Below are 230686 nucleotides of genomic sequence, written 5' to 3'. Positions count from 1 at the left end.
CTCCTGTATCATGGTGACCTATCCTTCCACCCACGGCGTGTATGAAGAAACGATCCGTGAAGTGTGTGAAGTCGTGCATCAGTTCGGCGGTCAGGTTTACCTTGATGGCGCGAACATGAACGCCCAGGTTGGCATCACCTCGCCGGGCTTTATTGGTGCGGACGTTTCACACCTTAACCTACATAAAACTTTCTGCATTCCGCACGGCGGTGGTGGGCCGGGTATGGGACCGATCGGTGTGAAAGCGCATCTGGCTCCGTTTGTACCGGGTCATAGCGTGGTGCAAATCGAAGGCATGTTAACCCGTCAGGGCGCGGTTTCTGCGGCACCGTTCGGTAGCGCCTCTATCCTGCCAATCAGCTGGATGTACATCCGCATGATGGGCGCAGAAGGGCTGAAAAAAGCAAGCCAGGTGGCAATCCTCAACGCCAACTATATTGCCAGCCGCCTGCAGGATGCCTTCCCGGTGCTGTATACCGGTCGCGACGGTCGCGTGGCGCACGAATGTATTCTCGATATTCGCCCGCTGAAAGAAGAAACCGGCATCAGCGAGCTGGATATTGCCAAGCGCCTGATCGACTACGGTTTCCACGCGCCGACGATGTCGTTCCCGGTGGCGGGTACGCTGATGGTTGAACCGACTGAATCTGAAAGCAAAGTGGAACTGGATCGCTTTATCGACGCGATGCTGGCTATCCGCGCAGAAATTGATCAGGTGAAAGCCGGTGTCTGGCCGCTGGAAGATAACCCGCTGGTGAACGCGCCGCACATTCAGAGCGAACTGGTCGCCGAGTGGGCGCATCCGTACAGCCGTGAAGTTGCGGTATTCCCGGCAGGCGTGGCAGACAAATACTGGCCGACAGTGAAACGTCTGGATGATGTTTACGGCGACCGTAACCTGTTCTGCTCCTGCGTACCGATTAGCGAATACCAGTAATTCACTGATTCGACTATCTTCTAAAGGCGCTTCGGCGCCTTTTTAGCTTGTTAATAAAGTGCGCTTTGTGTGTCGGATGAAGCGTAAATATAAAATCCTGGAGTTCAATATATGACAGGAGCGCCAGGCCTGATGAGCGGGGCGCATCAGGCACATCGGGTAATTAAAGCTTCTCGCCGTTGCTGGCAATCACCTCTTTGTACCAGTTAAAGCTCTTCTTACGTGAACGCGACATATCGCCAGTACCGTCGTCATGTTTATTCACATAGATAAAGCCGTAGCGTTTGCTGTACTGCCCGGTGGTGAACGACACGCAGTCGATACAGCCCCACGGCGTGTAGCCCATCAGGTCTACGCCATCGTAAGTCACCGCCTTTTTCATCTCTTCGATATGGGCGCGTAGGTAGTCAATGCGGTAGTCGTCGTTGATGCTGCCATCTTCTTCCACTTTGTCGTAAGCGCCAAAACCGTTTTCGACAATAAACAGCGGCTTCTGGTAACGCTCATACAGTTCGCAAAGCGCGTAACGCAGACCCACAGGGTCAATCTGCCAGCCCCAGTCAGACGCTTTAACATACGGGTTCGGTACGCTGCCTTCAAAACCAGATATCGCATCGCCGGTGCCGCCTTCGGCCTTCACTGCGTTGGTCATGTAATAGCTGAAACCAAGATAATCGCAGGTGCCTTCGCGCAGCACATCCAGATCGCCGTCTTCCATTTTGATGTTAAATCCGCGACGCTCCCACTCGTTCAACACATAGGACGGGTAATAGCCGCGTAGCTGCACATCGGTAAAGACGTAGCGTTCGCGCATCGACTCCTGAGCGAACATCACATCGTCCGGGTTACAGGAGTAAGGATAGAGCGGCACCATCGCCAGCATACAGCCGACTTTCATCTCCGGGTTAATGCGACGCGCAGCTTTCACCGCCAGGGCGCTGGCGACAAACTGGTGATGCAGCACCTGATACATCGTCTCTTCCGGGTTCTCATGCTCGGTATAAACCACGCCGGAGCAGCAGTAACCGAACAGCGGTGCACGCCAGTTACGCTGGTTGTTAATTTCGTTGAAGGTCATCCAGTATTTGACTTTATGCTTATAGCGTTCAAATACCACTTCCGCGAAACGGACAAAGAAATCAACCACTTTACGGTTGGTCCAGCTACCGTATTGCTGCACCAGATGCAGCGGCATTTCAAAGTGGGAGAGGGTGATCACTGGTTCGATGTTGTATTTCAGCAATTCATCGAACAGAGAGTCGTAAAACTTCAGCCCTTCTTCGTTTGGCTGAGCTTCATCGCCTTTTGGAAAAATGCGCGTCCAGGCGATGGATGTACGAAAACATTTGAAGCCCATTTCGGCAAATAGCTTGATGTCTTCCTTGTAGTGACCATAAAAATCAACGGCTTCATGGTTTGGATAGTATTTGCCTGGCAAGACTTCTTTGGTGATTTCGCGCGGCACGCCGTGTGCGCCACCGGTCAGAACGTCACAAATGCTCGGCCCTTTGCCGCCTTTGTTCCAGCCGCCTTCGACCTGATGAGCGGCAACTGCGCCGCCCCATAAGAAATCTTTCGGTAAGGTGAGTTTTTTCACTATCATAGGCTCCAGATGAGTCAATTCTTACAGGAAATAGTACCATGCAGCCAAACGACATCACTTTTTTTCAACGTTTCCAGGATGACATTCTGGCTGGGCGTAAAACCATCACCATCCGCGACGAGTCTGAATCGCACTTCAAAACGGGTGATGTGCTTCGTGTCGGGCGTTTTGAAGATGACGGTTATTTTTGCACGATTGAAGTCACCGCAACCTCAACCGTAACGCTGGATACGCTGACGGAAAAACATGCAGAGCAGGAAAATATGACCCTGACTGAACTGAAAAAGGTCATTGCCGACATCTATCCCGGTCAGACACAGTTTTATGTGATTGAATTTAAATGTCTTTAAATTGAACTCACGCCTGTTAGTTGAAATTTCGCATTTAATTTCATGATTTTTAGGGGATTAGTCTCAAATCAGAATTTATTTTAGCTAACAGGTGTTCACTGGAACTATTCTCAGTTACGCTGGAGAGGTATACATGTGCGTGTACGTTTCTCCGGAGTAAGTTATGGTTCAGAAGCCCCTCATTAAGCAGGGATATTCGCTGGCAGAGGAAATTGCCAACAGCGTCAGTCACGGCATTGGGTTGGTGTTTGGTATCGTTGGGCTGGTGTTGCTACTGGTTCAGGCGGTGGATCTCAATGCCAGCGCCACAGCGATAACCAGCTACAGCCTCTATGGCGGCAGTATGATCCTGCTGTTCCTCGCTTCGACGCTCTATCACGCCATTCCTCATCAACGGGCAAAAATGTGGCTGAAGAAATTTGACCATTGCGCTATTTACCTGTTGATTGCCGGAACCTACACGCCGTTTTTGCTGGTGGGGCTGGATTCTCCGTTAGCGCGCGGGTTGATGATTGTTATCTGGAGCCTGGCATTGCTGGGGATTCTGTTCAAACTGACCATCGCGCACCGATTCAAAATTTTATCTCTGGTGACTTATCTGGCGATGGGCTGGCTATCGCTGGTGGTAATTTATGAAATGGCAGTTAAGCTCGCGGCGGGCAGCGTTACCTTACTGGCGGTAGGCGGCCTGGTTTATTCGCTCGGGGTGATTTTCTACGTCTGCAAACGCATTCCATACAACCATGCCATCTGGCACGGCTTCGTGCTCGGCGGTAGTGTGTGCCACTTTCTGGCGATCTATTTGTATATTGGGCAGGCGTAATGGGTATGCCTTTGTAGGCCTGATAAGACGCGCCAGCGTCGCATCAGGCGATAAATGCCTGATGCGACACAGAGATTTACTCTTCGAGCGAATACGGCAGCGGCTCGATATGCAATGTATTCGCATCGTCACGCACGCGGAAGATGCTGTCCGGTTCCATATCGTTATTCATGACGACCTGTACCACGACCTGACCATCTTCCAGTTTTACCGCAGCCAGCACCGTACCGGTGCGACGCCAGTTCTCGCCCATTTTCAGCTCTAAATCTTCACCAGCTTCCGGCAGTCGGCTGGCACTACCTGTCAGCAACCAGAGCGCGCGTTTGTTGGCACCACGGAATTTTGCTCGCGCCACCATCTCTTGTCCGGTATAGCAGCCTTTCTTAAAGCTGATACCGCCCAGCGCCTGGAGATTGGTCGCCTGTGGAATAAACTGCCCGCTGTTGGCGGCATCAATCACCGGGAAACCCGCTTCAATGTTTAATGCCAGCCACTGTTGGCTATTGTTCAGTTCCGCTTCACCGCGCAGTTTATCGGTCAGCATATTGGCAGTAGCTTCATCGGTTACGATCAGGAAACGTTCTGCCGGGTGTTCAAACCATAGCAAAGTGGTCGCGCCTTCTTTAACTACCTGTTTTTCTTTCGAAGGCAGTTCACTAAAGAGATTGGCCAGTGCGGCGCGCGCCTGAAAACCGGCAACACCAAGCAGCACACGCTCGTCGTCTGGCGCGATGGTCACTTTAGAGAATACCGCATATTTTTTCAGTTCAGTCAGCTGCGGTTCACGCACGCTGCGCCGTTCAATCCACGCAAAGCCATCGCCGTCGCGGAACAGACGTAAATTGCTCCACATTTTACCTTTGGCGTCGCAATGGGCGGCCAGCAGGTGCTGATCTACTGTCATCTGGCTGACGTCTGCTGTCACCTGACCCTGCATATATTTTTCGCTGTCCGCGCCAGTAATGGTGGCAAGCGCCCAGTCATCAAGCGTCATCAGTGTCAGTGGCAAACGGGCAGAAGCCGTAGGCTGACGGGGAGGAAAAGGTGTAAAAGCCATAATAGAGTCCTGAGTTGCTTAACGGCGTATTAATAACTAATGGTAAAAGAGCTATGAGGCAATGCAAGTGCTTTCACTACGCGATCTGTGCCTTCTGCGAGGCGACTTCCAAAAAAATGAAGCCCTTGAATTGTTGTGAATTAATTTCGCGATCGCGATTGTGTTTACTGATATTCCCGTAAAAGAAGTCGAAAAACACGTTACAATAGCGGGGTACTGGATTTTCGTGAGACAGGAAGAAGATGGACATTAACAACAAAGCCCGCATTCATTGGGCATGCCGCCGTGGTATGCGCGAACTCGATATTTCAATCATGCCGTTTTTCGAACATGAGTACGACAGCTTAAGCGATGACGAAAAACGCATCTTTATTCGTCTGCTGGAATGTGACGATCCAGACCTGTTCAACTGGCTGATGAATCACGGTAAACCGGCCGATGCAGAACTGGAAATGATGGTCCGACTCATCCAGACACGGAACCGGGAACGTGGTCCTGTGGCAATCTGATTTGCGCGTCTCCTGGCGCGCGCAGTGGCTTTCCTTGCTGATTCATGGGCTGGTTGCCGCTGTTATTTTACTCATGCCCTGGCCGCTCAGTTACACCCCGTTATGGATGGTGTTACTTTCGCTGGTGGTGTTTGATTGCGTTCGCAGCCAGCGGCGCATTAATGCTCGCCAGGGGGAAATTCGCCTGTTGATGGACGGGCGTTTGCGTTGGCAAGGGCAGGAGTGGAGCATCGTCAAAGCGCCGTGGATGATTAAGAGCGGCATGATGCTGCGTTTACGTTCTGATGGCGGTAAACGGCAACATTTATGGCTGGCAGCCGACAGCATGGACGAAGCCGAATGGCGGGATTTACGGCGGATTTTGTTGCAACAAGAGACGCAAAGATAAAGATGACGGCAAAGCATATGCGCTAAGCCGTCAGTGAGATCAGGCGTAATGCTCTGCCATTTCGTTGAGGATTTGCTCGCACCAGCTCTGAATACGCTCGTCGCTAAGGTCATACTGGTTAGTTTCATCCAGCGCCAGACCCACGAACAGTTGCCCGTCAGCAATCATCGGTTTCGGGCTGGTAAATTCATATCCTTCCGTTGGCCAGTAGCCGACGAACTTTACGCCTTTGGTCGAGAGTTTGTCATGCAGCATACCGAGCGCATCGAGGAACCACTCGCCGTATCCCAGTTGATCGCCAAGCCCATACAGCGCAACAATTTTACCTTCGAGGTTCAGGTCGTCGAGCTGATCCCAGACGGCTTCCCAGTCTTCCTGGATTTCACCAAAATCCCAGGTCGGGATACCCAGAATGAGCACATCGTACTGCTCCATTAATTTCGGGGAGTCGTCCTTGAGGTTATGTAAGGTCACCAGTTCTGGGCCGATAATATCGCGGATTTTTTCTGCCGCCATTTCGGTGTAACAGGTGCTGGAACCGTAAAAAAGACCCATATTCATAACGTAAGCTTCTCGATTCTGCTGTGGCTTTTGCGGCTAGTGTATCAGAATCGCTTTAGTCACGGCACAATAAGGCATAATGGATCAAATGAGTGACCATAAGGGGCGCAAGTGAAACAGGATCTGGCACGCATCGAGCAGTTTCTTGATGCTCTGTGGCTGGAAAAAAATCTGGCTGAAAATACGTTGAACGCTTACCGTCGCGATCTGTCAATGATGGTGGAGTGGTTGCATCACCGCGGGTTGACGCTGGCGACGGCGCAATGTGACGATTTGCAGGCATTACTGGCAGAACGGCTGGAGGGCGGGTATAAAGCCACCAGCTCAGCGCGTTTGCTGAGTGCAGTGCGCCGATTGTTCCAGTATCTTTATCGCGAAAAGTTTCGTGAAGACGATCCCAGTGCGCATCTCGCTTCACCGAAATTGCCCCAGCGTTTGCCAAAAGATTTAAGCGAAGCGCAGGTTGAACGTTTATTACAGGCACCATTAATTGATCAGCCACTGGAGCTACGCGATAAAGCCATGCTTGAAGTGTTGTATGCTACCGGGCTGCGTGTCTCTGAACTGGTCGGGCTGACAATGAGTGATATCAGCCTGCGTCAGGGCGTAGTGCGGGTCATTGGTAAAGGCAACAAAGAGCGCCTGGTGCCGTTAGGTGAAGAGGCGGTTTACTGGCTGGAAACCTATCTGGAACATGGGCGTCCGTGGCTGCTGAATGGTGTGTCAATTGACGTGTTGTTTCCCAGCCAGCGTGCGCAGCAGATGACGCGACAGACCTTCTGGCACCGCATTAAACATTATGCTGTGCTGGCGGGTATCGACAGCGAAAAGCTGTCACCGCATGTATTGCGTCACGCTTTTGCCACCCATTTATTAAATCATGGTGCGGATTTACGCGTGGTGCAGATGCTACTGGGCCACAGCGACCTCTCCACCACGCAAATTTATACGCATGTCGCTACCGAGCGTCTGCGGCAACTTCATCAACAGCATCACCCGCGGGCGTGATGTCTGAAAAGAACGGGAAGATTTATGAAGAAAGGTTTTATGTTGTTTACTTTGTTAGCGGCGTTTTCAGGTTTTGCTCAGGCTGATGACGCGGCAATTCAACAAACGTTAGCCAAAATGGGCATCAAAAGCAGCGATATTCAGCCCGCGCCCGTAGCTGGCATGAAGACAGTTCTGACTAACAGCGGCGTGTTGTACATCACCGATGATGGTAAACATATCATTCAGGGGCCAATGTATGACGTTAGCGGCACGGCTCCGGTCAATGTCACCAATAAGATGCTGTTAAAGCAGTTGAATGCGCTTGAAAAAGAGATGATCGTTTATAAAGCGCCGCAGGAAAAACACGTCATCACCGTGTTTACTGATATTACCTGTGGTTACTGCCACAAACTGCATGAGCAAATGGCAGACTATAACGCGCTGGGGATCACCGTGCGTTATCTTGCCTTCCCGCGCCAGGGGCTGGACAGCGATGCAGAGAAAGAAATGAAAGCTATCTGGTGTTCGAAAGATAAAAACAAAGCGTTTGATGATGTGATGGCAGGTAAAAGCGTCGCACCAGCCAGCTGCGACGTGGATATTGCCGACCATTACGCACTTGGCGTCCAGCTTGGCGTTAGTGGTACTCCGGCAGTTGTGCTGAGCAATGGCACACTTGTTCCGGGTTACCAGCCGCCGAAAGAGATGAAAGAATTCCTCGACGAACACCAAAAAATGACCAGCGGTAAATAATTCGCGTGAAACAACAGATACAACTTCGTCGCCGTGAAGTCGATGAAACGGCAGACTTGCCCGCTGAATTGCCTCCCTTGCTGCGCCGTTTATACGCCAGCCGGGGAGTACGCAGTGCGCAAGAACTGGAACGCAGTGTTAAAGGTATGCTGTCCTGGCAGCAACTGAGCGGTGTCGAAAAGGCCGTTGAGATCCTTTACAACGCCTTTCGCGAAGGAACGCGGATTATTGTGGTCGGTGATTTCGACGCCGACGGTGCCACCAGCACGGCTCTAAGCGTGCTGGCGATGCGCTCGCTTGGTTGCAGCGATATCGACTACCTGGTACCAAACCGTTTCGAAGACGGTTACGGCTTAAGCCCGGAAGTGGTCGATCAGGCCCATGCCCGTGGCGCGCAGTTAATTGTCACGGTGGATAACGGTATTTCCTCCCATGCGGGGGTTGAGCACGCTCGCTCGTTGGGCATCCCGGTTATTGTTACCGATCACCATTTGCCAGGCGACACATTACCCGCGGCGGAAGCGATCATTAACCCTAACTTGCGCGACTGTAATTTCCCGTCGAAATCACTGGCAGGCGTGGGTGTGGCGTTTTATCTGATGCTGGCGCTGCGCACCTTTTTGCGCGATCAGGGCTGGTTTGATGAGCGTAACATCGCAATTCCTAACCTGGCAGAACTGCTGGATCTGGTCGCGCTGGGGACAGTGGCGGACGTCGTGCCGCTGGACGCTAATAATCGCATTCTGACCTGGCAGGGGATGAGTCGCATCCGAGCCGGAAAGTGCCGTCCAGGGATTAAAGCGCTGCTTGAAGTGGCAAACCGTGATGCACAAAAACTCGCCGCCAGCGATTTAGGTTTTGCGCTGGGGCCACGTCTCAATGCTGCCGGACGACTGGACGATATGTCCGTCGGTGTGGCGCTCTTGCTGTGCGACAACATCGGCGAAGCGCGCGTGCTGGCAAATGAACTCGATGCGCTAAACCAGACGCGAAAAGAGATCGAACAAGGAATGCAGGTTGAAGCCCTGACCCTGTGCGAGAAACTGGAGCGCAGCCGTGACACGCTACCCGGCGGGCTGGCAATGTATCACCCCGAATGGCATCAGGGGGTTGTCGGTATTCTGGCTTCCCGTATTAAAGAGCGTTTTCACCGTCCGGTTATCGCCTTTGCGCCCGCGGGTGATGGTACGCTGAAAGGTTCTGGTCGCTCCATTCAGGGGCTGCATATGCGTGATGCGCTGGAGCGATTAGACACACTCTACCCTGGCATGATGCTGAAGTTTGGCGGTCATGCGATGGCGGCGGGTTTGTCGCTGGAAGAGGATAAATTCGAACTCTTTCAACAACGGTTTGGCGAACTGGTTACTGAGTGGCTGGACCCTTCGCTATTGCAAGGCGAAGTGGTGTCAGACGGTCCGTTAAGTCCAGCCGAAATGACCATGGAAGTGGCGCAGCTGCTGCGCGATGCTGGCCCGTGGGGGCAGATGTTCCCGGAGCCGCTGTTTGATGGTCATTTCCGTCTGCTGCAACAGCGGCTGGTGGGTGAACGTCATTTGAAAGTCATGGTCGAACCGGTCGGCGGCGGTCCGCTGCTGGATGGTATTGCTTTTAATGTCGATACCGCCCTCTGGCCGGATAACGGCGTGCGCGAAGTGCAACTGGCTTACAAGCTCGATATCAACGAGTTTCGCGGCAACCGCAGCCTGCAAATTATCATCGACAATATCTGGCCAATTTAGCGTCATCTTCTCTATAAAAAAGAGCGTGGATTGGGTACAATCCCGCTCTTATCACCGCATTTTGACTAGCTCAATAAAAGAAATCAGACCATGTTTGAAATTAATCCGGTAAATAATCGCATTCAGGACCTCACGGAACGCTCCGACGTTCTTAGGGGGTATCTTTGACTACGACGCCAAGAAAGAGCGTCTGGAAGAAGTAAACGCCGAGCTGGAACAGCCGGATGTCTGGAACGAACCCGAACGCGCACAGGCGCTGGGTAAAGAGCGTTCCTCCCTCGAAGCCGTTGTCGACACCCTCGACCAAATGAAACAGGGGCTGGAAGATGTTTCTGGTCTGCTGGAACTGGCTGTAGAAGCTGACGACGAAGAAACCTTTAACGAAGCCGTTGCTGAACTCGACGCCCTGGAAGAAAAACTGGCGCAGCTTGAGTTCCGCCGTATGTTCTCTGGCGAATATGACAGCGCCGACTGCTACCTCGATATTCAGGCGGGGTCTGGCGGTACGGAAGCACAGGACTGGGCGAGCATGCTTGAGCGTATGTATCTGCGCTGGGCAGAATCGCGTGGTTTCAAAACTGAAATCATCGAAGAGTCGGAAGGTGAAGTGGCGGGTATTAAATCCGTGACGATCAAAATCTCCGGCGATTACGCTTACGGCTGGCTGCGTACAGAAACTGGTGTTCACCGCCTGGTGCGTAAGAGCCCGTTTGACTCCGGCGGTCGTCGCCATACGTCGTTCAGTTCCGCGTTTGTTTACCCGGAAGTCGATGACGATATCGATATCGAAATCAACCCGGCGGATCTGCGCATTGACGTTTATCGCGCGTCCGGCGCGGGCGGTCAGCACGTTAACCGTACCGAATCTGCGGTGCGTATTACTCACATCCCAACCGGGATCGTGACCCAGTGCCAGAACGACCGTTCCCAGCACAAGAACAAAGACCAGGCCATGAAGCAGATGAAAGCGAAGCTTTATGAACTGGAGATGCAGAAGAAAAATGCCGAGAAACAGGCGATGGAAGATAACAAATCCGACATCGGCTGGGGCAGCCAGATTCGTTCTTATGTCCTTGATGACTCCCGCATTAAAGATCTGCGCACCGGGGTAGAAACCCGCAACACGCAGGCCGTGCTGGACGGCAGCCTGGATCAATTTATCGAAGCAAGTTTGAAAGCAGGGTTATGAGGAACCAACATGTCTGAACAACACGCACAGGGCGCTGACGCGGTAGTCGATCTTAACAATGAACTGAAAACGCGTCGTGAGAAGCTGGCGAACCTGCGCGAGCAGGGGATTGCCTTCCCGAACGATTTCCGTCGCGATCATACCTCTGACCAATTGCACGCAGAATTCGACGGTAAAGAGAACGAAGAACTGGAAGCGCTGAACATCGAAGTCGCCGTTGCTGGCCGCATGATGACCCGTCGTATTATGGGTAAAGCGTCTTTCGTTACCCTGCAGGACGTTGGCGGTCGCATTCAGCTGTACGTTGCCCGTGACGATCTGCCGGAAGGCGTTTACAACGAGCAGTTCAAAAAATGGGACCTCGGCGACATCCTCGGCGCGAAAGGTAAACTGTTCAAAACCAAAACCGGCGAACTGTCTATCCACTGTACCGAGCTGCGTCTGCTGACCAAAGCACTGCGTCCGCTGCCTGATAAATTCCACGGCTTGCAGGATCAGGAAGCGCGCTATCGTCAGCGTTATTTGGATCTCATCTCTAACGATGAATCCCGTAACACCTTTAAAGTGCGCTCGCAGATCCTCTCTGGTATTCGCCAGTTCATGGTGAACCGCGGCTTTATGGAAGTTGAAACGCCGATGATGCAGGTGATCCCAGGCGGTGCCGCTGCGCGTCCGTTTATCACCCACCATAACGCGCTGGATCTCGACATGTACCTGCGTATCGCGCCGGAACTGTACCTCAAGCGTCTGGTGGTCGGTGGCTTCGAGCGTGTATTCGAAATCAACCGTAACTTCCGTAACGAAGGTATCTCCGTACGTCATAACCCAGAGTTCACCATGATGGAACTCTACATGGCTTACGCAGATTACAAAGATCTGATCGAGCTGACCGAATCGCTGTTCCGTACTCTGGCACAGGATATTCTCGGTAAGACGGAAGTGACCTACGGCGACGTGACGCTGGACTTCGGTAAACCGTTCGAAAAACTGACCATGCGAGAAGCGATCAAGAAATATCGCCCGGAAACCGACATGGCGGATCTGGATAACTTCGACTCTGCGAAAGCGATTGCTGAATCTATCGGTATCCACGTTGAGAAGAGCTGGGGTCTGGGCCGTATCGTTACCGAGATCTTCGAAGAAGTGGCAGAAGCACATCTGATTCAGCCGACCTTCATTACTGAATATCCGGCAGAAGTTTCTCCGCTGGCGCGTCGTAACGACATTAACCCGGAAATCACAGACCGCTTTGAGTTCTTCATTGGTGGTCGTGAAATCGGTAACGGCTTTAGCGAGCTGAATGACGCGGAAGATCAGGCGCAGCGCTTCCTGGATCAGGTTGCCGCGAAAGATGCAGGTGACGACGAAGCGATGTTCTACGATGAAGATTACGTTACCGCACTGGAACATGGCTTACCGCCGACAGCAGGTCTAGGGATTGGCATCGACCGTATGGTAATGCTGTTCACCAACAGCCATACCATCCGCGACGTTATTCTGTTCCCGGCGATGCGTCCGGTGAAATAAGCATTACGTTATGCTCACAACCCCGGCAAATGTCGGGGTTTTTTATTTAAGCTGGGTAAATGCAGATAATCGTATTCTGGCTTCGCGATTTGTCGCCTGCATCACCATCCACGGACTGAACGCCCACGGCGTGGCATCAATACCGCGTAATACATCAGCTAAATCACACCATTGATAATCCATCACTTCATCATCGTTGATCTGTAACGCACTGGTGGTGCGTGCGGCAAATACCGGACACACTTCATGTTCCACAATGCCATTCGGATCGGTGGCGCGATAGCGAAAGTCAGGATAGATAGATTCAGGAGGCGTAATTTCCACGCCAAGCTCATAACGGCAACGGCGGATCACCGCGTCTTCGTTGCTTTCTCCTAGTTGTGGGTGCCCACAAACCGAGTTAGTCCACACGCCAGGCCATGCTTTTTTGCTCAGAGCGCGACGGGTAACTAATAATTGTCCTTTGGCATTAAACAGCCAACTGGAGAACGCGAGATGTAAGCGGGTGTCTGCCGTGTGTGCGGCATACTTTTCCAGCGTACCCGTGGGAACTCCCTGTGCATTCAATAAAATGACGTGTTCCGTTTGCATAATTTCTCACATGTAATTCTGATCACTCATCATTATAGATAATTGAAGAGTGAAATGATTAACCAAGTGAGCGTTTATCGACAACCGCCCGTTTTGAGCGGATGTCGACAGGTAAAAACCATTTAAAAAAGTAGCATCATATATTTGAAGCGACTTTCAATGGCCATTGCAACACAGTCAGAAATGACAGGAATAGAGAGAGTAAAAAGCAACAACAGACTGAATATAGCGCGCATTAAAAGATTCATATTATTCTCCATGCTCATTTTTCTTCAGCTTGCGCATCAGAAGCCACATACGTACTGTCCTGACTTTTAAATCTTTATCAGAGACGGATTCCTTCACCAGGTCAGCATGATGCTGATAGCCATTAAAGAAGACGTTCAGCACAACGGCGCTAAGGGTTGCGAGCATAATGCCGCTATGTAGCAGCGGTTGCAGTACGGCCGGTAACTTAGAAAAGAAATCGTGAGAGAGCGTCGGAGTCATGCCAACGCCGAGACTGATCGCCACAATATAGAGGTTGTAACGGTTGGTGGTGTAGTTACAGCGCGACAGAATTCGAATCCCTGTCGCCAGTACCATGCCGAACATCACCAGCCCAGCGCCGCCCAGCACAAATTGCGGAATGGAGGCTACCAGCACCGCCATTTTTGGCACCATGCCAAACAGGATTAATATAATTCCCGAAGAAATACACACCCAGCGGCTATGAACGCGCGTCACGCTAACCAGGCCAACGTTTTGAGAAAATGACGTGTGGGGGAAGCTGTTAAACGTGCCACCAATCATTGTCCCTACGCCATCGACACGCAGCCCGCGAATAATATCGTGCGAAGAGAGTTTACGACCGACTATTTCACCCAGTGCCAGGAACATCCCCATCGACTCGATAAACACGATGATTAACACGGCAGTCATGGTCAGAATGGAAACGGGATCGAAAATCGGCATACCAAACGACATCGGCGTAACAATCGCAAACCACGAGGCATCATGTAGCCCGGATAAATTGACTTCATTCATCATCCACGAAAGTAAAAAGCCAAATACAATCCCCAGTAATACGGCGACGTTGGACATAAATCCTTTCGCATAGCGAGTAATGAGCAAGATAAAAATTAAGACGGCAAAGGAGATACCTAAATAAACGGGATTACCATATTGCGGATTCCCTTTACCTCCGGCGGCCCAGTCAATACCCACCTGAATGATGCTAAGCCCGATAGAAGTAATAACCACACCGGTAACCAGTGGCGGGAATAAAGGCATCAAGCGACCGATAAGTGGCGCTAATAATGTGGTGATAAAACCCGCGGCGATAGTGGCACCAAATATACCCAGCAGGCCGATATCCGGGTTCATCCCAATGGCTATCATTGGTGTTACAGCAGCAAAGGTCACCGACATAATCACCGGCAGGCGGATCCCCATAAAGCGGCCGATACCTATACATTGCAATAATGTGACGATCCCGCAGCAAAAGAGATCCGAGCTAATGAGCATCGCAATAGCTTCTTTTGAGAGGCCCAGTCGGTCACCAATCATAAGAGGAACAGCGACTGCACCTGCGTACATGACAAGGACGTGTTGCAGACCGAGTATGATCAGCTTTCCTGGTGATAATATGCGGTCAACCTCATCAGTTGGGCGGTCTTGCCCAGAAGATGAGGGAAGTTGGGAATCTATGGCGCTCATCAGTGTTTCTCCTTTCGCCCGCCAGAGTAAAAAGCAACCGTTTACGTTAATGAAACTGTCTAAACACATGCTCGTGGAGTGCCAGTTTTTGCGAGGAAGGGGAGTTAGAGACAGGAATTGCGGAGGCAATCACATAATCGTGCTTAAACCACGAAAATGAGAAGAGAACCTGACAATGGAATTATCTGTAATTTTCTCATATTGATATTTCATTAATCATTCTGGCATGTCGCACTCTCGCATTTAATCGTTTTTATCTGGATAGTGCTCTTTTGATCGGCAATGTTGAAATAATGAAAGCGGCATAGATTGAGGGGCAATAATTTGAACTCAGTCGCAAAATTATAATTAAAACGGTCATGCTACCTAATATATGCCCGTTTATTGCATCGCGAAATTTGAGAAGACATAACTCATTAAATGAAAGGGATGCAAATGAATAAGTTTATCGCTGCTGAAGCTGCGGAATGTATAGGCTGTCATGCTTGTGAAATTGCCTGTGCGGTGGCACACAATCAAGAAAACTGGCCGCTGAGTCACAGTGACTTTCGACCACGTATCCACGTTGTAGGGAAAGGCCTGGCTGCGAATCCGGTGGCCTGCCATCACTGCAACAATGCCCCTTGCGTTACAGCTTGTCCGGTTAATGCTCTGACTTTCCAGTCCGATAGCGTACAACTGGACGAGCAAAAATGTATTGGTTGTAAAAGATGCGCAATCGCTTGCCCCTTTGGCGTCGTTGAGATGGTCGATACGATTCCGCAGAAATGCGACCTTTGTAACCAGCGCAGTTCCGGCACGCAAGCCTGTATTGAAGTTTGCCCAACACAGGCGTTACGACTGATGGACGATAAAGGGTTACAGCAGATAAAGGTGGCCCGCCAGCGCAAAACGGCAGCAGGAAAAGCGTCAGCAGACGCTCAGCCATCTCGCAGTGCAGCGTTGCTCCCCGTTAACTCGCGTAAAGGCGCAGATAAAATTTCAGCAAGTGAACGGAAAAACCACTTTGGCGAAATCTATTGCGGGCTGGATCCACAACAAGCGACTTATGAGAGTGACCGCTGTGTTTATTGTGCCGAAAAAGCTAACTGCAACTGGCATTGCCCGCTGCATAACGCTATTCCGGATTACATCCGTCTGGTACAGGAGGGAAAGATTATTGAAGCGGCAGAACTTTGCCACCAGACCAGTTCCTTACCAGAAATCTGCGGCAGGGTATGCCCACAGGACCGTCTTTGTGAAGGCGCATGTACTTTGAAAGATCACTCTGGCGCAGTCACTATCGGTAATCTGGAATGCTACATCACCGATACCGCGCTGGCGATGGGCTGGCGTCCCGATGTCAGCAAAGTTGTTCCCCGTATCGAGAAAGTGGCGGTGATTGGCGCTGGGCCTGCAGGGTTAGGGTGTGCTGATATTCTGGCGCGCGCAGGAGTTCAGGTCGATGTCTTTGATCGCCATCCAGAAATTGGCGGTATGCTGACTTTTGGCATTCCTCCTTTCAAACTCGATAAAACGGTATTAAGCCAGCGGCGAGAGATATTCACCGCAATGGGAATCGACTTTCATCTTAACTGTGAAATTGGCCGCGATATTACCTTTAGCGATTTAACTTCTGAATATGATGCAGTTTTCATCGGCGTGGGGACTTACGGGATGATGCGAGCAGATCTGCCGCATGAAGATGCGCCCGGTGTCATTCAGGCTCTACCGTTCTTGACTGCCCATACCCGCCAGCTCATGGGGTTGCCGGAGTCTGAAGAGTATCCGCTGACGGACGTGGAAGGTAAGCGAGTCGTGGTATTGGGCGGTGGCGATACGACAATGGATTGTTTGCGGACTTCCATCCGCCTCAATGCCGCCAGCGTGACCTGCGCGTATCGTCGTGATGAAGTCAGTATGCCGGGCTCGCGCAAAGAGGTGGTCAATGCGCGCGAGGAAGGTGTCGAGTTTCAATTCAATGTTCAGCCGCAATATATCGCTTGTGACGAAGATGGGCGTTTAACTGCGGTGGGCCTGATTCGTACCGCCATGGGTGAGCCGGGGCCGGATGGTCGCCGTCGTCCTCGTCCGGTTGCGGGTTCAGAGTTTGAATTGCCCGCCGATGTTCTCATTATGGCCTTTGGTTTCCAGGCGCATGCCATGCCGTGGTTGCAGGGCAGCGGAATTAAACTCGATAAATGGGGCCTGATTCAAACCGGCGACGTTGGGTATTTACCTACCCAGACGCATCTGAAAAAAGTCTTTGCTGGTGGGGATGCAGTTCATGGCGCGGATCTGGTTGTCACTGCCATGGCCGCAGGAAGGCAGGCGGCGCGCGATATGTTAACTCTGTTTGATACGAAGGCATCGTGATGAAATCGTTAATTATCGTTAATCCGGCTGACTGTATTGGCTGCCGTACTTGTGAAGTGGCCTGTGTGGTCGCTCACCCTTCAGAACAGGAGTTGAATGCCGATATCTTTTTACCCCGGCTGAAGGTACAGCGACTGGACTGCATCAGTGCGCCGGTGATGTGCCACCAATGTGAAAACGCCCCTTGTGTTGGCGCTTGCCCCGTGGGGGCGCTGACGATGGGCGAGCAGGTGGTGCAGACCAATTCTGCTCGTTGTATTGGCTGTCAGAGTTGCGTCAGTGCGTGCCCGTTTGGAATGATCACCATTCAGTCGTTGCCGGGGGATACCCGGCAACAAATCGTGAAATGCGATCTCTGTGAACAGCGGGAAGAGGGGCCTGCCTGCGTTGAATCTTGCCCAACACAGGCGCTGCAGTTGCTTACTGAAAGAGAACTCAGGCGAGTCCGCCAGCAGCGTATTGTTGCCAGCGGTGAGAATCCTCTGTGAAAGAAATCTCCGCGCTGAAAGGCGCGGAGAATCTATTAGATTGCCCAACCACCCGCGTAAAATGCGACCAGTGCGGCAGTAATGATCACCGTACCAATATTCAGCTTTTGCCATTCGCGTGCAAAGACGCGGCCTACGACCAGTGTCACAAAGCCCAGCATAATACCGGTAACGATATTACAAGTCAGAACGATGAACACGGCACACACCAGGCCAGCCATAGCGTCAATAAAATCATTGAAATCCAGCTTCGAGACGTTACTTAACATCAGCAAACCTACGTACATCAGAGCGGGTGCAGTGGCGTAACCAGGGATCAAAAATGACAGCGGTGATAAGAACAGAATCAGCAGGAATAACGCCCCCACTACGGTTGCGGTTAACCCTGTTTTACCCCCGGCGGCGGTTCCTGCCGCTGATTCGATATAAACCGCTGCGGGCGCTGCGCCCACCAGGCCGGAGAATATTGAACTTACTGAGTCACTGGTCAGGGCTTTGCCGCCGTTGATGATCTGGTTGTCTTTATCCAACAAATTCGCCTGACCGGCGACGGCACGGATGGTGCCAGTAGCGTCGAACACTGCGGTCATCACCAATGCCAGTACACTCGGAAGTACAGTTGGCTGGAGTGCGCCCATAATATCGAGGCTGAAAATCAGAGACTTACCATCTTCGCCAGTCAGGCTTGGCATCGCCACCAGACCGTGGTATTTCACCGCTGGGTCAAAGATTAAGCCGATGATCGAAATTGCAATAATCACCAACAAGATCCCGCCGGGTACGCGACACTTCTCCAGACCGAAGATGACCGCCAGCCCCAGCAAGCTCATCATCACCGGGAAGGAGGTAAACGCACCGAGCGCCACTGGCAAGCCTTCAATCGGGTTTTTGATAACCATACCCACACCGTTAGCAGCAATCAGCAGCAGAAACAGCCCGATACCGATACCTGTACCGTGAGCGATCCCCATCGGTAAATTACGTAAGATCCAGGTACGCACACCGGTAACGGAAATGGCGGTGAAGATGACGCCCATCAGAAATACCGCGCCCAGTGCGACAGGAACGCTAATTTGTTGCCCGAGTACCAGACTGAATGCGGTAAACGCCGTCAAGGAAATCGCGCAACCAATCGCCATTGGCAAATTGGCCCATAATCCCATCAGCAACGAGCCGAAGCCCGCGACCAGACAGGTGGCAACAAACACAGCTGCGGGAGGAAAACCTGCTTTGCCCAGCATTCCCGGAACGACGATAACGGAATAAACCATGGCCAGAAAGGTTGTTAATCCAGCCAGTACTTCCTGACGAACGGTACTGCCACGAGCGGTAATTTTAAAATAATTATCCAGCGCGCCCTGTGGCTTTGGTGCGTCCGGTGTTTGTAGGATGTCTCCAGACATAATGATGTCCTCACGAGGATGTAAAAGTTTTATTATTAGTTGCGTTCGTACACCAGACGACCATCAACGTAGGTGCGGTAGATCGAACGGTCATCGCCCAACGTCATCATCACGAACAATTTGTCGACTAAAGAAACAGAGTTGTCATAGCGCAGCTGCTGTAGCGGAGTGGCGGTGGGTTCCATCACCACGAAATCAGCCTCTTTGCCAGGTAAAAAGTTGCCAATCAAATCGTCAAGGCCCAGAGATTTCGCTCCGCCGAGCGTGGCCAGGTAAAACGCTTCATATGCCGAGAGGCGATAGCCTTGTAATTGCAACACTTTGTAGGCTTCGTTCAGCGTTTGCAGCATGTTGAAAGTTGTTCCGGCACCGATATCCGTTCCCATGCCCACTTTGACTTTCTTCTGCCATGCTTTTTTCAAGTTGAATAAGCCGCTGCCGAGGTAAAGGTTGGAGGTCGGACAGAAAGCAATGCTGGATTTGGTTTCGCTGAGACGATCCCACTCTTTTTCTTCGAGATGGACGCAGTGAGCAAAGACACAGTTTTTACCGGTCAGGCCGTACTGATGGTAAACATCCAGATAACCATCATGGTCAGGATAAAGCGATTTCACCCAGGCAATTTCATCTTTGTTTTCACAGAGATGGGTATGTACCCACGTATCCGGATATTCCTCTTTCAGGCGTTGCGCCATCGCCATCTGTTCAGGAGAAGAAGTAGGGGCGAAGCGTGGTGTAATCGCATATAGCAGACGACCATTTTTGTGCCAGCGTTCAATCAGTTCTTTGCTTTGGTGATAGCTGCTTTCGGCAGTGTCGAGCAGATAATCCGGTGCGTTACGGTCCATCATCACCTTACCGGCAATCATACGCATATTGATATGACTGGCGGCTTCAAACAGCGCATCAACAGATTGCGGATGAACAGTGCCAAACACCAGCGCCGTGGTGGTTCCGTTACGTAAAAGCTGCTTGATGAAGAACGCCGACATTTCGCGGGCGTACTCTAAATCCTCATAACGACGTTCAGTAGGGAAGGTGTGTTTATTCAACCACTCCAGCAATTGCTCACCATAGGCCCCCACCATTTCACTTTGCGGATAATGGATATGTGTATCGACAAAGCCCGGTACTATCAGTTTGCCGCGATAGTCGCGCACGCGAATGGTGTCAGGAATTTGATGCTTTCCGTTTTCCCATTCGCCAAACCATTCCACTTTTCCCTGTTTAATGAGTAATAAACCATCCTCAATAAACCGCAGCGCAGAGGCAATCTCTTCCGGGTTATCGACCGTACGGGTGACATCAATAAAACTGCCTCGTACCGCTTTTAACGTGTGTTCTCCTGACATCATTGACTCCTTTACTGTTAATCCATCTCTTCCGCTGAGGTAATACCAGGCAGAACGTTTTCCTGTCGGTAGCCACCAGGGAGGATAATATTTAATAAAATCGCAGTTAACCCGCCAGCACAAATAGGGTTTTCAACTAATACATAAATAGAGGCTGGCAATATTTTAAAAATTTCGGGATCGTAGGAGACGCCAAGCCCTAAACCTAAAGAAGTGGCGACAATAAGTGTTTCACGCCGCTTTAATCCGTTGGTGATGATGATGCGAATCCCAGCGATGGCAATCATGGAAAACATCAACGTCATTGCGCCTCCCAGAACTGCCGAGGGAATGGTCGTGAAGAAGCCGCCAATCATCGGAAATAAGCCGAGGATAACCAGCATTACCGCGATGGTTCGCCCGACATAACGTGAAGCGACGCCAGTCATCTGAATAACCCCATTATTTTGCGCAAACGTGGTTAATGGTAATGAACCAACAGCGGAGGCGATAACAGAAACCAGACCATCTGCCAGCACGCCGCCTTTCAGTCGGGACTGATACTCTTCCCCCTGAATGGGGCGGCGGGAAACCATTGCCGTGGCGGTGATATCGCCGACTGCTTCCAGCACGCTAAGCAGATAAATCGTGCCAACCACCAGGAACTGATGGAAGCTAAAACTAAAGCCGTATTTGAACGGATGCGGGATGGTGATTAACGGCAGATTGCGCATACTGCTGAAATCCACCATGCCCAGGCATAACGATGCGATATAGCCGACACATAGCCCAATGGCGATCCCTCCCATGCGTAGCAACGGACTGCGACAGCAGTTAAAGCCGATCACCACAATCAAAACCAATAAACCAACGCCGAGATGTTCGTAATTGCCGAACGTACCGCTGCTTTTGGCTGCAAATCCTCCACCAAAATCGATAATGCCGACTTTAATCAGGCTTAAGCCGATCATCAGTACCACAATACCGCTGACGGTAGGCGTAATAACCCGACGTAAATAGGGCAGGATAAAAGAAGAGCCGACAACCAGAAATGCGCCAACGAAGGAGACGCCAAGCAGCGACGACATGATTAACTCTTCGTGAAAACCGTCGCTTTTCATGCTGCTGCCCAGCGCAATCATGACCGTAACAAATGAAAAATTGACTGACTGAATTGAGAGTAGGCCAGAACCGACGATGCCGTAGCGGTTTACTTGTAACCAGGTACCAATACCAGAGGCGATCATCGCCATAGAAACAAGATAGGCAGTTGTTTCAGCGGAAAGCTGTAAGGCCGCACCCACGATTAACGCGGGGGTTACCATCGGAACGAAAATTGCCAACAGATGGGTAATGGCACCAACGAGAGCCTGATGAAAGGGAGGGCGATCCTCCAGTTCAAATATAAGGTCAGAACCTGCATGGTTTATATCAGACATCCCTTCACTCCTTTTAAAGTAAATTTGATCATCTGAATTAGTAAAATAAATTCCCACGAATTTGGGGCGCAGGACGCCTTGAGAACGGCTTATCTCATTTTCGCAGTCACTATTTAGTCATCGTTCAAACAGAGAAACAGGCCGCCGAAGCGGCCATTTATTACTTATATTTTTTCCAGCGCGGTGAGTATTTTCTCCGGTGTGAAATGCCATTCGCGTAACCAGATGCCGCAGGCATCGTGAATTGCGGTAGCAATCGCCGGAGCTGCGCCATTTACACCAATTTCCGAGATCGATTTCGCCCCGAACGGGCCGACTTTATCGTCGCTCGGCACCAACACAGCGCGGAAATCACGCGGAATGTCACCAATTTTCGGTGCGCCGTAACTGCGTAAATCACGCGTTAACGGGTGACCTTCGGCGTCATAAATGATCTCTTCGCTCATACTGTGGCCGATAGCACGCAGGGTGGCACCGTAGATTTGTCCCAAAGCTAACTCTGGATTGACCGGTGTACCGCAGTCCAGCAAGGCGTAGAATTTATCCAGGCGGATTTCACCCGTACGCGTGTTGACGGCAACTTCAGCGAAGTTTGCGCCATACGGGAAAGCGAAATCAGGCGTGATATAACTGCCAGTTCCCACCAGTGAACCAAAGCCGGTGCCGGTTTCGCCTTTATGGGCAATATCCCCGAAACTAACTTCGCCTTTCTTGCCGCGCACGACGCCCGGCGTTGCTAGTTGAACATCTGCCACTGGCTCACCCAACATTTGCGCGCCGTGGAACAGAATTTTCTCCCGCAGATTTTCCGCTGCCAAACGCGCCGCGTTACCCGAGAAGCAAGTACCGGACGAGGCATATGCGCCTTTATCAAACAACGCATGATCAGTATCACCGGAGATAACATGCACGTCCTGCGGTGGGCAGTGCAGCACTTCTGCTGCCAGTTTCGTCACTACAGTATCCAGACCAGTACCAATATCCGCACCGCCAGAATGAACGATAAAGGTGCCGTCCGATTCCAGTTTGATCATGCAGTTAGCCTGATCGATATCCGGGATACCCGATTTCTGCATGATAATGGCGACGCCGCGACCGATGTGCCAGTCACCATTTTGTGGTTTCGGTGAAGACCATTGGATCATCTCGCGACCCTGACGCAGGATCTCTTCCAGTGCGCAGCTGGCGGCGGAAGGAACGGAGGTCGGCGCTTTACCTTCACCGATTGCACCGAGAATTTTCAGCTCTTGCCCTTCGTGTACCCGGTTACGTTCGATAATTTCCAGTTGGTCGATCTGTAACTGTTCAGCCAGTTCCGCTAATGCCATGGTGATAGCGAAGTTACCTTTCGGTGCGCCATAACCCTGATAAGCACCATTTGGGCAAATGTTGCTGTAGTAGGTGGTGACCTGGAAATCGACGTTATCGCACGGATATAACGGCAGCGACAGCGCCGGTCCGTTACATGGTACGGTGAGTGAGTGGTTGCCGTAAGGGCCAGTGTTGGCGCGGAAATCCATCTTCACTGCCGTCAGGCGACCATCTTTTTTCGCTCCCAGTTTGACGGTGACTTTCGCGACGTGACGAGAGGTGTTAGCAATAAACTCTTCTTCACGGGTGTAGCGGAACAGGACCGGACGCCCGGTCACGCAGGTTGCCCAGGCGCACACTTCTTCCAGCAGGATGTCCTGTTTGGAACCAAAACCGCCGCCAACTCGTTCTTTAATGACATGAACTTTATGCTGTTTCATGCCCACGAGGCGCGCGACCTGGCGGCGTAAGTGCCATGGTACCTGGGTGGAGGCGTGGATAACCAGACGATCGCCGTCCATACGAGTAAAGCAGATATGTGTTTCAGTCGGGCACTGCTGCGCTTGCGTTGAGTTATAGGTTCGCTCAATGATCACATCGGCATCGGCAAAGCCTTTGTCCATATCGCCAATATGACCATGAATACTGGCGGCGATATTTTTGCGGGGGCGAGAACCGATCGGGAAGTTAATGATCATATGCTCGCCGCGCTGGGCTGCATGGCTGTTATCGTCTTCCAGAGTATCTGGCGCACCAGCAACATACACCACCGGTTCATCGTGCACGACAGGCGCATCTTCCGCCATTGCTTCGTCGATCGACATTACCGGCTTAAGCACTTCATATTCAACGTCGATAAGCTTCAGTGCTTCGAGCGCAATTTCTTCACTTTCTGCGACCACCGCAGCAACACGATCGCCGACGTGACGCATTTTCTTGCCGAACATACGGCGGTCAAGCGGTGACGGTTCCGGTGCGCTCTGCCCCCCCGGGGTATAGTAGATATCCGGGCAATTCAGATGAGTAATAACGTGAACGACGCCCGGTAAGGCTTCAGCTTTGCTGACATCCAGATGAGTAATCAGTGCGTGAGCGTGTGGGCTACGTAACATTTTAATGACGCAGGCGTCAGCCGTTACGCGGTCTTCAACATAGCAGGGCTTCGCCTGCACCATTTTTGCGGCATCAGTTTTAGGATAATGCTTACCAATGACTTCAAGGTCGTCACGGAAAGTCGGAGCGATATCAATGGTGGCCTGCGGATTATTTTTACGTGCAACCGCCAGTTCAATGACCTGATAGTATTGCTGCCAGCCAGCATCGCGGCTAAACAGACCTGAGAGCGCGTCGTCGATCTCTTCGCGGGTAGGTGCGGCGATGCGATCGAGAAGATCGGTGATAATCAGAGCCGCAGCTGGATCGTTATAACCAGACTGCACCACGCCAACATCAACCATTGCCTGTTGAACCAGACTTAACTCGTTCCATTTGCCCAGAGATTCTGCGGTACGAATATCTGCCTTCTCTAACTGTGCGGCAATAAGCAAGGACGCGTTAACGATATTACCGTTAAAGATTATTGCGTCAGAACCGGCAAACCCGAAGCCATCATCACTGTTGCGTACAGAGTGCATTCCCATGTTAAACAACAGCTTTTGCACGTTTTCGCCTGGATTAACGGTTAGCTCCTGAGGCGCGCCATTTAAAGTAAAGTGGATGATCATACGGCTTCCTCCCCAGCCTGTTGGCAGTCGGCATACAGGTCGGCTACCAGAACTCCCGTGATATAGCGTTTATAGGCCACGCTGCCCCGCAAATCTTCCTGCGGGAAAATGGCGTTGGCGACAGCCTGTTCAAGTGCATTGCCTTCCAGATTTTGTTTTTCGATATCGTGCAGACGCAGTGCTTTACTGGCGACGCCATCCAGCGCAATTCGCATACCGTCGTGGTCTGTCATTGCAACGGCTGCCGTCACGACGGTTAAACCTGCCTGAGAACGGCTAATTTTGCGGGTCGCACAGGTGCGATACGGATCTTTAATGATAATTTCGGTTAGCAGGCGATCGCATGGGCAGGCCAGGTAGTCCTCGATTGACAGCGTTTCGCCGTTGCCAAAAACCAGTTCAGCATCCACTGCCAGCAGGACGGGAAGCAGCACCGACTCTTCCTGCCGGGCGGCGATTTCACCACCAATGGTCGACTGATTACGAACATGGCGTGAGTAAACAAAACCGAGGGCTTCACGCAGCGCTGCAGGAATAAATCGCGCATCACGCAGTGGCTGCAAGCGAGACATTGCGCCAATCCGCAGTGCACCGTTATCCCAGTCAACCCAGTCCAGTTCCAGATCCTGTAAGGAGATGGCAATCTTTTTATCGGTACGGGTTGGTGTAGCATTGAGTTTGCTGCCCCCGGCGAACCAGACGGCTTCATCCTGGTAGCGGCGCTTCAGTTCCAGCGCCTGTTCGACAGAGTCGGGCCTGAAAAATTGTTCAATCATCTTCTTTCCTTATTTAACCCTCTTCCCTGCGGGAAGAGGGCATCTGTCATTTATGCCAGCGCATCCATCCGACGCCACATACTGGCAGCGGCTTTTCTGGCTTGTGCATAAATGGAATCGCAATCGAAGTTAAACTGACGGTCTTCATAGACCATCACACCATTGACCATCACGCTGTGAACGCTGCCTGAGCCCATACCGAAAGCGATATGCCCGGCGATATTGTCTGCCAGCAGCGGCGTCGGCGGGTTGTAATCGCAAATGGTTAAATCAGCTTTGTAACCGGCTTCCAGAAGCCCAAATTTCGCGCCAAAGTTGCGGCTCATCAGTTCGTTACCGTTAGTCAGGGCTTTGGCAAAACTGTCAGGCCACAGCGGACCACCCGCATCGCGATGTTTAAAGAAGGCAAATTTCATCTCTTCAAACATGTCCGAACCAATGCCGTCCGTTCCCAACGCCAGATTGCGGATGTCGCTAAGGTGATGGTTGTAGCCGACATGGTTGTTCATGTTTGAACGGGCGTTATGCACCAGGAACGCATCGCGCTGATTGAGTAGGGTGATGTCATCTTTCGACAAGTACAGCCCATGAGCGACCAGCGTTTTGCTGTCGATGAGATCGAATTGCGTCAGTCGTGCCAGCAGGTCTTTGCCGTACCAGTGGTGACTGTAGGAAACGTCGTAAAGGTCTTCCGCAGCGTGAATATGCAAACCACGGCCTGTGGCTTTCACGGCTTCACGCAGCATCTCCAGACCGGCATCTGGCACGGTAAACGGCGCGTGAGCACCGATATGTGCTTCCACCAGATACGGCTCGGTTGCTGCTTTCTTCGCCTCATCAATCTGACGGGCAAAGCGGATGTTTTCTTCTACACCTTCCTGCAACTCTTTGATGCCGTTGTTACGGTCAGTAGTTTCAAAACAGGTCATCGCGCGCAGGCCAACTTTTAAAAATGCGTCGCGCAATGTGGAGAGCGACCCGCCGATATACGCCGGAGAGGCATGGTGATCGATAACCGATGTACATCCGCTCTTAATCGCTTCCAGGGAACAAATCAGTCCGCTGTAATAGAGCGACTCTTCATCAAGGGCGCGATCGAGCCGCCACCAGAGATTTTTCAGCGTTGAGATGAAATCCGGGCAGGGGGCGATGTTTGCCATAATTCCGCGGGAAAGCCCCGAGTAAAAATGGTTGTGCGAGCAGACAATTCCCGGCATCACAATCCGACCATGCATCTCTTTGTAGCTGGCATCGGGGTAGCGTTGCGTCAGGGCATCTCCGATAGCGACAATCACATCATTTTCGATAGCGATATCAACGCCTTCCTGCACTTTCGCCGGGTGTAACTGCACTGCGGTGACATTCTTCAGAATCAACATGATTACACCTCCACGCGGCCCAGCAGATAATGATGATGCTGGTGGACATGGCTGATGATGCGGCACATATCGTTCAGCTCCGGTGGTACGTTGTTAAACTGACCTTTGCTGTCGATGTTTAACACCCAGCTTTGGTTATTCAGACGTACTCGTACCCGGCAATCTTCCACAAGGAAGCCTGGGTTGCTGCTGTTATCAAAGTCTTGCGCCAGGCTGAAGACGGTGATTTTGTCTTTGTACGGTTTACCGTTCCACGGACAGAACTGAGCGCAGTTGCCGCATTCGTTACAGTAAGCGTCGAGGTGCAGCGTCTGGAAACGGTTCTGGAAGCCTGGGACCGCAATGGAGACGTTGGCGCGGTTCGGGCAGACATCCACACACTTGCTGCAAACGTAGTTACATTCGAGGCAGCGAGCGGCTTCCTGGGCGACAAACGCGTCACGATCGTCACTGTTCACCAGCGTGATAGAGATATCGCCTTTACGTTGATAGATTTCCGCCGGATTGACGTTGTTCCAGTATTTATCGTTCTGGTGGGAACGGATATTTTCCCGACTAAGGATGGCATCGGTCGCCCGACGCGCGGTTCCGACAGCAGCGACAATGGAGGATGGTCCGCGCTGTACGTCGCCGATCATAAAGACGTCAGTCAGACGAGTTTCGCCATTATGGTCGACGTCTGGCCAGCCGTTTTTGTCCAGCGGCACGCCCATCGCATTCAGGGCTTCAGTATCCTGCTGTTCACCAATGGCGGTGATCAGGCTGTCTACAAACAGTGTTACTGTTTCGTTGGTTTCAACCGGACGACGACGACCTTTCTCATCCGGTTCGCCAAGCGACATAACGCGCAAGGTTAAGGTGCCATCAGCATCGAAACGTTCCGGATTGTTCAGGAAACGGAACTCCACGCCGTCGTGCAACGCTTCTTCATACTCTTCGCGCCATGCGGGCATCTCTTGCAGTGAACGACGGTAAACGATCGTTGCTTTTTCTACGCCTGGAACGCGTAACGCCGCACGAGCGCAGTCCATTGCGGTGTTACCCGCCCCGACAACGACCACATGTTTGCCCAGCTTGAGCGCTGTACCCTTGTTGTATTCACGCAGGAAGGGGAGTGATTTCCAGACATTTTGGTTGTCGCCCGCCAGTTTCACACCGCTATTTTTATCAGTGCCGGTGGCAATCAGAACATAGTGGAAGCCCTGATTTTTTAACTGTTCAACGGTTAAATCGGGTGAGCAGCCATACTCAAATTTCACGCCGTGATCGGCAACAAAATCGATATCGTGCTGAATTAACTCTGCAGGAATACGGAACTGAGGGATGATATTTTTCACCACGCCGCCTGCATTGGCTTCGCGTTCAAACAGCGTAACCGGATGGCCCGCTCTGGCAAGGAAGTAACCTGCTGCCAGACCCGCCGGACCTGCACCAATCACGGCAACCGGATGGCGTGAACCAGAACCGGCTGGTTTGTGCCAACGTTGCTTATATTCATCCCAACCTTTTTCCAGCGCGACTTTTTTCAGTTCGCGGATATTCAGCGCACTGTCGTAATCCAGGCGGGTACAGTTGTATTGGCACTGGTGATCGCAAATATGACCGGTAATGGCAGGTAGGGCGTTGCGTTGGTAGATGAGTTCCAGCGCGTCGGCATAGCGGTGTTCGCCAAGCAGACGGATGTATTCCGGAATATCTTGCTTGATAGCGCAGGCAGTAACACAGGGGGCAACGTAGCAGTCGGTCAGCGGCAGGTCTTCTGCCACTTCAATACGCTCTTCTGGCTTCCAGTGTTTCTGGGTGTATTCCATGGTTAACGCGTCTGCTGCCAGTCTGTTCAGTCGTTCGACGTCAACATGGTCAAGTCCCCAGGCATCGGAGCCTTCCAGCTCGCGCATGCAGGCACTTAAGCGCAGATAGCCACCAGGTTTCAGCAGGTCGGTTGCCATCGTAATAGGGCGAATACCAGTATCAAAAATATCGCGGATAGTCAGCTGACTGGCACCACCGGAATAAGAAATGGGCAGTTTGCCGTCAAAGGCGCGAGAGAGAACTGCTGCAACATTGATGGAGAGCGGGAACAGCGCACGGCCTGACATATACATCTCTTCACCGGGCAGTGCGCCTTTATTGTTGATGGTGCCGAGAGTGTTAGTCAGTTTTACGCCAAAGCCGAGTGATTTTTCTTTTGCCAGTGCCATCAGGCGTTCCAGCATTTCCAGTGCTTGCGTCAGCTTGAGGTCGTGATCAAATGACTCTTCTTTTAAGCCTATGTAACCGAAACCGCAAACATCGAGGATCTCACGAACACGCGCGTACCCGAGCAAGGTCGGGTTAAGTTTGACAAAGGTGTTGAGCCCTTTTTCTTCCAGCATGTAGCGGCAAATGGCTTCGATTTCATGCGGAGGACAGCCGTGCATGGTGGAGAGGGTGACGCCCTGCACCATACTGGTAGGGATGCGAGCGGGTAAAGCTTGCAAGCTTTCGCGTTTTTCCTGCAATCCGTGGCGGGATAAAAATGCGTCATCCTGGAGTAATTTATTCAGCGTATCGCGATATTGCGCGAATTTCGGATGGTCAGATGCATCCATCATATTGTCGATGAACTGTTGCATCGGCGGTTGCTTAATACCTTCGAGGTTATAACCGACGCTCATATTAAAGATGAACGATTTACCGGAATCAGAAGGCTGGAACATCGCTTCGAGAAGGTGCAGGGCAAACCAGGCTTTGAGGTATTCATCCCAGGCTTTAAGCAGGGTAAATTCGGTAGACCATTCGGTGTTAAAGCACTCGTCTTCGGCATCGATACAAGGCTTTTCCAGCTCCAGGCGGTCAAGAATTTGGACGGTTTTTAGTTCGATGAAGCGTCCGCCAGTCAGCCAGGAAGTGACAATATTTTGCGCGAGCTGCGTGTGCGGGCCAGCGGCAGGGCCGACGGGAGTGGCACAGGTTTCACCGAAGACGCTAACAGTTTTACCTTTTACGGGTGAGTAAAACTGTTGCTCGGGAATACCAAAGATTGAGCGTTGTTGTTGGTATTCATCAAATATGCGCGTCAAAAGTTCCTCAAACGGAATGGGACGCATAATATCCCCCATAACCCTCTCCTTAGCTTATACAGATATCATTGAGTGACCGGTGTTGAGAAATCCGGTGGTTTAGGGGGATAGAGCAACAATCGCACCACTCTTGCCAGGTTTGGCGGGAAATATAAAAAAATGTGAGGCGGCTCGAAACTTAAGGGCTTTTTGTGAATGAACTCACAGGTGCCAAATGAGAATTAAAATCACTCCTGAAAATTATTATTGCCAGCCCATTTATCACTTTTTCTCTTTTCTCAAAATCAGTGATTCCTTATCATTATGATAAAGAGTGCTGGAGGGGTTAAATATTTGAACGCAATCGTTTAACTACGTTTTCTAAATTTCAGTATACCTTTTCTTCGCTGTAATAAAGTCGTCCGGAGTATCAATATCTAAAATTATTTCTGCATTTTCTATTTCGACGGAATAATGATCTCCCATAAGGAGTGCCTGACGCATATTGGTGACATTGGGTCGCTGGAATGCCTGCATCAAGCATGGTTTTGACACTAAAATCGGATGGCCGGGGATGCCATTATGGAGTGGCAGTATTGCGCCATCATTTCGTAACGACCAGATTTTTCTAAAAATATCAATGGTGAGGGTTGGCATGTCACCGTGGGTGAGAAAACAATGTTCTGTTTGCACTGCGGGTACTGCGGCCTTGACTGATGTTAGTAAACCCTGGGCATAATCTGGGTTGTGAATAATAGTGATATTACTCTGGTTCGCATAACGTTCGTGCAGTTCATTACCACGATAGCCGGTGACTAAAATAATTCGGCTACAAAACTGCAACGCATTTTTGATACTTGTATCAAGAATTGTTCCCTGTTGCCAGGGTAACATCATTTTCCATTGCCCCATTCTTGATGATAATCCGGCAGCGGTAATTATACAGTCGATGGCTGACATAGTGGTTCCATTATTTATAGGGGCTAATAACGCCTGATAATTGCGTTACTTCCTGATGGATTAAGTTGGGGGTAATTTATCCCAGAGAGGTCATAAAGACTCGTGAAAAGTATAGTTGACCCATCGGCATTATTCATTGATTTAGGTGCACAGAAACGTCCCACTGTGATTTCTGTTGTTGGTGCTGGGGGGAAAACCAGCTTGCTTTTTTGGCTGGCAGAACTGCTCCAGACTCGCGGCAGGCGTGTGTTAATCACTACGACGACACATATGTTTATGCCAAAGTCACACTGGCCCGTGGTTTTCTGTCGTGATCCCGCCATGCTTCCTCATGCGTCTCTTACATCCCCCATTTCATTTTGTTTTCACAGCTGGAAAGCGAACCAGGGAAAAGTGCAGGGATTTACGCCAGAAGCGATTGATGCACTGGTGCAACGACCAGAGTGTGACGTAATTCTCATTGAAGCAGATGGCTCGCGTGGAATGCCGTTAAAAGCGCCTGATGAGCACGAACCTTGCATACCCAAAAGCAGTTGCTGCGTGATTGCTGTGATGGGAGGACATACTTTGGGCGCGAAAGTGAGCACAGAAAATGTCCATCGCTGGTCGCAGTTTGCTGATATTACCGGGTTAACACCTGATGCAACCTTGCAACTGAGCGATCTCGTTGCGCTGGTTCGCCACCCTCAGGGGGCGTTTAAAAACGTACCGCAAGGTTGTCGGCGAGTCTGGTTCATTAACCGTTTTTCTCAATGTGAGAATGCGATTGCACAAAGCGAGCTCCTTCAACCGCTGCAACAACATGACGTAGAGGCAATCTGGCTGGGCGATATACAAGAACATCCTGCAATCGCGCGCAGATTTGTGAATTAGCGGCCCGGGTATTCCGGGTTACTGAAAGGATATCCATTGAGGTTGGTATGAATATTTTCACAGAGGCTGCAAAACTCGAAGAGCAAAATTGTCCGTTTGCGATGGCGCAAATTGTTGATAGCCGAGGCTCGACTCCCCGCCATTCTGCACAAATGTTAGTGCGCGCCGATGGTTCTATCGTCGGTACAATTGGTGGCGGAATGGTTGAGCGGAAGGTGATTGAAGAGTCGCTTCAGGCATTGCAGGAACGTAAGCCGCGATTATTCCATGGACGTATGGCTCGTAACGGTGCGGATGCTGTCGGGTCAGATTGTGGAGGTGCAATGTCAGTATTTATCAGCGTCCATGGTATGCGTCCACGTCTGGTGTTGATTGGCGCGGGGCATGTCAACCGGGCGATAGCCCAGAGTGCGGCGCTATTAGGATTTGATATTGCCGTTGCTGATATTTATCGCGAAAGCCTCAATCCTGAACTATTCCCACCATCAACCACGCTTCTCCATGCTGAGTCGTTTGGTGCGGCAGTGGAAGCACTGGATATTCGCCCTGATAATTTTGTCCTGATTGCCACGAATAATCAGGATCGTGAAGCCCTCGACAAACTCATTGAACAGCCCATTGCATGGTTGGGGTTGCTGGCAAGTCGTCGCAAGGTTCAGCTTTTCCTGCGTCAATTGCGTGAGAAAGGCGTGGCTGAAGAACATATTGCCCGTTTACATGCGCCCGTTGGTTACAACATAGGTGCGGAAACGCCGCAGGAGATCGCCATCAGCGTGCTGGCAGAAATATTACAGGTGAAAAATAACGCGCCGGGTGGGCTGATGATGAAACCTTCTCATCCTTCCGGACACCAGCTGGTGGTGATTCGCGGTGCGGGGGATATCGCCAGTGGTGTGGCGCTACGTCTGTATCATGCGGGTTTTAAAGTGATCATGCTGGAAGTGGAAAAACCGACAGTGATTCGTTGTACCGTGGCGTTTGCCCAGGCCGTGTTCGATGGCGAAATGACGGTCGAAGGCGTCACTGCCCGCCTGGCAACCAGCTCTGCGGAAGCGATGAAACTTACCGAACGCGGATTCATCCCTGTGATGGTAGACCCCGCCTGTTCATTGCTTGATGAACTGAAACCGCTTTGCGTGGTGGACGCTATTCTGGCGAAACAGAATTTGGGAACGCGGGCAGATATGGCACCAGTAACAATCGCGCTTGGGCCTGGCTTTACTGCTGGGAAGGATTGTCATGCGGTAATTGAAACAAATCGCGGGCACTGGCTCGGTCAGGTGATTTACTCTGGTTGTGCGCAGGAGAATACCGGTGTTCCTGGCAATATTATGGGGCATACCACCCGACGGGTGATCCGTGCTCCTGCTGCAGGCATTATGCGATCCAACGTGAAATTAGGCGATCTGGTGAAAGAGGGCGATGTGATTGCCTGGATTGGTGAGCATGAAATTAAAGCACCGTTGACGGGGATGGTGCGTGGCTTGTTGAACGACGGACTGGCAGTGGTCGGTGGTTTTAAAATTGGTGATATCGATCCTCGTGGTGAAACGGCTGATTTCACCAGCGTTTCTGATAAAGCCCGGGCGATTGGCGGCGGCGTACTTGAAGCGTTAATGATGTTGATGCATCAGGGCGTTAAAGCGACGAAAGAAGTGCTGGAAGTGGCTTAAATGAAAATGGCCGGATGGTATTACCCACCCGGCCTGAGACTGATGACAAACGCCAAATTGCCTGATGCGCTACGCTTATCAGGCCTACAAGTGCATTGCAATCTATTGAATTTGCGATGTTTTGTAGGACGGATAAGGCGCTCGCGCCGCATCCGGCATCAACAAAGCGCACTTACTTGACAATCTTTGGCCAGATGGTATTACCCACCCGGCCTTTAAATTACTGACAAATCACCGTTCCGGTTTTGCCTTCAATCCCTTCTTTCGCTTTGCTCAATACGGTAATCAGTGCTTCACGACCTGCGCGAGAGCGAGCAAACGAGGCGGCAGCTTCCACTTTAGGCAGCATAGAACCTTTCGCAAAATGACCTTCTTCGATAAAGCGTTCAGCATCACTTAATGACAGGCGATCGAGCCACTGTTCATTCTCTTTACCGAAGTTAATGGCCACTTTTTCTACCGCAGTCAGAATGATCAGCATATCGGCATCAATCATTTCTGCTAAACGGGCGCTGGCCCAGTCTTTATCGATAACCGCACTGGCACCACGCAGGTGGTTACCTTCACGAATAACAGGGATACCACCACCGCCAACGGTAATCACTACCTGGCTTGCTTCTACCAACGCTTTAACCGTTTCTTTTTCAATGATATCAACCGGTTTTGGCGAGGCAACAACACGGCGATAGCCGCGACCAGCATCTTCTTTCAGAGTGTAACCCTGTTTTGTCAGTTGCTCTGCTTCTTGCTCGGTAAAGAACGAACCGATCGGCTTGGTCGGGTTGAGGAATGCCGGGTCGTTAGCATCGACTTCGACCTGGGTAACCAGCGTTGCTACAGGTTTATTAATGCCACGAGAAAGCAGTTCTTCTCTTAATGCGTTTTGTAGATCGTAACCAATATAACCCTGGCTTAAGGCAACACAGACAGACATCGGCAGCATTGGCGAGTGTGCTTCAGTTTTTGCGGCAGCTTCAAAGGCCTGGTTAATCATGCCCACCTGTGGCCCGTTACCGTGAGTGACGATGACCTCATGTCCCTGGGCAATTAAATCAACAATTGCCTGAGAAGTAATTTTTACCGCTTTCATTTGTCCGGCCAGGTCATCGCCCAGCGCATTCCCGCCCAGGGCGAGAACAATTTTCTTACTCATTTTTCCTCACTCATCATTCTTGATTGTGTATAGATCCCTGGCAGTGGTTAGAGCACGGGAGGGACAAACGGTTTGCGTCGCAGGAAACGACCTCGCCCGGCTTTGCCTGTAAAGGTGCCGTCACAGAAAATCGTTTCACCACGGGATAAGGTTCTGACAATCGCGCCCTGACAGGTAAAACCCTCCCATGGCGAGTAGTCGGCGTTGTCGTGGAGATGGCGATGCTGAATTTGTTGGCTCTGACGTGGGTCGATAATCACCACGTCGCCATCGGAACCGGGCGCTAATAATCCTTTTTGCGGCCACAGGCCAAACAGCCTGGCGGGCATCGCGCTGGTTAATTCAACAAAACGTTCCGGTGTTATACGTCCCGTCATCACGCCACTGGAAAACAGTAACTGCATGCGGTTTTCCACACCGGGTAAGCCATTTGGGCAGCGACTGAAATCGCCTTTAGAAATTTGCAGGCGTTGAGCCATTGAGAACGTGCAGTGATCGGTCGCCACCACGTCAATCGCACCATCGCTGATGCCACACCACAGTTTGTCCTGCTCGCGTACGTTACGCAGCGGTGGGCTAAGAATGAACTTCATGCCATCTTCTGTATCGTAGCTGCGTTCGTCCAACAGGAGATATTGTGGGCAGGTTTCAACCCAGACTGGCTGGTGATTCGCACGGGCAAGACGCAGATAATCCAGACCTAAGCCGTTAGACAGGTGCACGATATAGAGCGGGGCGTTACCGGCAATTTGTGCCAGGTTAATCATGCGGGCGATGGCTTCCGCTTCGCATTCCAGAGGGCGACTCAAGGCATGATAGCGCGGTGCGATTAACCCTGCGGCGATAAATTCCGCCCGCTTGCTGGCGATAGCAGCATCATTTTCCGGGTGCACGGTGGTCAGCGCGCCGGATTCATGCAGACGGCGTAATGCCTGCAAAACCTCGTCATCGTTGAGTTTGTATTGATAGGTTAAATAGAGTTTAAAACTGCTCAGTCCTTCCTCGACCATCATCGGGATTTCGTCGAGGATTGCGTGATTAATGTGCTGGATCACACCGTGAAAGCTGTAATCGATGACCGCTTTATGGGCGGCATAACCACGATAAACCTCCAGTTGATGGCGTAACCGACAGCCGTTTGGGCCAAATCCCATATGGTCAATAATGGTTGTTGTACCGCCACACGCAGCTGCGCGGGTACCGGTAAAAAAATCATCACAACTGCGCGCGATGCCGACATCAATATTGAAATGCGTATGGACATCCACGCCGCCAGGGAAAACGTAACAGCCAGTGGCATCAATTTCTTCATACGGGAGCTGCGGCGAAATATTGTTGCCCAACTGGCGAACAATCCCGCTTTCAATCAGCAAATCCTGTTTGGCTTGTCCATCTGCGTTAACGACAGTGCCGTTTTTGATCAATACGCGCATAGCAAACTCCAAAAACCCTCCGGCGAACCGGAGGGGAATAAGTGAAGAGTAATTATTCGGTTGCCAGCCAGCTTAACGGGATTGCAGCGTACATCGCGGCACAGGTCACCAGGTGAGATTTCCAGGTTTTTTCGTTAGGTGCATGCGCTTCAGGTTCTTTACCCGGGCCAAAACCGATGACCGGAATGCCATGACGGCCCATGATGGATACGCCGTTAGTTGAGAAGGTCCACTTATCAACAACCGGAGCTTTGCCAAACAGACCTTCGTAGGCATTCACCAGCGTTTTAACGGTGAAATGATCTTCTTCCACTTTCCAGGTCGGGAAGTAGCATTCGGTTGGGTAAACCAGGCCAGTCCAGGACGGACGGTCGTAGTTGTACATAGAAACGACAGCATTAGCTTTTTGTACGGCTGGCAGAGCGCGGATTTCATCCAGCGCGCCTTCCCAGGTTTCGCCCCAGGTCAGACGGCGGTCAATAGAGACGGCGCAGCTATCTGCTACAGCGCAACGGCTTGGGGATGTGAAGAAGATTTCAGAAACGGTGAGGGTGCCTTTGCCGAGGAATTCGTCATAACCCAGACGTTGGGAGAGTTCTTGTAATTCGCCAAGAATCGGACCCATTTTGAAAATGGCGTTGTCACCGCGTTCTGGCGCAGAACCGTGGCAGCTAACACCCTGAACATCAATACGAATTTCCATACGACCGCGCTGACCACGGTATACCTGGCAGTCGGTTGGTTCGGTACTGACCACAAATTCCGGGCGAATGCCGGATTGTTCAATAATGTACTGCCAGCACAGACCGTCGCAGTCTTCTTCCTGCACAGTACCGGTAACCAGCAGGGTATATTCATCTTCCAGACCGAGGTCTTTAATGATTTTACCGGCATAAACCATAGATGCCATGCCGCCTTCCTGGTCGGAAGTCCCGCGACCACCGATCAGCTCATCAGTTTCCATGCCTTCGTACGGATCGAAGTCCCAGTTTTTGATGTTGCCAATGCCGACGGTATCGATATGAGCGTCCATTGCCACCAGACGCGGGCCGTGGCCGATATAACCGAGAACGTTACCCATCGGGTCGATTTCAACTTTATCGAAGCCGACTTTTTCCATCTCTTCTTTAATACGATGTACTACGCGTTTCTCGTCGCAGCTTTCACTGGGAATAGCAACCATGTCGCGCAGGAAGCGAGTCATATCCGCCTGGTAATCTTTTGCTTTTTCAAGAATCAGTTTGAATGGAATATTCTTAGCCATTATTTTTCTCCAGATTTTTTACTCCCCGTTTTGCAGGGAGCAGTTCCAATAGGGTAATTAAGGTGCTACAGCGTGTTTGCCTTCCCAGACAACTTCGCGGTAGTGCTTCACGTCGGTGTCGCCTTCAGTGCTGATAACCAGCACTACGGCATCTTTGTTCAGCGCCAGTTTTTCCATCAGGCTTTGACGTTGCGGGTGATAATGAACCGCCGCGAGAACGCCCAAACCGACAGCGCCGGATTCACCGGAGATGATGCGCGGGTCGTTGCCGTACGGATTACCCAGCACGCGCATACCTAATGCGGCAACTCTGTCCTGGCAGGAGATGAATTGGGTGGCGCAGTTACGTAGGATTTCCCAGCCCAGCGGGTTAGGTTCGCCACAGGCCAGGCCCGCCATGATGGTGGCCATATCACCGCCAACGTTGACGATGTCGCCTTTGACGCCGGAGCGATAAATACAGTCAGCTTTGTCAGGTTCAACAATAATGCTGTGCAGATTTTTCGGGCTATAGACGTCGACCAGATAACCCAGCACACCACCGGCCATTGCTCCGACACCGGCTTGCAGCAGAACGTGCGTCGGGGTTACGCCCATTTCACGCATTTGCTCGACGGCTTCATCTGCCAGGGTTGCGTAGCCTTGCATGATCCAGGTTGGGATTTTGGTGTAACCTTCCCATGCCGTGTCCTGTACCACTTCCCAGCCGTGCTGCTGCGCGTGTTGCATGGTCAGGCGAACGGTATCGTCATAGTTCATATCCGTGACGATGCACTCGGCACCGAGGTTCAGAATGGCGTCAACGCGTTCCTGAGCAGAACCTTTCGGCATGTAAATCACCGCATTCTGTCCGAGTTGCTGCGCTGCCCACGCCACACCGCGCCCGTGGTTGCCGTCGGTGGTGGTCGCGAAAGTCATTTTTTCGCCGATGGCATTTTTCAGGTGCTCAAATGACAGCGTTTCGATATCAAGATGATATTTTTCACACAATAATTGAGCGATAGCGTACGCACCGCCGAGCATTTTGAAGGCGTTCAGACCGAATCGTTTTGATTCGTCTTTGACGAGAATTTTCTTCACACCAAAAAGGTTTGCGAGATCGTCCAGCGCACAAAGCGGTGTTGGGCGATAACCAGCTATTTTCTGGTGGAACTGGCGCGCCAGTTTGGCCTGGCTTTGCGAAAAGAGCGGTGATGTTTCGCCGTTGAAAAATTTGTTATCGGCGATATCAATCTTCAATGAGAAAACGGACATATCCTATCCTTTTGGCCTCTGGAAATAGAGGGCCGACCAGCTGATCGGCCCGAGGGGTTATTTCACGCGTTCTTGCGCTTCTTTCAGCAGTTGCTCGAGCAGTGCACCTGGTTTGGCGTATTTACGGGACAGGATCATCGCGGCGATGATATAAGGCTTCCAGCTGGCTTCTTTGTAGGTAGCGATACGGTATTTTTCGAATACGCCTTCAGTCACTTCACCTTCTTTGCAGGATACGCCGCTGATATCAGCTGGCAGGCAGTGCATGTACAGGGCTTCGCCATCACGGGTCAGTTCCATCATCTCTTCAGTACAATGCCAGTCTTTGTGTTGCGCGTTCTGTGCCAGACACTGTTTTTCCAGTGCTTTTAAGCCTTCGTGATCGTTCGCACGCAGCAATTCAGTACGCTCTTCCATCACTTTGTAAGGTGCCCATGACTTCGGATAAACGATGTCTGCGTCTTTGAAGGCTTCTTCCATGCTGGTGACCTGACGGAAGCTACCACCGGAGGCTTTAGCATTGTTTTTCGCCACTTCAACCACATCCGGGATCAGGTCGTAGCCTTCCGGATGGGCCAGGGTGACATCCATACCGAAGCGAGTCATCAGACCGATGATGCCTTGTGGTACAGAGAGCGGTTTGCCATAGCTTGGAGAGTAGGCCCAGGTCATGGCGATTTTTTTACCTTTCAGGTTTTCCAGTGAACCAAAGTGTTCACGTAACCACGCGAGGTCAGCCATTGACTGAGTCGGGTGGTCAATATCGCATTGCAGGTTCACTAAAGCCGGACGCTGTGGCAGTACACCCTGCTTGTAACCGTCATCAAGTGCAGCGCCAACTTCACGCATATAGGCGTTGCCTGCGCCCAGATACATATCGTCGCGAATACCAATAGCGTCGGCGCAGAAGGAGATCATATTGGCGGTTTCACGCACGGTTTCGCCGTGAGCGATTTGTGATTTGCCTTCATCGAGATCTTGCTGTGCAAGGCCGAGCAGGTTAAGCGCGGAAGCATAAGAGAAGCGGGTACGAGTGGAGTTGTCGCGGAATACGGAAATACCTAATCCACTATTAAAGACTTTGGTTGAGATGTTTTCAGCACGCAGTGCTTTTAATGCTGCGGCAACGTCCAGTACTTGTTTCAGTTCATCTGGCGTCTGTTCCCACGTTAACAAAAAATCTTTCTCGTGAAGGTGAGAGGTCAGCGAATTGATATCCTTAATCAGCTCATTAACAGTTTTCATCATAAAGTCCCGGTAGTGGAATGACAGGCAAAGTGGTTTATTTCACTGTGACTTGCCAAAGTGATTGGTGTTTTCACAGCTATACCTGGGACTAACAATAAGTGTGCCAGAATTATCCACGGGGCTGCAAAAGACTAATTTGACGGATAATGTGTGGGGTTGATCACAAATTGATGCCAGCTTCCGGTTGTTTGTAAAATACGAAAACGTTTGGCTTTTTTTATTGCGTTATTTATTTGCTGCTAAGTATCAGAAATAAGATAAAGGGGCAGGCTATCCCTCGTCAGTTTGATAAACTCACCGCCGTAATTCTCATATTGATATAGAAATGTGATATCTCTTCCATAATTTCATTAGAAAGTGATAAAAATCTTATGTTTTTATCAAAGCCAATTTCGCCTGAGTTAATATCATCATGATCTGTGAACCATCAACGTCTTCAATGATCGACTTTTAAGTAAGTCTGGAAGGTAAAGCTATGGAGCTTGCTACTACGCAGTCAGTATTGATGCAAATTCAACCGACAATTCAGCGTTTTGCCAGAATGCTTGCCAGCGTTTTGCAGCTTGAGGTTGAGATCGTTGATGAAAACTTGTGTCGCGTCGCCGGAACTGGCGCGTATGGGAAGTTTCTTGGTCGCCAGTTGAGCGGCAACTCACGCCTGCTCCGCCACGTCCTGGAAACGAAAACTGAAAAAGTTGTGACACAGTCTCGCTTCGATCCCCTTTGCGAAGGTTGCGATAGTAAAGAAAATTGCCGCGAAAAAGCATTTCTGGGTACGCCTGTCATTTTACAGGATCGTTGTGTTGGGGTGATAAGTTTGATTGCCGTTACCCACGAGCAACAAGAGCATATCAGTGATAATTTACGCGAATTTTCTGATTATGTTCGCCATATATCCACCATTTTTGTTTCGAAACTTCTGGAGGATCAGGGGCCAGGAGATAACATCAGTAAAATATTCGCGACCATGATCGATAATATGGATCAGGGCGTATTAGTTGTTGATGATGAAAGTCGGGTTCAGTTTGTTAATCAGACTGCCTTAAAAACACTTGGTATTGTACAAAATAATATTATTGGGAAACCTATCCGTTTCAGACCATTAACATTTGAGAGTAATTTTACCCATGGACATATGCAGCATATTGTTTCGTGGGACGATAAAAGTGAATTAATCATTGGCCAATTGCATAACATTCAGGGCCGACAATTATTTTTAATGGCGTTTCACCAATCGCATACCAGTTTTTCTGTAGCAAATGCACCTGATGAACCGCATATTGAACAATTGGTTGGCGAGTGCCGTGTTATGCGGCAATTAAAACGACTCATTAGCCGTATTGCACCCAGCCCATCCAGCGTTATGGTGGTTGGTGAAAGCGGCACGGGTAAAGAAGTCGTCGCCCGTGCAATCCATAAGTTGAGCGGAAGACGGAATAAACCCTTTATTGCTATCAACTGTGCCGCGATTCCGGAGCAGCTTCTGGAGAGCGAACTGTTCGGTTATGTTAAAGGCGCATTTACTGGCGCTTCTGCCAACGGTAAAACAGGGTTGATTCAGGCGGCGAATACGGGCACGCTGTTTCTCGATGAAATAGGTGATATGCCATTAATGTTGCAGGCTAAATTACTGCGCGCTATTGAGGCACGTGAAATTCTGCCGATTGGTGCCAGTAGCCCAATACAAGTCGACATTCGCATCATTTCTGCAACTAACCAGAATTTGGCCCAGTTCATTGCCGAAGGTAAATTCCGCGAAGATCTCTTCTACCGACTTAATGTTATCCCGATAACTCTGCCACCGCTGCGTGAACGTCAGGAAGATATTGAACTACTGGTGCATTACTTTTTACATCTGCATACCCGTCGTCTGGGATCGGTTTATCCTGGCATTGCTCCCGATGTCGTCGAAATATTGCGTAAGCATCGTTGGCCCGGAAACCTGCGCGAGTTAAGCAATTTGATGGAATATCTGGTTAACGTTGTTCCTTCAGGTGAAGTTATCGACAGCACGCTATTGCCGCCAAATCTGCTGAATAATGGCACAACGGAGCAAAGTGATGTAACAGAGGTCACTGAGGCACACCTGTCACTCGATGATGCGGGCGGCACGGCGCTGGAGGAGATGGAAAAGCAAATGATCCGCGAGGCGCTTTCACGTCATAACAGCAAGAAGCAAGTTGCTGATGAACTGGGCATCGGCATTGCTACGCTCTATCGCAAGATTAAGAAATATGAGTTGTTAAACACATAACCTCAGTGAATCCGGCCTGAATTCAGGCCGGATATCCTTTTACTTCGTTTTCTCGCAATCCAGAACTGTATTTACAATCATCTGATACCCCGTGCAGCGACAAAGATTTCCCGCCAGTCCGCGACGAATTTCCGTAATGGTTAATGGCTTCTCGCGTGGTTTCGCCAGCATTGCCGTGGTAGCCATAATCAGGCCAGGCGTACAAAACCCGCACTGCACTGCGCCGGATTTCGCATAAGCCTGCTGAACATGAGAAAGTTTTCCGCCTTTCGCTTCACCTTCCAGCGTGCGGATCTCTTTTCCTTCAGCCCAGGCGGCAAGGTATAAGCAACTGTCTATTGCTGTGCCGTCGACCAGCACCGTACAGGCACCACATTCACCCACGCAGCACCCTTGTTTGACACTTAGCAGTCCTTGTTCGCGGAGTAATTCCGAGAGCGGCGTGCCTGGTGCGGCATGAAGCTGAAAAGGCATCCCGTTAATGGTGCATTCGATGGTAATTGTTTCGCTGTGATTCATTGCAATTTTCCCCCCGCCGCGGCGACGGCTTCGCTAATCACTTTTTTGGTCATCGTCTGGATGAGATGCAGACGAAACTCTTTACTGGCCCGCCATGAAGAACGCGGGGCGACATCTTGCAGGACAGATTCGCTGATAGCTTCAAGCGTTTGCAGGTTTAATGGCGCATTTTGTGCAGTCTGTTCGGCATGTTGGCAGCGAATCGGCGTTGGCGCGGCAACACCAAATGCCAGACGTAATTCGCTGAAATTGCCGTTATCCAGTCGGCAATGTGCGGCGCAGCCAATCGTTGAAATATCCATTGCGTCGCGCATGGCATATTTAAAATGCGCGCTGCCCACGTGTTCTTTCGGCTGGGGCGGAAAATGAAAGGCGACAAGGATTTCGTCATGCTCAAGAGACACTTTGCCCGGCCCGGTGTGAAAGCCATTAATCGGGACGAAACGAACACTGCGTGGGGAGTGGATCTCCAGTTTCGCGTCATAAATGAGCGTTGGCGTGGCAGAATCTGCGCTGGTGGCACCGTTGCAAATATTTCCACCGTAGGTAGCGACGTTACGGATCTGCGGTCCAGCAATGGACGAGGCCGCAGCACATAACGCCGGGAGATGACGTTGAGTTATAGGATCTTCTATTAGCTGGGTAAATGTCGTTGCAGAGCCGATACGTAGCGAGCCATCTTCCGCCAGCGTAATTCCCCGCAGCTCCGCCAGATTATGAATATCAACAATATGGCGATAACGGTCATTGTGATGGTGGAGCTGAATCAGTACGTCAGTGCCACCGGCGAGCAGTTTGGCCTGCGGGTTGTCAGCCAGCAGGTTGATGGCATCGGCAAGGGTTGCTGCGCGATGGTAAGAAGCAAAATCAAACATGATGTTATCCTCAAATCAATCCTGCCAGATGAAATTCTTCATATAACCGTTTTGGCGTCAGCGGCAGTGTATTGATTGCAACACCGGTAGCCATCTTCACCGCGTTACGAATAGCAGCGGCAACAGGAATTATTGGTGGCTCACCCAGTGACTTATGTCCGTATGCGGATTGCGGCTCATTGATTTCGACGAACGCGCTTTCCAGTTGTGGCAGATCCGGCATGGTCGGCATTTTGTAATCCAGCAGATTGGGGTTACGGACCACGCCGCTTTTCGCATCGATGATCATCTCTTCAAATAGCGCCCAGCCAATGCCCATTCCCATTCCGCCGTGTACCTGACCTTCTGCCAGCAGCGGATTTAGAATATGCCCCGAATCATGAACGTTGAGGATGCGGTTGATGGTGACTTTGCACAGCGCAATATCGACCGTCAGATCAACAAAGGTACAGCCGAACGCCGGTGGGTTAGTGGTGGTTTTGATGGAGCTTTCAGCAGAGAGCTGCCCGCCGCGTTCAGGGTGGTAGAAAGCGTCCATCGCCAAATCTTTTAACGACATTAACGGCTCTTCCGGTCGTTCAACCAGCACGATATGGCCTTTTATCAGGGTCAGATTCATCGCTGACTGATGTAGCATGACTACGGCGTGAGCGATGATTTTCTCTTTTAATAACAGTGCCGCACTGCGCAGCGCAGGCGCAGCAACATAGCTCTGGCGTGAGGCAAATGCGCCGGGATCGAACGGCGTAACGTCGGTATCTTGTGTTGAAATAACGCGAACGTCGCTGACCGGAACCCCCACGGTTTCTGCCACCATTTGCGAGAAGACGGTGTCGGCACCCTGACCGATTTCCGTCGCGCCGCTTTGCACGTTGATGGTTCCATCCTGATTCATCAGAAGGCGCGCGCCTGCTATTTCTACGCCGACAGGCCAGGTATTAGAGGTGTAGCTAAAACAGGCGACGCCAACGCCGCGGCGTAAATTGCCTTGCTGGTTCTGGCATTCTGCACGGCGTTTTTCCCATTCAAAGATTTTCCGGCCTTTTTCAAGACACTCCGGCAACCCTGCGCTGTAAATACGTTTGCCCGTGAGCGGATTAGCATCTCCTTCGCGTGCGGCGTTGCGTAAACGAATTTCAACAGGATCAATACCTAACGCTGTCGCGGCGTCATCAAGCATAGACTCAACGGCAAATACGACTTGTGGCGCGCCATAACCACGCATCGCACCAGCCGAGGGGAGGTTGGTATAGCAGGTCTTTGAACTGTAAGCGTAGGCACAACGAGGATAAAGGTAAGCGACTTTATTTCCCCCTGCAGAAGCGATGGAGTGCCCGTGAGATGCATAAGCGCCGGTGTTAGACAGAACATCCAGACTATAACCTTTCAATGTTCCGTCGCGGTTCACGCCCATTTGCCCGTCAATAGTAAAAGCGTGGCGGGTACGGGTTGCGAGGAAACACTCTTCACGGCTAAGGGAAACTTTCACCGGAATGCCGCCAAGCTTGCTGGTCAGGAATGCCGCCATTGGCTCTTCCAGTACATCCTGTTTATTACCAAAACCGCCACCGACAAATGGTTTGATGACTCGTACGCATGACCAGGGAATATCCAGCGCCTGACCAACCACGCGGCGAACAATGTGCGGGATCTGGGTGCTGGAAACTATGGTAATTCGCGAGTCATCCTCCATCCACGCCAGCGATGTTACGCTTTCCATGTGACAATGTTGAATAACGGGGGTCTGATAGTGCCCCTGTACCTGGTAGTCGGCGGCATCGATTGTTTGTTGGACATTGCCCGTCGACATCGTGCTTTGTTTCAGTAAATTGCCGCCGTTATGGATTGGTGCAGCGTCCTCTGCCAGCGCCGCTTCTGGCGTGGTGATAACGGGTAATTCTTGCCACTCAATGCTGACCAATTGCGCCGCTTTTTCTGCCGTGAGTTCATCGCGGGCCACGACGATGGCAACGGCGTCACCATGATGACGAACATGGCGAGTTAGCAGTGCGCGATCGGCGGTATCGCGCTTGTTTTCGTCAAGTGTCCATGCATGCCCAGCTGTAGCGAATGGGATATCAGGCACATCTTCCCAGGTAAAAATCGCCAGTACGCCTGGTAAACTTCTGGCTTGTTCATCATTAATACTTACGGCATAACCATGTGCGATAGGGCTACGTACATATTTCGCATAACACATGCCCGCCATAACATAATCGTCAGTATATCGTGCCCGCCCGGTGACCTTAGCAATGGCATCAACGCGCATGCATGATTCACCCGTAGCGGTTGCTTCCCGCGCTTCCATAGAAATCCCCTCGATTTGAACATTTGGTTCTTATGGCAAAGATTTAGTCTAAGCAGGCAAGATTTACGCCAGAAACGACGATAAGCGTTAGGGGAGGAAGGAAGTGTGATGACGTTAAAAAAACACAGATATGATACGAAACAGGACTCTGAATAGGGGCAGTGATACGTATCAATATGAGTGGCGATAAAATCAATGTGATAAATTGGGATTATTACGCATCAGGATGGGAAATAGGGTAAAAAAGTCAGGAAATTCGATACCTCTACAGCGAAAATTTTGCTGATGATACTTCCCTTTGCCAAATGAAATTAACCTCTTTCTCTATTACCGCGTTTTTCCAGAAGCAAGAGATTGGGTATCAAGAGGCTGGCTGCTATGATATGGCGTCTTGTTTTTTAAGCGAGGAAAGATTTTGAGTGCGGGACGCCTGAATAAAAAATCTCTGGGTATCGTGATGTTGTTATCGGTTGGACTGCTTTTGGCGGGCTGTTCGGGTAGCAAATCATCCGATACAGGAACGTATTCCGGCTCCGTTTACACCGTGAAACGGGGGGATACGCTATATCGTATTTCGCGCACCACGGGAACCAGCGTAAAAGAGCTGGCGCGACTGAACGGCATTTCCCCCCCTTACACCATTGAAGTTGGTCAGAAACTAAAACTGGGTGGGGCGAAAAGTAGCAGTAGTACACGTAAATCAACCGCCAAATCAACGACCAAAACCGCATCGGTTACACCGTCATCAGCGGTACCGAAATCTTCCTGGCCGCCAGTAGGGCAACGTTGTTGGTTATGGCCAACGACAGGGAAAGTTATCATGCCGTATTCGACAGCAGATGGCGGCAATAAAGGGATTGATATCTCTGCTCCACGGGGTACACCTATTTACGCCGCGGGTGCAGGAAAGGTGGTGTATGTGGGCAACCAGCTGCGTGGCTACGGTAATCTCATCATGATTAAACACAGTGAAGATTACATTACGGCTTACGCCCATAATGACACGATGCTGGTAAATAATGGGCAAAGCGTGAAGGCTGGGCAAAAAATCGCCACCATGGGGAGCACGGATGCGGCATCTGTTCGCCTGCATTTCCAGATTCGTTACCGTGCAACGGCAATTGATCCGCTACGTTACTTGCCGCCGCAGGGCAGCAAGCCAAAATGCTGATGGCGAATTAATCAGCAGTCAGCAGCGCGGCACTTGCTAAGGAGAGCGTAAGGTTTATAATGCCTTACGCATCTCGAAGCGGGCGTAGTTCAATGGTAGAACGAGAGCTTCCCAAGCTCTATACGAGGGTTCGATTCCCTTCGCCCGCTCCAATTTATCTTCACCTCATCAACCTGCCATTTTTGTTGTATCTGATTTTCTATATTATCTTAATTCAATCGCTTCAGACTTTTCGCAATCGCCGTAACACTTCCCCATTTTTTTGTAAATAAAAAGCGTTTACGCAATGCAATCCTTTTGTAACAACCCAGGTAAAATACCTTATTTTCAAGTTGTTAAATAAGTGGTTATCTACGCTTTTAACAAACGATTGATGGAATATTTTATGAAAGGGAAATCTGCATTAACTCTTCTGCTCGCTGGTATATTTTCGTGCGGCACATGCCTGGCTACAGGGGCAGAAGTGACGAGTGAATCTGTATTTAACATTCTTAATTCCACGGGGGCAGCAACAGATAAAAGTTATTTATCGTTAAATCCAGATAAGTATCCTAATTATCGTCTTCTGATTCACTCAGCCAAATTACAAAATGAAATAAAGAGCCACTATACCAAAGACGAAATTCAAGGATTGCTAACATTAACAGAAAACACACGAAAGTTAACGTTGACGGAGAAACCCTGGGGAACGTTTATTCTTGCTTCTACTTTCGAAGATGACAAAACAGCGGCAGAAACCCACTATGATGCTGTCTGGCTGAGGGATAGTTTATGGGGCTATATGGCATTAGTATCAGACCAGGGAAATAGTGTAGCCGCAAAAAAGGTTCTGCTCACCCTGTGGGATTATATGTCTACGCCCGACCAGATTAAGCGGATGCAGGACATCATTAGCAACCCAAAACGACTGGATGGTATTCCCGGGCAAATGAATGCTGTGCATATCCGATTTGACAGCAACTCCCCCGTGATGGCAGATGTGCAGGAAGAAGGCAAGCCGCAGCTGTGGAACCATAAACAAAATGATGCGTTAGGTCTTTATCTTGATCTCCTTATACAAGCAATCAATACTAGTACTATTAACGCTGAAGATTGGCAAAAAGGTGACCGATTAAAATCGGTTGCGCTGCTGATTGCTTATCTGGATAAAGCCAATTTCTATGTTATGGAAGATTCCGGAGCGTGGGAGGAAGATGCCCGATTAAACACATCTTCCGTTGCACTGGTGACCTCTGGACTGGAACGTTTGTCAAACCTACTCTCGAAGAAAGACTCTGTTTTTGTCTCTGATTTACTACGCGAAGCTAAAGTCAATGAACTGGATGAAACTCTTTCAACAACGAGGTTGAACCACCTCATAGATAAAGGTTATGAAAGAATAACGTTACAGCTTGATTTAGGGGGAGAATCCCCAGGTTATCTGGAAAAAGATAAACATTACAGAGAAGCCGATGCGGCTTTACTTAATGTTATTTATCCTGCAAATCTTTCAAAGATAAACACCAGAAGAAAAGAGCAAGTTCTAAAAATAGTTAAAAAACTAGCAGGTCCGTATGGTATAAAAAGATACGAGAAGGATAATTATCAGTCGGCAAATTTTTGGTTCAATGATATTAAAACCGATACCGATCAAAATTCGCATGCAAAAAGAGAAAAGAGCTTCATTCCATCAACAGAAGCAGAATGGTTTTTTGACTCATGGTATGCAAAATCAGCAGCAATTGTTTATAAAGAATCAAGAAAAGAAGAGTATTTGAATGACTCAGTACAATTTATGAATAGATCATTGGCCCAAATAACAGGCGAGAATATGATTGGTGCAAATGGCAGGAGCGTACCAGAAATGGCACTTCCCGAAAGCTATAACTATATCCACAAGTCGGGAACTTTGCATGAAGCGCCAAGCCCTATCATTCCGCTAAATTGGTCGAAAGCTTCAATGACTCTCATGTTGAAAGAGATGTCCAACCTTATCAATGATGAGGGAATTAAATAATTTTCATAATGAGGCGGTCCTGGCTTAAAAGGACCGCTCAAAGAGAAATCGAAAGGGGAGGTAAAAGTGATCAATAAATTACTGTTAGCTTACCTGATAGGTCTGGTTGTGACATCGACTTTAATATTTATCTTCTCGGAAGAAAAAGTAACATATCGGTTGTTTGCTGCAATAATTACAGGTTTAACCTGGCCGCTTAGTCTCATTCCTTCCATTATAAGTCTCATGATTCGTAAATCCGACTAACAAGAAAATTATATGATCGATTAAGAAAAATAGAATCGAACAAGAGAATAAAATATATGCGGGGAGTAACAAAACACTCGCAGTGTGTTAATGAAGAACTAACAAATATGATTTGTATTGAAAATAGTTACCAAACAAGTGTTATAAGAAATACGAGGTGTGTTTAAGTAAAACATATCAACAGTTACAAATCTGTATATAGACAAGATGACGTACTAGTGTAAGTGGCTGATAGCTATTCGCTCATAACAAAATCATTATTTTATAAATAGTAATCATCACTTTTTAATCATGTTTTTATAGCAAGTTTATGGAGAATGAGAATATGGAATAAGGAGATGAAACATGATTGAAGAAGGGCTGTTACTTCCAATGAATGTTTTGCTTCAAGGACAGAAGTTAACCCTACTGGACCCTGAAATGTGGTTCTTACGGGGAAATGAAAACAAGGATGTAACCCTTGTTATTACGATTGGTAATAACCATCAAAAATTAATGGTAGTGGAAGATATATTACTGCTCATTGACCGAAGCCAAATTGAGGTAACTGCAGGGAAAGTAATTTATCATCCACTTCGCATTGATATCCTGAGTAAATTATTAGCTTTTATAGATGAATCAACGGGGAGTGTGGAAAGGGAACATCATGAATTGTTTGCTGATGCCTTGCCCTTTGCATCAGAAGTTGTGCTATTCAGTAAAGTTGCAAGTGAAGCCTGGTTTTTAGCCACTTATCTGAGCAGCGATAATATTAATGAAATCCTGTTTCAGCATCTAAGAAAAACAGAATGCTATAAACTGGTTCGTTATTTATTATCGCAATCGCTCATACAGACTTCACTCTATGATCTTGGTGAGCTTTACGGCGTATCGTATTCACATTTTCGCCGTTTATGTAGTTATGCATTGGGTGGTAAAGTTAAAACGGAATTATGTGGCTGGAGAGTTGCCAGAGCCGTGTTGGAAATCATTGAAGGAAACAGTGATATGACAACTATTGCGCATAAATATGGTTACTCGTCCTCATCACACTTTTCAGCCGAAGTAAAAAGCCGGTTAGGAAAAACACCGAGAGAACTATGTAAAAAGTTATGAAAATAAAATTACGCATTACTATTATATTAATTTCAGTCTTATGCATTTTTAATGGATTATTGACTCCTGGTGCATATGCCGCAGCAGCGAATGGATACGTAGCAAATAAAGAAAATCTACGTAGTTTTTTTGAAACGGTTTCATCATATGCGGGTAAGCCTACAATAGTTAGTAAGCTTGCCATGAAGAAACAGATCAGCGGAAATTTTGATTTAACAGAACCCTATGCCTTGATTGAACGCCTGTCGGCACAGATGGGGCTTATTTGGTATGATGATGGCAAAGCTATTTATATCTACGACTCATCAGAGATGCGTAATGCATTGATTAATCTGAGAAAGGTATCGACGAATGAGTTTAATAATTTCTTAAAAAAATCGGGTCTGTATAACTCTCGTTATGAAATTAAAGGGGGCGGCAATGGTACTTTCTATGTATCGGGGCCACCGGTTTATGTTGACCTGGTCGTTAATGCTGCGAAATTAATGGAGCAAAACAGCGATGGCATTGAGATCGGTCGAAATAAAGTAGGAATAATTCATCTGGTCAACACATTCGTTAATGACCGGACTTATGAGTTACGTGGCGAAAAGATAGTTATTCCTGGCATGGCAAAAGTACTATCGACGTTGTTAAATAATAACATTAAGCAAAGCACAGGGGTGAACGTACTTTCTGAAATTTCAAGTCGTCAACAACTAAAAAACGTATCACGTATGCCTCCTTTTCCTGGGGCTGAAGAAGATGATGACCTACAAGTAGAGAAAATAATATCGACAGCAGGAGCGCCAGAGACTGACGATATACAAATTATTGCATATCCTGATACCAACAGTTTACTTGTTAAAGGAACAGTATCTCAGGTTGATTTTATCGAGAAGTTAGTAGCTACGCTTGATATTCCAAAGCGACACATTGAATTATCTTTATGGATAATAGATATTGATAAGACTGATCTAGAACAGCTAGGTGCTGACTGGTCGGGCACGATAAAAATTGGATCCAGCTTAAGTGCATCATTTAATAATTCAGGTTCAATTAGTACCCTTGATGGGACACAGTTTATTGCAACAATACAGGCACTTGCACAAAAAAGAAGAGCCGCCGTTGTTGCTCGTCCCGTCGTTTTAACACAGGAGAATATTCCTGCTATATTTGATAATAACCGCACTTTCTATACTAAATTAGTCGGCGAGCGTACTGCGGAATTGGATGAAGTAACCTATGGTACGATGATTAGCGTGCTACCACGATTTGCTGCGCGAAATCAAATTGAATTACTCTTGAATATTGAAGATGGAAATGAAATCAATTCCGACAAGACCAATGTTGATGATCTGCCTCAGGTTGGTAGAACACTTATAAGTACTATTGCACGCGTGCCCCAAGGGAAAAGTCTTTTGATTGGGGGATATACACGCGATACGAATACCTATGAAAGTCGCAAGATCCCAATATTAGGCAGCATTCCATTTATTGGTAAATTATTTGGTTATGAAGGAACAAATGCGAATAACATCGTTCGTGTCTTTCTTATTGAGCCAAGAGAGATCGATGAGCGCATGATGAATAATGCGAATGAGGCTGCGGTTGATGCCAGAGCGATTACACAGCAAATGGCAAAAAATAAAGAAATTAACGATGAATTACTGCAGAAATGGATAAAAACTTACCTGAATCGTGAAGTCGTCGGAGGATAGTGAAATGGCGATTCATGTAGAGCATGTCGGTGTATTAGAAAGAGCCAGGGAAGTTTCTCGCTTAGAGGACATTATCACAGAAGATAATGAAGATATTGAAGCTGAAATGCCTAAAATGGGGGATGATCCCGCAGGTAAAGAAGCTCGGTTCTTACAAGCTACTGACGAGATGTCAGCAGCGTTAACGCAGTTTATGAAGAAAAAAATCTACGAAGAACAACTGGCCAATTTTCTGGACGGAGAAGAATATGTCCTGGAAGACCAGCCAATAGAAAAAACCGACAAAGTTATGGAGGCGCTTAAGGCTGCAACTACCCATGACTATGAAGTGTATAGCTTTGCTAAAAAATTATTCCCAGATGAAAGCGATCTGGTAGTTGTGTTACGTGCAATTTTACGTAAAAAACAAATATCAGAAAATGTCCGGCTAAACGCTGAAGCATTACTTAGAAAAGTTAATCAAGAGACTACTAAAAAATTCATTAATAGCGGCATTAACTCGGCATTAAAAGCAAAGTTATTTGGCCAGGCGCTGTCATTAAATCCAAAATTACTAAGGGCGAGTTATCGGCAATTTTTAATGGCAGAAGATGATGCTGTAGATACTTATGTCGAATGGATTGGTAGTTATGGCTATCAAAATAGAATGTTGGTGACAAAATTTATCAAAGAGACGCTTTTCTCAGATATAAATGCACTTGATGCGAGTTGTTCATCATTGGAATTTGGTATGTTTCTCAATAAGTTGTCACAACTATTGTCTCTTCAGTCGGCAGAGGCTTTATTTCTGAAAACTTTAATGAATAACCCAATAATTAAAAAATTTATCAGCGCAGAAGATTACTGGATATTTTTTCTGATATCGTTAATAAAATTTCCTGAGACTGCAGAGGAACTCCTGAACAATGCACTGGTGACCCTTCCCGCAGATGCTAATTATAAAGACAAAACGTTACTCCTGAAGGCGATTTACAGTGGATGTACAAATCTTCCATTTTCACTTTTTATTAATAATGAACAATTATTAGAGATTAGGGAGTGTTGTAAACAGGCAATAAAAGTAACATTTGCAGCAGAGCTCTTTGATACACAAAACTGTAACAAAAAACAAAATAAAAAACCATGGAAGAAGGTGATGTTCAATGTTTAACAAAGTTTTGGTAGGGTTAAGGAGTCATCCAGAATTAATAATTCTTGGATTAATGGTGATGATTATCGCCATGCTCATAATTCCATTGCCCACCTATTTAATCGACTTTTTGATTGGGCTTAACTTAACATTGGCAATACTTGTATTTTTAGGATCATTCTATGTTGATAGGATCTTAAGCTTTTCTTCATTTCCATCAATCCTCCTTATCACAACGTTATTTCGTTTGGCGCTGGCGATCAGTACCAGTCGACTTATACTTCTTGAGGCGGATGCTGGAGAAATTATAACGAGTTTTGGTGAGTTCGTTATTGGAGATAGCCTGGTAGTTGGTTTTGTTATCTTCTCCATTGTTACTATTGTTCAGTTTATCGTGATTACTAAAGGTTCGGAACGTGTGGCTGAAGTTGCTGCCCGCTTTTCGCTTGACGGTATGCCAGGTAAACAAATGAGCATTGATGCCGATCTACGCGCTGGGATCATTGATGCAGATTTAGCAAAAGAACGTCGTAGCGTATTAGAACGAGAGAGTCAGCTGTATGGTTCCTTTGATGGTGCGATGAAATTTATCAAAGGTGATGCTATTGCAAACATTATTATTATCTTTGTTAATATTATCGGTGGGCTATCAGTAGGAGTAGGCCAAAATGGAATGGATTTCTCAACAGCGTTGACTGTCTACACAATTCTTACTGTCGGTGATGGTCTTGTTTCTCAAATTCCAGCTTTATTAATTGCTATTAGCGCAGGATTTATCGTTACGCGCGTAAATGGCGATAGTGATAATATGGGGCAAAATATAATGTCCCAGTTATTAAGTAATTCTTTTGTCATTATTGTGACATGTGTCCTCGCGCTAAGTATTGGGTTACTTCCAGGTTTTCCCCTTCTTGTGTTTTTATGTTTGGCAGTGATCTTAGGAATTTACTTTTACTTTAAATTCAAAAAGAAAGGGACTGAAGAAACGGTTGTTGAGAGAGATATTACCGTTGGGTTGGAACCCTATAATCAAGATGATGATATCTCATTAGGTATCATTAATAAACTTGATCAGGTTATTACCGAAACGGTACCCTTGGTCTTGATTATGAATAGTGTACAGGCTAAAAAATACACTGAAATCAATCTTGCTGATAGGATTCGTAGTCAGTTTTTTATTGAATATGGTATCCGAATTCCCGGTATTGTCATTCGTGAGGGGGAAGGTCTTAATGATGAAGATGTCATATTAATGCTAAATGAAGTCAGAGCTTCGCAATTTAAAATTTATCATGATCTTGTCTTGTTGGTTGAATATTCAGATGAAGTGGTTTCGACTTTGATCAAGAAACCTGTCATTGTAAATAGTAATGGTGAACAATATTATTGGGTTACGAAAAGTGATGCTCAAAAATTAACAAAAATTGGCTGTTATACTCGCACGGCCATGGATGAAATGTATAATCATTTATCTGTATGTCTGGCTCATAATATTAATGAGTACTTTGGTATGCAAGAAACAAAATATATTCTTGATCAATTAGAGATGAAGTATCCTGACCTATTAAAAGAAATATTAAGATATATAACCGTGCAGCGCATTTCAGAGGTAATTCAGCGTCTGATCCAGGAGCGAATTTCAGTGCGCAATATGCGGTTAGTTATGGAGGCCTTAGCATTATGGAGCCCACGAGAGAAAGATATAATCACACTCGTCGAGCATGTACGAGGTGCATTAGGTCGCTACATTTGCCATAAGTTTTCATATTCTGGAGAAATTAAAGCAATTGTGATTTCGCCTGAAATAGAGGACAGAATCAGAGATGGTGTCAGGCCTACCGCTGGCGGTACTTTTCTTAATCTCGATGCATCCGAAGCTGAGATGATTCTGGATAATTTTAAACTGGCACTTTCTGGAATCAATATTCCTATTAAAGACATTATTTTACTGGGATCTGTGGATATTCGTCGTTTTATCAAAAAACTTATTGAATCTAGTTATCGAGACCTCGAAGTACTTTCGTATGGGGAACTAACGGAAAATGTTCCCGTTAATATTCTGAAAACTATTTAGGATAATGTCTTGCGATATGGAGCATGCCGGTATGAAAAAATTAAAATTATTAAATAAATACAGCTACTTACATAGCATAAACGGCTCTCTGATTGAAGCAGAACTTGACGACGTTTCTGTGGGTGAAGTATGCGAAATTTATGCGAGCTGGCAAGCAAATGAACGTATAGCCAGGGCTCAGGTCGTTGGCTTTCGCAATGGAAAGACATTATTAAACCTTATAGGCAGCTCAGTGGGGCTTACACGTACTGCAATTTTGAAACCAACGGGAGAGCAGTTGACCATACAGATTAGTGATGCCTTTCTTGGTTCGGTTTTGAATGCCTCTGGTCAAATTATGGAAAGGTTTGTCCCGGACACTCCAGGCGATAGAGGAAATTTACGCCTGATTGATGAACTGCCACCGTCGTATCAGGAACGTCGAGTTATTAATACACCACTTGAGACACGGATAAGAGTCATTGATGGCGTACTGACATGTGGCATTGGTCAACGTGTTGGGATTTTCGCCTCGGCTGGCTGTGGCAAAACGGTTTTAATGCATATGCTCGTAAACAATACTGAAGCTGATGTGTTTGTTATTGGCTTGATTGGCGAACGTGGTAGGGAAGTTACGGAATGCGCGGAATCGCTGAAACAATCAGTAAATGCAGCGAAATGCGTATTGGTATATGCCACCTCTGATTTTTCGTCAGTAGACCGGTGTAATGCCGCCCTGATGGCGACAACCGTGGCAGAGTATTTTAGAGATCGAGGAAAGAGAGTTGTACTTTTTATCGACTCAATGACGCGGTATGCACGAGCACTACGTGATATGAAACTGGCAGCGGGTGAACCACCTGCCAGACGTGGTTATCCTGCTTCTGTTTTTGACAGTTTGCCTCGCTTACTGGAGAGGCCGGGACCAACACTAAAAGGAAGTATCACCGCGTTTTATACCGTGTTACTGGAAGGGGAAGATGAATCAGACCCCCTGGGTGATGAAATTCGCTCAATCCTTGATGGCCATATCTATCTAAGTCGCAAACTCGCGGGTCAAGGTCACTATCCGGCAATAGATGTTCTAAAAAGTGTGAGTCGAGTATTTGGTCAGGTCACTGATGAAAAACACAGAGATAATGCTGCACGGGTAAGGAAGATCCTCACAACTTTGGAAGATCTACAGGTGTTTATTGACTTAGGGGAATATCGCGCTGGGCAAAATGCTGAAAATGATTTTGCTATGAATGCACGGCCTAAACTCACAAATTGGTTGAAACAGTCAGTTAATGAAAAAATGCCAATGAGTGAAACTCTAAAAGAGCTTGAACGAATTGTTAAGTAAAGTTAATCGACTTATAAGAAGAACAGCGCAGAGCCTGGCTGCATGTGAAGCATCATTACAAAAGTTAAATGCAGAAAAAGAAAAGTTAGCCGAAAAGGAACGCCTGTATGATATGCAACTTAAAAACCTGCAGTCACTGTTAGATATGAAAGAGTTACTCGGCGAAGTTGTATTTCGACAGGATATATTTTACTCGTTACGTAAAGTTGCAGTCATTCAGCAGCAGATCGCTGAGATAAATCTTGAAAAGCAAAAAATAGCAGAGCGGAGAAAAATACTTAACAAGGAAATAGTTCAACAGCAAGCACAAAGAAAACACTGGTGGCTAAAAGGAGAAAAATACGAACGACTAAAAACGCGCATCAAAAAACAACTTTTAGATCAGATGCTTTATCAAGACGAGCTTGAACAGGAGGAAAAATATAATGGACGAAGTCAAGAAAATTGAACACGGTAAAATTTTAAACACAGACACACCCGATAATTCTGCTTCGGATTTAGACAGTTTCTTAAAGAAAAACAAAAAAAATAAAGAAATGAGTGAGATTGTCGCTGGAACCATTCTCCAGTTATTACGTCAGACTCAGGATAGCCAATTTTCTACGTTGGGGAAAAAAAATGGGCAAATGAAGTCTATTGACAACAAATCATCTCTCCAGGTTGACAGGAATCCATATCTTTCTTTGCAAACAAATGGAACAGAGCAATTTTCTACAAAGAAAATTCTCAATATGACTTCTCGAGGTCAGGGTATTAGTTCTGAACTATCTGATAACACGATAAAAATTAAGGAAAAAATCCATAATGGTAGCCATACAGAGTACATCACAGATCAAAAAAACAGTAATAATAAAGATCGTGAGAAAAAATACCGCGATGGAGACAAAATAAATGGACCGCAGGCTCATTCATTAGACAGTACTAACGAAAGAAGGTTTGCTGATAACAGAACCATGTTTACTCAACATATCGAAAAGCAAAGGAATGTTCATACGCTCAATCAGAATGATATAAATAATTCCGTTAATAGTGTCAATGTGCCAGAAAATGAATTGACATATCAGTTTCAGCGTTGGGGACAGAATCATACAGTCCGGATTCTGGAAAGTAGTGAAGGGATACGACTAAAACCATCAGACGCGCTTGTCTCCGACAGACTCCATGAAGCCCAAAACAATGATGTTACAGCACAACGTTGGGTATTGACTGAGCAAGATGAACGACAAGGACAACGACATCAGCCTCATGAGGAGCAAGAAAATGAAGGCAAATTCGAAAACGATCATAAGGATGAAAGTTAATGTTTGGTCTGAGGAAAGTAAATCGAAACACTCATACGTTTGAAACCACTTTTCAAAATTGGAAAGAAAATGGCGAAGATGTTGCATTATTAATGCCCGAATTTAGTGCTAAATGGCTACCAATAGCAGAAGAGAGTGGCAGCTGGTCTGGATGGGTATTGCTTCGGGAAATATTTCCCTTAATTTCTTCTGAGCTCGCTGGGATGGCTTTAATGCCAGAAATGGAAAGGTTAATAGGGGAATGGCTCAGTTTATCCAGTTCCCCGTTAAATCTAAAGCATCCTGAACTAAAATATAATCGTTTGTGCGTAGGTAAAGTATTTGATGGAGTATTGAGCCCAGCTCAACCACTAATAAGAATATGGACAGGGGAATTGAATCTTTGGTTAGATAAAGTCACAGTCTGCCAATACGGAAACGCTCCAGCGTTAGACAAAAAATCATTATATTGGCCCATTCATTTTGTGATTGGATTTAGTAAAACATGTTATAGAACTATTGTTGATATTGAAGTCGGTGATGTTTTATTAATCTCAAATAATATTGCTTATGCGGTTATTTATAATACAAAGATTTGCAATTTATTTTATCCAGAGGAGTTAAAAATGGTTGATCATTTTGAGTACGAGGAAGATTTTGAAACAGATGACTTTGATATCAAAAAAAACGAGAGTGAGATTTATGATGAAAATGACGATCAGATGATTAATAGTTATGAAGAGTTGCCTGTAAAAATTGAGTTTGTTCTTGGTAAGAAAGTAATGAATCTATATGAGATAGACGAGCTCTGTGCAAAAAGAATAATATCTCTGCTTCCTGAATCTGAGAAAAATATAGAGATACGTGTAAATGGCGTGCTAACTGGCTATGGCGAACTTGTTGAAGTGGATGATAAATTGGGCGTAGAAATTCATTCTTGGTTATCAAGGAATAATAATGTCAAATAGCATTTCGCTGATAGCGATATTATCATTATTTACACTATTGCCGTTTATAATAGCATCCGGGACATGTTTTATTAAATTCTCGATTGTTTTTGTTATTGTCCGAAACGCGCTGGGACTTCAGCAAGTGCCATCAAATATGACACTTAATGGGGTTGCTTTGCTTTTGTCAATGTTCGTAATGATGCCGGTTGGGAAGGAAATATATAATAACAGTCAGAATGAGAATCTTTCATTCAATAATGTAGCGTCGGTTGTTAATTTTGTTGAGACAGGCATGAGTGGTTATAAATCATATTTGATAAAATATTCTGAACCGGAGTTGGTTAGCTTTTTTGAAAAGATTCAGAAGGTGAATGGTTCTGAAGACAATGAAGAGATAATCGATGATGATAATATTTCAATTTTCTCGTTACTCCCCGCATATGCATTGAGTGAGATAAAAAGTGCATTTATTATAGGTTTTTATATCTATTTACCCTTTGTTGTAGTGGATCTGGTTATATCCAGCGTTTTGTTAACGTTAGGTATGATGATGATGAGCCCGGTAACCATATCTACACCGATAAAATTAATTCTGTTTGTCGCTATGGACGGTTGGACAATGTTATCAAAAGGACTCATTTTACAATATTTTGACCTATCCATTAATCCCTGAGGAAAAAATATGGACGATATTGTTTTTGCAGGGAATAGGGCGCTGTATCTGATTTTAGTTATGTCTGCAGGACCTATCGCAGTTGCGACATTTGTTGGTTTATTAGTAGGGCTTTTTCAAACGGTAACACAGTTGCAAGAACAGACGTTGCCATTTGGCGTGAAATTATTATGTGTAAGTATTTGCTTTTTTTTAATGAGCGGATGGTATGGCGAAAAATTATATTCTTTTGGTATTGAAATGCTGAATTTAGCATTCGCGAGAGGATAGCATGGGTGAGGCGATACTCTATCAGTTGCATAGTCTGCTGGCTGCTACAGCGCTCGGTTTTTGCCGATTGGCACCCACTTTCTATTTGTTACCATTTTTCGCCAGTGGGAATATACCAACAGTAGTCCGTCATCCAATAATAATAGTGGTATCATGTGCATTAGTTCAGCATTACCACTATGAATTATCGAACTTAAATGAAATCGATATTGCTTTGTTCGCTGCCAGAGAAATTATCATAGGGCTGTTTATTGCATGCTTATTAGCATCCCCGTTTTGGATTTTCCTTGCTATAGGTAGCTTTATCGATAACCAACGCGGTGCAACATTAAGTAGTACTTTGGATCCGGCTACAGGTGTCGATACCTCGGAATTAGCAAGATTATTTAACCTTTTCTCTGCTGCGGTTTATCTTACTAACGGTGGAATGAACTTTATTCTGGAAACTCTTTGGCAAAGTTATAATTTATGGCCTTCAGGTAATTTTAATTTTCCTAAATTAGAGCCTTTATTCTCATATATTAATAACATAATGACTCATACTATCGTTTACGCAAGCCCCGTGATTGCCGTTATGCTGGGCGGTGAGGCTGTCCTGGGATTGCTGGCACGTTATGCTTCACAACTAAATGCTTTTGCCATTTCACTGACTGTCAAAAGTGCGCTGGCATTTTTAATATTAATTATTTATTTTGGCCCAATACTGGCTGAACGAGTAATGCCGTTATCCTTTTTCCCAGAACAATTGCAACTATACATTGAGAAATAGAGTGTTTCATGGCCAATAAAACTGAAAAGCCAACACAAAAGAAACTCCAGGATGCTTCTAAAAAAGGGCAAATTCTAAAAAGTAGAGACTTAACCGTCTCTGTAATAATGCTTGTGGGTACTTTATATCTCGGATATGTTTTTGATGTGCATCACATTATGTCGATTCTTGAATACATCCTTGATCATAACGCTAAACCAGATATTTGGGACTATTTTAAAGCTATGGGGATTGGTTGGTTGAAAACGATCATTCCTTTTTTGCTGGTTTGCATGTTCACAACAATACTTGTCTCCTGGTTTCAAAGTAAAATGCAATTAGCAACTGAAGCTGTTAAATTTAAGTTTGATTCATTGAATCCAGTAAATGGCTTAAAGCGTATATTTGGCTTAAAAACCGTAAAAGAATTTGTTAAAGCAATTCTTTATATTATTTTTTTTGCATTGGCGATCAAAGTATTTTGGAGTAATCATAAATCACTGCTTTTTAAAACTCTTGATGGAGATATCATATCTTTATTATCAGATTGGGGAGAGATGCTATTCCTTCTCATACTGTATTGTCTCGGCAGTATGATAATTGTCTTAATTTTTGATTTTATCGCTGAATATTTTTTATTTATGAAAGATATGAAAATGGATAAACAAGAAGTTAAAAGAGAATACAAGGAACAAGAAGGAAATCCAGAAATTAAGTCTAAACGCAGAGAGCGCCATCAGGAAATTCTTTCTGAGCAATTGAAGTCTGATGTCAGTAATAGTCGTTTGATGATTGCCAACCCTACTCACATTGCAATAGGGATATACTTTAAGCCACATCTTTCACCTATTCCATTGATTTCTGTAAGAGAAACTAATGAGGTAGCATTAGCCGTAAGGAAATATGCAAAGGAAATCGGGATACCAATTATTACAGATAAAAAATTAGCACGAAAAATTTATGCTACCCATCGTCGCTACGATTATGTGAGCTTCGAAAATATAGATGAAATATTACGTCTTCTGCTGTGGCTTGAAGATGTGGAGAATGCCGGACAACCTGTTCCAGATGAACAGTTCTCTTCAGAAGATAAATTCATTGAGGGTGAAGACACAGAAATCGAGAATAAAGATAATAATTGAATAAATTAATTTTTATCGTAGTCAGATATTTAAAAATAATCTACACGCAAAAAGCGTGTAGATTCATTATTTAATGAGTTAAACGATCTTGCGAAATGAGAAGCAATTGATACATACTCATCTCTTTATAAGCTGGAACTGTAGTAACCAGTGCAAATTCGCGATATAGCTTTTGCTCCAGTTCTGCTGAAGATATATATTCCGGGTGTTCGCTAAAGAACTGTCTTGCATCTACTATCGCTTGGGATTCGCCACTTCTTTTATTTTGATTCTCCTTTAATGAATTTTCTCTGGTGCATGCAGAGAGCAACGATATCAGCGCGATGGTTATTATGATTTTACTATTATATCCTACTAATGACATATCAACTTTCTCTTACGCAAGATTGGAGTTTAAAATAATGTTTATCCCATTCACAGAGTGCTATAAACAACTCAACAGTACCTTTTATGTTAAGTTTATTTAGGGCTCTTATTTTGTGATATGATACTGTTTTATAATCAATTCCTTTAATAATGGCTATTTGTTTTAACGAGTAAGAAACACATAACCGCAGGATATCTATCTCATCATGGGTAAGTGGTTCTTGTGTGGAATACACATTTTGTGTATGAAGATTCGAAATCAGGAAATGCGTTAAATCAGATAATGTAATATTCTTATTGATCCTGATGAAATTGTTGCTTAAAAGGATGTTTACAGGTTCTGTATTTGGTTTGAGATTTCGATGTTGATGCTCATCAATAACAACGAACGAATGCCCAAGATCAACCAACGCAACTAAATCGCTGTAATATTCTTTTTGGGATGCTAATAATGCATTAGTGCCTACAGTGAAGTAGACATCACTGGAAAAGACTTGCATATGCCAACCTGTACTCTAAAATCATTTAGGGTAAATATTACGTGTAAAAGTTAAAATAAGAGTAATTGTTATATTTGCTTAACATTGAGGGAATAGGGTTTATACCTTAAATTGTAAATAAAGTTATGCATAGAGGCATTTAAAATAGTCCTCGAAATTATAATTTTTTTACTCTGTGTCATCATAATTTGGTCATGAAATTTCCGTCTTGTTACACTACTCTAAACTAGAGCTTATGGAATTAGCGGGTGGTATTCATGGAAAATAATGATAAATTCTTATCACAAGACTTATTGGAATCTTATGCCATTCGTTTGTTGAGCGGACCATTGAATGGATGCGAGTATGAAATACTTAATGGACGTCTACTTGTTATCATTGGTAATGATGTTTCGTTAGGAAAAAGTGATGCTTTTTCTGAGTTACCAGAAAATACAATAGTCGTTCCTTATGGCGAGCTTACAGGTAGTTTTGAGATAATAATTACTACCGACCCTGATCTGGTTGTAACAATCAGAGAATTAACAGCACAAGAACCTGAAGATAGAACGTTAACATTGAATCAGCAAATAGAAGTTTTAGGTCTCAAATTTGCTGTAAAAGTAAAAAATGAAGTTTGGCAGTATTCATTGCCAGGCATTATTGAAAATAACATTATCTCTACAGAACAACGTTTCTTTAGCAGTAAGCTGTTTAAGTATGTAATGCTTTTTTTTCTTTTTGCTATCATTTTCATTGCTTTTTATATTGTTAATGCCAGTAATGATCCGCAGCTGAGACATATCGATAAAATTCTTGTAAACAAAAACAGGAATTATGAAATATTATATGGTAGAGATCATGTCATCTATATTAATACCAATAGTTTGGATGAAGCAGTCTGGGTCAAGCAAGCACTGGAAAAAAATCAACCAGGAAAGCCAGTACGGGTGATAAATCCTGATGATGAATCGATACGAATTTTTTCATGGCTTGCTGATAATTTCCCTGATTTACAATATTTTAAACTTCAACTATTAGATGCCAGTAATCCAAGATTGACAGTGAGTAAGCAACGGAACGCTATCACACAGCAACTAATCGACAATCTTATTAAAGGGTTACTACAAACTATGCCATATGCCAGCAATATAAGTATTGCGGTATTAGATGATAATGTATTGGAAAGTCAGGCTATTGAAACATTGTCTGCAATAGGTCTTTCTTATGAAAAATATAAAACAGCTAACAATGTGTACTTCAATATCATTGGTACGTTAAGCGACAGTGAATTAAACAAAATAAATAACTATGTTGACGAATATTATAAACAATGGGGTAAACAATATGTAAGATTTAATGTGAATTTGAAAAATCAGGATACAAATAATAGTTCATTTAGCTATGGAGATAACCGATTCGAGAAGTCTCAAGGTAGCAAGTGGACGTTTCAGGAATAATTGGGAGGACTTATGGCAGATTGGAATGGTTATATTATGGATATCAGCAAACAATTTGATCAGGGCGTTGATGATCTGAACCAGCAAGTTGAAAAAGCGTTGGAGGATTTAGCAACCAATCCCTCCGACCCGAAATTCCTTGCCGAATATCAAAGTGCATTAGCTGAGTATACATTGTATCGAAATGCGCAATCTAACGTTGTAAAAGCGTATAAAGATCTTGATTCGGCAATCATACAAAACTTCCGCTAAACTGGATAAGGATTTTATTATGTCAGTAAGCAATATGCCACCTATTGATAGAGTTGAGCAATCAACTGCTCATGAAATACAGCAAGCGAAAGTGATTGATTTAAATGACCGGGTTCTCAATCTTGACAACCCGGATGATAAAATGATCTCCGCTTTTGCCAACTATGCTGTACAAACTGAAAATTGGCAGCAAAATGCGTTACAAGCATTAAGGTCTGATAAAAAAGGGTTAACTCCTGAAAAATTATTAGTCTTGCAGGATCATGTGCTTAATTATAATGTCGAGGTTTCATTGGTGGGAACATTAGCAAGAAAGATTGTCGCTGCAGTTGAGACGTTGACCCGCTCATGAAATATATATCATTATTATTGTTTATCCTGCTGTTGTGCGGCTGCAAGCAGCAGGAATTACTGAACCATCTTGATCAACAGCAAGCTAATGATGTCCTTGCTGTTTTACAAAGACATAATATTAATGCTGAAAAGAAGGATCAAGGCAAAACTGGATTTTCAATATTTGTCGAACCAACGGATTTTGCTTCTGCGGTGGATTGGCTAAAAATCTACAATCTCCCGGGTAAGCCTGATATTCAAATATCGCAGATGTTCCCTGCAGATGCACTCGTTTCATCTCCACGAGCGGAAAAAGCAAGGCTATATTCTGCTATAGAGCAGCGGTTAGAGCAATCTCTCAAAATTATGGATGGCATTGTTTCTTCGAGAGTACATGTTAGTTACGATGTTGATACTGGCGATAGTGGTAAAACTGCTTTACCAATTCATATTTCTGTACTTGCAGTATATGAAAAAGATATCAATCCAGAAATAAAAATAAATGACATCAAGAGATTTATTGTTAATAGTTTTGCAAGCGTACAATATGAAAATATTTCTGTAGTATTGTCAAAACGAAGAGACATTATTGAGCAAGCACCAACATATGAAATTAGCGAACCTGTTTTTGCTTATGATAAGGCTATGCCGGTTTCTATCTTACTTGCATTAATATCCGTAGCGACTTGCTGGCTGTTATGGAAGTATAGGGCCATTCTAACTAATTTAGTCAGGTTGAAAATTAAGTAGACATATGAGAGCGTTATGAATCTTGCCCTAAGAAAGATTATATATGATCCAATTAGTTATATTCATCCTCAACGAGTAAGCTTGAATAATACACCTATTAACAATCCGGTGCTTAGATCTATTACCAATGAAATGATTCTTCTGCAGTACAATCTTTCAGTTGAACATTTTAATCTGAATAGTTCACTTATTTACTACATAAACAATTGGAATTTATTTCCATTGATCTGTTTACTCAGTGGTTGTCACTTTTATCGAGAAAGGTTTGCAGAACGCGGATTTTTTTATAAGGTTCCTGCTGTGCTAAGGGATTATTTATCAGCTATACCGGTGGAAATAAATGAAAAGGCACGATACAAACCCGGCATCGCTAACTATCACAATATCATCACATGTGGTTTTTCAACGTTGTTACCCTATATAAGGCAACAACCATTGGCAATGCAGCAACGATTTAATTTATTATTTCCTGATTTTGTTGACCACATACAATTGCCGTTACCACTTGCGTCAACTCTTTTAGAGAGAATTACATTTTATGCGAAAAAAAATAGAGATGAGCTTGATAAAATCTCCTGCAAATGGTGTTGTGATTAAAAGAAAAATTTCTGATGGATTGAAAGAAATAGTTTCTCTTAAAGAAAATATCCTTCTTGAAACCACCGAAAAAATTCAGAGCATTGAGGTAAAGAGAGAAGAAAAATTTATTCAAGGTTATTATGATGGCTATACAAAAGGCATTATTGATGTGATGGATAATTTTATACCCTTGATAAGCTTGTTGAGCTCAGAACTAGAAAAAAAAAGAATAAACATGATAAACGATCTGAAGAGTATATTGTTAAAATCTTCAGAGGAAGTTGATGTTTTTATCAAAATTTTTGAAAGTTGGATAAAAAAATTACCGTCAATATCAGGTCCTGTAAATCTCTATATACCTACCAGTTTCAAAGATAAGTATCTTGAAGTAGAGTCATATTTTGTCGACAAATCAATATGGAATGTCCATATTACATTTCATGATGATAAGCGTTTTGTGTTTTTTACCGATCAGTTTATTGCTGAATTTAGTCCGCAGGAATTTGTGGATAATTGTGAGCAATATTTAATTAATAATCATTGTTTCTCCCCTGACAAGGTTAACGAAATCTGCGAACAAGCCAGACATTATTTAGTTGAAAAAATGTGTGAAACACATTCTTTGGATATGAATAATTCTGTTTTGGCAAGCCCTGAGGACTTATAGCTCACTGGCTCAGGTTTAATGATTTGAATATAATCTAATTCTAATATTTTAATCATCTCATGATTTTTCAATGCCCGTGTTATTTTTTTCACGCAAAAATTTTATTTTTAATTATATTTCATTATTATTTCATCAATGTATTCTTTGGATTTTGCTTATAATAATAATGGAAGGGATGATTATAAATGAATGCGTTAAAGCATTTACACTCAGGATGAATATATGGGAAAAATTAAAATTGTAGTTTCAGATCAGCAGCCGTTTATGATTGATGGGATAATTGGATTCCTCGGACATTATCCTGATTTATATGAGGTTGTTGGGGGCTATAAAGATCTGAAGAAAGCTATAGCGGAGTGTAACAAATCTGCAGCCCAAATATTTATTTTAGGAGAATTTGCAGGTGGAATGATGGGGTCCGAACTCGTAAAATGGGTTAAATCGCATAAAATAGATGCTCATATTATTACATTTGTAGCAAAGATGCCGTATATTGATTCAATAAAATTGCTTGAAGCAGGTGCGAAAGGATGCGTATGGAAAACCAGTCACCCGGCGAAACTAAATCGCGCTATTGATTCGATTAGTAATGGCTACACTTATTTTGATAGTGTACATATGGATTGTGAAAAAATATCTTCCAGGTATTCCTCTGATAATCAACTTACAAATCGTGAGTCAGAAATATTACAACTCATAGCTGATGGTAAAACAAACAAAGAAATCGCTAATTTCTTGCAGTTAAGCAGGAAAACAGTCGAAACTCATAGACTCAATATCATGAAGAAATTAGATGTTCACAGTGGTATCGAGTTGATCAAAACAGCTTTACGTATGGGTGTTTGCACTATATAAAAAAAGAGGCTTTAGGCTCATTTTGCTAAAGCCTTACGATTGTCTAGTTCATTAAGCCTGGTATATACAATGTATATTTTTTTGGCATATTGCAGTCTCTTTTTTTTGTTATCCATTGCAAAACCCGCATTATAAGTCCCCAGGCATTGCCACGTTACTCCACAACGTGAAAAATGGTTATATAAAATCTCGGTTCCTATTTTAATGTTCAGACAGGGGTTATCTAACAAATCTCGTTCATCTTGTATTATTCCACGTTTTTTTAACATGGGAATGTGCATCTGGTTTATCTGCATTAACCCATAATCTAAACTCCTTATATTGTTATTCTTATCTCTATTCTTGCCTATGCTATCCTTTTTTAGATTGCTTTCAACAAGAGCGATAGCTTTAATCAAATTTGGTTCGATTCTGAACATTGTTCCTGCTTCATTAAAGCAAGCGCTGCTGGCGAAAGACATTTTTGTAATTAATATAGAAAGTGTGAAGATGGTTAAGAATTTAACTTTTGGTGAGCGCATATATTTTTATGTGTGAGGATTGAATGAAAGGAACGAGATACTATTATAATAGTATCTCGCTAATGATTTATTTGGTCAATTGTCTACCATTCAATTTTATAGTAAGGTGAGATAGGATTATCTTCCGAATACATATCATTTTGAAAAGACGCCATCCATGTTGAAACTATAAATGCTTGTATTTGATCTGTATCAGTAGCACTGGTGTTGATGTGTTTATCTAATGAAACGACTTCATCACCCGTTGCTGTCGCTATATTTAAACTTTGAGAAAGATTATTCATACCGATTGGATTAGTCATAAAGCTCCCTTTTTTAATTGTCCAGACCAATGGTCATAACATCATACTTTTCAATCTAGAGTATTTTAAATATCTTGCAATAAGGTAAATATCTTAGATGTTTTTATCTCTGTTGTTTAAATAACAAGTTGCATACATTTAAACAATGAACTTGCGTCAATAAAAATTTATCGCATACAAATTCTCGTCAACTGCTTTAGTTTCAAAATGTTGTCAATTATAACTCGATGGCTTTCACTCTCAGTTTCTTTATAGTAGAGTTTCATGTTGTTTTTGAGCGGGTTAGGCACATACATATCTACACATTCTTTTATCACAACTGCTTTTCGTCTTCTGGGTTCGAGTTGTAGTGATTTGTCTATACAAATCCTTGCCTCTTCAATTTTTTCATTATGAAAGTTGACAAGTGCCCTATAGTAGTAGAGAGAGGCTATATCAGTTGAGTGTATCTTAGCCTGTTCAAATAAGATATGAGATACTTTTGCTTGTCCAGACAGACCAGTTATCAGTCCCATAATAGCTAAAATTTTTCCATCGACATTGGTTATGTCTGATACATAATCTAAAAGCTCTAATGCTTTTTGAGCAGCAAGTTCAAGTTCACTTTTTCCATGAAGTGCCAAAGACATATGGCATTCCGCTAGAAGGCAATAACATTCTGTTTTTAGCGTCTGTATATCACTTTTATTTTGTAATCCATCAAATATAGTCATGGCCCTGTAAATGCTTTCAGGGGTGAACTCGTAAAGTTCTTTCTTTCCGGCTAACATTTCATCTGATAAATAATGATTCTTATATCCTTGGTCCTGCTTAGCTAATCTTACAGATCGTTCTGGTTTATGTACCGTTTGAAGGATATTAGCTATAATAAATTGTGATGTATTATGTAGTTCATCAACAGGGAGATGATTACTGGCGATGAGGAAAAGGTTTTTAGCGTCGATCAACTCAATGTATAAAGTGTTCACTGCATTATTCTGGTTTATTCTTCCTGTAACGAAATAATCTGGCTTGAATCTGCTCAAGAATGAATTTTGAGATATGTGGTCATTACAAAAATTTGTCGCAGCCATCGGATAGGTATAGAGACCATCGATTTTTTTATTTGAAATGATTTGTACTAATTCCTGATTAAGTATTAATGGATCCAGTGTATTCAATGAAGTGGTGAAAGGGAATATAGCTATGGAATAGTCTGAAGTATTATCTTCATTAATTTTAGTTTTGAAAACCTGCCCGCTGAAACGATAACCTTTCCGGTAGATTGTTTCTATGCAGCGATCATAGCCAATTTTTTCAAAAATGCAGCGCAAAGAATAGATACATCTTGTCAGAGACTCGTCACTAACAATAATATTTTTCCATACTGATTCGATGATCATATCTTTCAGTACAACATGACCAGCGGATTCAAGTAATACTATTAATACACCTAACTCTTTCGGTGGAATATAAACTTGCTCATTTCCTTGAGTAAGAATTCCATCTTCCGTGAGCGTTAATCCCTCAAGAAAATGATATGAGAATTTATTTTCTAAGTCCATTAGTTAACCTCTATGAAAAAATTGGTTTCTTGCATCCTGCATAAGCAATAGAAATTATGGCTATTCATATTTATGTGTCATTAACGCTACAGGAAATTACATTCGACATATCTATGGTTGTGTTCACTAATTTATCTTAGGAATTCAGTGATGTAATCTGAAATAGCCTTATTCAATTTTGATAAAATAGGTTGTTCTCTAACGCATTGAAAAATAATGATTTATAGTGTGCTCTTAACTTTTTTAAGATGTTGGTTTAAGAAAAGATAAGAGGTACTGGTTATAGTGGTTAACTGCACTATAACCAGCAATTTTAACCAAATGATTGTAATGCTTAATCATTATCTTATGAATTATCGGTTAAGAGTTCGACATATGCCTGCGCTTTACTCTTAACACTATCATCCTCACAATTGTTAATAATATGAAAGAAACATTGCATTGCGTTATCGATATTTTTTGCGCCAATTTGACATTGACCCATACGATAAATAACTGAATAGTCATCATATGGGGAGTAATTGTAACTTAGTTTGTAAAGGTCATATGCTTGTTGATATTTCTTTTTTGACTGACATACTGATGCAAAACCTTTTAGATATTCATGATTTTCGAACGCATAAATGCACAATAATTTATAATAAATTTCTGCGTCCGTTACATTACCCTTTTCATGGTAGTCGAATGCATATGCATATATTCTATCAAGGATATCAGGAGTCAAACCATGTAGTAATGCCAGATTTTCTCCTTTCGATAATGCGTGTTTTAGTTGATTTGCCCATTCATCACTATTATTGAATATTTCAATTGTTTCTGTGTCCATAATATTCCTCTGTGATGTGTCTCGTGATGCTAAATTATTATTGATTGACTTATTGATATTTTTATATTTATCTTTTTAAATTATGAATTTTAAGCTTGCATTGCTTATGAGTATATTTCTTCATTATTAGTCAAAATACTTTCCACTACAAATCAATAACATCATCAGCTGTTTTACTAATATTCACCTTATTAGTTGTCTTAATTATGACATTTCAAAATGCCTTAATGTGCATGACCTGGATTCATATTATCAATTTCCATTTTTTCAATGAAAATTAAAAAGGGAATTTTTGCGAAGGGTAGAATGTCGTTTTGACTTTTTTGTTTATTATGTCTGGTGACGAGGGGGGATAGAACGTCTGTGCATATAGTAGCGAATTTATTCAGGTCTAAATTATTCTCTATTTTGGTCAGTTTTATGAGTTCATTTGTAGCCATACTCATTAAATCATCTGTTATCGGTAATTTATATATGCACATAGCAGATAATATTGCTTGCTGAATCATCTCTTCAGAAATATCCGCTATCTTTATTGACAAATCATGTGTTAGGTATTTTCCTTCAAGAGATTCTTGTTCAATATAATTTAAACCAGACCCCATGGTAATTTTAATTGAATTAACGAATTTCTCTTCATTTTTCTTATTTTTGTTCTCCTGATCAGGAACTAATGGTTGCAGTGGTAGGCTATTATTAATATTTCGTGGCTTCATTTTACATTTCTCTCATTTGATTAGAGCAAAATCCGAATTCGCAGCTTCTGATAATGTCAAATATCACCTTTTCTCTTGCTTCATTCTATCAAAAATCGCTCATTTTTACTTTTTTTACCATAATGTTACTTAGTAGCATCGGCAATTTACATAACTTACATGTTGTTTTTTATATCCTTAAAAAACAGATGGATAGTGTGCGCACTCGAAATGATATTGGTAACATAAATAGCGTTATTCGTGATAAACATCTCAAAAGATTTCCTTTATTATATTCAAAATTCATTTGATCAAGGTTATCACCTTATGGAGACGTTACGTAGAATGACTATATTTGTTATCGGCACATTTGGGGTATTAATTTTAGTATTGATGGAAGGTGATTATTGAACAGTAACATCGAGTCACGGTAAAAATGTGAGGTATATAATGGACATTGAGTTTTCGCAGATTCATGAAATGGTCTATATGCATGATATAGTTAATTCGGACTCGAAAAAGAAACCAAGGATTCCGTTAAAAAAATTCCTTAATGCTGAGAAGGTTCTCACGCAAACAACATCATGGGCATTAAATTCAAGATATGTGAATGTTAATTCTGTCAGTAAAGTCAACGTAAAGAGTAAAGTTAAAAACAGTTATATCTCACGATCTGTCAATGATGAGTTTAGTTTAACAGATGATGAAATTAATTCTTTTAAAGAAACGTTAATCCTTTCCTCTATTGATTCACTGAGTAAACTGGTTCTTAATAATCCTCTTTCTGTATTGTTTACATCGACTGTACGAAGGAATAATAATCGAGCTAAGATGAATGTTGAGTTCGACTCATGGATATGCACCAGATGTTGTTGATACATGATATTTTACATTGCAAGGTGATGTCTAAAATGAAAGATGTTGATCAAAACTTTGATGCTTTATACTGGCATATACTGCAAGCATATTTAATTTTATTATTTTATGATTAACGAGGTTCCATCTTTTTGTTATCTATTTTAGTTTACCTTGCACAATGCATTATTGCTCTGTTACCAATACTCAAAATAAAAGCATGTTTACCTTGCTTTAGTATATTATAGCTTACACTTTTTTCTGGAAAGACATAAAAATCAGGAATAAGTTCAGCAAGTCTATCATCATCGACTTGATCCATAATCTCAAACTTATTAACTTTTTTTGAAGTTAAATGGGCTGTGTCATAGTTTTCAACCCATGTGTATTCAATATTTCGCCGTATTGATTTACTTTCTCTGTTACCTTGTTGCCAGGTCCCACTCAACGCAACAGTTCCTGTTTTATTTTTTTGGTTATACATAAAGTCGATAGTAAGATTTGCTCGCCCCTGGTCATTAAAAATCACCCAATTTGCAGTGCATGTTTCGTTATATATCATTTTTTCTGCAGTGTAAGAATAGACTGTGAAGAGAATAAACCCACTGATAAAAACTAAAATAAATAATAAGTTTTTTTTATAATTAATCACGATTAACCTCACGGTAAGACAGGGTTAAACAGCCTGCCACTTCATGTTGGTTATAGTTTTTATTGCATGCCATAACAATCATCCCCGGTGAGGATTTTGCAAGAGGGAAGTATAACCACGGATATTTTTTACAGTTAATCCCCGAATCCAGTATCCGTGTTTTATATTTATCGAACTCTTTCAACCCATCAATTGTATCTTCTGTTACATTAAAATGGCAGCCATTAATTTCCGCAACAGTCTTGTAATCCTTGAAAAATGGCTTCGGTTGATTATTATTCCATAGCCAATATGCAGAATATGCGCCTATGACAAATGCGCTCAACATAATTAGATAACTTTTTATATGTTTGAGGATTTTGTTATTGAAATTCTTTGCGCCACCAATGCTCTCTTTGTATCCCGCATTAACTTCTATGTCAGGTGGGGCATTGTGTGTATGTGCGTCTGTTGACGAGTTTATTACATGATTTTGTATGTTAATGTCATTATGGATCTTGAATCCTCTTCTCGGCACGGTTGCAATAAGCGAGTGGGTAGTATCACCAACAGCGCGAAATCCGCGTCTGATAATGGATATGTTCTGATATAACGTGTTAGTAGGCACACGCATACCTTCTTCTTCCCAGACTCTGGTGAAAAAATCTTGTTGTGCAACCACATCAGGAAAAGCTTCAAGTAGAAGTGATAAACAACGACTGGCTGGCGTTGTCAGAACGACGTTAAGATCGGCGTTATGTACCGATATTAATTTTCGGTGCTCAGGCCAGAACTCGATATTATCGTTAATAATCCAGTACATACGTCAATAAACACTAAATCAATCGAAATGGAAATCACATAGTTTGCTAAGTATATTGGTATTTACGGCATAAATATATATTAATTTTATATTTATCATGATGATTGAAATGAGGCTTTAATGTTGCAACGTAAAACTTTATGTAAATTAACATGGTTAACATTTATGCCACTATTGTTTGTAAATTTATATTACGTAATGCTTCTGAATTTTTCGTGTGATGGTTTTAAATACTATGATGTTTACTCTTGAGGGGACGGCCTATTTATAAAATACGGGCATTTCAATAAATGCCCGTATAAACAGAGTATGATTCTGGCAGATTTTTGAGTATCAATGTTGGACCGAATGTGAACGAATAAATAATTCGTTTATTTTACCACCCATTCTCTTTTCGATTCGTTGCTTGTACGCGTAGATGCTACGGATATCCATATCCAGAACTTCAGCAATCTGATATGGATTATAACCAGAAACCATATACCCCATTATGGTGAATTCCATCTGAGTTAATGTGTTACCTCTGGTAAATGATAAATAACGACCAATAAATAGTTGTCTGATCTTTTCATTGGCAACATCAAGACCATCATCATTATATATGACAGCAGATATTGCAGAGTTGTGTTTTCGCCAGTAATTAGCTAACGATTGCATATTGCGGTCGCTGACTAAAACAATCCCCATGTCAGTACTTGCAAGATAGTCAATCCAGTCTTTTTCAAGGAATAGACGTAAAAAACTTACTGAAAAATCGACAAAAATATATCCGCTTAATCTCGCATTGTGGTTTTTTGTTAAGATACCTTCTACCACACCACGATTAAAATATGAACTTTCTTCGGGCCACATACAAAAACACGAGTTTGCGCAATACTGCAAACGCGGTGACTCTTCTGGCATTATTTGGCAATGCATTGAGCAACTATTGCATGTAAGACTTTTATAACGACTACAAAGCCCCATGTTAAGAACCTCCCTATCCGTATATAATTGCATAATTTCATCGGTTATTGATGATGTCAATACACCATGATTTTGTAATTTTGCTGGGAAAAATTGTGATTAATCTGTATTTGCTATAATTCTGATTAAGACATTTAAAAATGCATTTCTCGTTATTAAATATGATTATGTTTCACTGATTTAATCTTGTATGGTTGAGAGTGGTCCAGATAACTATCTCATAGTATGAGAATATCTATATCGCAAATTGTTTTTGAATGACCAGAAGATATCTTGCGAATCTAAGTTATGCATCTTAAATAGTCTTATTTAAGATGTTCAGATCTCTTTGTGTGTTTAACTAACTGATAATTCTAGGATATGACGAGAGAAGTGATAGGGCGGAATAATAACAAATGAACATTATGAAAAATGGAATGGTTCAAAATTGTAGCAATTTTGAACCATTCACAATGGATATTAGCTAAAGAACATTACCGATACGCACAGGATACCCACGATCAGCGTAATCAGATTTCCGATGGAACGCCAGGGTTTAAGCGCCGGGATGAGATATGTTGATAGCGTAGGCATGATGAAAAGTATCATGGCAATGAGCGGGCCGCTGATCGCATAAATCATCGAAATCGCGTTCGGGTTAATGCAACAAACAATGAAGGTAATCAGCGATACCAACATAATTGATAGTGCGCGGTTAAATGCACGACTTTTCTTTATACCAACCTGCTGTAGTGTTGTTTTGACGACCTCTGTGGCACCTTCAATAACGCCAAAGTACGTACCCAGGAATGATTTCGACATGGCAACTACTGCGACAATAATCCCGGAAATTGACAACCATGCTGGGGCATTCGGCAGCATAGAAAGCGCCGATAAAATGGTAACCCCTTCTTCTTTAGCCGCTTCAATATACGAAGGTGGAATAGAAAGCAGGCAGCTAAAGACAAAGAACAGTACACTTATGCAGATGATGAGATAAGCGACTTTCATAATTTTTTTGCATTTATCCATAGCGTGTTCGCCATATTTTTCACGTCTGTCTATGGCAAACGTAGAAATAATGGGCGTATGGCTAAAGGCGAAAACCATCACGGGAATCGATATCCATATCTGGTGAAGGGTATTCTGATTGAACTCTACCTGGGTTGTTAATAGATCAGGTTGCCAACTACCGACAAGGTAAATGGAAAGAAATAAGAAATAGGCAATCAATGGGAATACCAAAAATCCCATTACCCGAATAGTGGCATGACGTCCCATCAGAAAAATGAGATTCAGGATTAATACAACACCCAGACTCACCAACATACGGATGCGAAGATCAATCACCATATGCTTTGCCAGCTGTTCTGTAAGTGAGTTGGTAATTGCCACTGCGTATATCAACACGACGACAAAAAAGGCGATGAAGTACAGCGTGGTAATCAGATTACCAATCTTCTTGCCATAGTAGTGTGTTACTGCGCCCGTTATCCCTTCACCTGCTGATGTTTTCGATGAGAGGATGAACTGGCATAAGGCTTTATGTGGCCAATATGTTAAAGGCCAGGCGACCAGAGCAGTAATAAACAGGACCACTGCCCCTGCCGAACCTAACTGAATAGGAAGGAAGAGCGTGCCTGCACCAACGGCTGTGCCGTAGAGCGCGAAACTCCACAGAGTTTCTTCTTTTGACCAAATATTAGACATTATCTGAACGTATCATCTACAAATTAAACAAAATGGAGGGCAATTTACCATAAACCAGGTTAAGTATGGGAGATTAACGCCCTATCTACCTCTCTATTGGTGGGTTAGTGGTTGCAAACCTTACGTGCCAGTTATGTCTCTGACTGCTACTCAGGCATATTTCCTTTGTGATAAAAATCACTTTTTTTAAACAATTAAGATAACTGTAATTAACAATCATTTACTATTGCACTGTTAATTTGTGCGAGGTTGTGATGAAAGACGTTGTGATTGTCGGGGCGTTACGGACACCTATCGGCTGCTTTCGTGGTGCGTTAGCGGGTCATTCCGCCGTGGAACTTGGTAGCCTGGTCGTGAAAGCGTTAATAGAACGTACCGGCGTGCCTGCATATGCGGTGGATGAAGTGATTCTTGGCCAGGTGTTGACTGCAGGGGCAGGGCAGAATCCGGCAAGGCAATCGGCTATTAAAGGTGGTCTTCCTAATAGCGTTTCTGCAATCACGATTAATGACGTTTGCGGTTCCGGGCTTAAGGCACTGCATCTGGCTACTCAGGCGATACAGTGTGGCGAGGCTGATATTGTCATCGCCGGTGGCCAGGAAAACATGAGCCGCGCACCACATGTTCTGACTGATAGCCGCACCGGTGCACAGCTTGGCAATAGCCAGTTGGTTGACAGTCTGGTGCACGATGGGTTGTGGGATGCCTTCAATGATTATCATATTGGTGTCACCGCCGAAAATCTGGCTCGCGAATATGGCATCAGCCGTCAGTTGCAGGATGCTTACGCACTTAGCTCGCAACAAAAAGCGCGAGCGGCGATTGACGCCGGGCGATTTAAAGATGAGATCGTCCCGGTAATGACCCAAAGTAATGGTCAGACGTTGGTTATTGATACCGATGAACAGCCACGCACTGACGCCAGTGCAGAAGGCTTAGCCCGTTTAAATCCTTCATTTGATAGTCTCGGTTCTGTGACAGCGGGTAATGCATCATCCATAAACGATGGCGCAGCTGCGGTAATGATGATGAGCGAAGCCAAAGCACGAGCGTTGAATTTACCCGTGCTGGCCCACATCCGCGCATTTGCCAGCGTTGGTGTAGATCCAGCATTGATGGGAATTGCGCCGGTGTATGCGACCCGCCGTTGCCTGGAGCGTGTGGGCTGGCAGTTGGCTGATGTCGATCTTATCGAGGCTAATGAAGCGTTTGCTGCACAGGCGCTTTCGGTTGGCAAGATGCTTGAATGGGATGAGCGTCGGGTCAATGTCAATGGTGGCGCGATCGCACTCGGTCACCCGATAGGCGCTTCCGGTTGCCGAATCCTGGTTTCTCTGGTTCATGAAATGGTGAAACGTAATGCCCGCAAAGGGCTGGCAACGCTTTGTATCGGCGGGGGCCAGGGCGTGGCATTGACCATTGAACGTGACGAGTAGCTCTGCATTTCCTCCTTACCGATAAATATCTGCCGTCATTAATCTGTTGAATAATGATGGCTGGCAAGTCGACATACATTTTCTGGGCTCCCTCATTTTTCCATTCTCATGACATATTCGTGATCGACACTGCACTTTTTTTAATCCTTAACTTAAAAATGAAACATTGTTTTATTTTTAATTGAAAACCCTATCCCATGGGCATATCATCCCTTTATAGAGAAAACGAAACAGTGTTTCACTATCGTTTTCTATTTTCACGCTTCACTGATTATCGGAGGTTGATGTGGACGTAAGACAGAGCATCCACAGTGCGCACGCAAAAACGCTGGATACCCAGGGGCTGCGCAATGAATTTTTGGTTGAAAAGGTATTTGTCGCCGATGAGTACACCATGGTTTACAGCCACATTGACCGAATTATTGTTGGCGGCATTATGCCGGTAACTAAAACGGTTTCCGTTGGCGGGGAAGTTGGTAAACAACTCGGCGTAAGCTATTTCCTTGAACGTCGCGAGTTAGGTGTTATCAATATTGGCGGTGCCGGTACGATTACTGTCGATGGTCAATGCTATGAAATCGGTCACCGCGACGCCCTGTATGTTGGTAAAGGTGCAAAAGAAGTTGTCTTTGCCAGTATTGATACCGCCACTCCGGCAAAGTTTTATTACAATTGCGCACCCGCGCATACGACGTATCCCACCAAAAAAGTCACACCGGACGAAGTATCTCCAGTCACGTTAGGCGATAACCTCACCAGTAACCGTCGCACAATTAACAAATATTTTGTCCCGGATGTGCTGGAAACCTGCCAATTGAGTATGGGGCTGACGGAGCTGGCTCCAGGTAACTTGTGGAACACCATGCCGTGTCACACTCACGAGCGCCGGATGGAAGTTTATTTCTATTTCAATATGGATGATGACGCCTGCGTTTTCCACATGATGGGGCAGCCGCAAGAAACGCGTCACATTGTGATGCATAACGAGCAGGCGGTGATCTCCCCGAGCTGGTCGATCCATTCCGGCGTCGGAACCAAAGCTTATACCTTTATCTGGGGCATGGTCGGTGAAAACCAGGTCTTTGATGATATGGACCATGTGGCCGTTAAAGATTTGCGCTAGTTGTGGGCATAAACGAATAAGGTATTGTTATGATTTTAAGTGCATTTTCTCTCGAAGGTAAAGTTGCGGTCGTCACTGGTTGTGATACTGGACTGGGCCAGGGGATGGCGTTGGGGCTGGCGCAAGCGGGCTGTGACATTGTTGGCATTAACATCGTTGAACCGACTGAAACCATCAAGCAGGTCACGGCGCTGGGGCGTCGTTTTTTAAGCCTGACCGCCGATCTGCGAAAGATCGATGGCATTCCATCACTGCTGGATCGCGCGGTAGCGGAGTTTGGTCATATTGATATCCTGGTGAATAACGCCGGATTGATTCGCCGCGAAGATGCTCTCGAGTTCAGCGAAAAAGACTGGGACGATGTCATGAACCTGAATATCAAGAGCGTATTCTTCATGTCTCAGGCAGCGGCGAAACACTTTATCGCGCAAGGCAATGGCGGCAAGATTATCAATATCGCGTCAATGCTCTCCTTCCAGGGCGGGATCCGTGTGCCTTCTTATACCGCATCAAAAAGCGGTGTGATGGGCGTGACGCGATTGATGGCAAACGAATGGGCTAAACACAACATTAATGTTAATGCGATAGCTCCGGGTTACATGGCGACCAATAATACTCAACAACTACGGGCAGATGAACAACGTAGCGCGGAAATTCTCGACCGCATTCCAGCTGGCCGTTGGGGACTGCCGAGTGACCTGATGGGGCCGGTAGTGTTCCTTGCCTCCAGCGCTTCAGATTATGTGAATGGTTATACCATTGCCGTGGATGGCGGTTGGCTGGCGCGTTAATTCATTCTTCTTACTTTTATGACCCTGCCGCATGGCAGGGTTTTTTATACCTGTAGATCATCATAATCCATATCATGGTTATGAAATAATCCATATCAATTATCAATTAATGAACTTTATGAATTTTATCTGCTTTAAAATTAGGTGGTTAATAATAATCTCAATAATTCAACTTAAATTGAAAATTGGAATATCCATCACATAACGACATGTCGCAGCAATTTAATCCATATTTATGCTGTTTCCGACCTGACACCTGTGTGAATTGTTCACGTATTTTTTCACTATGTCTTACTCTCTGCTGGCAGGAAAAAATGGTTACTATCAATACGGAATCTGCTTTAACGCCACGTTCTTTGCGTGATACGCGGCGTATGAATATGTTTGTTTCGGTAGCTGCTGCGGTCGCAGGATTGTTATTTGGTCTTGATATCGGCGTAATCGCCGGAGCGTTGCCGTTCATTACCGATCACTTTGTGCTGACCAGTCGTTTGCAGGAATGGGTGGTTAGTAGCATGATGCTCGGCGCAGCAATTGGTGCGCTGTTTAATGGTTGGCTGTCGTTCCGCCTGGGGCGTAAATACAGCCTGATGGCGGGGGCCATCCTGTTTGTGCTCGGCTCGATAGGGTCCGCTTTTGCGACCAGCGTAGAGATGTTAATCGCCGCTCGTGTGGTGCTGGGCATTGCTGTCGGGATCGCGTCTTACACCGCTCCTCTGTATCTTTCTGAAATGGCAAGTGAAAACGTTCGCGGTAAGATGATCAGTATGTACCAGTTGATGGTCACACTCGGCATCGTGCTGGCGTTTTTATCCGATACAGCGTTCAGTTATAGCGGTAACTGGCGCGCAATGTTGGGGGTTCTTGCTTTACCAGCAGTCCTGCTGATTATTCTGGTGGTCTTCCTGCCAAATAGCCCGCGCTGGCTGGCGGAAAAGGGGCGTCATATTGAGGCGGAAGAAGTGTTGCGTATGCTGCGCGATACGTCGGAAAAAGCGCGAGAAGAACTCAACGAAATTCGTGAAAGCCTGAAGTTAAAACAGGGCGGTTGGGCACTGTTTAAGATCAACCGTAACGTCCGTCGTGCTGTGTTTCTCGGTATGTTGTTGCAGGCGATGCAGCAGTTTACCGGTATGAACATCATCATGTACTACGCGCCGCGTATCTTCAAAATGGCGGGCTTTACGACCACAGAACAACAGATGATTGCGACTCTGGTCGTGGGGCTGACCTTTATGTTCGCTACTTTTATTGCGGTGTTTACGGTAGATAAAGCCGGGCGTAAGCCGGCTCTGAAAATTGGTTTCAGCGTGATGGCGTTAGGCACTCTGGTGCTGGGTTACTGCCTGATGCAGTTTGATAACGGTACGGCTTCCAGTGGCTTGTCCTGGCTCTCTGTTGGCATGACGATGATGTGTATTGCCGGTTATGCGATGAGCGCCGCGCCAGTGGTGTGGATCCTGTGCTCTGAAATTCAGCCGCTGAAATGCCGCGATTTCGGTATTACCTGTTCGACCACCACGAACTGGGTGTCGAATATGATTATCGGCGCGACCTTCCTGACGCTGCTCGACAGCATTGGCGCTGCCGGTACGTTCTGGCTCTACACTGCGCTGAACATTGCGTTTGTGGGCATCACTTTCTGGCTCATTCCGGAAACCAAAAATGTCACCCTGGAACATATCGAACGCAAACTGATGGCAGGCGAGAAGTTGAGAAATATCGGCGTCTGATTTCACGGGCCGGATGTGCTGTACATCCGGCCCTTTTTTCGTTAATAGAGATTGGGCACCTGGCCGTTGAGGCGTTTGTCTCGTTCCTTATTCAGCCTTGTTGCGGTAACACACATCAGGAGAGAGGAATGAAAACAATTGGTTTGCTGGGAGGAATGAGCTGGGAATCCACTATTCCTTACTATCGTCTGATAAATGAAGGCATTAAACAGCGGCTTGGTGGGCTTCACTCTGCGCAAGTGCTGCTACATAGCGTCGATTTTCATGAAATAGAAGAGTGCCAGCGTCGCGGGGAATGGGATAAAACCGGGGACATTCTGGCTGAGGCGGCGCTTGGCTTACAGCGGGCGGGCGCAGAAGGTATTGTGTTATGTACCAATACGATGCACAAAGTGGCGGATGCTATAGAGTCTCGTTGCTCTCTGCCTTTCTTACACATTGCGGATGCCACCGGACGTGCAATTACCGGGGCCGGAATGACTCGTGTGGCGCTGCTGGGTACGCGTTACACCATGGAACAGGATTTTTATCGCGGGCGGCTGACGGAACAATTTTCCATCAATTGTCTTATTCCTGAAGCGGATGAACGGGCGAAAATTAATCAGATTATTTTTGAAGAACTGTGTCTGGGGCAATTTACCGAAGCGTCACGCGCTTATTATGCGCAAGTGATTGCTCGCCTTGCAGAACAGGGCGCACAGGGCGTCATTTTTGGCTGCACAGAAATTGGTTTACTGATGCCAGAAGAGCGCAGTGTTTTGCCTGTGTTTGATACTGCGGCGATCCATGCCGAGGATGCTGTCGCTTTTATGCTGTCGTAGCTGACGACAAAATAGCGTCAAGAGAAGTGACCAGTTTCGGTAAACCCGCTTGTAAATGCTCACTAAACGCCTGCACCAGCGCTGATGACGGGCGGTGCAGGGGGCGGATCAGGCTGACGGTGAACGGAACCGCAATACTGAACCGCCGCACCACTAAACCGCTTGCCGCATAATCCAGTGCGGTGAGCGGGTTAACCACCGAAACACCTACCCCCGCCCGTACCATTGCGCAGACTGACGCGGCGCTGTGGGTTTCTACGATCATGCGTCGTTTAACCTGATTCTCAGTAAACAATTGATCCAGCAACTGGCGATAGCTGTCAGTACGGGAAAGGCTGATGTAGTTTTCACCGTGAAAATCATCCGGCGTTAATACCTTTTTTACCGCCAGCGGATGGCCCGGAGGTAACACACACACTTCATCTAAAGAGAGTAATTCGGTACGTTCTGTTCCCGCAGGCGTATGGAGTGTCTCAGTGAGTCCTAAATCATGACGCTGGGCCGAGAGCCACTCTTCAAGTAGAGGTGATTCCTGGGGCACGATATTTAAGCTGACATCGGGATAACGTGCCAGAAAGGGTTGCAGGAGCTGCGGTAAAAAAGATTGCGAAAAGACCGGCAGGCAGGCAATAGACAGTTCTCCCTGACGAAACTCGCGCAGACTTTCTGCGGCGCTGACAATGCGATCCAGTCCGTACCAGGATCGTTGCACTTCTTCAAACAGACGCAGTCCTTGCACAGTAGGATGTAATCGTCCACGTACGCGCTCAAACAATTTCAGCCCGATAACCTTCTCAAAGCGCGCCAGTTCGCGGCTGACGGTTGGCTGTGAGGTGTGTAGCAGTTGTGCCGCCTCGGTCAGGCTTCCGGCGGTCATTACCGCATGAAAAATCTCAATATGACGTAAGTTAACGGCGGCCATTAGCGCTCTCTCGCAATCCGGTAATCCATATCATTTTTGCATAGACTTGACATAAATCGATATTTTTTATTCTTTTTATGATGTGGCGTAATCATAAAAAAGCACTTATCTGGAGTTTGTTATGCCACATTCACTGTTCAGCACCGATACCGATCTCACCGCCGAAAATCTGCTGCGTTTGCCCGCAGAATTTGGCTGCCCGGTGTGGGTCTATGATGCGCAAATTATTCGTCGGCAGATTGCAGCGCTGAAACAGTTTGATGTGGTGCGCTTCGCACAGAAAGCCTGTTCCAATATTCATATTTTGCGCTTAATGCGTGAGCAGGGCGTGAAAGTGGATTCCGTCTCGTTAGGCGAAATAGAGCGTGCGTTGGCGGCGGGTTACAATCCGCAAACGCACCCCGATGATATTGTTTTTACGGCAGATGTTATCGATCAGGCGACGCTTGAACGCGTCAGTGCATTGCAAATTCCGGTGAATGCGGGTTCTGTTGATATGCTCGACCAACTGGGCCAGGTTTCGCCAGGGCATCGGGTATGGCTGCGCGTTAATCCGGGGTTTGGTCACGGACATAGCCAAAAAACCAATACCGGTGGCGAAAACAGCAAGCACGGTATCTGGTATACCGATCTGCCCGCCGCACTGGACGTGATACAACGTCATCATCTGCAGCTGGTCGGCATTCACATGCACATTGGTTCTGGCGTTGATTATGCCCATCTGGAGCAAGTATGTGGTGCTATGGTGCGTCAGGTCCTCGAATTCGGTCAGGATTTACAGGCTATTTCTGCGGGCGGTGGGCTTTCTATTCCTTATCAACAGGGGGAAGAGGCGGTTGATACCGAACATTATTATGGTCTGTGGAATGCCGCGCGTGAGCAAATCGCCCGCCATTTGGGCCACCCTGTGAAACTGGAAATTGAACCGGGTCGCTTCCTGGTAGCGCAGTCTGGCGTGTTAATTACTCAGGTGCGGAGCGTCAAACAAATGGGTAGCCGCCACTTTGTGCTGGTTGATGCCGGGTTTAACGATCTGATGCGCCCGGCAATGTACGGTAGTTACCACCATATCAGTGCCCTGGCAGCTGATGGTCGTTCTCTGGAACACGCACCAACGGTGGAAACCGTCGTCGCCGGGCCGTTATGTGAATCGGGCGATGTCTTTACCCAGCAGGAAGGGGGAAATGTCGAAACCCGCGCCTTGCCGGAAGTGAAGGCAGGTGATTATCTGGTACTGCATGATACGGGGGCATATGGCGCGTCAATGTCATCCAACTACAACAGCCGTCCGCTGTTACCAGAAGTTCTGTTTGATAATGGTCAGGCGCGGTTGATTCGCCGTCGCCAAACCATTGAAGAATTACTGGCGCTGGAATTGCTTTAACTGCGGTTAGTCGCTGGTTGCATGATGACTTGCCTCCAGCGACGGAGTTGACACTGAATGGCGACGTACCAGCGTCGGACTAAAGACATTAGTTATTTCCGGGAGAGGGCGATTATCCGCCAGCGCCAAAGCCAGTTCGGCAGCCTGCGTCGCCATCGTCACGATTGGGTAACGCACGGTGGTCAGACGCGGGCGCACATAGCGTGACACCAGCACATCATCAAAGCCAATTAACGAAATCTCACCCGGTACATCAATACCATTATCATTGAGAACGCCCATCGCGCCCGCCGCCATTGAATCGTTATAACAGGCTACCGCAGTGAAATTTCTTCCTCGTCCCAAAAGCTCGGTCATTGCCTGTTCGCCGCCGCTTTCGTCTGGTTCGCCAAATGTCACCAGCCGATCATTGGCCGCAATACCACTTTCAGCAAGGGCATCGTAATACCCTTGCAGACGATCTTCGGCGTCAGAAATAGAGTGGTTAGAGCACAGATAACCAATGCGGGTATGACCTTGCTGAATTAAATGACGCGTTGCCAGCCAGGCACCGTAACGATCGTCCAGAGCAATACAACGGTTTTCAAAGCCAGGCAGGATACGGTTGATCAGCACCATACCGGGCATTTGTTTCATTAATGAGGCTAAATCGGCATCCGGGATCATTTTGGCATGGACAACCAGCGCAGCACAGCGATGGCGGATCAGTTGCTCAATAGCCTGACGCTCTTTTTGTTCGTTGTGGTAACCGTTGCCAATCAATAAGAAATTACCGGTGTGATAAGCCACCTGTTCGACCGCTTTCACCATTGCACCGAAAAACGGATCGGAAACATCACCAACGACCAGACCGACCGTTTCAGTGGTCTGTTGCGCCAGCGCACGGGCGTTGGCGTTCGGGTGATAGCTAAGAGACTCCATTGCACTATGCACAGCCAGCCGGGACGCTTCGCTGGCTTTGGGTGAATTATTAATGACGCGGGAAACGGTGGCGACTGAAACGCCTGCCAGTCGGGCTACATCCTTTATGGTCGCCATGAAAATACCTTAGTGGGTAAACGCTTACATTCTTTCAGTGTTACGGAAAACGCCCGTTGGTTCAAGGGGTGGCGTGTTTTCATCGTGGGAATGTGAGCCAAACGCAAATAAGTAAGACAAAAAAAGAGATTGCAAACCTTTGGTTACACTTTGCGAAACGCTGTTGCGATTGACCGCTGGTGGCGTTTGGCTTCAGGTTGCTAAAGTGGTGATCCCAGAGGTATTGATAGGTGAAGTCAACTTCGGGTTGAGCACATGAATTACACCAGCCTGCGCAGATGCGCAGGTTTTTTTTGCCGGTCATCAATCTGTAACAGTAACCGACAATTTACACACCTCGTTGCATTTCCCTTCATTCCTTTGCGTTTTCTCGCTGGCGAAGAGTCGTCGTGCAGACCACAATCAAGATCCCAGAGGTATTGATTGGTGAGATTATTCGGTACGCTCTTCGTACCCTGTCTCTTGCACCAACCTGCGCGGATGCGCAGGTTTTTTTTCGCACCTAATTTACTGTCGCTCGCGTTCTTTATCTCGTGTAATCTCCCTCCATTCGCTTTTACTGAATCAGAGCAAAGGGAGTTGGAATGCTTTTTAGCTTTTTTCGAAATTTGTGCCGTGTTTTGTATCGCGTTCGCGTTACGGGTGACACCCAGGCACTGAAGGGCGAGCGCGTTCTAATTACGCCTAATCACGTCTCTTTTATTGATGGCATTTTGCTTGGACTGTTTTTACCTGTGCGTCCAGTGTTTGCCGTTTACACCTCAATAAGCCAACAGTGGTATATGCGTTGGCTGAAATCATTTATCGACTTTGTTCCTCTCGACCCGACGCAACCTATGGCGATTAAACATCTGGTACGTCTGGTGGAACAGGGCCGACCAGTGGTGATTTTCCCTGAAGGACGAATCACCACCACTGGCTCGCTGATGAAAATCTACGATGGCGCGGGATTTGTCGCGGCGAAGTCTGGTGCAACGGTTATTCCTGTGCGTATCGAAGGGGCAGAACTTACGCACTTCAGCCGCCTGAAAGGTCTGGTTAAACGTCGCTTGTTCCCGCAAATTACTCTGCATATTTTGCCTCCAACGCAGGTGGCGATGCCGGATGCGCCGCGTGCCCGTGACCGTCGCAAAATCGCTGGCGAAATGCTGCATCAAATAATGATGGAAGCGCGTATGGCGGTGCGCCCGCGTGAAACGCTGTACGAATCTTTACTGAGCGCAATGTATCGCTTCGGAGCCGGGAAGAAATGTGTCGAAGACGTCAACTTTACCCCAGACTCCTATCGCAAATTGCTTACGAAAACGCTGTTTGTTGGACGCATCCTTGAAAAATACAGTGTTGAAGGCGAACGCATCGGCTTAATGCTGCCCAATGCAGGCATCAGTGCGGCAGTGATTTTTGGGGCCATCGCCCGTCGCCGCATTCCCGCAATGATGAACTACACCGCTGGGGTAAAAGGGCTGACCAGCGCCATTACGGCAGCTGAAATCAAAACCATCTTCACTTCCCGCCAGTTTCTCGATAAAGGCAAACTCTGGCATCTGCCGGAGCAACTTACTCAGGTGCGCTGGGTCTATCTGGAAGATTTAAAAGCAGATGTCACCACTGCCGACAAAGTGTGGATCTTCGCTCATTTGCTGATGCCGCGTCTGGCACAGGTAAAACAGCAGCCGGAAGAAGAGGCGCTGATCCTTTTTACCTCCGGTTCTGAAGGCCATCCGAAAGGCGTCGTCCATAGCCATAAAAGCATTCTGGCGAATGTCGAGCAGATTAAAACGATTGCCGATTTCACCACCAACGATCGCTTTATGTCGGCGTTGCCGCTGTTTCACTCCTTTGGGCTGACGGTAGGCCTGTTTACGCCACTGCTCACAGGTGCAGAAGTGTTCCTTTATCCAAGCCCGCTGCATTACCGCATTGTGCCGGAGTTGGTGTATGACCGCAGTTGCACCGTGTTGTTCGGCACCTCGACTTTCCTCGGTCACTACGCGCGTTTCGCCAACCCGTATGACTTCTATCGTCTACGCTATGTGGTGGCAGGCGCAGAAAAACTACAAGAAAGTACCAAACAGCTTTGGCAGGATAAATTTGGCCTGCGCATCCTTGAAGGCTATGGTGTAACCGAGTGCGCGCCTGTCGTTTCTATCAACGTACCGATGGCGGCGAAACCCGGTACGGTAGGGCGTATTCTACCAGGAATGGATGCGCGCCTGTTGTCGGTTCCTGGTATCGAAGAGGGCGGACGCCTGCAACTGAAAGGGCCGAACATAATGAACGGCTATCTGCGGGTGGAGAAGCCAGGTGTACTGGAAGTGCCCACCGCCGAGAATGTGCGCGGCGAAATGGAGCGCGGCTGGTATGACACTGGCGATATCGTGCGTTTTGACGAGCAGGGCTTTGTGAAGATTCAGGGCCGCGCAAAACGCTTTGCCAAAATTGCAGGCGAAATGGTGTCGCTGGAAATGGTGGAACAACTGGCACTTAGTGTTTCGCCAGATAAAGTCCATGCCACTGCGATTAAGAGCGATGCCAGCAAAGGCGAGGCACTGGTGCTTTTCACCACAGATAACGAACTGACGCGCGATAAGTTGCAACAGTATGCCCGCGAGCACGGCGTGCCGGAGCTTGCTGTACCGCGTGATATTCGCTATCTGAAACAGATGCCATTACTTGGCAGCGGCAAACCTGACTTTGTCACGTTGAAAAGCTGGGTAGACGAAGCGGAACAACACGATGAGTGAGTCAGTGCACACTAACACTTCGTTGTGGTCGAAGGGGATGAAAGCGGTTATCGTGGCGCAGTTTCTCTCTGCGTTTGGCGATAATGCACTACTGTTTGCCACTCTGGCGTTACTGAAAGCGCAGTTCTATCCAGAGTGGAGCCAGCCCATCCTGCAAATGGTGTTTGTAGGTGCTTACATTCTTTTTGCGCCGTTTGTCGGGCAGGTGGCGGATAGCTTCGCCAAAGGCCGGGTGATGATGTTTGCCAACGGCCTGAAGATGCTGGGCGCAGCCAGTATCTGCTTTGGTATCAATCCGTTTCTCGGCTATACGCTGGTGGGTGTTGGTGCTGCAGCCTATTCACCGGCGAAATACGGTATTCTCGGCGAATTAACCACGGGTAGTAAGTTAGTGAAAGCTAACGGTTTAATGGAAGCTTCTACCATAGCGGCGATTTTGCTCGGTTCCGTAGCCGGTGGTGTACTGGCTGACTGGCATGTCCTGGTTGCCCTGGCCGCATGCGCACTGGCCTACGGTGGTGCGGTCGTTGCCAATATCTACATTCCCAAACTGGCGGCGGCGCGTCCGGGGCAGTCCTGGAATCTCATCAACATGACCCGCAGTTTCCTGAATGCCTGCACCTCGCTATGGTGCAATGGTGAAACGCGTTTTTCGCTGGTGGGCACCAGTTTATTCTGGGGAGCGGGTGTAACGCTGCGTTTCCTGTTGGTGCTGTGGGTACCGGTGGCGCTGGGCATTACCGATAACGCTACGCCGACCTATCTCAACGCGATGGTAGCGATTGGTATCGTGGTTGGCGCAGGTGCGGCAGCGAAGCTGGTTACGCTGGAAACCGTGTCACGCTGTATGCCAGCCGGGATTTTGATTGGCGTGGTGGTACTGATTTTCTCCCTGCAACACGAGCTGTTGCCAGCCTATGCCTTATTGATGCTGATTGGCGTGCTGGGGGGCTTTTTTGTAGTACCGCTCAATGCGTTGCTACAGGAGCGGGGTAAAAAAAGCGTCGGGGCGGGGAATGCGATTGCAGTACAAAACCTTGGCGAAAACAGCGCCATGTTGTTGATGCTGGGCATTTACTCGCTGGCGGTAATGGTAGGCATCCCAGTCGTGCCCATTGGCATTGGCTTCGGTGCGCTATTTGCGCTGGCAATAACGGCGCTGTGGATCTGGCAGCGCCGTCATTAATATTTAACGCCGGTTTTAACCGGCGTTAATCTTATGGTGCAGGATACGTATAAACCTGATGCACCGCTTCAATTTCAGCTAATACGTCTTCGCTCAACTCCAGATGCAAACTTTCGACGTTAGTTTTCAGCTGCTCCATCGTGGTTGCGCCCAGCAGAGTGCTGGCAACAAACGGTTGACGGCGTACAAAAGCGAGCGCCATCTGAGCAGGATCCAGGCCATGACGTCTGGCGATATCAACATACGCCGCGACGGCTTTTTGCGTTTGCTCACCGCTATAGCGGGTGAACCGACTAAAGAGCGTATTACGTGCGCCAGCGGGTTTTGCACCGTTGAGATATTTCCCGGTCAGCGTGCCGAAACCCAGGCACGAATAGGCCAGCAGTTCGACCCCTTCATACTGGCTGACTTCTGCCAGACCTACTTCAAAACTGCGGTTTAACAGACTGTAAGGGTTCTGAATGGTGACAATACGCGGCAGATCGTGTTTGTCCGCCAGATGCAGGTAGCGCATTACGCCAAATGCAGTTTCGTTCGACACGCCGATATAACGAATTTTTCCCGCGCGTTGGTACTCTGCCAGTGCGTCCAGCGTATCCAGCAGCGAAACCGCAGGCGCAGAATCTGTCCAGCTATAACCGAGTTTGCCGAAGCAGTTGGTTGGGCGCTGTGGCCAGTGCACCTGATAAAGATCGAGGTAATCAGTCTGTAGGCGCTTGAGGCTGTCATGCAGCGCTTCGCGGATATTCTTCCGATCCAGCGCCTGATCCGGGCGGATGCCCTTGTCATTATTGCGCGACGGTCCGCTCACTTTGGAGGCGATAATTAACTTTTCGCGGCTGCCATGTTTCGCCAGCCAGTTGCCGACGTAGGTTTCGGTTAACCCTTGCGTTTCGGGGCGCGGAGGTACTGGGTACATTTCGGCAACGTCGATAAGGTTAATGCCCTGAGCGACGGCATAGTCGAGTTGTGCGTGGGCGTCGGCTTCGCTGTTCTGTTCACCAAACGTCATCGTGCCAAGCCCCAGCGTGCTGACTTCCAGCGAACTGTGGGGTATACGGTGATATTGCATAGCCGTTTCCTTTTTATAATCACGACATAAGGAATATAAAAATGGCAGAGGGAAGGGAAAAGGGAAAGAGAAAAATCTTAAGGCCAGCCGGATGCTGACCTTATTTGTTAACGTTCAATAATTTGCGAAACATCATCACGGTTAATTTGCATCGCGTTACCTTGCTGATCGTGATAACTCACCAGCCCGGTATCATCATCAATTTCAGGTTTTCCATCGGTCAAAATCATACGGCCATCTTTGGTCGCCATGACGTAATCACTGGAACACCCGGAAACAGCAAACGCCAGTCCGACTGCAGAAATTATTACTGCCCATTTTTTCATCCGGTTATCCTCATTTGGCCCACCTATGATAATAGTCTGTTTATAAACTGACGTTATATATCTTGAAAGCAGGAAAATCTTAAACTGTGAGGGTAACAGGAGTGAGTACGCCCTCCCGCAGGAGAGCGTACGGAGTATCAGAGCGGGTTCTTTTTGTTGCGAATCAGGTTGAGGCTTTCAACCGCAATAGAGAAGAACATCGCGAAGTAGATGTAACCTTTCGGTACGTGGATGTCGAAACTTTCCAGAATCAGGGTAAAGCCCACCAGAATCAGGAAAGAGAGCGCCAGCATTTTTACCGAAGGATGGCGCTCGACAAAATCACCAATCGAGCGCGCGGCGAACATCATCACGCCTACGGCAATCACCACGGCGGCCATCATAATAAACAGGTGATCTGACAGACCCACAGCGGTAATCACCGAGTCGAGGCTGAAGATAATATCCAGCAGCATAATCTGCACGATAGCGCCGAGGAATGATGAAACGCGTGTTTTCAGCCCTTCTTCTTCACCTTCAATGGATTCGTGGATTTCCTTGCTGGCTTTCCAGATAAGGAACAAGCCACCCAGAAGCAGAATCAAGTCACGGGCAGAAATTTCCTGACTGAATATTGTAAAAAGCGGATTTGTCAGGCGCGTAACCCAGGCGATTGATGCCAGCAGCGCCAGACGCATAACCATGGCTCCCGCCAACCCCAGACGGCGCGCATGAGCACGTTGTGCTGTGGGAAGCTTTGCCACCACCAGAGAAAGGAAAATAATATTGTCGATCCCAAGAACGATCTCCAGCAGCGTCAGCGTACCGAGCGCAAGCCAGGCGTTAGGATCGGTTATCCATGCAAATAACATCTAAAAAGCCCTGCCAAAAAAATGAAGCGGTAATTATATGCCCGGAAAGCGGCAGGTCAAAGCGATGGCTACTGGATCAGAAAATGACGGGCCAGCAGCGCACTGGTGAAATTTTTCTTCAAATAAAAGCCGCGCGGCAGCGTCAGAATCCGTTCGCCCCGGGCACCAATGGCTTCGGTAAGCGCTTTCGCATTCGCTGCTTTCGGTCGTATCTGTAAATACTCCCCGTGACGAGCGGTAATCCGCTCAACCTGACCGAGAACAATCATATCCATTAATTCTTCCCAGTCTTCGCGTAGCTGCCGGTCTTCCTCTTCATTCGGGCTCCACAGCAACGGTGATCCAACGCGACGCTGCGCCAGCGGGATGCTGCGCTCGCCTTCAACCGGTATCCACAGTACGCGTTTGAGTTTGTGGCGCACGTGGCTGGTTTCCCAGGTCACCCCGCTATTGCCCGTTAACGGGGCAACACAAACGAATGTTGTTTCCAGCGGACGACCAAGACTATCCACAGGGATAGTTTTAAGTTCCACGCCCAGAGCAGCAAAATCTTGCTCAGGTTTACTCCCTGCGCTGGCACCTAGCCAGATCTCCAGTAACACGCCAATCCAGCCCTTATCGCGTTTTAAATTCTCTGGCGTAACCAGCCCGGCAAGTACCGCCAGTTCTCCCAATGTATAACCAGAAAGTTGCTGTGCTTGCGCTAACAACTGTTCTTCAGTTTCGGGAGGAGAGAGCAGTGGGCGAGGTTGGGACATGTCATGATACCTTGGTTAAAAAACAAACAGCAATTATGTGCCGAATATTCGCAGTGTAACTTTTTCCACATGCGTTGTTCAATTCTCTGATTTATATTGCTTTTTAGGTTGCCGGTAATCGAGTTGCGCAACACTGCAACGGGTTTTCCAAATCTGGTCACTGAAAATAAACAGGATCTTACACCATGTTATCCACAGAAAGCTGGGATAACTGTGAAAAACCTCCACTACTGTTTCCATTTACAGCCTTGACGTGCGACGAAACTCCAGTTTTTAGTGGTTCAGTGCTTAACTTAGTGGCACATTCTGTGGATAAATACGGCATTGGTTGATCTTTCGCCAACCCGTAAATGAGAGTTGTGACCTGGGTCACGAATTACTCTTTTTCATTACTTAAATTACATGTAATGCATTGACTGATAATGAATATTTTAAAATGTCTATATCGGGCTTATTCAGAATGCTCCGGGTTTTCCCGTAGTAATTCCGTAGTTCTTCACAACTCTATCCACAGAAAAGGTGAATAAAAACGGCTATCCACCCCTTCCTCTGTTTATAACTCTGCACATAACTGTGAGTTATTCAATTGTTATTAGTGTGTAATGCCCTGCAGAGAGTGGTTTACCGTCTTCCTGGAGTATGAAACAATCATTCGTATATAAAGCTTTATATTGAGGTAGTCCGGTGATTGATGACGATGGCTACCGCCCAAACGTAGGTATCGTGATTTGTAATCGCCAGGGGCAGGTAATGTGGGCCCGGCGATTTGGTCAGCACTCCTGGCAATTTCCGCAAGGCGGAATTAACCCCGGAGAATCCGCAGAGCAGGCGATGTACCGTGAATTGTTTGAAGAAGTAGGATTAAGCCGCAAAGACGTTCGAATCCTTGCTTCAACGCGTAACTGGTTGCGCTACAAATTACCGAAACGTTTGGTGCGTTGGGACACGAAGCCGGTTTGTATCGGCCAAAAACAAAAATGGTTTCTCTTGCAGCTGGTGAGCGGCGATGCAGAAATCAATATGCAAACCAGCAGTACACCAGAGTTTGACGGCTGGCGATGGGTAAGTTACTGGTATCCGGTCAGACAGGTGGTGTCATTTAAACGTGATGTCTACCGTAGGGTAATGAAAGAGTTCGCGAGTGTGGTGATGTCACTGCAGGAAAATACGCCAAAACCACAAAACGCATCTGCTTATCGACGTAAAAGAGGTTAAGTCACGCCAATTATGCTCACTCGCCTGCGCGAAATAGTCGAAAAGGTAGCCAGCGCACCACGCCTGAATGAGGCGTTAAATATTCTGGTTACCGACATCTGTCTTGCGATGGATACCGAGGTCTGTTCGGTCTACCTGGCCGATCATGATCGACGTTGTTACTACCTGATGGCGACCCGGGGGCTGAAAAAACCACGCGGTCGCACTGTAACGCTTGCGTTTGATGAAGGGATCGTCGGCCTGGTTGGCAGGCTGGCGGAACCGATAAACCTTGCAGATGCGCAAAAGCACCCCAGCTTCAAATACATTCCCTCCGTAAAAGAAGAACGTTTCCGCGCGTTTTTAGGCGTACCAATTATTCAACGTCGCCAGTTGCTTGGTGTACTGGTGGTACAGCAACGAGAGTTGCGCCAGTATGACGAAAGTGAAGAATCCTTCCTGGTGACGCTTGCCACCCAGATGGCAGCTATTCTTTCTCAGTCGCAGTTGACTGCCTTGTTTGGGCAATATCGCCAGACGCGAATCCGCGCATTACCGGCAGCACCTGGTGTGGCGATTGCCGAAGGCTGGCAGGATGCCACGTTACCTTTAATGGAACAGGTGTATCAGGCATCAACGCTGGATCCGGCTCTGGAACGCGAACGACTGACCGGGGCGCTGGAAGAAGCGGCAAACGAGTTTCGCCGCTACAGCAAACGCTTTGCCGCCGGTGCACAAAAAGAAACGGCGGCTATTTTCGATCTTTACTCGCACCTGCTTTCGGACACCCGGCTGCGTCGCGAATTGTTTGCCGAGGTTGATAAAGGCTCGGTGGCAGAGTGGGCGGTAAAAACGGTCATTGAAAAATTTGCCGAACAGTTTGCCGCGCTAAGCGATAACTATCTCAAAGAGCGGGCTGGCGATTTACGTGCGCTGGGTCAGCGATTGCTGTTTCATCTTGATGACGCTAATCAAGGGCCGAACGCCTGGCCGGAACGTTTCATTCTGGTGGCAGATGAACTGTCAGCGACAACTCTTGCTGAGCTGCCCCAGGATCGCTTAGTCGGTGTTGTCGTGCGAGATGGCGCAGCCAACTCCCATGCTGCGATCATGGTACGTGCGCTGGGGATCCCTACCGTGATGGGCGCGGATATTCAGCCTTCGGTGCTGCATCGTAGGACGCTGATCGTTGATGGCTATCGCGGTGAATTGCTGGTCGATCCGGAGCCGGTACTGCTGCAAGAATATCAGCGGCTAATTAGTGAAGAGATTGAGCTTAGCCGTCTGGCGGAAGATGACGTCAATTTACCCGCGCAGTTAAAAAGCGGTGAGCGTATAAAAGTCATGCTCAATGCTGGTTTAAGCCCGGAACATGAAGAAAAACTGGGCAGCCGTATTGATGGCATCGGTCTTTATCGCACTGAAATCCCATTCATGCTGCAAAGTGGTTTTCCGTCGGAAGAAGAACAGGTGGCGCAGTATCAGGGGATGCTGCAAATGTTCAATGATAAACTCGTCACCTTGCGTACGCTGGATGTCGGAGCAGATAAGCAGCTGCCTTACATGCCGATCAGCGAAGAGAATCCATGCCTGGGTTGGCGTGGGATTCGCATTACGCTCGATCAGCCGGAGATCTTCTTGATCCAGGTGCGGGCGATGCTGCGTGCTAACGCCGCTACGGGCAACCTGAATATTCTGTTGCCGATGGTCACAAGCCTCGATGAAGTTGACGAAGCTCGCCGCCTGATTGAACGTGCCGGACGTGAAGTCGAGGAGATGATCGGTTACGAAATTCCCAAACCACGTATCGGCATCATGCTGGAAGTACCGTCAATGGTATTTATGCTGCCGCATCTGGCAAAGCGGGTCGATTTTATCTCTGTTGGCACCAACGATCTGACTCAATACATCCTGGCCGTTGATCGTAACAATACCCGGGTGGCGAACATTTATGACAGTCTTCATCCTGCAATGTTACGAGCTCTGGCGATGATCGCCCGGGAAGCGGAAATACATGGAATCGATCTCCGTTTGTGCGGTGAAATGGCGGGCGATCCCATGTGCGTGGCAATCCTCATTGGGCTTGGGTATCGCCATCTGTCTATGAACGGACGTTCTGTAGCGCGCGTAAAATACCTGCTGCGGCGCATTGATTTTGCCGAAGCAGAAAATCTTGCGCAGCGTAGTCTGGAAGCGCAACTGGCGACCGAAGTTCGCCATCAGGTTGCAGCCTTTATGGAGCGTCGCGGCATGGGCGGGCTGATTCGCGGAGGGTTATAGCGCGGATCATATACATATCTTTTAACGGTATCCGGCAACCAGCCAGGTCCCCTTGTGCTATTATTCGCACCTTTGGAGCGCCTGAAACCTGCGGCGCGCATTTCAATCGCTGTTCTCTTTCAGCGAAATAACAAGAACTTGTGGTGACAGATGACCAGTAGCTATCTGCATTTTCCGGAGTTTGATCCGGTCATTTTCTCAATAGGACCCGTGGCGCTTCACTGGTACGGCCTGATGTATCTGGTGGGTTTCATTTTTGCAATGTGGCTGGCAACACGTCGGGCGAATCGTCCGGGCAGCGGCTGGACCAAAAATGAAGTTGAAAACTTACTCTATGCGGGCTTCCTCGGCGTCTTCCTCGGGGGACGTATTGGTTATGTTCTGTTCTACAATTTCCCGCAGTTTATGGCCGATCCGCTGTATCTGTTCCGTGTCTGGGACGGCGGCATGTCCTTCCACGGCGGCCTGATTGGCGTTATCGTGGTGATGATTATCTTCGCCCGCCGTACTAAACGTTCCTTCTTCCAGGTTTCTGATTTTATCGCACCACTCATTCCGTTTGGTCTTGGTGCCGGGCGTCTGGGCAACTTTATTAACGGTGAATTGTGGGGCCGCGTTGACCCGAACTTCCCGTTTGCCATGCTGTTCCCAGGCTCCCGTACAGAAGATATTTTGCTGCTGCAAACCAACCCGCAGTGGCAATCCATTTTCGACACTTACGGTGTGCTGCCGCGCCACCCATCACAGCTTTACGAGCTGCTGCTGGAAGGTGTGGTGCTGTTTATCATCCTTAATCTGTACATTCGTAAACCGCGCCCAATGGGAGCTGTCTCAGGTTTGTTCCTGATTGGTTACGGCGCGTTTCGCATCATTGTTGAGTTTTTCCGCCAGCCCGACGCGCAGTTTACCGGTGCCTGGGTGCAGTACATCAGCATGGGGCAAATTCTTTCCATCCCGATGATTGTCGCGGGTGTGATCATGATGGTCTGGGCATATCGTCGCAGCCCACAGCAACACGTTTCCTGAGGAACCATGAAACAGTATTTAGAACTGATGCAAAAAGTGCTCGACGAAGGCACACAGAAAAACGACCGTACCGGAACCGGAACGCTTTCCATTTTTGGTCATCAGATGCGTTTTAACCTGCAGGATGGATTCCCGCTGGTGACAACTAAACGTTGCCACCTGCGTTCCATCATCCATGAACTGCTGTGGTTTCTGCAGGGCGACACTAACATTGCTTATCTACACGAAAACAATGTCACCATCTGGGACGAATGGGCCGATGAAAACGGCGACCTCGGGCCAGTGTATGGTAAACAGTGGCGCGCCTGGCCAACGCCAGATGGTCGTCATATTGACCAGATCACTACGGTACTGAACCAACTGAAAAACGACCCGGATTCGCGCCGCATTATTGTTTCAGCGTGGAACGTAGGCGAACTGGATAAAATGGCGCTGGCACCGTGCCATGCATTCTTCCAGTTCTATGTGGCAGACGGCAAACTCTCTTGTCAGCTTTATCAGCGCTCCTGTGACGTCTTCCTCGGCCTGCCGTTTAACATTGCCAGCTACGCGTTACTGGTGCATATGATGGCGCAGCAGTGCGATCTGGAAGTGGGTGATTTTGTCTGGACCGGTGGCGATACGCACCTGTACAGCAACCATATGGATCAAACTCATCTGCAATTAAGCCGCGAACCGCGTCCGCTGCCGAAGTTGATTATCAAACGTAAACCCGAATCCATCTTCGACTACCGTTTCGAAGACTTTGAGATTGAAGGATACGATCCACATCCGGGCATTAAAGCGCCGGTGGCTATCTAATTACGAAACATCCTGCCAGAGCCGACGCCAGTGTGCGTCGGTTTTTTTACCCTCCGTTAAATTCTTCGAGACACCTTCCCGAAATTTTGCAACGTCCTGCAACGGCGTAAATAGTCCGGAAGATGCGCCGAAGAAATAGAAACTGGCCCTCGTCTTTTTTTCTCCTTGCTCCATACTGCCGGCATGAAAACACAACGTGGTTATACGCTGATTGAAACGCTGGTCGCGATGCTGATTTTGGTCATGCTAAGTGCAAGTGGACTCTATGGCTGGCAATACTGGCAGCAGTCGCAACGGCTATGGCAAACCGCCAGCCAGGCGCGAGACTATTTGCTCTATTTACGTGAAGATGCCAACTGGCATAACCGCGACCACAGTATCAGCGTTATCAGGGAGGGGACGTTATGGTGCCTTGTGAGTTCCGCTGCTGGGGCGAATACTTGTCATGGCAGTTCACCATTGGTCTTTGTGCCACGCTGGCCCGAAGTCGAAATGAGCGACCTGACACCTTCGCTTGCTTTCTTTGGCCTGCGCAATACCGCATGGGCCGGGCATATTCGCTTCAAAAACACAACGGGCGAGTGGTGGCTGGTGGTTTCGCCGTGGGGAAGACTCCGGCTTTGTCAGCAAGGAGAAACAGAAGGATGCCTGTAAAAGAGCAAGGTTTTTCTCTGCTGGAAGTGTTGATTGCTATGGCGATCAGTAGCGTATTGTTGCTGGGGGCTGCACGCTTTCTGCCTGCGTTACAGCGTGAAAGTTTAACGGGCACCCGTAAGCTGGCGCTGGAAGATGAAATCTGGCTGCGGGTATTTACCGTCGCGAAGCATCTCCAGAGGGCGGGTTATTGTCATGGCAGCTGTACCGGCGAAGGGCTGGAAATTGTCGGACAGGGTGACTGTATCATTGTGCAGTGGGATGCGAACAGTAACGGTATCTGGGATCGCGAACCGGTAAAAGAGTCCGACCAGATTGGATTTCGTCTGAAGGAGCATGTGCTGGAAACGCTACGCGGTGCGACATCCTGTGAAGGTAAGGGCTGGGATAAAGTCACTAATCCGGATGCCATCATTATCGACACTTTTCAGGTCGTACGTCAGGATGTCAGCGGCTTCTCGCCGGTGTTGACGGTTAATATGCGTGCTGCCAGTAAGTCTGAACCGCAAACCGTGGTGGATGCCAGCTATAGCGTGACAGGATTCAACCTGTGAACCGCGAAAAGGGTGTTTCGTCACTGGCTCTGGTCCTGATGCTGCTGGTTTTGGGTAGCTTGCTATTACAAGGAATGAGCCAACAGGATCGCAGTTTTGCCTCTCGCGTGAGCATGGAAAGTCACTCATTGCGCCGCCAGGCCATCGTTCAGTCGGCGCTGGCGTGGGGAAAAATGCACTCATGGCAGACGCAGCCAGCAGTTCAGTGCTCGCAGTACGCTGGAACCGATGCCCGGGTTTGTTTGCGTTTACTGGCAGATAATGAAGCCTTATTGATTGCCGGTTATGAAGGCGTTTCGTTGTGGCGAACAGGTGAAGTCATCGATGGAAACATTGTTTTTTCGCCACGCGGCTGGAGCGATTTTTGTCCGCTGAAAGAGGGGGCGTTATGTCAGCTTCCCTGAAGAATCAACAAGGCTTTAGCCTGCCGGAGGTAATGTTGGCGATGGTGTTGATGGTGGTGATTGTCACTGCGTTATCGGGTTTCCAGCGAACATTAATGAACAGTCTTGCCAGCAGAAACCAGTACCAACAGCTCTGGCGGCATGGTTGGCAGCAAACGCAACTGCGCGCGATTTCGCCACCTGCCAACTGGCAGGTCAACCGAATGCAGACATCGCAGGCGGGATGTGTCAGCATCAGCGTTACGCTAGTTTCACCCGGGGGCAGAGCAGGCGAGATGACCCGCCTGCATTGCCCGAATCGTCAGTAGTCAGGAGCCGCTATGTTAAGGGTCTACCATTCCAATCGTCTGGACGTGCTGGAAGCGTTGATGGAGTTTATTGTCGAACGCGAACGGCTGGACGATCCTTTCGAACCAGAGATGATTCTGGTGCAAAGTACCGGTATGGCACAGTGGCTGCAAATGACCCTGTCGCAAAAGTTTGGTATTGCGGCAAACATTGATTTTCCGCTGCCTGCGAGCTTTATCTGGGATATGTTCGTCCGGGTGTTACCGGAGATCCCCAAAGAGAGCGCCTTTAACAAACAGAGCATGAGCTGGAAACTGATGACTCTGCTGCCGCAATTGCTGGAGCGCGAAGACTTTACCCTGTTGCGGCATTATCTGACTGACGATAGCGACAAGCGAAAACTGTTCCAGCTTTCCTCAAAAGCGGCGGACCTGTTTGACCAGTATCTGGTCTATCGTCCGGACTGGCTGGCACAGTGGGAAACAGGACATTTGGTTGAAGGGCTGGGAGAGGCACAGGCCTGGCAAGCGCCGTTGTGGAAGGCGCTGGTGGAATATACACATGAACTCGGACAACCGCGTTGGCACCGCGCCAATCTCTATCAGCGCTTTATCGAAACGCTGGAGTCCGCTACGACCTGCCCGCCGGGGTTACCTTCGCGCGTCTTTATATGCGGTATTTCCGCGTTACCGCCTGTTTATCTCCAGGCGCTCCAGGCGCTGGGTAAACATATTGAAATCCATCTCCTGTTTACCAACCCCTGCCGTTATTACTGGGGCGATATTAAAGATCCTGCTTATCTGGCGAAACTACTGACTCGCCAGCGCCGACACAGTTTTGAAGATCGCGAATTACCGCTATTTCGCGACAGCGAAAATGCCGGGCAGCTCTTTAACAGCGATGGTGAACAGGATGTCGGCAACCCGCTGCTGGCTTCATGGGGTAAGCTTGGGCGCGACTACATTTATCTCCTTTCTGACCTGGAGAGCAGCCAGGAGCTGGACGCCTTTGTCGATGTCACGCCAGATAACCTGCTGCATAACATTCAGTCTGACATTCTGGAACTGGAAAACCGCGCCGTTGCTGGTGTGAACATCGAAGAGTTTTCCCGTAGCGATAACAAACGCCCGCTTGATCCACTGGATAGCAGTATCACCTTCCACGTTTGCCATAGCCCGCAGCGTGAAGTTGAAGTTTTGCACGATCGCCTGCTGGCGATGCTGGAGGAAGACCCGACACTTACTCCGCGCGACATCATCGTGATGGTGGCCGACATCGACAGCTACAGTCCGTTTATTCAGGCTGTGTTTGGTAGCGCACCTGCGGATCGTTACCTGCCTTACGCCATTTCCGACCGTCGGGCGCGGCAGTCACATCCGGTACTGGAAGCGTTTATCAGCCTGTTATCACTGCCTGACAGTCGCTTTGTGTCAGAGGATGTGCTGGCGCTGCTGGATGTGCCGGTGCTGGCGGCGCGGTTTGACATCACCGAAGAAGGGCTGCGTTATTTACGCCAGTGGGTCAACGAGTCCGGCATTCGTTGGGGGATAGATGACGACAACGTTCGCGAGCTGGAACTCCCCGCTACCGGTCAACACACCTGGCGGTTTGGCCTGACGCGCATGTTGCTGGGTTACGCGATGGAGAGCGCGCAGGGCGAGTGGCAATCGGTTCTACCTTATGATGAATCGAGCGGCTTAATTGCAGAACTGGTGGGGCATCTGGCTTCACTGCTAATGCAGCTAAACATCTGGCGTCGCGGGCTGGCACAGGAGCGTCCGCTGGAAGAGTGGTTGCCGGTTTGTCGCGATATGCTCAACGCCTTCTTCCTGCCGGATGCGGAAACCGAAGCGGCGATGACGCTGATCGAACAACAATGGCAGGCGATTATCGCCGAAGGTTTAGGTGCGCAGTATGGCGACGCGGTGCCGCTGTCACTATTGCGTGATGAACTGGCACAGCGCCTGGATCAAGAACGTATCAGCCAGCGTTTTCTCGCCGGGCCGGTTAACATTTGTACTCTGATGCCAATGCGTTCAATTCCGTTCAAAGTGGTTTGCCTGCTGGGAATGAACGACGGCGTTTATCCACGTCAGCTTGCGCCATTGGGCTTTGACCTGATGAGCCAGAAACCGAAGCGTGGCGACCGTAGCCGTCGCGATGACGACCGCTACCTGTTCCTGGAAGCGTTAATTTCCGCGCAGCAAAAACTCTATATCAGCTATATCGGGCGCTCCATTCAGGATAACAGTGAACGTTTCCCGTCGGTACTGGTGCAGGAACTGATCGACTACATCGGGCAAAGTCATTATCTACCGGGCGATGAAGCGCTCAACTGTGATGAAAGCGAGGCAAGGGTAAAAGCGCATCTTACTTGCCTCCATACCCGGATGCCGTTTGATCCACAAAACTACCAGCCAGGCGAACGACAAAGCTATGCTCGTGAATGGCTACCTGCGGCCAGCCAGGCTGGTAAAGCACATTCTGAATTTGTTCAGCCGCTGCCGTTTACCTTACCGGAAACCGTGCCGCTGGAAACGCTACAACGATTCTGGGCACATCCGGTGCGGGCGTTCTTCCAGATGCGTTTGCAGGTGAACTTCCGTACTGAAGACAGCGAAATCCCCGACACCGAGCCATTTATTCTGGAAGGACTTAGCCGTTATCAAATCAATCAGCAGTTATTGAATGCACTGGTTGAGCAGGATGATGCCGAACGCTTGTTCCGTCGCTTCCGGGCGGCAGGGGATTTACCGTATGGCGCTTTTGGTGAAATTTTCTGGGAAACACAGTGCCAGGAGATGCAGCAGCTTGCCGACAGAGTCATTGCCTGTCGCCAGCCGGGGCAGAGTATGGAAATTGATCTCGCCTGCAACGGTGTGCAGATAACTGGCTGGTTGCCGCAGGTGCAGTCGGATGGCCTGTTGCGCTGGCGTCCCTCTTTATTAAGTGTGGCGCAGGGAATGCAACTTTGGCTGGAACACCTTGTCTACTGTGCCAGCGGTGGTAATGGTGAAAGTCGCCTTTTTCTACGCAAAGACGGCGAGTGGCGTTTTCCGCCGCTTGCAGCCGAACAGGCTTTGCATTACCTCTCACAACTGATTGAGGGATATCGTGAAGGGATGTCCGCGCCATTGCTGGTGTTACCTGAAAGTGGCGGCGCGTGGCTAAAAACCTGTTATGACGCGCAAAACGATGCCATGCTGGATGACGATTCCACGTTGCAAAAAGCCCGTACGAAATTCCTTCAGGCTTACGAAGGCAACATGATGGTGCGTGGCGAAGGTGATGATATCTGGTATCAAAGGCTCTGGCGGCAATTAACACCAGAGACAATGGAGGCCATCGTTGAACAGTCGCAACGTTTCCTGTTACCGCTGTTTCGCTTTAATCAGTCATGAGCGCTGTATAAAAATTGCGCAATCTATCCGCTTACTTTATGATGCGCACCAGTCACGGACTGATGGTTATATAAACATAGGCTGACTCGTGCAGCACAAGATTAAATTCTGGCAGATGATTTGCGTTAACCTGTTGAATCTGGCCAGAAAATAAAGTTGATTATGAGGTCCGTGAATGCCCCGCAGCACCTGGTTCAAAGCATTATTGTTGTTAGTTGCCCTTTGGGCACCCTTAAGTCAGGCAGAAACGGGATGGCAGCTGATTCAGGAAACCATCCGTAAAAGTGATAAAGATAACCGCCAGTATCAGGCTATACGTCTGGATAACGGTATGGTGGTCTTGCTGGTTTCTGATCCGCAGGCAGTTAAATCGCTATCGGCGCTGGTGGTGCCCGTTGGGTCGCTGGAAGATCCCGAGGCGTACCAGGGGCTGGCACATTACCTTGAACATATGAGTCTGATGGGGTCGAAAAAGTACCCGCAGGCTGACAGTCTGGCCGAATATCTCAAAATGCACGGCGGTAGTCACAATGCCAGCACTGCGCCGTATCGCACGGCTTTCTATCTGGAAGTTGAGAACGACGCCTTGCCCGGTGCGGTAGACCGCCTGGCCGATGCTATTGCAGAACCCTTGCTCGACAAGAAATACGCCGAACGTGAGCGTAATGCGGTGAATGCCGAATTAACCATGGCGCGTACGCGTGACGGGATGCGCATGGCACAAGTCAGCGCGGAAACCATTAACCCGGCACACCCCGGTTCAAAGTTTTCTGGTGGTAACCTCGAAACTTTAAGCGACAAACCTGGTAATCCGGTGCAGCAGGCGCTGAAAGATTTCCACGAGAAGTACTATTCCGCCAATCTGATGAAGGCGGTTATTTACAGTAATAAACCGCTGTCGGAGTTGGCAAAAATGGCGGCGGACACTTTTGGTCGCGTGCCGAACAAAGAGAGCAAAAAACCGGAAATTACCGTGCCGGTAGTCACCGACGCCCAAAAGGGCATTATCATTCATTACGTCCCAGCGCTGCCGCGTAAAGTTCTGCGCGTTGAGTTTCGCATCGATAACAACTCAGCGAAGTTCCGCAGTAAAACGGATGAATTGATTACCTATCTGATTGGTAATCGCAGCCCAGGTACACTTTCTGACTGGCTGCAAAAGCAGGGATTAGTTGAGGGCATTAGCGCCAACTCCGATCCTATCGTCAACGGCAACAGCGGTGTATTAGCGATCTCTGCGTCTTTAACCGATAAAGGTCTGGCGAATCGCGATCAGGTTGTGGCGGCCATTTTTAGCTACCTCAATCTGTTACGTGAAAAAGGGATCGATAAACAATACTTCGATGAACTGGCGAATGTGCTGGATATAGACTTCCGTTATCCGTCAATCACCCGTGATATGGATTACGTCGAATGGCTGGCAGATACCATGATTCGCGTTCCGGTTGAGCATACGCTGGATGCAGTCAATATTGCCGATCGGTACGATGCTAAAGCAGTAAAAGAACGTCTGGCGATGATGACGCCGCAGAATGCGCGTATCTGGTATATCAGCCCGAAAGAGCCGCACAATAAAACGGCTTATTTTGTCGATGCGCCGTATCAGGTCGATAAAATCAGCGAACAAACTTTCGCTGACTGGCAGCAAAAATCTGCCAATATTGCGCTCTCCTTACCGGAGCTTAACCCCTATATTCCTGACGATTTCTCGCTGATTAAGTCAGACAAGAAATATGACCATCCAGAGCTGATTGTTGATGAGTCGAATCTGCGCGTGGTGTATGCGCCAAGCCGTTATTTTTCCAGCGAACCCAAAGCTGATGTCAGCCTGATTTTGCGTAATCCGAAAGCCATGGACAGCGCCCGCAATCAGGTGATGTTTGCGCTCAATGATTATCTCGCAGGGCTGGCGCTTGATCAGTTAAGCAACCAGGCGTCGGTTGGTGGCATAAGTTTTTCCACCAACGCTAACAACGGCCTTATGGTTAATGCCAATGGTTACACCCAGCGCCTGCCGCAGCTGTTCCAGGCATTGCTCGAGGGGTACTTTAGCTATACCGCTACGGAAGATCAGCTTGAGCAAGCGAAGTCCTGGTATAACCAGATGATGGATTCCGCAGAAAAGGGCAAAGCGTTCGAGCAGGCGATTATGCCCGCGCAGATGCTCTCGCAAGTGCCGTACTTCTCGCGAGATGAACGGCGCAAAATTTTGCCCTCCATTACTTTGAAAGAGGTGCTGGCCTATCGCGACGCCTTAAAATCAGGGGCTCGACCAGAGTTTATGGTTATCGGCAACATGACCGAGGCCCAGGCAACAACGCTGGCACGCGATGTGCAAAAACAGTTGGGCGCTGATGGGTCAGAGTGGTGTCGAAACAAAGATGTAGTGGTCGATAAAAAACAATCCGTCATCTTTGAAAAAGCCGGTAACAGCACCGACTCCGCACTGGCAGCGGTATTTGTACCGACTGGCTACGATGAATACACCAGCTCAGCCTATAGCTCTCTGTTGGGGCAGATCGTACAGCCGTGGTTCTACAATCAGTTGCGTACCGAAGAACAATTGGGCTATGCCGTGTTTGCGTTTCCAATGAGCGTGGGGCGTCAGTGGGGCATGGGCTTCCTTTTGCAAAGCAATGATAAACAGCCTTCATTCTTGTGGGAGCGTTACAAGGCGTTTTTCCCAACCGCAGAGGCAAAATTGCGAGCGATGAAGCCAGATGAGTTTGCGCAAATCCAGCAGGCGGTAATTACCCAGATGCTGCAGGCACCGCAAACGCTCGGCGAAGAAGCATCGAAGTTAAGTAAAGATTTCGATCGCGGCAATATGCGCTTCGATTCGCGTGATAAAATCGTGGCCCAGATAAAACTGCTGACGCCGCAAAAACTTGCTGATTTCTTCCATCAGGCGGTGGTCGAGCCGCAAGGCATGGCTATTCTGTCGCAGATTTCCGGCAGCCAGAACGGGAAAGCCGAATATGTGCATCCTGAAGGCTGGAAAGTGTGGGAGAACGTCAGCGCGTTGCAGCAAACAATGCCCCTGATGAGTGAAAAGAATGAGTGATGTCGCCGAGACACTAGATCCTTTGCGCTTGCCCTTACAGGGCGAGCGCCTGATTGAAGCCTCTGCCGGCACAGGCAAAACCTTTACGATTGCGGCGCTCTATTTGCGCCTGTTACTTGGACTAGGCGGTTCCGCCGCCTTTCCCCGCCCGCTGACCGTTGAAGAACTGCTGGTGGTCACCTTTACCGAGGCTGCCACGGCAGAATTGCGCGGTCGTATCCGTAGCAATATCCACGAGTTGCGCATCGCCTGTCTGCGTGAAACCACCGACAATCCACTGTACGAACGCCTGCTGGAAGAGATCGACGATAAAGCGCAAGCCGCGCAGTGGTTGTTGTTAGCCGAACGGCAGATGGATGAAGCGGCAGTCTTTACTATTCACGGCTTTTGCCAGCGCATGCTCAACCTGAATGCCTTTGAATCCGGCATGCTGTTTGAGCAGCAGCTGATTGAAGATGAGTCTCTGCTACGCTACCAGGCCTGCGCCGATTTCTGGCGTCGCCACTGCTACCCGCTGCCTCGTGAAATAGCCCAGGTCGTCTTTGAAACCTGGAAAGGGCCGCAGGCGTTGCTGCGCGATATTAATCGTTATCTGCAAGGCGAAGCGCCGGTTATCAAAGCACCGCCGCCCGATGATGAAACGCTGGCTTCCCGTCACGCGCAAATTGTGGCGCGTATTGATACGGTAAAACAGCAGTGGCGCGACGCAGTGGGTGAACTGGATGCGCTGATCGAATCTTCTGGTATTGATCGACGCAAGTTTAACCGTAGCAATCAGGCTAAATGGATCGACAAGATCAGCGCCTGGGCAGAAGAAGAGACAAACAGTTATCAGTTGCCGGAGTCGCTGGAAAAATTCTCCCAGCGTTTCTTAGAAGATCGCACGAAGGCCGGGGGGGAAACCCCACGACATCCACTGTTTGAGGCGATCGATCAACTGCTTGCAGAACCATTGTCGATCCGCGATCTGGTGATCACCCGCGCATTGGCTGAGATCCGCGAAACAGTAGCGCGTGAGAAACGCCGCCGTGGCGAATTGGGTTTTGATGACATGTTAAGTCGGCTCGATTCCGCGCTGCGTAGCGAAAGCGGCGAGGTGTTGGCAGCGGCGATCCGTACGCGATTCCCGGTGGCAATGATCGATGAATTTCAGGATACCGACCCCCAGCAGTACCGAATTTTTCGCCGTATCTGGCACCATCAGCCGGAAACCGCATTGTTGCTGATTGGCGACCCGAAACAGGCCATATATGCATTCCGGGGTGCGGATATCTTCACTTATATGAAGGCGCGTAGCGAAGTTCACGCCCACTACACTTTAGACACCAACTGGCGTTCCGCACCAGGAATGGTGAACAGCGTGAACAAGCTTTTCAGCCAGACTGATGACGCGTTCATGTTTCGCGAAATACCGTTTATTCCAGTGAAATCAGCCGGGAAAAATCAGGCGTTACGTTTTGTCTTTAAAGGTGAAACGCAGCCTGCGATGAAAATGTGGCTGATGGAAGGCGAAAGCTGCGGCGTTGGCGATTATCAAAGTACCATGGCGCAGGTATGTGCTGCGCAAATCCGCGACTGGCTACAAGCCGGACAGCGGGGCGAAGCGTTGCTGATGAACGGCGACGACGCGCGTCCGGTGCGTGCTTCGGACATCAGTGTGCTGGTGCGCAGCCGCCAGGAGGCCGCCCAGGTGCGCGATGCCTTAACGTTGCTGGAAATCCCTTCCGTTTACCTTTCGAACCGCGACAGTGTTTTTGAAACTCTGGAAGCGCAGGAGATGCTTTGGTTGTTGCAGGCGGTGATGACGCCCGAACGTGAGAACACTCTGCGCAGTGCGCTGGCAACGTCAATGATGGGGCTGAATGCGCTGGATATTGAAACGCTGAACAATGACGAACATGCGTGGGATGCGGTAGTCGAAGAGTTCGATGGTTATCGGCAAATCTGGCGCAAACGTGGCGTTATGCCGATGCTGCGGGCGCTGATGTCGGCGCGTAACATTGCAGAAAACTTGCTGGCAACGGCAGGCGGTGAGCGGCGACTTACCGATATCTTGCATATCAGCGAACTGCTACAAGAAGCCGGAACGCTGCTGGAAAGTGAACATGCGCTGGTACGCTGGTTATCGCAACATATCCTCGAGCCAGACAGTAATGCCTCCAGCCAACAAATGCGCCTCGAAAGTGATAAACATCTGGTACAGATTGTCACGATCCATAAATCGAAAGGGCTGGAATATCCGCTTGTCTGGTTGCCATTTATTACCAATTTCCGCGTCCAGGATCAGGCGTTTTATCACGATCGCCACTCGTTTGAGGCTGTTCTGGATCTTAACGCTGCGCCAGAAAGTGTCGATCTCGCGGAGGCCGAACGTCTGGCGGAAGATCTGCGTTTGCTTTACGTGGCGCTGACGCGTTCGGTTTGGCATTGTAGTCTCGGCGTTGCACCGCTGGTGCGCCGTCGTGGCGATAAAAAAGGTGACACCGACGTCCACCAAAGTGCGCTCGGGCGTTTGCTGCAAAAAGGGGAACCGCAAGATGCGGCAGGGCTTCGCACCTGTATTGAAGCGTTATGCGATGATGATATTGCCTGGCAAACGGCACAAACTGGTGATAACCAGCCCTGGCAGGTTAATGATGCTTTAACTGCAGAACTGAATGCGAGGACGCTACAACGATTGCCCGGCGATAACTGGCGTGTCACCAGCTACTCCGGCTTGCAGCAGCGTGGTCACGGTATCGCTCAGGATCTGATGCCACGGCTGGATGTTGATGCCGCAGGCGTGGTCAGCGTCGTTGAAGAACCGACGTTAACACCGCATCAGTTCCCGCGCGGTGCGTCACCGGGGACATTCTTGCACAGTTTGTTTGAAGACCTCGATTTTACCCAGCCGGTTGACCCGAACTGGGTACAGGAAAAACTGGAACTCGGCGGCTTTGAATCGCAGTGGGAACCGGTGTTGACCGAGTGGATCACGGCTGTCCTCCAGGCACCTCTCAATGAAACGGGTGTTAGCCTGAGTCAGCTTTCCGACCGCGATAAACAGGTGGAGATGGAGTTTTATCTGCCGATTAGTGAACCGCTTATCGCCAGTCAGCTTGATACGTTAATCCGCCAGTTTGACCCGCTATCCGCAGGCTGCCCGCCGCTGGAGTTCATGCAGGTACGTGGCATGTTAAAAGGCTTTATCGACCTGGTGTTCCGCCACGAAGGGCGTTATTACCTGCTTGACTATAAATCCAACTGGTTGGGTGAAGACAGTTCGGCTTACACCCAACAGGCTATGGCGGCGGCAATGCAGGCACACCGCTATGATCTGCAATATCAGCTTTATACCCTGGCGCTGCATCGTTATCTGCGCCATCGCATTGCTGATTACGACTATGAGCGCCACTTTGGCGGCGTTATTTATCTGTTCCTGCGTGGCGTTGATAAAGAACATCCGCAACAGGGGATTTACACAACCCGACCCAACGCCGGGTTGATTGCCCTGATGGATGAGATGTTTGCCGGTATGACCCTGGAGGAGGCGTAATGAAATTGCAAAAGCAATTACTGGAAGCTGTGGAGCACAAACAGCTACGCCCGCTGGATGTGCAATTTGCCCTGACCGTGGCGGGAGATGAACATCCTGCCGTCACCATCGCGGCGGCACTGTTAAGTCATGATGCCGGAGAGGGACACGTTTGTTTGCCGCTTTCACGACTGGAAAATAACGAGGCGTCGCATCCGCTGTTGGCGACCTGTGTCAGTGAAATCGGTGAGCTACAAAATTGGGAAGAATGCTTGTTGGCTTCTCAAGCGGTCAGCAGGGGAGATGAACCCACGCCGATGATCCTCTGTGACGATCGTCTTTATTTGAATCGCATGTGGTGTAACGAGCGGACGGTAGCGCGCTTCTTCAATGAGGTGAATCATGCCATCGAGGTGGATGAAGCCTTGTTGGCGCAAACCCTGGATAAACTCTTTCCGACTGGCGATGAAATTAACTGGCAAAAAGTTGCGGCGGCAGTGGCGCTGACGCGGCGGATCTCGGTGATTTCCGGCGGCCCTGGCACCGGTAAAACGACCACCGTAGCGAAGTTGCTGGCAGCGTTAATTCAAATGGCAGACGGCGAACGCTGCCGTATCCGTCTGGCTGCACCAACGGGTAAAGCTGCCGCGCGCTTAACCGAATCTCTCGGCAAGGCTTTGCGACAGTTACCGCTGACCGATGAACAAAAGAAACGCATTCCGGAAGATGCCAGCACTTTGCACCGATTGCTGGGCGCGCAGCCGGGTAGCCAGCGTTTACGTCATCATGCCGGTAACCCGCTGCATCTTGATGTGCTGGTGGTAGATGAAGCGTCAATGATCGATCTGCCTATGATGTCGAGACTGATCGACGCCTTGCCCGATCATGCGCGAGTGATCTTTCTCGGCGATCGTGATCAACTGGCCTCGGTTGAGGCTGGGGCTGTGCTGGGCGATATCTGCGTTTATGCCAACGCGGGCTTTACCGCCGAGCGTGCCAGGCAGCTAAGCCGCCTGACGGGGACTCACGTTCCGGCAGGAACTGGCACAGAAGCGGCATCTTTGCGCGACAGTCTCTGCCTGCTGCAAAAAAGCTATCGTTTCGGCAGCGATTCTGGCATTGGTCAGTTAGCTGCGGCGATCAACCGTGGTGATAAAACGGCAGTGAAAACCGTTTTTCAGCAGGATTTTACTGATATCGAAAAACGACTTTTACAGAGCGGCGAAGATTATATTGCGATGCTTGAGGAAGCTCTTGCGGGTTACGGACGTTATCTGGATCTGCTGCAAGCGCGTGCCGAGCCGGATTTAATCATTCAGGCGTTCAATGAGTACCAGCTTTTGTGCGCCCTGCGGGAAGGGCCATTTGGCGTGGCTGGACTGAATGAGCGAATTGAGCAGTTTATGCAACAGAAGCGCAAAATTCATCGTAATCCGCACTCTCGTTGGTACGAAGGCCGACCGGTGATGATTGCCCGTAATGACAGCGCGCTTGGGTTGTTTAATGGCGATATCGGTATTGCGCTGGATCGCGGGCAGGGGACGCGCGTCTGGTTTGCGATGCCGGACGGCAATATTAAGTCTGTGCAACCGAGTCGCTTGCCAGAGCACGAAACTACGTGGGCGATGACGGTACATAAATCGCAGGGATCGGAGTTCGACCATGCGGCGTTGATTTTACCGAGCCAACGCACGCCGGTAGTAACGCGAGAGCTGGTATACACCGCGGTGACCCGCGCGCGTCGCCGTCTGTCGCTGTATGCCGATGAGCGTATATTAAGTGCGGCAATCGCCACTCGTACTGAGCGGCGCAGTGGTCTGGCGGCGTTGTTTAGTTCGCGGGAATAAACGTAATTGCCGGATGCGACGCACGAGTGTTACGCCTGCCGCATCCGGCGATTTTCATCGCTTACCCTAAATCCGCCATCAACACTTTGGATTTACGCTGGTAGTTGTACAACTGCTTTTTGCTCTCGGGCAGTAAATCAATATCCACCGGGGTAAATCCACGTTCCTGGAACCAGTGAATACTGCGCGTGGTCAGCACAAACAATTTGCTTAAGCCGCTCTGCTTCGCCTGAGCGGCAATGCGTTCCAGCAGAACCTCGCCCCGTGATGAGCTGCGGTAATCCGGGTGAACTGCCACACAGGCCATTTCCCCAATCTTCTCTTCCGGGAACGGATAGAGCGCGGCGCAGGCAATAGTCGTGTTATCGCGCTGAATAATGGTGAATTTGTCGATTTCCATCTCCAGCTGCTCGCGAGAACGGCGTACCAGAATACCTTGCTGCTCCAGCGGGCGAATCAACTCCAGAATACCGCCGATATCGTTGATTGTTGCGCGACGAATCTGCTCGGCGCTTTCCATCACAATCTGCGTACCGATACCGTCGCGTGAGAACAACTCTTGCAACAGCGCGCCATCTTCCTGATAACTGATTAAATGACAGCGACGCACGCCGCTGCGGCAGGCTTTCACTGCGCCACGCAAAAAGCGCACCGTACCGGAGTTGTAATCGCCTTTCTCTTCCTGGGCTTCTACCCGCGCTTGCGCTTCGTTAGGGAAAAGTTCGGAGACAATATCACCGTCGTCATTAGTGACGCCCTGGGAAGAGCAAAAACCAATCATCTTTTCAGCTTTCAGTTTGATGGCCAGTTGAGTGGCAATCTCTTCCGAGGTCAGATTAAAGCTCTCGCCAGTGACTGAAACAGCGACCGGCCCCATTAGCACTATTGCACCGCTGTCCAGTTGACGATGGATCGCGTCTTCATCAATCCGCCGGATACGCCCGCTATGGCAGTAATCCACGCCGTCATCGACGCCCAGCGGCTGGGCAATAATAAAATTGCCACTGACGACGTTGATATGCGCGCCCTGCAGCGGCGTGTTATTGAGACTCATCGACAGGCGAGCCGTAATATCCAGTTGCAATGTTCCCGCAGCCTGCTTCACCAGTTCCAGTGTTTTGGCGTCGGTCACACGTATATTCTTGTGATACAGCGGTTCGTGGTGATGCGCAGCCAGATTTGCGTCGATCTGCGGACGTGCGCCATAGACCACCACCAGACGGATGCCGAGGCTGTGCAACAACCCGATATCATTAACGATACTGGAGAAATTCTCATGCTCAATGGCTTCACCGCCGAGCATGATGACAAACGTTTTTCCCCGGTGGGTATTGATATAGGGAACCGAATGGCGGAATCCCTCGACCAGCTCGGTTTTACGTTCCTTTACCACGGCACACCTCTTTGCATGATTATTCGAAATTATTGTATTTTTATTCTGTTTTTTCGCAGGGTGCAAGTGTAAATTTTATGCGAGAGCGACTTTTTTATCAGTAATGCCGTGAATATAAAAAGAATGTTTACCGTTTATTAGATGACAGATTATGCGTCTTTCGCTAAAGTTTCCGGTCAAATTAGTCGTTTACTTGTTACACAGCTTAGATTTCTTTTGCTCGGGAGAGGCATGTCAGGATCCAACACTGCAATCAGCCGTCGTCGTTTACTGCAAGGCGCGGGTGCCATGTGGCTATTGAGCGTAAGTCAGGTCAGCCTGGCTGCGGTCAGCCAGGTCGTGGCGGTGCGCGTCTGGCCTGCGTCCAGCTACACCCGCGTGACGGTAGAATCAAATCGTCAGCTGAAATATAAGCAGTTCGCGTTGAGTAACCCGGAACGCGTGGTGGTGGATATCGAAGATGTAAACCTGAACTCGGTACTCAAGGGGATGGCGGCACAAATTCGTGCAGACGACCCGTTCATCAAGTCGGCGCGCGTCGGGCAATTTGACCCGCAAACCGTACGGATGGTTTTTGAATTAAAGCAAAACGTAAAACCGCAGCTGTTTGCCCTCGCGCCGGTCGCCGGGTTTAAAGAACGTCTGGTGATGGACCTTTATCCGGCCAATGCTCAGGACATGCAGGACCCATTGCTGGCGCTGCTGGAAGATTACAATAAAGGCGACCTCGAAAAGCAGGTGCCGCCTGCGCAGAGTGGCCCACAGCCAGGCAAGGCCGGGCGCGATCGTCCGATTGTCATTATGCTCGACCCTGGCCACGGCGGCGAAGACTCCGGTGCGGTGGGGAAATACAAAACGCGCGAAAAAGATGTGGTATTGCAAATAGCTCGCCGTTTGCGCTCTCTGATCGAGAAAGAGGGCAATATGAAGGTGTACATGACGCGCAATGAAGACATCTTCATTCCGTTGCAAGTGCGCGTAGCAAAAGCCCAGAAACAGCGTGCTGACCTGTTTGTCTCTATCCATGCCGACGCCTTTACCAGTCGTCAGCCGAGCGGTTCCTCTGTGTTTGCGCTCTCAACCAAAGGTGCAACCAGTACTGCGGCAAAATATCTGGCACAAACCCAGAACGCCTCGGACTTGATTGGTGGCGTGAGCAAAAGCGGTGACCGCTATGTCGACCACACCATGTTCGATATGGTGCAGTCGCTGACCATTGCCGACAGCCTGAAGTTTGGTAAAGCAGTGCTGAATAAGCTCGGTAAAATCAACAAGCTGCATAAAAATCAAGTTGAACAGGCCGGGTTTGCCGTACTAAAGGCACCAGATATTCCCTCCATTCTGGTCGAAACGGCGTTTATCAGTAACGTTGAGGAAGAGCGTAAACTGAAAACGGCGACTTTCCAGCAGGAAGTTGCGGAGTCTATTCTTGCGGGGATTAAAGCGTATTTTGCCGATGGGGCGACGCTGGCGAGAAGGGGATGATAAAAAGGCGCTGAATGGCGCTTTTTTATGGGAGACCAGAAACAAAAAAACACCCGTTAGGGTGTTCAATAATTGGTTGCGGGGGCCGGATTTGAACCGACGACCTTCGGGTTATGAGCCCGACGAGCTACCAGGCTGCTCCACCCCGCGTCACCGTACTGCTTTATTTCATCAAATTTGATTGGTTGCGGGGGCCGGATTTGAACCGACGACCTTCGGGTTATGAGCCCGACGAGCTACCAGGCTGCTCCACCCCGCGTCACCGTACTGCTTTACTTCATCAAATTTTAATTGGTTGCGGGGGCCGGATTTGAACCGACGACCTTCGGGTTATGAGCCCGACGAGCTACCAGGCTGCTCCACCCCGCGTCCGTGGATGCGCACTATACTCCGCTCGCGTTTTCATGCAACCTTTTTTTTACCCCGATCACGGATTTGGCATGATTTTGAACAAAAACAAATCACTAAAGCCTATTTTTTGTGCAAAATTTGCGTCAGGGAGAGGCTGCTCATTTCATTAAACGCGGTGGTTTGTTATCTTCGTTGCGCCTTATTTTTTAACCTGAAGAAGAGAACAATGAAAGGACGTTGGGTAAAGTACCTTCTTATGGGCACGGTTGTGGCAATGCTTGCCGCCTGCTCTTCCAAACCAACCGATCGCGGACAGCAATATAAAGACGGGAAATTTACCCAGCCTTTCTCTCTGGTGAACCAGCCAGATGCCGTTGGCGCGCCGATTAACGCCGGTGATTTTGCCGAGCAAATTAACCATATCCGTAATTCGTCACCGCGTCTGTATGGCAACCAGAGTAATGTTTATAACGCGGTGCAAGAGTGGCTGCGCGCAGGCGGTGATACCCGCAATATGCGCCAGTTCGGCATTGATGCCTGGCAGATGGAAGGTGCCGACAACTATGGTAACGTGCAGTTTACAGGCTATTACACGCCGGTAATTCAGGCGCGCCATACCCGCCAGGGCGAGTTCCAGTATCCTATTTACCGTATGCCGCCAAAACGTGGTCGTCTGCCGTCTCGTGCGGAGATCTACGCGGGGGCATTGAGTGATAAATATATTCTCGCTTACAGTAACTCCCTGATGGATAACTTCATTATGGATGTGCAGGGTAGTGGGTATATCGACTTTGGTGATGGCAGTCCGCTTAACTTTTTCAGCTATGCAGGGAAAAACGGTCATGCCTATCGCAGCATTGGTAAGGTGCTGATCGACCGTGGCGAAGTGAAAAAAGAAGATATGTCGATGCAGGCGATTCGTCACTGGGGCGAAACGCACAGTGAAGCCGAGGTTCGCGAGCTGCTGGAACAGAACCCGTCTTTCGTTTTCTTTAAACCGCAATCTTTTGCACCGGTGAAAGGGGCAAGTGCGGTGCCGCTGGTTGGCCGTGCTTCTGTTGCCTCTGATCGTTCCATTATTCCGCCAGGTACAACCTTGCTGGCAGAAGTGCCGCTGCTGGATAATAACGGCAAATTTAACGGTCAGTATGAACTGCGTCTGATGGTGGCGCTGGATGTCGGTGGCGCAATCAAAGGCCAACACTTCGATATCTATCAAGGGATCGGGCCGGAAGCCGGACACCGCGCAGGTTGGTACAACCACTATGGACGGGTTTGGGTGCTGAAAACGGCTCCGGGCGCAGGTAACGTCTTTAGCGGCTGATGTGATATTCTGTATGCCGTTTTTACGGATATGACAGGGTGAGGGATAACCTCACATCCTGATTATTGACTAAGTGCGCGTTGTTCATGCCGGATGCGGCGTGAACGCCTTATCAGGCCTACAAATCATGCAAATCCAAAATATTGCAGGAGTTATGTAGGCCTGATAAGCGTAGCGCATCAGGCATTTATGCGTTTAGGGTGAGGGGTAACCTCGCCCTTTTTAATTCTGAGGTGCTATGTCTGTGGTAATTAGTGATGCATGGCGTCAGCGTTTTGGTGGCACAGCGCGTCTGTATGGTGAAAAAGCGCTGCAACTGTTTGCTGACGCGCATATTTGTGTGGTCGGTATTGGCGGTGTCGGTTCCTGGGCGGCGGAAGCGCTGGCGCGCACGGGGATTGGCGCAATCACGCTTATCGATATGGATGATGTGTGCGTCACCAATACCAATCGGCAAATTCATGCCCTGCGCGATAACGTTGGGCTGGCAAAAGCGGAAGTTATGGCGGAGCGTATTCGCCAGATTAACCCGGAGTGCCGTGTAACGGTGGTGGATGATTTCGTGACGCCGGATAACGTAGCGCAGCATATGAGCGTGGGTTATTCGTACGTGATTGATGCCATTGATAGTGTACGGCCCAAAGCGGCGCTGATTGCTTATTGTCGGCGCAATAAAATCCCGCTGGTCACGACCGGTGGCGCGGGTGGGCAGATTGACCCAACGCAGATTCAGGTTACCGATCTGGCGAAAACGATTCAGGACCCGCTGGCGGCGAAGTTGCGTGAGCGCCTGAAAAGCGATTTTGGCGTTGTGAAAAACAGTAAAGGTAAGCTCGGCGTCGATTGCGTGTTCTCTACTGAAGCGCTAGTGTATCCGCAGTCAGATGGTACGGTTTGTGCTATGAAAGCCACGGCAGAAGGGCCAAAGCGGATGGATTGTGCATCTGGATTTGGCGCGGCAACGATGGTGACCGCCACCTTTGGTTTTGTTGCGGTTTCTCATGCGCTGAAGAAGATGATGGCGAAAGCGGCGCGTCAGGGGTAAACAATCAGGTCGGATGCGACGCAAACGTCTTATCCGACCCGGTTCTGTGCTTAAACCTGCTTCGTCGCAGCGATAATCGCCTCGCTTAACGCATTTAACCCCTGGCTGCGTGAGGCGCTAAGTTGCGCACGCAATCCCAGCTCATCAAACAATGCCAGCGGCGACTGTGCCTGCAATTCGGCGGCGGTTTTCCCCTCAACGGCAGTCAACAGCACCGCCAGCAGGCCGCGCACTATACGTCCTTCGCTGTCGCCAAAGAAGTGCATTTTACCGTTTTCAGCCACGGTATATCCCAGCCAGACGCGGTTTTCGCATCCGGCAATCTCTTTAGCCTGCGCTTTTAACTCGTCTGGCAAAGCCGGAAGCTGTTTCCCCAGCATGATCAACTGGCGATATTTATCTTCCCATTGCGTCAACGGTGCGAAGGTATTGCGTAACGTTTCTGCGGTTACGGTTGTGCCGAACGGATGTCCGGCGAATTGCGGGTTCGTCATTAATCCACCAATAATTCCAGCGCGCGGTCAACGGCATTCACCAGCGCATCCACATCACTCTTTGTATTATATGGCGCAAAAGAGGCGCGCAGTGTGCCGGTTACGCCTAATTCTGCCAGTAGCGGCTGAGCGCAATGTTGCCCGGCCCGCAAGGCAATACCGTACTCCGCCAGCAGCGTCACCATATCGCTGTGATGAACGCCAGCAAAATCAAAGGCCAGTAGGCTGGAATCCTGACAGCGGAATGAACGGAAGCCTGGACGTTTCGCCAGCGCATCTTCCGCCAGTGTTGCTAAACTACGGCTCCAGCTTTCGGCCTGGTTGATATCGTAATCTGCCAGCCATTCCAGCGCCGCGCTTAATCCTATGACACCAGCCACATTTGGCGTTCCTGCTTCCAGTTTCCACGGCGCAGATTGAGTCGTGAAGCCGTCAAAACTCACTTCGTGAATCATTTTGCCGCCACCCAGCCAGGGCGACATCGCTTCCAGCAGTTCTGATTTGCCATACAGCACACCGATACCCGTCGGGCCATACAGTTTGTGACCAGAGAAAGCATAGAAATCGATATCCAGTTGCTGAACATCCGCGGGGAAATGCACCGCCCCCTGAGCACCATCAACCATCACCACCATCCCGGCTGAATGAGCAAAGGTAATCGCTCGCGCCAGATCCGGGCAACCGCCAGTAACGTTCGACATCTGACCCAACGCCAGAATCCGACTACGGGGAGTAATCAGTTCTGGCAACAAATCGACATCCGGCAGTCGCTGCGCATTAAGCGGCAATTTCACCACTTTGGCTCCAGTTTGTTGGGCAACCATCAGCCAGGGGACGAGGTTAGCGTGGTGTTCTGCCACGCTGACAATAATCTCATCGCCCGGTTGCAGACGCGGACGCGCATAGCATTGTGCCACCATGTTGATGGATTCAGTGGTGCCGCGCGTCCAGACGATAGTTTTATCATCCGGTGCATTCAGTAATTGCGCCACTTTCTCTCGTGCAGCTTCATAACGCGCGGTCAGGCGTTGGGCTTCGGCAAACTGGCTGCGATGGACGTTTCCGGCGCTCAGACTGTAAAACTGTCGGGTGGCTTCAACCACGGCTTCAGGTTTAAGCGCGGTCGCGGCGCTGTCGAGATAGACGCCCGCATCCTGTAGAGCGGGAAACTGGGCGCGAAACTGCGCGGGATTAAAAACGTTCATGGTACTCCTCGGCTTGATGCACCGATCGTGACGCAAAATTCACTTTGATACAAGGAGAGTGCTAACCATCAGAATTATCTGGATATCCTGGCGAAGCCGCGTCAGTAACATATGCTGAATAGTGTTAGGCGTTAATTTTAGCCTGTTAATCAATACTATTAAGATTTATTAATCGCTTTAAGGAGAAGATGATGAAAAAGACTGCCGCAATTATTTCTGCCTGTATGCTGACTTTTGCCCTGAGCGCCTGTTCCGGTTCGAACTATGTGATGCACACCAATGACGGACGTACCATCGTCTCTGACGGCAAACCACAGACTGATAACGATACCGGTATGATTTCGTATAAAGACGCTAATGGCAACAAACAGCAGATCAACCGTACCGACGTGAAAGAGATGGTCGAACTGGATCAGTAATTCGCGATCGCAAGGTAAAAAAAAGCACCGCAATTAGGCGGTGCTACATTAATCACTATGGACAGACAGGGTAAATGTACAGGAAGTGAAAAAAGGTAGCTTTGCTACCATGGTCTGAATCGCAGACCAATTGCAAACACAACAACACAACATCACAACCGTAAGCCAAAAGTTCACCAGAACACGCATTCCGATAAAACTTTTCGTTCCGGCTCAGGAAGTGCCGCCACTATAGGTATTTGCTGGTAGAAGCTCAACGGACAATTTATAATGGCTCAGATTAAAAAAACTAATAGGTTACACACTGTGATCTAATTGTTAAATTCATTTAACATCAAAGTTTAAAAGCCATGTCTAAACGATTACCACCGCTAAATGCCTTACGAGTTTTTGATGCCGCAGCACGCCATTTAAGTTTCACTCGCGCAGCAGAAGAGCTTTTTGTGACCCAGGCCGCAGTAAGTCATCAAATCAAGTCTCTTGAGGATTTTTTGGGGCTAAAACTGTTCCGCCGCCGTAATCGTTCACTCCTGCTGACCGAGGAAGGGCAAAGCTATTTCCTCGATATCAAAGAGATATTTTCGCAATTAACCGAAGCGACGCGTAAACTCCAGGCCCGTAGCGCCAAGGGGGCGTTGACGGTCAGTTTACTCCCTAGTTTCGCCATTCATTGGTTGGTTCCGCGACTTTCCAGCTTTAATTCAGCTTATCCGGGAATTGACGTTCGAATCCAGGCGGTTGATCGTCAGGAAGATAAGCTGGCGGATGATGTTGATGTGGCGATATTTTATGGTCGGGGCAACTGGCCGGGGCTACGGGTGGAAAAACTGTACGCCGAATATTTATTGCCGGTGTGTTCGCCGCTACTGCTGACTGGCGAAAAACCCTTGAAGACCCCGGAAGATCTGGCTAAACATACGCTATTACATGATGCGTCACGCCGTGACTGGCAGACATATACTCGTCAATTGGGGTTAAATCATATCAACGTTCAGCAAGGGCCAATTTTTAGCCATAGCGCCATGGTGCTGCAAGCGGCTATCCACGGGCAGGGAGTGGCGCTGGCAAATAACGTGATGGCGCAATCTGAAATTGAAGCCGGACGTCTTGTTTGCCCGTTTAATGATGTTCTGGTCAGTAAAAACGCTTTTTATCTGGTTTGTCATGACAGCCAGGCAGAACTGGGTAAAATAGCCGCCTTTCGCCAATGGATCCTGGCGAAAGCCGCTGCTGAACAAGAAAAATTCCGCTTTCGTTATGAACAATAATTTACGTAGGGTACGACCATGACCAGCCGTTTTATGCTGATTTTCGCCGCCATTAGCGGCTTCATTTTTGTGGCTCTGGGTGCTTTTGGCGCGCATGTGTTAAGTAAAACCATGGGGGCCGTTGAGATGGGCTGGATCCAGACCGGCCTCGAATACCAGGCGTTTCATACGCTGGCGATCTTAGGTCTGGCGGTGGCAATGCAGCGTCGCATCAGTATCTGGTTTTACTGGAGTAGCGTTTTCCTCGCGTTAGGCACGGTGCTGTTCAGCGGCAGCCTTTATTGCCTGGCACTGTCCCATCTGCGTTTGTGGGCGTTTGTCACTCCGGTTGGCGGCGTGAGCTTCCTTGCGGGCTGGGCGTTAATGTTAGTTGGTGCTATCCGTTTAAAGCGCAAGGGCGTAAGTCATGAATAAGGTTGTATTGCTGTGCCGTCCGGGCTTTGAAAAAGAGTGCGCCGCAGAAATTACCGATAAAGCCGGCCAGCGGGAAATTTTCGGTTTTGCCCGCGTGAAAGAGAATGCGGGTTATGTCATTTATGAATGTTATCAACCTGATGATGGCGATAAGTTAATCCGTGAGCTGCCGTTCAGTTCATTAATTTTTGCCCGCCAGTGGTTTGTGGTGGGGGAACTCTTGCAGCATTTGCCGCCAGAAGATCGTATTACCCCCATTGTCGGCATGTTACAGGGCGTAGTAGAGAAGGGCGGTGAACTGCGTGTTGAAGTTGCCGATACCAACGAAAGCAAAGAGTTGCTGAAATTCTGCCGTAAATTCACCGTGCCGCTACGCGCTGCCTTGCGCGATGCGGGGGTGCTGGCGAACTATGAAACGCCGAAGCGTCCGGTAGTGCATGTATTCTTCATTGCACCAGGCTGCTGTTATACCGGTTACTCATACAGCAACAATAATTCGCCGTTCTATATGGGCATTCCGCGCCTGAAATTTCCGGCAGATGCGCCGAGTCGTTCCACGCTCAAACTGGAAGAGGCATTTCATGTGTTTATTCCTGCGGATGAGTGGGATGAACGCTTGGCGAACGGGATGTGGGCGGTGGATTTGGGCGCTTGCCCAGGCGGCTGGACCTACCAACTGGTGAAGCGCAACATGTGGGTTTATTCCGTCGACAACGGCCCGATGGCGCAAAGTCTGATGGATACCGGACAGGTGACGTGGCTGCGGGAAGACGGTTTCAAATTCCGTCCGACGCGCAGCAATATCTCCTGGATGGTATGCGATATGGTTGAAAAACCGGCGAAAGTTGCGGCATTGATGGCGCAGTGGCTGGTTAATGGCTGGTGTCGTGAAACCATTTTCAACCTCAAACTGCCGATGAAAAAACGCTACGAAGAAGTGTCACACAATCTGGCGTATATTCAGGCACAGCTTGATGAACATGGCATAAATGCTCAGATTCAGGCACGGCAGTTGTATCACGATCGCGAAGAAGTGACGGTGCACGTCCGCCGCATCTGGGCTGCGGTGGGTGGTCGTCGCGACGAGCGATAACAGGCAAGGCCGGGGCGTTGTTTCCGGCCTGCTACCCTTTCCGTCAGGCTGTTACCAAAGAAGTTGCAACCTGGCGCTCATCAGAAATAATGTGCGTTACCTCATCCAGATGCCCGATGCGGGCTTCCCCTGAACGATTAAATTTACTTTTATCAATCAATAACAACGATTGCGCGGCGCGTTTTAATAGCATTGATTTGTAATCAGCGTTGATGGCATTGGAGTCCCACAGTGCGCCGCTGCTATCGATCCCTTCACAAGAAAAAATAAACAGATCGATTTCCAGCGATTTAAGTTGGGAAATCAGCGAGGGATTGACGTAACAGCCATATTTGCGCTCAAGTGTGCCGCCGGAACTGATCAGTTGAATGCGTTCGCGTTTACCGAGTTCATGGCAAATCGGATGGCTATTGGTGAAGACCTGAATGTTGATGTCAGGCAACTGGCGTGCCAGATACCAGCAAGTTGAACTGGCGTCTAAGGCTATCACCATCCCTTCTTCAATCCACGCGAGCGCCTCGCGCGCGATATCTGCTTTATGCGCATAATGGCTTTTCAGCCTGATGTGAAAGGGATCGCCACTGTCTTGATTTTGACGGTGGATATATTTAGCGCGTCCATGATTGCGCAGAATTTTACCCTGCGTCTGTAATTCATTGAGATCGCGACGAATGGTTTCTTTACTGACCTTTAGCTGTTCAGAGAGAGCTTCCGTGGTCAGGCTGGTATGGTTCAGCAGCAGGTCGACTATCGCTTGCTGGCGTGCCGCTTTCATATTTTTCACCCCATCATTCGATAACCGCCCGCGTCATGCGGGCGTACCGGTATGAGATTACGGTGTTACCCCTTTTTTTAAAAGAATATTCCCGTACTTCGCTCGTTCGCCTGTGATAACGATCGCAAAGGCTTTTTGCGCCCGTTCATAAAACGCAAAACGATTGATGCGGATGATGTCAGGACACGGGGCTTGTAGTGAAAGCGCATTACGGTAACGTCGTTCTACTTCAGGATCGAGAGTGTCACCTTCTACCGCTGCCATCATCACCAGCGGCGGTGCATAACTGTCCAGCTCAAATAACGGGATAATCGCCTGGAGCAAGTCGCTCACCAACAGGCCATCAGCGCGGATCACTTGCGGTCCCATCGAATGGGCGGGAAAGTGAGCATCGGAAAAAATAATTTCATCTCCATGTCCCATCTCTGCCAGCACTTTCAATAGTTCGGGAGAAATTAACGGCGAAATTGTTTTCAGCATTTCACACTTCCTCTATAAATTCAGGTTCAGTTTGCGGGTAGAAATAACGGTACTGATAATGAATCTGTGCACGGGCTTCTTCCGGGCTGTTAAATTCCCCTACGCCATACCAACCGAACAGCGCAGCTCCTGCGACGGTCGTTTCGGCATCGTCGAGAACTTTTACCGGAATATCAAGCATATTGGCTTTAATCTGATTCCACAATGTGTTGCGACTTCCTCCACCGACTAACAATAATTCAGAGGCTTTAAAGTGCCCGATTTTTTCCAGCATCTGTAGATTGCGCTGTAATTGCGCAGTTAACCCTTCCAGCGCCGCGCGATAGAAATGCCCACGCGTGGTATTAAGCGTCACTCCTTGCCAGCCAGCGTTCTGACACGACAATAAATCACACTGCATTTTTACGCCATCCGCGCCAGGCGCGATCAGACGAGCTTCTTCAATCAACATTTGCCAGGGTGTTTCAGCCGTCCAGAACAGTTTTCTCACCCATTCCAGCACGCCGGATGCCAGCCATTGCATACCTGGGTTATACAACCCTGCCTGGCTATCCAGTTCGCAGGTGGAACCGGCGTACTGACTTAACAGCGAAGTATCAACCTGGGCGCTACGGACCATTAAAATTTCCCATGTACCGGAAGAGAGCACGGGTTCATTTTGTTCAGCACCAGCGCCAAAAAGGGCGAACTGGGTATCGTGACCTGCGGAAATCACCGGTATGCCAACGGGTAAGCCGAGCATTGCTGCGGCGCTGTTCTGTAGCGTACCAATCTGTTCACCCGCTTCCACCAGACGAGGGAAGAGTCGGCGTGGAATACCGGTGGCTTGTAAAATTTGTGGACTGAAATCGCGTTGCTGGATATCCAGCATCTGGCTGGTTCCGGCCATCGTGATATCAGTAGTGAATTCGCCGGTTAAACGGTGGTTAATCAGCGACGAAATAAAGAGCCAGGCGTGCGCGCGTTCCAGCAGTTGTGGATGATTTTCTTTCAACCACACCAACTTATATAACGTATTGAAACTAAAGGCTCCGACGCCAGAAATAGCCTGCAACCGCTGTGCGGAGATTAACCGTTCAATATTGTCCATAACCGCTGCTGTTCGCGGACATTTCCAGCTAATGATCGGATAGAGCAGATTGCCTTGCTTATCTACCAGAGCGCCATCCACACCAAAGGTGGTGACGGCGATACCGCGGATGTGGCATTCAGTCAGTTCACTATTGATTTGCCGACAGCAATCAGCAAAGCGTTGCAAAATGGCGTCTAAAGACCACTGGTGCCAGGTGTTGTTTTCCATCGCGATATCGCTGGCATTAGGCGTTGAGGCGCGGGCAACAATTTTTCCCTGCCGATTAACCGCGATGGCCCTGACATTGGTCGCGCCACAGTCGAGTACCAGGATAACTTCTTGTTTCATAATCGCTCCTGCAATATAGCCGGATAATATTGCTTATCCGGCTAACCACTCTTGCTTGTTCAGGCCCGGTAGCCGGAGCGACCGGGCATCACATCAGGGAGTAATGTATTAACGCTTGTACAACGGCCCGTAGTTCTGGCAAGCGCGGTAATCCTGGCCTTCAATATCCATGCCGTGCGCAGCCCAGGCAGAAGGACGATACACTTTGGTCTCTTCAACGTTGTGCATACATACCGGGATACGCAGCATGGAGGCGAGAGTGATAAAGTCTGCGCCAACGTGGCCGATGGTCAGAACCCCATGGTTAGCGCCCCAGTTCGCCATTACCGAGTACACATCCGTAAACGGCCCTTTACCGGTGAGGCGCGGTGCAAACCAGGTGGTTGGCCAGGTTGAGTTGGTGCGTTTGTTGAGGATGTCATGCACATCCTTCGGCAATTCCACGCTCCAGCCTTCCGCGATTTGCAGTACCGGTCCCAGGCCTTTGATGATGTTGACACGAGTCATGGTGAACGGGACGCCGCCTTCGGTAAGGAAGCGGGAAGAGTAACCGCCGCCACGGAAGTATTCGTGGATCGCCGGGCACCATTCGGTAGCGGCGAGGCAAGCGTCAGCCTCTTGCTGAGAGATTTCCCAGTGTGGCTTCATCGTCGGGTTACCTTCGCTGTCGCGTTGTTTACAGGAACCGTCCAGCGCAGCAGAACCGGAGTTGATCAAATGGATGATGCCGTGTTCTGCCAGTCCATCGAGTTTATGCCCCGTTACACGCTCAATTGCTTCTGGTGACCAGTAGGTACGCACATCGGCAAATACCTGAGCGGTGCCGGTGAGCTGGTGACCCATTAGCATTGCCACGCCGTTAAGACTGTCGTTTTCGGTCGCCACGACAAAGGGTTCGCGCACGCCATTCCAGTCAAATGAACTGTTGAGGATCGCTTCGGCGGTGTCGCCATTGGGATATTGATCGGTCCAGTGGCGTTGCCCCTGGAAGCCCGCAGCGATGGCGTTGTAGCCAAGTGATTCTTCCACGCGACCAATATCGGCCAGTTTGCTGTTGCCTTGCATCATGTCGCGGATACACATCGCCATCAGTAAACTTTCGCGCAGAACTGCGCGGCTTTGCTCGGCATTGCGTTGATACTGTTTGTTATTTTCATCTTCGCCATAGCGGAAGTTTTTATCAGCCCAGGCCAGTGCCATTTCCAGTTCGGCTTCGTCGTAAATCTTCTGATCGATACGGCGACGCAGTTCGGTCATATCCACCGCCTGGACTTTCATTCCCAGCCAGGATTCAAAGAAGTTGTGATCAACAATAGAACCGGCGATACCCATCGAAACGCCGCCCAGCGACAGATAGCTTTTACCTTTCATGCTGGCGACGGCCAAACCGGCGCGGGCAAAGCGCAGCAGTTTTTCTTCAACATCAGCAGGAATCGATGTGTCATCGGCATCCTGAACGTCATGACCGTAAATGGAGAATGCCGGGATGCCTTTCTGGCTGTGAGCTGCCAGAGCCGCTGCCAGGTAAACAGCGCCGGGACGTTCAGTGCCATTAAAGCCCCAAATGGCTTTCGGGCGGGTTGGATCCATGTCGATGGTTTCACTGCCATAGCACCAGCAAGGCGTTACCGTAATGGTGAGGCCTACATTCTGACTGCTGAATTTTTCTTCGCAAGCAGCGGCTTCAGCCATACCCGCGATACAGGTATCGGAAATGACACACTCGACGGCAGCTCCGCAGGCATGGCGCAGTTTCTCGGTCAGCAGTGCGGCCGTAGCTTTCGCCATATTCATTGTTTGTTCTTCAAGCGACTCACGAACACCCATGCGACGACCGTCAATAACCGGGCGGATACCAATTTTCGGTAAGCTGATTTTTTTCATTACAGATTCCTCACTTTATTCGGAAAATATGTTCAGTTAGTTGCCGTTTGAGAACGGAAACGGGCAAAGATAAAGATGACCGCGAAGCAGAGTGCGGGGATCAGTTCAGCAGTGGGGATGTTGCCCGCCGCGTCACTGACAAAACCCATGACCGGAGTGACAATACCGCCGCCAATGATGGTCATAACGATGAAGGACGAACCGTATTTGGTGTCCTGGCCGAGATTCTTAATGCCCAGCGAGAAGATTGTTGGGTACTGAATCGACATAAAGGCGCTGCATAAAGTCAGGGCTATTAAGCCCACATGACCGCCAGCGAAGGCTGAGATCAGGCACAGTGCCATAGCGATTAATGCGTAGGCGGCCAGGACTTTGTGTGGTGCGAAGCGACTGATGAGCCAGGTACCGGTGAAACGACCAATAAAGAAGCACACCATGGTTCCGGTTAAATAGTTAGCGGCAAAGCCTGCAGTCATACCTGGAATTTCTTCTACAGCGTAGCGAATCAAATAGCTCCAGCAGGCCGTTTGTGCGCCAACGTAGCAGAATTGCGCTAATACTGCCCAGCGCCAGTGGCGAATACGCGCCAGGCGAGAAAGCGATGCGGAGAACGATCCTTGTTTGGCGTCACTGTGATTATCACTCTGCAATGCCGGGAATTTCGTCAGCATGATCAGCAGGGCGACCAGTAACACGATAGCCACGATGATCATATAAGGTGTCTGTACCGATAATACCAGGCTGTGTTTATACGCACTCAATTGCTCTGGAGACATTTTATCGAGAACGTCTTGCGATTGATGTGGCACGTTAGACAAAATAAGACTTTGCCCAAAGACAACCGCGATAATTGCGCCAAATGAGTTAAATGTTTGCGCAAGATTTAAGCGGAAGTGACCACTGCTTTCCGGCCCTAATACCGTAACAAAAGGGTTTGCGGCAGTTTCCAGACAACCTAATCCGGCTGCAATAATAAATAGGCCAACTAAAAATAAGGTGTAGTTCATTATTTCTGCGGCGGGCCAGAATAATGCAGCACCCAAGGCATATAAAAATAATCCGGTAATAATTCCTGCTTTATAACTGAGTTTTTTCATCAATATCCCAGCAGGAATTGGGATAATGAAATAACCAAAGTAAAAGGCCGATTGGATCAGGCCAGCCTGGAAATTTGTCAGTGTAAAAGCCTGCTGGAATTGAGGTAATAAAATGTCGTTAAGGTTATTGGCTACCGCCCAAAGAAAAAACAGTGAGCACAGCAGCGCGAATGGAATAATGTAACTTCTGCTTTGCCCTGCATCTTTATCTACCGCACGGTAACTCTGCGTTTGTATTGATGTGTTTCCCATAGCATCCTCTTAGGTTCAGAAGCTTAAGCACGTAATCGGTTATGTTTTCAAAAGTGCAAAACCAGCGAGTTCGGGCTTCATATCAGTGAATATTTGCCTGTCTGAAATGAACTCATGGATTCATTTTCAAATAAAAAACGCTCTGTAATATGACGGCGGTCACACTTATTAGCTGGAAGGTGACTTTATGTGACTACCATCACTTTAATAATCGAAATTTCATGCCCGTTTCAGAAAATAAATCATAAAAAACACAAACCCGATGACCGTATTAATTGTTTATGCCGAAAACGGGCATTCCTGGCTTAGGTGAATAGAAAAATGACCGTTTTGATAAATATTTTTAAGAGCGGTCATTTTTAATGGGGTTATAAAAAGAGAACTTGCAGTTATTTACTGTGATTAGTTGAACCAGGTCACAAAATATAAGCTTGTGAATTTCTTTCTTGTGAATCAGGAAGAAGATGGTGGGTAATTAAACGGCTAATTCAATAGTGTGAAAGGAACAACATTATTGCCCTGTTTTGAATCAGAGAGAGGTAGCTAATGGAACGAAATAAACTTGCTCGTCAGATTATTGACACTTGCCTGGAAATGACCCGCCTGGGACTGAACCAGGGGACAGCGGGGAACGTCAGTGTACGTTATCAGGATGGGATGCTGATTACGCCTACAGGCATTCCATATGAAAAACTGACGGAGTCGCATATTGTCTTTATTGATGGCAACGGTAAACATGAGGAAGGAAAGCTCCCCTCAAGCGAATGGCGTTTCCATATGGCGGCCTATCAAAGCAGACCGGATGCCAACGCGGTTGTTCACAATCATGCCGTTCATTGCACGGCAGTTTCCATTCTTAACCGATCGATCCCCGCTATTCACTACATGATTGCGGCGGCTGGCGGTAATTCTATTCCTTGCGCGCCTTATGCGACCTTTGGAACACGCGAACTTTCTGAACATGTTGCGCTGGCTCTCAAAAATCGTAAGGCAACTTTGTTACAACATCATGGGCTTATCGCTTGTGAGGTGAATCTGGAAAAAGCGTTATGGCTGGCGCATGAAGTTGAAGTGCTGGCGCAACTTTACCTGACGACCCTGGCGATTACGGACCCGGTGCCAGTACTGAGCGATGAAGAGATTGCCGTAGTGCTGGAGAAATTCAAAACCTATGGGTTACGGATTGAAGAGTAATTTCGTAAAGCAACAAGGAGAAGGATGATGGCTAACAGAATGATTCTGAACGAAACGGCATGGTTTGGTCGGGGTGCTGTTGGGGCTTTAACCGATGAGGTGAAACGCCGTGGTTATCAGAAGGCGCTGATCGTCACCGATAAAACGCTGGTGCAATGCGGCGTGGTGGCGAAAGTGACCGATAAGATGGATGCTGCAGGGCTGGCATGGGCGATTTACGACGGCGTAGTGCCCAACCCAACAATTACTGTCGTCAAAGAAGGGCTCGGTGTATTCCAGAATAGCGGCGCGGATTACCTGATCGCTATTGGTGGTGGTTCTCCACAGGATACTTGTAAAGCGATTGGCATTATCAGCAACAACCCGGAGTTTGCCGATGTGCGTAGCCTGGAAGGACTTTCCCCGACCAATAAACCCAGTGTACCGATTCTGGCAATCCCCACCACAGCAGGCACTGCGGCAGAAGTGACCATTAACTACGTGATCACTGACGAAGAAAAACGGCGCAAGTTTGTTTGCGTTGATCCGCATGATATCCCGCAGGTGGCGTTTATTGACGCTGACATGATGGATGGTATGCCTCCAGCGCTGAAAGCTGCGACGGGTGTCGATGCGCTCACTCATGCTATTGAGGGGTATATTACCCGTGGCGCGTGGGCGCTAACCGATGCACTGCACATTAAAGCGATTGAAATCATTGCTGGGGCGCTGCGAGGATCGGTTGCTGGTGATAAGGATGCCGGAGAAGAAATGGCGCTCGGGCAGTATGTTGCGGGTATGGGCTTCTCGAATGTTGGGTTAGGGTTGGTGCATGGTATGGCGCATCCACTGGGCGCGTTTTACAACACTCCACACGGTGTTGCGAACGCCATCCTGTTACCGCATGTCATGCGCTATAACGCTGACTTTACCGATGAGAAGTACCGCGATATCGCGCGCGTTATGGGCGTGAAAGTGGAAGGTATGAGCCTGGAAGAGGCGCGTAATGCCGCTGTTGAAGCGGTGTTTGCTCTCAACCGTGATGTCGGTATTCCGCCACATTTGCGTGATGTTGGGGTACGCAAGGAAGACATTCCGGCACTGGCGCAGGCGGCACTGGATGATGTTTGTACCGGTGGCAACCCGCGTGAAGCAACGCTTGAGGATATTGTAGAGCTTTACCATACCGCCTGGTAAATGCGCTGATGTGATAATGCCGGATACGACGTTTGCGGCGTATCCGGCTCGCCGTTACCGTACCAATCGCAATTGCTGTAAATTGCCATCGATATGCAAATCGGTTTGTAAGCGGGCAATATCGCGGCACAGAAACGCCATCTCTTTATGGGTTTCTAATTTTTTGCGCCACTTTTCGGCAACCGCATCCAGATTCTCATATATCCCTTCCAGACTCTGAAACTCGACCAGCAGCTGCGTGGCGCTTTTTGGTCCGATTCCCGCAACACCCGGTACCTTTGAACTACTGATCCCCGCAAGTCCCCAGTAATCGGGCAACTGCTGCGGTTGAACGCCAAATTCTTTATCGATAAATGGCGCATCCAGCCAACGTTTCTGGAAGTAATCACGAATACGTAATGTCGGTGAAAGTAACTGACAGTAGCCTTTATCTGTCGAAACAATCGTTGCCTGATGCCCGGCCTGTGTCACTTTGACCGCCAGCGTGGCGGCTAAGTCATCGGCTTCGTTGCCGCTGGTTGACCAGCACGGGACGCCGCGTTGCTCAAAGGCGGCGCGTAATGCAGGCATCTCGTCGTGCAACTCTTCCGGCATTGGCGGTCGACCCGCTTTGTAATCTGGTAAACGCTGATGACGCCAGCCGCTACTGCGGTTTTCATCATCAAAAACGGCGACAGCGTGGGTTGGCTGGCTGTGCATAATGAGCTGATCGAGCGCGTGCTGGCAGGTTTCGACACAGGGCGAACCCTGAACGGCATGAATGCGACGAATAAGATTCAGTGCATCGACAATAAGCAAATGAACAGCCACGATAACCCCCTTAAAGATCAGGCGATAAGGGTAACATTCGATACTGGAACAGGCTATGGCTGGATGAGAAATCGGGAAGAGGCCTCGCAAAAAGAGGCCTCTGGAGAGCGATTAATCGCAGGCAACGATCTTCATTGCCAGGCCGCCGCGAGAGGTTTCGCGGTACTTGGCGTTCATATCTTTACCTGTTTCGTACATGGTTTCGATAACTTTATCGAGGCAGACGCGCGGCTCGCTGGTACGGCGCAGCGCCATACGTGCGGCGTTCACCGCTTTTACTGCCGCAATGGCGTTACGCTCGATGCATGGCACCTGTACCTGTCCGGCGACCGGGTCACACGTCAGACCGAGGTTGTGCTCCATGGCGATTTCCGCCGCGATGCACACCTGCGCCGGGCTTGCGCCTAATAGTTCTGCCAGACCAGCCGCCGCCATTGAGCACGCCACACCAACTTCACCCTGGCAACCCACTTCGGCACCAGAAATCGACGCGTTCATCTTATAAAGAGAACCAATGGCGCTGGCTACCAGCAGGTAACGAGCCAGTGAGTTAGCGTTCACTTCGCGGATAAACTTATCGTAGTACGCCAGCACTGCCGGGATAATCCCGCACGCACCGTTAGTCGGCGCAGTCACCACGCGACCGCCAGCAGCGTTCTCTTCGTTCACTGCCAGTGCAAACATGTTGATCCAGTCAACAACCGCCATCGGGTCAGTGGTGGTTTTATCCTGGCTGACCAGCATCCGGCGTAGTGCCGCAGCACGGCGTGGAACACGCAGTTTGCCAGGTAACACACCTTCGGTGGAAATACCGCGCTCAATACCGCCACGCATCACTTCCCAGACGTTCGCCAGGTGCTGTTCCAGCTCTTCTTTGCTGTGCAGCGCCAGCTCGTTTTTCATCATCAGGCCAGAGAGTGACAGCCCGGTTTCCTGACAATGTTTTTGCAGATCGGCTGCTGAACTGTACGGATAAGGAACTTCAACCGGTGCGCTATCCTGCTGGCCAAAATGCTCTTCATCAACGATAAAGCCACCGCCAATAGAGTAGTAAGTCTGACTGTAAACGACTTTATCACCCGCCAGCGCGGTAATGCGCATACCGTTTTCATGCAGAGAAAGGTTGTCTGCATGGAAGTTCATGCACTGATCAACCGGGAACTCCACTTCATGCTGACCGTTTGCCAGCATCAGGCGACCATGAGTATTCACATCCTGAATAAAACCAGGGATGGAATCGATATCCACGGTATCCGGCAGGTTACCCGCCAGGCCCATAATAATGGCGATATCAGTGTGGTGGCCTTTACCAGTCAGAGAGAGCGAGCCGTACACGTCAACCACCACGCGGGTCACGTCTTTAAGCAGGTTACGGGCAATCAGATCGTCGGTAAATTGTTTACCCGCTTTCATTGGTCCAACGGTATGAGAACTGGAAGGGCCAATGCCGATTTTGAAAATATCGAATACGCTAATCATAGGAAATACATCGCGTTAAAACGGAGGAAGCGCCGCCCGAAAGCGGCGCGAAAGGACTTAGCTGAACAGAGAGTAGAAGATTGCGGAGATTGCAATCAGACCCATCACGACAACGAATACGTTGCTGATGTGACCGCTGTACTTACGCATTGCCGGTACTTTCTGAATTGCGTACATCGGCATCAGGAACAGGATCATCGCGATGATTGGGCCGCCCAGGGTTTCAATCATACCCAGGATGCTCGGGTTCAGGGTGGCAACAATCCAGGTCGTTACCAGCATGAACAGCGCAGTGATACGGTTCAGCTTGTTGATTTCGATAGACTTACCTTTACCACGCAGAGATTTAATCACCATACCGTTGAAGCCTTCACGTGCGCCCAGGTAGTGGCCGAGGAAGGATTTGGTGATAGCGATAATCGCGATAATCGGAGCCATCCACGCGATAACCGGTGCGTTAAAGTGGTTAGCCAGGTAAGACAGAATCGAGATGTTCTGCTCTTTAGCCGCAGCCAGGTCTGCCGGAGTCAGGCTCAGTACGCAGCTGAAGACGAAGAACATTACGGTCAGCACCATCATGATGTGTGCGAATGCCAGGATCTTCGAGCATTTCTGTTCTGCCATATCGCCGTACTCTTCACGCTTCGCAACGGCGAAAGAAGAGATGATCGGAGAGTGGTTGAACGAGAACACCATTACCGGAATTGCCAGCCACAGGGTCATCCACAGACCGTTTCCGGTTGCAGATGCAGTGTCCAGAGACAGCGTTTCCAGTGCTGCGCCGTTCCACTGCGGGATCAGGTACAGAGCCAGCAGCATCAATACGCCAACAAACGGGAACACCAGAATACTCATCGCTTTAACGATCATCTGCTCACCGAAGCGAACGATGGTCATCATACCCACGATCAGGATCAGCGACAGAATCGCACGTGGCGGTGGCGTCATACCCAGCTGGTGAGACATGAAGCTTTCAACTGTATTGGTGATTGCCACGCTATAAACCAGCAGGATCGGGTAGATAGCGAAGAAGTAGAGCAGGGTAATCAGTTTACCTGCGCCAATACCAAAGTGTTCTTCTACAACCTCGGTGATGTCTTCGCCCGGGTTTTTACCAGACAGTACGAAGCGAGTCAGGCCGCGGTGAGCAAAAAACGTCATCGGGAACGCAAGGATAGCCATGATGATCAGCGGGATCATACCGCCAACACCGGCGTTGATTGGCAGGAACAGCACGCCCGCGCCGATTGCCGTGCCGTAAAGGCCCAGCATCCACATGGTGTCTGTCTTGCGCCAGGCACTACGAGAGTCTTTCGACGCAATCGTGCTGGTTTGAGTCGTTTCCATCTATTTCTCCTGGAGGAATGCAAATAATTCAGCTTTTAGCCAGTTCAGCCCGGGAAGGTGCCTGACCGTAAAAATGAAATCTGTCTATCGGCGATGGCTTAATCATTTACCGCCGTAATAATTTGAGGGCGGAAAGATACACACAAGTTATGTATCTATCAGTGATCTTGATCCCAAATACAATAATCTACTTGGAAGATAGATTATCCCAACGCTTTACTCTGTAAATCAAAAGTAAAAGAGAATTTAAGGGCAATATTTGCCCATTAAACGACATCTGACTTCTTCCGGGGCGCGCAATATATGTAGGTTGAACTGAAAAAATCAATACTTTTAGTTAATCATGGCGATAATTTCTTTTTCATAGCGATAAAATACGGTTTATGAAAATAGGGAAACGTTTGCGTTGCAATATAAATTGTATGACATATTAACTGTGATGATATTTGTCGCGTGAGGGTGGTAAGAAACATTCATATAACAAATGAAATGAGTTGATGAGTAAGTGACCAAAAACGAGAAAACCCGGCAACAAACGTCACCGGGGGAGGGGAGATTAAGTGCAGATTTCGTAGCAAGGGATGTAGGCTGAGCCTGGCAACTTCATACGATGCTGGGCAACAAAACCCTGTAGCAGGTCGTCCATGCGACGCATAATCTCTTTATCGCCGTTGATTTTGTAAGGACCAAACTCTTCAATGGCGCGAATACCGACTTCTTTTACGTTACCCGCCACAATACCGGAGAACGCACGGCGCAGGTCGGCAGCCAGCACTTCAACAGGTTGATCCGGGTAAAGCTTCAGATTAGCCATATTCTCGTGAGACGGCTCAAACGGCATTTGCAAATCTGGTGCAATGCGCATTGACCAGTTAAAGCTGTAAGCGTCACCAGTGTCGCGGCGATTTTCTTTCACCAGCGGCATCGATTTTTTCATCTGACGAGCGACTTCAGCGGCGTCATCAATGATGATGCGGTAATGGCGGCGCGCGTTTTCACCCAGCGTATGCACGACAAACTCGTCCAGTACGCGGAAGTAGTCGGCGCTCTCTTTCGGGCCGGTGAGGATCAATGGTAAAACCTGATCTTTGTTGGCCGGGTTCATTAAAATTCCCAGCAAATACAGCAACTCTTCTGCCGTACCCACACCGCCAGGGAAGATAATGATGCCGTGAGCGATACGGACAAACGCTTCCAGACGTTTTTCGATATCCGGCATGATGATCAATTCGTTGACCAGCGGGTTAGGCGGTTCAGCGGCGATAATCGACGGCTCTGTCATACCAATAAAACGACTGTCTTTGTAACGCTGCTGCGCGTGTCCGACCGCAGCACCTTTCATCGGCGCTTCCATCGCTCCCGGACCACAGCCGGTGCAGATATTCAGCTCACGCAGGCCCAGCTGGTTTCCGACGCGACGGGCATACAAATACTCATTTTCGTTAATTGAGTGACCGCCCCAGCAGACCACCATATTTGGCGCTTCACCCACATGCAGCGCGCGAGCGTTACGCAAGATGGAAAAGACCAGGTTAGTGATGTGGACGGAGTTGTCGAGATTCAGGTTGGGAAAACGAACGGTATTATGGATTTGCCCGTAAACGAAGAGAATGTCTCGCAGAACCGCGAACAAGTTGGCCTGCAAAGCGCGAATAATTCGCCCATCGACAAAAGCCTCTTCCGGGGGATTAATCAGTTCCAGCTTTACGCCGCGTTCACGGCGCAAGACGTTAATATCGAAATTTTCAAAACGAGACAGCAATTCTTTGCTGTTATCGGTCAAACTACCGGAGTTCAGTACGGCAAGTGAACAGTTGCGAAACAGTTGATAGAGGTCGCTGCTGGCGGTGCGTTTAAGCATATCCACTTCCAGCTGCGACAACATATCCATGGAGCCAAGCGGGCTAATATGTGTAATCAAGAAAAACTCCTTATGGGACGAATATCGTCATTCCCTTTGATTACAATAGCCCTGCCTGATGACCTTTCACAACCTTCTGCGTGAATCCAGCACGCAAAATTGAGAAAAAATTTATTGCCGAACCAGTCTTGTGGTCGATGGGACAAAATCGCTATTACTGCGCCACGGGTTAATGTCCAGACCGCCACGACGGGTATAACGTGCGTAAACGCTCAATTTCTCTGGCTGGCAGAAGCGTAACAGGTCATTAAAGATGCGTTCCACGCACTGTTCGTGGAACTCGTTGTGATGGCGGAAAGAGACCAGGTAACGCAGCAGTTTTTCTCTGTCAATTTGGCGTCCACGATACTGAATTTGGATCGAACCCCAATCTGGTTGATGGGTGATCAGGCAGTTTGATTTCAGCAGGTGGCTGACAAGCGTCTCTTCCACTACTTTTTCACCACTGGTGGCATTCTCCAGATAGTCAGTAGTGAATTCATAGTTATCGATAGTGATATCCTGGTCATCAATGCAAGTGCCATTGAAATGACCTATCGGCTGGCCTTCCAGTTCATCAAGACGATATAACGCCACGCTAACATTACCCTGAGCGCAAGTGCTTAAGTCGCGCTCCAGCGTCTGGCGCACCTCATCCCAGTTATTAAAACGCGTCTGGTTAAAACTGTTGAGATAGAGCTTAAAACTCTTCGACTCAATCAGATTTACGCTGGTGTAATCAAGTTCAACATGACCGACAGCGACCTGCGGCAAACCTTTCGCATTCAGCCAGGAAAGTTCATACAGCGTCCAGATATCCGTACCGTGAAAAGGCAGGTTATCCGCTTTCAGACCCAGCGGGTCGCGATTCAGGCTGCGTGGAACGCCTTGCAGTAGGCTGGCGTCATAGGTATCCCGGTAATCGGTTGATTTTCCAAGAGTCAGGCCCGCAAGTGCCTGATGGTTTGCATAAGAAGACATGTTTCACCGTCATAAACCAGATAAACTAAACGACAAGTGTATCTGGTTTAAGTGAAGAGAGAAATTAGTGGACGATTTGACCGCACAAGCCCTGAAAGATTTTACTGCACGCTACTGCGATGCGTGGCATGAAGAACATAAAAGCTGGCCGTTAAGTGAGGAACTGTACGGCGTTCCTTCACCGTGCATTATTTCAACTACTGAAGATGCCGTATACTGGCAACCCCAGCCGTTTACCGGGGAACAAAATGTAAACGCGGTTGAACGCGCTTTTGATATTGTGATACAACCCACAATTCATACCTTTTATACGACTCAGTTTGCCGGGGATATGCACGCGCAGTTTGGCGATATCAAACTGACATTGCTGCAAACCTGGAGTGAAGACGACTTCCGTCGGGTGCAGGAAAATCTGATTGGTCATCTGGTGACTCAGAAAAGGCTAAAACTGCCACCCACGCTATTTATCGCGACGCTGGAAGAAGAGTTAGAGGTCATCTCGGTGTGTAATCTCTCCGGTGAAGTGTGTAAAGAGACGCTGGGAACACGTAAACGGACGCATTTAGCCTCAAATCTTGCGGAATTCCTTAATCAACTTAAGCCTCTTCTGTAATCCAAATACCCCATCTGGTTGTGAGAGATCTCTTACAGACTCTGTAGGAGATCGCCAGGAAATAAGCGAATACTTAAAAAGATAAGAATCGTTGTTTTCATTTAAAAACAACATGTTGCTTGTTAATTCCTAACTTTCATATGAAATTTTCCTTAAGGCATTGTCTGTAAGCGCCTTGTAAGACTTCGCGAAAAAGACGATTCTATCTTCGTCGACAGGGAGTCAGACAACGAAGTGAACATCAGGATGATGACACTTCTGAAGGACACACCAGGATGGTGTTTCAGGGAAAGGCTTCTGGATGAAGCGAAGAGGATGACGCAGGACGCGTTAAAGGACACCTCCAGGATGGAGAATGAGAACCGGTCAGGATGATTCGGTGGGTCAGGAAGGCCAGGGACACTTCAGGATGAAGTATCACATCGGGGTGGTGTGAGCAGGAAGCAATAGTTCAGGATGAACGATTTGCCGCAAGGCCAGAGGAAAAGTTGTCAAGGATGAGCAGGGAGCAACAAATGTAGCTGGAATGCTGCGAAACGAACCGGGAGCACTGTGAATACAGTGCTCCCTTTTTTTATTCCTGCTATCCTTCGCGGCAGTTTTTCTTATTGAGGTTGCTTTATGACCACTCATGACCGCGTTCGTCTCCAGTTGCAGGCGCTTGAAGCGTTACTGCGTGAACATCAGCACTGGCGAAACGATGAACCCCAGCCGCATCAATTTAATAGTACCCAACCGTTCTTTATGGACACCATGGAACCACTGGAGTGGTTGCAGTGGGTGCTGATCCCGCGAATGCACGATTTGTTAAATAACAACCAGCCGTTACCGGGCGCTTTTGCTGTTGCACCCTATTATGAAATGGCGCTGGCGACGGACCATCCGCAACGCGCGCTTATTCTGGCTGAGTTGGAAAAACTGGATGCTCTTTTTGCGGATGATGCGAGCTAATGCTGGAAATACTCTATCAGGATGAATGGCTGGTTGCGGTAAATAAACCCTCCGGCTGGCTGGTTCACCGTAGCTGGCTGGATCGCGACGAGAAAGTAGTGGTCATGCAAACCGTGCGTGACCAGATAGGACAGCATGTTTTTACTGCTCATCGTCTGGACCGACCAACTTCTGGTGTGTTGTTGATGGGATTATCCAGCGAGGCCGGACGGCTGCTGGCACAACAGTTTGAACAGCACCAAATCCAGAAACGTTACCATGCGATTGTGCGCGGCTGGTTGATGGAAGAAGCGGTGCTGGATTATCCACTGGTGGAAGAACTGGACAAAATCGCTGATAAATTTGCCCGCGAAGATAAAGGCCCGCAGCCAGCAGTGACGCATTATCGCGGTCTGGCGACCGTAGAAATGCCGGTAGCGACCGGACGTTACCCGACCACGCGCTACGGCCTGGTGGAACTGGAGCCGAAAACCGGACGCAAACATCAGCTTCGCCGACATCTTGCCCATTTGCGTCATCCGATTATTGGCGATAGCAAACATGGCGATTTACGCCAGAATCGCAGCGGTGCTGAGCATTTTGGTCTTCAGCGGTTAATGCTGCATGCCAGTCAGTTGTCATTGACGCATCCTTTTACTGGCGAGCCGCTGACTATTCACGCGGGCCTGGACGACACCTGGATGCAGGCGTTATCACAATTTGGCTGGCGCGGTCTGCTTCCTGAAAATGAAAGGGTTGAGTTCAGTGCGCCATCGGGTCAGGATGGAGAGATAAGTTCCTAATCCAGGGAGAAAACGGTATGGCGGAAATTGGTATTTTTGTCGGCACCATGTACGGAAATTCGCTGTTAGTGGCGGAAGAAGCAGAAGCAATTCTGACCGCACAGGGCCACAAAGCAACGGTATTTGAAGATCCTGAATTAAGCGACTGGCTGCCCTATCAGGATAAGTATGTTCTGGTGGTTACGTCCACGACCGGGCAGGGCGACCTTCCTGATAGCATTGTGCCGCTCTTTCAGGGAATCAAAGATAGTCTGGGCTTCCAGCCGAATCTGCGTTATGGCGTGATTGCGCTCGGCGACAGCAGTTATGTAAATTTCTGCAATGGCGGCAAACAGTTCGATGCCTTGTTGCAGGAACAGAGCGCTCAGCGGGTTGGCGAAATGCTGTTGATTGACGCCAGTGAGAACCCGGAACCGGAAACGGAATCAAATCCGTGGGTCGAACAGTGGGGCACGCTGTTGTCCTGATATGTTCAGCGAGCGGTAAATGTCGTTTTAGCGGTGCTGAATCGAATCTTTTCAGGCAAATGCCAGTAAAAACTGCTTCATAGCGCGGATTTTTACTGGCGTTTGCCTGGAGTCAAGCGATCCATTTCATACTCTTCTTTATTTCTTCGTTTTAACCCTTCCTTTCTTGTTCTTGTTTTCATTTCCGTGAAGTGGATTCCACCGTCCAGGGCTAATGCCAAAATCGGGCCTCATTGAACGCATTAATGTTGTGTTGTTGCACGGTGAGCCGCTATGGCGCGCTTTTTATACTGCTATTGCCAGATATAAACACGCGCCGTATTCGGCGAACGACCTATAAAAACGGCAAAAAACACCCTACGTCACCTCTGATTTCCTGGCGATGTCGCAGTCCAGAGTGAGCGTGGCTAACGCGAATTTTCAGGAGTGCAACAATGAGTTCTTTAAGTCAGGCTGCGAGCAGTGTGGAAAAACGCACGAATGCTCGTTACTGGATAGTGGTGATGTTGTTTATCGTCACATCCTTCAACTACGGTGACCGCGCTACGCTTTCTATTGCCGGTTCGGAAATGGCCAAAGATATCGGCCTTGATCCCGTGGGAATGGGCTATGTGTTCTCTGCCTTCTCATGGGCTTATGTTATCGGGCAGATCCCTGGTGGTTGGTTGCTGGATCGTTTTGGTTCAAAACGCGTTTACTTCTGGTCGATCTTTATCTGGTCGATGTTTACCTTGCTGCAAGGCTTCGTCGATATCTTTAGTGGATTCGGCATTATCGTTGCCCTGTTTACTCTGCGCTTCCTGGTCGGGCTTGCTGAAGCGCCATCTTTCCCCGGCAACAGTCGCATTGTTGCGGCCTGGTTTCCGGCGCAGGAAAGGGGAACGGCGGTGTCGATTTTTAACTCCGCTCAATACTTCGCAACGGTGATCTTCGCGCCGATTATGGGCTGGCTGACGCATGAAGTGGGCTGGTCACACGTCTTCTTCTTTATGGGCGGTCTGGGGATTGTCATCAGCTTTATCTGGTTGAAAGTCATCCACGAGCCAAATCAACATCCGGGGGTAAATCAGAAAGAGCTGGAGTACATCGCCGCGGGTGGCGCGCTGATCAATATGGATCAGCAAAACACCAAAGTTAAAGTGCCGTTCAGCGTGAAGTGGGGGCAGATCAAACAACTGCTCGGGTCACGGATGATGATCGGCGTTTATATCGGTCAGTACTGTATCAACGCCCTGACTTACTTTTTCATTACCTGGTTTCCGGTTTATCTGGTGCAGGCGCGTGGGATGTCGATTCTGAAAGCGGGCTTTGTGGCTTCCGTTCCGGCGGTTTGTGGTTTTATCGGTGGTGTGCTGGGTGGGATTATTTCCGACTGGCTGATGCGCCGCACCGGATCGCTGAACATTGCGCGTAAAACACCGATCGTAATGGGCATGTTGCTGTCGATGGTGATGGTGTTCTGCAACTACGTCAACGTTGAGTGGATGATCATCGGCTTTATGGCGCTGGCCTTCTTCGGTAAGGGCATTGGGGCGCTGGGTTGGGCAGTAATGGCAGATACCGCGCCAAAAGAGATCAGCGGTCTTTCCGGTGGCCTGTTCAACATGTTCGGTAACATTTCTGGCATCGTCACGCCAATCGCAATTGGTTATATCGTTGGCACGACTGGCTCGTTTAATGGGGCGCTGATTTATGTTGGTGTTCATGCCTTAATCGCGGTACTGAGCTACCTGGTGCTGGTGGGCGATATCAAGCGTATCGAGCTGAAACCTGTCGCGGGGCAATAAGATGACGACACAATCCAGTCCTGTTATTACTGATATGAAAGTCATTCCGGTCGCCGGACATGACAGCATGTTGCTCAATATTGGTGGTGCGCATAACGCATACTTCACCCGCAATATCGTGGTACTCACCGATAATGCCGGGCATACCGGCATTGGTGAAGCGCCGGGCGGAGAGGTGATTTATCAAACACTGGTCGAAGCTATTCCGATGGTGCTGGGCCAGGAAGTTGCGCGCCTGAATAAAGTGGTTCAGCAGGTGCATAAAGGTAATCAGGCCGCCGATTTTGATACCTTCGGTAAAGGAGCCTGGACTTTTGAATTGCGCGTTAATGCCGTGGCGGCGTTGGAAGCCGCCTTGCTTGACCTGCTAGGTAAGGCGCTGAATGTTCCGGTCTGCGAACTGTTAGGGCCAGGCAAGCAACGCGATGCTATCACCGTCCTCGGTTATCTGTTTTATATCGGTGATCGGACTAAAACCGATCTTCCTTATCTGGAAAATACACCGGGCAACCATGAGTGGTATCAGTTGCGACATCAGAAAGCGATGAACAGCGAAGCCGTTGTGCGTCTGGCGGAAGCCTCACAGGATCGCTATGGCTTTAAAGATTTCAAACTTAAGGGCGGGGTGTTACCTGGCGAGCAAGAAATCGACACTGTTCGTGCATTGAAGAAAAACTTCCCGGATGCGCGGATTACCGTTGATCCCAACGGTGCCTGGCTGCTTGATGAAGCCATTTCTTTGTGCAAAGGGCTGAATGATGTTCTTACCTATGCCGAAGATCCATGTGGCGCAGAACAGGGCTTCTCCGGACGTGAAGTGATGGCGGAGTTTCGGCGGGCGACCGGCTTGCCCGTCGCGACTAACATGATCGCCACCAACTGGCGCGAAATGGGTCATGCGGTGATGCTCAATGCGGTAGATATTCCACTTGCCGATCCGCACTTCTGGACGCTTTCCGGTGCAGTCCGTGTGGCGCAGCTTTGCGACGACTGGGGGCTGACCTGGGGCTGCCATTCCAACAACCATTTCGATATCTCTCTGGCGATGTTTACCCATGTGGGCGCGGCGGCACCGGGTAATCCTACCGCTATCGATACCCACTGGATTTGGCAGGAGGGCGATTGTCGCCTGACCCAAAATCCGCTGGAGATTAAAAACGGAAAAATTGCCGTTCCTGATGCGCCCGGTCTGGGCGTGGAACTGGACTGGGAACAGGTACAAAAGGCACATGAGGCCTATAAACGTCTGCCTGGCGGTGCGCGTAACGACGCAGGCCCGATGCAGTACCTGATCCCCGGCTGGACCTTTGACCGTAAACGTCCCGTTTTCGGCCGTCATTGATTCTGAAAAAGGACATAAATATGAGTTCTCAATTTACGACGCCTGTTGTTACTGAAATGCAGGTCATCCCGGTGGCGGGCCATGACAGTATGCTGATGAATCTGAGTGGTGCACACGCACCGTTCTTCACGCGTAATATTGTGATTATCAAAGATAATTCTGGTCACACTGGCGTAGGGGAAATTCCCGGCGGCGAGAAAATCCGTAAAACGCTGGAAGATGCGATTCCGCTGGTAGTGGGTAAAACGCTGGGTGAATACAAAAACGTTCTGACGCTGGTGCGTAATACTTTTGCCGATCGTGATGCCGACGGGCGCGGTTTGCAGACATTTGATTTGCGTACCACTATTCATGTAGTTACCGGGATAGAAGCGGCAATGCTGGATCTGCTGGGGCAGCATCTGGGGGTAAACGTGGCATCGCTGCTGGGCGATGGTCAACAGCGTAGCGAAGTCGAAATGCTCGGTTATCTGTTCTTCGTCGGTAATCGCAAAGCCACACCGCTGCCGTATCAAAGCCAGCCGGATGACTCATGCGACTGGTATCGCCTGCGTCATGAAGAAGCGATGACGCCGGATGCGGTGGTGCGCCTGGCGGAAGCGGCGTATGAAAAATATGGTTTCAACGATTTCAAACTGAAAGGCGGTGTACTGGCCGGGGAAGAAGAAGCCGAGTCTATTGTGGCACTGGCGCAACGCTTCCCGCAGGCGCGTATTACGCTCGATCCTAACGGTGCCTGGTCGCTGAACGAAGCGATTAAAATTGGTAAATACCTGAAAGGTTCGCTGGCTTATGCAGAAGATCCGTGTGGTGCGGAGCAAGGTTTCTCCGGGCGTGAAGTGATGGCAGAGTTCCGTCGCGCGACTGGCCTGCCGACTGCAACCAATATGATCGCCACCGACTGGCGGCAGATGGGCCATACGCTCTCGTTACAATCCGTTGATATCCCGCTGGCGGATCCGCATTTCTGGACAATGCAAGGTTCGGTACGTGTGGCGCAAATGTGCCATGAATTTGGCCTGACCTGGGGTTCACACTCTAACAACCACTTCGATATTTCCCTGGCGATGTTTACCCATGTTGCCGCCGCTGCACCGGGTAAAATTACTGCTATTGATACGCACTGGATTTGGCAGGAAGGCAATCAGCGCCTGACCAAAGAACCGTTTGAGATCAAAGGCGGGCTGCTACAGGTGCCAGAAAAACCGGGGCTGGGTGTAGAAATCGATATGGATCAAGTGATGAAAGCCCATGAGCTGTATCAGAAACACGGGCTTGGCGCGCGTGACGATGCGATGGGAATGCAGTATCTGATTCCTGGCTGGACGTTCGATAACAAGCGCCCGTGCATGGTGCGTTAAGACAGAAAACCAAAACCGGCTCTATCTGGAGCCGGTTTGAGACTGATGCTAAACGCAAAATAGCCTGTTGTGCTATGTATCAGGTCTACATCATTTTTTAATTCATTGAATTTAATTGGTTTTGTAGGCCGGATAAGGCGTTAACGCCGCATCCGGCATAAACACAGGCACTTTGTCACCAATCTGAAACCAGCTTCATAAAAAGCCGATTGCTACTCGACAAGACGTCCATTACCCGAGAATTTTGCTGGCTTCGCGCGCCACATTATCCATCTCGTCCAACAGTTCCAGTAGCTCCGGCTCCAAATCTTCTTCTTTAGTACCGCTTCGTAGCTGTTGTTCGATAAGTTGGCAGAGATTCTTCATACGCGGCACACCGCTATAGCCGCAACTGCCATGCAGTTTATGAATCAAATCAACCAGGCCTTCCGGGTTTTCTCCAACCAGCTGTTCCTCAACTTTGTTGCGAACTTCAGGCAGGAAATCGAGTAACATTTGCAGCATATCGCGCGCTAAATCGGTTTTTCCTGCTGCCTGGCGTAGTGCCAGTTGCCAGTCGAGGGTCGCATTCGGGTTCACCACAATTTCGTTGACTTCGGGCGTCACGACGCGAGACGAAATACCGCTGCCAGGCTTGTAGCGCAACAACAAATTATGCAATCGCTCTTCTTCAATCGGTTTCGCCAGATAATCGCTCATCCCTGCGCCAAGCAGCTTCTCTTTTTGCCCGGCCATTGCATGCGCCGTTACCGCGATAACCGGCGTTTGTTGCTGATGGGGGAGCTGGTGGATGAGCTCGCAGGCCCGAATGCCATCCATGTCAGGCATTTGAATATCCATTAAGATCAAATCGAACGGCATCTGTTTCGCCCGTTCAACCGCCTGATGCCCGCTATCGCAAAGTTCCACATGTTGCACCATATCTTCCAGCAATGCGCCGATAAGTTTCAGGTTAGCGGGGTTGTCATCAACCGCCATGACTGTCATTGCCAGCTTACTTTCATCGGTTACAGGCAAAAGCGTGTTTTGTTTGTGATGACAAAATTCCGTCAGGGCAGGCAACAGGCGCGTAGGTGTTAATGGTTTCAGCAGACACGCGCCGATACCATCTTGCTTGAGTTTTTCAGCATTGACTTGTGCATGGCAAGGAAGTGCCAGCATCAGGAAATCGGTCATCGATACCGCTTTCGCTAATCGCTCATGTTGCATTGTTAACGGCTCGCGGAAGGTCACCGCGATGCCTAACAACATCATGTCGTAATGAGCGGGAGGCAGCGCGGAGAACGTTGGGCTATAAACCACTTCCAGCGGCGTTTCACTTAAAATATCCAGCGTGCATTGCGCTGCTGCGGAGTTTGGTTCGACATAGGCCAGGCGTTTACCGGCGAGGCACTGGGTGGATGGCCCTTCAATAATAATGTTCGGGTTCAGATCGAGATTAATGTGGAACCAGAAAGTTGAACCGCGATTCGGCTGGCTATGGAACGAAATATCGCCGCCCATTTCATTAACCAGTTTTTGTGTAATCACCAGCCCCAGCCCGGTGCCACCATGACGGCGGGAAATACTGGCATCAGCCTGTCGGAAGGCCTGGAATAAGCGCGATTGATCGCGTTCAGGAATACCAATGCCGGTATCCCGAATCTGCACTTCAATCTGCACTTTGGTATTACTCAGCGCACGTTTTTCTACCAGAATATCAATGTTGCCATTCTCGGTGAATTTAATTGCATTCCCCACCAGGTTAGTGATGATTTGCTGTAATCGCAGTGGGTCGCCGATCACGTTATCAGGCACGTCGCTTTTAATATTGAGCGTCAGTTCCAGCCCTTTATCGTGAGAAGAATGTGCCAGCAGAGTAACGACTTCATCCAGCGTGCTGCGTAGTGGGAATGGAATACTTTCCAGAATCAGCTTACCTGCTTCCAGTTTCGAGAAGTCGAGAACATCATTAATAATTGCCAGCAAATTATTTGCCGAACGTTCAATCGTATTCAGGTGATCGCGCTGCGTTGGTGTTAATTCTGTTTTCAGCGTCAGGCGGGTAAAGCCAATAACACCATTCAGTGGTGTACGCAGCTCGTGTGACATATTTGCCAGAAACTCGGATTTAATACGCGCCGCTTCCTGGGCGCGCTTTTTCGCCAGATCCAACTCAACGTTCTGAATTTCCATCTGCTCCAGCGTTTCACGCAGATCGGACGTCGCCTGGTCGATATTGTGCTGCATCTCTTCGTGATAAGCAGCCAGCGACATTGCCATCGAGTTGATACCGTTTTTCAGCATATCCAGCTCGCCGAGCATAAATCCTTCTACTCGGCTGTCGAGTTGCCCGCGACGGATGCGGTCGACGGTATTCACCATGTTGCGAATCGGACCGGTTACATCGCGCATTAAGCGCCAGCCAAAAATAAGCGCAATACCGATACAAAACAGCATCATCACGCTGGAAATAAAGATCTCTTTATATTGCTGCAAGCGAACCGATTTAAGATCCAGCTCAAGCGCAATATATCCCAACATATTTTGACTATTTTTGGCATCGCTACTGGGCGATTCGTCGGGGGAGTAACTCTCAGAAATAATCGGCGTGCGCAGGATCATAATATCGCCGTCACGAGTGACAGTGAGCTGGCGAGGAAACGGCACGTTGCTGCCGAGCTGCATTGATGAGGGATCAAGATGAAAATTGGAGGTGACAAAGAGTCGGTTATTTTCATCATAAACCGAAATCGCGCGAACAATATCGGAATGGCGACGATGCAGTACGCTTATTAACTGACCGATAGATTCGCGATTTTGCAGGCTCATGCCATATTCAGTAGAAACTGCAAGCGGCTCAATAATGCTGGCACCGGCATCTTCCAGTTGACGCTGCAAGTCGTTATAGCGATGCACGACGAAAAAGATACTCAGCAATAAACCAATAAGGACGGTCGGTGCCAGGATCAGAATCATCATGCGTGCGCGCAGGCTGTAGTTGGTCATGGAGTTCCGTTATGGGACAATTAAGGTCACACTGTTAAATTGAGAAAGTCTCGCCAATGGCGCAATTCTACTCTGCAAAACGACGCACGACGACGCGTCAGATCATAACCGTTTCAGTCAACGACCTCGACTCTTTTGGTCAGGGCGTGGCGCGACATAACGGCAAAACGCTATTTATCCCCGGATTATTGCCGCAGGAAAACGCGGAAGTTACTGTTACTGAAGATAAAAAACAGTATGCCCGCGCTAAAGTCGTACGCCGGTTAAGCGATAGCCCGGAACGCGAAACGCCACGCTGTCCTCATTTTGGCGTATGCGGCGGCTGTCAGCAACAACACGCCAGCGTGGATTTACAGCAGCGAAGCAAAAGTGCGGCACTCGCCCGATTAATGAAACACGAAGTCTCTGAAGTGATCGCCGATGTTCCCTGGGGCTATCGCCGTCGCGCGCGTTTAAGTCTGAACTACTTACCGAAAACACAGCAACTTCAGATGGGGTTTCGCAAAGCGGGCTCCAGTGACATTGTCGACGTTAAACAATGCCCCATTTTAGTGCCCCAACTTGAAGCATTGCTGCCTAAAGTCAGGGCATGCCTGGGCAGCTTACAAGCTATGCGCCATCTTGGTCATGTTGAACTGGTACAGGCAACCAGCGGCACGCTGATGATTTTGCGCCATACCGCACCGCTAAGTTCGGCAGATCGCGAAAAACTGGAACGCTTTTCGCATTCTGAAGGCCTGGATCTGTATCTCGCCCCCGATAGTGAGATACTCGAAACCGTCTCTGGTGAGATGCCCTGGTATGACTCAAACGGGTTGCGCTTAACTTTTAGCCCGCGCGATTTTATTCAGGTCAATGCGGGTGTGAACCAAAAAATGGTAGCGCGTGCGTTGGAATGGCTGGATGTGCAACCTGAAGATCGCGTACTGGATCTGTTCTGTGGTATGGGCAACTTTACACTGCCATTGGCGACACAAGCAGCCAGTGTCGTGGGTGTAGAAGGTGTTCCGGCGCTGGTGGAAAAAGGCCAGCAGAATGCGCGTCTTAATGGCTTACAGAATGTGACGTTTTATCATGAAAATCTTGAAGAAGATGTCACAAAGCAGCCGTGGGCGAAAAACGGCTTCGATAAAGTGTTGCTGGACCCCGCGCGAGCAGGTGCCGCAGGTGTTATGCAGCAAATTATAAAACTGGAACCTATTCGTATAGTTTATGTATCCTGTAACCCTGCAACGCTGGCTCGGGATAGCGAAGCGTTATTAAAAGCAGGATATACCATTGCGCGACTGGCGATGCTGGATATGTTCCCACACACGGGACATCTGGAATCGATGGTACTTTTCTCGCGCGTTAAATAGTTACGATTTGCCGATTTCGGCAGGTCTGGTCCCTAAAGGAGAGGACGATGGTTGCGGTAAGAAGTGCACATATCAATAAGGCTGGTGAATTTGATCCGGAAAAATGGATCGCAAGTCTGGGTATTACCAGCCAGAAGTCGTGTGAGTGCTTAGCCGAAACCTGGGCGTATTGTCTGCAACAGACGCAGGGGCATCCGGATGCCAGTCTGTTATTGTGGCGTGGTGTTGAGATGGTGGAGATCCTCTCGACATTAAGTATGGACATTGACACGCTGCGGGCGGCGCTGCTTTTCCCTCTGGCGGATGCCAACGTAGTCAGCGAAGATGTGCTGCGTGAGAGCGTCGGTAAGTCGGTCGTTAACCTTATTCACGGCGTGCGTGATATGGCGGCGATCCGCCAGCTGAAAGCGACGCACACTGATTCTGTTTCCTCCGAACAGGTCGATAACGTTCGCCGGATGTTATTGGCGATGGTCGATGATTTTCGCTGCGTGGTCATCAAACTGGCGGAGCGTATTGCTCATCTGCGTGAAGTAAAAGATGCGCCGGAAGATGAACGCGTACTGGCGGCAAAAGAGTGCACCAATATCTACGCGCCGTTGGCAAACCGTCTTGGGATTGGGCAACTGAAATGGGAGCTGGAAGATTACTGCTTCCGTTATCTCCACCCGACCGAATACAAACGCATCGCAAAACTGTTGCATGAACGCCGTCTCGACCGCGAACACTATATCGAAGAGTTTGTCGGTCATCTGCGCGCTGAGATGAAAGCTGAAGGCGTTAAAGCTGAAGTGTATGGTCGTCCGAAACACATCTACAGCATCTGGCGCAAAATGCAGAAAAAGAACCTCGCCTTCGATGAGCTGTTTGATGTGCGTGCGGTACGTATTGTCGCCGAGCGTTTACAGGATTGTTATGCCGCACTGGGGATAGTGCACACTCACTATCGCCACCTGCCGGATGAGTTTGACGATTACGTCGCTAACCCGAAACCAAACGGTTATCAGTCTATTCATACCGTGGTTCTGGGGCCGGGTGGAAAAACCGTTGAGATCCAAATCCGCACCAAACAGATGCATGAAGATGCAGAGTTGGGTGTTGCTGCGCACTGGAAATATAAAGAGGGCGCGGCTGCTGGCGGCGCACGTTCGGGACATGAAGACCGGATTGCCTGGCTGCGTAAACTGATTGCGTGGCAGGAAGAGATGGCTGATTCCGGCGAAATGCTCGACGAAGTACGTAGTCAGGTGTTTGACGACCGGGTGTATGTCTTTACGCCGAAAGGTGATGTCGTTGATTTGCCTGCGGGATCAACGCCGCTGGACTTCGCTTACCACATCCACAGTGATGTCGGACACCGCTGCATCGGGGCAAAAATTGGCGGGCGCATTGTGCCGTTCACCTACCAGCTGCAAATGGGCGACCAGATTGAAATTATCACCCAGAAACAGCCGAACCCCAGCCGTGACTGGTTAAACCCAAACCTCGGTTACGTCACAACCAGCCGTGGGCGTTCGAAAATTCACGCCTGGTTCCGTAAACAGGACCGTGACAAAAACATTCTGGCTGGGCGGCAAATCCTTGACGACGAGCTGGAACATCTGGGGATCAGCCTGAAAGAAGCAGAAAAACATCTGCTGCCGCGTTACAACTTCAATGATGTCGACGAGTTGCTGGCGGCGATTGGTGGCGGGGATATCCGTCTCAATCAGATGGTGAACTTCCTGCAATCGCAATTTAATAAGCCGAGTGCCGAAGAGCAGGACGCCGCCGCGCTGAAACAGCTTCAGCAAAAAAGCTACACACCGCAAAACCGCAGTAAAGATAACGGTCGCGTGGTAGTCGAAGGTGTTGGCAACCTGATGCACCACATCGCGCGTTGCTGCCAGCCGATTCCTGGAGATGAGATTGTCGGCTTCATAACCCAGGGGCGCGGTATTTCAGTACACCGCGCCGATTGCGAACAACTGGCGGAACTGCGCTCCCATGCGCCAGAACGCATTGTTGACGCGGTATGGGGCGAGAGCTACTCCGCCGGATATTCGCTGGTGGTCCGCGTGGTGGCTAATGATCGTAGTGGGTTGTTACGTGATATCACGACCATTCTCGCCAATGAAAAGGTGAACGTACTTGGCGTTGCCAGCCGTAGCGACACCAAACAGCAACTGGCGACCATCGACATGACCATTGAGATTTACAACCTGCAGGTGCTGGGTCGCGTGCTGGGTAAACTCAACCAGGTGCCGGATGTTATCGACGCGCGTCGGTTGCACGGGAGTTAGGCAGAAATTTGCTCGTATCTACAATGTAGATTGATATATACTGTATCTACATATGATAGCGGTTTGAGGAAAGGGTTATGATCCACAGTAGCGTAAAGCGTTGGGGAAATTCACCGGCGGTGCGGATCCCGGCTACGTTAATGCAGGCGCTCAATCTGAATATTGATGATGAAGTGAAGATTGACTTGGTGGATGGCAAATTAATTATTGAGCCAGTGCGTAAAGAGCCCGTATTTACGCTTGCTGAACTGGTCAACGACATCACGCCGGAAAACCTCCACGAGAATATCGACTGGGGAGAGCCGAAAGATAAGGAAGTCTGGTAATGGTAAGCCGATACGTACCCGATATGGGCGATCTGATTTGGGTTGATTTTGACCCGACAAAAGGTAGCGAGCAAGCCGGACATCGTCCGGCTGTTGTCCTGAGTCCGTTCATGTACAACAACAAAACAGGTATGTGTCTGTGTGTTCCTTGTACAACGCAATCAAAAGGATATCCGTTCGAAGTTGTTTTATCCGGTCAGGAACGTGATGGCGTAGCGTTAGCTGATCAGGTAAAAAGTATCGCCTGGCGGGCAAGAGGAGCAACGAAGAAAGGAACGGTTGCCCCAGAGGAATTACAACTCATTAAAGCCAAAATTAACGTACTGATTGGGTAGTGTTACTAACTCACTTCTATTCTGGTCACAGGTTTCCACCTGACGGACCCGCAATTTTCAGGACATTCTAATGAATCAAATCGACCGTTTGCTCACTATTATGCAGCGCCTGCGCGACCCGGAAAACGGCTGCCCGTGGGATAAAGAGCAGACATTTGCCACCATTGCGCCTTACACCCTTGAAGAAACCTACGAAGTGCTGGACGCCATCGCCCGTGAAGATTTTGACGATCTGCGCGGTGAACTCGGCGATCTGCTGTTCCAGGTGGTGTTTTACGCCCAAATGGCTCAGGAAGAAGGGCGCTTTGACTTTAATGATATTTGCGCTGCGATTAGCGATAAATTAGAGCGTCGCCATCCGCATGTTTTTGCTGACGGTTCTGCCGAAAACAGTAGTGAAGTGCTTGCCCGTTGGGAGCAAATCAAAACCGAAGAGCGCGCGCAGAAAGCGCAGCATTCGGCGCTGGACGATATTCCTCGTAGTTTACCGGCTTTAATGCGTGCGCAAAAAATCCAGAAACGTTGCGCCAACGTTGGCTTCGATTGGACGACGCTTGGTCCGGTAGTCGATAAAGTCTACGAAGAGATCGACGAGGTGATGTACGAAGCGCGGCAGGCTGTTGTCGACCAGGCTAAACTGGAGGAGGAAATGGGGGACCTGCTGTTTGCCACGGTCAATCTGGCTCGTCATTTAGGGACAAAAGCGGAAATCGCATTGCAAAAAGCGAACGAAAAATTCGAGCGTCGTTTTCGCGAAGTGGAGCGTATTGTTGCCGCGCGTGGACTGGAAATGACAGGTGTTGACCTCGAAACAATGGAAGAAGTCTGGCAACAGGTAAAACGGCAGGAAATTGATCTCTAAGGGAATTACGCGGTCAAGCGCCATTTGTGTCATTTTTTAAATGACAAGCGCTTGATTTGCGTCAAAAACATTTACCCCAAAGGGGCTATTTTCTCACTCCTGATTTCAATAGTGCGCTGGCGAAGAGGAGGGATAATGAAAGTTTGTGGCACAGGTCATGTTCGGGTATACTGCTTTCCCGTCCTGGTTATTCCATCGTCTTTTCAACCTAACTTCTCAGGTTCAGCATGACAACGAACTATATTTTTGTGACCGGCGGGGTCGTATCCTCTCTGGGTAAAGGCATTGCCGCAGCCTCCCTCGCAGCCATTCTTGAAGCCCGTGGCCTCAATGTGACCATCATGAAACTGGATCCGTACATCAACGTCGATCCAGGTACTATGAGCCCAATCCAACACGGGGAAGTGTTCGTTACTGAAGACGGCGCTGAAACCGACCTGGACCTGGGGCACTACGAGCGTTTCATCCGTACCAAAATGAGCCGCCGCAACAACTTCACCACGGGTCGTATCTACTCTGACGTTCTGCGTAAAGAACGCCGCGGTGACTACCTCGGCGCAACCGTACAGGTTATTCCGCACATCACTAACGCAATCAAAGAGCGCGTGCTGGAAGGTGGCGAAGGTCATGACGTAGTACTGGTAGAAATCGGCGGTACAGTAGGTGATATCGAATCCCTGCCGTTCCTCGAAGCGATTCGCCAGATGGCTGTTGAAATTGGCCGTGAGCACACTCTGTTTATGCACCTGACGCTGGTGCCGTACATGGCAGCGTCTGGTGAAGTCAAAACCAAACCGACTCAGCACTCTGTAAAAGAGCTGCTCTCCATCGGTATCCAGCCTGACATCCTGATTTGTCGTTCAGATCGCGCCGTTCCGGCGAACGAACGTGCGAAGATTGCATTGTTCTGTAATGTTCCGGAAAAAGCGGTTATTTCTCTGAAAGACGTCGATTCCATCTATAAAATTCCGGGCCTGTTGAAATCTCAGGGGCTGGACGATTATATTTGTAAACGATTCAGCTTAAACTGCCCGGAAGCAAATCTGTCCGAATGGGAACAGGTTATCTTCGAAGAAGCGAATCCGGTAAGTGAAGTCACCATTGGTATGGTCGGCAAGTACATTGAACTGCCGGACGCTTACAAATCCGTGATTGAAGCACTGAAACACGGTGGGCTGAAGAATCGTGTCAGCGTCAACATCAAACTGATCGATTCACAAGATGTTGAAACGCGCGGCGTTGAAATCCTTAAAGGTCTGGACGCAATCCTCGTACCTGGCGGTTTCGGCTATCGTGGCGTAGAAGGCATGATTACGACCGCGCGTTTTGCGCGTGAGAACAATATTCCTTATCTGGGCATTTGCCTGGGTATGCAGGTGGCGTTAATTGATTACGCTCGCCATGTTGCCAACATGGAGAACGCCAACTCTACGGAATTTGTGCCAGACTGTAAGTACCCGGTTGTGGCGCTGATTACCGAGTGGCGCGATGAAAACGGCAACGTTGAAGTTCGTAGCGAGAAGAGCGATCTCGGCGGTACCATGCGTCTCGGCGCACAGCAGTGCCAGTTGGTTGACGATAGCCTGGTTCGCCAGCTGTACAATGCGCCGACAATTGTTGAGCGTCATCGTCACCGTTACGAAGTCAACAACATGCTGTTGAAACAGATTGAAGATGCAGGTCTGCGCGTTGCGGGCCGTTCCGGGGATGATCAGTTGGTCGAGATCATCGAAGTTCCGAATCACCCGTGGTTCGTGGCTTGCCAGTTCCATCCGGAGTTTACTTCTACTCCACGTGATGGTCACCCGCTGTTTGCAGGCTTTGTGAAAGCCGCCAGCGAGTTCCAGAAACGTCAGGCGAAGTAAGTAAAAAAGTTAGAACGGCAACGCGTACCCTGGGTACGCGTTGTTTGTCTGGAGTTTCAGTTTAACTAGTGACTTGAGGAAAACCTAATGTCCAAAATCGTAAAAATCATCGGTCGTGAAATCATCGACTCCCGTGGTAACCCGACTGTTGAAGCCGAAGTACATCTGGAGGGTGGTTTCGTCGGTATGGCAGCTGCTCCGTCAGGTGCTTCTACTGGTTCCCGTGAAGCTCTGGAACTGCGCGATGGCGACAAATCCCGTTTCCTGGGTAAAGGCGTAACCAAAGCTGTTGCTGCGGTAAACGGCCCGATCGCTCAGGCGCTGATTGGCAAAGATGCTAAAGATCAGGCTGGCATTGACAAGATCATGATCGACCTGGACGGCACCGAAAACAAATCCAAATTCGGCGCGAACGCAATCCTGGCTGTATCTCTGGCTAACGCCAAAGCTGCTGCAGCTGCTAAAGGTATGCCGCTGTACGAGCACATCGCTGAACTGAACGGCACTCCGGGCAAATACTCCATGCCGGTTCCGATGATGAACATCATCAACGGTGGTGAGCACGCTGACAACAACGTTGATATCCAGGAATTCATGATTCAGCCGGTTGGCGCGAAAACTGTGAAAGAAGCCATCCGCATGGGTTCTGAAGTTTTCCATCACCTGGCAAAAGTTCTGAAAGCGAAAGGCATGAACACTGCTGTTGGTGACGAAGGTGGCTATGCGCCGAACCTGGGTTCCAACGCTGAAGCTCTGGCTGTTATCGCTGAAGCTGTTAAAGCTGCTGGTTATGAACTGGGCAAAGACATCACTCTGGCGATGGACTGCGCAGCTTCTGAATTCTACAAAGACGGTAAATACGTTCTGGCTGGCGAAGGCAACAAAGCGTTCACCTCTGAAGAATTCACTCACTTCCTGGAAGAACTGACCAAACAGTACCCGATCGTTTCTATCGAAGACGGTCTGGACGAATCTGACTGGGACGGTTTCGCATACCAGACCAAAGTTCTGGGCGACAAAATCCAGCTGGTTGGTGACGACCTGTTCGTAACCAACACCAAGATCCTGAAAGAAGGTATCGAAAAAGGTATCGCTAACTCCATCCTGATCAAATTCAACCAGATCGGTTCTCTGACCGAAACTCTGGCTGCAATCAAGATGGCGAAAGATGCTGGCTACACTGCAGTTATCTCTCACCGTTCTGGCGAAACTGAAGACGCTACCATCGCTGACCTGGCTGTTGGTACTGCTGCAGGCCAGATCAAAACTGGTTCTATGAGCCGTTCTGACCGTGTTGCTAAATACAACCAGCTGATTCGTATCGAAGAAGCTCTGGGCGAAAAAGCACCGTACAACGGTCGTAAAGAGATCAAAGGCCAGGCATAAGACTGACTTTATCTGATTTAAAAATGCCAGCCTCCGGGCTGGCATTTTTTATGGTTGAGTTACCAGCGGCCGGATGCGCCGCCACCTCCAGAAGAACCGCCCCCGCCGCTAAATCCGCCGCCACTTGAGCCTCCACCGGAAGAGGATGAAGAAGAACCTTTTCTTAAAGCTCTTTCTTTACTGAGTTTTTTGTATTTGGCGCGTAGCTTTTTATTGACGATAAGCCAAAAAATAACCAGTGGTACGATCGCAAAAGGCGTTAACATACCGCAGGCAACGATTAAATTGGTCCATGGTCCTGGCTCGGCAACATAGAGGAATACCATCCCGTAAATGGCGCCAGTGAGAGTGATCCAGGGTAAATTCGACGGATCGGTAAAAACAATAAAATATGAAAGTACCGCCAGCAATATAATTACAGCAAGCGATAATGGAATAGGGGGATTGATACTGTAATAATCCCCCCTGTCTTCCGGTAATTCACCATTCAACAGAAGTGCGCCGATATTTTCGCTTGCCAGTGTTAATCCACCCATCAGGTCATCACTTTTGAAGGCAGGGATCAATATATCCCTGATAATCTTCGCCGCTTGCAGGTCGGTAACCACCCCTTCCAGCCCGTAGCCAACCTCAATACGAACAGCATGATCCTCCCAGGCAACCAGAAGTAAAATACCATCGTTTCTCTGCTTATCTCCCAGTTTCCAGCTATCAAAAACCCTTGTAGCATATTGTTCAATGGAATCGTCTCCGGTGGACGGCACTACTAATACAGCGACCTGCGCCCGTGTTTTATGTGTAATATCCTGCAGTTGCTGTGTCAGTGATTGTTGTTCAGAAGTGCTTAACGTACCAGTAATATCGGTCACCTGTTGGCGCAGTTCCGGCACAGCAATTTGCTGGGCAAGCCCAGGAAGGCACCACAAAGTGAATAGAATAAAGATTAAGCGCATTACGATCACCAACGGCCGGATGAACCGCCGCCTCCTGAAGAACCGCCACCACCGCGGAAAGAATTTCTCGACGAAGAGCGAGAATGAGCATTACGATTCCCCGTTTTCCTGTTGCTTTTTTCTCCTGACCCCAGCTTAAGATTGCCAGTAAATTTGGCCACAATGATCAGCAGAACGATGCCAGCAATGGTTATTGGGCCGATAAAATGATCAATTAACCCAATAATTGTTGAGATGAATGCAATATCTTTATTACTGGCGAACACCAGGCACCATCCCACAATAATTATCAGCATCATGACAAACAATGAATTTCGTCCTGATTCACGAACCTGCGGAGTCTTCTTTTGTTTTTTCACTTTAGAGTTTTTATTTTTTGGGGTCAGCATCATAGGAAATACGCGGCACATATTAAAAACTACCGCGAGACGCTGCTTGCAGGTTGTTGCTAACAATAAACTAAAACAAACGACCGATACCCGCCGAATGATGACATCGTCCTGAAAGGAGAAAAACCAGACCATAGGGGTAATCATCGATATCATCCATATGCCACGCCGTGGGCGGCTGGCAAATCGCCAGAGGACAACGATGGCAACGATCATCAGCAGTGTCCAGGCAAGACATGGCAGCGAACGTTGCGGATTAGCAAACAGATGATTGGCTAAAGCATCCAAAGGGCTAAGGTTCGCTTTGATATGGGTAAACTGTGCGATGCTTTCAATTCCGCCCGTTAATCCAGCAAAGAGATTGTTTTTTTCGAATTCTGGCTGCATATGGTAACGAACAATTTGCGCAGCTTGTTCCGGCGGCAACATCTCTTCCAGTCCATGTCCAATCTTCATTGACGCCAGCCCTTCCGGCCATACGACGAGAATTAAGATACCTTCGCCATATTGCTTCTCTCCAACGGGTTTCCAGTGATATACCCCGTATCTCTGCGAGGCTGCAAGTTTAATGTTTTTGCCCCCTGTGGTCGGCGTAACCAACACGGCCACCTGGAAGTGGTTTTGCTGCTCGAGAGTCTGTAATTGTTGAGTTAAAGCAGTTTGTTCTTCTGTCGTTAATGTCCCGGTTAAGTCAGTCACTGAAGGCAATCGTTCAGCGAATACCTGAAAACCGCATAGCATCAGAAGTAAGAGAAAAATACGCATATCAATTCCTTTTGTTACCAGCGCCCGGAAGCGCCACCGCCACCAGATGAACCGCCACCACCGCTAAAATTGTCATTGTCGAATGAAGAGGATGACGATGATGAATAGTGGGAGGAAGAATTGCTTCTTGTATGGCGTGATGGCTGGTTGGCATCACGCATCAAATCCCGAACTTTTTTGCCGAAGGGGGTAAAAGCGATGGCGACAGCCAGAAACGGTGTGGCGAAGCAGAGTAATGTTGCGAGTACTCCCCAGCTTCCGCTGAAGCCTGCTATAGGTAAAACAAAGGCCAGTACAATAGCTGCGAAGCAAATTACTCCCAGCGTTTTGATATATCCTCTGGCAGAAATAAACGTCAGTACTATCGCCCAGACTAACAAAGCCCACCAACCGCTAAAGGGCAAAGGGTGATCGGTCGGTGTTATCGTTGCTAAATTATTCCCCGTCAGACGACTTTCAATATCGCTGATTCCCTTTTGCAAACCACCAGCCAGGTCGCCTTTTTTAAATGCAGGAATAATACTGTTGCGAATAATTTTCCCGGACTGCGCATCCGTAATAATACCTTCCAGTCCGTAACCGATTTCAATACGCACGGTATGATCCTGCCAGGCGACTAACAGTAGAACGCCATCATCGCGGTCTTTATCACCCGGTTTCCAGCTATCGAATACCCGCGTCGCGTACTGCTCGATGGTTTCATCGCCTGTTGTTTCAACCACTAACACGACCAACTGTGCGTAGTTTTTTTGCGTCAGGGCTTTAATCTGGTTGGTCAGGGTGTTTACTTCGCTGTTTGTTAATGTGCCGGTTAAGTCATTCACATACTTGGGTGATTCAGGTACTGGAATTTGTGTGGCAAACACAGATGAACAGAAGAAAGCCATAAGGAAGATAAAATTTCGCATAGAACTTCCCCGCTTAATGAGCATTAGCATTCTGGCTAAAATCTATTGTTGGGGCTTTACTTACTGCGGCGACATCATCCGGCAAATAATTTTTCTTTGGTGTGTAATCCATGACCTTTGCGGTTAATACAGCGGGGAATTTGCGGATAGTGACATTATATTGTTCAATGGCTTTAATATATCTTCCTCGCGCAACGGCAATTCTATTTTCACTTCCTTCGAGCTGTACCATTAAGTTTTGATAGAGCTCTTGAGCCTTTAACTCAGGGTAACGCTCACTAATTATCGTTAACTGACCGAGAGTGCGAGTCACCTGCGCCTGGGCCTGTTGCCAGGCTTGTAATTTTTGTGCATCTCCGGGAGCTTGCTGAAGATCGCTGCTGGCGCGATTAGCCTGGCTACGAGCCAATGTTACGGCTTCCAGTACATCTCGTTCATGGCTGGAATAACCTTTAATGCTGGCGACAAGATTAGGAATAAGATCGGCGCGACGTTGATATTGATTTAATACCTCAGACCAGGAGGCGTTAACCTGCTCATCATAGGTTTGAATATCGTTATATCCACAGCCTGATAAATTGAAAATAAATATAATTACGATGAATATCCTGAGCATGTTTAAATCCTTTTTCATTAACTCCTTAAAACATAATACGCCGCTTCATTTTATTCTTTATGATCTAATGCACTTTTTGCCTTAAACCTGCCTGTAACAGAATGTTAATAAGACATGATTGTTGCGGCAGGATCTGCAATAATTAACAATTATCCACTTCACAGAGAATGCTATGCAGTACCCGATTAACGAGATGTTCCAGACCCTGCAAGGTGAGGGTTACTTTACCGGCGTCCCCGCCATTTTTATTCGTTTACAGGGATGCCCGGTTGGCTGTGCCTGGTGCGACACCAAACACACCTGGGAAAAGCTTGAGGATCGGGAAGTCTCCCTTTTCAGCATTCTGGCGAAGACCAAAGAGAGTGATAAGTGGGGGGCGGCGAGCAGTGAAGACTTGCTGGCTGTCATTGGTCGCCAGGGATATACCGCGCGGCATGTGGTGATTACGGGTGGTGAGCCTTGCATTCATGATTTGCTGCCACTGACTGACCTGCTCGAAAAGAACGGTTTTAGCTGCCAGATCGAAACCAGTGGTACTCATGAAGTACGCTGTACACCGAATACCTGGGTTACCGTATCGCCAAAGCTGAACATGCGCGGCGGCTATGAAGTGTTGTCACAGGCACTGGAGCGAGCCAACGAAATCAAGCATCCAGTGGGACGCGTACGTGATATTGAAGCACTGGATGAACTTTTGGCGACGCTGACCGATGATAAACCGCGAGTCATTGCACTGCAGCCGATTAGCCAAAAGGATGATGCCACACGTTTGTGCATTGAAACCTGCATTGCGCGTAATTGGCGTTTGTCGATGCAAACCCATAAATATTTAAATATTGCCTGATTAAACATTTATAAGCGTTATAAATGGGTGGAACCTGTAAAGACTTCTACTCATTTATATTCTTTGTCGTCTCTGAAAAACCTCCATTTTGCCCATCCTGAACTAATCATTATCATTCTCTACAAATTCTGTGGCGTTAATTTTTCGCTGGAGTGAAAATTATTGCGGTAAAGTTTGGTAGATTTTAGTTTGTATAGAGTTATTTTAAATATTTACCTTTTAATCAATGGGTTAAGTGCTCTTTAACATAATGGATGTGTTGTTTGTGTGATACTGTAAAGTTGGTAGATTGTGACTGGCTTAAAAAATCATTAATTAATAATAGGTTATGTTTAGAGAGTTCCCCGCGCCAGCGGGGATAAACCGTTGAATGGCTGATTGATGCGGCGGAAACATATGAGTTCCCCGCGCCAGCGGGGATAAACCGTTTTCGGGACGCACTGCAACCTACCAGGACCGCGAGTTCCCCGCGCCAGCGGGGATAAACCGGACGATGGCAGCTTGTATGTGCAGCTTTTGCAGAGTTCCCCGCGCCAGCGGGGATAAACCGTTATCGCGGCATTGAACCGGAGGATATTTTATGAGTTCCCCGCGCTAGCGGGGATAAACCGCGCTCGCCCCCGGTGGCGGGTGCCGTCGCGCCGAGTTCCCCGCGCTAGCGGGGATAAACCGTTTCTGCGCCAGATTCGAGTAATTCACGCCCGCGAGTTCCCCGCGCTAGCGGGGATAAACCGATCCGTGTGTTTACCGCACCAATCGCACCGCCGAGTTGCCCGCGCTAGCGGGGATAAACCGCCACCGCGAGTTACATGTTTGATCTTATCGGTGAGTTCCCCGCGCTAGCGGGGATAAACCGATCACGAATGTGATCGGCCTGTTTTTATTGCAGAGTTCCCCGCGCTAGCGGGGATAAACCGTAAACTATGTTAAAAATATCCTTGATCGTAAGGAGTTCCCCGCGCTAGCGGGGATAAACCGGTTTTCTCCACCGGGTGCCGTTATCGTTGATCGAGTTCCCCGCGCTAGCGGGGATAAACCGAGCGTAATAATTTCCGCAAAGGCAACTTCAAAGAGTTCCCCGCGCTAGCGGGGATAAACCGACCACATCCACGCCGCCGATAGTCAGAGTGATGAGTTCCCCGCGCCAGCGGGGATAAACCGACGAAAAACAGGCCGCGAGTCTCGCCGATCAAGAGTTCACCGCGCCAGCGGGGATAAACCGGCCGATTTATCTGCACTGCTGAATGTCGTGCCGAGTTCCCCGCGCCAGCGGGGATAAACCGCCGCAAAAGATATTATTTTTATCCGTCAGTACGAGTTCCCCGCGCCAGCGGGGATAAACCACCATATAACCCGTTATCTCTTTCTCAAGTTTTTATATTAGCTGTACTTGTAATAAGCAACATATCCACGTAACACCTCATGTTCAAAATAGTTCCCCATGCCAGATAAGTTCACAATTATCGATACAAAAAATCAAATTTAATCAAAGTGTTATTTGTATAATCCTTAAACCGTTAAGAAATTTTAATATATTATTTTTTTAATATTAATTAATGCCTGTTAATTTTTTCTTTAGAATAACAGTGTATTTTTTAAGCTTGTTATTCATTGATTAAGTAATAAATCTGGAAATTTGTCTTTGTTTTGAGGCTAATGAGTGGTTTTACATAACCGCCTCTATACGCTGTTGATGAATAGTTCTTATGAATAAAGATATCCTGTTCATACTTTAAGTGAAAATTGATAAAGTGCGATTCGTATTGTCTTTTATTCTAAAGACATCGAGTGTAGTTAATATTCCTTGTAAAAACAGGGATAAACCGAACTAGTTAAAGTTTTTATTATGTTCCCTGCATCAGCGGGGATAAACCGGACTTGTTATCATTTTTTAAGTTGTCGAACTTATGTTCCCCGCGCCAGCGGGGATAACCATTCAGGTATGTTCAGGCCGGGCAGTTTCCCGCCCGGTCTTCCTCACTTACGCATTCGACCAGCTCTGGATCGAATCCGCATTCCCCAATTCCCCATGCATCACTTCATACGATTTTTTCAGGATTACATCAGTATGTTTGGTTAGGTCTTTGAAAATACCTTTATTCATCGCGTCGTAGCGTTTGGCATTGCTCTCAACAGGCATAAAGATATCTTTCACGCGAACCATTTTGTCGACAGCCGTTGCGTAATCCGGGTATAGCCCCAGACCTACCGCCGTATTGATCGCTGCCCCCAGACTTGCACAACCGTTAATGGCGTTACGGCGTGCCGGAAGGTTGAACACGTCGGCAAAAATTTGCATAAACAGATCGCTGTTCGAACCGCCGCCAGTAATGATCACATGCTTTGCAAAGTGATTCATTTCATTACACATATTGTCGTAATTGTTCTTCAGCGTCAGCGCCACGCTTTCCAGTATCGAACGATATATCCATGCGTAATCCATGCTGGAATCAAAGCCGATCATAATCCCACGTTTGTAGGGTTCCCACGGGTTGGTCAGCCAGTCCAGCACCGTCATCAGACCATTACAGCCAGGCGGCACACAAGAAGCTTTTTTGTTGAGCAAATCTTCCGGTGAAAGATCCTGTGCTTTGGCATCCTGAATTAACGACTCGCCTAACATGTCGCGTAGCCAGCTCACCGTCCACATGCCTTTACGGATACCGTACCCTTCATACAGCAATGTTTCCGGAATAGAAGACATAATCGGCCAGTACGCCACCGGATCTTTCGGCAAGGCTTTGCCGTTCATCATCAATGCGATGTAAGTGCCAAGAGAAATTACCGCAGTTTCATCATCCAGTAATCCGGCCCCCAGAGCTTCTACCGGTTTATCACTGGTGGTACAAACAACCGGCAGTCCTGCCGGGAAATGTGTCGCCAGTGCGGCTTGTGGTGTGATATGTCCGAGGACGGTGCCAGGCATTTGCACATCAAACAGCATATGACGGGGGATATTAAACTTATCCATTACCGCAGCATCTTCACTCCATGCCCAGGTCTTATAATCCACCGGCCACTGACCAAAATAGTTGGCGATATTGTCTTTAAACTCGCCGGTTAAGCGATGCGTCAGATAACCCGAAAAAGAGGTGACATATGCCACGTCAGGATTAGTGTGTTCGTAGGGACGCGTTACGCGTGCATCCTGCCAGCTAATCAATGGCGCAGCTGGCGTGCCATCGGCTTTCAATAACGCACGGCAGCAACGGATGGATCCCAGACCAATACCGACAATATCTTCTTTATTCCCGGCAAACTGACTCATCAAATCGTGACCGGCAAAACATAATGATGCCCATAAATCGTCGTCAGGATGTTCTGCGGTATCGGCATCTGGCGTGTGCATCGGCTGCAATAAACCTTTGCCTTCGCAAACCACGTTACCTTCCAGATCGTACATCACCACTTTTGTGCTCTGACTTCCGCCATCAATCCCTATGATGTATTTCTTCGACATGATTTTTCTCCTGTAATTTTTCTGGCTTACTTGCTGTTAGCCGTTGTGGGGGCGATATCAGCAGTACGAATTTTTTGGAACAGCAAAAAGGTAAAGACGATCACCATGCCGAGCGCCGCCATGCCCATCAGCCACATATTGCGGTAGGCTTCTGCTGCGGGCAGGGTGTCTTGCCAGTGGCCGATAATGGGGTAAACGAAGACATCCGGCAGGAATCCAATCACCGAACAAATACCTACCGTGGTGCCCATAATGTAAGACGGTGTTCTTGCTTCGCCAGGGCAGGCCCAGTACAGCCCGCGTGAGGCGTAACAGGTGAATCCCAGCAGTAAAATCAGGCCAATCCCCATCGCGACCGATTGCGGGTTAGAGTTCGTGACGAGCAGGGCAGTTAACGCCAGCAGGCCGAGTACGGAAAGGATTTGGATCACGCGGGTAGGGGATTTCACTTTACTGTAGGTGGTGATAATGCCGCCAAGTGGGCCGCACAGCGCGCGGAAGATTTTGTTGATCACAATCCCCATGTAGCTCGCCGCCACCAGCGACATGCCATACATTTCGGTCAGATAGTTGGTGGAGTAACTCAGAATGGCGTAGATGGTGAAGACACCAAAAATCACCATGCTGCAATACCAGGTGGTGCTGATGCGCAAAACGGCCAGGATGTCGCTAAGCTGGAATGATTGTTTTTCTTCGTTATTGGCACTGCGCAGGTTGTTGTTATCGCTAACAAAAAACCAGCACAGAATCCCCAACAAGATGTAAACCACACTGTAGATAATTATGACCGTTTTCAGGCTGGCGCTGTCATCCGGTGCAAAGCGAGAAAAGACCCACATGGTAAACACCGCCAGCGACATTACACCGACGCCGCGCAGCCCTTCCATCCAGCCCATAATTTTCCCTTGCTCGCTATGATCGCCAAGCAACGATGCGGCTTTAATCGACACCGACCACAGCATTAAAATCGTTGTTATCGCAAAGGCGACCTGAATACAGAGCATTACCCACAGCGGTGGATACGTTGCCATTAACAGACCCAGTAATCCGGTAATGATCATCGCGGAAGTAATCATTTTGCGGTGTGAAAATTTATCGGCAATAACGCCGCTGGGGGCATAAAGAATAATAGCCGCAATACCAAAGGTACTCATTATTAAACCTATCTCGGTATTGCTGAATCCCATAAATTTCGCCATGGGAATTTGATAAATATAACGTAAATAAGCCAGGTCGAAACTAACGCCGCCGCTAAAACTAATTATCGCGAGGGTTATCCAACGGCGATATGAGTTGTGTTGCATATCGTATTCCCATTTGTAATAGACAAAAAAAAGAGAAAAGTAAGCCGCCCTTTCAGGTGGATTACTTTTCTCAGGTCTCTAGTAATTGAAATAATAAATAACATGGAAAGCAGAGGTGTTGTGTGAGAGTAATCACGCTTCTGCTTTTTAAAACTATTTGATAATGCGAATATCACACTGTGATTACGATCACATTAGCAGTTATGTCCTTATGCTAAAAATTATCTCCAGTTACCAGAGATAATGAGAAAGGTAACTTCCCTCTCGCGGGGAAGTTACCTTTCTTTTTTTTTGCCTTACGGAAATTGGAGCTAACTATGTCAATCGAATCTCTCAATGCGTTCTCAATGGATTTTTTCTCCCTGAAAGGTAAAACCGCAATTGTTACCGGCGGGAATAGCGGTTTAGGCCAGGCATTTGCCATGGCGTTGGCCAAAGCAGGCGCAAATGTCTTTATTCCAAGTTTTGTCAAAGATAACGGCGAAACAAAGAAAATGATTGAAAATCAGGGTGTTGAGGTGGACTTCATGCAGGTGGATATCACCGCAGAAGGCGCGCCGCAGAAGATTATCGCTGCCTGCTGTGAGCGTTTCGGTACAGTTGATATTCTGGTTAACAATGCCGGTATTTGTAAGCTGAATAAGGTGCTGGACTTCGGTCGTGCCGACTGGGACCCGATGATTGATGTGAACCTGACCGCCGCATTCGAGTTAAGCTATGAAGCGGCAAAAATTATGATCCCGCAGAAAAGCGGTAAAATTATTAATATCTGTTCATTGTTCTCTTACTTAGGTGGACAATGGTCACCCGCATATTCTGCCACTAAACATGCTCTTGCCGGATTCACCAAAGCTTATTGTGATGAATTAGGGCAATATAATATTCAGGTAAATGGTATCGCCCCTGGCTATTATGCAACAGATATTACGCTGGCGACACGCAGTAATCCAGAAACCAATCAGCGCGTTCTTGATCATATTCCGGCAAACCGTTGGGGCGATACTCAAGATTTAATGGGCGCAGCCGTATTCCTCGCAAGTCAGGCATCGAATTATGTCAACGGGCATTTATTAGTGGTCGATGGCGGTTATTTAGTGCGCTAACCCATAACGGTGGTTTCTGTTTTCTCTTATTAATGATTATTCCATTTTTATTATCAGGAAGGAATTACTATGTCTTTATCTCGCGCAGCGATTGTCGACCAGCTAAAGGAAATTGTTGGTGCAGATCGCGTAATTACCGATGAAACAGTATTAAAGAAGAACAGTATTGACCGTTTTCGTAAATTTCCGGATATTCATGGTATTTATACTTTGCCGATTCCGGCTGCGGTCGTAAAACTCGGTTCCACAGAACAAGTCTCCCGTGTGCTGAATTTTATGAATGCGCACAAAATTAACGGTGTGCCGCGTACCGGTGCTTCCGCCACCGAAGGTGGGCTGGAAACTGTTGTAGAAAACTCGGTGGTGCTCGACGGTTCCGCCATGAATCAAATCATTAATATTGATATTGAGAATATGCAGGCGACGGCGCAATGTGGCGTTCCGCTGGAGGTGCTGGAAAACGCGTTGCGTGAAAAAGGTTACACCACGGGGCATTCTCCGCAGTCAAAGCCGCTGGCGCAGATGGGCGGCCTGGTAGCAACCCGCAGTATCGGGCAGTTCTCCACACTCTACGGCGCAATCGAAGATATGGTCGTTGGTCTGGAAGCCGTATTGGCTGATGGCACCGTCACACGTATTAAAAACGTGCCACGCCGCGCGGCTGGCCCGGACATTCGTCACATCATCATCGGCAACGAAGGTGCATTGTGCTATATCACTGAAGTAACAGTGAAAATCTTTAAATTCACCCCGGAAAACAACCTCTTCTACGGCTATATCCTGGAAGACATGAAAACCGGCTTCAACATCCTGCGTGAAATCATGGTGGAAGGGTATCGTCCGTCGATCGCTCGTTTGTATGACGCTGAAGATGGCACCCAACACTTCACCCATTTTGCCGACGGAAAATGCGTGCTGATCTTTATGGCTGAAGGTAACCCTCGCATTGCGAAGGCGACGGGCGAAGGGATTGCGGAAATCGTTGCCCGCTACCCGCAATGCCAGCGCGTGGACAGCAAGCTGATCGAAACCTGGTTTAACAACCTGAACTGGGGACCGGATAAAGTGGCTGCCGAACGTGTGCAGATCCTCAAAACCGGCAACATGGGCTTTACCACCGAAGTATCCGGCTGCTGGAGCTGCATTCACGAAATCTACGAAAGTGTTATTAACCGTATTCGTACCGAGTTCCCGCACGCCGACGACATCACCATGCTGGGCGGTCACTCCTCTCATAGCTATCAGAACGGCACAAACATGTACTTCGTCTATGACTACAACGTTGTTGACTGTAAGCCGGAAGAGGAAATCGACAAGTACCACAATCCGCTCAACAAAATCATCTGCGAAGAAACCATTCGCCTCGGCGGTTCGATGGTGCACCACCACGGCATTGGTAAACATCGCGTTCACTGGAGCAAGCTGGAACACGGCAGCGCGTGGGCGTTGCTGGAAGGGCTGAAAAAGCAATTCGATCCTAACGGCATTATGAATACGGGTACTATCTATCCGATTGAAAAATAATGTGTCAGGCAGCGTTCCGCGATGATGGGGCGTTGCCTTTTCGGCTTCTCAGGCGAGAAGCCGTTCTTATTACCGGACAATGAAGGGGTAAAGATGAACACTTCACCGGTGCGAATGGATGATTTACCGCTTAACCGTTTTCACTGTCGAATTGCTGCGCTCACTTTCGGCGCACACCTGACCGACGGTTATGTTCTCGGCGTCATTGGTTACGCCATTATTCAGCTTACGCCCGCCATGCAACTGACGCCGTTTATGGCGGGAATGATCGGCGGCTCGGCGCTCCTTGGTTTGTTTCTTGGTAGCCTGGTTCTTGGGTGGATCTCCGACCATATTGGTCGGCAAAAAATCTTCACCTTCAGCTTTTTGCTGATTACGCTCGCTTCGTTCTTGCAATTTTTTGCCACCACGCCAGAGCATCTTATTGGACTGCGCATTTTGATCGGCATTGGTCTGGGAGGCGATTACTCAGTAGGTCACACCTTGCTGGCTGAATTTTCCCCGCGCCGCCATCGCGGTGTTTTGCTGGGCGCATTCAGCGTGGTGTGGACCGTAGGCTATGTGTTAGCAAGTATTGCCGGACATCACTTTATTAGCGAAAGCCCGGAGGCCTGGCGCTGGCTGCTGGCATCGGCAGCTCTGCCCGCGTTGTTGATTACGTTATTACGCTGGGGAACCCCAGAATCGCCACGCTGGCTACTGCGCCAGGGGCGTTTTGCAGAAGCTCACGCTATCGTGCATCGCTATTTTGGTCCCCATGTTTTACTGGGCGATGAAGTGGCAACGGCGACCCATAAACACATCAAAACCTTGTTCTCTTCGCGCTACTGGCGGCGCACGGCGTTTAACAGCGTCTTCTTTGTCTGCCTCGTAATCCCATGGTTTGTGATTTATACCTGGCTGCCAACTATCGCCCAGACTATTGGACTGGAAGATGCGCTGACTGCCAGCCTGATGCTTAATGCGTTGTTAATTGTGGGCGCGCTGCTGGGATTAGTTCTGACGCACCTGCTGGCACATCGCAAGTTTTTGCTGGGAAGTTTTTTGCTGCTGGCGGCAACGCTGGTAGTGATGGCCTGTTTGCCTTCCGGCAGTTCATTAACGCTACTGCTTTTTGTTCTCTTCAGCACCACCATTTCGGCAGTCAGTAATCTGGTGGGCATTTTGCCTGCGGAAAGTTTTCCTACTGACATTCGCTCGCTGGGCGTCGGTTTTGCCACCGCCATGAGTCGGTTGGGGGCGGCGGTAAGTACTGGCCTGCTGCCGTGGGTGCTGGCGCAGTGGGGAATGCAAGTCACCTTATTGCTCCTGGCGGCAGTGTTGTTGGTTGGTTTTGTTGTGACCTGGCTATGGGCACCAGAAACCAAAGCCCTCCCGCTGGTGGCGGCGGGAAATGTAGGAGGTGCGAATGAACATTCTGTTAGCGTTTAAAGCCGAACCGGATGCCGGAATGCTGGCGGAAAAAGAGTGGCAGGCGGCGGCTCAGGGTAATAGCGGACCGGATGTTTCGCTACTGCGAAGTTTACTCGGTGCTGATGAACAGGCTGCCGCCGCGCTGCTGTTGGCGCAGAGAAAAAACGGTACGCCGATGTCTTTAACCGCGTTGAGCATGGGGGATGAACGGGCGTTACACTGGCTGCGCTATCTCATGGCTCTTGGGTTTGAGGAAGCTGTATTGCTGGAGACGGCGGCAGATCTGCGCTTTGCGTCGGAATTTGTCGCTCGCCATATTGCCGAGTGGCAGCGTCAGAATCCGCTGGATCTGATAATTACCGGCTGCCAAAGCAGCGAAGGGCAGAATGGGCAAACGCCATTTTTGCTGGCGGAAATGCTGGGCTGGCCCTGCTTCACCCAGGTGGAGCGTTTCACTCTCGACGCGCTGTTTATCACCCTCGAACAGCGTACTGAACATGGGCTGCGCTGTTGTTGGGTTCGCTTGCCTGCGGTGATTGCCGTGCGCCAGTGCGGTGAAGTGGCCTTGCCAGTACCGGGAATGCGCCAGCGAATGGCTGCGGGGAAAGCGGAAATTATCCGTAAAACTGTTGCTGCCGAATTGCCAGCGATGCAGTGTCTGCAACTGGCAAGAGCAGAGCAACGACGCGGAGCGACGCTGATTGATGGGCAAACGGTAGCAGAAAAAGCGCAAAAGCTATGGCAGGACTATTTACGCCAAAGGATGCAGCCATGAATATCGCAATTGTGACAATAAATCAGGAGAATGCCGCATTAGCGGGCTGGCTGGCGGCGCAGGATTTCAGCGGTTGTACCCTGGCGCACTGGCAAATAGAACCACAGCCCGTAGTGGTGGAACAGGTGCTGGATGCGCTGGTGGAACAGTGGCAGCGAACGCCTGCGAACGTTGTTCTCTTTCCGCCGGGAACGTTTGGCGATGAACTGTCGACCCGGCTGGCCTGGCGTTTACATGGTGCAAGCATCTGCCAGGTGACTTCGTTAGATATTCCAACCGTAAGCGTGCGCAAATCCCACTGGGGAAATGCGCTAACGGCGACGCTGCAAACAGAAAAACGCCCGCTATGTCTTTCCCTGGCGCGCCAGGCGGGAACAGATAAAAATGCCACGTTGCCCTCTGGTATGCAGCAACTGAACATAGTCCCAGGTGCGCTTCCCGACTGGCTGGTTAGCACAGAGGATCTGAAAAATGTTACTCGCGACCCATTAGCTGAGGCCAGATGGGTGCTGGTGGTGGGGCAGGGCGGAGAGGCAGATAACCAGGAAATCGCTATGCTGGCAGAAAAGCTGGGAGCCGAAGTGGGCTACAGTCGGGCGCGAGTGATGAACGGTGGCGTTGATGCTGAAAAAGTGATTGGTATTTCCGGACATCTGCTGGCACCTGAGGTGTGTATTGTTGTTGGCGCTTCTGGCGCAGCAGCGTTAATGGCGGGCGTATGCAATAGCAAGTTTGTGGTGGCGATTAATCATGACGCCAGCGCAGCGGTATTTTCACAGGCAGATGTTGGCGTGGTTGATGACTGGAAAGTGGTGCTGGAGGCACTGGTGACAAACATTCACGCAGATTGCCAATAACGTGTTGCCGGATGATCCTGCCTACGGTTCTGGCCTGGGGACTTGTAGGCCTGATAAGACGCGTCAAGCGTCGCATCAGGCGCTGAATGTCGGATGTGGCGTGCAGCCTACAAATGACACAAATTCAATTCGTTACGATTATTCCGTCAAAGCAATTTTTTCGCTAACGTCCAGACCCCAGTATTCGTGGTGGAAAGCGCCACGACACCCGCGTTAATCGCATTACGCGCATCTTCTTCATCGCATACCAGCCCGCCAGCAATCAGCGGTTGGCGGATTTTTTCCGTCACCCAGCCCAGCACTTTGGGCATGCAGCCTGGCAGGATCTCAATACAATCCGGATTCGATTGCGCAACTTGCTTATCAATGTTGTGAAACGAAATCGAATCAACAATAAACAGGCGATGAATACAGAAAAAACCTTCCGCTCTTGCCGCTTTCAACATTGAGGCTTTGGTACTGATAATGCCGTCCGCCTCGGTCACCAGTTTCAAAAACTGAATAACGACTTCTTTATTTGACGCGCCTTCCAGCAAATCAACATGAATAAAAGCATATTTCCCGGCGTTCTTAATCTTTTTAACGATATTACTGATGGTGCAGATATTGCCGTACAACACGGAAATAAATTGGCATTCAGAATCGATTGCCAGTTGCAGGCTGGCATTATCTTTAACGGCAGCAATCACCGGATTCTGGCGGAGCAGGTGTAAGAGGGGCATAAATTATCCTTATTATTTATCCAAAACGGTAGGTGATGCCGAATCCGGAAGGCGGATAGCGCCACTGTTGTAGTGTTGATTCGTCGCACAGCAAACGGCAGGTGCCACACTCCAGGCAGCCGTGATAATCAACGCGTAAGTCACCTCCCGGTGTGAGCGAAAAAAGACCAGCCGGACAAGCGTTAATCAACCGTTGTACCGTCTGGCGCTCAACGGAGTCAGCCGGAACAATGTGCGGCGCATCAGCAACGCGCCAGAGATTACGGGCTACAGACATCGCAGACTCCTGATAACATCGCCCGCCAGATGCCACAGGCCGTGACGACGTAAATGACGCCAGAATAACTGGCGCAGCGGTGGAACAGGTTTATCACCCTGATCCCATAAATCGCGGGAAATATCCTGCATTAACGCAGGCCACGCACGGTACCATCCCGGGCGTTGCAAAAGCGCCGGAACATGCTGATAACGTTGTAGAACATCCCACAGCAGGCTGCGCTCGACGTTGTGATGATAAAGCGCAAACAGATTTTGCGGCTCGCGGTGCTGGCAGGCGCTTATCAGCGTTTGTGCCGCCGCCTGCGCGCCAGTCAGCGCCATATCCATGCCGCGCACGGAAATTCCGGTATTGACGCAACTGCGCAACGCATCGCCCACCAGCAGCCAGCCGTTACCGGCGTATTGCACCGGCATACTGTGCAAGCCACCTTCTGGCACCAGATGCGCACCATACTCCAGTGATTCCGTGTTTTTGATAAGCGGGCGCACTGCCGGATACGTTTTAAAGCGAGCCAGCAGCTCGCTTGCCGGAACACGACTTTGCGTAAGGGAAGAGAGCGGGCAAACAATCCCTAACGAGAGCGTTTGTTGATTAGTATAAAGAAATGCGCCGCCGGGTAAGTCATCACAGATCCCGCCGCTGAACAGCAACGCTGCGCCTTCGTTATTCTCCAGATGAAAACGTTCTTCAATAGCGGATGTTTCCAGCGACAGCACTTCTTTGATCCCCAACGCCATCGCTTCGCCAGCAGGACGAGTCACTAATCCGTGACGTTCAGCCAGGACGCTGTTGGCACCTTCTGCCAGCACCACATAACGGGCGCGGAGAATATCGTCACCACAAATGACACCACACACCCTGCCGTTTTCTTCATACAGTGCATCCACCGTCGCACCAGGGATGCATTCGACACCTTCTTTTTCGGCTTCGACAACCAGCCACGGATCGAACCGCGCACGTAATACACTCCAGGATTCACCGCCGGGCTGTAAGCTGGAAAACGTCGTTGCGCCATCCGGCGTTAACAGGGAAAGGCTTTCGTGAGTGATGCGTCGTTCAAGAGGCGCGGTCAGATGAAACTGAGGGAGGAGTTCCGCGAGTGCATGGGTATATAACCGCCCGCCGGAAAGATTTTTGCTGCCGGGGATTTCAGCGCGTTCCAGTAACAAAACGGATAAACCCGCTCGCGCGCAGCGTAACGCGCAAGCGGTGCCTGCAATACCGGCACCAATAATAATAATGTCGCAGTCGTCTTCCATGTCATGCCCCAGATATCCAGAACACAACACCCTAACATAGCGTTACTTAAGGGAAATTGACCGCCGACACACTCTTATCATTCGCCGCGATAGATACAACCAGCGGTGCAGGTTTCTTTTACCATCACCGCACTTAACAGCGGCACAACGGGTTTAACCTGATCCCAAATCCATTTTGCTAAAACTTCGCTGGTCGGGTTTTCCAGGCCTGGAATATCATTGAGATAATGGTGATCGAGGCGCTCATAAGTTGGCTTAAACGCTGCTTTCAGTTCAGCGAAATCGATAATCCAGCCCGTATGCGGATCGACTTCCCCGGTAATTTCCAGTCGCACCATAAAGGAATGCCCGTGCAGGCGACCACATTTATGCCCTTCCGGGACGTGTGGTAAGCGGTGAGCGGCTTCGAAGGTGAAATCTTTAAATAACGTGGTGGACATCATAATTTCTCTACAGGACGATAAAACCGCCGTAGAGTACCGGAAAGGCTGTTTTTTCGCATTATCTAAAACGACTTTGTTGCGCAAAATCGCTGATTTATCTTAATGATTGGCTAAATTCATTTGTTTTTCATTAGGTTGGTTAATCTATTTTGTTGTTAAAGACTATTGCTAAAACAGGTTAGTCGATTTGGTTATTAGTTATCGCTATCCCGTCTTTAATCCACACCGTTCACCCCGTTAACCTTACCTTCTCTTCTGTTTTATGGGCGCTGACAGGGCGCAGAAACAGCTTTGCTTACTGGAACATAACGACGCATGACGACACAGGTCCCACCTTCCGCGTTGCTTCCGTTGAACCCGGAGCAACTGGCACGCCTTCAGGCGGCCACGACCGATTTAACTCCCACCCAGCTTGCCTGGGTTTCTGGCTATTTCTGGGGCGTGCTCAATCAGCAGCCTGCTGCGCTTGCAGCGACGCCAGCGCCAGCCGCAGAAATGCCGGGTATAACTATTATCTCCGCCTCGCAAACCGGCAATGCGCGCCGGGTTGCTGAAGCATTACGCGATGATTTATTAGCGGCAAAACTGAACGTTAAGCTGGTGAACGCGGGCGACTATAAATTCAAACAAATCGCCAGCGAAAAACTGCTTATCGTGGTGACGTCAACGCAAGGAGAAGGGGAACCGCCGGAAGAAGCCGTCGCGCTGCATAAGTTCCTGTTCTCCAAAAAAGCGCCGAAGCTGGAAAACACCGCATTTGCCGTGTTTAGCCTCGGCGATAGCTCTTATGAATTTTTCTGCCAGTCCGGGAAAGATTTTGACAGCAAGCTGGCGGAACTGGGCGGTGAACGCCTGCTCGACCGTGTCGATGCCGACGTTGAATACCAGACCGCTGCCAGCGAGTGGCGCGCCCGCGTGGTTGATGCGCTTAAATCGCGTGCGCCTGTCGCGGCACCTTCGCAATCTGTCGCTACTGGCGCGGTAAATGAAATCCACACCAGCCCGTACAGCAAAGACGCGCCGCTGGTGGCTAGCCTCTCTGTTAACCAGAAAATTACCGGGCGTAACTCTGAAAAAGACGTTCGCCATATCGAAATTGACTTAGGTGACTCTGGCCTGCGCTATCTGCCGGGCGACGCGCTGGGCGTGTGGTATCAGAACGATCCGGCACTGGTGAAAGAACTTGTCGAACTGCTGTGGCTGAAAGGTGATGAAACTGTCACCGTTGACGGCAAAACGCTGACCCTGAGCGAAGCGCTACAGTGGCACTTCGAACTGACGGTTAACACCGCCAATATTGTTGAGAACTATGCCACGCTTACCCGCAGTGAAACGCTGCTGCCGCTGGTGGGCGATAAAGCGAAGTTGCAGCATTACGCCGCGACCACGCCGATTGTCGATATGGTGCGTTTCTCTCCGGCACAGCTTGATGCTGACGCGCTGATTAACCTGCTGCGCCCGCTGACGCCGCGCCTCTATTCCATCGCCTCATCGCAGGCGGAAGTCGAGAACGAAGTACACGTCACCGTTGGTGTGGTGCGTTACGACGTGGAAGGCCGCGCCCGTGCCGGTGGTGCCTCCAGCTTCCTCGCTGACCGCGTGGAAGAAGAGGGCGAAGTCCGCGTATTTATCGAACATAACGATAACTTCCGCCTACCAGCCAATCCAGAAACCCCGGTGATTATGATTGGCCCAGGCACCGGTATCGCGCCGTTCCGCGCCTTTATGCAGCAACGTGCTGTCGATGAAGCACCGGGTAAAAACTGGCTGTTCTTTGGTAACCCGCATTTTACGGAAGATTTCCTCTACCAGGTGGAGTGGCAGCGCTACGTCAAAGAGGGCGTGCTGACACGTATCGATCTCGCCTGGTCGCGCGATCAAAAAGAAAAAGTTTACGTACAAGACAAACTACGCGAACAGGGCGCGGAGCTGTGGCGCTGGATCAATGACGGTGCCCACATTTATGTCTGCGGCGACGCTAATCGCATGGCGAAAGACGTTGAGCAGGCACTTCTGGAAGTGATTGCAGAATTTGGTGGCATGGACACCGAAGCGGCGGATGAATTTTTAAGTGAGCTGCGCGTAGAGCGCCGTTATCAGCGAGATGTCTACTAATGAGCGAAAAACATCCAGGGCCTTTAGTGGTCGAAGGAAAACTGACAGACGCCGAGCGCATGAAGCTTGAAAGCAACTACCTGCGCGGCACCATTGCGGAAGATTTAAACGACGGCCTGACCGGCGGCTTTAAGGGCGATAACTTCCTGCTGATCCGCTTCCACGGCATGTATCAGCAGGATGACCGCGACATCCGCGCCGAACGTGCTGAACAGAAGCTGGAGCCGCGCCATGCGATGCTGTTGCGCTGCCGTCTGCCGGGTGGAGTTATCACCACCAAACAGTGGCAGGCGATCGATAAATTTGCCGGTGAAAACACCATCTATGGCAGCATTCGCCTGACCAACCGCCAGACATTCCAGTTCCACGGCATTCTGAAAAAGAACGTCAAACCGGTGCACCAGATGCTGCACTCGGTCGGTCTTGATGCGCTGGCGACCGCTAACGACATGAACCGTAACGTACTCTGCACCTCGAACCCTTACGAGTCGCAGCTGCACGCAGAAGCGTACGAGTGGGCGAAGAAAATCTCTGAACATCTGCTGCCTCGTACCCGCGCGTATGCGGAGATCTGGCTCGATCAGGAAAAAGTCGCCACCACTGATGAAGAACCGATCCTCGGCCAGACCTACCTGCCGCGTAAATTCAAAACCACGGTAGTGATCCCGCCACAGAACGATATCGATCTGCACGCCAACGACATGAACTTCGTGGCAATCGCCGAAAACGGCAAGCTGGTGGGCTTTAACCTGCTGGTGGGCGGTGGGCTTTCCATCGAACACGGCAACAAGAAAACCTACGCCCGCACGGCGAGTGAGTTTGGCTATCTGCCGCTAGAGCATACGCTAGCGGTGGCGGAAGCCGTCGTGACAACTCAGCGTGACTGGGGTAACCGAACCGATCGTAAAAATGCCAAAACCAAATACACGCTGGAGCGCGTGGGGGTTGAGACGTTTAAAGCGGAAGTGGAGCGTCGCGCGGGGATCAAATTCGAGCCGATTCGCCCGTATGAGTTTACCGGACGCGGAGATCGTATTGGCTGGGTTAAGGGCATTGATGATAACTGGCACCTGACGCTGTTTATCGAAAATGGTCGCATCCTTGATTATCCGGGGCGTCCGCTGAAAACCGGCCTGCTGGAGATCGCGAAGATCCACAAAGGTGATTTCCGCATTACGGCGAACCAGAATCTGATCATCGCCGGCGTACCGGAAAGTCAGAAAGCGAAGATCGAGAAAATTGCGCAGGCGAGCGGCCTGATGAATGTCGTCACTCCGCAGCGTGAAAACTCAATGGCTTGCGTGTCGTTCCCAACGTGTCCGTTGGCGATGGCCGAAGCTGAGCGATTCCTGCCGTCGTTTATCGACAATATCGATAATTTAATGGCAAAACATGGCGTCAGTGATGAGCATATCGTGATGCGTGTGACGGGCTGCCCGAACGGCTGTGGGCGCGCGATGCTGGCGGAAGTGGGCCTGGTGGGTAAAGCGCCGGGTCGCTACAACCTGCATCTTGGCGGCAACCGCATTGGGACACGTATCCCACGGATGTATAAAGAAAACATCACCGAGCCGGAAATCCTGGCGTCGCTTGATGAACTGATAGGGCGCTGGGCGAAAGAGCGCGAAGCGGGTGAAGGCTTCGGCGACTTTACGGTGCGTGCGGGCATCATTCGCCCGGTGCTCGATCCGGCGCGCGATTTGTGGGATTAACCATCAGCCCGGTCTTGTAGGCCTGATAAGACGTGTGAGCGTCGCATCAGGCAAGGCAAACAGTGAGGAATCTATGTCCAAACTCGATCTAAACGCCCTGAATGAACTGCCGAAGGTAGATCGCATTCTGGCGCTGGCGGAAACTAACGCCCAACTGGAAAAACTGGACGCTGAAGGCCGCGTAGCCTGGGCGCTGGATAATCTGCCCGGTGAATATGTGCTTTCTTCCAGCTTCGGCATTCAGGCGGCGGTGAGCCTGCATCTGGTGAATCAGATTCGCCCGGATATTCCAGTGATCCTCACCGATACCGGTTACTTGTTCCCGGAAACCTACCGCTTTATTGACGAGTTAACGGACAAACTCAAGCTCAACCTGAAAGTGTACCGTGCTACCGAAAGCGCAGCCTGGCAGGAAGCACGCTACGGAAAACTGTGGGAGCAGGGCGTTGAAGGCATTGAAAAGTACAATGACATCAACAAAGTCGAACCGATGAACCGGGCGCTGAAAGAACTTAACGCGCAAACGTGGTTTGCTGGCCTGCGCCGCGAACAATCCGGCAGCCGCGCCAATTTACCGGTGCTGGCAATTCAGCGTGGCGTATTTAAAGTGCTGCCGATTATCGACTGGGATAACCGAACGATATATCAGTATCTGCAAAAGCATGGCCTGAAATATCACCCATTATGGGACGAAGGATATTTATCGGTGGGCGATACCCATACAACCCGTAAATGGGAACCCGGCATGGCGGAAGAAGAAACGCGTTTCTTTGGCTTAAAAAGGGAATGTGGGTTACACGAAGGGTAAATATTGCCGGATAAATTAAACGCCTCTGTCAGAAATGATGGGGGCGTTTTTATTTTGCGAGCAGCATTCCGGCATTTAAAGGTGAACGTCGCAGGAAGAATTATCAGGTATAGAATGGCGTTGGGTGCTTGAGGCTGTCTGGCGTTAAGCATTCGCGAGGTTCCAGATGGACAAAAGCCCCAGGCGATATTTCTATCAACCTGAGGCTCGCGTTCGAACGTAGCAATTCGGATGTTAGTCTCTTCTTTGCAGGGAGGCAAGACATGCTAACAAAATATGCCCTTGTGGCAATCATAGTACTGTGTTGTACAGTACTGGGATTCACGCTCATGGTAGGCGACTCGTTATGTGAGTTGAGTATCAGAGAGCGTGGTATGGAGTTTAAGGCAGTTCTCGCTTACGAATCGAAGAAGTAGCCACCACGCGGGGGTAAAACCCCGCGTATTGAATTGTGATGGTTTGGTCTCCTGCACCATTTTTTAAATTTATATTTTTTATGTGAATATATAGTCTCTATTTATCATTATGAATTTCAAATGAAAATCATAAATTTATTCACAATATAAATGTTTTATTGGCTGATATATATCACAGATAATTTTTAAAATATGCGTAAATATCCTTTAAGTTTACTGAAGGATAAAAATATTGTGACTTTCTTTGATTTCTGGGGAAAAACCCGACGCGACGAGAAAGAAGGGGGTGACGACTATCACCTTCTTTGCTGGCATTCGCTGGATGTGGCCGCGATGGGCTATTTAATGGTTAAAAGAAATTGCTTCGGGCTGGCTGATTATTTTCGTCAATTAGGGATTTCTGACAAGGAACAGGCGGCTCAATTTTTCGCCTGGTTGTTGTGCTGGCACGATATTGGAAAATTTGCCCGCTCATTTCAGCAACTTTACCTGCACCCACAACTCAAGGTTCCGGAAGGCGCAAGAAAGAATTACGAAAAGATCTCTCATTCAACGCTGGGCTACTGGTTGTGGCATCATTATTTAAGTGAATGCGAAGAATTGCTTCCTGCCTCTTCACTCTCTACTCGCAAACTTAAACGTGTAATAGCGATGTGGATGCCCATGACTACCGGGCATCATGGTCGGCCCCCTGACCGTATTGATGAACTGGATAATTTTCTGCCTGAAGACAAAGTTGCCGCGCGAGATTTTCTCCTTGAAATCAAGGCACTGTGTCCGCTCATAGAGATTCCCACATTCTGGGATAATGACGAGGGAGTTGAACTTTTAAAACAACTTTCCTGGTATATCTCTGCAACAGTCGTACTCGCAGACTGGACGGGTTCGTCAACGCGATTTTTTCCACGCGTCGCACACCCAATGGATATTAAAGATTACTGGCAGAAAACTTTAGTTCAGGCTCAAAACGCCTTAACCGTCTTTCCTCCAAAAGCAGAAACCGCACCTTTCACCGGAGTTAATACGCTGTTTCCTTTTATTGAGCACCCGACACCATTACAGCAAAAGGTGCTGGATCTGGATATCAGCCAGCCAGGGCCACAGTTATTTATTCTGGAAGACGTGACTGGCGCAGGTAAAACAGAAGCGGCGCTTATCCTGGCGCACAGGTTGATGGCTGCGAGGAAAGCACAGGGTTTGTTTTTTGGCCTGCCAACAATGGCAACGGCCAATGCCATGTACGATCGGCTGGTCAAAACCTGGCTTGCTTTCTATTCGCCAGAGTCCCGCCCCAGCCTGGTGCTGGCACACAGTGCCCGCACATTAATGGACCGCTTCAATGAATCACTCTGGTCCGGTGATTTAGTCGGGTCAGAAGAACCGGATGAACAAACATTCAGTCAGGGATGTGCGGCCTGGTTTGCCAACAGTAACAAGAAGGCGCTACTGGCTGAAATTGGCGTCGGCACGCTGGATCAGGCGATGATGGCAGTGATGCCGTTTAAACATAATAATCTGCGGCTTCTGGGGTTGAGTAACAAAATCCTGCTGGCTGATGAGATCCATGCCTGTGATGCTTACATGTCGTGCATTCTTGAAGGGCTGATCGAGCGGCAGGCGCGTGGCGGAAACAGCGTCATTTTGCTTTCTGCTACGTTATCCCAACAGCAGCGCGACAAACTCGTCGCCGCCTTTGCGCGTGGCACAGAGGGCCAGCAAGAAGCTCCGTTCCTTGAAAAGGATGATTACCCCTGGCTGACGCATGTCACGAAATCCGATGTGAACTCACACCGGGTAGCGACGCGCAAAGACGTTGAGCGTAGCGTCAGCGTGGGTTGGCTTCATAGTGAACAAGAGAGTATTGCGCGTATCGAATCGGCGGTAAGTCAGGGAAAATGCATCGCCTGGATCCGGAATTCTGTCGATGACGCTATTAAGGTTCATCGTCAGCTGCTTGCCCGCGGCGTCATTCCCGCTTCCAGCCTTTCACTCTTTCATAGCCGCTTTGCTTTTAGCGATCGCCAGCGAATTGAAATGGAGACGCTGGCACGCTTTGGTAAAGAAGACGGTTCACTGCGTGCCGGAAAAGTCCTCATTTGTACTCAGGTCTTAGAGCAGAGCGTTGATTGTGACCTGGACGAAATGATCTCCGACCTGGCCCCTGTTGATTTGCTGATTCAGCGAGCGGGGCGATTACAGCGGCATATCCGCGATATTAATGGTCAGTTAAAGCGTGACGGAAAAGACGAGCGTTCCCCTCCTGAATTGCTGATTCTGGCTCCCGTCTGGGACGACGCTCCTGGTGACGAATGGTTCGGCAGTGCCATGCGTAACAGTGCATATGTCTATCCCGATCATGGACGAATCTGGCTGACGCAGCGTGTACTGCGTGAGCAAGGCGCTATTCAAATGCCACACGCAGCCCGCCTTCTTATTGAATCAGTCTACGGTGAGGACGTGGTAATGCCGGAAGGATTTGCCCGCAGCGAGCAGGAGCAAGTGGGCAAATATTACTGCGATCGCGCAATGGCTAAAAAGTTTGTCCTGAACTTCAAGCCTGGCTATGCCGCCAATATCAACGATTACCTTCCGGAAAAGCTGTCGACACGTCTGGCTGAGGAATCTGTTTCCCTGTGGCTGGCTACCTGTATTGCCGGTGTGGTGAAGCCTTATGCCACCGGTGCTCACGCATGGGAAATGAGCGTTGTCAGAGTGCGTCGAAGCTGGTGGAAAAAACATCGGGATGAGTTTTCTTTACTGGAAGGGGAAGCGTTCAGGCAGTGGTGCATTGAACAGCGGCAAGATCCGGAAATGGCAAACGTGATTTTAGTCACTGATGACGAAAGTTGCGGGTATTCGGCCAGGGAGGGATTGATTGGCAAGGTTGATTGAGATACCTGCGACAGGACTCTCTGAATAGTTGATACACCGAAAAGGATGGAATGATGGACAACCGACCAGGGATGGTCTTTTTTACGAGAGGATACATATGAACTCGTTTTCACTTCTGACAACCCCGTGGTTGCCCGTTCGTTTTAAAGACGGAACAACAGGCAAGCTGGCGCCAGTCGATCTGGCGGATGAAAATGTTGTCGATATCGCTGCGCCGCGGGCAGATCTCCAGGGGGCGGCATGGCAGTTTTTGCTGGGGTTACTACAAAGCAGTTTCGCGCCAAAAGATTATCGTCGTTGGGATGATATCTGGGAAGACGGGCTGGAAGCTGAAAAGCTACGGGAAGCATTGCTGTCATTAGAACACGCTTTCCAGTTTGGCCCAGATTCACCTTCATTTATGCAGGATTTCGAGGTGCTCATGGGCGATAAAGTTCAGGTCGCTTCGCTACTGCCTGAGATTCCCGGCGCTCAAACAACGAAGTTTAATAAAGACCACTTTATTAAGCGTGGCGTGACTGAACACGTATGCTCTCATTGTTCTGCGTTAGCTCTGTTCTCCCTACAGTTAAATGCGCCGTCAGGTGGCAAAGGCTATCGCACCGGTTTACGCGGCGGTGGGCCGATGACGACTCTGATTGAATTGCAGGAGTATCAGGGCAATCAACAAGCCCCCTTGTGGCGCAAACTGTGGCTCAACGTGATGCCGCAGGATGAAGCCGACTTACCGCTACCCAAAAAATTTGACGATCTGGTTTTCCCCTGGCTTGGCCCGACGCGTACCAGCGAACTGGCCGGTGCGGTGGTAACCGATGATCAGGTCAATAAACTCCAGGCGTACTGGGGAATGCCGCGGCGTATTCGTATTGATTTTAATACCACGACAGTCGGCAACTGCGATATTTGCGGTGAGCAGGACGACGCGCTTCTGAGCCTGATGACGACCAAAAATTACGGTGCGAATTATGCCATGTGGCAGCATCCATTAACGCCTTACCGTGTACCACTTAAAGAGGGTGGCGAGTTTTACTCAGTTAAACCACAACCAGGCGGTTTAATTTGGCGCGACTGGTTAGGCCTTATCGAAACGGGTAAGTCAGAAAACAATACGGAACTTCCCGCTCTGGTGGTGAAACTCTTTAATGCCAGCAGTCTCAAGCAGGCAAAAGTAGGCCTATGGGGATTTGGCTATGATTTCGACAACATGAAAGCCCGCTGTTGGTACGAACACCGTTTCCCGCTGCTGCTCAATAAAAAAGAAGGCCAGATACCGAAACTGCGGCTGGCTGCGCAAACGGCTTCACGCATTCTAAGTCTGTTACGGAGTGCATTGAAAGAAGCATGGTTCTCCGATCCAAAAGGTGCACGGGGTGATTTCAGTTTTGTGGATATCGACTTCTGGAACAAAACTCAGCATCGCTTCCTGAGGTTAGTGCGCCAAATTGAAGAAGGTCAGGATGCGGATGAATTACTCAGCAAATGGAATAAGGAGATTTGGTTATTCTCGCGTCAGGATTTTGACGAGCGTGTATTCACCAATCCTTATGAGCCCGTTGATTTAAAACGCGTCATGACCGCGCGCAAAAAATATTTTACAACATCGGCGGAGAAGCAAAGTGCTAAAGCCGCCAGGGAGAAAAAGCAGGAGGCTGCTGAATGAGTATTGTAAAAGACGGGCACAAAGCCACGCTGCGTAAATGGCACGAAGAGTTGCAGGCTAAACGCGGCAATCGTGCCAGTCTGCGGCGTAGCACAACGGTTAATGATGTTTGCTTGTCAGAAGGGTTTCGTTCTCTGCTGATGCAGACCCACACTTTGTGGAAAATTGAAGCACAAGAGTGGCGTTTTACCGCACTGGCACTGGTCGCCGCCGTTGCCGCCAATGTTAAAGCCATTGATGAACGGCAGCCTTTTGCCGCACAGCTGGCGGCGGTAATGTCAGAGGGGCGTTTTACTTGCCTGTCGGCAGTAAAAACGCCGGATGAATTACTGCGCCAGTTACGACGCGCAGTCAAATTATTAAACGGTTCCGTCAATCTTATCTCTTTGGCAGACGATATTTTCCGCTGGTGTCAGGAGAGCGACGACCTGCTCAATCATCACCGCCGCCAGCAGCGGCCAACCGAATTTATCCGTATCCGCTGGGCGCTGGAATATTACCAGGCTGGCGACGCCGATAACGAACAAAATCAATAAAGGACTATCTCATGACAACATTTATTCAGCTTCATTTGTTAACCGCTTACCCTGCTGCCAACCTTAACCGTGATGATACTGGTGCGCCAAAAACTGTGGTACTGGGTGGTGCAACGCGTCTGCGCGTTTCCTCACAAAGTCTGAAACGTGCGTGGCGCACTTCTGCACTTTTTGAACAGGCACTGGCGGGCCATATTGGTATTCGCAGTGGGCGAATTGCGCGTGAGGCGGCAACTATCCTGATTGAGAAAGGAATCGAAGAGAAAAAAGCCATCGAATGGGCGGCAAAAATTGCAGATTATCTTGGGAAAGCTAAAAACGACAAAAAACCAAAAGATCCGCTCACTAACGCCGAAACTGAACAATTAGTTCATATCAGCCCGGCAGAATTTGACGCCGTAAAAGCGCTGGCCCATCAACTGGCAGAAGAAAAGCGCGCGCCAAAAGAGGAAGATCTCGCGTTGTTACGTAAAGACCGTATAGCGGTAGATATCGCTATGTTTGGTCGTATGCTGGCGAATAAACCTGAGTTTAATGTTGAAGCCGCCTGCCAGGTCGCGCATGCGTTTGGTGTCAGTGAAACGATTGTCGAAGATGATTTTTTCACCGCCGTTGATGATTTGCGCCAGGCCTCTGAAGATGCCGGTGCCGGGCATCTCGGAGAAACCGGATTCGGTTCAGCACTTTTCTACACCTATATCTGCATTGATAAAGATCTGCTGGTAGAAAACCTCGGCGGTGACGAAGCGTTAGCTAATCAGACCATACGCGCTTTTACGGAAGCCGCGCTTAAAGTTTCCCCAACCGGTAAACAAAATAGCTTTGCCAGCCGTGCCTACGCCTCCTGGGCGCTGGCGGAAAAAGGCACTGATCAACCGCGTTCTCTGGCGGCGGCTTTCTATGAACCCATTAATGGTACCCGTCAGTTAGATGTGGCGGTGCAGCGTATTACAACGCTTCGCGAAAACATGAATACGGTCTACGAACAGAAGACTGAATGCGCAAGTTTTGACGTGATGAACAAACAGGGAAGCATGAAGGACGTACTGGACTTTATCTGCGCGTAAGGGGCGGCTTATGAGCCAATATCTGATTTTTCAGCTTCATGGGCCAATGGCATCCTGGGGCGTCGATGCCCCCGGCGAAGTGCGTCATACCCATGAACTGCCTTCGCGCTCAGCATTGCTGGGTCTGCTGGCTGCCGGGGTAGGGATTCGGCGTGATGATACCGAACGCTTAAACGCGTTTAATCGCCACTATTCACTGGTGGTTTGCGCCAGCCGTAACCCGCGCTGGGCACGGGATTATCACACGATCCAGATGCCAAAAGAGGTGCGCAAAGCGCGTTATTTCAGCCGTCGCGAAGAGTTGAGCGACTCTGATCTTCTGAGCGCGATTATCTCCCGGCGCGACTACTACACCGACGCCTGGTGGATGGTGGCGGTGGCAACAACAGCCGATGCGCCTTACAGCCTCGAACAGTTGCAGGGCGGTTTACGCCATCCAGTTTTTCCTCTTTATCTGGGGCGAAAAAGTCATCCGCTGGCATTACCACTTGCGCCGTTACTGCTCGAAGGCAAGGCGTCTGATGTTTTACGTAACGCATACCAACAGTATCAGGATCATTTCCACGACCTGAAAGTCTCACTCCCGAAACTTCAGGATGAATGCTGGTGGGAAGGGGAGCACGACGGCCTGGTCGTGAGCAAAATATTACGCCGCCGGGATGTTCCTTTAAATCGCCAGCAGTGGCTGTTTGGGGAACGCACCGTCAATCAGGGGCCGTGGCTCAGCAAGGAGGAACCATGTACCTCTCAAGAATAACCTTACATACCGCTCAGCTTTTGCCTGCGCAGTTGCTGCATCTGGTGGATCGCGGTGAATATGTGATGCATCAGTGGCTGTGGGATCTCTTCCCTGGCGGCAAAGAAAGGCAATTTCTTTATCGTCGGGAGGAACTTCAGGGTGCGTTTCGCTTTTTTGTCCTCTCGCAGGAACGCCCGGCGGAAAGTGAAACTTTCACTATCGAATGCCGGTCATTTGCTCCGGAGCTGCGTACCGGACAATCCCTTTGTTTCAACCTGCGGGCGAATCCCACAATTTGTAAAGCGGGCAAGCGCCACGATCTGCTGATGGAGGCGAAACGGCAGGTGAGGGGACAGGCGGAAGGGCGTGATGTCTGGTTGCATCAACAACAGGCGGCGCTGGACTGGCTGGCAGCGCAGGGGGAGAGAAGCGGTTTTACACTGCTGGATACCTCGGTTGATGCCTACCGACAACAGCAACTGCGGCGGGAAAACTCCCGGCAACTGATCCAGTTCAGTAGCGTGGATTATACGGGGATGCTTACGGTCACCGATCCCGGGTTATTTCTGCAACGTCTCAGCCAGGGGTATGGCAAAAGCCGCGCGTTCGGCTGTGGTCTGATGCTGATCAAACCCGGAGCAGAGGCGTGACGTTTGTACCACTGAGTCCGATCCCGTTAAAAGATCGCACCTCTATGATCTTCCTCCAGTACGGTCAAATCGACGTACTGGACGGCGCTTTCGTGCTGATCGACAAAACCGGGATCCGCACGCACATTCCGGTGGGATCGGTCGCCTGCATTATGCTCGAACCGGGAACGAGAGTTTCCCACGCGGCGGTGCATCTGGCCGCCACGGTGGGAACACTGCTGGTCTGGGTCGGTGAAGCGGGCGTTCGCGTTTACTCTTCCGGACAACCCGGAGGGGCGCGGGCAGATAAATTACTCTACCAGGCAAAGCTGGCTTTAACGGAAGATCTACGCCTGAAGGTGGTGCGCAAAATGTATGAATTACGTTTTCGTGAGCCACCGCCAGCTCGCCGTTCAGTGGATCAGCTACGGGGAATTGAGGGATCCCGCGTTCGCCAGACCTATGCATTACTGGCGAAACAATATGGTGTGAAATGGAATGGACGCAAATACGATCCTAAAGACTGGGAAAAAGGCGATGTTGTGAATCGCTGCATCAGTGCTGCCACATCATGTCTGTACGGTATTTCTGAAGCGGCAGTATTAGCCGCGGGATATGCGCCCGCTATTGGATTTATTCATAGTGGCAAACCGCTTTCATTTGTTTATGACATAGCCGATATCATTAAATTTGATTCGGTTGTGCCAAAGGCATTTGAAATAGCGGCAAGACACCCGGCAGAATCTGATAAAGAAGTCAGATTAGCCTGTCGCGATATTTTCCGTAGCACTAAGTTAACGGGCAAATTAATACCGTTAATTGAGGAAGTCCTTGCTGCAGGTGAAATTGAACCACCACAACCCGCGCCGGATATGTTACCGCCTGCCATCCCTGAACCTGAAACGCTGGGTGATAGTGGTCACCGGGGGCGCGGCGGATGAGCATGGTCGTGGTTGTTACAGAAAATGTCCCTCCGCGCTTACGTGGACGGCTCGCAATCTGGCTACTGGAAGTGCGTGCCGGTGTGTATGTTGGTGATACATCAAAACGTATTCGGGAGATGATCTGGCAGCAAATTACCCAACTGGCTGGTTGCGGAAATGTGGTGATGGCCTGGGCGACCAATACCGAGTCGGGTTTTGAATTTCAGACCTGGGGAGAAAACAGACGTATTCCGGTGGATTTGGATGGGTTACGTTTGGTTTCTTTTCTTCCTGTTGATAATCAATAGGTTATGTGTTCTTTAAAAATAAGGAAATGTTTGAATTTAGTTGGTAGATTGTTGATGTGGAATAAATTTGTTTAAAAACAGATATGTATGCTTAGTGTGTTCCCCGCGCCAGCGGGGATAAACCGACGGGCAGGGACTGACGTTGGAGCAGGCGATCGTGTTCCCCGCGCCAGCGGGGATAAACCGTTCGGTCGCGATTTGGGCTTGTGTTTGGGTGTGTGTTCCCCGCGCCAGCGGGGATAAACCGCGTGATCTGCTGGCACCCGTCGCGGCAGGTGGGTGTTCCCCGCGCCAGCGGGGATAAACCGGCGGCGTTTTTGTCGCTGGGTGGCATCATTAGGTGTTCCCCGCGCCAGCGGGGATAAACCGGCTGCAGTAATCGGGAAGATGGGCGGTTTGTGGTGTTCCCCGCGCCAGCGGGGATAAACCGGCGGTCCACGGCACACAGGATCCGTGTATAAAGTGTTCCCCGCGCCAGCGGGGATAAACCGGGCGCACTGGATGCGATGATGGATATCACTTAGAATTCCCCGCCCCTGCGGTAGAACACCCAGCTCCCATTTTCCAACCCATCAAGACGCCTTCGCCAGCTCCTTCACCAACGGTAGCATTATCCGCATAACATCACGGCAGCGACGTTCTATTCTTCCAGGAAGTGCCTTATCAATATGCTGTTGATTATCCAGTCTTACGTCATGCCAGCTATTTCCCGCAGGGAATGCGGCTGTTTTTGCGCGTTGCTGATAACCATCCTTATTCCCAAGATTCCAGTTAGTCGCTTCCACCGAAAGTACAGCAATGCCCGCTTTGTCGAATATTTCTGCGTCATTACAACACCCAGTGCCTTTCGGATAATTTTTATTCAAACCCGGATTGGTCGTTGCGGCAATTCCGTGACTGCGGGCAATTGCCAGCGCCCGGTCGCGCGTTAATTTCCTTACTGCTTCAGGTGTTTTTACGCCACTGTTGAAATACAGCTTATCGCCAACGATCAGATTATCGAGATTAATCACCAATAAAGTATTTTTCTTTTCGGTGTCACTCATCCGCTTGAGTAAATTCTCAGCGCCTAATTTCCCTTCCTCTTCGCCGCTGGTCGCCACAAATCGAATACCATACTCGGTAGGCGTATTTTTCAGGCGTTCTGCCAGTTCCAGCATGACACCTAAACCTGCGGCGTTATCATCCATTCCTTGTAACGTCAGCCCGCCGAGATTGGCATCGGCGTCAGCATCGCTCAGCGGGGCGTAAGTATCCAGATGCGCCATAATGATGATCTGCTGCGGCGCTTTGCCTACATGAGCGGCAATCACCGTACTTCCCGTCACGTTATGCCAGCTCTTACGATTATCGCGGGCGGTATAAATATACCGACTATTAAATGTCCGAATATCACTGCGATAACCCATTTGCTGAAACTGTTGGCGAATATAATCGGCAGATAACATTTCTGCAGGAGTTCCGGTCATGCGTCCCGGAAAGAAAATAGCAATATGTCGTGCCTGAGTATTAGCAAAATCGCCAGGTTTAGGTGACGAGGCGTGTACGGGGAGAATAAAGCATACGCCGAGCGCCAGGGCAGCGGTACGGTGGCGCAATGCGGAAAACATAGTGAGTCCTTAAATACCATGCAAATTTTTTTACCGCCATAGTATGAAACTGCCGCTGCGCTAAAACAATTTCAAATCTTCCTAAACGCCCGAAATCCGGTGCCTTAAGCACTTTTTGATATTAGCTTTGCCAAATCGTTATTCCGTTAAGGAACTACTCATTCTAATTGGTAATTTCATTCGTTCTCTTACGCTCCCTATAGTCGAAACATCTGATGGCAAGAAAATAGCGGTATTGCAAAGGAACGGTTATGGATCAAATACGACTTACTCACCTGCGGCAACTGGAGGCGGAAAGCATCCACATTATTCGCGAGGTGGCGGCAGAATTCTCAAATCCGGTGATGCTCTACTCTATCGGTAAAGATTCCAGCGTCATGCTGCATCTGGCGCGCAAGGCGTTTTATCCAGGTACGCTGCCTTTCCCGTTGCTGCATGTCGATACCGGCTGGAAATTCCGCGAGATGTATGAGTTCCGCGATCGTACGGCGAAAGCCTACGGCTGCGAGCTGCTGGTGCATAAAAACCCGGAAGGCGTGGCGATGGGGATTAATCCATTCGTGCACGGCAGCGCGAAACATACCGATATTATGAAAACTGAAGGCCTGAAACAGGCGCTGAACAAATACGGTTTTGATGCCGCCTTCGGTGGTGCGCGCCGTGACGAAGAGAAATCCCGCGCTAAAGAGCGAATCTACTCTTTCCGTGACCGCTTCCATCGCTGGGATCCGAAAAATCAGCGCCCGGAGCTGTGGCACAACTACAACGGGCAAATTAACAAAGGCGAAAGCATCCGCGTCTTCCCGCTCTCTAACTGGACCGAGCAGGATATCTGGCAATACATCTGGCTGGAAAATATCGACATTGTTCCGTTGTATCTCGCTGCGGAACGTCCGGTTCTGGAACGCGACGGTATGTTGATGATGATTGATGACAACCGTATCGACCTGCAACCGGGCGAAGTGATTAAAAAACGGATGGTGCGCTTCCGCACGCTGGGCTGCTGGCCGCTGACCGGTGCGGTTGAGTCGAATGCACAAACGCTGCCGGAGATCATCGAAGAGATGCTGGTTTCCACCACCAGTGAACGTCAGGGGCGCGTGATTGACCGCGACCAGGCTGGTTCTATGGAGCTGAAAAAACGTCAGGGGTATTTTTAAGATGAACACCGCACTTGCACAACAAATCGCCAATGAAGGCGGCGTCGAAGCCTGGATGATTGCGCAACAACATAAAAGCCTGCTGCGCTTTCTGACCTGTGGCAGCGTCGATGACGGCAAAAGCACTCTGATTGGTCGCCTGCTGCACGATACTCGCCAAATCTATGAAGATCAGCTCTCATCACTGCATAACGACAGCAAACGACACGGTACCCAGGGCGAGAAACTGGATTTGGCGTTGCTGGTGGATGGCCTGCAAGCTGAACGCGAACAGGGTATTACTATCGACGTGGCTTACCGTTATTTCTCTACCGAGAAGCGTAAATTTATTATCGCCGACACCCCCGGGCACGAGCAGTATACCCGCAATATGGCGACCGGCGCGTCAACGTGTGAGCTGGCGATCTTATTGATCGACGCCCGTAAAGGCGTGCTCGATCAAACCCGTCGTCACAGTTTTATCTCCACGCTGCTGGGGATCAAACATCTGGTCGTAGCGATCAACAAAATGGATCTGGTGGATTACAGTGAAGAGACATTCACCCGCATTCGTGAAGACTACCTGACTTTCGCCGAACAGTTACCTGGCAATCTGGATATCCGCTTTGTGCCGCTCTCCGCACTGGAAGGCGACAACGTGGCTTCGCAAAGTGAAAGTATGCCGTGGTACAGCGGTCCGACATTGCTTGAAGTGCTGGAAACCGTGGAGATCCAGCGAGTGGTGGATGCCCAGCCAATGCGCTTCCCGGTGCAGTACGTTAACCGCCCGAATCTCGATTTTCGTGGCTACGCCGGAACGCTGGCATCCGGTCGCGTGGAAGTCGGGCAACGTGTCAAAGTGTTGCCCTCTGGTGTGGAATCAAACGTCGCGCGGATAGTTACTTTTGATGGCGATCGCGAAGAAGCCTTTGCCGGAGAAGCGATCACCCTGGTGCTGACGGATGAGATCGACATCAGCCGTGGCGATCTGCTGCTGGCGGCAGACGAAGCGTTACCAGCTGTGCAGAGCGCGTCGGTGGATGTGGTATGGATGGCGGAACAGCCGCTTTCCCCGGGCCAGAGTTATGACATCAAAATTGCCGGTAAGAAGACGCGTGCTCGTGTTGATGGCATTCGTTATCAGGTTGATATTAATAACCTTACCCAACGCGAAGTTGAAAACCTGCCGCTGAACGGCATCGGCCTGGTGGATCTCACTTTTGACGAGCCACTGGTGTTAGATCGTTATCAGCAAAACCCGGTTACCGGTGGGCTGATTTTTATCGATCGCCTGAGCAATGTGACCGTGGGCGCCGGTATGGTGCACGAGCCAGTTAGCCAGTCAACTGCTGCGCCATCTGAATTCAGTGCATTCGAACTGGAATTGAATGCTCTGGTTCGCCGCCACTTTCCGCACTGGGGCGCGCGCGATTTGCTGGGAGATAAATAATGGCGCTGCATGACGAAAACGTCGTCTGGCATAGCCATCCGGTCACTGTGCAACAACGCGAGCTACACCACGGTCATCGTGGTGTAGTGTTGTGGTTTACCGGCCTCTCCGGGTCCGGTAAATCAACGGTCGCCGGGGCGCTGGAGGAGGCGTTACATAAACTCGGCGTCAGTACGTATCTGCTGGATGGCGACAATGTTCGCCACGGATTATGCAGCGATCTCGGTTTTAGCGATGCCGATCGTAAAGAGAATATCCGTCGCGTCGGTGAAGTGGCGAATTTGATGGTTGAAGCCGGACTGGTGGTGCTGACCGCATTTATCTCGCCACACCGCGCCGAACGCCAGATGGTTCGCGAACGCGTAGGAGAAGGGCGCTTTATCGAAGTGTTTGTCGATACGCCGCTGGCGATTTGCGAAGCCCGCGATCCAAAAGGCTTATATAAGAAAGCGCGTGCCGGTGAACTGCGCAACTTTACGGGAATAGATTCCGTTTACGAAGCGCCTGAATCGGCAGAAATTCATCTCAATGGTGAACAATTAGTAACAAATTTGGTACAGCAATTATTAGATCTGTTGAGACAGAACGATATTATCAGATCCTGAGACACCACCGGGTTTCCATGCCCGGTTCGTCAAAGTAACAGGATCAAATATGCGTAATAGCCATAACATTACACTAACAAATAACGACAGCCTTACTGAGGATGAAGAAACCACATGGTCACTGCCTGGTGCCGTGGTCGGTTTTATCTCCTGGTTATTTGCGCTGGCGATGCCGATGTTGATTTATGGCTCTAACACGCTGTTCTTCTTTATCTACACCTGGCCTTTCTTTCTGGCGCTGATGCCCGTTGCGGTAGTGGTGGGGATTGCGCTGCATTCATTGATGGACGGAAAGCTACGCTACAGTATTGTTTTCACCCTGGTGACAGTAGGCATTATGTTTGGCGCACTGTTTATGTGGCTACTGGGCTAATTTGTACTTTCTCGTCTCCTCTGTTCATAATTCAAACCGTAACTAATAATGAGATTATGTTCTGCACGCCCTGGGTATACGTAACAATGGACAAATGTGGTACATTTGCCCGCGTTGTCGCGGTATCCCCAACAGAGGATGTAGAGTCGTCTTCGGATGCATGGGATGATGATGCCGTTTTTCAGGGGGCAGGATGGGTAAACTAACGCTGCTGTTGCTGGCTATTCTGGTCTGGCTACAGTATTCGCTGTGGTTCGGTAAGAACGGTATACATGACTATACCCGCGTCAATGATGATGTGGCGGCACAGCAAGCTACAAACGCGAAACTTAAAGCGCGAAACGATCAACTTTTTGCCGAAATTGACGATCTCAATGGCGGCCAGGAGGCGCTCGAAGAGCGTGCGCGTAATGAACTCAGCATGACCAGGCCGGGCGAAACTTTTTATCGTCTGGTGCCTGACGCGTCGAAGCGCGCACAGTCTGCGGGGCAAAACAATCGATAAATCAGCCCGGGAATTAACATGGCAACCACTCATTTGGATGTTTGCGCCGTGGTTCCGGCGGCCGGATTTGGCCGTCGAATGCAAACGGAATGTCCTAAGCAATATCTCTCAATCGGTAATCAAACCATTCTTGAACACTCGGTGCATGCGCTGCTGGCGCATCCCCGGGTGAAACGTGTCGTCATTGCCATAAGTCCTGGCGATAGCCGTTTTGCACAACTTCCTCTGGCGAATCATCCGCAAATCACCGTTGTAGATGGCGGTGATGAGCGTGCCGATTCCGTGCTGGCAGGTTTGAAAGCCGCTGGCGACGCGCAGTGGGTATTGGTGCATGACGCCGCTCGTCCTTGTCTGCATCAGGATGACCTGGCGCGATTGTTGGCGTTGAGCGAAACCAGCCGCACGGGGGGGATCCTCGCCGCACCAGTGCGCGATACTATGAAACGTGCCGAACCGGGCAAAAATGCCATTGCTCATACCGTTGATCGCAACGGCTTATGGCACGCGCTGACGCCGCAATTTTTCCCTCGTGAGCTGTTACATGACTGTCTGACGCGCGCTCTAAATGAAGGCGCGACTATTACCGACGAAGCCTCGGCGCTGGAATATTGCGGATTCCATCCTCAGTTGGTCGAAGGCCGTGCGGATAACATTAAAGTCACGCGCCCGGAGGATTTGGCACTGGCCGAGTTTTACCTCACCCGAACCATCCATCAGGAGAATACATAATGCGAATTGGACACGGTTTTGACGTACACGCCTTTGGCGGTGAAGGCCCAATTATCATTGGTGGCGTACGCATTCCTTACGAAAAAGGATTGCTGGCGCATTCTGATGGCGACGTGGCGCTCCATGCGTTGACCGATGCATTGCTTGGCGCGGCGGCGCTGGGGGATATCGGCAAGCTGTTCCCGGATACCGATCCGGCATTTAAAGGTGCCGACAGCCGCGAGCTGCTACGCGAAGCCTGGCGTCGTATTCAGGCGAAGGGTTATACCCTTGGCAACGTCGATGTCACTATCATCGCTCAGGCACCGAAGATGTTGCCGCACATTCCACAAATGCGCGTGTTTATTGCCGAAGATCTCGGCTGCCATATGGATGATGTTAACGTGAAAGCCACTACTACGGAAAAACTTGGATTTACCGGACGTGGGGAAGGGATTGCCTGTGAAGCGGTGGCGCTACTCATTAAGGCAACAAAATGATTGAGTTTGATAATCTCACTTACCTCCACGGTAAACCGCAAGGCACCGGGCTGCTGAAAGCCAATCCGGAAGACTTTGTGGTGGTGGAAGATTTGGGCTTTGAGCCTGATGGTGAAGGTGAGCATATTCTGGTTAGAATCCTCAAAAACGGCTGCAATACCCGTTTTGTGGCGGATGCACTGGCGAAATTCCTGAAAATTCATGCCCGTGAAGTCAGCTTTGCTGGGCAAAAAGACAAACATGCTGTTACAGAACAGTGGTTATGCGCTCGCGTGCCGGGCAAGGAAATGCCCGATCTGAGCGCCTTTCAATTGGAAGGCTGCCAGGTGCTGGAGTATGCGCGGCACAAGCGCAAGCTGCGTTTAGGGGCGCTGAAAGGTAACGCCTTTACCCTGGTTCTGCGCGAAGTGAGCAATCGCGATGACGTTGAACAACGTCTGATCGATATTTGCGTAAAAGGTGTACCGAACTACTTCGGTGCCCAACGTTTTGGGATTGGCGGTAGCAACTTGCAGGGCGCGCTGCGCTGGGCGCAAACCAATACTCCGGTGCGCGATCGCAATAAACGGAGTTTTTGGTTGTCGGCAGCCCGCAGTGCGTTGTTTAATCAGATTGTTGCTGAGCGCCTCAAAAAAGCAGACGTTAATCAAGTTGTTGACGGCGATGCGCTACAATTAGCCGGACGTGGTAGCTGGTTTGTAGCAACCACCGAAGAACTGGCGGAATTACAGCGTCGCGTCAACGATAAAGAGCTGATGATAACCGCCGCATTGCCGGGCAGTGGCGAATGGGGAACTCAGCGTGAAGCGCTGGCATTCGAACAAGCAGCTGTCGCCGCAGAAACTGAATTACAAGCTTTACTGGTGCGCGAAAAAGTTGAAGCCGCGCGCAGAGCGATGCTGCTGTATCCGCAACAATTAAGCTGGAATTGGTGGGATGACGTCACCGTAGAGATCCGTTTCTGGCTTCCGGCGGGTAGTTTTGCAACCAGCGTTGTCAGGGAACTTATCAACACAACAGGTGATTATGCGCATATTGCTGAGTAATGATGACGGGGTACATGCACCCGGTATACAAACGCTGGCGAAAGCCTTGCGTGAGTTTGCTGACGTTCAGGTGGTCGCCCCCGATCGTAACCGCAGCGGCGCTTCAAATTCTCTGACACTGGAATCCTCCCTGCGCACGTTTACCTTTGAAAATGGTGATATTGCTGTGCAAATGGGAACCCCGACCGATTGCGTCTATCTTGGCGTGAATGCTCTGATGCGTCCGCGCCCGGACATTGTTGTGTCCGGAATTAACGCCGGGCCGAATCTGGGGGATGATGTTATTTATTCCGGTACGGTAGCCGCCGCGATGGAAGGCCGTCATTTAGGTTTTCCGGCGCTTGCCGTCTCGCTTGACGGGCATAAACATTACGACACTGCCGCGGCGGTAACCTGTTCAATTTTGCGCGCACTGTGTAAAGAGCCGCTGCGCACCGGACGTATTCTTAATATTAACGTTCCGGATTTACCATTGGATCAAATCAAAGGTATTCGCGTGACGCGCTGCGGTACACGACATCCGGCAGATCAGGTGATCCCGCAGCAAGATCCGCGCGGCAATACGCTGTACTGGATTGGCCCGCCGGGCGGTAAATGTGATGCCGGTCCGGGGACCGATTTTGCTGCGGTAGATGAGGGCTATGTCTCCATCACGCCGCTGCATGTGGATTTAACTGCGCATAGCGCGCAAGATGTGGTTTCAGACTGGTTAAACAGCGTGGGAGTTGGCACGCAATGGTAAGCAGACGCGTACAAGCACTTCTGGATCAATTACGTGCGCAAGGTATTCAGGATGAGCAGGTGCTGAATGCACTTGCCGCCGTGCCGCGTGAAAAATTCGTTGATGAAGCGTTTGAACAAAAAGCCTGGGACAATATCGCTTTGCCGATAGGTCAGGGGCAGACAATTTCGCAGCCGTATATGGTGGCGCGAATGACCGAATTACTCGAGCTGACGCCGCAGTCGCGGGTGCTGGAAATTGGCACCGGTTCGGGATATCAAACGGCAATCCTGGCGCATCTTGTCCAGCATGTTTGCTCGGTCGAACGGATTAAAGGTTTGCAGTGGCAGGCGCGTCGCCGTCTGAAAAATCTTGATTTACATAATGTTTCAACCCGTCATGGCGATGGATGGCAAGGTTGGCAGGCACGTGCGCCGTTTGACGCTATCATTGTTACGGCGGCACCGCCGGAAATTCCAACTGCGCTAATGACGCAGCTGGACGAAGGCGGGATTCTCGTCTTACCCGTAGGGGAGGAGCACCAGTATTTGAAACGGGTGCGTCGTCGGGGAGGCGAATTTATTATCGATACCGTGGAGGCCGTGCGCTTTGTCCCTTTAGTGAAGGGTGAGCTGGCTTAAAACGTGAGGAAATACCTGGATTTTTCCTGGTTATTTTGCCGCAGGTCAGCGTATCGTGAACATCTTTTCCAGTGTTCAGTATGGTGCCTTGCACGGTAATTATGTCACTGGTTATTAACCAATTTTTCCTGGGGGATAAATGAGCGCGGGAAGCCCAAAATTCACCGTTCGCCGCATTGCGGCTTTGTCACTGGTTTCGCTATGGCTGGCAGGCTGTTCTGACACTTCAAATCCACCGGCACCGGTCAGCTCCGTTAATGGCAATGCGCCTGCAAATACCAATTCTGGTATGTTGATTACGCCGCCGCCGAAAATGGGGACGACGTCTACAGCGCAGCAACCGCAAATTCAGCCGGTACAGCAGCCACAAATTCAGGCCACTCAACAACCGCAAATCCAGCCAGTGCAGCCAGTAGCTCAGCAGCCGGTACAGATGGAAAACGGACGCATCGTCTATAACCGTCAGTATGGGAACATTCCGAAAGGCAGTTATAGCGGCAGTACCTATACCGTGAAAAAAGGCGACACGCTTTTCTATATCGCCTGGATTACTGGCAACGATTTCCGTGACCTTGCTCAGCGCAACAATATTCAGGCACCATACGCGCTGAACGTCGGTCAGACCTTACAGGTGGGGAATGCTTCCGGTACGCCAATCACTGGCGGAAATGCCATTACCCAGGCCGACGCAGCAGAGCAAGGAGTTGTGATCAAGCCTGCACAAAATTCCACCGTTGCTGTTGCGTCGCAACCGACAATTACGTATTCTGAGTCTTCGGGTGAACAGAGTGCTAACAAAATGTTGCCGAACAACAAGCCAACTGCGACCACGGTCACAGCGCCTGTAACGGTACCAACAGCAAGCACAACCGAGCCGACTGTCAGCAGTACATCAACCAGTACGCCTATCTCCACCTGGCGCTGGCCGACTGAGGGCAAAGTGATCGAAACCTTTGGCGCTTCTGAGGGGGGCAACAAGGGGATTGATATCGCAGGCAGCAAAGGACAGGCAATTATCGCGACCGCAGATGGCCGCGTTGTTTATGCCGGTAACGCGCTGCGCGGCTACGGTAATCTGATTATCATCAAACATAATGATGATTACCTGAGTGCCTACGCCCATAACGACACAATGCTGGTCCGGGAACAACAAGAAGTGAAGGCGGGGCAAAAAATAGCAACCATGGGTAGCACCGGAACCAGTTCAACACGCTTGCATTTTGAAATTCGTTACAAGGGGAAATCCGTAAACCCGCTGCGTTATTTGCCGCAGCGATAAATCGGCGGAACCAGGCTTTTGCTTGAATGTTCCGTCAAGGGATCACGGGTAGGAGCCACCTTATGAGTCAGAATACGCTGAAAGTTCATGATTTAAATGAAGATGCGGAATTTGATGAGAACGGAGTTGAGGTTTTTGACGAAAAGGCCTTAGTAGAAGAGGAACCCAGTGATAACGATTTGGCCGAAGAGGAACTGTTATCGCAGGGAGCCACACAGCGTGTGTTGGACGCGACTCAGCTTTACCTTGGTGAGATTGGTTATTCACCACTGTTAACGGCCGAAGAAGAAGTTTATTTTGCGCGTCGCGCACTGCGTGGAGATGTCGCCTCTCGCCGCCGGATGATCGAGAGTAACTTGCGTCTGGTGGTAAAAATTGCCCGCCGTTATGGCAATCGTGGTCTGGCGTTGCTGGACCTTATCGAAGAGGGCAACCTGGGGCTGATCCGCGCGGTAGAGAAGTTTGACCCGGAACGTGGTTTCCGCTTCTCAACATACGCAACCTGGTGGATTCGCCAGACGATTGAACGGGCGATTATGAACCAAACCCGTACTATTCGTTTGCCGATTCACATCGTAAAGGAGCTGAACGTTTACCTGCGAACCGCACGTGAGTTGTCCCATAAGCTGGACCATGAACCAAGTGCGGAAGAGATTGCAGAGCAACTGGATAAGCCAGTTGATGACGTCAGCCGTATGCTTCGTCTTAACGAGCGCATTACCTCGGTAGACACCCCGCTGGGTGGTGATTCCGAAAAAGCGTTGCTGGACATCCTGGCCGATGAAAAAGAGAACGGTCCGGAAGATACCACGCAAGATGACGATATGAAGCAGAGCATCGTCAAATGGCTGTTCGAGCTGAACGCCAAACAGCGTGAAGTGCTGGCACGTCGATTCGGTTTGCTGGGGTACGAAGCGGCAACACTGGAAGATGTCGGTCGTGAAATTGGCCTCACCCGTGAACGTGTTCGCCAGATTCAGGTTGAAGGCCTGCGCCGTTTGCGCGAAATCCTGCAAACGCAGGGGCTGAATATCGAAGCGCTGTTCCGCGAATAAGTAAGCATCTGTCAGAAAGGCCAGTCTCAAGCGAGGCTGGCCTTTTTCTTTTGTTTGGGAAGCTTGTGTTTTTGTCGCCTGGATAAGACACGTCAGCGTCCTACCCGGCAATTTGCATCCTATGTGTTCATCATCTTGCGCACCAGCTGCACAAACAGCTCCTGCTCTTCTGCACTCAAACGCCCCAAAAATTCCTCATCCACGCTGTCACCAATCGGTATCGCCGCAGCAAGTACCTTTTCTCCTTCGGCAGTCAGCCAGACAAAGCGTCGCCGCTTGTCAGCGGCGTCATGTTCACGTCTGACTAAGCCACGATTCTCCATTCTTGCCAACATTTCTGCCAACGTTGCTTTGGTGCTGACTGCTGCTTCTATCAGTGCCACCTGTTCGATACCAGGCTTATCAGCAATGGCGCGCATCACCGCATACTGTGGTTTGGTCAGGTCAGGTAACTCGTGCTGCCAGCGAGCCGTGTGCTGCTGAAAAAGCTGTCGTAACTGATGGAACGCTTTATTTCGTAACGCCATGTAAACTCCGGGCTAATTCTCTGTCGCTATCATAGCGGTTTTTTAGTGACGAAGAAGATGTTGTTACTTTTCAATCCTTGCCGCTGTGGAAATGAAGGAGTATGTTAATAATAACGTTCGTATACGAACAATTAAGAGAATAAGCAATGAAACTGATCGTCGGGATGACAGGGGCTACCGGTGCGCCTCTTGGTGTGGCATTACTGCAAGCGCTGCGGGAGATGCCGAATGTCGAGACTCATCTGGTGATGTCGAAGTGGGCGAAAACCACCATTGAACTGGAAACGCCTTACAGCGCTCGCGATGTTGCTGCCCTCGCAGACTTCAGCCATAACCCGGCGGATCAGGCGGCGACCATCTCCTCAGGTTCCTTTCGTACCGACGGCATGATCGTTATTCCGTGCAGTATGAAAACGCTCGCCGGTATCCGCGCTGGTTACGCCGATGGCTTGGTAGGGCGCGCGGCGGACGTCGTGCTCAAAGAAGGCCGCAAACTGGTGCTGGTGCCGCGTGAAATGCCGCTTAGCACCATCCATCTCGAAAATATGCTCGCACTTTCACGCATGGGCGTGGCGATGGTGCCGCCGATGCCTGCCTTTTATAACCATCCCAAAACGGTAGATGACATTGTCCACCATGTGGTAGCCCGCGTGCTGGATCAATTTGGCCTCGAACATCCCCACGCCAGGCGCTGGCAAGGATTGCCGCAGGCCCGGAATTTTTCTCAGGAGAATGAATAATGGCATTTGATGATTTACGCAGCTTTTTACAGGCGCTTGATGACCACGGCCAGTTACTGAAAATCAGCGAAGAGGTGAACGCGGAACCGGATCTGGCAGCAGCAGCTAACGCCACCGGGCGTATCGGCGACGGCGCGCCCGCGCTGTGGTTTGATAATATTCGCGGCTTTACCGATGCCCGCGTGGCAATGAACACCATCGGTTCCTGGCAGAATCATGCGATTTCCCTCGGCCTGTCGCCAAACACCCCGGTCAAAAAGCAGATTGATGAGTTTATCCGCCGCTGGGATAACTTCCCGATTGCCCCGGAGCGCCGCGCCAATCCAGCCTGGGCGCAGAACACCGTCGATGGCGACGAGATCAACCTGTTCGATATCCTGCCGCTGTTTCGTTTAAACGATGGCGATGGCGGTTTCTATCTCGACAAAGCGTGCGTGGTTTCCCGCGATCCGCTCGACCCGGATAACTTCGGCAAGCAGAACGTCGGCATCTACCGCATGGAAGTGAAGGGCAAGCGTAAGCTCGGCCTGCAACCGGTGCCGATGCACGATATCGCCCTGCATCTGCATAAAGCAGAAGAGCGCGGTGAAGATCTACCGATTGCGATCACGCTCGGTAACGATCCGATCATCACGCTGATGGGCGCAACGCCACTGAAATACGATCAATCTGAGTACGAAATGGCAGGCGCGCTGCGTGAAAGCTCGTACCCGATCGCCACCGCCCCGCTGACCGGTTTTGATGTGCCGTGGGGTTCAGAAGTGATCCTCGAAGGGGTCATCGAAAGCCGTAAACGCGAAATCGAGGGGCCGTTCGGTGAGTTTACCGGGCACTACTCCGGCGGGCGCAACATGACCGTGGTGCGCATCGATAAAGTCTCTTACCGCACCAGGCCGATTTTCGAATCGCTGTACCTCGGCATGCCGTGGACCGAAATCGACTACCTGATGGGGCCAGCCACCTGTGTGCCGCTGTATCAGCAACTGAAAGCCGAGTTCCCGGAAGTGCAGGCGGTAAACGCCATGTACACCCACGGCCTGCTGGCGATTATCTCCACCAAAAAACGCTACGGCGGCTTTGCCCGCGCGGTGGGCCTGCGTGCGATGACCACGCCGCACGGTCTGGGCTACGTAAAGATGGTGATTATGGTCGATGAAGACGTTGACCCGTTCAACCTGCCGCAGGTGATGTGGGCGCTCTCCTCGAAAGTAAATCCGGCAGGGGATTTGGTGCAGTTGCCGAATATGTCCGTGCTGGAACTCGACCCAGGCTCAAGCCCGGCGGGGATCACCGACAAGCTGATTATCGACGCCACCACGCCTGTCGCCCCGGACAACCGTGGTCACTACAGCCAGCCGGTGGTGGATTTGCCGGAAACCAAAGCCTGGGCTGAAAAACTGACCGCTATGCTGGCTGCACGTAAATAAGGAGAAGAAGATGATTTGTCCACGTTGTGCCGATGAACAGATTGAAGTGATGGCGAAATCGCCGGTGAAAGATGTCTGGACGGTATATCAGTGCCAGCATTGCCTTTATACCTGGCGCGATACCGAACCGCTACGCCGCACCAGCCGCGAACATTATCCCGAAGCGTTCCGCATGACGCAGAAAGATATTGATGACGCGCCAATGGTGCCGAGCATTCCGCCGCTGCTGGCGGAAGGTAAGCGCTAATAAAAAGTGCCGGGTAGTGGCTTTGCTTTACCCGGCCTCATTACTTTATTTTATAAAATGACAGCCGCCCGCTTTTCGGCGATCCGGTATCAATATAAATCTGGTTAGCGAACGTCTGAATGTTATCAAACATCATATGTCCAAATATAAAATAATCAGCGCCGTTTATTTGTTGTAACTCGCCATTAAGCGATTTCTGCACACGATCAACAGGCCAGAGTAATTCGCTCTCCGCTATTTCTTTACCAAAGAGATATTCACTCCCCGGATAATCTGCATGTGCGATGACATATTTTATGTTGTCGTTAGTGATTTCAATAATATGTGGAAGGTGATGGAATTTCAGCAACAGATCTGTAGATTCTTTTTGCTCTGAATCATTTAAATCGAAAAACCAGTCACCACCGCTGGCAAGCCACATATTGCCATCGCCGGTCGCGAACGCATCCAGCGCCATTGCTTCGTGGTTGCCTTTAACGGAGATAAACCAGGGCTGGTTTAGCAGGCGCAGGACGTTAAGACTCTCCGGCCCACGATCAATATTATCGCCGATAGAAATAAGTAAGTCGGTTTCGGGGAAAAAAGAGAGTTGATGTAAGCGGGATTGTAATAACTGATATTCACCATGAATATCACCAACGACCCATATATGGCGATAGTGATGGGCATTGATTTTTTGATAGCGTGTAGATGGCATGGTTTTACCCTGTAAAATAAGCTTTCCTATTATACAGGGTATTTTTATTTGATTCGTCAGCTGTAGATAATATTCCCGATAGTATTTTTCTACCGGGAATTATAATTACACCAGACTCTTCAAGCGATAAATCCACTCCAGCGCCTGACGCGGGGTGAGTGAATCCGGATCGAGGTTTTCCAGTGCCTCGACCGCAGGCGAGGTTTCTTCTGGCACTGACAGCAAAGACATTTGCGTACCATCCACTTGCGTAGCGGCGGCGTTCGGCGAAATGCTTTCCAGCTCACGCAGTTTTTGCCGTGCGCGCTTAATAACCTCTTTTGGCACGCCCGCCAGAGCTGCAACCGCGAGGCCGTAGCTTTTGCTCGCCGCGCCATCCTGCACGCTATGCATAAAGGCAATGGTGTCGCCGTGCTCCAGTGCATCGAGATGCACGTTGGCGACGCCTTCCATTTTCTCCGGTAACTGGGTCAGCTCGAAATAGTGGGTGGCAAACAGCGTCAACGCTTTAATCTTATTCGCCAGATTTTCCGCGCATGCCCATGCCAGCGACAGACCATCGTAAGTGGACGTTCCACGCCCGATCTCATCCATCAATACCAGACTATATTCGGTGGCGTTATGTAAAATATTGGCGGTTTCGGTCATCTCCACCATAAAGGTTGAGCGCCCGGAAGCCAGGTCATCTGCCGCGCCTACGCGGGTAAAGATGCGATCGATAGGTCCAATCTCGACTTTTTGTGCCGGTACATAGCTGCCGATGTAGGCCATCAGCGCAATCAGTGCGGTCTGGCGCATATAGGTACTTTTACCGCCCATGTTCGGGCCGGTAATAATCAACATCCGGCGCTGCGGTGACAGATTCAGCGGGTTGGCGATAAATGGCTCGTTCAGCACCTGTTCAACCACCGGATGGCGGCCTTCGGTAATGCGAATGCCCGGTTTATCAATAAAGGTCGGGCAGGTGTAGTTCAGGGTATAGGCCCGTTCCGCCAGGTTCACCAGCACGTCGAGTTCCGCCAGCGCGCTCGCGCTCTGTTGCAACGCTTCCAGATGCGGCAACAGCAGGTCGAACAACTCTTCATAAAGCTGTTTTTCCAGTGCCAGTGCTTTGCCTTTTGAGGTGAGAACTTTATCTTCGTACTCTTTTAGCTCTGGAATGATGTAGCGCTCGGCGTTTTTCAGCGTCTGGCGACGCATGTAGTTGATGGGTGCCAGATGGCTTTGCCCACGGCTGATTTGAATGTAGTAGCCGTGCACCGCATTAAAGCCAACTTTCAGCGTGTCCAGGCCGGTACGTTCACGCTCGCGGACTTCCAGACGCTCCAGATAATCGGTCGCGCCGTCAGCCAGCGCGCGCCACTCATCCAGCTCTTCGTTATAGCCCGATGCGATAACACCACCGTCGCGTACCAGCACCGGCGGTGTGTCGATGATTGCTCGCTCCAGCAGATCGCGCAGCTCGGCAAACTCGCCCATCTTCTCACGTAGCGCCTGTACCGGTGCACTATCGACAGTTTCTAACTGCGCACGCAGCTCCGGCAGTTGCTGGAAAGCGTGGCGCATACGGGCCAGATCGCGTGGGCGAGCAGTTCGTAAAGCCAGACGTGCCAGAATACGTTCCAGGTCGCCGACCTGACGCAGTACCGGCTGTAGCCCGGCGGTGAAATCCTGCAATGCGCCAATAGTTTGCTGGCGCTCAAGCAACACGCGGGTATCGCGCACTGGCATATGCAGCCAGCGTTTCAGCATACGGCTGCCCATCGGCGTGACGGTGCAGTCGAGCACAGAAGCCAGCGTATTTTCCGCACCACCCGCCAGGTTCTGGGTGATTTCCAGATTACGACGCGTCGCGGCATCCATAATGATGCTGTCCTGCTCACGTTCCATGGTGATGGAACGAATATGCGGCAGAGTCGTACGTTGGGTATCTTTCGCATACTGCAACAGACAACCGGCAGCACAAAGTCCGCGCGGCGCGTTCTCGACGCCAAAACCGACCAGATCGCGAGTGCCAAATTGCAGATTCAACTGCTGGCGCGCGGTGTCGATTTCAAACTCCCACAGCGGGCGACGGCGCAGGCCGCGACGGCCTTCAATTAACGACATTTCAGCAAAATCTTCTGCATACAGCAGTTCCGCAGGATTAGTGCGTTGCAGTTCTGCCGCCATCGTTTCCCGGTCAGCCGGTTCGCTCAGGCGAAAACGACCGGAACTGATATCCAGCGTCGCGTAGCCGAAACCTTTGCTGTCCTGCCAGATAGCCGCCAGCAGGTTGTCCTGACGCTCCTGCAACAGGGCTTCATCGCTGATGGTGCCTGGCGTAACGATACGCACAACTTTGCGCTCAACCGGACCTTTGCTGGTCGCCGGGTCGCCAATTTGTTCGCAGATGGCAACGGACTCGCCCTGATTCACCAGTTTGGCGAGGTAGTTTTCCACCGCATGGTAGGGGATCCCCGCCATCGGGATCGGCTCTCCCGCTGAAGCACCTCGTTTGGTCAGTGAAATATCCAGCAGTTGCGACGCGCGTTTTGCGTCGTCATAAAACAGTTCATAAAAATCACCCATCCGGTAAAACAGCAGGATCTCGGGATGCTGGGCTTTCAGCTTGAGATACTGCTGCATCATGGGCGTATGGGCGTCGAAATTTTCTATTGCACTCATGGGGTTATGTCCGGTTCCCTGATATTAAATGGGGTGTGATGGTTTTTATTTTCGTTGTAATCACATAAGGCGCACATGATACCGGAGTTAATCATTTCAGGGGAAGAAGCGAACGGCGAGTTCTTGATGCTGGTTCCGGGAAAGATGCTGTTTTGCAGCTTTTGCGTGATGCTTATGAAGCAAGTACGCAAAATTGCGTCGGTTGGCGAACCCTTCTTCTTTAGAGTCATAGTGCCCTTTAAGATTAAGTTGTAATATAAATGCATCTTAATGAGGTGGAGGCAGCATGTCCGGCAAGCGTATCTCTCGTGAAAAACTGACGATTAAAAAAATGATCGATCTTTATCAAGCGAAATGCCCGCAGGCGTCAGCGGAGCCGGAGCATTCCGAGGCGTTGTTTGCTTACGCGCAAAAGCGGCTGGATAAATGTGTGTTCGGCGAAGAGAAACCAGCCTGTAAGCAGTGTCCGGTGCACTGTTACCAGCCTGCAAAGCGTGAAGAGATGAAACAGATTATGCGTTGGGCCGGGCCGAGAATGCTGTGGCGTCATCCGATCTTAACCGCGCGTCATCTCATCGATGACAAGCGTCCGGTGCCAGAACTGCCGGAAAAATATCGTCCGAAAAAACCTCGTGAATAGTATGCCGGACAGTCAGATCTGTCCGGCAATTTGCAGTTAAATCAATGCCGATTTATCAATTCCCAGTCGCTTCATCCGTGACAGCAGGGTCGTGCGTTTCAGCCCCAGACGTTGCGCAGCGCCTTTAGGCCCGGCAACCACACCGTTAGTTTCTTTCAGCACGCGAACAATCAACTGATATTCATCTTCGCCCTCCTGAGCGACAACCGTTGCGGCAGGCGGCGTTTCAGGCTCCGGTAAAGCAATATCTGGCAATGACAGCTGCAGCACGTTGCCGCGTGTTAGCAATACCGCGCGCTCAATGACGTTTTCCAGTTCGCGTACGTTACCCGGCCACTCCATATTGCTCAAGGTGCGCAGCGTCTCGGCAGGAATGCTGTCGATATTGCGCCCCAGACGACGGGCAATTTTGAAGGTAAAGGCTTTCGCCAGCAGCGGAATATCTTCCGGACGCTCGCGTAGTGGCGGCAGGTGGATCGGAAATACGTTCAGGCGGTAATAGAGATCGCTACGGAACTCTCGGTCGGCGACCATTTTTTTCAGATCGCGGTTAGTCGCGGCGATTAGACGCACGTCCGTCTGAATGATTTTGTTGCTGCCGAGGCGTTCAAACTCCTGTTCCTGCAATACACGCAGCAACTTCGGCTGTAACTCCAGTGGCATATCGCCCACTTCGTCGAGGAACAGGGAGCTTTTATCCGCCAGTTCAAAACGACCGATACGCTGGGCGCTGGCACCAGTAAAAGCCCCACGTTCATGACCAAACAGATCGCTCTCCAGCAATCCGGCAGGCATCGCCGCGCAGTTCATTTTGACCATGCGGCGATTATTACGCCCACTGAGATTATGGATAGCACGGGCAATCAGCTCTTTACCCGTGCCAGTTTCACCGAGGATCAGCACGGTACTGTCACTTTGCGCCACCATTTCAACTTGTTTAAGCACGCTGTACATGGCTTCGCTGCGGCCAATAATCTCGCCAAATTCACTATCAACATTGTTGAGCTGCTCGGTCAGGGCGAGGTTTTCATCAACCAGCCGTTCTTTCAGACGATGGATTTCCTGATAGGCGAGGGCGTTATCGACAGCGATTGCCACACGTTCGGCAATCTGGCGCAGTAAATTCAGATTGGTAGTGGTAAACACTTTCTCTTCACATTGCGCCAGTTTCAGCACGCCCAGCATGGTGTCGCCAGACATCAGCGGTAACAGGCACAAGGTTTGAATCTGGTTGCCCCAGGTATCGAACAACATGCGTTCATAGGGGGCTAAATCATCCCGCTCGTGGAGATTAATCAGCAGCATCTCTTTACTTTTGAACACGCGTTCGGTGAGGGTTCCGGCTTCATCGACTTCGCTCTGTTCGTGGGCGGGATGCTGTTTATCAAGATAGTGAGTGGAGTAGATGTTGAGTTTGTTTTTACGGTGGCTGCGTAAGACAATGCTGATATCGTCAATATCGAAATAGTAATGGATTTCTTTGGCGACTTCGCTGACCAGTTCGTCCATATCCAGGCGGGAAAGCACCGCGTTGGTGATGGCGACCAGGATGCGGAAGTTATCGCGTTCCCGGCATAACAACTCATAGTCGACATTGTTAACGACGCGACTCTGGATTTGTTCGGTGACGACAGAAACGATCTGCGTAAATGTTTGCAGACGATTGAACTCTTTTTCGCTCCAGGGGCGATCGTCATAACGAATAAATTCACAGCCACCAAAAATATGCCCTTCCGCCGCCAGTGGCATCAGGCAATAGTGACCAAATTTTGGGTATAGCCCACCTGCGGCCAGCTGCGGCCAGGTTTCACAAAATTCTTCGTAACTGCAATGCAGCGTATCAGGGCGCGACAAAATGCTGCGTACCGGACCGTGTGCCAGAACAGTTTCGTCTTCATATTTAATAGGGGTGTCTTTTTCACGCGATGCGTAATAAGACGCACGTTGAGTCTGCGCTTGCCACAACACAATAGCCGCGTTGTCGGCGAGCGCAGAACGCTTTACCAGTTGCGAAAGAGCCTCACACAGCGAGGCCAGATCGGGCTGCTGCAATAGTGTCCGAGTGATGTCGAACAACCCTTGCTGTCCGAGATCACTCATCGGTGTATATGACATTTTGTTCTTCCAGGAAAGCACCGCAAAGCGGTGCAAAAGGTCATTGACTAACTATAGGAGATTTAGAATTTTATTAGCATATACGCGGAAGCGGTTCGGCGTGTGGTAAATCGAGGGTTCGTTTCACGCCATACAGACCGGCAAGACGAACACCTTTACGTTCCACCACTTCACCAATCAGCGCCGCGTCTTTCCCCAGTGGATGGGAATGTAACGCTGCCAGCACTTGCTCTGCCGCGTTGCGTTCAACGGCGATCACCAGTTTGCCTTCGTTGGCAAAGTTCAGGGCGTCCAGTCCCAGCAGTTCGCAAACGCCGCGCACGGCTGGTTTAACCGGCAGTGCCGCTTCTGAAATTTCAATACCGCAACCGCAGGCTGCCGCGAACTCATGAACCACCGCGTTTACACCACCACGGGTGGCATCACGCAGCGCTTTCACGCCGGGAATGTCACGCAGCGTCTGAATAAGCGGCGTCAGCACCGCGCAGTCGCTGACCAGTTCGCCATCCAGCCCCAGCTGCTCACGCAGGTTAAGGATAGTCGCCCCGTGGTCGCCGAGTGTACCGCTAACCAGCAATACATCGCCTGCGGTTAGCGTCTGTGCGCCCCAGTGAATATTCGCCGGAATTGCGCCCATGCCCGCGGTGTTGATAAACAGTTTATCTGCCGCGCCGCGCTGCACCACTTTAGTATCGCCAGTAACGATGGCAATGCCTGCCGTGCGGGCGGTTTCTGCCATGCTGGTCACTACGGCTTTCAGTGTCTCCATCGGCAATCCTTCTTCGAGGATAAAGCCACAGGAGAGATAGCGCGGAATAGCGCCACTGACCGCAACGTCATTGGCGGTGCCGCAAATCGCCAGCTTGCCGATATTACCGCCAGGGAAGAACAGCGGGTCAATAACGTAACTGTCGGTGGAGAACGCCAGACGGTCGCCTTCCGCTACCAGTTGCGCCAGATCAAGACGTGCCTGATCTTCCTGCTCTGCCAGCCACGGGTTGGCAAAGGCTTCCATAAACAGGCTGTTGATTAATTGCTGCATCGCCTGGCCGCCGCTGCCGTGGGCGAGTTGGATATTATTCACGCTTCACTCTCCTGCTGACGATACTGATACCACGCGGCGCACGCTCCTTCGGAGGAAACCATCAGCGCACCAAACGCGGTTTGAGGATTACAGGTGTTACCAAACAGCGGGCATTGATGCGGCTTACATTTGCCCGTCAAGACTTCGCCACAACGCGCGCGCGGGTCATCGCAGACCTGCTGCGGTGCCGGGCGGAAATGTGCTTCGGCATCGAATCGTTGATAATCCGGCGTCAGGTGCACGCCAGAAGATTCAATCACGCCTAAGCCGCGCCATTCGCTGTCGCCGTTGACACAGAACACATCGGCAATCGCCTGTTGCGCCAGCAGGTTACCGGCATCCGGTACCACCCGACGATACTGATTCTCTACCTTGCTGTGGGCCGCTATTTTCTGCTCCACCAGCATCACCACGCCTTGCAGTAGATCAAGGGGTTCGAAACCAGCGACCACCAGCGGACGCTGAAAATCGCTGGCGATAAAATTATAGGCATCAGTGCCGATAACCATACTAACGTGGCCCGGCGCGAGGAACGCGTCGATACCGTTATCCGGCTGTTCCAGCAAACTGCGAAGCGTCGGGATAAGCGTAATGTGCTGGCAGAAGAAGTAAAAATTCTGCACATCACGCGCTTTCGCCTGTTGCAGAGTGATAGCGGTGGTCGGCATGGTGGTTTCAAAACCTAAGCCTAAGAACACCACTTTGCGGGTTGGATTCTCCTGCGCCAGTTTCAACGCATCCATCGGCGAGTAAACGATGCGCACATCGGCACCGCGTGCTTTTGCCTGCAACAGCGATCCCTGTTTCCCCGGCACGCGCATGGCGTCGCCAAAGGTACAGAAGATGACTTCCGGATGGCTGGCAATCTCCACGCAGGTGTCGATTCTGCCCATCGGCAGTACGCACACCGGGCAACCCGGACCGTGGATAAACTCAACGTTTTCCGGCAGTAACTGGTCGAGGCCGAATTTAAAAATGGCGTGGGTATGACCACCGCACACTTCCATAATCCGCAGAGGGCGTTCGGCGGTGTAAGAGAGATGTGAAGCACGTTCGCGCAGATGCTCAATTAACTGCATCACCTGTTCCGGCGCGCGATATTCATCAACAAAACGCATTATTTTTCCTCGCCATACAACAGCGCGCCGACATCCGGCTCAACGTCAAACATGTTTTGTAAGGCGTCGAGAGTGTCGCGCGCTTCGGCTTCATTAATTACGCTCATGGCAAAGCCAACGTGAACCAGTACCCACTGGCCCACGCGCGGCTGACCGTTTTCATCGCAGCTGCCGACTAACGTTAAATCGACATCGCGCTGAATGCCGCAGACGTCGACTTTCGCCTGGTTGCCGTCAATGGTGCGGATCTGGCCGGGAACGCCTATGCACATCGCTGTGTCTCCAGCCAGTTCAGCCACTGGTCCATCCCTTCGCCGCTGGTGGCGGAAATAAGGATGATTTCAATTTCTGGATTGACTTCGCGGGCGCAGGCGATGCACTTCTCAACGTCAAAGTTGAGATACGGCAACAGGTCAACTTTGTTGAGCAGCATCAGCGAGGCGGCGGCAAACATATGCGGATATTTCAGCGGTTTGTCTTCACCTTCGGTAACGGAAAGCACCGCCACTTTGTGTTTTTCACCGAGATCGAAGCTGGCCGGGCATACGAGGTTGCCAACGTTTTCGATAAACAGAATACCGTTATCGTCCAGTGGCAGACGCGGTGCGGCATCGGCAATCATCTGTGCGTCAAGATGGCAGCCTTTACCGGTGTTCACCTGAATCGCTGGTGTGCCGGTAGCGCGAATGCGTGCGGCATCGTTCACGGTTTGCTGATCGCCTTCAATAACCGCGCACGGAACGCTGTCTTTCAGGCGCATTAAGGTTTCCGTCAGCAGGGTGGTTTTACCGGAACCAGGGCTGGAAACCAGGTTGAGCACCAGTTGCTTGCGGGCAGCAAAGCGCGCGCGGTTGCGTTCAGCCAGACGGTTGTTTTTGTCCAGCACGTCAATTTCGACTTCCAGCATCCGGCGCTGGCTCATGCCCGGCGCGTGAGTGCCCGCTTCGCCATGACCGTAATGCAGGTCGCCTTCTTCAGTCTGGCTGGGGGTAAATTCAGGCGCTTTAATGCCGGTGATTTTCATCTTCGGGCGTGCCGCCGGGGCAAATGGCGCGCTACGAAACGCGGAATGAGGGTTATGTTCATCACCCTCGATATACAGGTTGCCTTCACCGCAACCGCATGTTGTACACATCGCTCACTCCTGGTCTATTTCTATCCGCCGAATCTGTAAACCGTCGTCTGCCACAATCTGTAGCATGTCACCATGACACTGTGGACAGCGGCGGACGCGCTGGGTCAGTAGCGTCACATACTGTTGGCATGTTTCACACCAGCATTCGGCCTCTTGTTCTTCGAGGTGCAGTTTACAACCTTCCGCCACGCTGCCGCGGCAAACCAGATCAAAACAAAAGGCAAGAGAGCTGGTTTCGACACAAGAAAATGCGCCAATTTTGAGCCAGACCCCAGTTACGCGTTTTGCGCCGTGTTTTGCGGCCTGCTGTTCGATCAATTCCAGTGCCCGTTGGCAGAGGGTTATTTCGTGCATATCGCCTCCCATTAACTATTGCCAGCTACAAGCAATAATTGTGCCAGTGTTGATTATCCCTGCGGTGAATAATGTCGATGATGTCGAAATGACACGTCGACACGGCGACGAAATTCATCTTTAGCTTAAAAATCTCTTTAATAACAATAAATTAAAAGTTGGCACAAAAAATGCTTAAAGCTGGCATCTCTGTTAAACGGGTAACCTGACAATGACTATTTGGGAAATAAGCGAGAAAGCCGATTACATCGCACAGCGGCATCGTCGCCTACAGGACCAGTGGCACATCTACTGCAATTCGCTGGTTCAGGGGATCACGTTATCGAAAGCGCGCCTGCATCACGCCATGAGCTGCGCGCCGGACAAAGAACTCTGTTTCGTCCTTTTTGAACATTTTCGTATTTACGTCACCCTGGCGGATGGCTTTAACAGCCACACCATCGAGTATTACGTCGAAACAAAAGATGGCGAAGACAAACAGCGGATTGCGCAGGCACAACTGAGCATTGACGGCATGATTGATGGCAAGGTCAACATCCGCGATCGCGAACAGGTTCTGGAACACTATCTCGAAAAAATCGCTGGCGTTTACGACAGCTTATACACCGCTATTGAAAACAATGTGCCGGTGAATTTAAGCCAACTGGTAAAGGGACAAAGCCCGGCAGCATGAGCTGAGGCTTTGCCCGTTTTGCAGGCGTTACGCCTGTTTGGGGATGGGCGTGTCGATGAGTGTCGAAAATGACATTTCATCGGCATGTTTTCGTCAAAAATGACAATCACCTGAGGAATGCCTGGTGAATCGTTTTGTAATTGCTGACTCCACGCTCTGTATCGGCTGCCACACTTGTGAGGCCGCCTGTTCAGAGACGCATCGCCAGCACGGCCTGCAATCAATGCCGCGCCTGAGAGTGATGCTAAATGAAAAAGAATCTGCGCCGCAGCTCTGTCACCACTGTGAAGATGCACCCTGCGCGGTGGTCTGCCCGGTTAACGCCATCACCCGCGTTGATGGGGCCGTGCAGTTGAATGAAAGCCTGTGCGTAAGCTGCAAACTGTGCGGCATCGCCTGCCCGTTTGGCGCAATTGAATTTTCCGGCAGCCGTCCGCTGGATATTCCGGCAAACGCCAATACCCCGAAAGCGCCACCGGCACCGCCTGCTCCGGCGCGTGTCAGCACATTGCTTGACTGGGTGCCAGGTATTCGCGCGATCGCCGTAAAATGTGACCTTTGTAGCTTTGATGAACAAGGTCCGGCCTGCGTGCGGATGTGCCCGACTAAAGCCCTGCATCTGGTGGATAACACCGATATCGCCCGCGTCAGCAAACGTAAGCGTGAGCTGACCTTTAACACGGACTTTGGCGATCTCACCTTGTTTCAGCAGGCTCAAAGTGGAGAGGCTAAATGAGCGCAATTTCCCTGATCAATAGCGGCGTGGCGTGGTTTGTCGCCGCCGCTGTTCTGGCATTTCTCTTTTCTTTTCAAAAGGCGCTAAGCGGCTGGATAGCCGGAATTGGCGGCGCGGTTGGTAGTCTGTATACGGCAGCCGCGGGCTTCACTGTACTGACTGGCGCGGTTGGCGTGAGCGGTGCGCTGTCGCTGGTAAGCTACGATGTGCAAATCTCTCCGCTTAACGCGATTTGGCTGATTACGCTCGGTCTGTGCGGTCTGTTTGTCAGCCTCTACAACATTGACTGGCATCGCCACGCGCAGGTGAAGTGCAACGGCTTGCAGATCAATATGTTGATGGCTGCCGCCGTCTGCGCCGTCATTGCCAGCAACCTCGGCATGTTCGTGGTAATGGCCGAAGTCATGGCCTTGTGTGCGGTGTTCCTCACCAGCAACAGCAAAGAGGGCAAACTGTGGTTTGCGCTGGGGCGTCTTGGCACTCTGCTGCTGGCGATTGCTTGCTGGCTGCTGTGGCAGCGTTACGGCACGCTGGATCTGCGCCTGCTGGATATGCGTATGCAACAGCTGCCGCTCGGTTCCGATATCTGGCTGCTCAGTGTGATTGGCTTTGGCCTGCTGGCCGGGATTATTCCGCTGCACGGCTGGGTGCCGCAGGCACATGCGAACGCCTCTGCGCCAGCTGCCGCGTTGTTTTCTACGGTAGTCATGAAAATTGGCCTGCTGGGCATTTTAACCCTGTCACTGCTGGGCGGTAATGCACCGCTGTGGTGGGGGATCGTGCTGCTGGTGCTTGGTATGATCACCGCGTTCGTCGGTGGTCTGTATGCGCTGATGGAGCATAACATCCAGCGTCTGCTGGCTTACCACACCCTGGAAAATATCGGCATTATCCTGCTGGGGCTGGGCGCTGGCGTAACGGGTATCGCGCTCGAACAACCGGCGCTGATTGCTCTTGGCCTGGTCGGTGGTCTGTACCATCTGCTTAACCATAGCCTGTTCAAAAGCGTACTGTTCCTCGGGGCGGGGAGCGTCTGGTTCCGTACCGGTCATCGCGATATCGAAAAACTCGGTGGTATTGGCAAGAAAATGCCGGTTATCTCCATCGCCATGTTAGTCGGGTTGATGGCAATGGCTGCGCTGCCGCCGCTGAACGGGTTTGCCGGGGAATGGGTTATCTATCAATCCTTTTTCAAACTGAGCAATAGTGGCGCGTTTGTTGCCCGTCTGCTGGGGCCACTGCTTGCTGTGGGTCTGGCAATTACCGGTGCGCTGGCGGTGATGTGTATGGCGAAAGTCTATGGCGTCACGTTCCTCGGTGCGCCGCGTACCAAAGAAGCCGAAAACGCCACCTGTGCGCCGCTCCTGATGAGCGTAAGCGTAGTGGCACTGGCGATTTGCTGCGTAATTGGTGGTGTTGCTGCGCCGTGGCTATTGCCGATGCTCTCTGCTGCTGTACCTCTGCCGCTGGAGCCTGCTAACACCACCGTTTCTCAACCGATGATCACGTTGCTGCTGATTGCCTGCCCGCTGCTGCCATTCATCATTATGGCGATTTGCAAAGGCGATCGTTTGCCATCGCGTTCCCGCGGCGCGGCCTGGGTGTGCGGCTACGACCACGAAAAATCAATGGTGATTACCGCTCACGGTTTTGCCATGCCGGTGAAACAGGCGTTTGCGCCGGTGCTGAAACTGCGCAAATGGCTGAATCCGGTGTCGCTGGTGCCGGGCTGGCAGTGCGAGGGGAGTGCGTTGCTGTTCCGCCGGATGGCGCTGGTTGAACTGGCGGTACTGGTGGTGATTATTGTTTCACGAGGAGCCTGAGAATGAGTGTTTTATATCCGTTAATTCAGGCGCTGGTGTTATTTGCCGTTGCGCCGCTGCTCTCCGGTATAACCCGCGTGGCGCGCGCCCGCTTGCATAACCGTCGCGGGCCGGGCGTGTTGCAGGAGTATCGCGACATTATCAAACTGCTGGGGCGTCAGAGCGTTGGCCCGGATGCCTCCGGCTGGGTGTTCCGCCTGACGCCGTATGTGATGGTGGGCGTCATGCTGACTATCGCTACTGCGCTGCCGGTGGTGACCGTTGGTTCTCCGCTGCCGCAACTGGGCGATTTGATCACCTTACTGTATCTCTTTGCCATCGCGCGTTTCTTCTTTGCCATTTCCGGTCTGGATACCGGTAGCCCGTTTACTGCTATCGGCGCGAGCCGTGAAGCGATGCTTGGCGTGCTGGTCGAACCGATGCTGCTGCTTGGTCTGTGGGTTGCCGCACAGGTTGCCGGTTCCACCAACATCAGCAACATCACCGACACCGTTTATCACTGGCCGCTGAGCCAGAGCATCCCGCTGGTGCTGGCGCTTTGTGCCTGTGCGTTCGCCACTTTTATCGAAATGGGCAAACTGCCGTTCGACCTGGCGGAAGCCGAGCAGGAGTTGCAGGAAGGTCCGCTCTCTGAGTACAGCGGCAGCGGCTTTGGCGTCATGAAATGGGGTATCAGCCTGAAACAGTTGGTGGTGCTGCAGATGTTCGTCGGGGTGTTTATTCCGTGGGGACAAATGGAAACCTTCACCGTCGGTGGGCTGCTGCTGGCGCTGGTGATTGCCATCATCAAACTGGTGGTCGGCGTCCTGGTTATCGCGCTGTTCGAAAACAGCATGGCCCGTCTGCGTCTTGATATTACTCCGCGCATTACCTGGGCTGGGTTTGGCTTTGCATTTTTAGCGTTCGTCTCCTTGCTGGCGGCGTGATTAAAGAGAGTTTGAGCATGTCTGAAGAAAAATTAGGTCAACATTATCTCGCCGCGCTGAATGAGGCATTTCCGGGCGTCGTGCTGGACCACGCCTGGCAGACCAAAGATCAGCTGACTGTCACCGTAAAGGTGAACTACCTGCCGGAAGTGGTGGAGTTTCTTTACTACAAACAGAGTGGCTGGCTGTCGGTGCTGTTTGGTAACGACGAACGCAAACTGAATGGTCATTACGCCGTTTATTACGTGCTGTCGATGGAGAAGGGCACCAAGTGTTGGGTAACGGTTCGCGTCGAAGTTGATGCCAACAAACCGGAGTATCCGTCCGTGACGCCGCGCGTTCCGGCGGCGGTGTGGGGCGAGCGCGAAGTGCGCGATATGTACGGTTTGATTCCGGTAGGGCTGCCGGATGAACGCCGTCTGGTGCTGCCGGATGACTGGCCGGATGAACTTTATCCGCTGCGTAAAGACAGCATGGATTATCGTCAACGTCCGGCACCGACCACCGATGCTGAAACCTACGAGTTCATCAACGAACTGGGCGACAAGAAAAACAACGTCGTGCCGATTGGTCCGCTGCACGTCACTTCTGACGAACCGGGTCATTTCCGTCTGTTCGTCGATGGCGAAAACATTATCGACGCCGACTACCGTCTGTTCTACGTTCATCGCGGCATGGAAAAACTGGCGGAAACCCGTATGGGTTACAACGAAGTGACCTTCCTCTCTGACCGTGTGTGCGGGATCTGCGGCTTTGCTCACAGCACCGCCTACACCACGTCGGTGGAAAACGCGATGGGTATTCAGGTGCCAGAACGTGCGCAGATGATCCGCGCCATTCTGCTGGAGGTGGAACGCCTGCACTCGCATCTGCTCAACCTCGGTCTTGCCTGCCACTTTACCGGCTTTGACTCCGGCTTTATGCAGTTCTTCCGCGTGCGTGAAACCTCCATGAAAATGGCAGAGATCCTTACCGGTGCGCGTAAAACCTACGGCCTGAACCTGATCGGCGGGATTCGTCGCGATCTGCTGAAAGATGACATGATCCAGACCCGCCAGCTGGCGCAACAGATGCGTCGTGAAGTGCAGGAGCTGGTGGATGTGCTGTTGAGCACACCGAACATGGAACAACGCACTGTCGGCATTGGTCGTCTGGACCCGGAAATCGCTCGCGACTTCAGTAACGTCGGCCCGATGGTCCGTGCCAGCGGTCACGCTCGCGATACTCGCGCCGATCACCCGTTTGTTGGTTATGGCCTGCTGCCAATGGAAGTCCACAGCGAGCAGGGCTGCGACGTTATTTCCCGTCTGAAAGTGCGTATCAACGAAGTCTATACCGCGCTGAACATGATCGACTACGGTCTGGATAACCTGCCGGGTGGCCCACTGATGGTGGAAGGCTTTACCTACATTCCGCACCGCTTTGCGCTGGGCTTTGCCGAAGCGCCGCGCGGCGATGATATCCACTGGAGCATGACCGGCGACAACCAGAAGCTGTACCGCTGGCGCTGCCGTGCCGCGACTTACGCGAACTGGCCGACCCTGCGCTACATGCTGCGTGGCAATACCGTTTCCGATGCGCCGCTGATTATCGGTAGCCTCGACCCTTGCTACTCCTGTACCGACCGCATGACCGTGGTCGATGTGCGTAAGAAGAAGAGCAAAGTGGTGCCGTACAAAGAACTCGAGCGTTACAGCATTGAGCGTAAAAACTCGCCGCTGAAATAAGGAATCGCCATGTTTACCTTTATCAAAAAAGTCATCAAAACCGGCACGGCGACCTCGTCTTATCCGCTGGAGCCGATTGCGGTTGATAAAAACTTCCGTGGTAAGCCAGAGCAGAACCCGCAGCAGTGCATCGGCTGCGCGGCCTGCGTCAATGCCTGCCCGTCAAACGCCTTAACGGTTGAAACTGACCTCGCCACAGGAGAGCTGGCCTGGGAGTTTAATCTCGGGCGCTGCATCTTCTGTGGACGCTGCGAAGAAGTTTGCCCGACGGCGGCAATCAAACTGTCGCAAGAGTACGAACTGGCGGTGTGGAAGAAAGAAGACTTCCTGCAACAGTCCCGCTTCGCGCTGTGCAACTGTCGCGTCTGCAATCGTCCTTTCGCCGTCCAGAAAGAGATCGACTACGCCATTGCTCTGCTTAAGCACAATGGTGACAGCCGCGCGGAAAACCACCGCGAAAGCTTTGAGACTTGCCCGGAATGTAAGCGCCAGAAATGCCTGGTGCCGTCCGACCGTATTGAACTGACTCGCCATATGAAAGAGGCCATCTGATGAGCAATTTATTAGGCCCCCGTGACGCCAACGGCATTCCGGTCCCGATGACGGTGGATGAATCCATCGCCAGCATGAAGGCGTCGTTACTGAAAAAAATCAAACGTTCTGCCTACGTTTACCGCGTGGACTGCGGCGGCTGCAACGGCTGCGAAATCGAAATTTTCGCCACGCTTTCGCCGCTGTTTGATGCAGAACGCTTCGGCATTAAAGTCGTTCCTTCACCGCGTCATGCGGATATTTTACTGTTTACCGGCGCGGTCACCCGTGCAATGCGATCCCCTGCGCTGCGTGCGTGGCAGTCCGCGCCGGACCCGAAAATTTGTATCTCCTACGGTGCCTGCGGTAACAGCGGCGGGATCTTCCACGATCTCTACTGCGTGTGGGGCGGTACGGATAAAATCGTCCCGGTGGATGTTTATATCCCTGGCTGCCCGCCAACGCCTGCCGCCACGCTGTACGGCTTTGCAATGGCGCTCGGCCTGCTGGAGCAGAAAATTCACGCCCGTGGGCCGGGTGAGCAGGATGAACAACCGGCTGAGATTCTGCATGGCGATATGGTGCAGCCACTGCGCGTGAAAGTGGATCGCGAAGCACGCCGCCTGGCGGGTTATCGTTACGGTCGCCAGATTGCCGATGACTTCCTGACGCAATTAGGGCAGGGCGAAGAGCAGGTTGCACGCTGGCTGGAAGCGGAAAACGATCCGCGTCTGAACGAGATTGTCAGCCATCTGAATCATGTTGTTGAAGAGGCGCGTATCCGATGAGTGAAAAGGTGGTGTTCAGTCAACTGAGCCGTAAATTTATTGATGAGAACGATGCCACGCCCGCCGAGGCGCAGCAGGTAGTCTATTACAGCCTGGCGATTGGTCACCACCTTGGGGTTATCGATTGCCTGGAAGCGGCGCTCACCTGCCCGTGGGATGAATATCTGGCATGGATTGCCACTCTGGAGGCGGGCAGCGAAGCCCGCCGCAAAATGGAAGGTGTGCCGAAGTACGGTGAGATCGTCATCGACATTAACCATGTGCCGATGCTGGCCAATGCATTCGATAAAGCCCGGGCAGCGCAAACTTCGCAGCAGCAGGAATGGAGTACAATGCTGTTAAGTATGCTGCATGATATTCATCAGGAAAACGCCATCTATTTGATGGTGAGGAGACTGCGTGACTGACGTTTTACTCTGTGTTGGCAATAGCATGATGGGCGATGATGGCGCAGGTCCGCTGCTGGCGGAAAAGTGCGCCGCCGCGCCGAAAGGTAACTGGGTGGTGATTGACGGCGGTAGCGCACCGGAAAACGACATCGTCGCTATCCGTGAACTGCGCCCGACACGACTGCTGATTGTCGACGCCACTGATATGGGGCTAAACCCCGGCGAAATCCGCATCATCGACCCGGATGATATCGCCGAGATGTTTATGATGACTACCCATAACATGCCGTTGAACTACCTTATCGATCAGTTGAAAGAAGATATTGGCGAAGTGATTTTCCTCGGCATCCAGCCGGATATCGTCGGCTTTTACTACCCGATGACCCAGCCGATTAAAGATGCGGTAGAAACCGTTTATCAACGACTGGAAGGCTGGGAAGGGAACGGCGGCTTCGCGCAGTTAGCGGTGGAAGAAGAGTAGTTTTTCAATAAGTAATCAGGACAGGGATGTTCTTGATGGGGTGAACCAGCTCTGATGCCAAATGCTAAATTGCCCGATGCGCTGCGCTTATCGGGCTTTCCTGGTTCGTGCGACATGTAGGCCGGATAAGGCGTTCACGCCGCATCCGGCACTGTTACTTACTCTAAATCTTCACCATTACTGGCAATCACTTTTTTATACCACCAGAACGATTTCTTACGCGTGCGCGTCAGCGTACCGTTTCCTGCGTCGTCACGGTCTACGTAGACAAAACCGTAGCGTTTGCTCATTTCACCCGTAGAGGCGGAAACTAAATCAATACAGCCCCATGTGGTGTAGCCCATCAGCGGAATGCCGTCTGCAATCGCTTCGCCCATTGCGCGGATATGTTCGCGTAAATAGCTGATGCGATAGTCATCGTTAATCTCGCCATTGGCAGCAAATTCATCTTTTGCGCCCAGGCCGTTTTCCACCAGAAACAGCGGCTTCTGATAACGGTCGTACATCATATTCATGGTGATACGCAGACCGAGTGGATCAATACCCCAGCCCCAGTCGCTTACCTGTAGATACGGGTTACGCAGCGATTTCACTACATTCGCCGCACTGCTGTTATTGGCGTTCATCTCTGCCGAGGCGCAGCGCGAGGCGTAATAGCTGAAGGAGACAAAATCGACGGTGTTTTTCAGGATCTCATCATCGCCCGGTGCTTTGTTGATGGTTACCCCTTTTTCGCGAAATACGCGGGCAGAGTAAGCCGGATACGCGCCCCGCGCCTGCACATCGATAAAAAACAGGTTTTCCCGATCTTTCTCCAGCGCCGCCCAGACATCTTCTGGCTTGCAGCTGTATGGGTAGAAGTTGCCGCCCGCCAGCATACAGCCCACCTGATTTTGCGGGTTAACCTCATGGGCGATTTTGGTGGCTAATGCACTGGCAATCAGTTGGTGATGCGCAGCCTGATATTTCACCTGATCCTGATTTTCACCTTCTTCAAACACCAGACCCGCGCCGGAAAACGGGCTATGCAACATAATGTTGATTTCATTGAAGGTTAGCCAGTATTTCACCAGGCTATCAAATGCTTCAAAGCAGGTCCGGGCGTAGCGGCTGAAAAACTCCACCAGCTTGCGGTTACGCCAGGAGCCATATTCGGTGACCAGATACATCGGCACATCGAAGTGGCACAACGTGACCAGCGGTTCGATACCGTACTTTTTACACTCTTCAAAGACAGAACGATAAAAAGCAATGCCCTGCGGATTGGGCGTCAGTTCATCGCCCTGCGGGAAGAGGCGGCTCCAGGCAATTGAGGTGCGGAAAACCTTAAATCCCATCTCTGCCATCAGGGCGATATCTTCTTTATAACGATGATAAAAATCCGTCGCCTCATGGCTGGGATAAAACTCGTCATCGCGCAACTGAAAACGTTTTTCCAGCCCCAGTTTCACCGCCATTCGATGCTCGCCGTGTGGGATCATATCGACCGTGGTCAGCCCTTTGCCACCTTCACGGAACGCACCTTCAGACTGGTTAGCGGCAAGCGCGCCGCCCCATAAAAAACCTTCTGGAAATACTGACATTTTCATCCTCAATTAAGACTTACTTCTTTGGCGACGGTCGGTTGTGCGCTCTGATGCTTTCGCGTCTCGGCAGCCGCTTCCTCAACAGGAATATCCTCAAAGCCGAGCAACAGTGTGAGGATAAACGACAGCACGACCGCCAGCGCCATGACCGCGAACACCCAGACGATGCTCATTGGATTCGCCGGATCGAAGAACTGCACGCTGGTAAATAGCCCCGGCGCTGCCATTGAGTGGCTGGCAAGCCCCGCCATACCGGCAACCGCGCCGCAAATAAAACCGCTGATAAGACTGGCGATAAGCGGACGTTTCAGGCGGATCGCCACGCCGTATAACGCCGGTTCGGAAATCCCCGCCATAATGGCTGATGCCGCCGCAGCCAGCGCCGTCTGGCGCAGTTCCGGGTTTTTCGTTTTCCACGCCACCGCCAGTGATGAACCGCCCAGCGACAGGTTAGCGCCGATCTCTGACGGCATGACCATCCCTTCTTTGCCGGTTTCGGCAATGGTCTGAATGATGGTTGGCGTAAAGACGCGGTGCATCCCGGTCATTACCAGCAGAGGCCACAGCGCGCCCATAATGGCGACTGAAAGCCAGCCCAGATAACCATGAATGGTGTAAACCAGCGCCGAAATGGCGCTACCGATCCAGATACCAATCGGGCCAATCAGCAGGATTGCCAGCGGTGCGGCAATCAACACAATCAGCATTGGTTTGAGGAAGTTTTTGGTCACCGCCGGTGTAATGCGATCCACCCAGCGTTCGATATATGACAGGCACCAGGTCATCACCAGCGCCGGGATCACCGTGTAGGTGTATTTCACCGCGGTGACCGGAATCAGGGCAAATTCGACATGTTCACCCTGGGCCGCTTTCGCCATCAATTCAATAAAACTCGGATGTACCAGCACACCCGCGATGGCAATCGCCAGCGACATATTGGTTTTAAATTTGATGGCGGCAGATGCCGCGACCATTAGCGGCAGGAAGAAGAAAGCACCGTCACCAATCACATTCAGAATGGTTAAGGTCGGCGATCCTTTTGTCAGCACGCCGCTCATCTCGAGGATCATCGCCAGCAGTTTGACCATCGATCCGCCGATAATCGCCGGGATCAGCGGTGACATGGTGCCGATCAGCGCATCGAGGATCCCCGCACCAATGCGACGCAGTGTGAGTTTGGGTTTACCCACGGGCTGTGCGGGCTGCATATCTCCCGGCAGCAGGCTGACGACTTCCTGAAAGGCTTGTGAAACGGTATTGCCGATAATCACCTGACACTGATTGTCACTACGTACCACGCCGAGCACGCCGGGGATGGTTTTTAACATCGGGCTGTCGATAAGCGCATCATCTTTGATAACAAAGCGCAAACGCGTCATACAGTGCGTGACTGCCGAGATGTTATCAACGCCGCCCAGTGCCGCTATCACCGAGCGTGCCAGCGCCGCATAATTTTTGGCCATCGGATTTTATCCTGTTATCAGTAGGGTAGATGTAGTTGTTATCAGTCGACGTGACGGAAAAATGCCGATGCTGAAACGGAATTAAGAAACCGGTTTCACAAAATCATGAATAGTTGCCACTAAATAAGCAAGAGAGTTAATTGTTCATTTTTTATATTTGTGAAAGCGGTCACCTGAATATTTTTCCCGCCGATTGCGCAAGGACAATCGGCAAACGGTGCAGTACACTGCGTTGATTGCGTGTAAAGGGATGAAAATGATGACGACGATGCTGGAAGTGGCGAAGCGCGCCGGGGTTTCAAAAGCGACCGTTTCCCGCGTGCTTTCAGGTAATGGCTACGTCAGCCAGGAGACTAAAGATCGCGTGTTTCAGGCGGTAGAAGAGAGCGGTTACCGTCCAAACTTGCTGGCGCGCAATCTGTCGGCGAAGAGTACTCAGACGCTGGGGCTGGTAGTGACCAACACGCTTTACCACGGCATTTATTTTAGTGAATTACTGTTTCATGCCGCGCGAATGGCGGAAGAGAAAGGGCGGCAGTTGCTATTGGCAGATGGTAAACACAGCGCCGAAGAAGAGCGCCAGGCGATTCAGTATCTGCTGGATCTGCGCTGCGACGCGATCATGATTTATCCGCGCTTTTTAAGCGTGGATGAAATTGATGACATCATTGACGCGCACAGTCAGCCGATAATGGTGCTTAATCGCCGCCTGCGCAAAAATAGCAGCCATAGCGTCTGGTGCGATCATAAACAGACCAGCTTTAACGCCGTGGCAGAGTTGATAAACGCCGGACATCAGGAGATTGCTTTCCTTACCGGCTCGATGGATTCCCCCACCAGCGTTGAACGTCTTGCCGGGTATAAAGACGCGCTGGCGCAGCATGGTATTGCGCTCAATGAAAAACTTATCGCGAACGGTAAATGGACGCCCGCCAGCGGGGCCGAAGGGGTAGAAATGTTGCTCGAACGTGGGGTTAAATTTAGCGCGTTAGTTGCCAGTAACGACGATATGGCGATAGGTGCGATGAAAGCGTTACACGAGCGCGGCGTAGCGGTGCCAGAGCAGGTGTCAGTTATCGGATTCGATGATATCGCAATTGCCCCCTACACCGTTCCGGCGCTCTCCAGCGTAAAAATTCCGGTGACTGAGATGATTCAGGAAGTTATTGGACGGCTGATTTTTATGCTCGATGGGGGCGCTTACACACCGCCGAAAACCTTCAGCGGAAAATTGATCTGCCGCGACTCACTCAAAGCTTTACCGCGATAAACACTGTCATCACATGTCATCGTCACTAGTGTCGATGACATCGTTTTTCCTGCATCACAGAATTTAATTTCCTTAAATAACAGTGAATTAAAAACTGGCATGATTTGTGAATGTATCGGCGCATTAACTGTCATTGCTGGAGAATTTGATGAACCGTTTCATCATTGCTGATGCGAGTAAATGTATTGGTTGCCGTACCTGTGAAGTGGCGTGCGTGGTTTCTCATCAGGAAAATCAGGACTGTGCATCGCTGACCCCGGAAACATTTTTACCGCGTATCCATGTCATTAAAGGTGTGAACATTTCCACGGCGACAGTTTGCCGTCAGTGTGAAGATGCACCGTGCGCTAACGTCTGCCCGAATGGTGCTATCAGCCGTGATAAAGGGTTTGTTCATGTGATGCAGGAACGTTGCATTGGTTGCAAAACCTGCGTTGTGGCTTGCCCGTATGGCGCGATGGAAGTGGTGGTACGTCCGGTGATTCGCAACAGCGGCGCAGGGCTGAATGTACGGGCTGACAAAGCCGAAGCCAATAAATGCGACCTGTGCAACCATCGTGAAGACGGTCCGGCGTGTATGGCGGCTTGCCCGACTCATGCGCTGATTTGTGTCGATCGTAATAAACTTGAACAACTGAGCGCAGAAAAACGCCGCCGTACGGCGCTGATGTTCTAAAAATCTTACAGAACTGTTCTGGCATCAAAGGAATTCCCGGAAATATTCGTAGAATACGGAGCGGGCGGTATCGCCGACCTGTGACTGCCGGATGCGACGCTGTCGTGTCCGGCTGGGCGGGTTACGCAATTCATGATGGCGGGAATAACTCAATGTCAAAAAACACATCTTGCGGTGTCCAACTGCGTATTCGTGGCAAAGTGCAGGGCGTCGGTTTTCGTCCGTTTGTCTGGCAACTGGCACAGCAATTAAATCTTCACGGCGATGTCTGTAATGACGGCGATGGCGTAGAAGTCCGGCTGCTGGAAGACCCGGAAACGTTTCTTGTTCAATTGCATCAGCACTGCCCGCCGCTGGCGCGTATTGATAGCGTCGAGCGTGAGCCGTACATCTGGTCACAACTGCCCACTGAGTTCACCATCCGCCAGAGCGCGGGAGGTGCCATGAATACGCAAATTGTCCCGGATGCCGCTACTTGCCCTGCTTGCCTTGCCGAAATGAATACCCCAGGCGAGCGGCGTTATCGTTATCCGTTTATCAACTGTACTCACTGTGGCCCGCGTTTCACCATTATTCGCGCCATGCCTTACGACCGCCCGTTTACCGTAATGGCGGCGTTTCCGTTGTGTCCGGCTTGTGACAAAGAGTACCGCGACCCGCTCGATCGTCGCTTCCACGCCCAGCCGGTGGCCTGCCCGGAGTGTGGCCCGCATCTTGAATGGGTAAGTCATGGTGAACATGCGGAACAAGAGGCGGCATTACAGGCGGCTATCGCACAGTTAAAAATGGGCAACATTGTCGCCATCAAAGGGATTGGCGGATTTCATCTTGCCTGCGATGCACGTAACAGTAACGCGGTGGCGACACTGCGGGCGCGCAAACATCGCCCGGCGAAACCGCTGGCGGTCATGTTGCCAGTGGCTGACGGTTTACCAGACGCTGCGCGCCAGTTGCTTACCACGCCCGCCGCGCCGATTGTGCTGGTGGATAAAAAATACGTACCTGAGCTTTGTGATGATATCGCCCCTGACCTTAACGAAGTCGGGGTAATGTTGCCTGCGAACCCGCTCCAGCATTTGCTGTTACAGGAACTGCAATGCCCGCTGGTGATGACCTCTGGCAACCTGAGCGGTAAACCACCGGCTATCAGCAACGAACAGGCGCTGGCGGATTTGCAGGGCATTGCCGACGGATTCTTGATACATAACCGCGACATCGTGCAGCGGATGGATGATTCGGTGGTGCGCGAAAGCGGCGAAATGCTGCGCCGTTCGCGGGGGTATGTGCCGGATGCGCTGGCTTTGCCTCCGGGCTTTAAAAATGTTCCGCCTGTGCTGTGTCTCGGCGCGGATCTGAAAAACACCTTCTGCCTGGTGCGCGGTGAACAAGCGGTGTTGAGTCAGCATCTGGGCGATTTAAGTGACGATGGCATCCAGATGCAGTGGCGCGAAGCGTTACGCCTGATGCAAAACATCTACGATTTCACCCCGCAATACGTTGTGCATGACGCACATCCGGGCTATGTCTCCAGCCAGTGGGCGAGCGAGATGAATCTGCCGACGCAAACGGTACTGCATCATCATGCCCACGCAGCGGCGTGTCTGGCAGAACATCACTGGCCACTGGATGGCGGTGATGTCATTGCTTTGACGCTCGACGGTATCGGTATGGGGGAGAACGGCGCTTTGTGGGGCGGCGAGTGCCTGCGGGTGAACTATCGCGAATGCCAGCACCTGGGCGGCTTGCCTGCAGTGGCGCTTCCGGGTGGCGATTTGGCGGCGAAGCAGCCGTGGCGAAACCTGCTGGCGCAGTGCCTGCGCTTTGTGCCGGAGTGGCAGAATTACCCTGAAACGGCAAGTGTACAACAGCAAAACTGGAGCGTTCTGGCGCGGGCCATTGAGCGTGGAATTAACGCGCCGCTGGCGTCATCGTGTGGGCGGGTGTTCGATGCAGTGGCGGCGGCACTGGGCTGTGCGCCAGCCACGTTAAGTTATGAAGGTGAAGCGGCTTGTGCTCTGGAGGCGCTCGCAGCCTCATGCCACGGAGTGACGCATCCGGTGACAATGCCGCTGGTGGACAATCAACTGGATCTCGCCACTTTCTGGCAGCAGTGGCTGAACTGGCAGGCACCGGTTAATCAACGCGCGTGGGCGTTTCATGATGCGCTGGCGCAGGGTTTTGCCGCGTTGATGCGTGAGCAGGCCACGATGCGTGGTATCACTACGCTGGTATTTAGCGGCGGGGTTATTCATAACCGTTTGCTGCGTGCACGTCTGGCGCATTATCTCGCTGATTTCACATTGCTCTTTCCACAGAGTTTACCGGCGGGTGATGGCGGTTTGTCTCTGGGGCAGGGGGTTATTGCTGCGGCGCGTTGGTTAGCGGGTGAAGTCCAGAACGGATAAAACGTGTTGCATTTGGACACCATTGCCGGATGCGGCGTAAACGCCTTATCCGGCCTACACGTGCGTCCCCGTAGGTCGGATAAGATGCGCCAGCATCGCATCCGACATTTTGGGTACAGTAGCTGGATGCGACATGAACGCATTATGTGACCAACACATGCCTCCCCGTAGGTCGGGTAAGACGCGCCAGCATCGCATCCGACATTTTGGGTACAGTAGGCGGATGCGACATGAACGCATTATGTGACCAACACATGCGTCCCCGTAGGTCGGATAAGACGCGTCAGCGTCGCATCCGACATTTTGGGCACAGTAGCCCGCCTACACCGGCAATGTTTTCAACAATCCAAATGCCTCTTTCATCCGATCCTCACTGACCACAAAGGCGCGAAGTTGGTCTGCATCGTCAACACCGCGCGCCACCATTCCCTGGCTTTCGGTATTAATCTGCCAGCGTAAATCCTGACGCTGGGTTTCGCCTGCCAGATGCAGCGGTAATTCCGGCGTTTTGATTTTCACCAGCATCGCCGGTAGTTTCAGCGGCGTGTTATTGCCGAGAAGATTTTTTGCCAGCACCATCGCGCTAAGTTGAATCGGCTGGAGGAACGGCAATACCTGACCGTTAATTTCCGCGCAATCGCCCAGCGCGTAAATATCGGCATTACTGGTTTGCAGATAACTATCGACGCAAACGCCGCGATTAATCGTCAGCCCGGCGCGTCGTGCCAGGGCGGCTTCCGGGCGCAGTCCGGTGGCGGCAATTACCGCATCCACTTCGATGCTGCGCTGGTGGTCCAGCGTTGCCAGAATGCCAGAATCCGTTTTTTCCAGCCCCTGCAACTGAGATTTCAACAGCAGATGAACGCCCATCTCCGTCAACCGATGCTGCAAGCGACTGCTTACTTCCGGTGGCATTAACGACGCCAGAATACTGGCAGCGTTGTCGATTAGCGTAACCATTTTGCCTGCACGACAAAAATCCATCGCCAGTTCGCTACCAATCAAACCACCGCCAACAATCAACACGCGTCGGGCATCCCGCAGTTGCGTTTCACAGGCGCGATACTCTTGCTGACTATTTAACGTCAGCATTAACTCACGCCCAGGCACTGGCGGGACAAAGGCGCTGGCACCGGTTGCCAGCACCAGCTTGTCGTATTGCCACTGATTATTCTGGCTTTTCACCACACGGGCTTCGGCATCGATATCCGTCACCCAAGTTTGCGGAAACAGTAGCAGATTAAACTGCTCGGCAAATTCACCCGCCGTCTGGCGGGTAAGGTCGTCGGCACGTTGCCCCTGACTGATAACATGGCTGAGGTCAGGTTTGTTGTACTCATCCATGCTGTCGGCGGCAATCAGGGTTAATGGAATACTGGCGTCCTGTTTGCGAATATTTTTCACCAGTTGGCGGGCGGCGAAGCCCGAACCAATGATCACAATGCCGTTACTCATTTTGCCTCCGATGCCAGTTCGTCAAAGACGTCTTTGCCGAGGGAGCATTCCGGGCAGAGGAAGTTATCCGGGACTTCACTCCACGGCGTTCCTGGCGCAACGTCCTGCATTGGCTCGCCTTTTGCCGGATCGTAAATCCACTGGCAGACGCTGCACTGCATCCGTGGGCCGAGGTCAGCCGTCGTGGTGGCAGAGGTTTCTTCTTTAACTACCGTATTCACCGTGCTCTGCGGCAGCGGCGCGAGCGCCCACTGACGGGCGATTTCGCGACCGTGTTCACGGCATAACTCCAGAGCGTCCTGGTCTGGTCGCCATTTCGCTTTCAGGCTAAGCGACATTTCGAAACCCGCATCCTGCAGGCGCGTGGAAAGACGATCCACCGCACCGCCGCTCCAGCCGTGAGAGCCGAAAGCACTGGCGCGTTTGTTACGGAAGCGTAATCCGGTCATCTCCTCCACCAGCCCGGCGATTTTCGGCATCATCACGTTATTCATCGTCGAAGTGCCGACCAGCACGCCTTTTGAGCGGAAGACATTGGTCAGGATTTCGTTTTTATCGCTTCGGGCGACGTTGAAAATTTTCACCGCCACGCGTGGGTCGGTTTCCGCAATCCCCTGGGCGATAGCGTCAGCCATCATGCGGGTGTTATTCGACATGGTGTCGTAGAAAATGGTGATTCTGTCTTCCTGATAATCAGCGGCCCACTTCAGGTACAGCTCGACAATTTGCGTCGGGTTATCGCGCCAGACCACGCCGTGGGAGGTCGCTATCATATCGACTGGTAAGTTAAAGCCCAGGATCTCGGTAATTTTCGGCGTTACCAGGCGGCTGAACGGCGTCAGGATATTGGCGTAGTAACGCTGGCACTGCTCGAAAAGCTCCGTCTGATCCACTTCATCGTTGAACAGATGCTCGTCGCAGTAGTGCTGACCGAAAGCATCGTTACTGAACAGCACCGCGTCGCCTGTCAGGTAAGTCATCATGCTGTCCGGCCAGTGCAGCATTGGTGTTTCGACAAAAATGAGCTGTTTGCCGTTGCCGATATCCAGCGTGTCGCCAGTTTTCACCACATTAAAATTCCACTCCGGATGATGGTGATGACCATTTATCGAGTCGATAGCGTTGGCTGTACAGTAGATCGGCGTATCGGGAATTTGTGCCATCAGTTCGGTCAGCGCCCCGGCGTGGTCCTCTTCTGCATGGTTAATCACGATGTAATCGATATCCGCCAGATCGATTTCATTACGCAGGTTCTGCACAAATTCGCGGCTGAATTTATGGTCGACGGTGTCGATCAGCACGTTTTTTTCTTCGCGGATGAGGTAGCTGTTGTAGCTGCTGCCGCGCAGCGTTTTATATTCCGTGCCGTGAAAATCACGCACTTCCCAGTCACGTTGACCCACCCAATGAATGTTATTTTTCACCACAATAGACATAGCAACCTCAATTTATTCAGCGTGTTGTAAAAAGATGTCTTGCTAATTGCAGATTGCGTGCCAGTTTTTTATCTGATTGTTTTTACTCTATAAATAAAATTATGCTCATTAATGAGTAGTCAAAATGACTATCAATCAAATGGTCGATATGACAATATCTATAGTCAAATTGACAGTGAGGCAAAGATGAGTTTTTCCGTTGATGTGCTGGCGAATATCGCCATCGAATTGCAGCGTGGGATTGGTCATCAGGATCGTTTTCAGCGCCTGATCACCACGCTGCGTCAGGTGCTGGAGTGCGATGCGTCTGCGTTGCTACGTTACGACTCGCGGCAGTTTATTCCGCTTGCCATCGACGGGCTGGCGAAGGATGTACTCGGTAGACGCTTTGCGCTGGAAGGTCATCCACGGCTGGAAGCGATTGCCCGCGCGGGTGATGTGGTGCGCTTTCCCGCAGACAGCGAATTGCCCGATCCCTATGACGGTTTGATTCCAGGGCAGGAGAGTCTGAAGGTTCACGCCTGCGTTGGTCTGCCGCTGTTTGCCGGGCAAAACCTGATCGGCGCATTGACGCTCGACGGGATGCAGCCCGATCAGTTCGATGTTTTCAGCGACGAAGAGTTACGCCTGATTGCCGCGCTGGCGGCGGGAGCGTTAAGCAATGCGTTGCTGATTGAGCAACTGGAAAGCCAGAATATGCTGCCGGGCGATGCCGCGCCGTTTGAAGCGGTGAAACAGACGCAGATGATTGGCTTATCGCCAGGCATGACGCAATTGAAAAAAGAGATTGAGATTGTGGCGGCGTCCGATCTCAACGTCTTAATCAGCGGTGAGACGGGAACCGGTAAGGAGCTGGTGGCGAAAGCGATTCATGAAGCCTCGCCAAGGGCGGTGAATCCGCTGGTCTATCTCAACTGTGCCGCACTGCCGGAAAGTGTGGCGGAAAGTGAGTTGTTCGGGCATGTGAAAGGAGCGTTTACTGGCGCTATCAGTAACCGCAGTGGGAAGTTTGAAATGGCGGATAACGGCACGCTGTTTCTCGATGAGATCGGCGAGTTGTCGTTGGCATTGCAGGCCAAGCTGCTGAGGGTGTTGCAGTATGGCGATATTCAGCGCGTTGGCGATGACCGTAGTTTGCGGGTCGATGT

Annotated in this window: 208 protein-coding genes, 4 tRNA genes, 2 pseudogenes and 2 CRISPR repeat arrays (2 of these 216 only partly in view); of the genes and pseudogenes, 134 read left to right on the top strand and 80 right to left on the bottom strand. The window is 49.7% G+C overall.

The features are described 5' to 3' along the window. Window positions 1-937 carry the 3' portion of an aminomethyl-transferring glycine dehydrogenase gene (gene gcvP / locus HUZ68_RS18415; protein ID WP_000194983.1) on the top strand. Its footprint begins 1937 nt before the window's first position, so the window shows 937 of its 2874 coding nt (coding positions 1938-2874); the start codon falls outside the window, past its left edge; its stop codon occupies window positions 935-937. A 163-nt stretch (window positions 938-1100) separates the two neighbouring features. Here gcvP and bglA read toward each other — a convergent pair whose 3' ends face one another. After that, window positions 1101-2534, bottom strand: a complete 1434-nt coding sequence (gene bglA, locus HUZ68_RS18410; protein ID WP_023308281.1) for a 6-phospho-beta-glucosidase BglA — start codon at window positions 2532-2534, stop codon at window positions 1101-1103. 44 nt (window positions 2535-2578) lie between these two features. Here bglA and yqfB point away from each other — a divergent pair, with 44 nt between their 5' ends. Next, complete coding sequence (yqfB, locus tag HUZ68_RS18405; protein ID WP_001182957.1) at window positions 2579-2890, top strand: N(4)-acetylcytidine aminohydrolase; 312 nt, start codon at window positions 2579-2581, stop codon at window positions 2888-2890. 163 nt (window positions 2891-3053) lie between these two features. Next, a complete protein-coding gene (trhA, locus tag HUZ68_RS18400) occupies window positions 3054-3713 on the top strand; it encodes a PAQR family membrane homeostasis protein TrhA (protein ID WP_000250270.1) in 660 nt (219 codons plus the stop codon). Window positions 3714-3789: 76 nt separating this feature from the next. On the opposite strand, the gene ygfZ is transcribed toward trhA, so the two are convergent. Beyond that, window positions 3790-4770, bottom strand: a complete 981-nt coding sequence (gene ygfZ / locus HUZ68_RS18395; RefSeq protein WP_000886100.1) for a tRNA-modifying protein YgfZ — start codon at window positions 4768-4770, stop codon at window positions 3790-3792. A gap of 242 nt (window positions 4771-5012) precedes the next feature. Here ygfZ and sdhE point away from each other — a divergent pair, with 242 nt between their 5' ends. Next, window positions 5013-5279, top strand: a complete 267-nt coding sequence (sdhE, locus tag HUZ68_RS18390; protein ID WP_000354046.1) for an FAD assembly factor SdhE — start codon at window positions 5013-5015, stop codon at window positions 5277-5279. Beyond that, window positions 5260-5667, top strand: a complete 408-nt coding sequence (locus tag HUZ68_RS18385; protein WP_000244777.1) for a protein YgfX — start codon at window positions 5260-5262, stop codon at window positions 5665-5667. Before sdhE ends, HUZ68_RS18385 begins: the two co-directional genes overlap by 20 nt. Before the next feature lie 39 nt (window positions 5668-5706). Here the strand turns inward: HUZ68_RS18385 and fldB are convergent, their stop codons facing one another. Then, window positions 5707-6228 carry a flavodoxin FldB gene (gene fldB, locus HUZ68_RS18380; protein ID WP_097450158.1) on the bottom strand — a complete coding sequence of 174 codons (522 nt, stop codon included), beginning with the start codon at window positions 6226-6228 and terminating at the stop codon, window positions 5707-5709. Between the two features lie 111 nt (window positions 6229-6339). Between fldB and xerD the strand changes: the two genes are divergently transcribed. The 5 genes from xerD (at window position 6340) to lysS (ending at window position 12426) form a co-directional block, all read left to right on the top strand. Continuing rightward, window positions 6340-7236: a site-specific tyrosine recombinase XerD gene (xerD, locus tag HUZ68_RS18375; RefSeq protein ID WP_000806630.1), complete on the top strand. Its 897-nt coding sequence runs from the start codon at window positions 6340-6342 to the stop codon at window positions 7234-7236. 24 nt (window positions 7237-7260) lie between these two features. Beyond that, the gene (gene dsbC, locus HUZ68_RS18370; RefSeq protein WP_000715218.1) at window positions 7261-7971 is read left to right on the top strand and encodes a bifunctional protein-disulfide isomerase/oxidoreductase DsbC; all 711 of its coding nucleotides are present in this window, start codon (window positions 7261-7263) and stop codon (window positions 7969-7971) included. A gap of 5 nt (window positions 7972-7976) precedes the next feature. Beyond that, window positions 7977-9710 carry a single-stranded-DNA-specific exonuclease RecJ gene (recJ, locus tag HUZ68_RS18365; protein WP_000813236.1) on the top strand — a complete coding sequence of 578 codons (1734 nt, stop codon included), beginning with the start codon at window positions 7977-7979 and terminating at the stop codon, window positions 9708-9710. Window positions 9711-9800: 90 nt separating this feature from the next. Further along, window positions 9801-10899 (top strand): peptide chain release factor 2 gene (gene prfB / locus HUZ68_RS18360; RefSeq protein ID WP_001701073.1). Its coding sequence is split into 2 segments (ribosomal slippage): window positions 9801-9875 and window positions 9877-10899, totalling 1098 coding nucleotides; the frame shifts between segments, so codons are not numbered across the junction. 9 nt (window positions 10900-10908) lie between these two features. Next, window positions 10909-12426 (top strand): lysine--tRNA ligase, encoded by a 1518-nt coding sequence (lysS, locus tag HUZ68_RS18355; protein ID WP_000003068.1) that lies wholly within the window; start codon window positions 10909-10911, stop codon window positions 12424-12426. Window positions 12427-12468: 42 nt separating this feature from the next. Here lysS and idi read toward each other — a convergent pair whose 3' ends face one another. After that, window positions 12469-13017, bottom strand: a complete 549-nt coding sequence (gene idi, locus HUZ68_RS18350; RefSeq protein ID WP_001192812.1) for an isopentenyl-diphosphate Delta-isomerase — start codon at window positions 13015-13017, stop codon at window positions 12469-12471. Between the two features lie 54 nt (window positions 13018-13071). Between idi and HUZ68_RS18345 the strand changes: the two genes are divergently transcribed. Beyond that, a complete protein-coding gene (locus HUZ68_RS18345; RefSeq protein WP_120795390.1) occupies window positions 13072-13143 on the top strand; it encodes a protein YqfH in 72 nt (23 codons plus the stop codon). On the opposite strand, the gene yqfG is transcribed toward HUZ68_RS18345, so the two are convergent. Both yqfG and uacT read right to left on the bottom strand, forming a co-directional pair. After that, a complete protein-coding gene (gene yqfG / locus HUZ68_RS18340; protein WP_001050745.1) occupies window positions 13140-13265 on the bottom strand; it encodes a protein YqfG in 126 nt (41 codons plus the stop codon). The two genes, HUZ68_RS18345 and yqfG, sit on opposite strands and share 4 nt — an antisense overlap. Before the next feature lies 1 nt (window position 13266). After that, window positions 13267-14715: a urate/proton symporter UacT gene (uacT, locus tag HUZ68_RS18335; RefSeq protein WP_001295374.1), complete on the bottom strand. Its 1449-nt coding sequence runs from the start codon at window positions 14713-14715 to the stop codon at window positions 13267-13269. Between the two features lie 435 nt (window positions 14716-15150). Here uacT and ygfT point away from each other — a divergent pair, with 435 nt between their 5' ends. Both ygfT and HUZ68_RS18325 read left to right on the top strand, forming a co-directional pair. Then, complete coding sequence (gene ygfT / locus HUZ68_RS18330; protein WP_033814759.1) at window positions 15151-17070, top strand: formate-dependent uric acid utilization protein YgfT; 1920 nt, start codon at window positions 15151-15153, stop codon at window positions 17068-17070. Continuing rightward, complete coding sequence (locus tag HUZ68_RS18325) at window positions 17070-17558, top strand: 4Fe-4S dicluster domain-containing protein (protein WP_000838411.1); 489 nt, start codon at window positions 17070-17072, stop codon at window positions 17556-17558. Before ygfT ends, HUZ68_RS18325 begins: the two co-directional genes overlap by 1 nt. Window positions 17559-17593: 35 nt before the next feature. Here the strand turns inward: HUZ68_RS18325 and ghxQ are convergent, their stop codons facing one another. The 8 genes from ghxQ to mocA all read right to left on the bottom strand — a co-directional run bounded on the left by ghxQ (window position 17594) and on the right by mocA (window position 30922). Beyond that, window positions 17594-18961: a guanine/hypoxanthine transporter GhxQ gene (gene ghxQ, locus HUZ68_RS18320; RefSeq protein WP_000012163.1), complete on the bottom strand. Its 1368-nt coding sequence runs from the start codon at window positions 18959-18961 to the stop codon at window positions 17594-17596. 35 nt (window positions 18962-18996) lie between these two features. Then, a complete protein-coding gene (gene guaD, locus HUZ68_RS18315; protein ID WP_001299798.1) occupies window positions 18997-20313 on the bottom strand; it encodes a guanine deaminase in 1317 nt (438 codons plus the stop codon). A gap of 17 nt (window positions 20314-20330) precedes the next feature. After that, a complete protein-coding gene (xanQ, locus tag HUZ68_RS18310) occupies window positions 20331-21731 on the bottom strand; it encodes a xanthine/proton symporter XanQ (RefSeq protein WP_001280192.1) in 1401 nt (466 codons plus the stop codon). Window positions 21732-21895: 164 nt separating this feature from the next. Beyond that, window positions 21896-24766 (bottom strand): molybdopterin-dependent oxidoreductase Mo/Fe-S-binding subunit, encoded by a 2871-nt coding sequence (locus HUZ68_RS18305; RefSeq protein ID WP_000583615.1) that lies wholly within the window; start codon window positions 24764-24766, stop codon window positions 21896-21898. Further along, complete coding sequence (gene ygfM, locus HUZ68_RS18300) at window positions 24763-25542, bottom strand: molybdopterin-dependent oxidoreductase FAD-binding subunit (protein WP_033814760.1); 780 nt, start codon at window positions 25540-25542, stop codon at window positions 24763-24765. Before ygfM ends, HUZ68_RS18305 begins: the two co-directional genes overlap by 4 nt. A gap of 50 nt (window positions 25543-25592) precedes the next feature. After that, window positions 25593-26921 carry a putative aminohydrolase SsnA gene (gene ssnA, locus HUZ68_RS18295; protein WP_239593953.1) on the bottom strand — a complete coding sequence of 443 codons (1329 nt, stop codon included), beginning with the start codon at window positions 26919-26921 and terminating at the stop codon, window positions 25593-25595. A gap of 2 nt (window positions 26922-26923) precedes the next feature. Beyond that, window positions 26924-30022 carry a putative selenate reductase subunit YgfK gene (ygfK, locus tag HUZ68_RS18290; RefSeq protein ID WP_033814762.1) on the bottom strand — a complete coding sequence of 1033 codons (3099 nt, stop codon included), beginning with the start codon at window positions 30020-30022 and terminating at the stop codon, window positions 26924-26926. Window positions 30023-30343: 321 nt separating this feature from the next. Continuing rightward, window positions 30344-30922: a molybdenum cofactor cytidylyltransferase gene (gene mocA / locus HUZ68_RS18285; RefSeq protein ID WP_001272850.1), complete on the bottom strand. Its 579-nt coding sequence runs from the start codon at window positions 30920-30922 to the stop codon at window positions 30344-30346. Window positions 30923-31024: 102 nt separating this feature from the next. Between mocA and yqeC the strand changes: the two genes are divergently transcribed. Next, complete coding sequence (gene yqeC / locus HUZ68_RS18280) at window positions 31025-31795, top strand: selenium cofactor biosynthesis protein YqeC (RefSeq protein ID WP_001307989.1); 771 nt, start codon at window positions 31025-31027, stop codon at window positions 31793-31795. Window positions 31796-31842: 47 nt separating this feature from the next. Next, window positions 31843-33468: a selenium-dependent molybdenum cofactor biosynthesis protein YqeB gene (yqeB, locus tag HUZ68_RS18275; protein WP_001020381.1), complete on the top strand. Its 1626-nt coding sequence runs from the start codon at window positions 31843-31845 to the stop codon at window positions 33466-33468. A 220-nt stretch (window positions 33469-33688) separates the two neighbouring features. On the opposite strand, the gene arcC is transcribed toward yqeB, so the two are convergent. Genes arcC through ygeW form a run of 5 tightly spaced genes read right to left on the bottom strand, consistent with a single transcriptional unit; the run spans window position 33689 to window position 39817 of the window. After that, window positions 33689-34621 (bottom strand): carbamate kinase, encoded by a 933-nt coding sequence (gene arcC, locus HUZ68_RS18270; RefSeq protein WP_033814763.1) that lies wholly within the window; start codon window positions 34619-34621, stop codon window positions 33689-33691. A 47-nt stretch (window positions 34622-34668) separates the two neighbouring features. Continuing rightward, window positions 34669-36054: a D-phenylhydantoinase gene (gene hyuA, locus HUZ68_RS18265; RefSeq protein ID WP_033814764.1), complete on the bottom strand. Its 1386-nt coding sequence runs from the start codon at window positions 36052-36054 to the stop codon at window positions 34669-34671. Between the two features lie 52 nt (window positions 36055-36106). Further along, complete coding sequence (locus HUZ68_RS18260) at window positions 36107-37318, bottom strand: YgeY family selenium metabolism-linked hydrolase (protein ID WP_033814765.1); 1212 nt, start codon at window positions 37316-37318, stop codon at window positions 36107-36109. Between the two features lie 57 nt (window positions 37319-37375). Then, window positions 37376-38572 (bottom strand): diaminopropionate ammonia-lyase, encoded by a 1197-nt coding sequence (gene dpaL, locus HUZ68_RS18255; RefSeq protein ID WP_112925187.1) that lies wholly within the window; start codon window positions 38570-38572, stop codon window positions 37376-37378. Between the two features lie 57 nt (window positions 38573-38629). After that, entirely contained in the window at window positions 38630-39817 is a 1188-nt protein-coding gene (gene ygeW, locus HUZ68_RS18250; protein ID WP_000859787.1) for a knotted carbamoyltransferase YgeW, read from the bottom strand. Window positions 39818-40295: 478 nt separating this feature from the next. Here ygeW and HUZ68_RS18245 point away from each other — a divergent pair, with 478 nt between their 5' ends. Further along, window positions 40296-42074 carry a sigma-54 interaction domain-containing protein gene (locus tag HUZ68_RS18245; RefSeq protein WP_028131823.1) on the top strand — a complete coding sequence of 593 codons (1779 nt, stop codon included), beginning with the start codon at window positions 40296-40298 and terminating at the stop codon, window positions 42072-42074. 39 nt (window positions 42075-42113) lie between these two features. Here the strand turns inward: HUZ68_RS18245 and xdhC are convergent, their stop codons facing one another. Genes xdhC through xdhA form a run of 3 tightly spaced genes read right to left on the bottom strand, consistent with a single transcriptional unit; the run spans window position 42114 to window position 45776 of the window. Next, window positions 42114-42593, bottom strand: a complete 480-nt coding sequence (gene xdhC / locus HUZ68_RS18240) for a xanthine dehydrogenase iron sulfur-binding subunit XdhC (RefSeq protein WP_001016605.1) — start codon at window positions 42591-42593, stop codon at window positions 42114-42116. After that, window positions 42590-43468 carry a xanthine dehydrogenase FAD-binding subunit XdhB gene (gene xdhB, locus HUZ68_RS18235; protein WP_000459173.1) on the bottom strand — a complete coding sequence of 293 codons (879 nt, stop codon included), beginning with the start codon at window positions 43466-43468 and terminating at the stop codon, window positions 42590-42592. Before xdhB ends, xdhC begins: the two co-directional genes overlap by 4 nt. A gap of 10 nt (window positions 43469-43478) precedes the next feature. Continuing rightward, window positions 43479-45776, bottom strand: coding sequence for a xanthine dehydrogenase molybdenum-binding subunit XdhA (gene xdhA, locus HUZ68_RS18230; protein WP_033814767.1), 2298 nt, complete (start codon window positions 45774-45776; stop codon window positions 43479-43481). A gap of 415 nt (window positions 45777-46191) precedes the next feature. Between xdhA and actS the strand changes: the two genes are divergently transcribed. The 17 genes and pseudogenes from actS (at window position 46192) to HUZ68_RS18145 (ending at window position 61574) form a co-directional block, all read left to right on the top strand. Next, window positions 46192-46947, top strand: a complete 756-nt coding sequence (gene actS, locus HUZ68_RS18225) for an amidase activator ActS (protein ID WP_001272558.1) — start codon at window positions 46192-46194, stop codon at window positions 46945-46947. Window positions 46948-47025: 78 nt separating this feature from the next. Further along, window positions 47026-47099: transfer RNA gene (locus HUZ68_RS18220), tRNA-Gly, on the top strand. 233 nt (window positions 47100-47332) lie between these two features. After that, window positions 47333-48943: a glycoside hydrolase family 15 protein gene (locus HUZ68_RS18215; RefSeq protein WP_021577888.1), complete on the top strand. Its 1611-nt coding sequence runs from the start codon at window positions 47333-47335 to the stop codon at window positions 48941-48943. A 66-nt stretch (window positions 48944-49009) separates the two neighbouring features. Then, on the top strand, window positions 49010-49189 hold the full coding sequence (locus HUZ68_RS18210) for a GhoT/OrtT family toxin (RefSeq protein ID WP_001301699.1): 180 nt from the start codon (window positions 49010-49012) through the stop codon (window positions 49187-49189). Between the two features lie 345 nt (window positions 49190-49534). Further along, the gene (gene eivF / locus HUZ68_RS18205; protein ID WP_000568782.1) at window positions 49535-50284 is read left to right on the top strand and encodes a type III secretion system transcriptional regulator EivF; all 750 of its coding nucleotides are present in this window, start codon (window positions 49535-49537) and stop codon (window positions 50282-50284) included. Next, entirely contained in the window at window positions 50281-51984 is a 1704-nt protein-coding gene (gene sctC / locus HUZ68_RS18200) for a type III secretion system outer membrane ring subunit SctC (RefSeq protein ID WP_000694690.1), read from the top strand. Before eivF ends, sctC begins: the two co-directional genes overlap by 4 nt. 4 nt (window positions 51985-51988) lie before the next feature. Further along, window positions 51989-53134: a YopN/LcrE/InvE/MxiC type III secretion system gatekeeper gene (locus HUZ68_RS18195; RefSeq protein WP_000974426.1), complete on the top strand. Its 1146-nt coding sequence runs from the start codon at window positions 51989-51991 to the stop codon at window positions 53132-53134. Continuing rightward, the gene (locus HUZ68_RS18190) at window positions 53127-55187 is read left to right on the top strand and encodes an EscV/YscV/HrcV family type III secretion system export apparatus protein (RefSeq protein ID WP_239593952.1); all 2061 of its coding nucleotides are present in this window, start codon (window positions 53127-53129) and stop codon (window positions 55185-55187) included. Before HUZ68_RS18195 ends, HUZ68_RS18190 begins: the two co-directional genes overlap by 8 nt. Window positions 55188-55218: 31 nt before the next feature. After that, complete coding sequence (sctN, locus tag HUZ68_RS18185) at window positions 55219-56511, top strand: type III secretion system ATPase SctN (protein ID WP_000734308.1); 1293 nt, start codon at window positions 55219-55221, stop codon at window positions 56509-56511. After that, on the top strand, window positions 56501-56959 hold the full coding sequence (locus HUZ68_RS18180; RefSeq protein ID WP_001362281.1) for a type III secretion protein: 459 nt from the start codon (window positions 56501-56503) through the stop codon (window positions 56957-56959). Before sctN ends, HUZ68_RS18180 begins: the two co-directional genes overlap by 11 nt. Then, window positions 56937-57167: pseudogene (locus HUZ68_RS18175) on the top strand (type III secretion protein); the annotation flags it as partial. The gene HUZ68_RS18180 and the pseudogene HUZ68_RS18175, both read left to right, overlap by 23 nt. Window positions 57168-57242: 75 nt before the next feature. Continuing rightward, complete coding sequence (locus HUZ68_RS25045) at window positions 57243-57812, top strand: SpaN/EivJ family type III secretion system needle length determinant (protein WP_122986818.1); 570 nt, start codon at window positions 57243-57245, stop codon at window positions 57810-57812. Continuing rightward, window positions 57772-58759 (top strand): annotated as a pseudogene (locus tag HUZ68_RS18165) (YscQ/HrcQ family type III secretion apparatus protein). The gene HUZ68_RS25045 and the pseudogene HUZ68_RS18165 overlap by 41 nt, the downstream one beginning before the upstream one ends. Next, the gene (locus tag HUZ68_RS18160; protein WP_001613739.1) at window positions 58749-59414 is read left to right on the top strand and encodes an EscR/YscR/HrcR family type III secretion system export apparatus protein; all 666 of its coding nucleotides are present in this window, start codon (window positions 58749-58751) and stop codon (window positions 59412-59414) included. The pseudogene HUZ68_RS18165 and the gene HUZ68_RS18160 overlap by 11 nt, the downstream one beginning before the upstream one ends. A 9-nt stretch (window positions 59415-59423) precedes the next feature. Further along, entirely contained in the window at window positions 59424-59684 is a 261-nt protein-coding gene (locus tag HUZ68_RS18155) for an EscS/YscS/HrcS family type III secretion system export apparatus protein (protein WP_000341004.1), read from the top strand. A 1-nt stretch (window position 59685) separates the two neighbouring features. Beyond that, the gene (sctT, locus tag HUZ68_RS18150) at window positions 59686-60453 is read left to right on the top strand and encodes a type III secretion system export apparatus subunit SctT (RefSeq protein WP_000503295.1); all 768 of its coding nucleotides are present in this window, start codon (window positions 59686-59688) and stop codon (window positions 60451-60453) included. An 8-nt stretch (window positions 60454-60461) separates the two neighbouring features. Beyond that, window positions 60462-61574, top strand: a complete 1113-nt coding sequence (locus HUZ68_RS18145) for an EscU/YscU/HrcU family type III secretion system export apparatus switch protein (RefSeq protein WP_001284726.1) — start codon at window positions 60462-60464, stop codon at window positions 61572-61574. A 70-nt stretch (window positions 61575-61644) separates the two neighbouring features. Here the strand turns inward: HUZ68_RS18145 and HUZ68_RS18140 are convergent, their stop codons facing one another. Then, entirely contained in the window at window positions 61645-61938 is a 294-nt protein-coding gene (locus tag HUZ68_RS18140) for a hypothetical protein (RefSeq protein WP_000060549.1), read from the bottom strand. Window position 61939: 1 nt separating this feature from the next. Next, the gene (locus tag HUZ68_RS18135; protein ID WP_001195850.1) at window positions 61940-62440 is read right to left on the bottom strand and encodes a helix-turn-helix transcriptional regulator; all 501 of its coding nucleotides are present in this window, start codon (window positions 62438-62440) and stop codon (window positions 61940-61942) included. Window positions 62441-62697: 257 nt separating this feature from the next. On the opposite strand from HUZ68_RS18135, the gene HUZ68_RS18130 reads away from it, so the two are divergent. From HUZ68_RS18130 to HUZ68_RS18100, 7 genes are all read left to right on the top strand, one after another. Continuing rightward, window positions 62698-63879 (top strand): PrgH/EprH family type III secretion apparatus protein, encoded by a 1182-nt coding sequence (locus HUZ68_RS18130; RefSeq protein ID WP_129468675.1) that lies wholly within the window; start codon window positions 62698-62700, stop codon window positions 63877-63879. Between the two features lie 12 nt (window positions 63880-63891). Beyond that, window positions 63892-64131 (top strand): type III secretion system needle complex protein, encoded by a 240-nt coding sequence (locus HUZ68_RS18125; RefSeq protein ID WP_000796272.1) that lies wholly within the window; start codon window positions 63892-63894, stop codon window positions 64129-64131. A 19-nt stretch (window positions 64132-64150) separates the two neighbouring features. After that, window positions 64151-64483, top strand: a complete 333-nt coding sequence (gene sctI / locus HUZ68_RS18120) for a type III secretion system inner rod subunit SctI (RefSeq protein ID WP_000116721.1) — start codon at window positions 64151-64153, stop codon at window positions 64481-64483. Then, window positions 64480-65214: an EscJ/YscJ/HrcJ family type III secretion inner membrane ring protein gene (locus HUZ68_RS18115; protein ID WP_001613732.1), complete on the top strand. Its 735-nt coding sequence runs from the start codon at window positions 64480-64482 to the stop codon at window positions 65212-65214. Before sctI ends, HUZ68_RS18115 begins: the two co-directional genes overlap by 4 nt. A 15-nt stretch (window positions 65215-65229) precedes the next feature. Continuing rightward, window positions 65230-65811 (top strand): type III secretion apparatus protein OrgA/MxiK, encoded by a 582-nt coding sequence (locus tag HUZ68_RS18110; RefSeq protein WP_021557163.1) that lies wholly within the window; start codon window positions 65230-65232, stop codon window positions 65809-65811. Next, a complete protein-coding gene (locus HUZ68_RS18105) occupies window positions 65753-66460 on the top strand; it encodes a hypothetical protein (protein WP_001613730.1) in 708 nt (235 codons plus the stop codon). Before HUZ68_RS18110 ends, HUZ68_RS18105 begins: the two co-directional genes overlap by 59 nt. Before the next feature lie 222 nt (window positions 66461-66682). After that, window positions 66683-67315 carry a LuxR C-terminal-related transcriptional regulator gene (locus HUZ68_RS18100; RefSeq protein ID WP_000516285.1) on the top strand — a complete coding sequence of 211 codons (633 nt, stop codon included), beginning with the start codon at window positions 66683-66685 and terminating at the stop codon, window positions 67313-67315. Between the two features lie 17 nt (window positions 67316-67332). Here HUZ68_RS18100 and HUZ68_RS18095 read toward each other — a convergent pair whose 3' ends face one another. The 5 genes from HUZ68_RS18095 to HUZ68_RS18075 form a co-directional block, all read right to left on the bottom strand. After that, window positions 67333-67836 carry a lytic transglycosylase domain-containing protein gene (locus HUZ68_RS18095; protein WP_001307982.1) on the bottom strand — a complete coding sequence of 168 codons (504 nt, stop codon included), beginning with the start codon at window positions 67834-67836 and terminating at the stop codon, window positions 67333-67335. 83 nt (window positions 67837-67919) lie between these two features. Next, window positions 67920-68138, bottom strand: a complete 219-nt coding sequence (locus HUZ68_RS18090; RefSeq protein ID WP_021577881.1) for a hypothetical protein — start codon at window positions 68136-68138, stop codon at window positions 67920-67922. Window positions 68139-68305: 167 nt separating this feature from the next. Continuing rightward, a complete protein-coding gene (gene ygeH / locus HUZ68_RS18085; RefSeq protein ID WP_021577880.1) occupies window positions 68306-69682 on the bottom strand; it encodes a HilA family transcriptional regulator YgeH in 1377 nt (458 codons plus the stop codon). 346 nt (window positions 69683-70028) lie between these two features. Then, a complete protein-coding gene (locus tag HUZ68_RS18080; protein ID WP_000379287.1) occupies window positions 70029-70508 on the bottom strand; it encodes a tetratricopeptide repeat protein in 480 nt (159 codons plus the stop codon). Window positions 70509-70732: 224 nt separating this feature from the next. After that, window positions 70733-71224: a hypothetical protein gene (locus HUZ68_RS18075; protein WP_239593951.1), complete on the bottom strand. Its 492-nt coding sequence runs from the start codon at window positions 71222-71224 to the stop codon at window positions 70733-70735. A 429-nt stretch (window positions 71225-71653) separates the two neighbouring features. On the opposite strand from HUZ68_RS18075, the gene yqeK reads away from it, so the two are divergent. Together yqeK and HUZ68_RS18065 are read left to right on the top strand one after the other, a co-directional pair. Next, window positions 71654-72079, top strand: coding sequence for a protein YqeK (gene yqeK / locus HUZ68_RS18070; RefSeq protein WP_000350601.1), 426 nt, complete (start codon window positions 71654-71656; stop codon window positions 72077-72079). Between the two features lie 35 nt (window positions 72080-72114). Then, a complete protein-coding gene (locus tag HUZ68_RS18065; RefSeq protein ID WP_072132081.1) occupies window positions 72115-72195 on the top strand; it encodes a hypothetical protein in 81 nt (26 codons plus the stop codon). 32 nt (window positions 72196-72227) lie between these two features. Here the strand turns inward: HUZ68_RS18065 and yqeJ are convergent, their stop codons facing one another. The 4 genes from yqeJ to HUZ68_RS18045 form a co-directional block, all read right to left on the bottom strand. Beyond that, the gene (gene yqeJ, locus HUZ68_RS18060) at window positions 72228-72710 is read right to left on the bottom strand and encodes a protein YqeJ (protein WP_001613726.1); all 483 of its coding nucleotides are present in this window, start codon (window positions 72708-72710) and stop codon (window positions 72228-72230) included. After that, window positions 72703-73512 carry a winged helix-turn-helix domain-containing protein gene (locus HUZ68_RS18055; protein ID WP_001613725.1) on the bottom strand — a complete coding sequence of 270 codons (810 nt, stop codon included), beginning with the start codon at window positions 73510-73512 and terminating at the stop codon, window positions 72703-72705. The genes yqeJ and HUZ68_RS18055 overlap by 8 nt, the downstream gene beginning before the upstream one ends. A 333-nt stretch (window positions 73513-73845) precedes the next feature. Further along, window positions 73846-74478: a helix-turn-helix transcriptional regulator gene (locus HUZ68_RS18050; protein ID WP_001305805.1), complete on the bottom strand. Its 633-nt coding sequence runs from the start codon at window positions 74476-74478 to the stop codon at window positions 73846-73848. A 459-nt stretch (window positions 74479-74937) separates the two neighbouring features. Then, window positions 74938-76167: an amino acid permease gene (locus tag HUZ68_RS18045; protein ID WP_000065946.1), complete on the bottom strand. Its 1230-nt coding sequence runs from the start codon at window positions 76165-76167 to the stop codon at window positions 74938-74940. 254 nt (window positions 76168-76421) lie between these two features. Between HUZ68_RS18045 and HUZ68_RS18040 the strand changes: the two genes are divergently transcribed. The 5 genes from HUZ68_RS18040 (at window position 76422) to ygeA (ending at window position 82071) form a co-directional block, all read left to right on the top strand. After that, window positions 76422-77603, top strand: coding sequence for an acetyl-CoA C-acetyltransferase (locus HUZ68_RS18040; protein WP_033814773.1), 1182 nt, complete (start codon window positions 76422-76424; stop codon window positions 77601-77603). 286 nt (window positions 77604-77889) lie between these two features. Further along, window positions 77890-78726: a 5-dehydro-4-deoxy-D-glucuronate isomerase gene (gene kduI, locus HUZ68_RS18035; protein WP_000383248.1), complete on the top strand. Its 837-nt coding sequence runs from the start codon at window positions 77890-77892 to the stop codon at window positions 78724-78726. 29 nt (window positions 78727-78755) lie between these two features. After that, window positions 78756-79517 (top strand): 2-dehydro-3-deoxy-D-gluconate 5-dehydrogenase KduD, encoded by a 762-nt coding sequence (kduD, locus tag HUZ68_RS18030; RefSeq protein WP_000603527.1) that lies wholly within the window; start codon window positions 78756-78758, stop codon window positions 79515-79517. Window positions 79518-79831: 314 nt separating this feature from the next. Next, window positions 79832-81250: an arabinose-proton symporter AraE gene (gene araE / locus HUZ68_RS18025; RefSeq protein ID WP_000256438.1), complete on the top strand. Its 1419-nt coding sequence runs from the start codon at window positions 79832-79834 to the stop codon at window positions 81248-81250. A gap of 128 nt (window positions 81251-81378) precedes the next feature. Further along, entirely contained in the window at window positions 81379-82071 is a 693-nt protein-coding gene (gene ygeA / locus HUZ68_RS18020) for an amino acid racemase (RefSeq protein ID WP_053292012.1), read from the top strand. On the opposite strand, the gene lysR is transcribed toward ygeA, so the two are convergent. Continuing rightward, window positions 82058-82993 carry a DNA-binding transcriptional regulator LysR gene (lysR, locus tag HUZ68_RS18015; RefSeq protein ID WP_225393149.1) on the bottom strand — a complete coding sequence of 312 codons (936 nt, stop codon included), beginning with the start codon at window positions 82991-82993 and terminating at the stop codon, window positions 82058-82060. The genes ygeA and lysR overlap by 14 nt on opposite strands. Before the next feature lie 121 nt (window positions 82994-83114). Here lysR and lysA point away from each other — a divergent pair, with 121 nt between their 5' ends. Further along, window positions 83115-84377 (top strand): diaminopimelate decarboxylase, encoded by a 1263-nt coding sequence (gene lysA / locus HUZ68_RS18010; RefSeq protein WP_239593950.1) that lies wholly within the window; start codon window positions 83115-83117, stop codon window positions 84375-84377. A gap of 6 nt (window positions 84378-84383) precedes the next feature. On the opposite strand, the gene galR is transcribed toward lysA, so the two are convergent. Further along, window positions 84384-85415, bottom strand: a complete 1032-nt coding sequence (gene galR / locus HUZ68_RS18005) for an HTH-type transcriptional regulator GalR (RefSeq protein ID WP_000201063.1) — start codon at window positions 85413-85415, stop codon at window positions 84384-84386. Window positions 85416-85999: 584 nt separating this feature from the next. Between galR and aas the strand changes: the two genes are divergently transcribed. Together aas and lplT are read left to right on the top strand one after the other, a co-directional pair. After that, window positions 86000-88159, top strand: a complete 2160-nt coding sequence (gene aas / locus HUZ68_RS18000) for a bifunctional acyl-ACP--phospholipid O-acyltransferase/long-chain-fatty-acid--ACP ligase (protein WP_239593949.1) — start codon at window positions 86000-86002, stop codon at window positions 88157-88159. Further along, window positions 88152-89345 (top strand): lysophospholipid transporter LplT, encoded by a 1194-nt coding sequence (gene lplT / locus HUZ68_RS17995; protein WP_239593948.1) that lies wholly within the window; start codon window positions 88152-88154, stop codon window positions 89343-89345. Before aas ends, lplT begins: the two co-directional genes overlap by 8 nt. Before the next feature lie 31 nt (window positions 89346-89376). Here lplT and HUZ68_RS17990 read toward each other — a convergent pair whose 3' ends face one another. The 4 genes from HUZ68_RS17990 to mutH all read right to left on the bottom strand — a co-directional run bounded on the left by HUZ68_RS17990 (window position 89377) and on the right by mutH (window position 92352). After that, window positions 89377-90417: an NADP(H)-dependent aldo-keto reductase gene (locus HUZ68_RS17990; RefSeq protein ID WP_001199299.1), complete on the bottom strand. Its 1041-nt coding sequence runs from the start codon at window positions 90415-90417 to the stop codon at window positions 89377-89379. 107 nt (window positions 90418-90524) lie between these two features. Continuing rightward, the gene (gene ygdR / locus HUZ68_RS17985) at window positions 90525-90743 is read right to left on the bottom strand and encodes a lipoprotein YgdR (RefSeq protein ID WP_000758655.1); all 219 of its coding nucleotides are present in this window, start codon (window positions 90741-90743) and stop codon (window positions 90525-90527) included. Window positions 90744-90880: 137 nt separating this feature from the next. Continuing rightward, window positions 90881-91594: a TerC family protein gene (locus HUZ68_RS17980; RefSeq protein ID WP_000895624.1), complete on the bottom strand. Its 714-nt coding sequence runs from the start codon at window positions 91592-91594 to the stop codon at window positions 90881-90883. A 68-nt stretch (window positions 91595-91662) separates the two neighbouring features. Further along, a complete protein-coding gene (gene mutH / locus HUZ68_RS17975; protein WP_239593947.1) occupies window positions 91663-92352 on the bottom strand; it encodes a DNA mismatch repair endonuclease MutH in 690 nt (229 codons plus the stop codon). Window positions 92353-92537: 185 nt separating this feature from the next. Here mutH and ygdT point away from each other — a divergent pair, with 185 nt between their 5' ends. The 13 genes from ygdT to recD all read left to right on the top strand — a co-directional run bounded on the left by ygdT (window position 92538) and on the right by recD (window position 111379). Further along, window positions 92538-92684, top strand: a complete 147-nt coding sequence (gene ygdT, locus HUZ68_RS24970; RefSeq protein ID WP_000953278.1) for a protein YgdT — start codon at window positions 92538-92540, stop codon at window positions 92682-92684. A gap of 352 nt (window positions 92685-93036) precedes the next feature. Beyond that, a complete protein-coding gene (rppH, locus tag HUZ68_RS17970) occupies window positions 93037-93567 on the top strand; it encodes an RNA pyrophosphohydrolase (RefSeq protein WP_000564489.1) in 531 nt (176 codons plus the stop codon). Window positions 93568-93579: 12 nt separating this feature from the next. After that, on the top strand, window positions 93580-95826 hold the full coding sequence (gene ptsP, locus HUZ68_RS17965; protein ID WP_097470189.1) for a phosphoenolpyruvate--protein phosphotransferase: 2247 nt from the start codon (window positions 93580-93582) through the stop codon (window positions 95824-95826). Window positions 95827-95976: 150 nt separating this feature from the next. After that, window positions 95977-96852 carry a prolipoprotein diacylglyceryl transferase gene (gene lgt / locus HUZ68_RS17960; protein WP_000204658.1) on the top strand — a complete coding sequence of 292 codons (876 nt, stop codon included), beginning with the start codon at window positions 95977-95979 and terminating at the stop codon, window positions 96850-96852. Window positions 96853-96858: 6 nt separating this feature from the next. Further along, window positions 96859-97653, top strand: coding sequence for a thymidylate synthase (gene thyA / locus HUZ68_RS17955; RefSeq protein WP_000816232.1), 795 nt, complete (start codon window positions 96859-96861; stop codon window positions 97651-97653). Window positions 97654-97836: 183 nt separating this feature from the next. Further along, a complete protein-coding gene (locus tag HUZ68_RS17950) occupies window positions 97837-98307 on the top strand; it encodes a prepilin peptidase-dependent protein (protein ID WP_001625815.1) in 471 nt (156 codons plus the stop codon). Beyond that, a complete protein-coding gene (locus HUZ68_RS17945) occupies window positions 98298-98861 on the top strand; it encodes a prepilin peptidase-dependent protein (protein WP_001144297.1) in 564 nt (187 codons plus the stop codon). The genes HUZ68_RS17950 and HUZ68_RS17945 overlap by 10 nt, the downstream gene beginning before the upstream one ends. Continuing rightward, entirely contained in the window at window positions 98858-99265 is a 408-nt protein-coding gene (locus tag HUZ68_RS17940; protein ID WP_239593946.1) for a DUF2509 family protein, read from the top strand. The genes HUZ68_RS17945 and HUZ68_RS17940 overlap by 4 nt, the downstream gene beginning before the upstream one ends. Then, window positions 99250-99573, top strand: a complete 324-nt coding sequence (locus tag HUZ68_RS17935) for a prepilin-type N-terminal cleavage/methylation domain-containing protein (RefSeq protein WP_059320681.1) — start codon at window positions 99250-99252, stop codon at window positions 99571-99573. Before HUZ68_RS17940 ends, HUZ68_RS17935 begins: the two co-directional genes overlap by 16 nt. A gap of 12 nt (window positions 99574-99585) precedes the next feature. After that, a complete protein-coding gene (gene recC / locus HUZ68_RS17930; protein WP_239593945.1) occupies window positions 99586-102954 on the top strand; it encodes an exodeoxyribonuclease V subunit gamma in 3369 nt (1122 codons plus the stop codon). 175 nt (window positions 102955-103129) lie between these two features. Next, window positions 103130-106018 (top strand): pitrilysin, encoded by a 2889-nt coding sequence (gene ptrA / locus HUZ68_RS17925; protein ID WP_239593944.1) that lies wholly within the window; start codon window positions 103130-103132, stop codon window positions 106016-106018. Continuing rightward, the gene (gene recB / locus HUZ68_RS17920; protein WP_239593943.1) at window positions 106011-109553 is read left to right on the top strand and encodes an exodeoxyribonuclease V subunit beta; all 3543 of its coding nucleotides are present in this window, start codon (window positions 106011-106013) and stop codon (window positions 109551-109553) included. Before ptrA ends, recB begins: the two co-directional genes overlap by 8 nt. After that, entirely contained in the window at window positions 109553-111379 is a 1827-nt protein-coding gene (recD, locus tag HUZ68_RS17915; RefSeq protein ID WP_129949029.1) for an exodeoxyribonuclease V subunit alpha, read from the top strand. Before recB ends, recD begins: the two co-directional genes overlap by 1 nt. Before the next feature lie 61 nt (window positions 111380-111440). Here recD and argA read toward each other — a convergent pair whose 3' ends face one another. Beyond that, window positions 111441-112772, bottom strand: coding sequence for an amino-acid N-acetyltransferase (gene argA, locus HUZ68_RS17910; RefSeq protein WP_000237947.1), 1332 nt, complete (start codon window positions 112770-112772; stop codon window positions 111441-111443). 231 nt (window positions 112773-113003) lie between these two features. On the opposite strand from argA, the gene amiC reads away from it, so the two are divergent. Beyond that, complete coding sequence (gene amiC / locus HUZ68_RS17905; protein WP_000016907.1) at window positions 113004-114257, top strand: N-acetylmuramoyl-L-alanine amidase AmiC; 1254 nt, start codon at window positions 113004-113006, stop codon at window positions 114255-114257. Window positions 114258-114330: 73 nt separating this feature from the next. On the opposite strand, the gene HUZ68_RS17900 is transcribed toward amiC, so the two are convergent. The 3 genes from HUZ68_RS17900 to HUZ68_RS17890 all read right to left on the bottom strand — a co-directional run bounded on the left by HUZ68_RS17900 (window position 114331) and on the right by HUZ68_RS17890 (window position 114626). Next, a tRNA-Met gene (locus HUZ68_RS17900) sits at window positions 114331-114407 on the bottom strand. A 32-nt stretch (window positions 114408-114439) separates the two neighbouring features. Next, a tRNA-Met gene (locus HUZ68_RS17895) sits at window positions 114440-114516 on the bottom strand. Window positions 114517-114549: 33 nt separating this feature from the next. Next, window positions 114550-114626, bottom strand: a tRNA-Met gene (locus HUZ68_RS17890). A gap of 208 nt (window positions 114627-114834) precedes the next feature. Between HUZ68_RS17890 and mltA the strand changes: the two genes are divergently transcribed. Then, complete coding sequence (gene mltA / locus HUZ68_RS17885) at window positions 114835-115932, top strand: murein transglycosylase A (RefSeq protein WP_000678646.1); 1098 nt, start codon at window positions 114835-114837, stop codon at window positions 115930-115932. A 238-nt stretch (window positions 115933-116170) separates the two neighbouring features. Continuing rightward, window positions 116171-116977 (top strand): tRNA cyclic N6-threonylcarbamoyladenosine(37) synthase TcdA, encoded by an 807-nt coding sequence (gene tcdA, locus HUZ68_RS17880; RefSeq protein WP_021577868.1) that lies wholly within the window; start codon window positions 116171-116173, stop codon window positions 116975-116977. A 50-nt stretch (window positions 116978-117027) separates the two neighbouring features. Here the strand turns inward: tcdA and csdE are convergent, their stop codons facing one another. Together csdE and csdA are read right to left on the bottom strand one after the other, a co-directional pair. Next, a complete protein-coding gene (csdE, locus tag HUZ68_RS17875) occupies window positions 117028-117471 on the bottom strand; it encodes a cysteine desulfurase sulfur acceptor subunit CsdE (RefSeq protein WP_000184261.1) in 444 nt (147 codons plus the stop codon). Next, on the bottom strand, window positions 117471-118676 hold the full coding sequence (gene csdA / locus HUZ68_RS17870; protein ID WP_001299106.1) for a cysteine desulfurase CsdA: 1206 nt from the start codon (window positions 118674-118676) through the stop codon (window positions 117471-117473). Before csdA ends, csdE begins: the two co-directional genes overlap by 1 nt. A 191-nt stretch (window positions 118677-118867) precedes the next feature. Between csdA and HUZ68_RS17865 the strand changes: the two genes are divergently transcribed. From HUZ68_RS17865 to rlmM, 4 genes are all read left to right on the top strand, one after another. Beyond that, window positions 118868-119095 (top strand): YgdI/YgdR family lipoprotein, encoded by a 228-nt coding sequence (locus tag HUZ68_RS17865; protein ID WP_000750398.1) that lies wholly within the window; start codon window positions 118868-118870, stop codon window positions 119093-119095. Window positions 119096-119445: 350 nt separating this feature from the next. Further along, window positions 119446-120363, top strand: coding sequence for a glycine cleavage system transcriptional regulator GcvA (gene gcvA, locus HUZ68_RS17860; protein WP_000044401.1), 918 nt, complete (start codon window positions 119446-119448; stop codon window positions 120361-120363). An 18-nt stretch (window positions 120364-120381) separates the two neighbouring features. Further along, on the top strand, window positions 120382-120777 hold the full coding sequence (locus HUZ68_RS17855; protein WP_000203905.1) for a DUF423 domain-containing protein: 396 nt from the start codon (window positions 120382-120384) through the stop codon (window positions 120775-120777). Next, complete coding sequence (gene rlmM / locus HUZ68_RS17850) at window positions 120770-121870, top strand: 23S rRNA (cytidine(2498)-2'-O)-methyltransferase RlmM (RefSeq protein WP_001045520.1); 1101 nt, start codon at window positions 120770-120772, stop codon at window positions 121868-121870. The genes HUZ68_RS17855 and rlmM overlap by 8 nt, the downstream gene beginning before the upstream one ends. Before the next feature lie 43 nt (window positions 121871-121913). Here rlmM and fucR read toward each other — a convergent pair whose 3' ends face one another. The 5 genes from fucR to fucP all read right to left on the bottom strand — a co-directional run bounded on the left by fucR (window position 121914) and on the right by fucP (window position 127778). Next, entirely contained in the window at window positions 121914-122645 is a 732-nt protein-coding gene (gene fucR / locus HUZ68_RS17845; RefSeq protein WP_000642344.1) for an L-fucose operon activator, read from the bottom strand. A 57-nt stretch (window positions 122646-122702) separates the two neighbouring features. Beyond that, window positions 122703-123125, bottom strand: coding sequence for an L-fucose mutarotase (gene fucU, locus HUZ68_RS17840; protein ID WP_000920840.1), 423 nt, complete (start codon window positions 123123-123125; stop codon window positions 122703-122705). A gap of 1 nt (window position 123126) precedes the next feature. Further along, complete coding sequence (gene fucK, locus HUZ68_RS17835; RefSeq protein ID WP_000808392.1) at window positions 123127-124545, bottom strand: L-fuculokinase; 1419 nt, start codon at window positions 124543-124545, stop codon at window positions 123127-123129. A gap of 108 nt (window positions 124546-124653) precedes the next feature. Then, entirely contained in the window at window positions 124654-126429 is a 1776-nt protein-coding gene (fucI, locus tag HUZ68_RS17830) for an L-fucose isomerase (protein WP_000724153.1), read from the bottom strand. A 32-nt stretch (window positions 126430-126461) separates the two neighbouring features. Continuing rightward, entirely contained in the window at window positions 126462-127778 is a 1317-nt protein-coding gene (gene fucP, locus HUZ68_RS17825) for an L-fucose:H+ symporter permease (RefSeq protein ID WP_000528603.1), read from the bottom strand. A gap of 546 nt (window positions 127779-128324) precedes the next feature. Between fucP and fucA the strand changes: the two genes are divergently transcribed. Both fucA and fucO read left to right on the top strand, forming a co-directional pair. Beyond that, window positions 128325-128972 (top strand): L-fuculose-phosphate aldolase, encoded by a 648-nt coding sequence (gene fucA / locus HUZ68_RS17820; protein ID WP_000440781.1) that lies wholly within the window; start codon window positions 128325-128327, stop codon window positions 128970-128972. A gap of 27 nt (window positions 128973-128999) precedes the next feature. Beyond that, window positions 129000-130148, top strand: coding sequence for a lactaldehyde reductase (gene fucO, locus HUZ68_RS17815; RefSeq protein WP_000013583.1), 1149 nt, complete (start codon window positions 129000-129002; stop codon window positions 130146-130148). A gap of 54 nt (window positions 130149-130202) precedes the next feature. Here the strand turns inward: fucO and xni are convergent, their stop codons facing one another. From xni to queF, 5 genes are all read right to left on the bottom strand, one after another. Beyond that, entirely contained in the window at window positions 130203-130958 is a 756-nt protein-coding gene (gene xni, locus HUZ68_RS17810; RefSeq protein WP_000268232.1) for a flap endonuclease Xni, read from the bottom strand. 111 nt (window positions 130959-131069) lie between these two features. Continuing rightward, a complete protein-coding gene (gene sdaB, locus HUZ68_RS17805; protein WP_000626404.1) occupies window positions 131070-132437 on the bottom strand; it encodes an L-serine ammonia-lyase II in 1368 nt (455 codons plus the stop codon). Between the two features lie 57 nt (window positions 132438-132494). Further along, complete coding sequence (sdaC, locus tag HUZ68_RS17800) at window positions 132495-133784, bottom strand: HAAAP family serine/threonine permease SdaC (RefSeq protein ID WP_000450476.1); 1290 nt, start codon at window positions 133782-133784, stop codon at window positions 132495-132497. Between the two features lie 556 nt (window positions 133785-134340). After that, entirely contained in the window at window positions 134341-135705 is a 1365-nt protein-coding gene (ppnN, locus tag HUZ68_RS17795) for a nucleotide 5'-monophosphate nucleosidase PpnN (RefSeq protein ID WP_000627995.1), read from the bottom strand. Window positions 135706-135816: 111 nt separating this feature from the next. Beyond that, window positions 135817-136665, bottom strand: a complete 849-nt coding sequence (gene queF / locus HUZ68_RS17790; protein ID WP_033814778.1) for an NADPH-dependent 7-cyano-7-deazaguanine reductase QueF — start codon at window positions 136663-136665, stop codon at window positions 135817-135819. A gap of 67 nt (window positions 136666-136732) precedes the next feature. Here queF and syd point away from each other — a divergent pair, with 67 nt between their 5' ends. The 7 genes from syd to gudD all read left to right on the top strand — a co-directional run bounded on the left by syd (window position 136733) and on the right by gudD (window position 143968). Continuing rightward, window positions 136733-137278 carry a SecY-interacting protein gene (gene syd, locus HUZ68_RS17785; protein ID WP_000342431.1) on the top strand — a complete coding sequence of 182 codons (546 nt, stop codon included), beginning with the start codon at window positions 136733-136735 and terminating at the stop codon, window positions 137276-137278. A gap of 621 nt (window positions 137279-137899) precedes the next feature. After that, entirely contained in the window at window positions 137900-138229 is a 330-nt protein-coding gene (locus tag HUZ68_RS17780) for a YqcC family protein (RefSeq protein ID WP_000206995.1), read from the top strand. Further along, window positions 138229-139011, top strand: a complete 783-nt coding sequence (truC, locus tag HUZ68_RS17775; RefSeq protein ID WP_000890001.1) for a tRNA pseudouridine(65) synthase TruC — start codon at window positions 138229-138231, stop codon at window positions 139009-139011. The genes HUZ68_RS17780 and truC overlap by 1 nt, the downstream gene beginning before the upstream one ends. 17 nt (window positions 139012-139028) lie before the next feature. After that, window positions 139029-139478: a flavodoxin gene (locus HUZ68_RS17770; RefSeq protein WP_000807753.1), complete on the top strand. Its 450-nt coding sequence runs from the start codon at window positions 139029-139031 to the stop codon at window positions 139476-139478. 434 nt (window positions 139479-139912) lie between these two features. Then, window positions 139913-141265 (top strand): galactarate/glucarate/glycerate transporter GudP, encoded by a 1353-nt coding sequence (gene gudP / locus HUZ68_RS17765; RefSeq protein ID WP_000097082.1) that lies wholly within the window; start codon window positions 139913-139915, stop codon window positions 141263-141265. Between the two features lies 1 nt (window position 141266). Next, the gene (locus HUZ68_RS17760; protein WP_033814779.1) at window positions 141267-142607 is read left to right on the top strand and encodes an enolase C-terminal domain-like protein; all 1341 of its coding nucleotides are present in this window, start codon (window positions 141267-141269) and stop codon (window positions 142605-142607) included. A 20-nt stretch (window positions 142608-142627) separates the two neighbouring features. Further along, window positions 142628-143968: a glucarate dehydratase gene (gene gudD, locus HUZ68_RS17755; protein WP_033814780.1), complete on the top strand. Its 1341-nt coding sequence runs from the start codon at window positions 142628-142630 to the stop codon at window positions 143966-143968. 231 nt (window positions 143969-144199) lie between these two features. Here gudD and barA read toward each other — a convergent pair whose 3' ends face one another. Continuing rightward, window positions 144200-146956 (bottom strand): two-component sensor histidine kinase BarA, encoded by a 2757-nt coding sequence (gene barA / locus HUZ68_RS17750; RefSeq protein ID WP_000186450.1) that lies wholly within the window; start codon window positions 146954-146956, stop codon window positions 144200-144202. A gap of 56 nt (window positions 146957-147012) precedes the next feature. On the opposite strand from barA, the gene rlmD reads away from it, so the two are divergent. The 7 genes from rlmD to eno all read left to right on the top strand — a co-directional run bounded on the left by rlmD (window position 147013) and on the right by eno (window position 155370). After that, the gene (gene rlmD / locus HUZ68_RS17745; protein WP_000046821.1) at window positions 147013-148314 is read left to right on the top strand and encodes a 23S rRNA (uracil(1939)-C(5))-methyltransferase RlmD; all 1302 of its coding nucleotides are present in this window, start codon (window positions 147013-147015) and stop codon (window positions 148312-148314) included. A 47-nt stretch (window positions 148315-148361) separates the two neighbouring features. Beyond that, on the top strand, window positions 148362-150596 hold the full coding sequence (gene relA, locus HUZ68_RS17740) for a GTP diphosphokinase (protein WP_000226815.1): 2235 nt from the start codon (window positions 148362-148364) through the stop codon (window positions 150594-150596). Between the two features lie 77 nt (window positions 150597-150673). Beyond that, on the top strand, window positions 150674-150922 hold the full coding sequence (gene mazE, locus HUZ68_RS17735; protein WP_000581937.1) for a type II toxin-antitoxin system antitoxin MazE: 249 nt from the start codon (window positions 150674-150676) through the stop codon (window positions 150920-150922). Next, window positions 150922-151257 carry an endoribonuclease MazF gene (mazF, locus tag HUZ68_RS17730; protein WP_000254738.1) on the top strand — a complete coding sequence of 112 codons (336 nt, stop codon included), beginning with the start codon at window positions 150922-150924 and terminating at the stop codon, window positions 151255-151257. The genes mazE and mazF overlap by 1 nt, the downstream gene beginning before the upstream one ends. A gap of 70 nt (window positions 151258-151327) precedes the next feature. Then, the gene (mazG, locus tag HUZ68_RS17725) at window positions 151328-152119 is read left to right on the top strand and encodes a nucleoside triphosphate pyrophosphohydrolase (RefSeq protein ID WP_112925376.1); all 792 of its coding nucleotides are present in this window, start codon (window positions 151328-151330) and stop codon (window positions 152117-152119) included. A gap of 227 nt (window positions 152120-152346) precedes the next feature. Continuing rightward, entirely contained in the window at window positions 152347-153984 is a 1638-nt protein-coding gene (gene pyrG, locus HUZ68_RS17720) for a glutamine hydrolyzing CTP synthase (protein WP_000210878.1), read from the top strand. Between the two features lie 87 nt (window positions 153985-154071). Beyond that, window positions 154072-155370 (top strand): phosphopyruvate hydratase, encoded by a 1299-nt coding sequence (eno, locus tag HUZ68_RS17715; RefSeq protein WP_000036723.1) that lies wholly within the window; start codon window positions 154072-154074, stop codon window positions 155368-155370. Window positions 155371-155429: 59 nt separating this feature from the next. On the opposite strand, the gene HUZ68_RS17710 is transcribed toward eno, so the two are convergent. From HUZ68_RS17710 to HUZ68_RS17695, 4 genes are read right to left on the bottom strand one after another with little or no spacing between them, the layout of a single operon-like run. Then, window positions 155430-156332, bottom strand: coding sequence for a TPM domain-containing protein (locus HUZ68_RS17710; RefSeq protein ID WP_122988326.1), 903 nt, complete (start codon window positions 156330-156332; stop codon window positions 155430-155432). Next, a complete protein-coding gene (locus tag HUZ68_RS17705) occupies window positions 156329-157477 on the bottom strand; it encodes a TPM domain-containing protein (RefSeq protein ID WP_089521045.1) in 1149 nt (382 codons plus the stop codon). The genes HUZ68_RS17710 and HUZ68_RS17705 overlap by 4 nt, the downstream gene beginning before the upstream one ends. A 14-nt stretch (window positions 157478-157491) precedes the next feature. Beyond that, window positions 157492-158385: a TPM domain-containing protein gene (locus HUZ68_RS17700; RefSeq protein ID WP_001243489.1), complete on the bottom strand. Its 894-nt coding sequence runs from the start codon at window positions 158383-158385 to the stop codon at window positions 157492-157494. A 13-nt stretch (window positions 158386-158398) separates the two neighbouring features. Then, the gene (locus HUZ68_RS17695; RefSeq protein WP_112925374.1) at window positions 158399-159001 is read right to left on the bottom strand and encodes a LemA family protein; all 603 of its coding nucleotides are present in this window, start codon (window positions 158999-159001) and stop codon (window positions 158399-158401) included. 172 nt (window positions 159002-159173) lie between these two features. On the opposite strand from HUZ68_RS17695, the gene queE reads away from it, so the two are divergent. Beyond that, entirely contained in the window at window positions 159174-159845 is a 672-nt protein-coding gene (gene queE / locus HUZ68_RS17690; RefSeq protein ID WP_001199973.1) for a 7-carboxy-7-deazaguanine synthase QueE, read from the top strand. A gap of 337 nt (window positions 159846-160182) precedes the next feature. After that, window positions 160183-161189: a CRISPR direct-repeat array (repeat unit 29 nt; unit sequence GAGTTCCCCGCGCTAGCGGGGATAAACCG). A gap of 637 nt (window positions 161190-161826) precedes the next feature. Here queE and HUZ68_RS17685 read toward each other — a convergent pair. Next, window positions 161827-163305 carry an FGGY-family carbohydrate kinase gene (locus HUZ68_RS17685; protein ID WP_097490937.1) on the bottom strand — a complete coding sequence of 493 codons (1479 nt, stop codon included), beginning with the start codon at window positions 163303-163305 and terminating at the stop codon, window positions 161827-161829. A 26-nt stretch (window positions 163306-163331) separates the two neighbouring features. Continuing rightward, window positions 163332-164609, bottom strand: coding sequence for an MFS transporter (locus HUZ68_RS17680; protein ID WP_021577861.1), 1278 nt, complete (start codon window positions 164607-164609; stop codon window positions 163332-163334). 317 nt (window positions 164610-164926) lie between these two features. Here HUZ68_RS17680 and HUZ68_RS17675 point away from each other — a divergent pair, with 317 nt between their 5' ends. From HUZ68_RS17675 to HUZ68_RS17655, 5 genes are all read left to right on the top strand, one after another. Beyond that, window positions 164927-165712 carry an SDR family oxidoreductase gene (locus HUZ68_RS17675; RefSeq protein WP_021577860.1) on the top strand — a complete coding sequence of 262 codons (786 nt, stop codon included), beginning with the start codon at window positions 164927-164929 and terminating at the stop codon, window positions 165710-165712. Window positions 165713-165781: 69 nt separating this feature from the next. Then, complete coding sequence (locus HUZ68_RS17670; RefSeq protein WP_000059300.1) at window positions 165782-167236, top strand: FAD-binding oxidoreductase; 1455 nt, start codon at window positions 165782-165784, stop codon at window positions 167234-167236. 21 nt (window positions 167237-167257) lie between these two features. Continuing rightward, window positions 167258-168667, top strand: coding sequence for an MFS transporter (locus HUZ68_RS17665; protein ID WP_162756018.1), 1410 nt, complete (start codon window positions 167258-167260; stop codon window positions 168665-168667). Further along, on the top strand, window positions 168645-169424 hold the full coding sequence (locus HUZ68_RS17660) for an adenine nucleotide alpha hydrolase family protein (protein WP_033814784.1): 780 nt from the start codon (window positions 168645-168647) through the stop codon (window positions 169422-169424). The genes HUZ68_RS17665 and HUZ68_RS17660 overlap by 23 nt, the downstream gene beginning before the upstream one ends. Further along, entirely contained in the window at window positions 169421-170281 is an 861-nt protein-coding gene (locus HUZ68_RS17655) for an electron transfer flavoprotein subunit alpha/FixB family protein (RefSeq protein ID WP_033814785.1), read from the top strand. Before HUZ68_RS17660 ends, HUZ68_RS17655 begins: the two co-directional genes overlap by 4 nt. 146 nt (window positions 170282-170427) lie before the next feature. Here HUZ68_RS17655 and HUZ68_RS17650 read toward each other — a convergent pair whose 3' ends face one another. From HUZ68_RS17650 to queD, 4 genes are all read right to left on the bottom strand, one after another. Beyond that, window positions 170428-171003: a glycerol-3-phosphate responsive antiterminator gene (locus tag HUZ68_RS17650; RefSeq protein ID WP_001130266.1), complete on the bottom strand. Its 576-nt coding sequence runs from the start codon at window positions 171001-171003 to the stop codon at window positions 170428-170430. 16 nt (window positions 171004-171019) lie between these two features. After that, window positions 171020-171280, bottom strand: a complete 261-nt coding sequence (locus HUZ68_RS17645) for a ferredoxin family protein (protein WP_033814786.1) — start codon at window positions 171278-171280, stop codon at window positions 171020-171022. Further along, window positions 171271-172542, bottom strand: a complete 1272-nt coding sequence (locus HUZ68_RS17640; RefSeq protein WP_033814787.1) for an FAD-dependent oxidoreductase — start codon at window positions 172540-172542, stop codon at window positions 171271-171273. The genes HUZ68_RS17645 and HUZ68_RS17640 overlap by 10 nt, the downstream gene beginning before the upstream one ends. A 77-nt stretch (window positions 172543-172619) precedes the next feature. Continuing rightward, the gene (queD, locus tag HUZ68_RS17635) at window positions 172620-172982 is read right to left on the bottom strand and encodes a 6-carboxytetrahydropterin synthase QueD (protein WP_000108294.1); all 363 of its coding nucleotides are present in this window, start codon (window positions 172980-172982) and stop codon (window positions 172620-172622) included. 318 nt (window positions 172983-173300) lie between these two features. Between queD and cysJ the strand changes: the two genes are divergently transcribed. The 12 genes from cysJ to cas2e all read left to right on the top strand — a co-directional run bounded on the left by cysJ (window position 173301) and on the right by cas2e (window position 186790). Then, a complete protein-coding gene (gene cysJ, locus HUZ68_RS17630) occupies window positions 173301-175100 on the top strand; it encodes an NADPH-dependent assimilatory sulfite reductase flavoprotein subunit (RefSeq protein WP_033814788.1) in 1800 nt (599 codons plus the stop codon). Continuing rightward, window positions 175100-176812 (top strand): assimilatory sulfite reductase (NADPH) hemoprotein subunit, encoded by a 1713-nt coding sequence (gene cysI / locus HUZ68_RS17625; RefSeq protein WP_033814789.1) that lies wholly within the window; start codon window positions 175100-175102, stop codon window positions 176810-176812. The genes cysJ and cysI overlap by 1 nt, the downstream gene beginning before the upstream one ends. Before the next feature lie 73 nt (window positions 176813-176885). Then, window positions 176886-177620, top strand: coding sequence for a phosphoadenosine phosphosulfate reductase (cysH, locus tag HUZ68_RS17620; protein ID WP_000039862.1), 735 nt, complete (start codon window positions 176886-176888; stop codon window positions 177618-177620). A gap of 263 nt (window positions 177621-177883) precedes the next feature. Next, complete coding sequence (locus HUZ68_RS17615) at window positions 177884-178036, top strand: Hok/Gef family protein (protein WP_000956458.1); 153 nt, start codon at window positions 177884-177886, stop codon at window positions 178034-178036. Between the two features lie 192 nt (window positions 178037-178228). Beyond that, window positions 178229-180928, top strand: a complete 2700-nt coding sequence (locus HUZ68_RS17610) for a CRISPR-associated helicase/endonuclease Cas3 (protein WP_077778284.1) — start codon at window positions 178229-178231, stop codon at window positions 180926-180928. A gap of 97 nt (window positions 180929-181025) precedes the next feature. Further along, the gene (casA, locus tag HUZ68_RS17605; protein WP_001084077.1) at window positions 181026-182588 is read left to right on the top strand and encodes a type I-E CRISPR-associated protein Cse1/CasA; all 1563 of its coding nucleotides are present in this window, start codon (window positions 181026-181028) and stop codon (window positions 182586-182588) included. Then, window positions 182585-183124 (top strand): type I-E CRISPR-associated protein Cse2/CasB, encoded by a 540-nt coding sequence (gene casB / locus HUZ68_RS17600; protein WP_000029316.1) that lies wholly within the window; start codon window positions 182585-182587, stop codon window positions 183122-183124. Before casA ends, casB begins: the two co-directional genes overlap by 4 nt. A gap of 11 nt (window positions 183125-183135) precedes the next feature. After that, a complete protein-coding gene (gene cas7e / locus HUZ68_RS17595) occupies window positions 183136-184191 on the top strand; it encodes a type I-E CRISPR-associated protein Cas7/Cse4/CasC (RefSeq protein ID WP_000206438.1) in 1056 nt (351 codons plus the stop codon). 10 nt (window positions 184192-184201) lie between these two features. Beyond that, window positions 184202-184948, top strand: a complete 747-nt coding sequence (gene cas5e / locus HUZ68_RS17590) for a type I-E CRISPR-associated protein Cas5/CasD (protein ID WP_000085054.1) — start codon at window positions 184202-184204, stop codon at window positions 184946-184948. Continuing rightward, window positions 184930-185580: a type I-E CRISPR-associated protein Cas6/Cse3/CasE gene (cas6e, locus tag HUZ68_RS17585; RefSeq protein WP_000281423.1), complete on the top strand. Its 651-nt coding sequence runs from the start codon at window positions 184930-184932 to the stop codon at window positions 185578-185580. Before cas5e ends, cas6e begins: the two co-directional genes overlap by 19 nt. After that, entirely contained in the window at window positions 185577-186500 is a 924-nt protein-coding gene (gene cas1e / locus HUZ68_RS17580; RefSeq protein WP_000144845.1) for a type I-E CRISPR-associated endonuclease Cas1e, read from the top strand. Before cas6e ends, cas1e begins: the two co-directional genes overlap by 4 nt. Next, the gene (gene cas2e, locus HUZ68_RS17575; RefSeq protein WP_000063176.1) at window positions 186497-186790 is read left to right on the top strand and encodes a type I-E CRISPR-associated endoribonuclease Cas2e; all 294 of its coding nucleotides are present in this window, start codon (window positions 186497-186499) and stop codon (window positions 186788-186790) included. Before cas1e ends, cas2e begins: the two co-directional genes overlap by 4 nt. 96 nt (window positions 186791-186886) lie before the next feature. Beyond that, window positions 186887-187281: direct repeats of the CRISPR family, unit length 29 nt; unit sequence GTGTTCCCCGCGCCAGCGGGGATAAACCG. Window positions 187282-187362: 81 nt separating this feature from the next. Here cas2e and iap read toward each other — a convergent pair. After that, window positions 187363-188400 carry an alkaline phosphatase isozyme conversion aminopeptidase gene (gene iap / locus HUZ68_RS17570; RefSeq protein WP_112925370.1) on the bottom strand — a complete coding sequence of 346 codons (1038 nt, stop codon included), beginning with the start codon at window positions 188398-188400 and terminating at the stop codon, window positions 187363-187365. A 251-nt stretch (window positions 188401-188651) separates the two neighbouring features. Between iap and cysD the strand changes: the two genes are divergently transcribed. From cysD to rpoS, 12 genes are all read left to right on the top strand, one after another. Continuing rightward, window positions 188652-189560: a sulfate adenylyltransferase subunit CysD gene (cysD, locus tag HUZ68_RS17565; RefSeq protein ID WP_000372108.1), complete on the top strand. Its 909-nt coding sequence runs from the start codon at window positions 188652-188654 to the stop codon at window positions 189558-189560. A gap of 1 nt (window position 189561) precedes the next feature. Then, window positions 189562-190989: a sulfate adenylyltransferase subunit CysN gene (cysN, locus tag HUZ68_RS17560; protein ID WP_112925368.1), complete on the top strand. Its 1428-nt coding sequence runs from the start codon at window positions 189562-189564 to the stop codon at window positions 190987-190989. Next, a complete protein-coding gene (gene cysC, locus HUZ68_RS17555) occupies window positions 190989-191594 on the top strand; it encodes an adenylyl-sulfate kinase (RefSeq protein ID WP_001173673.1) in 606 nt (201 codons plus the stop codon). Before cysN ends, cysC begins: the two co-directional genes overlap by 1 nt. A gap of 49 nt (window positions 191595-191643) precedes the next feature. Next, entirely contained in the window at window positions 191644-191967 is a 324-nt protein-coding gene (locus HUZ68_RS17550) for a DUF3561 family protein (protein WP_001246104.1), read from the top strand. A 193-nt stretch (window positions 191968-192160) separates the two neighbouring features. Further along, window positions 192161-192472, top strand: coding sequence for a cell division protein FtsB (ftsB, locus tag HUZ68_RS17545; protein ID WP_000517476.1), 312 nt, complete (start codon window positions 192161-192163; stop codon window positions 192470-192472). An 18-nt stretch (window positions 192473-192490) separates the two neighbouring features. Beyond that, complete coding sequence (gene ispD, locus HUZ68_RS17540) at window positions 192491-193201, top strand: 2-C-methyl-D-erythritol 4-phosphate cytidylyltransferase (protein ID WP_000246138.1); 711 nt, start codon at window positions 192491-192493, stop codon at window positions 193199-193201. Continuing rightward, on the top strand, window positions 193201-193680 hold the full coding sequence (ispF, locus tag HUZ68_RS17535) for a 2-C-methyl-D-erythritol 2,4-cyclodiphosphate synthase (protein ID WP_001219242.1): 480 nt from the start codon (window positions 193201-193203) through the stop codon (window positions 193678-193680). Before ispD ends, ispF begins: the two co-directional genes overlap by 1 nt. Next, a complete protein-coding gene (truD, locus tag HUZ68_RS17530) occupies window positions 193677-194726 on the top strand; it encodes a tRNA pseudouridine(13) synthase TruD (RefSeq protein WP_000568924.1) in 1050 nt (349 codons plus the stop codon). Before ispF ends, truD begins: the two co-directional genes overlap by 4 nt. Continuing rightward, window positions 194707-195468, top strand: coding sequence for a 5'/3'-nucleotidase SurE (gene surE, locus HUZ68_RS17525; RefSeq protein WP_001295182.1), 762 nt, complete (start codon window positions 194707-194709; stop codon window positions 195466-195468). Before truD ends, surE begins: the two co-directional genes overlap by 20 nt. After that, complete coding sequence (pcm, locus tag HUZ68_RS17520; RefSeq protein ID WP_000254708.1) at window positions 195462-196088, top strand: protein-L-isoaspartate O-methyltransferase; 627 nt, start codon at window positions 195462-195464, stop codon at window positions 196086-196088. The genes surE and pcm overlap by 7 nt, the downstream gene beginning before the upstream one ends. Window positions 196089-196272: 184 nt before the next feature. Beyond that, the gene (nlpD, locus tag HUZ68_RS17515) at window positions 196273-197367 is read left to right on the top strand and encodes a murein hydrolase activator NlpD (protein WP_306174120.1); all 1095 of its coding nucleotides are present in this window, start codon (window positions 196273-196275) and stop codon (window positions 197365-197367) included. A 62-nt stretch (window positions 197368-197429) separates the two neighbouring features. Then, a complete protein-coding gene (gene rpoS, locus HUZ68_RS17510) occupies window positions 197430-198422 on the top strand; it encodes an RNA polymerase sigma factor RpoS (protein WP_000081550.1) in 993 nt (330 codons plus the stop codon). Window positions 198423-198541: 119 nt separating this feature from the next. Here rpoS and HUZ68_RS17505 read toward each other — a convergent pair whose 3' ends face one another. Beyond that, entirely contained in the window at window positions 198542-198949 is a 408-nt protein-coding gene (locus HUZ68_RS17505; protein ID WP_001625765.1) for a MarR family winged helix-turn-helix transcriptional regulator, read from the bottom strand. 146 nt (window positions 198950-199095) lie between these two features. On the opposite strand from HUZ68_RS17505, the gene HUZ68_RS17500 reads away from it, so the two are divergent. From HUZ68_RS17500 to HUZ68_RS17490, 3 genes are read left to right on the top strand one after another with little or no spacing between them, the layout of a single operon-like run. Then, window positions 199096-199689, top strand: coding sequence for a non-oxidative hydroxyarylic acid decarboxylases subunit B (locus HUZ68_RS17500; protein WP_001625764.1), 594 nt, complete (start codon window positions 199096-199098; stop codon window positions 199687-199689). Continuing rightward, a complete protein-coding gene (locus HUZ68_RS17495; protein WP_001625763.1) occupies window positions 199689-201116 on the top strand; it encodes a non-oxidative hydroxyarylic acid decarboxylases subunit C in 1428 nt (475 codons plus the stop codon). Before HUZ68_RS17500 ends, HUZ68_RS17495 begins: the two co-directional genes overlap by 1 nt. Before the next feature lie 10 nt (window positions 201117-201126). Continuing rightward, window positions 201127-201363, top strand: coding sequence for a non-oxidative hydroxyarylic acid decarboxylases subunit D (locus HUZ68_RS17490; protein ID WP_000562982.1), 237 nt, complete (start codon window positions 201127-201129; stop codon window positions 201361-201363). Window positions 201364-201403: 40 nt separating this feature from the next. Here HUZ68_RS17490 and pphB read toward each other — a convergent pair whose 3' ends face one another. Both pphB and mutS read right to left on the bottom strand, forming a co-directional pair. After that, window positions 201404-202060, bottom strand: a complete 657-nt coding sequence (pphB, locus tag HUZ68_RS17485) for a protein-serine/threonine phosphatase (protein ID WP_001141324.1) — start codon at window positions 202058-202060, stop codon at window positions 201404-201406. 105 nt (window positions 202061-202165) lie between these two features. Next, window positions 202166-204727: a DNA mismatch repair protein MutS gene (gene mutS / locus HUZ68_RS17480; RefSeq protein WP_001272907.1), complete on the bottom strand. Its 2562-nt coding sequence runs from the start codon at window positions 204725-204727 to the stop codon at window positions 202166-202168. Window positions 204728-204802: 75 nt separating this feature from the next. Here mutS and HUZ68_RS17475 point away from each other — a divergent pair, with 75 nt between their 5' ends. Then, entirely contained in the window at window positions 204803-204982 is a 180-nt protein-coding gene (locus HUZ68_RS17475) for a hypothetical protein (RefSeq protein ID WP_112925360.1), read from the top strand. A gap of 31 nt (window positions 204983-205013) precedes the next feature. After that, complete coding sequence (locus HUZ68_RS17470; protein ID WP_239593942.1) at window positions 205014-205367, top strand: nitrous oxide-stimulated promoter family protein; 354 nt, start codon at window positions 205014-205016, stop codon at window positions 205365-205367. Window positions 205368-205403: 36 nt separating this feature from the next. On the opposite strand, the gene flhA is transcribed toward HUZ68_RS17470, so the two are convergent. The 6 genes from flhA to hypA all read right to left on the bottom strand — a co-directional run bounded on the left by flhA (window position 205404) and on the right by hypA (window position 211173). Next, complete coding sequence (gene flhA / locus HUZ68_RS17465) at window positions 205404-207482, bottom strand: formate hydrogenlyase transcriptional activator FlhA (protein ID WP_001301446.1); 2079 nt, start codon at window positions 207480-207482, stop codon at window positions 205404-205406. Window positions 207483-207555: 73 nt separating this feature from the next. Then, entirely contained in the window at window positions 207556-208566 is a 1011-nt protein-coding gene (gene hypE, locus HUZ68_RS17460) for a hydrogenase maturation carbamoyl dehydratase HypE (protein ID WP_001059930.1), read from the bottom strand. Beyond that, a complete protein-coding gene (hypD, locus tag HUZ68_RS17455; RefSeq protein WP_112925358.1) occupies window positions 208563-209684 on the bottom strand; it encodes a hydrogenase formation protein HypD in 1122 nt (373 codons plus the stop codon). The genes hypE and hypD overlap by 4 nt, the downstream gene beginning before the upstream one ends. Beyond that, complete coding sequence (gene hypC / locus HUZ68_RS17450) at window positions 209684-209956, bottom strand: hydrogenase 3 maturation protein HypC (RefSeq protein ID WP_000334881.1); 273 nt, start codon at window positions 209954-209956, stop codon at window positions 209684-209686. Before hypC ends, hypD begins: the two co-directional genes overlap by 1 nt. After that, window positions 209947-210819, bottom strand: a complete 873-nt coding sequence (gene hypB, locus HUZ68_RS17445; RefSeq protein WP_000337665.1) for a hydrogenase nickel incorporation protein HypB — start codon at window positions 210817-210819, stop codon at window positions 209947-209949. Before hypB ends, hypC begins: the two co-directional genes overlap by 10 nt. A gap of 3 nt (window positions 210820-210822) precedes the next feature. Further along, the gene (hypA, locus tag HUZ68_RS17440; RefSeq protein ID WP_001299100.1) at window positions 210823-211173 is read right to left on the bottom strand and encodes a hydrogenase maturation nickel metallochaperone HypA; all 351 of its coding nucleotides are present in this window, start codon (window positions 211171-211173) and stop codon (window positions 210823-210825) included. 211 nt (window positions 211174-211384) lie between these two features. On the opposite strand from hypA, the gene hycA reads away from it, so the two are divergent. The 9 genes from hycA (at window position 211385) to hycI (ending at window position 219247) form a co-directional block, all read left to right on the top strand. Then, entirely contained in the window at window positions 211385-211846 is a 462-nt protein-coding gene (gene hycA / locus HUZ68_RS17435) for a formate hydrogenlyase regulator HycA (RefSeq protein ID WP_000158056.1), read from the top strand. Between the two features lie 124 nt (window positions 211847-211970). Next, window positions 211971-212582: a formate hydrogenlyase subunit HycB gene (gene hycB, locus HUZ68_RS17430; RefSeq protein WP_001079186.1), complete on the top strand. Its 612-nt coding sequence runs from the start codon at window positions 211971-211973 to the stop codon at window positions 212580-212582. Then, complete coding sequence (gene hycC / locus HUZ68_RS17425; protein WP_033815160.1) at window positions 212579-214405, top strand: formate hydrogenlyase subunit 3; 1827 nt, start codon at window positions 212579-212581, stop codon at window positions 214403-214405. The genes hycB and hycC overlap by 4 nt, the downstream gene beginning before the upstream one ends. Window positions 214406-214407: 2 nt before the next feature. Further along, a complete protein-coding gene (hycD, locus tag HUZ68_RS17420; protein ID WP_001765079.1) occupies window positions 214408-215331 on the top strand; it encodes a formate hydrogenlyase subunit HycD in 924 nt (307 codons plus the stop codon). Between the two features lie 17 nt (window positions 215332-215348). Next, window positions 215349-217058, top strand: a complete 1710-nt coding sequence (gene hycE / locus HUZ68_RS17415) for a formate hydrogenlyase subunit HycE (RefSeq protein ID WP_033815159.1) — start codon at window positions 215349-215351, stop codon at window positions 217056-217058. A 9-nt stretch (window positions 217059-217067) separates the two neighbouring features. Beyond that, on the top strand, window positions 217068-217610 hold the full coding sequence (gene hycF / locus HUZ68_RS17410) for a formate hydrogenlyase subunit HycF (RefSeq protein WP_000493785.1): 543 nt from the start codon (window positions 217068-217070) through the stop codon (window positions 217608-217610). After that, on the top strand, window positions 217610-218377 hold the full coding sequence (gene hycG, locus HUZ68_RS17405) for a formate hydrogenlyase subunit HycG (protein WP_000067399.1): 768 nt from the start codon (window positions 217610-217612) through the stop codon (window positions 218375-218377). The genes hycF and hycG overlap by 1 nt, the downstream gene beginning before the upstream one ends. Next, window positions 218374-218784, top strand: coding sequence for a formate hydrogenlyase assembly protein HycH (hycH, locus tag HUZ68_RS17400; protein WP_001291921.1), 411 nt, complete (start codon window positions 218374-218376; stop codon window positions 218782-218784). Before hycG ends, hycH begins: the two co-directional genes overlap by 4 nt. Further along, window positions 218777-219247, top strand: a complete 471-nt coding sequence (gene hycI, locus HUZ68_RS17395) for a hydrogenase maturation peptidase HycI (RefSeq protein WP_000132961.1) — start codon at window positions 218777-218779, stop codon at window positions 219245-219247. The genes hycH and hycI overlap by 8 nt, the downstream gene beginning before the upstream one ends. A gap of 158 nt (window positions 219248-219405) precedes the next feature. Here the strand turns inward: hycI and ascB are convergent, their stop codons facing one another. Together ascB and ascF are read right to left on the bottom strand one after the other, a co-directional pair. Beyond that, window positions 219406-220830 (bottom strand): 6-phospho-beta-glucosidase AscB, encoded by a 1425-nt coding sequence (gene ascB, locus HUZ68_RS17390; protein ID WP_033815168.1) that lies wholly within the window; start codon window positions 220828-220830, stop codon window positions 219406-219408. Window positions 220831-220838: 8 nt separating this feature from the next. Then, window positions 220839-222296: a PTS cellobiose/arbutin/salicin transporter subunit IIBC gene (gene ascF, locus HUZ68_RS17385; RefSeq protein WP_033815158.1), complete on the bottom strand. Its 1458-nt coding sequence runs from the start codon at window positions 222294-222296 to the stop codon at window positions 220839-220841. Between the two features lie 259 nt (window positions 222297-222555). Here ascF and ascG point away from each other — a divergent pair, with 259 nt between their 5' ends. The 3 genes from ascG (at window position 222556) to hypF (ending at window position 226647) form a co-directional block, all read left to right on the top strand. Further along, window positions 222556-223566, top strand: coding sequence for a DNA-binding transcriptional regulator AscG (gene ascG, locus HUZ68_RS17380; RefSeq protein WP_033815167.1), 1011 nt, complete (start codon window positions 222556-222558; stop codon window positions 223564-223566). A 148-nt stretch (window positions 223567-223714) separates the two neighbouring features. Then, window positions 223715-224242 carry an electron transport protein HydN gene (hydN, locus tag HUZ68_RS17375; protein ID WP_001078777.1) on the top strand — a complete coding sequence of 176 codons (528 nt, stop codon included), beginning with the start codon at window positions 223715-223717 and terminating at the stop codon, window positions 224240-224242. A gap of 152 nt (window positions 224243-224394) precedes the next feature. Then, window positions 224395-226647, top strand: a complete 2253-nt coding sequence (gene hypF / locus HUZ68_RS17370; RefSeq protein ID WP_033815166.1) for a carbamoyltransferase HypF — start codon at window positions 224395-224397, stop codon at window positions 226645-226647. A 321-nt stretch (window positions 226648-226968) separates the two neighbouring features. Here hypF and norW read toward each other — a convergent pair whose 3' ends face one another. Together norW and norV are read right to left on the bottom strand one after the other, a co-directional pair. After that, window positions 226969-228102, bottom strand: coding sequence for an NADH:flavorubredoxin reductase NorW (norW, locus tag HUZ68_RS17365; protein WP_033815157.1), 1134 nt, complete (start codon window positions 228100-228102; stop codon window positions 226969-226971). Next, the gene (gene norV, locus HUZ68_RS17360; protein ID WP_000029622.1) at window positions 228099-229538 is read right to left on the bottom strand and encodes an anaerobic nitric oxide reductase flavorubredoxin; all 1440 of its coding nucleotides are present in this window, start codon (window positions 229536-229538) and stop codon (window positions 228099-228101) included. Before norV ends, norW begins: the two co-directional genes overlap by 4 nt. 186 nt (window positions 229539-229724) lie before the next feature. On the opposite strand from norV, the gene norR reads away from it, so the two are divergent. Then, window positions 229725-230686: the 5' portion of a nitric oxide reductase transcriptional regulator NorR gene (gene norR, locus HUZ68_RS17355; protein WP_000010728.1), read on the top strand. It continues 553 nt past the right edge of the window; the window shows 962 of its 1515 coding nt (coding positions 1-962); the start codon lies at window positions 229725-229727; the stop codon falls past the right edge of the window.

Origin of the sequence: Shigella dysenteriae, from assembly GCF_022354085.1 — a bacterium.
Taxonomy (GTDB): domain Bacteria; phylum Pseudomonadota; class Gammaproteobacteria; order Enterobacterales; family Enterobacteriaceae; genus Escherichia; species Escherichia coli.
The sequence above is the reverse complement of the archived record's forward strand: the minus strand, read 5'-3'. Positions and strand labels throughout refer to the sequence as shown.

Coding starts and splice junctions, on each gene's coding strand:
- yqfB (WP_001182957.1), top strand. CDS start 2,579: ATGCAGCCAAACGACATCACTTTTTTTCAACGTTTCCAGGATGACATT.
- trhA (WP_000250270.1), top strand. CDS start 3,054: ATGGTTCAGAAGCCCCTCATTAAGCAGGGATATTCGCTGGCAGAGGAA.
- ygfZ (WP_000886100.1), bottom strand. CDS start 4,770: ATGGCTTTTACACCTTTTCCTCCCCGTCAGCCTACGGCTTCTGCCCGT.
- sdhE (WP_000354046.1), top strand. CDS start 5,013: ATGGACATTAACAACAAAGCCCGCATTCATTGGGCATGCCGCCGTGGT.
- fldB (WP_097450158.1), bottom strand. CDS start 6,228: ATGAATATGGGTCTTTTTTACGGTTCCAGCACCTGTTACACCGAAATG.
- dsbC (WP_000715218.1), top strand. CDS start 7,261: ATGAAGAAAGGTTTTATGTTGTTTACTTTGTTAGCGGCGTTTTCAGGT.
- lysS (WP_000003068.1), top strand. CDS start 10,909: ATGTCTGAACAACACGCACAGGGCGCTGACGCGGTAGTCGATCTTAAC.
- idi (WP_001192812.1), bottom strand. CDS start 13,017: ATGCAAACGGAACACGTCATTTTATTGAATGCACAGGGAGTTCCCACG.
- yqfG (WP_001050745.1), bottom strand. CDS start 13,265: ATGAATCTTTTAATGCGCGCTATATTCAGTCTGTTGTTGCTTTTTACT.
- uacT (WP_001295374.1), bottom strand. CDS start 14,715: ATGAGCGCCATAGATTCCCAACTTCCCTCATCTTCTGGGCAAGACCGC.
- ygfT (WP_033814759.1), top strand. CDS start 15,151: ATGAATAAGTTTATCGCTGCTGAAGCTGCGGAATGTATAGGCTGTCAT.
- HUZ68_RS18325 (WP_000838411.1), top strand. CDS start 17,070: ATGAAATCGTTAATTATCGTTAATCCGGCTGACTGTATTGGCTGCCGT.
- ghxQ (WP_000012163.1), bottom strand. CDS start 18,961: ATGTCTGGAGACATCCTACAAACACCGGACGCACCAAAGCCACAGGGC.
- guaD (WP_001299798.1), bottom strand. CDS start 20,313: ATGTCAGGAGAACACACGTTAAAAGCGGTACGAGGCAGTTTTATTGAT.
- xanQ (WP_001280192.1), bottom strand. CDS start 21,731: ATGTCTGATATAAACCATGCAGGTTCTGACCTTATATTTGAACTGGAG.
- HUZ68_RS18305 (WP_000583615.1), bottom strand. CDS start 24,766: ATGATCATCCACTTTACTTTAAATGGCGCGCCTCAGGAGCTAACCGTT.
- ygfM (WP_033814760.1), bottom strand. CDS start 25,542: ATGATTGAACAATTTTTCAGGCCCGACTCTGTCGAACAGGCGCTGGAA.
- ssnA (WP_239593953.1), bottom strand. CDS start 26,921: ATGTTGATTCTGAAGAATGTCACCGCAGTGCAGTTACACCCGGCGAAA.
- ygfK (WP_033814762.1), bottom strand. CDS start 30,022: ATGGGGGATATTATGCGTCCCATTCCGTTTGAGGAACTTTTGACGCGC.
- mocA (WP_001272850.1), bottom strand. CDS start 30,922: ATGTCAGCCATCGACTGTATAATTACCGCTGCCGGATTATCATCAAGA.
- yqeB (WP_001020381.1), top strand. CDS start 31,843: ATGAATATTTTCACAGAGGCTGCAAAACTCGAAGAGCAAAATTGTCCG.
- arcC (WP_033814763.1), bottom strand. CDS start 34,621: ATGAGTAAGAAAATTGTTCTCGCCCTGGGCGGGAATGCGCTGGGCGAT.
- hyuA (WP_033814764.1), bottom strand. CDS start 36,054: ATGCGCGTATTGATCAAAAACGGCACTGTCGTTAACGCAGATGGACAA.
- HUZ68_RS18260 (WP_033814765.1), bottom strand. CDS start 37,318: ATGGCTAAGAATATTCCATTCAAACTGATTCTTGAAAAAGCAAAAGAT.
- dpaL (WP_112925187.1), bottom strand. CDS start 38,572: ATGTCCGTTTTCTCATTGAAGATTGATATCGCCGATAACAAATTTTTC.
- ygeW (WP_000859787.1), bottom strand. CDS start 39,817: ATGAAAACTGTTAATGAGCTGATTAAGGATATCAATTCGCTGACCTCT.
- HUZ68_RS18245 (WP_028131823.1), top strand. CDS start 40,296: ATGGAGCTTGCTACTACGCAGTCAGTATTGATGCAAATTCAACCGACA.
- xdhC (WP_001016605.1), bottom strand. CDS start 42,593: ATGAATCACAGCGAAACAATTACCATCGAATGCACCATTAACGGGATG.
- xdhB (WP_000459173.1), bottom strand. CDS start 43,468: ATGTTTGATTTTGCTTCTTACCATCGCGCAGCAACCCTTGCCGATGCC.
- xdhA (WP_033814767.1), bottom strand. CDS start 45,776: ATGGAAGCGCGGGAAGCAACCGCTACGGGTGAATCATGCATGCGCGTT.
- HUZ68_RS18215 (WP_021577888.1), top strand. CDS start 47,333: ATGAAAGGGAAATCTGCATTAACTCTTCTGCTCGCTGGTATATTTTCG.
- eivF (WP_000568782.1), top strand. CDS start 49,535: ATGATTGAAGAAGGGCTGTTACTTCCAATGAATGTTTTGCTTCAAGGA.
- sctC (WP_000694690.1), top strand. CDS start 50,281: ATGAAAATAAAATTACGCATTACTATTATATTAATTTCAGTCTTATGC.
- HUZ68_RS18195 (WP_000974426.1), top strand. CDS start 51,989: ATGGCGATTCATGTAGAGCATGTCGGTGTATTAGAAAGAGCCAGGGAA.
- HUZ68_RS18190 (WP_239593952.1), top strand. CDS start 53,127: ATGTTTAACAAAGTTTTGGTAGGGTTAAGGAGTCATCCAGAATTAATA.
- sctN (WP_000734308.1), top strand. CDS start 55,219: ATGAAAAAATTAAAATTATTAAATAAATACAGCTACTTACATAGCATA.
- HUZ68_RS25045 (WP_122986818.1), top strand. CDS start 57,243: ATGACTTCTCGAGGTCAGGGTATTAGTTCTGAACTATCTGATAACACG.
- HUZ68_RS18160 (WP_001613739.1), top strand. CDS start 58,749: ATGTCAAATAGCATTTCGCTGATAGCGATATTATCATTATTTACACTA.
- HUZ68_RS18155 (WP_000341004.1), top strand. CDS start 59,424: ATGGACGATATTGTTTTTGCAGGGAATAGGGCGCTGTATCTGATTTTA.
- sctT (WP_000503295.1), top strand. CDS start 59,686: ATGGGTGAGGCGATACTCTATCAGTTGCATAGTCTGCTGGCTGCTACA.
- HUZ68_RS18145 (WP_001284726.1), top strand. CDS start 60,462: ATGGCCAATAAAACTGAAAAGCCAACACAAAAGAAACTCCAGGATGCT.
- HUZ68_RS18140 (WP_000060549.1), bottom strand. CDS start 61,938: ATGTCATTAGTAGGATATAATAGTAAAATCATAATAACCATCGCGCTG.
- HUZ68_RS18135 (WP_001195850.1), bottom strand. CDS start 62,440: ATGCAAGTCTTTTCCAGTGATGTCTACTTCACTGTAGGCACTAATGCA.
- HUZ68_RS18130 (WP_129468675.1), top strand. CDS start 62,698: ATGGAAAATAATGATAAATTCTTATCACAAGACTTATTGGAATCTTAT.
- HUZ68_RS18125 (WP_000796272.1), top strand. CDS start 63,892: ATGGCAGATTGGAATGGTTATATTATGGATATCAGCAAACAATTTGAT.
- sctI (WP_000116721.1), top strand. CDS start 64,151: ATGTCAGTAAGCAATATGCCACCTATTGATAGAGTTGAGCAATCAACT.
- HUZ68_RS18115 (WP_001613732.1), top strand. CDS start 64,480: ATGAAATATATATCATTATTATTGTTTATCCTGCTGTTGTGCGGCTGC.
- HUZ68_RS18110 (WP_021557163.1), top strand. CDS start 65,230: ATGAATCTTGCCCTAAGAAAGATTATATATGATCCAATTAGTTATATT.
- HUZ68_RS18105 (WP_001613730.1), top strand. CDS start 65,753: ATGCGAAAAAAAATAGAGATGAGCTTGATAAAATCTCCTGCAAATGGT.
- HUZ68_RS18100 (WP_000516285.1), top strand. CDS start 66,683: ATGGGAAAAATTAAAATTGTAGTTTCAGATCAGCAGCCGTTTATGATT.
- HUZ68_RS18095 (WP_001307982.1), bottom strand. CDS start 67,836: ATGCGCTCACCAAAAGTTAAATTCTTAACCATCTTCACACTTTCTATA.
- HUZ68_RS18090 (WP_021577881.1), bottom strand. CDS start 68,138: ATGACTAATCCAATCGGTATGAATAATCTTTCTCAAAGTTTAAATATA.
- ygeH (WP_021577880.1), bottom strand. CDS start 69,682: ATGGACTTAGAAAATAAATTCTCATATCATTTTCTTGAGGGATTAACG.
- HUZ68_RS18080 (WP_000379287.1), bottom strand. CDS start 70,508: ATGGACACAGAAACAATTGAAATATTCAATAATAGTGATGAATGGGCA.
- HUZ68_RS18075 (WP_239593951.1), bottom strand. CDS start 71,224: ATGAAGCCACGAAATATTAATAATAGCCTACCACTGCAACCATTAGTT.
- yqeK (WP_000350601.1), top strand. CDS start 71,654: ATGGACATTGAGTTTTCGCAGATTCATGAAATGGTCTATATGCATGAT.
- HUZ68_RS18065 (WP_072132081.1), top strand. CDS start 72,115: ATGAAAGATGTTGATCAAAACTTTGATGCTTTATACTGGCATATACTG.
- HUZ68_RS18055 (WP_001613725.1), bottom strand. CDS start 73,512: ATGTACTGGATTATTAACGATAATATCGAGTTCTGGCCTGAGCACCGA.
- HUZ68_RS18050 (WP_001305805.1), bottom strand. CDS start 74,478: ATGGGGCTTTGTAGTCGTTATAAAAGTCTTACATGCAATAGTTGCTCA.
- HUZ68_RS18045 (WP_000065946.1), bottom strand. CDS start 76,167: ATGTCTAATATTTGGTCAAAAGAAGAAACTCTGTGGAGTTTCGCGCTC.
- HUZ68_RS18040 (WP_033814773.1), top strand. CDS start 76,422: ATGAAAGACGTTGTGATTGTCGGGGCGTTACGGACACCTATCGGCTGC.
- kduD (WP_000603527.1), top strand. CDS start 78,756: ATGATTTTAAGTGCATTTTCTCTCGAAGGTAAAGTTGCGGTCGTCACT.
- araE (WP_000256438.1), top strand. CDS start 79,832: ATGGTTACTATCAATACGGAATCTGCTTTAACGCCACGTTCTTTGCGT.
- ygeA (WP_053292012.1), top strand. CDS start 81,379: ATGAAAACAATTGGTTTGCTGGGAGGAATGAGCTGGGAATCCACTATT.
- lysR (WP_225393149.1), bottom strand. CDS start 82,993: ATGGCCGCCGTTAACTTACGTCATATTGAGATTTTTCATGCGGTAATG.
- lysA (WP_239593950.1), top strand. CDS start 83,115: ATGCCACATTCACTGTTCAGCACCGATACCGATCTCACCGCCGAAAAT.
- galR (WP_000201063.1), bottom strand. CDS start 85,415: ATGGCGACCATAAAGGATGTAGCCCGACTGGCAGGCGTTTCAGTCGCC.
- aas (WP_239593949.1), top strand. CDS start 86,000: ATGCTTTTTAGCTTTTTTCGAAATTTGTGCCGTGTTTTGTATCGCGTT.
- lplT (WP_239593948.1), top strand. CDS start 88,152: ATGAGTGAGTCAGTGCACACTAACACTTCGTTGTGGTCGAAGGGGATG.
- HUZ68_RS17990 (WP_001199299.1), bottom strand. CDS start 90,417: ATGCAATATCACCGTATACCCCACAGTTCGCTGGAAGTCAGCACGCTG.
- ygdR (WP_000758655.1), bottom strand. CDS start 90,743: ATGAAAAAATGGGCAGTAATAATTTCTGCAGTCGGACTGGCGTTTGCT.
- HUZ68_RS17980 (WP_000895624.1), bottom strand. CDS start 91,594: ATGTTATTTGCATGGATAACCGATCCTAACGCCTGGCTTGCGCTCGGT.
- mutH (WP_239593947.1), bottom strand. CDS start 92,352: ATGTCCCAACCTCGCCCACTGCTCTCTCCTCCCGAAACTGAAGAACAG.
- ygdT (WP_000953278.1), top strand. CDS start 92,538: ATGTTATCCACAGAAAGCTGGGATAACTGTGAAAAACCTCCACTACTG.
- ptsP (WP_097470189.1), top strand. CDS start 93,580: ATGCTCACTCGCCTGCGCGAAATAGTCGAAAAGGTAGCCAGCGCACCA.
- lgt (WP_000204658.1), top strand. CDS start 95,977: ATGACCAGTAGCTATCTGCATTTTCCGGAGTTTGATCCGGTCATTTTC.
- thyA (WP_000816232.1), top strand. CDS start 96,859: ATGAAACAGTATTTAGAACTGATGCAAAAAGTGCTCGACGAAGGCACA.
- HUZ68_RS17950 (WP_001625815.1), top strand. CDS start 97,837: ATGAAAACACAACGTGGTTATACGCTGATTGAAACGCTGGTCGCGATG.
- HUZ68_RS17945 (WP_001144297.1), top strand. CDS start 98,298: ATGCCTGTAAAAGAGCAAGGTTTTTCTCTGCTGGAAGTGTTGATTGCT.
- HUZ68_RS17935 (WP_059320681.1), top strand. CDS start 99,250: ATGTCAGCTTCCCTGAAGAATCAACAAGGCTTTAGCCTGCCGGAGGTA.
- recC (WP_239593945.1), top strand. CDS start 99,586: ATGTTAAGGGTCTACCATTCCAATCGTCTGGACGTGCTGGAAGCGTTG.
- ptrA (WP_239593944.1), top strand. CDS start 103,130: ATGCCCCGCAGCACCTGGTTCAAAGCATTATTGTTGTTAGTTGCCCTT.
- recB (WP_239593943.1), top strand. CDS start 106,011: ATGAGTGATGTCGCCGAGACACTAGATCCTTTGCGCTTGCCCTTACAG.
- recD (WP_129949029.1), top strand. CDS start 109,553: ATGAAATTGCAAAAGCAATTACTGGAAGCTGTGGAGCACAAACAGCTA.
- amiC (WP_000016907.1), top strand. CDS start 113,004: ATGTCAGGATCCAACACTGCAATCAGCCGTCGTCGTTTACTGCAAGGC.
- mltA (WP_000678646.1), top strand. CDS start 114,835: ATGAAAGGACGTTGGGTAAAGTACCTTCTTATGGGCACGGTTGTGGCA.
- tcdA (WP_021577868.1), top strand. CDS start 116,171: ATGTCTGTGGTAATTAGTGATGCATGGCGTCAGCGTTTTGGTGGCACA.
- csdE (WP_000184261.1), bottom strand. CDS start 117,471: ATGACGAACCCGCAATTCGCCGGACATCCGTTCGGCACAACCGTAACC.
- csdA (WP_001299106.1), bottom strand. CDS start 118,676: ATGAACGTTTTTAATCCCGCGCAGTTTCGCGCCCAGTTTCCCGCTCTA.
- HUZ68_RS17865 (WP_000750398.1), top strand. CDS start 118,868: ATGAAAAAGACTGCCGCAATTATTTCTGCCTGTATGCTGACTTTTGCC.
- gcvA (WP_000044401.1), top strand. CDS start 119,446: ATGTCTAAACGATTACCACCGCTAAATGCCTTACGAGTTTTTGATGCC.
- HUZ68_RS17855 (WP_000203905.1), top strand. CDS start 120,382: ATGACCAGCCGTTTTATGCTGATTTTCGCCGCCATTAGCGGCTTCATT.
- rlmM (WP_001045520.1), top strand. CDS start 120,770: ATGAATAAGGTTGTATTGCTGTGCCGTCCGGGCTTTGAAAAAGAGTGC.
- fucR (WP_000642344.1), bottom strand. CDS start 122,645: ATGAAAGCGGCACGCCAGCAAGCGATAGTCGACCTGCTGCTGAACCAT.
- fucU (WP_000920840.1), bottom strand. CDS start 123,125: ATGCTGAAAACAATTTCGCCGTTAATTTCTCCCGAACTATTGAAAGTG.
- fucK (WP_000808392.1), bottom strand. CDS start 124,545: ATGAAACAAGAAGTTATCCTGGTACTCGACTGTGGCGCGACCAATGTC.
- fucI (WP_000724153.1), bottom strand. CDS start 126,429: ATGAAAAAAATCAGCTTACCGAAAATTGGTATCCGCCCGGTTATTGAC.
- fucP (WP_000528603.1), bottom strand. CDS start 127,778: ATGGGAAACACATCAATACAAACGCAGAGTTACCGTGCGGTAGATAAA.
- fucA (WP_000440781.1), top strand. CDS start 128,325: ATGGAACGAAATAAACTTGCTCGTCAGATTATTGACACTTGCCTGGAA.
- fucO (WP_000013583.1), top strand. CDS start 129,000: ATGGCTAACAGAATGATTCTGAACGAAACGGCATGGTTTGGTCGGGGT.
- sdaB (WP_000626404.1), bottom strand. CDS start 132,437: ATGATTAGCGTATTCGATATTTTCAAAATCGGCATTGGCCCTTCCAGT.
- sdaC (WP_000450476.1), bottom strand. CDS start 133,784: ATGGAAACGACTCAAACCAGCACGATTGCGTCGAAAGACTCTCGTAGT.
- queF (WP_033814778.1), bottom strand. CDS start 136,665: ATGTCTTCTTATGCAAACCATCAGGCACTTGCGGGCCTGACTCTTGGA.
- HUZ68_RS17780 (WP_000206995.1), top strand. CDS start 137,900: ATGACCACTCATGACCGCGTTCGTCTCCAGTTGCAGGCGCTTGAAGCG.
- truC (WP_000890001.1), top strand. CDS start 138,229: ATGCTGGAAATACTCTATCAGGATGAATGGCTGGTTGCGGTAAATAAA.
- HUZ68_RS17770 (WP_000807753.1), top strand. CDS start 139,029: ATGGCGGAAATTGGTATTTTTGTCGGCACCATGTACGGAAATTCGCTG.
- gudP (WP_000097082.1), top strand. CDS start 139,913: ATGAGTTCTTTAAGTCAGGCTGCGAGCAGTGTGGAAAAACGCACGAAT.
- HUZ68_RS17760 (WP_033814779.1), top strand. CDS start 141,267: ATGACGACACAATCCAGTCCTGTTATTACTGATATGAAAGTCATTCCG.
- gudD (WP_033814780.1), top strand. CDS start 142,628: ATGAGTTCTCAATTTACGACGCCTGTTGTTACTGAAATGCAGGTCATC.
- barA (WP_000186450.1), bottom strand. CDS start 146,956: ATGACCAACTACAGCCTGCGCGCACGCATGATGATTCTGATCCTGGCA.
- rlmD (WP_000046821.1), top strand. CDS start 147,013: ATGGCGCAATTCTACTCTGCAAAACGACGCACGACGACGCGTCAGATC.
- relA (WP_000226815.1), top strand. CDS start 148,362: ATGGTTGCGGTAAGAAGTGCACATATCAATAAGGCTGGTGAATTTGAT.
- mazE (WP_000581937.1), top strand. CDS start 150,674: ATGATCCACAGTAGCGTAAAGCGTTGGGGAAATTCACCGGCGGTGCGG.
- mazF (WP_000254738.1), top strand. CDS start 150,922: ATGGTAAGCCGATACGTACCCGATATGGGCGATCTGATTTGGGTTGAT.
- mazG (WP_112925376.1), top strand. CDS start 151,328: ATGAATCAAATCGACCGTTTGCTCACTATTATGCAGCGCCTGCGCGAC.
- pyrG (WP_000210878.1), top strand. CDS start 152,347: ATGACAACGAACTATATTTTTGTGACCGGCGGGGTCGTATCCTCTCTG.
- eno (WP_000036723.1), top strand. CDS start 154,072: ATGTCCAAAATCGTAAAAATCATCGGTCGTGAAATCATCGACTCCCGT.
- HUZ68_RS17705 (WP_089521045.1), bottom strand. CDS start 157,477: ATGCGTATTTTTCTCTTACTTCTGATGCTATGCGGTTTTCAGGTATTC.
- HUZ68_RS17700 (WP_001243489.1), bottom strand. CDS start 158,385: ATGCGAAATTTTATCTTCCTTATGGCTTTCTTCTGTTCATCTGTGTTT.
- HUZ68_RS17695 (WP_112925374.1), bottom strand. CDS start 159,001: ATGCTCAGGATATTCATCGTAATTATATTTATTTTCAATTTATCAGGC.
- queE (WP_001199973.1), top strand. CDS start 159,174: ATGCAGTACCCGATTAACGAGATGTTCCAGACCCTGCAAGGTGAGGGT.
- HUZ68_RS17685 (WP_097490937.1), bottom strand. CDS start 163,305: ATGTCGAAGAAATACATCATAGGGATTGATGGCGGAAGTCAGAGCACA.
- HUZ68_RS17680 (WP_021577861.1), bottom strand. CDS start 164,609: ATGCAACACAACTCATATCGCCGTTGGATAACCCTCGCGATAATTAGT.
- HUZ68_RS17675 (WP_021577860.1), top strand. CDS start 164,927: ATGTCAATCGAATCTCTCAATGCGTTCTCAATGGATTTTTTCTCCCTG.
- HUZ68_RS17670 (WP_000059300.1), top strand. CDS start 165,782: ATGTCTTTATCTCGCGCAGCGATTGTCGACCAGCTAAAGGAAATTGTT.
- HUZ68_RS17665 (WP_162756018.1), top strand. CDS start 167,258: ATGATGGGGCGTTGCCTTTTCGGCTTCTCAGGCGAGAAGCCGTTCTTA.
- HUZ68_RS17660 (WP_033814784.1), top strand. CDS start 168,645: ATGAACATTCTGTTAGCGTTTAAAGCCGAACCGGATGCCGGAATGCTG.
- HUZ68_RS17655 (WP_033814785.1), top strand. CDS start 169,421: ATGAATATCGCAATTGTGACAATAAATCAGGAGAATGCCGCATTAGCG.
- HUZ68_RS17650 (WP_001130266.1), bottom strand. CDS start 171,003: ATGCCCCTCTTACACCTGCTCCGCCAGAATCCGGTGATTGCTGCCGTT.
- HUZ68_RS17645 (WP_033814786.1), bottom strand. CDS start 171,280: ATGTCTGTAGCCCGTAATCTCTGGCGCGTTGCTGATGCGCCGCACATT.
- HUZ68_RS17640 (WP_033814787.1), bottom strand. CDS start 172,542: ATGGAAGACGACTGCGACATTATTATTATTGGTGCCGGTATTGCAGGC.
- queD (WP_000108294.1), bottom strand. CDS start 172,982: ATGTCCACCACGTTATTTAAAGATTTCACCTTCGAAGCCGCTCACCGC.
- cysJ (WP_033814788.1), top strand. CDS start 173,301: ATGACGACACAGGTCCCACCTTCCGCGTTGCTTCCGTTGAACCCGGAG.
- cysI (WP_033814789.1), top strand. CDS start 175,100: ATGAGCGAAAAACATCCAGGGCCTTTAGTGGTCGAAGGAAAACTGACA.
- cysH (WP_000039862.1), top strand. CDS start 176,886: ATGTCCAAACTCGATCTAAACGCCCTGAATGAACTGCCGAAGGTAGAT.
- HUZ68_RS17615 (WP_000956458.1), top strand. CDS start 177,884: ATGCTAACAAAATATGCCCTTGTGGCAATCATAGTACTGTGTTGTACA.
- HUZ68_RS17610 (WP_077778284.1), top strand. CDS start 178,229: ATGCGTAAATATCCTTTAAGTTTACTGAAGGATAAAAATATTGTGACT.
- casA (WP_001084077.1), top strand. CDS start 181,026: ATGAACTCGTTTTCACTTCTGACAACCCCGTGGTTGCCCGTTCGTTTT.
- casB (WP_000029316.1), top strand. CDS start 182,585: ATGAGTATTGTAAAAGACGGGCACAAAGCCACGCTGCGTAAATGGCAC.
- cas7e (WP_000206438.1), top strand. CDS start 183,136: ATGACAACATTTATTCAGCTTCATTTGTTAACCGCTTACCCTGCTGCC.
- cas5e (WP_000085054.1), top strand. CDS start 184,202: ATGAGCCAATATCTGATTTTTCAGCTTCATGGGCCAATGGCATCCTGG.
- cas6e (WP_000281423.1), top strand. CDS start 184,930: ATGTACCTCTCAAGAATAACCTTACATACCGCTCAGCTTTTGCCTGCG.
- cas2e (WP_000063176.1), top strand. CDS start 186,497: ATGAGCATGGTCGTGGTTGTTACAGAAAATGTCCCTCCGCGCTTACGT.
- iap (WP_112925370.1), bottom strand. CDS start 188,400: ATGTTTTCCGCATTGCGCCACCGTACCGCTGCCCTGGCGCTCGGCGTA.
- cysD (WP_000372108.1), top strand. CDS start 188,652: ATGGATCAAATACGACTTACTCACCTGCGGCAACTGGAGGCGGAAAGC.
- cysN (WP_112925368.1), top strand. CDS start 189,562: ATGAACACCGCACTTGCACAACAAATCGCCAATGAAGGCGGCGTCGAA.
- cysC (WP_001173673.1), top strand. CDS start 190,989: ATGGCGCTGCATGACGAAAACGTCGTCTGGCATAGCCATCCGGTCACT.
- HUZ68_RS17550 (WP_001246104.1), top strand. CDS start 191,644: ATGCGTAATAGCCATAACATTACACTAACAAATAACGACAGCCTTACT.
- ftsB (WP_000517476.1), top strand. CDS start 192,161: ATGGGTAAACTAACGCTGCTGTTGCTGGCTATTCTGGTCTGGCTACAG.
- ispD (WP_000246138.1), top strand. CDS start 192,491: ATGGCAACCACTCATTTGGATGTTTGCGCCGTGGTTCCGGCGGCCGGA.
- ispF (WP_001219242.1), top strand. CDS start 193,201: ATGCGAATTGGACACGGTTTTGACGTACACGCCTTTGGCGGTGAAGGC.
- truD (WP_000568924.1), top strand. CDS start 193,677: ATGATTGAGTTTGATAATCTCACTTACCTCCACGGTAAACCGCAAGGC.
- surE (WP_001295182.1), top strand. CDS start 194,707: ATGCGCATATTGCTGAGTAATGATGACGGGGTACATGCACCCGGTATA.
- pcm (WP_000254708.1), top strand. CDS start 195,462: ATGGTAAGCAGACGCGTACAAGCACTTCTGGATCAATTACGTGCGCAA.
- rpoS (WP_000081550.1), top strand. CDS start 197,430: ATGAGTCAGAATACGCTGAAAGTTCATGATTTAAATGAAGATGCGGAA.
- HUZ68_RS17505 (WP_001625765.1), bottom strand. CDS start 198,949: ATGGCGTTACGAAATAAAGCGTTCCATCAGTTACGACAGCTTTTTCAG.
- HUZ68_RS17500 (WP_001625764.1), top strand. CDS start 199,096: ATGAAACTGATCGTCGGGATGACAGGGGCTACCGGTGCGCCTCTTGGT.
- HUZ68_RS17495 (WP_001625763.1), top strand. CDS start 199,689: ATGGCATTTGATGATTTACGCAGCTTTTTACAGGCGCTTGATGACCAC.
- HUZ68_RS17490 (WP_000562982.1), top strand. CDS start 201,127: ATGATTTGTCCACGTTGTGCCGATGAACAGATTGAAGTGATGGCGAAA.
- pphB (WP_001141324.1), bottom strand. CDS start 202,060: ATGCCATCTACACGCTATCAAAAAATCAATGCCCATCACTATCGCCAT.
- mutS (WP_001272907.1), bottom strand. CDS start 204,727: ATGAGTGCAATAGAAAATTTCGACGCCCATACGCCCATGATGCAGCAG.
- HUZ68_RS17475 (WP_112925360.1), top strand. CDS start 204,803: ATGATACCGGAGTTAATCATTTCAGGGGAAGAAGCGAACGGCGAGTTC.
- HUZ68_RS17470 (WP_239593942.1), top strand. CDS start 205,014: ATGTCCGGCAAGCGTATCTCTCGTGAAAAACTGACGATTAAAAAAATG.
- flhA (WP_001301446.1), bottom strand. CDS start 207,482: ATGTCATATACACCGATGAGTGATCTCGGACAGCAAGGGTTGTTCGAC.
- hypD (WP_112925358.1), bottom strand. CDS start 209,684: ATGCGTTTTGTTGATGAATATCGCGCGCCGGAACAGGTGATGCAGTTA.
- hypC (WP_000334881.1), bottom strand. CDS start 209,956: ATGTGCATAGGCGTTCCCGGCCAGATCCGCACCATTGACGGCAACCAG.
- hypB (WP_000337665.1), bottom strand. CDS start 210,819: ATGTGTACAACATGCGGTTGCGGTGAAGGCAACCTGTATATCGAGGGT.
- hypA (WP_001299100.1), bottom strand. CDS start 211,173: ATGCACGAAATAACCCTCTGCCAACGGGCACTGGAATTGATCGAACAG.
- hycA (WP_000158056.1), top strand. CDS start 211,385: ATGACTATTTGGGAAATAAGCGAGAAAGCCGATTACATCGCACAGCGG.
- hycC (WP_033815160.1), top strand. CDS start 212,579: ATGAGCGCAATTTCCCTGATCAATAGCGGCGTGGCGTGGTTTGTCGCC.
- hycD (WP_001765079.1), top strand. CDS start 214,408: ATGAGTGTTTTATATCCGTTAATTCAGGCGCTGGTGTTATTTGCCGTT.
- hycE (WP_033815159.1), top strand. CDS start 215,349: ATGTCTGAAGAAAAATTAGGTCAACATTATCTCGCCGCGCTGAATGAG.
- hycF (WP_000493785.1), top strand. CDS start 217,068: ATGTTTACCTTTATCAAAAAAGTCATCAAAACCGGCACGGCGACCTCG.
- hycG (WP_000067399.1), top strand. CDS start 217,610: ATGAGCAATTTATTAGGCCCCCGTGACGCCAACGGCATTCCGGTCCCG.
- hycH (WP_001291921.1), top strand. CDS start 218,374: ATGAGTGAAAAGGTGGTGTTCAGTCAACTGAGCCGTAAATTTATTGAT.
- ascB (WP_033815168.1), bottom strand. CDS start 220,830: ATGTCAGTATTTCCAGAAGGTTTTTTATGGGGCGGCGCGCTTGCCGCT.
- ascF (WP_033815158.1), bottom strand. CDS start 222,296: ATGGCCAAAAATTATGCGGCGCTGGCACGCTCGGTGATAGCGGCACTG.
- ascG (WP_033815167.1), top strand. CDS start 222,556: ATGACGACGATGCTGGAAGTGGCGAAGCGCGCCGGGGTTTCAAAAGCG.
- hydN (WP_001078777.1), top strand. CDS start 223,715: ATGAACCGTTTCATCATTGCTGATGCGAGTAAATGTATTGGTTGCCGT.
- hypF (WP_033815166.1), top strand. CDS start 224,395: ATGTCAAAAAACACATCTTGCGGTGTCCAACTGCGTATTCGTGGCAAA.
- norW (WP_033815157.1), bottom strand. CDS start 228,102: ATGAGTAACGGCATTGTGATCATTGGTTCGGGCTTCGCCGCCCGCCAA.
- norV (WP_000029622.1), bottom strand. CDS start 229,538: ATGTCTATTGTGGTGAAAAATAACATTCATTGGGTGGGTCAACGTGAC.